The sequence below is a fragment of the Ruegeria sp. AP7 genome, from assembly GCF_056539905.1.
In genome coordinates this window covers 1-226,870 of record NZ_JBQFVT010000001.1, presented here as the reverse complement: position 1 = coordinate 226,870, position 226,870 = coordinate 1, and the positions used below count along the sequence as shown (strand labels likewise).

Genomic DNA, 226,870 nt, shown 5'->3' with positions numbered 1-226,870 from the left:
CAATGCCGAAGCCGAAGACCTGTACTACACCGCCGCGGCACTTGTCAGCATGTGGGGCTGTTCCATTCTTCTGTTCGGCCTGCCTGGCCTTTACATCCCTGCACTGATGATGGTGCCGACGATGTTCCTTATCCTGATTTTGATCTCTCGCGGATAAGGCACGAGACAGGATGTCACTTGGCGCCCGCCTCGCAACAGCACTAGTGTCTGCGGCAACGGAGACATATTCATGACCGACAGCTGTGATATCCTGATTTCTGGCGGCGGAATCGCCGGATTGACCGCCGCCGCCGCCTTTGGTGCTGCCGGGTTTGACGTGATTTGCGTCGACCCTTCACCGCCGATCACAGAACGCGACGTGGATGGCTCGGATCTGCGCACCACCGCCTTTTTGCAGCCCGCCCATGGGTTGCTGGAGCAGTGCGGACTCTGGTCGCGTTTGGATGCACACGCTGCCCCTCTGCAGATCATGCGCATTGTGGACGCGGGCGGCGACGTGCCCGAACCCCGCGTGGTGCGCGATTTCAACGCCGCCGATATCTCGGATCAACCGTTCGGCTGGAACCTGCCCAACTGGCTGCTGCGGCGTGAGATGGTGGCACGGCTGTCAGAATTGCCAAACGTCGATTTCCGGCCCGGCACCGGCACGGTCAGCCTGTTCACCCGCACCAATGAAGCACGCGTCGGTCTGAGCGACGGCAGCCGCGTCCACTGCAAACTTGTCATCGCCGCAGACGGACGAAACTCGCCGATGCGGGAAGCCGCCGGAATTAGCGTGCATACCACCCGCTACGGCCAGAAAGCTCTGGCCTTCGCCGTTACTCACCCAATCCCGCACGACAATGTTTCGACCGAGATCCATCGTTCCGGTGGACCCTTCACCTTGGTCCCCCTGCCCGATTGGCAGGGTCAGCCGTCGTCTGCGATTGTCTGGATGGAACGCGGCCCACGCGCGGTCGAAATGCTGAACCTCGGAGCCGAGACATTCCAGGCTGCGATGACTGAACGCTCCTGCGGGCTGTTCGGACCGCTGAAACTCGCTTCGCGCAGGACAATCTGGCCAATCATCAGCCAGTCGGCGGAACGTCTGGCTGGTGAACGCATTGCCCTGATGGCCGAAGCCGCACACCTGGTCCCCCCTATCGGCGCGCAGGGACTGAACATGTCGCTCGGCGATCTTCGTAGTTTGATGGAACTAGCGCTGGCTCGGCCCGAAGGCTTGGGTGACGCGCAAATGCTGGATGCCTATCATAAGGCCCGCCATACTGAGATCGTACTGCGCGTCAAAGGTATCGATCTGCTGAACCGCGCCTCGATGATCGAGGCGCGACCGCTGCGTGATGCAAGGGCGATGGGGCTAAATGCGCTCTATTCCCTACCAACGGTGCGTAAGACGCTGATGCAAATGGGCCTCGGCGTCCGCTGATCCGTCAGGCGGGCTTCTGCCCGCCTTGCCGGTTACAATACCTGATCCAAAACCCGTGTCAGGCGCGAAATCGTGCCATTGACATCATAGAGCTTGTCCAAGCCAAACAGCCCCAGACGGAATGTGCTGAACCCAGCCGGTTCATCACATTGAAGCGGCACACCTGCCGCGATCTGCATGCCCAAAGCCGCGAACTTCTTGCCGTTTTGAATCTCAGAGTCGGCAGTGTAACTAACAACCACTCCGGGCGCGCCGAAACCTTCGGCTGCCACCGACATCACGCCTTTATCCTTCAGATAAGCCCGCACGCCATCCCCCAAAGCCCACTGCGCCGCACGCAACTTTTCGAATCCATACTCACGTGTTTCAAGCATGGTATCGCGAAAGGCACGCAGGGAATCCGTGGGCATAGTGGCGTGATAGGCATGACCGCCATTTTCATAGGCCTGCATGATCTGTCGCCATTTCTTCAGATCAATCGCAAAACTGTCAGATGTGGTTTCGGTCAACCGTGCTTCGGCCCGTTCGGACAACATGACAAGACCGGCACAGGGCGTCGCACTCCACCCCTTTTGCGGAGCCGAAATCAGCACATCCACACCGGTTGCCTTCATATCGACCCAAGCACAGCCCGACGCGATGCAATCCAGTACCATAAGCGCACCCACCTCATGCGCGGCGTTTGCCATTGCGTTTACATAGTCATCAGGCAAAATCACCCCAGCAGAGGTTTCGACATGCGGGGCAAAAACGACATCCGGCCGTTTCTCATGGATTGTCGCGACAACTTCTTCTATCGGAGCAGGTGCAAAGGGCGAAGGGCTGGCATTCCCGGTCTCTCGGGCTTTCAAAACCGTCGTCGAACCGGTCAACTCACCTGATTCTATGATCTGGCTCCAGCGATAGGAAAACCAGCCGTTGCGGACCACGAGAACATTTGCCCCGCGTGCAAATTGTCGCGCAACCGCCTCCATCCCGTACGTCCCGCCTCCAGGAACAATGGCGACACTTTCAGCATTGTATACCTCGCGCAACATATCAGAGATATCGCGCATAACCTGTTGAAAGTTTGCGGACATATGGTTGAGCGAGCGATCAGTAAATACGACCGAGAACTCTTCAAGGCCATTGGGATCAACGGTTCCAAGTAATGCAGGCATCATGCGTCCTTTCCTATCGCCACTTGTTTCTGCCTTTTCCTTGCCTCGGGGTAAAGCTTCAAAGCACCGAGATTGGTTGACCCCAAGTAACCCGCAACCTTAAGTTTTACTTTGAGATTTAACATGCAACAATTAGCAGAAATGACGCCAACTAGTGTCACCATCTCTTTACACCCTGACGTGTTTCTGACCAGATACACTCACTTTGAACAAGAATGGAATTTTTAGCTCGTGACTGCGCAAAAGCGGATCAATTTTCAGGTCGTCCGGGACGAAGTTAAACGGCGGATTGAATCACGTATTTGGCCACAGGGCTCACTTCTGCCCACCGAAACCCAACTTGCGGAAGAATTCAATTGCGCCCGCGCTACAGTTAACCGCGCGTTACGGGAACTTGCAGAACAGGGCTTTGTCGAGCGTAAGCGCAAAAGCGGGACGCGGGTTAAAAAAGAGCCGCGCAAACAAGCCAAACTTGAGATTTCACTGGCACGTCAGGCAGTTGAGAATCAGAACTCAGCCTATCGCTACGCACTGGTGGAACGAAAGGTGGTCTACAGCCCCGGCTGGCTGACCTCTCAATTGAATGTCGAACCGGATGCGCGTGTCTTGCATGTGATCTGTATGCACTATGCTGACAATCGCCCCTTCCAGCTTGAAGAGCGCTGGATCAATATTGAAGCCGTTCCCGAGGTTGAACACGCCGATCTGAACAATAGCGGCCCTCATGAATGGTTGCTGAACGCAGCACCTTTTACCGAGGCTGAGATCGCCTTTTGTGCCATCTCTGCAGATGGGCGCTTAGCTGATTTCATGGGCACCACGACTGGGACATCGATGATCCAGCTCGAGCGGACCACATGGAAAAACGGCCGCCCCATGACTTTTGCCCGCATGACCCATCATCCGGGATTTCGAATCCGCTCAAAGTACTAACCAATCGGTCCTGGAAGGCGCTCTTCGCTTAGCAATACGTTGGCCTCGACTTCCCCGGCCCCGGGCAGAGTCATAACGCGTCTCCGCAAGACTCTCTCGAAATCAGCCAGGTCCCGCGCCACAACCCGCAAGCGATAATCGTAGAGCCCTAGCACATGCTCGACCGTCTGCACCTCTGGGATAGCACTGACGGCGCGTTCAAAATCCTCAAGGCTAACCTGACCTTTTCGCGCTAGTTTCACACCCAAAAACACCGTCACCCCGAACCCGAGCGCTTCGGCGTTCAGCCGCAACCGTCGTCCTTTGATCACACCCGCGTCTTCCAGCCGCTTAATTCGGCGCCAGGTTGCGGGCTGAGACAACCCGAATTTGCGCCCCAATGCGCCTGCGCTTTGGGTGGCATCCTGCCTCAAAGCACGCAAAATCCTTCGATCGATTTCGTCCAATTCGATCATATCGGCAATGCCTCATCCTGTTTGACTCGGGCAATGTGCATCAAGGCCTCAATATCTGCGATATGCGGCAGTGTCAGGATTCGATCCCGATAGACCTTTTGGTAGTGACTCATGTCCTGCGCCAGCACTGAAAGGCGCACATCGACCCGCCCCAGAAAGGTCTGAAGTTCGATCACCTCGGCCACTTCACGGGCAGCCTCGGTAAATTCATCAAAGGCCCGTGCCTGCGTCTTGTCCAAGGTCACGCGCAGCGACACTTCTACCGCATATCCGAGAGCGGTCCAATCGATTACCGCCTCCTGCCCTTCGATGATACCCGCCGCCTGCATCTTTTCGATCCGTCGCCCGCAAACTCCTTGCGTGCTGCGGCAACGTTCGGCCAGTTCCGCACCGGACAAGCTCGGCTCGGCCTGCAGATGGCGTAATATTCGGCGATCCAGATCATCTAACATGAATTTCACAAGAATAGCATTCTTCAAGAATAGACAAGGCATTTATTCTTGATTTTCCAAGGATAGAGCCATCGCTATCCTTGGAAATACAAAGTAAAAACCAGCGCAATCGAAACAGAAAGGACCGGCAAAATGCGCGTCTATTACGATCGCGATTGCGACATCAACCTGATCAAAGACAAGAAAGTGGCCATTCTGGGCTACGGCTCGCAAGGTCACGCCCACGCTCTGAACCTACGTGACTCGGGCGCCAAGAACCTTGTCGTAGCGCTGCGCGAAGGTTCGCCTTCAGCGAAGAAAGCCGAAGCGGAAGGTTTGGAAGTGATGGGCATCGCTGAAGCCGCCGCTTGGTGCGACGTCATCATGTTCACCATGCCCGACGAACTGCAGGCCGAGACGTACAAGAAATACGTGCATGACAACATCAAGCCGGGTGCTGCCATCGCATTTGCCCACGGCCTGAACGTGCACTTCGGCTTGATCGAGCCGAAAGAAGGCGTCGACGTCATCATGATGGCCCCCAAAGGCCCCGGCCACACCGTGCGCGGTGAATACACCAAAGGCGGCGGTGTTCCTTGCCTCGTCGCGGTCGACAACGATGCGACCGGCAAAGCGCTGGAAATCGGCCTGTCCTATTGCTCAGCCATCGGTGGCGGGCGTTCGGGCATCATCGAAACCAACTTCCGCGAAGAATGCGAAACCGACCTGTTCGGTGAACAAGCCGTTCTGTGCGGTGGTCTGGTAGAGCTGATCCGCTGCGGTTTTGAAACGCTGGTCGAAGCTGGCTACGCGCCTGAGATGGCCTATTTCGAGTGTCTGCACGAGGTGAAGCTGATCGTTGACCTGATCTATGAAGGCGGCATCGCCAACATGGATTACTCGATCTCGAACACGGCCGAATACGGCCAGTACGTAACCGGCCCGCGTATCCTGAAATACGACGAGACCAAAGCACGAATGAAAGAGGTTCTGAACGACATCCAGCAGGGCAAATTCGTTCGTGACTTCATGCTGGAAAACGCCGTTGGTCAGCCGACCATCAAAGCGGCCCGCCGCGCCAATGACGAGCACATGATCGAAGAAACCGGTGCCAAACTGCGTGGTATGATGCCTTGGATCTCGGCCGGTAAAATGGTCGACAAAGAAAAGAACTAGGCCTGACGTCTGTTAGTGAAAGGGCGGCCCATGTGGCCGCCCTTTTCATTTGCTCACCGCATCGGCAAAACAGGTCGCAAGTACATAATCCCAGCCACTGTTATAGCCATCTCGCTTGGTTTGCGCCTCAGCGGCCCAGACCTCCCAACCAGAATGGGTCAACGTAACTTTGGTTTGTCCCTGCCCATTTTCCTCGAACTTCACCTCGACGCGGGTCTGTTTGTCTGGATCAGTGCCCGGATGCCAGCTCATAGCAAAGTGGCGACCGACCTCATAATCCAGAACCTCCCCCCATTTGGCCCGTGCGCCATCATGCATCACTTCATAGACTGCGCCGCCAACTTCAGTTTCAATCACGACACCCAAAGCCGCCTTGCCCGCCCCTGCTGATACCGCGTGCCGGTTCAGTGGCCACCATGATGCTGTGCGTTTGACGAATATGTCGAAAGCCTGTTTTGGCGCTGCATTTACAACTACAGTTTTGATGATTGGATCCGTCATATGTCCTGCCCCCCTTCATTTACCTCAATTGCGAAGCTTTCCAGAACATCAGACCAGTAGCGCTCTAACCACGCCCGCATTTCATTCAGCCCGCCGGGCCGCGCCGCATAAATCCGTCGGGTGCCTTCAGCGCGGCATTCGACCAAACCGGCGTCGGAAAGCACTTTCAGATGCTGGGATACCGCAGGGCGACTAACGGGCAATTCACCTGCCAGTTCACCTACTGCACGGGGCTTGTCAGCTACCGCTTCGAACACCTGCCGACGGGTCGGATCACCTAGTGCATAGAACGTATCTTGGTAAGTCATGACTAACGGTAAGCATATACTTACATAAAGTCAAGATCGCATCGTGACACCGACCTGATCGCAGGATAAGGGGATGGAATGGTTCAACAACCCGACCACCGCGACTGGAGCGGCATCGCAGCACTCGGCCTCATCTGGGGGGCCACTTTCATGGTCGTGGCCATAGCTCTTGAAGGCTATGGCCCCATTACTGTGGCCACCGCGCGCACAACTCTGGGCGCGGTCACACTGCTGCTGTTGATGCGGATCACACGGCGCAAAATGCCCGCGATGAGTGCTCAACTTTGGTGGTTCGTCACTGTTATCGGAGTGCTTTCTACTGCCCTGCCCTTTGTGTTGCTGAGTTGGGGCCAGCAATATGTGCCATCGGCCTTTGCGGGCCTGTCGATGGCCGCGGTTCCGCTCATGGTGCTGCCATTGGCACATTTCTTTTCGGATGAGCCGATGAACCTGCGCCGCTTGGTCGGGGTATCGCTGGGATTTTCCGGTGCGCTTGTTCTGATCGGCCCCGGCCTGGCACAGCTGGGCCAAGGGGCCGAGCCACTGGCACAGCTTGCCTGTATCGGCGCCGCATTCTGCTATGCCAGTTCATCCGTTATCACTCGCCGCTGTCCGCCAATTGACCCGATAACGTTGTCTGCACTGACACTGGTCGTTGGCGCAGTGATCTTGTTACCGATCATGCTGATGACTGAAGGAACACCCACATGGCAAGGCACGCGCTCAGGACTTGCCATCATAATTCTGGGGCTGATACCAACAGCCTTCGCCACACTGCTTCGCGTGTCGATCATCCGTAGCGCCGGATCGGTTTTTATGACCTTGGTGAATTATCAGGTGCCCATCTGGTCAATGATCTTCGGAGCGTGGATTCTGTCCGAGGCTTTGCCTCTGCGCTTCTACATCGCTCTACTCATGATTCTAACCGGTTTGGCGATCAGCCAATGGTTCAGCCTGCGAAAAATGCTGATCGGGCGTTAGCCAGTGGCGGCCTCGACCTCGGCCACAATCCCATCAACAACCTGGTTCAGCAGGGCGGAATCTTCGCATTCGGCCATGACCCGGATCAAAGGTTCGGTTCCCGATTTGCGGATCAACAGGCGCCCCTGACCATTCAGGCGTGCTTCGGCATCGGAAATAGCACTTTGGACGCTGGCGGCTTCAAGCGGCGCCTGACCGGAACTAAAACGCACATTTTTCAGCAGTTGCGGCACCGTCTCAAACTGGCGCGACAGTTCCGAGGCCTTCTTTCCGGTTTGTACCATCTCGGCCAGAAAATGGAGCCCGGCCATAAGCCCGTCGCCGGTTGTGGCATAATCGCTCATAACAATATGGCCCGATTGTTCACCGCCCAGATTGAAGCCACCTTCGCGCATCCGTTCGACTACATACCGGTCACCAACGGCAGTGCGTTCTAACCGCAGCCCTTGCCCCGCCAGATACCGTTCCAGCCCGAGGTTTGACATCACCGTTGCCACCAGTGCGCCACCTTTGAGCTGGCCCGCTCGAGACCAGGATGACGCCAATAGAGCCATCAGCTGGTCCCCATCAGCTACGGCGCCGGTTTCGTCGATCACAACCACCCGGTCGGCGTCACCATCCAGACAGATGCCGACATCGGCGCCATGCGACACCACGGTCTCGGCCGCAACGCGCGGCTGTGTCGAGCCGCAATCGAGGTTGATATTCTTGCCGTCAGGTGCAGTCCCAACCGGGATCACATCCGCACCCAGCTCCCACAGAACCTCGGGCGCTGTCCGATGCGCCGCCCCATTTGCGCAGTCGATCACGACCTTCAGCCCGTCCAGACGCAGATCGCGCGGCAACGAGGATTTCACCCGCTCTCCGTAACGAAAGCGCGCATCATCGACCCGACGCGCACGGCCGATATTCTGTGCCCGCGCGGGGCTCACGCCCTCTTCGATCAACCGTTCGATCTCGATCTCAGCCTGATCCGACAACTTAAAGCCATCCGGCCCGAAGAACTTGATCCCATTATCGATGGCGGGGTTGTGGCTGGCCGAGATCATCACGCCCAAATCTGCACGCATCGAACGAGTCATCAACCCGACTGCGGGCGTCGGCACCGGCCCCAACAACAGCACATTCATGCCCGTAGAAGTCAGGCCCGCCGTCAACGCGTTTTCCAGCATATAGCCAGACAGCCTTGTGTCCTTACCAATGACCACCCGATGCACGCCTGACGCGTCCCGGCGAAAATACCGTCCCACAGCTGCACCGATGCGCAATGCCATTTCCGCCGTCATCGGGTGCGTGTTGGCGGTGCCCCGCACTCCGTCGGTTCCAAACAGCTTGCGCATAAGTCGTTCTCCTGAAATTCCTTGTGTCCGGATTACCGGACGGCGGCCCATAGACGCAAGGCCTGAGCCGTCTCGGCAACGTCATGTACCCGCACAATCTGCACGCCCTGTGATATTCCCGCCAGAGCAACCGCGATTGATCCCGGCGCGCGGGAATCCTTGCGCGACTCTTTGCCGATCTCGCCAATGAACCCTTTGCGCGATACGCCTAACAGAATTGGGCAGCCCAACCCGTGGAACAGGCTGAGATTACGCAAAAGGGTTAGGTTGTGGTCTGTGTTTTTGCCAAACCCGATGCCGGGATCGACGATAATCAGATCGCGGTTCAGGCCCTGCCGTTCCAATTCAGTGATTTGCCCATCTAGGAAATCGTAAACGTCCAATAAAACGTCGTCATATTGCGGGTCATCCTGCATCGTGGCCGGATCACCCTGCATATGCATTACGCAGACCGTAGCCTCGATCTGTGCGCAAAATGGCGCAAGTTGTGGGTCGAAAGTGAACCCAGACACATCATTGATCAACCCCGCGCCAGCCTGATGCGCAACTTTGGCAACGCTGGCTTTACGAGTATCGATCGAGATTAACGCATCGGTTTCGGAGCGGATCGCCTCGATCAGGGGGCGCGTACGCGCAATTTCTTCGTCCTCCGGCACGAAATCAGCTCCGGGGCGTGTGGATTCGCCGCCGATATCCAGAATGCTTGCACCATGCGCCACCATCTCGACCGCAGCGGTGCGCGCTGTGTCAATCGAGTTATGCACCCCTCCATCCGAGAAGCTATCGGGCGTCGCGTTCAGAATGCCCATGATCTGAGGCTGCGCCATATCAAGCCCGGCTATCGCGGTGCGCGGGTGGACAAATCGAACCAGATGTTCCTCTGGAATATCAGAGACATCCACGACCTTCTTGATTTTCCCGCGTTCGATCTTTTCGGCTTGTGTAAACCACAGCTTCTGACCTGCCAATGACATCGCACCGTCAGGACGAAGGTCACCGTGCTGAACCAAAGGACGGTAGTAGACGGTCACAGTTGCGCCTGTTCGACCGGAATTGCACGCAACGGCGTTTTAGGGGCCTCGGGAAGGTCTCCGCCGATCACCAGCATTTCGCTGGCTTCAAATGTTGCCGCGAACCACGCAGCCAGCGCCACTGCATCCGACGGTGCCGCAGACGGGCCATCTACCGCATCCAACACTACTTTCGACGGCGCCCAAACGCATATCTGACCGTTTTTCATCGCCCAATCCAACTCGGTCCGTGTCGAGACGACTACGCAGCGGAAATCCCTTGCGGCCAACACCCAGGCGTTCTGCTCGATCGCCAGCAGATCAATCCTGCGTTGCGTCATGGCATGGCCAGTCTGCGACACCGCCAGATCAGAGGCGCCAACACACAAGATCAGCGGACGCTGCCGGTTCTCGAGCTGATCGATCCAACCAGCCAGGTTTTCGGATTCAATCGCGGCATTTGACAGGAAAACAAGCCGTGGATGAGGCCGCTCTTCTTCGGTCACGTCGTGATGCACCGCATCCTTTCCGCGGACGATCTCGACTCCCAGCGCACCGGGGCCACGATCCAATTTTTCAATTCGAACAAAGGCTCTTACGGCCTGAGGCTCAAGCAATATTCGCTCAGCCACACGGTCAGCCAGTGTTTCCAGAAGATTCAATCGCTCAGCCGCCAGCTCGAACGCTATCGCTTCGGTCACTCTGTCGTATGACAGGATGCGATCCACATCATCATCAATAGGATCACTAAGCGGGCGCACTTCCACGACGATGTTGAAACAGATACGTTGGGTTGTGCCACGTTCAGCCTGAAAGGCGCCGATCTCAACTTCGACAATGTGATCCCGCAAAGAAATACGATCCAAAGGGCCGCGAGGTGCGGTTGCCTCGGACCGCTCAGAGGGATGCGCGAAGGCAAGGCGGATTTCAGAGCTCATACGTCGGACCTTTTCGGGCTCGGTGGACTGATCAGCCCACTTTAGGCGTTTCGCGGGCGTATAGCACCGTAACATGCGCCTTTCCAGCTATCGATTGCGGCGTTACGTGACCCGAAACCAGCTCATCATTCCCGCTGCCGCATGGCCTAGCATGTGACAATGCAACAGCCAGTTGCCTGGATTTTCGGCGACAAGCGCCACCTGCCGCACCTGCCCACGTTCGACCAGAACAGTGTCACGCCACGGCCCCAGCGTACCGTCCTGCAAGATTATGCGGAAATGGTGGCCATGCAGATGCATGGCATGTGGAAATGCCGTTTCATTTGCAAATTCAATCCGATGAACCGATCCCAATCGCACATCCAGAAACGGATCATCCGGCCGCTCTGCATATCCGTTCAATGCCCAGAATCGCCCAAGCTGTGCCAACTCACGACCTGAAAGCTCCGTATCGCCCAAGTTGGCGCTCTCCAGCCAGCGCATTGCCCCACCTTGCACCGTCATACGATGCAGCGGAGTGTTATGCAGCGTAATTTCGGGCATCCGATTTACCGGAAGCGGATCAATTTTAGTGCGCGCAACACGTGAGGAAACTCCTGACACGTCAAACTTGAGCATTCCGTATGCGCCGTCCCTCTCCACGCTGACAATGCTAGCCGCCTGGCCCGAGTTCGCCAAAACATCAACGATCAGGTCGGCCCGCTGCGCGGGTGCCAATGGGAAACTGTTTCTAACCCGCAATGGAACCTTAAGCGGCATACCGTCAAGCGCCACGATCCAGCCGGCGAGCCCGTCGAGCGCAACGTCGAATACCCGGGCATTCGCCGCATTGATCAGCCGTAAGCGTAATCGTTCAGAGGTCTGTACCGGATAAGAAGGGTCAAACTTTCCATTCACCGTTACAAGGTTGCCCAGCCGACCCGCATGGCTAAGATCATGACCATTGTCGAAATCGTCTGAAATCTCTGCGCTTTCGGGGTCAAGGCGCCAATCGTCCAGCATCAGGGTCAGGTCTTGATCAACATCGGGTCCGCTGGCCTCTTCGACGATCAAAGGGCCATAAAGCCCTCGCGCGACCTGCTCCATAGATTGATTATGCGCGTGGTACCAATAGGTCCCCGCATCCGGCACCTCGAAATCATAGTCAAAACTAGCCTTCGGCTGCACAACCTCCTGCGTCAGACCGGGCACTCCATCCATCGCATTGTCAATCCGGATGCCATGCCAGTGAACAGTCGTTGGTTGGGGCAGCCTGTTAACAAGCTTGCGACGCACCCGGGCGCCCTGTGGAACACGGATTTCGCTACCCGGAACACCACCGCCGTAACTCCAGATCGGAGTTTCCGGATACCCTTGGGGCGCGATCTGCTGCATGGAAGTCTGTGCCACCAACTCTGAGGCTGATGCCATCGCCACGCGAGGCATCATCGACAAGGCCAAGGTCGAATGTAGAAACTGTCGGCGTGATATGGTCATTACGAGCCTCCTGGCTCGCAACATAGTCGGTAAAACGCCTGGAGCCAGCACCTTTCCAGCGCTGGTGCGTCAATCAGTTGCTGGCAGTGCGATAGTTGTGCTTGTAGAAGATATGCACACCAATCCGCGCAGTTTCCTTGTAAACCCGTGACCAGGACGGGCGAACTGCCTTGGTGTGATAGTGTGTAGCACCCGCTGTCATCTCTTCAGCAACGCCATCAATCGCCGCACGGGCAACCTTGGCGACACGCTCGTAAGCACGCTTTTCGTGGATGACCTCTTTGTGGCCATCGCAGGTGTAAGTAAACTGGCACTGATACTTCTTACCGGTTCCCTGCTTGATCACACCACAAAGCGAATCCGGAAAGCGGCCACTTTCGACGCGGTTCATGATCACTTCGGCTACTGCAAATTGTCCGCGTACGCTTTCACCACGGGCTTCGAAATACAGCGCCTCGGCAAGACAACGGAAATGTTCATCTCCGTTTGCGCTGGGCTGCTGATCCAACCAACCTTTGGTGTAAGAGATTTCAACCTTTTCCGGTGCCTTACGCGGCTTGAACAGCGTAAGATAGTCGCGAAAGTTCTGCGCTGGCAGCTCGTTCCGGGCAACCAGTTCAACAGGTTTTTCATCGTTCTGCCGTTCGGCGAACAACAAACTTGGCAGCACGGCTGCGGCCCCCACGGCGACAGCCATTATGTAGCGTCTCATCAGATAACCTCGCACAGGCACAAACGCGCCATACCCTCCCCCGGCGGGCGCGACGAGGCACATACCCCACTTCGAGGCAGAGGTCCAGTTTTCAAGTAGATGCAAGTAAAAAATCGCCTACGCCAACGATTCTCATCGACAGCGAGGCAATTACTTCGCCACTATTTCTAGGTAGTGGACAGTTAGTCAACCCCCAAGTTTGGACGAAATCGCCAGTTGAGCGGCAGACAGCCTAGCGACCGGAACTCGGAAGGGAGAGCAGGACACGTAGTCAAACCCCAAAGCTCGGCAGATGGCGATTGATTCGGGGTTACCACCATGTTCACCACATACTGAAAGCGTAACGTCTGGCTGAGCTTCCCGACCACGTTCGGCCCCAAGCTTCAGCAATTCGCCAACCCCGTCCCCATCAAGAACGTGGAACGGATCTTCATTGAAGACCCCCAAATTCACGTAAGCCGACATGAACCGCCCCGCATCGTCGCGCGACAATCCATAGGTCATCTGAGTCAAATCGTTGGTCCCAAAGCTAAGAAAGGCGGAATGCGGGGCAATCTCATTCGCGCGCAGACAGGCCCGGGGCGTTTCCACCATCACGCCCAGCCGATAGTCGAATTCCTGCCCTTGCTCCGAGGCAACCTCGGCCGCGACCGTATCGATCCGGGTTTTAACCAGCTCGACCTCGCGCTTGGCCGAAACCAGCGGGATCATCACCTCGGGCACCACGGGTGCGCCTTCCTTGCTGGCCTCCAACGTTGCTTCGAAGATCGCGCGCGCCTGCATGTCGTAGATTTCGGGTACAGTCACGCCCAGACGTACGCCACGCAGCCCCAGCATGGGGTTGTATTCGCTCATCGCCTCGACCCGACGCTCGACATCCGAAACAGGCAAGTCCAGCGCCTCAGCCAGCTCTCTCTGTCCGCTACGGGTTGTGGGCAGGAATTCATGCAACGGCGGATCGAACAGGCGGATGCAAACCGGCTGCCCCTCCATGATCCGAAACAGCTGTACAAAATCCTGCCGCTGCATCGGCAGTAGGCGTTCCAGCACCGCAGCGCGCCCCGATGGCGTTTGCGCAAAAATCATCTCGCGCATCACGGTCAGACGACCCGGATCAAAGAACATGTGCTCCGTCCGGCAAAGCCCGATCCCTTCTGCTTGAAAATTCCGCGCAGTCTGCGCATCGGCAGGCGTATCGGCATTCGCGCGGATCGCAATGTCCCGCTCGGCGTCGGCCCACCCCATCAAGGTTTGAAAGCAATCATCCAGCGCTGCCTCAAGCATCTCGGGCTGGCCTGCCAGAACCTGCCCGGACGTGCCGTCGATGGTCAGAATGTCTCCTGTTTTGAACACCCGCCCATCCGGAGCGTTCAGCAGCTTTTTCTTGGTTTGAAAGCGCATCTCGGACGCGCCGACAATACAAGGCAGCCCCAAACCTCGGCCGATCACCGCCGCATGGCTGGTAATCCCACCCTTTTCGGTCAACACCGCAACCGAGGCATGCATTCCCCGCACATCCTCGGGCGAAGTTTCACGGCGCACAAGAATACAAGGTTCACCCCGCGCAGCGCTGGCCTGCGCTTCGGCTGCGGTAAATACAATCCGACCTGTCGCAGCGCCCGGGCTTGCGGCGATGGCCGTGGCCAGAACATCACGTTCAGCGTCTGGGTGAACCTGACGGTGCAGCAGTTCATTCAGCGAGTGCGGGTCGATGCGCATCACAGCCTCTTGCGGCGGGATGATCCCGTCCTCGGCCAAACGCACCGCAATCCGCATGCCTGCGCGCGATCCGCGTGGCACCCGGACACCATCCAGAATATGTACCTGCCCGTTCTGAACGACAAACTCGACCTGCATCTCTTCGCGCAGCTTCTCTCGCATCAAGGCAGCATTGGCTTTGAGATCCGCGAAAGCTTCGGGTGCCACGTCTTCCAGTGATGGTCCGCGCTCATCCTTCTCAAGATACAACGCAGCAACGCCTTCGCCGAGCGCATCTCGCCCCTGGCTCTGGCTCAGATACCGCCCAGTGATTTGAGGCATACCCGTTGCCGGATCAATCAGTTGCAGTACACCCGAGCCACATTCGCCTTGCCCCACGCCCGGGATCATTTCCTGAATCACCAGTCCAAGCCCGGCATCTGCGGGTGCCCCTTTGGCCTGTCGCAGCAACCGGGCCGAGGTTCCATCCCACGCCCGCGCCATCGACCGCAAGACACCGATCAACTGCTCACCCCGATCCTGGGGGAAGACCTCGTCGGTCTCATCTTCATACGCGCGCAGAGACAAGCTAAGCCCTTCGCGACCATCCGTCTCGATATCATCGAATACATCCGGGTCCAGACGGGCCACATGCAGCGCGTAGCTCTGCACGAACCGAAGATAAAGCGCCGCCGCCGCATCTGCGCCCATATCCGCCGATCGGTCGAGATAACGTGCATCATTCATACCGATGTTCAGCACTGCGCCCGGGCCACCCCAATCGGGGTCTTCTGAACTAGGTCGTACACACAGCAGCGCCTCGGCATCGAATTGTTCCAGAATGGCGGCAATGTCAGGAACTTGACCTTCCGCGATGCGCAGCACCGCGTCAAAAGACAGCGCCACCGTGCGCGGCACCGGCATGTCCAGCCGAACCAGTCGTTGCAGGCACTTCGCCCGGCCGCCATGGGTATTGGCGGCAACGGGCGCTTTCGGAGTGATAAGCGTGGTATGCGGATTATTCTGCACTGCGGCACCTTTTGATTTGCCCGCAGCATAAGGCCCTGCGCCCATGGCGCAAGGGCGTTATCCCTCGATACGGGTCAGATCAGCGACGCTGGAGCAGACCTTGCGGATCTGGCTCAGCAGGTTCAGACGGTTGCGACGCAGGATGTCATTGTCGGTGTTGACCTGCACATCCTCAAAGAACGCATCCACCGGCCCGCGCAGTTCGGCCATTGCCGCCATCGCTGCCGGGAAATCTTCCGCCTTCAGCGCAGGATCAATCTTAGCCTCCGCCGCGTCGAGTGCTGCAAACAGAGCCTTCTCGCTGTCGGTTTCGGCAAATTTCACATCCGCGCCGTAGGAGTATTCCACCCCATCCTTCTCTTCCGCCTGAGACAAGATATTGTTGGCCCGCTTGAACCCCTGCACGAGGTTCTCTCCATCCTCGGTCGCAATCACCGCGTTCAGAGCACGCGCACGTTTGACCAACAGGTTGAGGTCGTCATTCCCCTCCATCGCGATACAGGCGTCGATGACATCATGGCGGATGCCTTCGTCTCGGAGGAAGACTTTGAGGCGGTCGTGGAAGAAAGAAAGGAGATCGTCAGACGCGTCGGGAACCTTTTTCTCAAGCTCAAGAAATGCTGTTGCGGGCAGTCCTTCAAGCTTTTCTTTGACAGTCTGGAATGACGCACCAAAGACACCATGTTCTGCGATTTCTTCCAAGAGATCGCGGACATTCGTTTCAGGCAAGGCGTCATTGATAGCGCTTTCTGCTCGAACCAGTTGGCTATCGAAGAAACGGTCCAACCGAAGACGCAGATCGTTATTCACAATTAGTCGAATTACCCCTAATGCCGAACGACGCAACGCAAACGGATCTTTCGAGCCAGTCGGCTTCTCATCAATCGCCCAGAATCCGGTCAGCGTGTCCAACTTGTCGGCCAGCGCCACGGTCACCGACAGCGGCGCGGTTGGCACATCGTCCGATGGCCCCAGCGGCGAATAATGTTCCTGCGCCACGGCGGCCACTGCGGCAACCTCGCCTGCCGCTTCGATGTAATACCGCCCCATAAGCCCCTGAAGTTCAGGGAATTCATAGACCATTTCGGAGTTTAAATCAGCCTTGGCTAAACGCGCGGCTTTCTCGGCCTGATCGGCATCCGCCCCGACCACCGGAGCCAGTTCGCGGGCCAGTGCGGCGATGCGGTCGATCCGCTCGGCCTGTGTACCCAGCTTGTTTTGGAAGGTCACATTCTCCAGCGCGCGGGTCCATTGGGCGATGTCCGACTTGGCAACGCGCAGATCGTTCTCCCAAAAGAATTTCGCATCGGCCAGACGCGCCGACAGCACCTTCTGGTTCCCTGCCAGAATGGTCGCACCATTGTCGGCGGTTTCGCGGTTGGCAACGGTGATAAACCGTTCGATCCGCCCCGTCTTGGGGTTCTTCACGGAAAAGAACTTCTGGTGTTCCTTCATCGAGGTCTGCAGCACCTCGGGTGGCAGATCAAGAAACTCCTCATCAATCTGCCCCATCAGTACAACGGGCCATTCGACCAGACCGGCCACCTCGGCCAGCAGACCCTTGTCATCGACCACTTCCAGACCGGCGGCAAAGGCCATGTTCTGGGCGTCGTTCCAGATATGCTCGACACGTTCCTCGGGCGACAGAACCACAAAGGCGCGCTTCAGCTTGGCGGCGTAATCCTCGAAGGATGTAACAGAAAACCGGTTCGAAGCCATGAAACGGTGGCCCTCAGTCGTATCACCGGACGTGATCCCTTCGACCTCAAGCGGCACGACCTGCGCGCCTGCCTCATCTGTCAGGATACACAGGATCGAGTGCAAAGGCCGTACCCACCGCATCGATCCGGCCCCCCAACGCATCGATTTGGGCCATGGGAAGTTTCGAATTGTAGCTTCCAGCACCTCGGCGATGATTTCAGCGGCCGGGCGGCCCGCCTTTTCGATGGTGGCGAAATAGACTGCGCCTTTGGGCGTGTCGCGCTCTTCCAACTGATCTCGGGTCAGACCAGCGCCGCGCAGAAAACCTTCAATGGCTTTGTCAGGCGCGCCGACCTTGGGGCCTTTGCGCTCTTCGCGGATCGTAGGGCTTTCCGCAAGCAGGCCCTCGATAGCCAGCGTCAGGCGACGCGGCGTCGTCAGTGCAGCGGCAGAGGCATAGGTCAAACCAGCCTCGACCAAACCGTCCGTGATCCGCTTTATTAGATCCTCACCGGCGCGGGCTTGCATCCGCGCGGGGATCTCTTCGGAGAACAGTTCGATCAGCAGGTCGGGCATAGTCGGTCCTTAGAAATTGACAATCGTCTGGATGACGATGGCATTGGCGATATCCACAAAGAATGCGGATACAAGGGGCAGCACGATAAAGGCAATAGGCGACGGGCCATATCGCTTGGTTACGGCGGTCATATTCGCGATAGCGGTCGGGGTCGCACCCAATGCGAACCCTCCGAACCCGGCGGCCAGAACGGCGGCGCGGTAATTTGATCCCATCAGCGGGAACAGTGCCCACATCACGAACACGACTGCAAACAGCGTCTGAGCGGTCATGATCACCGCGATCGCAAGGCCCAGCTCAGCGATGGTCCACAGTTGCAGGCTCATCAGTGACATCGCCAGAAACGCCCCCAGCGCAAATTCCGAGATCAGCGCCAGCGAGGGCGTACGCGACACCGGCGGTGCATTCGGAGCAAGCGCGGAGCGCAGGTTTGCAATGACAATGCCCATGATCAGGCAGGGCACGAACAAGGGCAACTTTAGCCCGGCGGCGGTGATCGCCTCACTCAGGATGTAACCCGAGATGATCGCAAGGTTTAGGTGCAGAAGCACGCGCATGATTGTCAGATGATCAATCTCGGACTTCGGGTCGACCTCATTGGGCAGGCCCACCGTATGCTCTTCCCCCGGTCGTTCGGGGCTGAGCTTGCGCCCTTCGATCAGCAGTCGCGCAATCGGCCCACCGACCAAGGCGGCCAGCACCAGGCCCAATGTGGCCACTGCAACCCCCAACTCGGTTGCGCCACTCAAACCAGTGGCGTCCGCAACTTCGGGAGCCCAGGCGATCGCGGTCCCGTGCCCCCCGATCAGCGCAGCAGACCCGAACAGTACCCCGGCTTGCGCCGGATATCCGAACATCACGGCCCCCGCAGCGCCGATCACATTTTGCGCAACGATGGTTAGAAGCGTCAAAATAAGAAGTAATAGCAATGGCTTACCGCCTGCTATCAGATCGGACAGGCGGGCGTTCAGGCCAATCCCGGCAAAGAACAGAACCAGTAGGAAATCGCGCGCGGTCAAGCCAAATGACAGCTCAATGCCAAATCCAAGATACAGAGCCAACACCACCAGCGAGGCCAAAAGGCCCCCGGTCACCGGCTCGGGGATGTTGAAGCTGCGCAAGGGCGCAACGCGGGCGTTAATCTCGGCCCCCAACAGGTAAACCGCAAAGCCCAGCGTTGCGGTCAGGAACTCCGGAATTTCAACAACCGTACCCATCTGCGTCAACCCTCGGGTCTGGGTGGGCATTCCTCGCCCACGACCGTGCCGTCATAGGCCTTTTCACCGCAATTGTTTAGTGCGTGCCAGATGTAGCCTTTACCATCCTGTGTAATGGCGACGATCCGATCGACTCCATAATGGATGTTCTTGGCGCCCATGAAGGCCTGCGCCTGCCCTGTTTTCAACGCATCGGCAAGCGCAACCGCGTCGTAGCAGTCAAACCATCCCGGCGCAGTCAATGGCTCGGGGTTCTCGACAGGGATGAAATCCACCATCTGATCCGGCATCATCTCAGTTTCGAAACAGGCCCTATACCGGATCGGAGAGCTGTCGGCGTCAATGGCCTTGAAACCAGTATATGCGATGGGTTCGGGAGCCTCCGCCCCTCGTGCCAGCAATACCACATCCTGGCCCGGGCGCGGCTCGACCTCATAATAGAACCCATAGACCTGCAGATAATACATCCCTGCCCCTGCCAGAACGGCAGAAATCACAAGAATCAGCGCAAGCAGTTTTCCAGTCATCGTTTACGCCGCCTCTTTCAAGTTCACAGAAAATAGGACAGGTTTCAAATCAGTACGAGCAGAAACGAGGCTACACGCATGGAAACCACCCTTGCCGTCGGATTTTTCGGCGCGCTGTTCGCGATCATGAATCCGATTACCAACCTGCCTGTGTTCCTGAGTGTTACGCAAGACCTGCCCGTTTCGGATCAACGCAAAGTGGCTGTGAAAACCGCGCTCTACTGCTTGATCCTTGGTGGAGCCTTCGCTGCGATTGGCAGTCAGGTGCTTGGGCTGTTCGGCATCAGCGTCGATGACCTGCGTGTCGCCGGTGGCCTTGTCGTCCTGATGATCGGGCTGAACATGCTGAACGGAAACGAAAGCAGCTCGCACCACGGGACCGACGGAGAAAAGAAATCCTACCCGGCCCCCGAAACGGTTGCCTTTTATCCCTTGGCCTTTCCGATACTGGTCGGCCCCGGCACGATCACGACCATGATCCTCTACACGCATCATATCAAGACGCCGGTCGAAGCCATTGTCTATGCAGGCGTATTTCTGTTTGTGGTCGCTTTGCTGCTGGGCACGTTCTGGAACGCCTCGGCGCTGGCCAAGCGGCTGTCGGACAATGCCCGTGTGATCATGAGCCGCTTCATGGGCATGATCCTTGCGGCCATCGCAATCAGCATGATCGCAGACGGCCTGAAGGCGTTGTTGCCCGGTCTGGCCTAGACGCTGCATCAAACCTCGAACCCGGCGGCCTCGGTCTGCACGAACGCATCGGCGCATTGCTTGGCCAAAGCGCGAACGCGACCGATATAGGCCTGCCGTTCGGTCACCGAGATCACGCCTCGCGCGTCAAGCAGATTGAAGATGTGGCTGGCCTTGATGCACTGATCGTATGCAGGATGCGCCATGATGATGCGCTTGCCCGTCTTCGGGTCATCATGTTCCTGCGCCAGAATGGACGCGCATTCGGCCTCGGCCTCTTCGAAGTGGCGCAGCAGGACCTCGGTATTGGCCACATCAAAGTTCCAGCGGGCGTATTCCTCTTCGGTCTGCTTGAAGATGTCGCCATAAGATAGCGGGTTGGGTGATTGCGGATCGTTGAACGGCATATCCATCACGTGATCGATGCCCAGTACATACATCGCCAGACGCTCCAGCCCATAGGTCAACTCGCCCGAAACCGGCGTGCAGTCGTGGCCCCCGACCTGCTGGAAATAGGTGAACTGGCTGACTTCCATGCCATCACACCAAACTTCCCAACCCAGTCCCCACGCACCTAGCGTAGGGCTTTCCCAGTCATCCTCGACAAACCTGATATCATGCAGGTCCATGTCGATGCCGATCGCCTCAAGGCTGCCCAGATACAGCTCTTGCAGATCCGGCGGGCTGGGTTTGATCAGCACCTGATACTGATAGTAATGCTGCAACCGGTTTGGGTTTTCGCCATAGCGCCCGTCCGTCGGGCGGCGTGAGGGCTGAACGTAGGCCGCGGCCCAAGCCTTGGACCCCAAAGCACGCAGGGTGGTTGCCGGATGGAACGTACCCGCGCCAACCTCCATGTCATAGGGCTGCAGGATCGCACAGCCTTTCGACGCCCAATAGGTCTGAAGCCGCAGGATAATCTCCTGAAATGAACGAGGAGCGCTTTTGGGTTCGGTCATGACATTTCCCTTGGACGCCATTTGCGCCCTGTTTCAGTGGGTTTGGCCCTTCCTATGCAAGCCACCAATGGGCGTCAACGGGCCAAACGGCACTGGCTGTCGCTGAGCAGCCACACCCAGAATTCCCCGTATTCCGGGCATGGCCATCGGGTCGCGATTCCGCGTACTCTGCGGCAAAGTGAAAACACTGCATAAAACGGGCAGACAATGACACGCGTATTTACGGTAATTACATTCTTTCTCTTCTTCGGTCTTCGCGCCGCTTTCGCCCAACAAGACGCCGGCGTTTGGATCCAGATTGAGGCACAGCCCTCGCTTCGCGAAGCGCAGGAGCGTGCTCAGGCTTACGCAAACGCCCTGCCAGATGTGAACGGGTTTCGCCTGAACTCGGGCTGGTATGCCATTGTAATCGGGCCATATATTCGCGATGACGCCGAACAGGTATTGCGGGTCTACCGAGCTGAACGCCAGATACCGTCAGACAGTTTCATCGCTTTTTCCAATGCGCTGGCTCAGCAGTTCTGGCCTGTTGGAGCCAACATTCTTGAACGGGGTGTGATCAACGCACCCGTACAGCCGGAACAGCAACCAGAACAGCCAGCGATTGGTTTGAGCTTGCAGGACGCAGACGAAACGCGTTCGGGAGCCCTGCAGGGTGAACGCCTGCTGACGGCTCAGGAACGCAAGGACCTGCAGACTGCGCTGCAGGCGGCCGGGTTCTACAACTCGACCATCGACGGTGCGTTTGGTCAGGGTACCCGTCGCTCGATGAGCGATTGGCAAAGCTTCAACGGGTTTGAGGCAACTGGCGTTCTGACAACATTGCAGCGCAAGACGCTGATGGACGACTACAACGCACCGCTGATCAGCGTCGGCATGGCGCGATATTCCGACGTTCAAGCCGGGATCGAGTTGGACATGCCTCTGGGCGTGTTAGCATTTGACCGCTATGAAGCCCCCTTTGCGCATTTTAAACCCGCCTCGGATTTGGACGCCCAAGCGCTGTTGATCAGCCAGGAAGGTTCACCCGCCACCCTTCGGGCGCTGTATCAAGTGATGCAATCGCTTGAGATTGTTCCGCTTGATGGCGAACGCGCCTTACGCGGTAACAGTTTTACGATAGAGGGGCGCAGCCAGGGAATAACCTCGTACACTCAGGCGGCCTTGAAGGACGGGAAGATCAAGGGATTCACTCTGGTTTGGCCTGAAGGCGATGAAGCGCGACGCGCCCGCGTTCTGGCCTCAATGCGTGCTAGCTTCACCCCAACGGATGCGGTGCTCGATGCCAGTGCCGGGGCGGAGGCCGAACAACGCATTGATCTGGTCTCCGGTCTTCAGGTCCGCAAACCGCGACTGTCGCGATCCGGCTTCTACGCCGATAACAACGGGACAGTCCTGACTGTTTCGGAGGCTTCCGACAGCTGTAACCGCATTACTCTGGACGGTGGCCAGGAGGTTCAGGTCGCATGGCAAGACGCTGATCTTGGCGTTTCCGTTTTGCGCCCCAGCCAGACACTGGCCCCAATCAGCGTCGCCGAATTCCAATCAGACCAACCCCGTATTCAGTCTCAGGTCGCCGTTTCGGGCTTTTCTTACGAAGGCGCTTTGGGTGCCCCCACCCTGACCTTTGGCGAGATCGCCGATCTTCGCGGCTTGAACGGCGAAGATGGCGTCAAACGTTTAGCGCTGGCCGCGCAGCCCGGGGATGCGGGCGGGCCGGTCTTTGATGACAGCGGCAACGTGGTCGGCATGCTGCTACCCACCCCATCTGAGGGACGCACCCTGCCCGACTCGGTTAGCCTTGCGGCAAATGTCGATCGCCTGACAGAAGTCCTGAACAAGGCGGGTGTTTCCGGCCAAACCGCACAAAACTCGACCCAGATCTCACCAAACGAGCTAAGCCGCCGGGCCAGTGGAATGACTGTATTAGTTCATTGCTGGGACTGAATATCTGACATCACTGAAAAGGCGCTGGACCGAGGTGCAGCGCCTTTTTTCATGCCTCACAGAATTTCCGGCGTAATTCTGATCAGAGTTGGGCCGTTAGCAGTAAACGCCTGGCGAACTGCCGCCTGCATCTCATCCAGATTGCCCGGTTCTGCCGATCGGGCCCCAAAGGCCTCGGCCAGTTTGCAGAAATCCGGATTGCGCGCGATCACCGCGTTGGGCGCGATCTGACTGCGCACCATGCAATCTTCGATCGCTTTCAGCTTGCCATTGTCCCACAGAATAATGGGCAGAGGCAGGCCCAACTCCACTGCGACGCCAAGCTCTTGCATCGTGTAGTGGAAACCATAGTCGCCCGCGATCACCGCTGTGGGTTTTCCACGTCGCGCCATGGCACCACCGATGCCTGCGGGCAGAGCATATCCCAGTGTGCCGAACCCAGTTGGGTGATGCCAGTGATAAGGATAATGCATGTCCCAGATCTCTTTCGAGACATAAGCGAACTGCGTCATATCCGAATAGATCATCGTCTCGACCGGCATCGCCTCGCGCAGCGCGTCGGACACCTGAACGATGCCCGGTAGTTCGGCGTTGATTTCCGCACGCCAGCGCGCGCGTGCCTCACTTACTTCATCCTGGGACCATCCGCCTGCCGGTTGAACCTTTTCGACGGATTGCCACAACGCATATGCGAAGCTTTCGCCATCAGCCTGAATCTTGACTGTCGCCCTATGGTGGTCGGACAACACTTCGGGGTCGAGATCAACGCGTACCAGCTGGGCGGAATGGCCCAATCGATCACGCCACAAATCAACCTCTCCCAGCTCTGCCCCGACAACAACAACAAGATCGGCCGAGGCGATCACCTCGGCGCTGCCCGGACGAGGCAACATCGATCCGAAATCCAGCGGATAGTTGGCCCCAACAAGCCCTCGTCCGGCAAATGTGGTGAAACAGGCAGCACCTAGCTCCGTCAGAATCTGCCGCCACAGGTTGGAGCGGCTACCACCGCCTAGAATGAACAATGGCCGCTGCGCAATATTGAGCAAAGACAAAACAGGAGCGACATCAGGCGGCAACGCCTTGGTACGCAAGGCGGGTTGGTTCGGGAATGGTGCCGGCTCAGCTTCAGCTTCCAGCTGAGCAATTGGGATCTGGATATGCTTGGGCCGTGGTCGCGACAACTCAAAATCTTCGAACGCTCGTTCAACCAACAGATATGCTGCCTGAGCATCGTCTGCCTGGCAGGACCAGTCTGCCACGGTGTCCGCTGCGCCGCGTTGATCTTTCATCTGGTGCAACTGTCCACGCCGTGACTGAACATCGTCAAGGCAAGAGGACAACACCAGCATTGGAACTGAATCCGAATAGGCCTGGCCCATTGGCGTCATGATGTTGCACAGGCCAGGACCGGTGATCACATAAGCCACACCAGGCTTGCCAGAGGCGCGCGCGTATCCATCAGCCATGAACCCAGCGCCTTGTTCGTGGCGCGCCAGTACATGCGTTATGCCAGCTTCTTCGATACCACGGTACATTTCTTGATTATGAACGCCGGGAATTCCAAAAATCACATCAACGCCGCGATCTTTCAACATGTGCGATATCTGCGCACCAAGCGGTCGCTTCATTAGTCTCTCCAGAATTGAACAGTAAATATTGCGTAAACGGCAAGCAGTTCTAGCCGCCCAACCAACATACCTACAATCAGCATCCATTTCGCGCTGTCGTTGAGCCCGGCAAAGTTTCCTGCAGGGCCGATCTGATCGCCCAACCCAGGACCCACATTGGCCAGTGCAGTTGCGGCACCCGAAACCGAGGTGATAAAGTCCAGTCCAGTCAGTGCCAGAGCCCAGGACAGCACCCCCATCGAAAGTGCGAAGAACATAAAATAGCTCATGACCGAGGTCAGAACATCACGCCCGATGGGTCGCCCGTCATATCGCGGCACGAACACACCATGCGGAGACCGGATGCGGCTGATCTGCGTTTTGATCGAGGCAAACAGCAACTGATAGCGGAACACCTTGATCGAACATGCGGTAGAACCCGCACAACCGCCAATTAGGCCGATCAGGAAGAACAGCATGATCGGGAAGCTGCCCCAGCCCATATAATCAACGCTGGCATAGCCGGTACCCGAGATGATCGAAGTGATATTGAACAGCGACTCGCGGAACGCTTGTTCCCAATGGTGTGGAAAGACCGATGTCAGGAATATCGACATGAGAACCACAAGAACCGCAATCGTTGCCAGAAATGCCCTGATCTGACTGTCTTGCCAAAGCGAACTCGTATTGCCGTTGGCAAATTGGACATAGCGTACGAATGGCAAGGCCGCGAGGATCATGAAAACGGCGGCGGCGTATTCAGCAGGTCCCGAAAAAGTCCCGAATGATGCATCATAGTTGGAGAACCCGCCGGTGGAAATCGTGGTCAGCGCATGGACCAGAGCGTCAAAGAAACTCATCCCAAGACCGGCATATACGAGGATGCAGACCGCTGTGAGAACGACATATATCAAGGAAATCTGACCTGCAATTTCTTGCGCACGAGGAAGGATCTTCCCCATAGTTTCAAATCCTTCCGAGCGGAAGATCTGCATTCCGCCTACGCGCAGTTCGGGCAGGAACACCATTGCGACAACGATGATGCCAATGCCACCAAGCCATTGCAGGACCCCCCGCCACAACAACAGGCCACGTGGCAGATCATCCAGCCCCGAGATCACAGTCGACCCGGTGGTGGTCAGCCCCGACATCGCCTCGAAATAAGCATCAACAAAGCGGAGCTCGGTCTCGCCGAACACAAAGGGTATGGCGCCAAAAACCGGCAGTGCGACCCAGACACCCGATGTCAACAAAAAGGTCTGACGGATGGTCAGACCTTCCCCCACCCCGTTCGAACAACTCATCGCAAGAACACTGCCAGTCAACAGCGTGATGACCGCGCTTTCAAAGAAAACATGCCACTCGCCCCGCCCCTCGATCATGTCGACAAGCATGGGCAGCAGCATGGTCGCCCCTAGAATGGCGACCAGCAGGCCAATCACATATCCGACCGGGCGAAGATCCATCATGACGGGCAGCGTTGGCGCGCCAACCCGACGGTGTCAAGCAGATGGGCGGCGTTAACTGTCGGATTTTGCCTCAGAGCCCGGCATCGCGGGTGGCTTCGACGGGGCGCGAGCACGGCGCGGTGTTGGTTTGACCTGCTCAGCCGATGCAGCTGCGGGTTTCTGCGGCGCAGGCTTTGCAGCGGCAGGTTTCGGAGCCACAGTGGCCTGAGGCGCAGCTTTTGCCGGGGCGGGTTTTGCGGGGGCAGGCTTAGCTGCCGCAGGTGCCTTAGGCGCAGCTTTTGCCGTGTTTGCCGTTGCTTTCGGCGCTGCCGCAACCGGTTGTGCCTTGGCCTGTGCGGAGGATTTGAACTCCGCAACCGGCTTGGCCGCCATTGATACTGGCTTGGCCGCTTTCGAGGCGGGTTTCGCAGGCACCTTGGACTTGGCCGGTGCTGCTTTCACAGCCGGTTTGGCCGCAGGGGTCGCCATAGGAGCAGCGGCCGCAACCTTAGGAGCCGCCGCTTTCGGCACGGGTACCACCGCAGACTTAGCCGCCGCCTTTGGCTTAGGTGCCGCTTTGGTTTTCGGCTCGGCTTTATGCTTTGCTGCAACCTTGGTTTTAGCAGCCGGCCTGACTGGCTTTCGTGTTGCTGGTGTCGCCGCTTTGCGGGCAACCGGTGCGGGTTCCTCGACTGTCTTCAGTCCGTGCAGAGATGTCATCGGCAGATCAAAAGCCGCGCGGGTCATGATCTGCATGATCTCAATCTGACTGGCCATTGCGTAACCGGCCATCCGGATGGCCGCTGCCTGAAACTCAAGCGGTTGAGTAATCGGATTCATTGCATGTCTCTCCTGATAAAACCGAGGCAGCGGGAAAATGAGTAAAAGACCCCACCCGCCCCAATCGTCCGGGCGGATTTGCAGGTTGGCGGTCCAAGGCGTTGCACGTCCCGGCTTCCTTTCGGGCTGCACCATCCGGATTTTGCGGAGGTGCAGCAGCTGCACTCAGGGGCAACCTATCGCAAATTGAGGTGCAGATGCAGCATTATTTGCTGCGTTGCGGCAAAAAAGCGCCCATGCGGGATTTTTGATTGTTTTTCCAGCAGCTTCCCTGGGGTCAATCAGCCCACATGAAACATCGTCGTGAACAAACGCGGGTCCAGGCTGGCCGTTTCGAAGGTTGGACCTTCGGTCAGAATCGATACCGCATCATGGCTGTGCAGGCTTTCCTGATGGCTGGCAATCACGCGGAAATCGCCGACGTGATGATCGGCCTGCAACTCGGCGCAGAACAGACGCGCCGCATCTTCGACGAAAATGGGATTGGCCGCATTCAGCTCAGCAAAGGCCTGTTCATCTTCGCGCTTGACCATCACCTGCGTTTCGGTCGGCACCGCGCGACGGCAGAGCGCGATCAGGTCCTCGAACCACAGGCAATCGGCGTTGCAATCAACCACGACCGAAATCCGCGCGACCGAGCGCTGCGAGTGCGGCGTTGCCAACTGCCCACGTGTGGCGCGTGCGTGTTCGCTAAGTTCCAGTGAACAGGGGCATGTGGACGAATAGACATAGTCGAGATGCATGATCTTTAGACGCTCTCCGCCCCGATCAACCAGTTCCAGCGCGATGTCGTAATACTGGTAACCGGACAATCCCGAACGCAGGCTCTCGATCCGGTCGGGATAGGAAAACCGCATCTGAATCCGCGCATCCAAACTGTCCAGATCGGACAGATAGTCGTTCAGCGCTGCCTCCATCACCTCAAAACTAAAGGTGCGCTCGGCGTGCTTGTAGAAAGACCGCATGATCCGGGACATGTTGATGCCCTTCTTTTCGGCCTCAAGGCTGACAGATCCCGTGACCGAGGTCTCAAGTGTCAGCTCGGCGCCGCTTTTGCGGTGGAACCGGATCGGCAGGCGAAAATTCGAGATGCCGACATGCTGGATCTGCTGCTTCGACCCCCGGATCAGGCTGGACGGCCCGTTCTGCAAATCGGGCAAGGTGGCCCTGTAGTCTACATCTGCCTCAAAGCTTTCGGGATAGTCGCGCGACAAAGCAGGATATTCCGCCTGAGATAGCCCCGGAACAAGCTGCGCCACCGCCGGATCAAGCTGGCTGATTTCGGCCGCCGAGGCCGATTTCGCCCATTCCCGCAGTACCTTTAGCGCTGCGGCGGCCTGATCGTGATCGGGTGTCTCGTTGATGTCGCGCGGATGAATGTTCATTGGCACGGATCCCTTGCTAGGCCGACGGTTATATACCACCGAGGTTTAATTACCAGTCCTGAACGATACGCGCGGGATAGCAGCCCGGATCGAAATTCGAGGCGAGAAATCGTCACATTACAACCAAAAGCGCCGGATCAGGCGGTTCACACCCGCCTGACCATGAATTCCCGGCGCGGCGCTAGCCCTGAGATACCTCCAGCGCGCGCTGGATATCCGCCAGCAGATCCCCGGCATCCTCAAGCCCGACCGACAGGCGGATCAGGCCCGGCGTAATTCCCAACTCATCGCGTTGTTCTTCGCTCAGGCGCTGATGCGTGGTGGTGGCCGGGTGCGTCGCGATCGACTTGGCGTCACCCAAATTGTTCGAGATCACCGGGATCGTGAGCGCATTCAGGAACGCAAACGCTGCGGCTTTGCCGCCCTTGATATCCAGCGATAGAACCGTGCCGCCTTTGCCGCCCAACTGATCCTGCACCAATGCGTTCTGCGGGTGCGTCTTAAGGCCGGGGAACAGTGTCCTCTCTAGTGCGGGATGCCCTTCAAGCGCCTCAGCAATCTTCTGGGCGCTGTCTGCCTGCGCATTCACGCGCAGCGCCATGGTTTCAAGACCTTTGACCATGATCCAGGCGTTAAACGGACTAAGTGCACCGCCGGTGTGTTTCATGTAGGGTTCGACCGTGCCACGGATGAAATCCTTGGTGCCGATGATCACACCGCCCAGCGCGCGGCCCTGCCCGTCAATATGCTTGGTTGCCGAATAGACAACCACATCCGCGCCCTGCTCAATCGCACGCGAGAACACCGGCGTCGAGAATACGTTGTCTACGATTACAACGGCACCAACCGCGTGGGCCAGTTTCGACACACCGGCGATATCGATCACCTCAAGCGTCGGGTTCGACATGGATTCGAAGAATACCGCCTTGGTGTCAGGTCTGAGCGCGGCCTCCCATGCGGCCAGATCGGTACCGTCCACAAACGTCACCTCAACACCAAACCGTGTCAGGATGTTTTCAAGGATATACAGGCAGGACCCAAACAGAGCTTTGGCTGAAACCACATGGTCGCCAGCTTTCAACATCGAAGTCAGCGCACCGTTCACAGCCGCCATGCCCGAGGCGGTGGCAAACGCATCTTCGCCGCCTTCCAAAGCCGCTATACGTTGCTCGAACATCGAAACAGTGGGGTTGCCGTAGCGGGCATAGATGAACTCATCCGGGCCGCTTTCGATAAATCGGGCCTCGGCCTGCTCAGCGTTATCGTAGACAAACCCTTGGGTCAGAAAGATCGCCTCGGAAACCTCATTGTACTGACTGCGACGGATGCCGCCATGGACGGCTTGGGTGCGTTTGTTCCAGCTCTCGCTCATCTCATTCCTTTCAGCCCCGCTTGGGAGGCAAACAAAAAACCCCAGACGCGGCCAAGCGAAAGGGGTCTTTCATCCTGACCTTTTAGCGGTGTTGTTTAGCGTGGCCCGCAATCCGGTAACAAATCGCCACGTGGTAGGCATGCGTTTACGCCCCGTCCCAGGCCTCGTCAAGCCCGTCCCGCTTCGGGTCACGCTTTCGTAAATGGCCCGAGCGCGCTCTTGCCGTTTGCTCAAAAAGCTTCATCATCGCTTCAACCTGAGGAGGCCCCATGATCGATCTGTATTTCTGGCCCACGCCCAACGGCTGGAAGGTGTCCATCGCGCTGGAAGAGATGGAACTGCCCTACAAAACCCACCTGATCAACATCGGCAAAGGCGACCAGTTCGACCCCGAATTCCTGAAGATCTCACCCAACAACCGAATGCCTGCTATCGTCGACCCGGACGGCCCTGACGGTGCACCGGTATCCGTCTTTGAAAGCGGTGCAATCCTGATGTATCTCGCCCGCAAGACTGGGCGGTTCTACGGCAAAACCGAGCGTGACCGGATCGCCGTCGAAGAATGGCTGATGTGGCAAATGGGTGGCGTCGGCCCCATGGCCGGACAGGCGCATCACTTCCTGAAATACGCCCCTCAACTGGACCCACCGCAGGACCTACCCTATCCAAAAGATCGTTACCGCATTGAGGTCGGGCGTCTATACGGCGTTCTGGACAGGCGTCTGGCCGAAAATGAATTTGTTGCGGGCGATTTCTACTCGATCGCCGACATGTCGATCTGGGGCTGGGCGAGCTTGTGGGAGGGTCAGCAGCAGGTACTGGAGGACAAACCGCACTTCACACGCTGGCTGGAGATGATGAGCGCCCGCCCCGGCGTTCAGGCCGGTCGCGCGCTGCATGCCGAGCTGCGTGGGGATCATCGGGGCAGGTCAGCTCAGGGCTTTTTGTTCAAACGATAAGGTTTGTTGACTGCGGCCGCTTTGAAACCAAAGGCTGCCTAAATCGTCTGGCAAAAAGAGCTCAGAACGAAGAAGGAAGTTTTGCGCCTTTCTGTTGACAGCACAAAACGCCACTAAGTTGCCCCCAATCCGGGTATGTCATGAGCCTTGCGGTTTACTGTAGATCAGGACTAGCTGCTTCAGACTTTTGGAACACCAGCAAAGTTATGAAAAGACCGGCTATTAGCATTGTGTGAGCTGCAGCCGTTAGGCCAAAAACAAAATAGCTGCCTACCATGAGCGAAAAGATAGCGCTCCACATCCAGGCCAGCATTTGCATAAGCAAATGGGCAGTGGGAAGGGACTGATTTTTCAAAGGATTCTTAGTTTCATTCATTACTGAATCCCACGTCGATTTAACATTCGATATATTAGTCATTTTTCTACTCCCATTACCTATATTACTAGAGCTCACGGGAAACGCATGGGCGTATCTGGAACCCGCGCTGCCGATGAGTAAAGGTATGGGCCGACAACGCGGGCCGCCGTGAGTGGTAGTACAAAAGATACGCGCCAGCTGCGCTAGTGGACCAATATTGGCTCAGCGCCGCAAAAAGGGTTTAGCGCATTCGAAGTTCTATAACACCTAAGCCGTCTTCATCCCAACGGCAGTTTTGAGCGCCAATCCGCACCGCCACTTCCAACGCTCCTTGGAGATTTGCGGCTACATGCTCCTCTTCACCCGCTTCTGGATTGTCCACTAAATTTGCGTCCTGTTCACAGTCCTGAATTTGCTGTGCTTCGAAATCTCGTATCTCTGACAGAAACCGGAATAAATGTAGCGAATCTCCACGCTCGACATGCAGAGTCGCAATTCCCACTGGAAAGACTTAACTCGCTTCACTAAGGAAGAATTCGACAACCGAAAAAGGAAGACGCACGCAATGGCAAAGATCACCTATGTCGAGCATGGCGGTACCGAACATACAGTCGAGGTCGCCAACGGACTGACAGTCATGGAAGGGGCCCGTGACAACAATATTCCCGGCATTGAGGCCGATTGCGGTGGCGCCTGCGCCTGCTCGACCTGCCATGTCTATGTTCACCCTGACTGGGTCGAGAAAATCCCAGCCAAGGACGACATGGAAGAAGACATGCTGGACTTTGCCTATGAGCCCGACACTGAGCGCTCGCGCCTGACCTGCCAGATCAAGGTCACCGATGCGCTGGACGGGCTGGTTGTCCAGATGCCCGAAAAACAAATCTGATGCCTTCCTGGTCGGTCATGGCCCTAGCAATCGCGCTGGGGATTTGTCCGATCAAAGCTCAGTCACAGCAACCATGGCAGTATGAGCCATTGGAATCGGCGGAATACGCCGAACCCACCGCTCGATACCCGCACGGCGTGCTCGGTGATCAGATCGAATACGGCGCGCTTGTATTGCAATACGCACCCAATTCGGCGCGATACACAATCCGCCTGCCCATGGAACGGGTCTTTGAAGATATTAGGCCGCGTCTTGTCGACATAGACAATGACGGCCGTCGCGAAGCGCTTGTGGTTGAAAGCCATCGTGACAAAGGTGCCCGGCTCGCAATCTACAACGGCGGCGGTCTGATCGCCGCCACCCCCTATATCGGAACCCGGAATCGCTGGCTTGCCCCTATCGGTGCCGCCGACCTCGATGGTGACGGCAATATCGAGATCGCCTATGTCGACCGCCCACACCTCGCTAAAACCCTGCGCATCTGGCGCTTTGAAAACGGCGTCCTGACCGAAATCCAGTCGATCCCCAGCCTCACCAATCACAAAATCGGAGAGGACTTTATCTCGGGCGGCCTACGTCAATGCGACGGTGCCCCAGAGTTAATCGTTGCAAACGCGAACTGGACGCGCATCATCAGCGTCTCATACCAAAACGGCTGGCAAACCGCTGATCTCGGCCCGCTCAATAAACGCGATGACTTGACCGCAGCGCTAAAGTGCTGATCCCGTTTTCATCTGGCCATAAATATCCTGGGGGTGAGGCCAAAGGCCGAGTGGGCAATGCCCCCTACTCGCAATCAATGAAGTCGGGCATAGCCCGGCAAGCAGATCACAGTGCGCGCCAACCGATATCACGGCGATAGAAGCCTTCGGGCCAATCCACGCCTTCTACCATCGCATAGGCCCGGTCCCGCGCCTCTTGCAGTGTTTCCCCGCGTGCGGTCACGTTAAGAACCCGACCGCCTGTTGCCTGAACCTGCCCCTCAGCCACCTTAGTACCCGCATGGAAGACCATGTTCCGGCTGTCCTCGGGCAGGTCCTCCAATCCCTTGATTGCAGTGCCTTTCTCGTAGGTGCCGGGATATCCTTTTGCGGCCATCACGACGGTGATCGCGTGGTCCTCGGCCCAGTTCACGCGCGTCTTACCCAGCCGCCCTTCGGCCGCAGCGTGCATCAGATCCATCGCCTGCGCGCCCAGCCGCATCATCAATACCTGACATTCCGGATCGCCAAAACGCACGTTGTATTCCACCAGCTTGGGCTGACCATCCTTGATCATCAGCCCTGCATAAAGCACACCCTGAAATGGCGTCCCCCGCCGCATCATCTCAGCCACGGTTGGGCGCACGATCTGATCCATCGCACGGGCCTCAATCTCGGCACTCAAAACCGGGGCCGGAGAATACGCACCCATGCCGCCGGTGTTCAGTCCGGTATCCCCCTCGCCCACACGCTTGTGATCCTGAGCCGTGCCAATCGACAGGATATCCTCACCATCACAGAGAACGAAAAGCGAAGCCTCCTCGCCCTCCATGAATTCTTCGATCACAACTTCAGCCCCCGCGCCACCGAAGGCACCGCCGAACATGTCATCAATGGCGTCCAGCGCGGTTTGCTCATCCATTGCAACGATCACGCCCTTCCCGGCAGCCAGACCATCGGCCTTGACCACGATCGGGGCACCCTGCGCGCGGATATAAGCCTTGGCTGGTTCTGCTTCCGTGAACCGGGCATAACCCGCTGTCGGCGCGCCAGATGCGTCACAGATTTCCTTGGTGAAACTTTTTGAGGCCTCCAACCGCGCCGCTTCGGCTGACGGACCAAAGACCAGAACGCCTGCTTCACGCAACCGATCAGCAACCCCCGTCGCCAAAGGAGCCTCAGGGCCGACAATTACGAAATCAATCGCGTTTTCCTCGGCAAAGCTAACCACTGCCCCGCCATTTTCGATATCCAGCGCAGCACAATCTGCGATCTGCGCGATCCCGGCGTTGCCCGGCGCCACAATCAGGCGATCACATTTAGGGTTCTGCATCACCGCCCAGGCAAGGCTGTGTTCGCGCCCGCCGCTGCCGAGAATGAGGATATTCATGAAACGCTCCGATCTGCTTGGCCTTGCCTGCGCGGCGTTCTAAGCTGCGCAGAGATTTGACACAAGGCGCTGAAATGTCCGACCTGCTTGATGACCCGTTTCCGGGCCAAAACACCCCCGAATACACCGTCTCGGACATCTCGGGTGAGGTGAAGCGCACGCTCGAAGGCACGTTTGGCCGAATCCGTGTACGCGGCGAGGTCGGGCGGGTGTTCAAGGCGCGCTCGGGGCATCTCTATTACGACATTAAGGACGACCGGAATGTTCTGGCCTGCACCACGTGGAAAGGGCAGATATCAGGTTTGTCGGTTGTTCCCGAGGAAGGTCTTGAAGTTGTCGTCACCGGACGTCTCACAGCTTTCGGAGCCCAGTCGAAATACAATCTGAACGTCGATGAGGTTGCCGTCGCCGGCCAAGGCGCACTAATGGCATTGCTGGAAAAGCGCAAGAAACAGCTCGAAGCCGAAGGCCTGTTTGCGCCCGAACGCAAGAAACCGCTGCCCTACCTGCCGCAAATCATCGGCGTCGTCACTTCGCCCTCCGGTGCGGTGATCCGAGACATCTTGCATCGGCTGCGCGATCGTTTCCCGCGCAAAGTTCTGATCTGGCCCGTCGCGGTTCAGGGGGCAAACTGCGCCCCTGAAGTGACCCGCGCCATCGAAGGCTTCAATCAACTCACACCGGGCGGGGCCCTCCCGCGACCAGACCTGATTATCGTCGCGCGCGGGGGCGGATCAATCGAGGACCTCTGGGGCTTCAACGAAGAAAGCGTCGCGCGCGCGACTGCAGCGTCAGAAATCCCGTTGATCTCGGCCGTGGGGCACGAGACCGACACCACCCTGATCGACTATGTCTCGGACCGCCGCGCGCCCACGCCAACCGCCGCTGCCGAACTTGCCGTACCGGTCCGCATGGAACTGCTGGCGTGGACCGGAGAACAAGGCGCCCGCCTTTCGCGCGCCTCCACAGATGCCGTGCAACGCCGCAGCCAGCGTCTTCGCGACCTGTCTCGAGCCCTGCCCCGCCCCGATACGCTGCTGGAAAGCCCGCGCCAAAGGCTCGACCAGATATCCGAACGCCTGCCCAACGCGCTGATCCGGGGTGTTCAGAACCGTCGCGTCAAACTGCTCGATAGCGCGGCCCGTCTGCGCCCCTCGACCCTGCGCAGTTTCGTCGAAACCCGCCGAGACCGCTGGCGCAATCTGTCTTCGCGCTTGTCTCTGCGCCCGATCCAGCGCGAGCTGGAAACACGGCGCGATACCCTCAACCGACTGAGCGATCGCCTGAACGCCGCGCAATCCACGCGACTGGACCGCCTACGCCAGCAAATGGAGGCCACCGACCGCCTGCGCGAAACGCTGAGCTACAAGGCGACGCTCGGGCGTGGCTACGCCGTCGTGCGCGCCGACGGGGAAGTCATCACAACCAAAGCACAGGCCGCCGGTCACACGGCACTTGAGATCGAGTTCGCCGATGGTCGCCTCCAAACCGGAACACAGGGCAAAGCATCGACCAAAAAACCCAAACAGGCACCGCCTGATCAGGGATCGTTGTTCTGATCCATGCTGACGATCTGGGGCCGTAAAACATCATCCAATGTTCAGGCGCTCATGTGGTGTGTCGGTGAACTCGATCTGGAGTTCCAGCGCCACGATCTGGGTCATCGCTTTGGCGGATTGGACAGCGCGGCGTTTCAGGCCCTGAACCCAAACCGAACCATTCCGGTTCTAACAGATGGTGACGGCGCACCGCTCTGGGAGACCGGTGCCATCCTGCGGTATCTTGCTACCAGATATGGGAACGAAACTTTCTGGCCATCAGATCCCATTCAGCGCGCACAGATCGACAAATGGGCGGAATGGGCAAAACTAAACGTCGCAATGGCGTTTACCGTCCCGGTATTCTGGCAAGTGGTTCGCACCCCTGCAAAACAGCGGGACGATCAGACAATCCGACAGGCTGTCATCGATCTGGAGTTCAAGCTCACCATAGCGGATACTCTGCTTGCCGACTCACCCTATCTGGCGGGCGATACGTTCACATTGGCCGATATCCAATTCGGCCACGTGCTCTACCGCTACTACGATATCGAAATAAACCGCGCGACGCTCCCGCATCTTAGCAGATACTACGACACGTTAACCGAAAGACCTGCATATAAAAGACATGTCATGATTGGCTACGAAGAGCTAAGGCCACCCGACGCTTGACATCAGACCCCGACCTCCGGCCCGTAGCACAGCATCTCTTCGCCAATATCCTCAGCCTCGTACAGCTCCGTCGCAGTCGGATCACCTTCGAATTGCGCGATCAGCCCGCCGCCGAACTCCGTGAACACCCAGCATTGCGGCGCCAGCTTATCCTCATAGATAAAGCAGATCTGATCTTCCTGCTCGTACCAGACCCCTTCCATGCATTTGCCATCCAGAAATGACCAGATCACACGACGATTAGGAAGATACCGCTCGACCCCATAGGCTTGCCCACCGAACCCGTAAAACAACGTCTTCCCACGGGTATACGCATCGAACTCAGTCGCAGTCAGAGGCGACTGCGCCGCAACGGAATGCGCCACGAAGGTCAGCAGAATCATAATAGCTCTGAACATGTCTTCAGTCTGTCAGATGCTGCTCCCGAGTACCATTCAACCTTTCCGGCTCTGCCAAATCGGCAAGATAACTCAACGTCACGCCTTGATGCACCGCGGTGATCATGGCGATGATTGCCTCAAAAACATCGGGGATGCACCATGACGACACTTCTGTTTTGGATCGCGGGGGCCTGCGCGCTGGCCTACCTGCCACTAACCCCGCGCCCTGCCAGCGCCCTGCGCAGCACGCTGAAAACAGCGTCGGTCGCCCTGCTGGCCGGAATCGCCCTACTGGCAAATGCACCATGGCTTCTGATCCTCGCACTCACCCTCTGCGCCATCGGGGATGCCCTTCTGTCACGCGAAACCGACAGCACATTCATGGCAGGCATCGGTGCATTTGCGGCTGGCCATCTGGCCTATATCGCCCTGTTCCTGAGCCACCCCCTCAGCAACACTGCGTTGATCTTCGATCACCCCGCGATCTTCTGGTCCCTGATCATACTGGGCATCATAATGGCAACTCTGCTCGCCCCACGCGCCGGTGACCTCAGGATCCCCGTCCTTGCCTATATCCCGATCATCCTAGGCATGGGCATAACCGTTCTGTCCCTTCCTGATACTGGTGTAATACGCTGGGCCTTGCCCGCCGCTATGGCCTTCATCGCCTCGGACCTGACCCTTGCGACTGAAAAGTTTCTGCTGCCCGCCAAGCACCCGGCCCTGAAGCTTACGCCCTATCTGGTCTGGCCGCTCTATTGGGGGGCGCAGGCCGGGTTTCTGATCACCTTCACCTGACCCTTTGCAACTGCCTTCAATCCGCATTAGGTGAGGGGAACACCTGCGGAGACCAAAAATGGCGTTTTTCTCAAAGCTCAAGGACAAGCTGTTCAAATCCTCGTCGCGCCTCGAAGAGGGGCTGGATGCGATTGTCGAGGATGGCGGCGAGGAAACCACACCTGACCCCGTGATCCCTGACCCCGAGCCAGAACCGCAACCGGTTCCCGAGGTTCCGGAACCCACGCCCGCGCCGCAACCGGCCGAGCCCCCTGCTCCGATCCCAACTGATCCTACACCGGCGCCTCCACCCCCAGAGATTCCAGAATCCAAGGGTTTGATGGGTCGCCTTTTCGGTCGAAATGAATCCAAGACCGTCGTCCGCCGCACTCTGGACGACGACATGCTGGAACAGCTCGAAGAGCTTCTGATCGCCTCGGACATGGGCGTCGACACCGCCCTGCGCGTTACGTCCAACATGGCCGAGGGGCGCTTTGGCCGCAAACTCTCGACCCAGGAAATCAAACAGCTGCTGGCGCAGGAAGTCGCGCGTGTGATGGACCCTGTGGCCAAACCAATGCCAATCTACCCCAAGCGCCCACAAGTGGTGTTGGTCGTAGGCGTGAACGGCTCGGGCAAAACCACGACCATCGGCAAGCTCGCCAGCCAGTTCAAAGCCGCAGGCAAAAAGGTCGTCATCGCCGCCGGAGACACCTTCCGCGCCGCCGCTGTCGAGCAGCTGCAGGTCTGGGGAGACCGCGCAGGTGTGCCCGTGCTGACCGCCCCCGAAGGCTCCGACCCCGCTTCGCTGGCCTTCGATGCCCTGACCAAAGCGCAAAACGAAGGTGCCGACCTTCTGATGATTGATACAGCAGGCCGCCTGCAAAACCGCGCTGACCTGATGGAGGAACTGGCCAAGATCGTCCGCGTCATCCGCAAGGTTGACGACACGGCCCCGCACAACACCCTGCTGGTACTGGACGCCACCACCGGCCAGAACGCCCTTAGCCAGGTCGAAACCTTCCGCAACCTCGCCGATGTCTCGGGCCTCGTGATGACCAAGCTCGATGGCACAGCCAAAGGCGGCGTATTGGTCGCCCTCGCCGACAAGTTCGGTCTGCCGATCCACGCGATTGGCGTCGGTGAGCAGATTGACGACCTCGCCCCCTTCGACCCCGAAGAATTCGCCGCCGCCCTCACCGGCCTGCAAACCTGATCCGCCCCTTCATCTGGCCAAAAATACCTTCGGGGGGCGTGGGGGGCAGACAGCCCCCCACTCTCTCCGCCCAAGCGAAAGCCCCGATTTGAGCGACTGGCTAATCTCCCTCGAAGGCACCGAAGCAGGCCACCACCTCGCCCTCGCCCTCGCGCTGATGGCGGCCTTCCTGCATGCGGTCTTCGGCGCGCTCCAAAAGGGGCGCCATGACCCGTGGATGTCGCGTGGGGCGATCGATGCCTGCTATTGCCTTATGGCGATGCCCTTCGCCTTTTTCGTTGTCCCATGGCCCGAACCATATATGTGGCCCATCTTTGGCGTCGTTTGGGTGATCCATATCGGCTACAAGGTGCTGCAGGCGTTGGCCTATACCAAAGGCTCCTACACGGTTGTCTATCCTGTCGTCCGCGGTACTGGCCCGCTGTTTACCGTAATCGGGGCCTATATTCTGTTTGGCGAGACATTCACAGGTGTTCAATGGCTGGGTGTGGCCACTTTGCTGGCAGGTATCTTCGGACTCGCCGCCTATAACCTGCGCTATCTTGAGACCAATCGTGACACGCTACATATCGCGCTGGTACTGGCGCTTGCCACTGGCCTCTTTGTCGCGCTCTATACGACCTATGACGCCTACGGCATACGCGCCACAGCCGACCCGTTCACCTTCCTCGCGTGGTTCTTCATGATCGACGGAGCCGCCATGCCGATTTACGCCGCGCTTCGATACCGTGCCATGATTCAACGACCAGCACTCGGCCCCCTGATGCTACGCGGTTTTGTCGGCGGTATCGTCGCACCGCTGTCTTTTGGTGCGGTCATGTTGGCCACGCGGCTCGACAAGGTCGGAGAAGCCGCCGTCCTGCGCGAAACCTCAACCGTCTTCGCCGCGCTCATCGGTTGGCTAGTGCTAAAAGAAACCGTCGGCCCCAGGCGCATTGCGTTAATGGCATTGATTGCACTCGGTGCCGTAATAGTTGAAATGGGCGGGTAAGCAGTAGGTTGGAATCATGGCAGAGAAAAAAGACATCAACCCTTTCCTCAAACAGGTTCTGGAACTTGGGCCTCCGCTAGCCTTCTTCTTCATCTACCTGCGCCTGCGTGATGACAATTTCGTGATCGGTGGCACCGAGTATTCGGGCTTTATCGTCGCCACCATCCTGTTCGTACCGCTGATGCTCGCCGCAATGGGCATCCTCTGGTACCTGACCGGCAAGCTCAGCCGCATGCAGATTTTCACTGCGTTCATGGTGATTTTCTTCGGTGGCCTTACTGCCTGGTTCAATGACGAGCGGTTTTTCAAGATGAAAACAACGCTGGTCTATGGCTTCTTTTCCGCCATCCTTGGGATCGGTCTTTTGCAGGGAAAGTCCTACCTGGCTTACGTTCTGGACGAAATGCTGCCCATGCGTGACGAAGGCTGGATGATCTTGACGCGCCGACTCTGTGCCTGTTTTGCGGTGCTTGCGGTCGCCAATGAACTGGTCTGGAGAACAATGTCGACCGACCTTTGGGTCAAGATCGAAACCTTCGGCTTTCCCATCGCGCTGATGGCGTTCCTGATGATGCAGTTCAGCATGCTGCAACGCTATATGGATGACCCGGATCAGTAAGCGTTCGGATCACTCAGCGTTAATATCTGATGAATTTTCTTGGCTTAGAACGCAAGCTGTGGAAAGCTGGGGCACCACCCGCACCACTCAACTCCGGAGACAATCGCCCGCATGATGGCTTTCCCCAATAGCGGATTCCTATCCGAAGCCTCTGAAGAGCTGCGCACAATGCTGGCGGCCCAAGCCACAGAATTGACGCTCGACCGGGGCGATGTACTGTTCGAACAAGGCGACCCAGGAGAGGCGCTTTATGCTATCCTGTCCGGCAAGCTCGAGGTATCCTTTTTGGCCATGAGCGGACGTAAACTGTCGCTTAGGCTGATGCGCGCTGGCGAAGTGTTCGGCGAGATTGCTCTGTTCGACAGCGGTCCCCGGACCGCCACTGTCACTGCAGCAGAGCCTGCCAAAGTCCTTCGCGTTCGTCACAAGGATGTCATGGAACAGATCCGAAAGAACCCCGATCTCGCGGTCGACTTGATCCGCCTCGCGGGTGTGCGCATGCGTTGGATGGGCGATCAGTTGAACGAGCAGGTGTTCCTGCCAATGCCGATAAGACTGGCGCGCAAGCTGTTGCATTTGGCAGGTCAACAAGACACACCGACGGCTCGGATCACGCTGTCACAAAGCGAGCTGGCTGAATTCGTCGGTGCAACGCGTGAAGCGGTGTCAAAAACCATATCGACTTGGAAGCGCGACAATGTGGTCGAAGCCTCGCGTGGAGGTCTGCAAATCCACGATTTCGACGCATTACGGCAACTTGCCGAATCTGATCTGATCTAAATTTGCACGGATGTGATCCGCTTCACATACGCGGCATCAAGATTGCCCTAAGGTCAATCCTGTTACCGTAGGAGGTCGGTTTTATCATCCCCGATATCTGTCCACCGACCTCTCCCTGTACAAGAGCCATATGCCTTCCCCGGCATATGGCTTCTTTCTTAACAAAGTATGAATAAATGAAGAAAGGCCGGGATATTCACCCGGCCTTCATAAATTTTGAGTGGAATGCCGTTTACGGCTCCAGGCTCAGCGCCACAAAGCGAGGCTCTCCCCCACGCCGTACCAACAGCAACAGCGATTTGCGCCCAGCCTCTCGCGCCTCTTCCATGCGGGCCTCAAGATCAGCAATTGAAGTCACCTTTTGCTGCCCCGCCTCGGTGATCAGATCGCCGGTGCGCAGGCCTTTCTCAAAGGCTTCCGAAGCTTCATCCACATTGGTGACCAACAGGCCCTCGGCATCGGCATCCAGCCCCAATTCCTCGCGCTGGCTGTCGTCCAACGGAGCGATGGTCAGACCCAGAATGTCTTTATCCTCTTCCGCCGGTGCTTCGATTTCTGGCTCATCACCTTCTTCGGCGCGCTCGGCATCTTCACGGCGCCCCAGCGTCACCAGCACGGTTTGCGTGCCGCCGTCACGATGCACAACGACGCGCACGGATTTACCTACCGTGGTCTCACCCACTTGCCGTACAAGGCCGCGCGTGTCTTCGACCTCGACACCATCGAAACTGATGATCACATCTCCGGCCAACAGACCGGCTTCTTTGGCCGGGCCGTCCGGGACATCGCTGATCAGCGCGCCGCCGGGTTTGTCCAGACCCATTGCCTCGGCCATATCCTCGGTCACGTCCTGAATGCGCACGCCCAGCCAGCCGCGGCGGGTTTCACCAAACTCGCGCAACTGATCGACAACCTTGATCACCACGTTCGAGGCCATCGAGAACCCGATCCCGATCGAGCCGCCATTGGGCGACAGGATCGCTGTGTTCACACCGATCACTTCGCCATTCATGTTGAACAACGGACCGCCCGAGTTCCCTCGGTTGATCGCCGCGTCTGTCTGGATATAGTCGTCATACGACCCGCTCAGCGCCCGGTTTCGCGCCGACACGATCCCGGCCGAGACCGAAAATCCCTGCCCCAGCGGATTGCCCATCGCAATCACCCAATCCCCGACGCGCGCTGTATCGCTGTCACCGAATTGGACATATTTCAACGGCCCTTCGGCTTCGACTTTCAGCAACGCGATATCGGTTTTTTCGTCCCTGCCGATCACCTTAGCAACCAGCTCTTCTGCGGGCTGACCATCACCGGGAAAGAACTCGACCAGAATTTCATCGGCTTCGGCGATGACGTGGTTGTTGGTGACGATATACCCGTCTTCCGAAATCACGAAGCCCGATCCCAGCGCGTTGCTGCGGCGCGGGCGGTTTTCGTCATCCCCGCCATTGCGGTCCTGAAACTCGCGGAAAAAATCCTCGAACGGAGAGCCTTCGGGCACGATCCCCTGCGGACCGGTCTGACCTTCGATCAGGGTCGAGGTGGTAATATTGACCACCGCGGGGCTGATCTTTTCAGCAAGCGGTGCCAGACTGTCACCGCGCGACTGCGCGGCCACCGACTGTGCAAGAACCAGCAGCATCCCCAAAAAGGCCAGCCACATAAGCCGCATCATTACCATAACATCGTCCCGCCGGACGGACACACTGCGCGCTTTCGCCTGCACTTGGGGTCTCCTTGTCGACACTTCTTTTGCGGGCAACCAAAGATCACCCTTCTTAGCAACCAATGTAGTCAGTTTGGCCAAGCCCGCAACTCGGGATCGCGGGGAAATCACCGGTGCGTGAAACCATCGCATCAAAAACCGACCTGATATGCGCCCCACAACAGGATCAAACCGCTGACGACACATAGCAATCCAGCCAAACGCCGCACCTGTTCAGGCAGAGTTCTCAGCGCCTCAAGCATGCGCTCAATAAGCGAAGGGGCCAGCGCATAGGCCAGCCCCTCAACAATCAGTACCAGCCCAAAGGCCAGAAGGATCATACCCATTACTCAGATGCCGCAGCGGCGGGCGCCCGACGTCCGGTCGGCGAAGCAAGGTAGTTGAAGAACTCTGAATCCGGGCTCAGGATCAACGAACTGTTGCCGCCTTGCAGGGCGTTCTCGTAAGCTGTCAGCGAGCGATAGAATTCAAAGAATTCCGGGTCTGCGCCATAAGCTTCGGCAAAGATCGAGTTCCGTTCGGCATCAGCTTCACCGCGAATGATCTCAGCCTCGCGATTTGCGTCGGACACCAGTTCAACCACGGTCCGGTCGGCCTGCGCGCGTACACGCTGCGCCGCCTCGTTACCACGGGCACGTTCGTCAGTGGCTTCACGTTCACGTTCGGCCTTCATCCGGTCAAACGTCGCTTCGAGGTTCGCCTGCGGCAGATCGGTGGCTTTCAGACGCACGTCGATCACGTTAACGCCCAGAGCCTGCGCTTCGGCAATCGCACTGTTGCGGATTCGCAGCATCAGCGCAGCACGGTCCGAGCTGAGAATATCACGGGACGATACCGAACCCAGAACCTCACGCGTTTCAGCGCGCAGGATACGGTCCAGGCGATCCTCGGCAACCGGGATGCCACCGACACCGACCGCCTGACGGAACTGGTTCAGGTCCGAAATCCGGTAGCGCGCGAAGGCGTCAACCACCAGACGACGATCGTCCAAAGGCGTAACTTCCAGCGGCTGCACATCGATCGACAGGATGCGGTCATCATAGCGCACCACTTCCTGAATCAGCGGGATTTTGAACGCCAAGCCCGGCTCTTCCTTCACTGCAACAACGCGGCCAAATTGCAGAACCAGCGCGCGCTCGCGCTCATCCACGATGAAGATCGAGGACAGGATGCCGACGATTGCGACGAATACGATCGGCAGAATGATTGTCGATTTACGCATCAGTTGCTCTCCCCTGCAGGGCTACGGCGCAGTTCATTCAGCGGCAGATACGGGACGACGCCCTGCCCTGATCCTGTCGAGTTTTCATCCAGAATGATCTTGTCAACATCGCCCAGAACCTGCTCCATCCGCTCCAGGTACAGACGTTTGCGGGTTACATCCGGCGCTTTGGAGTACTCTTCCAAAACCGCACTGAAACGACTGGCCTCACCCATTGCGCTGTTGATCTGCTGGGCACGATAGGCTTCAGCCTCTTCCAGAACCTGAGCGGCTTCACCCCGCGCTTCGGCAAGAACACGGTTGGCATAAGCATCCGCCACGTTCTGCAACCGGTCACGTTCCTGCGCGGCGGCCTGAACATCACGGAACGCGGCAATCACGTCCTGCGGCGGGTCGGCTTTGTCGAAGTTCACACGGACGATGTTCACACCTGAATCATAGCTGTCCATTGTCGCCTGAATCAGTTCCTGCAAACGGTCGGCAATAATGCCACGATCCCGGTTCAGGATTGGTGCCAGCTCGCTTTGCGCGATGATCTCACGCATGGCCGATTCCGAAACGGCACGGATCGTCTGCCGCGGATCGCGCAGGTTAAACAGATATTTGGCCGGGTCGTTAATGTTCCAGACGACCTGATAGTCGATATCGACCACATTCTCGTCCCCGGTCAGCATCAGACCATCGTCGCTGCCGCGGGCACCACCCATGTCTTCGTTTTGTTCGCGAGTGACCGGAATCACCTCTGCGGTGACAAGAGGCCACGGCGCGAAATTCAGACCTGGATTTCCAACAGCCGAGAATTCGCCCAAAAACAGCTCAACAGACTGTTCTTCGGGTTTAACGGTGTAGAAGCTCGCCGCAGCCCAGAGGCCCGCTGCCACCAGCACACCAATTGCAATTGTGCCCTTGGTAAATGCCGGACCACCGCCGCCGCCTTTGCCATTGGTCCCACGGCCACCGCCGCCGCGACCGCCCATGAGGACGCGCAGCTGCTCCTGGCCTTTTTTCATCAGCTCGTCGATCTCGGGGATCTGCGGGCCGTCGCCTTCGGGGGGCTTGCGCCCGTCCCCGTTGTTACCCCGATTTCCTCCGCCTCCAGATGAGCCTCCGCCCCCCCAGGGGCCGCCGCTGTTGCCCGCCATATGTATCTTTTCCCTTATATTGGACCGTGTGATCACGGGTTCCCTTGTAACGTGTGTGCGCGCGCTTGCAAATCAAGCCGTGCGCACAGGTTGCCGCATTGTCACCAGTTCTTCAGCCATGACTGGGTGAACTGCAACAGTGCGGTCGAAATCTTCTTTGGTGGCCCCCATCTTCACGGCAATTCCAGCCAGTTGGATCATCTCGCCCGCGCCCGGAGCCACAATGTGACAGCCCAACACCTTGCGGGTGGCCTGCGACACGATCAGCTTCATCAGAACCTTCTGCGAGCCACCTGCAAATGACTTCTGCATGGGCTTGAACGAAGTCGCATAAACCTCGATCGATTCCTGCGCAGCCGCCTCTTCTTCGCTGAGGCCTACTGTGCCCATTTCTGGCTGCGTGAAGATCGCGGTCGGGATCAGTTCGTGATCCACTGGGGTCGGGTTGCCCTTGAAAACCGTCTCGACAAAGGCCATGCTTTCCCGGATCGCAACTGGAGTCAGGTTCACCCGATCCGTCACATCGCCAATGGCGTAGATCGATGGCACGCCGGTCTGGCTGTATTCATCAACGATGATCTCGCCCTTGCGGCCGCGTTCGACACCCAGCGCCTCGAGCCCGAGATCATCTGCATTGGGTGCGCGGCCGGTGGCATACATCACCACATCGAACTGATCTTCACTGCCATCTGTGGCTTTGACACGGATCTTGTCGCCATCTTTGGTCATTTCGACTACGTTGGTTTCCAGGCGCACATCAATGCCGTTCCGGCGCATCTGGTCGCAGATCAGGCCGCGCGCTTCTTCGTCGAAGCCGCGCAAAATCTGAGGTCCACGATAGAACTGGGTGGTCTTCACCCCTAATCCGTTCATGATGCCGGCAAACTCACTTGCGATATAGCCGCCACCCACAATCAGGATGTTTTCGGGTAATTTTTCCAGATGGAATATCTCGTTTGAGGTGATCGCCAGATCCGAGCCGGGAAACTCGGGCACAACCGGACGCCCACCCGTGGCGATCAGGATGTGCTTAGCGGTCTTGCGCGTCCCGTCAGCCAGTTCAACCGTATGCGGATCGACCACACGGGCCCTCTGATCAAAGCTTTCGACACCGTTGTTTTTAAGGATGTTGCGATAGACGCCCTCCAAACGGTCCAACTCGGTCATCAACTTGCCATGGAATAAATTCCAGTCGAACTCACCGGGCCGAACATCCCAACCGAATGCCTGAGCATCTCCGACCATCCCAGAAAATTCGCTGGCAAAAACCATCAATTTTTTGGGCACACAGCCGCGGATCACGCAGGTTCCGCCGTAACGATCCTCTTCTGCCAGCGCCACTTTGGCACCGGTCTCACCCGCAGCTACACGCGCCGCGCGTACACCACCCGAACCACCTCCGATGACGAACAGATCATAGTCAAAGCTCATACATGCGTTCCTTTGCTTGCCGCGTGGCTAAAATTCAGTGGATATCTGGGCGCAAAATTCAAACTGCCAACCCCTGAGCGCTGAAATATCAAGATTTCATCAGGTACCCGCCGCGCTATCTGACCCGACCTTAATCTGCCAGATCGGAGAACAGGTTGTCCCCACCCTCGCCCAGCATGTTGGTCAGCACAGTGCCTTCATTGAGGTCGCGCAGTTCAACGCGCCCGTCACCATGGCCGACGATCACCTTATCGCAAATGTCGATGAAGAGTCCGTTCTCAACCACGCCGGGGATCTGGTTCATCACCAGCGCCAACTGCCGCGCATTTCCGATCCGTTTGAGGTGCAGGTCCAAGATGTGATTGCCCTCATCCGTGACCTTGGGGGCCTCGCCATTCATCCGCAAAGTAACTGAGGTGCCCAGCACATCCATCGTGTCCAGCGCCTCTTCGATCAGCGTGCGGGTGGTCTGCCAGCCGAATGGGATCACTTCAACCGGCAGGGGGAACGCGCCCAGGGTCTCGACCTCTTTGCCGGCATCGGCGATCACCACCATCTGGTCGCTGGCCGTGGCCACGATCTTTTCCTGCAGCAGCGCAGCACCGCCGCCCTTGATCAGATTGAATTCACCATCGAATTCATCCGCGCCGTCTATGGTCAGGTCCAACCATCCAGCCTGATCCAGCGAGATAACCTCGATCCCCTCTTCCCGCGCCAATTGCGCGGTCGCGGTCGAGGTCGGAACGCCTTTGATCGACAGACCTTCGTCGCGCACCCTCTCGCCTAGACGGCGGACCAGCCACGCGGCGGTCGACCCAGTCCCCAGGCCCACGCGCATTCCACTTTGGACAAGATCGGCGGCACGGCAGGCCGCAACATATTTTGCTTTGTCGATGGGCGACAAATCCTTGATCATGGCAGCTTCCCCTCAGAATATTGACGGACTTATAGGGAATGCCCCGCGCAACTGCGAGAGGCAATTCACTCGATCGCAGCGCTAACTTAACACTTAACGACGAGTTTCCTATAGGAAACGTCGTAATCGATCACTATACTGGTCGCCAGACACTCTAGAAAGACGTCATGGAATCGACTTATCGCCTTCACTATGCCCCCGACAATGCCTCGCTGATAATCCGATTGGCTTTGGAAGAGATGGGCTTGACGTATGAGACGGCGCTGGTCGATCGCACACGTAACGCACAAGACAGTGCCGCTTATCGTGCACTGAATCCCAATGGGCTGATTCCCGTATTGGAAACACCACAAGGGCCAATTTTCGAGACTGCCGCAATCCTGTTGTGGCTGACCGACACGCACCGACAGATGGCCCCCGCGCCCGAAAGCGCCGATCGGGCGGCGTTTCTGAAATGGCTGTTCTTTGCTTCAAACACATTGCATGCCGATCTGCGCATCCTGTTCTACGCTGAGAAATACATCGACGCAGCACAGGCTGAAGCGTTGCGTGCCGGTATTCGCCCCAGATTGCGCCAGCATCTGAAGCGGCTGGATGATTTGGCCCAAGGCGCGCCCGATTGGTTCAACACGCAGGTGCCCTCGGCCCTGACCGTCTATGTCGCCTGCATGATGCGCTGGATGGCGCTTTATCCCGCCAAGGCTGACCGCAGTTGGTATCAGCTGGCCGACACACCCTATTTGCAAAAGATACTGCATCAACTCGAATTTCGCCCGGCAACCCGATCGGTCATCGCCGCCGAGGGTTTGGGGGCGACGCCGTTCACATCTCCAACGTACGCCACCCCTCCAGAAGGCTCAGCTACCTGACATGTTTCTCTCAGTTTTCGATATGTTCAAAGTGGGCATTGGCCCATCGTCGTCACACACCATGGGCCCTATGGTCGCCGCCGCACGGTTTCTTGATCTGATGCGTGCATCACCGTTTGAATTTGCGGGGTTGCGCGGTTCCCTGCATGGGTCACTTGCTTTCACCGGCGTCGGCCACGCGACTGACCGCGCTACGATTCTTGGTCTCGCCGGGTTCGTGCCCGACACGTATGACAGCGAAAAGGCCGAGGCCGCGCTGACGCAGATTTCCGATACGCATACGGTAACCCCAGAAGGGTTGCCTACGCTAAGCTTCGATCCTAAGGCCGATCTGATATTTGACTACGACAACAATCTGCCCGGCCACGCCAACGGCATGATCCTGATGGCCACCGACGCACAAGGCGATGTCATATTGCGTCAGGTCTATTATTCCATTGGTGGCGGCTTTGTCCTGACCGAAGAAGAACTGGCTGAAGGCAAGGCAACTGACGAAGGTGCGCCTGTGCCCTTCCCGTTCAAATCCGCGGCGGAAATGCTGCAGATGGCCAAGGACAACGGCAAAAGCATCGCTCAGATGAAGCGCGAAAATGAAATCGCGCGCGGTTGCGCGGATAGCTTTGCCAAAGGCACGGCACGTCTTTGGCAGGTCATGAATGACTGCATCGAGCGTGGCCTTAAAACTGACGGCATCCTGCCCGGTGGCCTTAGCGTGCGCCGCCGGGCCAAGGGGATCCACGATGCCCTGCTGGCCGAACGCGGCATGAACCTGAACGCGCCGCATACGATCAATGACTGGATGAGCGTCTATGCGATGGCCGTGAACGAGGAAAACGCCGCTGGAGGTCAGGTTGTAACCGCCCCCACCAATGGCGCGGCAGGCGTGCTGCCTTCAGTCTTGCGTTATTACCTCGATCATGTCCCCGGCGCGTCCGAAAGCCATGTCGAGGATTTCCTGCTCACCGCGGCCGCCATCGGCGGTCTGGTCAAGTTCAACGCCTCGATCTCGGGCGCCGAGGCGGGCTGTCAGGCAGAGGTCGGAAGTGCCTCGGCCATGGCTGCCGCCGGCATGTGCGCTGTGATGGGTGGTACGCCCGAGCAGGTGGAAAACGCCGCCGAGATCGCGCTCGAACATCACCTCGGCATGACATGCGACCCGGTCGCGGGCTTGGTGCAGGTGCCTTGTATCGAACGCAATGGCCTTGGCGCGATCAAGGCCGTTTCGGCAGCGTCACTCGCCCTGCGCGGTGACGGTAAGCACTTCATGCCCCTGGACGCAGCCATTGAAACTATGCGCCAGACCGGCGAGGATATGCACGCGAAGTACAAGGAAACCTCATTGGGCGGGCTGGCCGTCAACGTGCCGAACTGCTGATCTGACAGCGAGAAAGAGCGGGTGACATGCGTGGACATTGCCTATGCGGCAAGATCGGATACGAGGTTGACCCTCCGGTTCTATCCTGTGTCACCTGCCATTGCGATAGCTGCCGTCGCCAATGCGCGGCCCCGATGACCACCTATTTCGGGGTGCGCGACGGCAATTGGCGCTGGACCGGAGAACAGCCGACAAGGTTTAACTCCTCCCCCGGGGTCGAGCGCAGTTTTTGCCCCCATTGCGGTACGCCTATATCCTTTCGGTCTACCGTGATGTCGGATGTGATGCACCTCTATGTGGCAACGCTAGAAAACCCCGAAGCGCTGACCCCGACCTTGCATGTCGCGCACGAGGAAAAGCTAAGCTGGCTGCAGCTTGGTGATGGCCTGCCCACCTGCATCGGCCCGGATTACACCAAAGTCCAACCCCTATCCGACACCTGAGATCAGAGCTTCCCCCTCTGCCGCGAAAACGCTAGCGTCGCGCACATGACTCAGGATCGTCCCGTTTTTGGCATCGTATTGATGCTCGGCTTTTGCGTGCTCGCTCCGCTTGGTGACGGGATGGCGAAGCTGTTGGGCGAAACCATTGCGCTGGGTTTGTTGGTTCTGGTGCGGTTCGGTGTGCAAGCGATGATCCTGATCCCGCTCATCGCTGTGACCGGCAAGCCGTGGCGGATGACATCAATGGTCCTGCGTCTGACGATGGTCCGTACGCTGCTGCACATTGTTGGGATCGCGGCGATGTTTACCGCGCTGCAATATATGCCGCTGGCCGATACTGTCGCCATTGCTTTTGTGATGCCGTTTATCATGCTGCTGCTGGGCAAGTACGTTCTTGGCGAACAAGTCGGTCCGCGCCGCCTGATTGCCTGTGTCGTGGGTTTCATCGGCACTTTGCTCGTCATCCAACCTAGCTTTGCGCAGGTTGGCGCTCCTGCGTTACTGCCTTTGATCGTCGCCGTGGTCTTTGCTCTGTTCATGCTGGTCACACGCCAGATTGCCAAAGAAACAGACCCGATTGCGCTGCAAGCGGTTTCGGGGGCTATGGCGACAGCTCTCTTGTTGCCGATCGTCTATGTGGGCTCTCAGGCTGACCTGCCCGCCATGTCATTGGCGATGCCCAAGGGTGAAACGCTTTGGCTGCTGCTGGGCATCGGCGTGCTGGGCACTGTGGCACATCTTCTGATGACGTGGTCGCTGCGCTATGCACCGTCCGCGACCCTCGCCCCGATGCAATATCTTGAAATTCCCGTCGCCACCCTGATTGGCTGGTTGATTTTCCACGACCTGCCCAACGGCCTTGCCGCGCTTGGCATCGGCATCACTATCGCTGCCGGGCTTTATGTCATCCTGCACGAACGGGCCAATGCCCGGTCTGGCCCGACAGAAACGCCTGCATGACCTGATCCAACGCGGTGCGCGGCAGGATCGCAAGCAGACCCGGCGCATCCACCTCAAGTGCGAGTGCACCCAGTGCCCGGTTCGAGGTTCCGACCTGCCCATCCGGCTCAAGCACGAGATCGTTGATCGGCCATTCAAGCCCATCGCTGCGCCCGGTCACCCGTCGCAAAGGGAACAGAGAAACGGTATCTCCAGCAGTCAATTCCAGCCGGATCTGGGGAGGCGCGTGAAACACTATCTCGCGTGCCCCTAACAGGATACAGGGCCGGTCCTGCAAGCGAACGAGTGTATTGAACGCGACCAACTGATGATCAACCCGAGCGCCCAGAAATCCCGCTGCCAGGACAACCGGGGCACTGACATTTCGAAGGGCTTTGTCGAAATCGGTGCTGTTCTGTTCGGATATTGGATACAGCCGATCAGCCGGTATTTGCGCGCGAAGACTGGATGAAAGCGAATCGAAATCGCCGATCACCGCATCCGGAATTCGACCCGAATCAATCAACGCGGCAGCGCCCCCATCCGCTGCAACAGCGCTTTTGACGCGATTCAGGACCAGACTCACATCTTCAGATGTGATTTCCCCCCCGCCAAACAGACCGATTGGCATTTCAGCCTGAACAATCACCCCAGATTCCACAAGATTGACCATAATTCCCGGTTTTGGACATAATGAAACCACAAAATGGTAGCTTCATGACTAGAGTTTCGAGTCGATTGCTGCTGCTGTGTCTGGCGATCGGCCTGGTAGTTTGTAAAGGACATGCGTCTGATGGTACAGAACAACAAGGTACTTACCGTTTCTTACGGAACCTTTTCATGCACGCTCGAAGGCTTCGACGATTCATTTGAAACGATGAAAGCCATAGCCGAGTACTTCCGGGATCTCGCGGCGGACGACCGCTATTTTGGTTCTGAGCCCCCTCAGCCCGATGCCGAGATGCTGACCCGCATCGCCCAGCGCGATGTCGCACGAAAGGTAGAAGCCAGTCAGAACGACACCGGTCTGCTGCTACGCGCGACCGAGACCGACGCCCCTGCAGTACCGACCCCCGCTGCAGTCGCGAGTGCGCCTGAGCCTGCACCTGTACAGACCACCGATGTCGTTCCCCCCGCCCCTGCGCCCGTCGCGGCACATTCCGCTCCTGCAGCGGATAGCCCTGCGGCGGACAGTATTGCGGCCAAACTCCAGCGCATCCGGGCTGTGGTTTCGCATTCCGAAGAAGTCTCCCCCGGCTATTCAGAGGACGAAGACTCCAGCTATCTTCAGCCTGTGAAGCCAAAGGTTGATGCCATCTCTGCCGCCTTTGAAGCAGGCGCATTGGATCCCGCCGACTTGCAGGAAACAGAAGAGGATACCTTCCCTGCGCCCGAGCCCGAGCTGACTGCCGAACCGGAACACATCGAAGAGTTAGCCGAAGCACAGGCCGACAAGGCGGCTCATGTTACGGAACCAGAAAGCTCCGATGAATTGGTTGAAGAGACCTCAGATGAAACGGTTGAGGAGACCTCCGACGATCTAAGTGCATTGGTCGCTACCGCGGAATCGGCGGATGAAGCTGAAGAAATCGAAGCGTCGGAACCTGCCACAGCTGATGTAACGGAAAACGACGTTCTGTTTTCTGATCTGGATGATGAGGCGCCTGAAGTCGAGGAAGAAAACCCATCAAACATTCTAGGCGATGAAGCCAGCAGCGTTGCCTCTGAGGCATTGACCGGAATCGAGCACGGCATCATCTCGGTCGAGGAAGAAGCGCTTTTGTTGGATGAGATCGCGCTTGTTGAATCCGAACTCGAAGCAAATGCTGAAGCCGACGTGCCCAGTATTTCCGGACCAGATGAAGACGTCTCGCGCCTGATGGACGAAGCAGATGTTCAGCTGGACGATCCCGCTACCAGCGATCAGCGTGAAACCTACTCGCACTTGCGCGCTGCGGTCGCCGCGACCGAGGCCGAACGCGAAGCCGTAAGCGACAAGACAAAGACACCCGAAGATGATTTTCGCGGCGATCTGGCATCAGTCGTCAATCCACGTCGTCCCGCGGTTGAAGTCACCAGCCAGCGCCCGACCCCAGAATCGGCTGCCCCCTTGAAGCTGGTTGCCGAACAGCGCATCGATACCGAGAACGCCGATACTGGCCCTGTTACGCCGCGCCGGATCACTTCAACTGATGAAGACACGGGTGAAGAAGAAGGCGGATTTGCCACTTTCGCACAGGAACAGGGCGCCCAGTCGCTGCCTGATCTGCTTGAAGCTGCAGCTGCCTATCTGTCCTTTATCGAAGGTCAAGAGCAGTTCTCGCGCCCGCAACTTATGAACAAGGTCCGCTCGCTTAAGCAAGATGCGTTTAATCGCGAAGAAAGCCTGCGCTCGTTCGGTCAGTTGCTTCGCGATGGCAAGATCGAGAAAGCCGGAGGTGGTCGTTTCGCCGCCTCAACCGAAATCGGCTTCCGCCCCAATGACGACGAACGCGCTGCGGGCTAGGTCCCAGCGTATCCATTACCCCCCTCGAGTCGTAGTAGGGCCAGAGGATACTCTGGCCCTAATTCTCTTAATAGCGCGGCTTCGGCGCGACCAACCAGATTAGAATAATAAGGCCAACGCCACGTAGGGGCCGGTCAGGATCAGATCGATCACTTCACGTCCATCTTGAAACACAACATCCAGATGGCGGCACCCACCGGCGACGCTGATGCCAGGTCGCCATTTCTAGCTGGCTTGTACCAGCGCATCTCACTGTAACTCTGAACAATAACCAAAGCCGCCAATGTTTCCCATCGCGGTGACACTCCATCGATCGTTCAGAGCACAACTGTAGCGCGCTCCAACCAATGGGTCAGTCCAACTTTGATCCATGCTGAATGTGCGATCCAGCACCGTGGTTGAAACATCAAGATTCCAATGGCGCAGCCCGGCAATCGCTTCCAGCCGCGACTGATTATCTTCATAAACCGCGAAACCGGCCCCCAGCGATGTCATGGTGCCCTCAAGCTCTCAACTGGATGCGTTGTCAAATAGTCCGATGGAAACATCGTCTCCAAGGTTCAGGTAGTTGAACTCGCATCCAATGGACCATCGGCCATTTCGGGCCTCGCCTGCAATCAGAAAGGACCCCTTTAGAATACTGAAGATCGAGGTGTCCCCGTTCACCGGCGGGTTCGGCCCCATATCAAGGGAGGTCCTGAATTCTGGTCCCCAATCATAGGGTGCAACCGTGTAGTTCCAGTCTCCAGCCTGAGCGCCATATGCGGCACAAGACACGGCGAACGCCGCGAAAAGCCCTTTGTTCATACCCTAACCGCCCTTACCTGCAACGCGTTTACGCTGCAGTCAGCGTGCCTCGCGAATGACGCACCAGCAGTCGGAAAGTCTAATTTTGATCCTGATCTGGGTCTTCTTTACCCACACCACGAAAGACAAACTTGAAGGGTAATGCCCATAGAATGCCCAACGCGACATAGACCAAAAGCTCCAGCCAGATTGGCGGGCGGTCCAGCCAGTTCACGATAGTCACAACCGCAACGATATAGACTGGCAACCCGACCAGCAGCAGTACCAGAGACCAGCGCCGCCGTGCTTTGTAGCTGAGGCCGGGTTTTTCGCCGCCGCTCATCAGTCTGCAAACGGGTCGGTCACCAAAATGGTATCCTCCCGCTCCGGGCTGGTGGACAATAGGGCAACCGGGCAATCGATCAGTTCCTCGACCCGGCGCACATATTTGATCGCGTTGGCCGGCAGATCAGCCCAGCTGCGTGCACCTTCTGTCGATTCGCTCCACCCCGGCATCTCTTCGTAGATCGGCGTGCAGCGCGCCTGTTGATCGGCGGCTGTCGGCAGATAGTCCAGACGTTTGCCATCCAGCTCGTATCCAACGCAGATTTTCAACGTCTCGAACCCATCCAGAACATCCAATTTGGTCAGCGATATGCCGTTCACACCGCTGGTCGCACAGGTTTGGCGTACCAGACAGGCGTCGAACCACCCGCAGCGTCGCTTGCGACCCGTCGTCGTGCCGAACTCATGTCCCCGTTCGCCCAGACGCTGGCCATCTGCATCATCCAACTCGGTGGGGAATGGCCCCTCACCCACGCGGGTCGTGTAAGCCTTGACGATGCCCAGAACGAAGTCGATCGAGCCCGGTCCGATTCCGACGCCCGTTGAGGCCTGGCCGGCAATCACATTTGACGATGTCACAAACGGATAGGTCCCGAAATCAATATCCAGCAACGCGCCCTGCGCGCCTTCGAACAGGATACGCTTGCCCGCCTTGCGCTTCTCATTCAGCACCTTCCACACCGGTGCTGCGAAAGGCAAAATCTGCGGCGCGATCTCTTTCAGCTGCGCGATCAACGCATCCCGATCAATCGGATCAAGCCCCAAACCATTGCGCAGCGCGTTGTGATGGACCAGCGCCCGATCCACCCGCAGCGCCAGCGTTGCGTGATCGGCCAGGTCAGCCACGCGGATCACGCGACGCCCGACCTTGTCCTCATAACACGGACCGATCCCGCGACCGGTCGTCCCTATCTTGGCGACCGAATTCTGGCTCTCGCGCGCACGATCCAACTCGCCATGGAACGGCAGGATCAGCGGAGTGTTTTCAGCAATCATCAGCGTCTCAGGCGTGATATCGACGCCTTGTGCACGGATTGTTCCGATCTCTTTGATCAGGTGCCACGGATCAAGAACAACACCATTGCCGATCACACTCAGCTTGCCGCCGCGCACCACGCCCGAAGGCAGCGCGTGCAGTTTGTATACCTCGCCCTCAATGACCAGTGTGTGCCCGGCATTATGTCCACCCTGAAAACGCGCGATCACGTCTGCACGCTCGCTGAGCCAGTCGACGATCTTGCCTTTTCCTTCGTCACCCCACTGGGCGCCGACAACAACCACGTTGGCCATATCCGGTCCTTTTGCGCTGAATAATCAAACCCGGCTCATATAGCGGGGCACAGACGGCAGGGAAACCGATATTTCGCCGCAGTTGAGAATCGCGCTGCGCGCGATGCCTCCGGCGGAGGTGTTTTGGGCCAGATGAAAAACGGATCCCCTGCTTCATCTGGCCAAAAGTACCTCGGGGGAGCCGCCCGGACGGGCGGCGGGGGCAGCGCCCCTTCTGCTTTTAGCGCAAGTGTACGGGGTGACCGTGGGGTGTTGTCAGATAGGCCTCTTCCCATGCATTACGAAAATCTTGGACATCATTAGTGGGTGCTTCTCCCTGCTCAGCCAGCAGCGCCTCCAAGGTCTCCAACCAAGCGTGAAAGTAATCATCACCACCATCCAGTTCTTTTTTGAGGCCGTTCCGTTTCAAAGTATTGGAAAACCGCTCTGCCCAGTCCGACCAATCAAACCGGTCCGCTTCGTTCAAAGCTACGGTGACTGCAAAAACCTGCGCGTGCCAGGGCTCGGCGAGAATCGGCTCCGGGGCCGATTGGGTGATACAATCGCTCATGCGGGCCCCAGATAAGATTGCCACAGGTCCAATACGACCTTATCCGCCGGATGCTCAGGATTTGCCCAAAGCTCCGATGCGGGAAACGCGACTGCGTACAAAGGTTCAGGAGCCTCACCCAATCCATGGGCGTTGGAATCCGGCAGCACATGGGTGCCATGCAGCCTAACGACGCGCCCGGTCGCGCCCGCGGCATAGGCGGGTAAACGGGTGTGACCGCCCTCAGCCAAACGGTTGGCCGAGCGTCGCAAAGTCTGCACCGCGTCGCCCGACTGAAACCGAACGGCAATGTCCGACGGGCGTTCTGAGGGTCCGCCCTTGGCCAACGCACTTGCTACCTCTTCCGCCTTTATGGCTCGCTCGGCCAAAGGGTGCGTAGTTTCCCGTTCCACTCCACGCAGGTCATCCAATGTCAGCACGCCTTTATCAACCAGCATGTCCGCCAACGCAGATATCCATTTCTCATAATACGAGAAACGGCTGTAGTCTTGTGGTAACAAGCATTCTCGAGCATGGCGTTTGATATCGATGTTCCACTGACCCAGAAAATCTGAAGCCACTGTCACGGCCAAAGCCCGCGCGTGCCAGTCTTCCGCAAAGACCGGAGCGTCCTCAGCCTCCGGCACAACCGCGCCATCGCCAAAACGCCCTCCCATGTCATGAACCCGCGTCATGATGGCACCTTGGGCAGCCCGGTGCCGATCATACTGTTACGGGTGACCAGCGCGGCGAGTTCTTCCTCGCTCAGCCCCTCGCTCCCCTCCGGACGCATCGGCAGGACAAGATAGCGAATCTCGGCGGTCGAGTCCCACACCCGTACCGATGTACCTTCGGGCAGCGTCACGCCAAATTCGGCCAGAACCTTGCGCGGCTCGCGCACGGCGCGGGCGCGGTAGGCGTCGGATTTGTACCAGCCGGGGGGGATACCCAGCAGCGGCCACGGATAACAGCTGCACAAAGTGCATACGACCATGTTGTGCTGCTCGGGCGTGTTTTCCACCACAACCAAGTGTTCACCCTGCCGACCGTAATACCCCAGATCAGCCACGACCAAAGTGGCATCTTCCAGCAACGCGGCCTTGAAATCAGGATCGCTCCAGGCCTTGGCAACGACTCGCGCGCCGTTTTGCGGGCCGATCTTGTTTTGATAGGTATCAATGATCTCATCCAAAGCGGCCGGATCGATCAGGCCTTTGCGGGTCAGAATCGTTTCAAGCGCTTTGACGCGAAGCGCGGGTTCAGGAGGCAACAGGGCGTGCGGGTGGTCGTGATCATCATGTGGCATGGGGCGCAGCCTGCGCGACAGAACCGCACCCTGTCCAGTCTCTTTGGTGTGATATGAAACATCACTGCTCGTGATGCCAACTCGTGACTTGCCCCCGCTGGCAAACTTGCATAAGTACCACGCGATACACGCCACGCTGTACAGGACCACCATGGAAAACGTTGTTCTCATCATCCACCTTCTTCTGGCATTGGGCCTGATTGTCGTTGTGCTGATGCAACGTTCCGAAGGCGGTGGCCTTGGCATGGGTGGCGGTGGCGGCGGGGCCATGACGGGCCGCGCGGCAGCGACCGCTCTGGGCAAGCTGACCTGGATCCTGGCTGCGTGTTTCATCGTAACCTCGATCACGCTGACGATTCTGGCCGCTCAGAAATCTTCGGGCAGCTCAGTAATTGATCGTTTGGGCGTACCTGCTCCGGCACCGGCTGAGGAAAGCGCTCCGGCGGTTCCATCTGCGGATGAACTGCTGCCGCCAGCACAAGGCGATGACGCTCCGCTGATCCCGCAGGCTGCCGACTAAGCCACAAAACCTAGAAATTCATAAGGGAACTGCAACAGCATCTTGCGGTTCTCTTGCGCTATGTGCGCGAATCCTTTATATGTGAAGTCCCGTGATGCAGCGGTTTTTTGTAAGCCGCCGGGCAGCTGATAATGACGTCTCACGGGAGCAGCCGAACAACATGGCGCGTTTTATATTCATCACTGGTGGTGTGGTTTCGTCCTTGGGCAAAGGACTGGCTTCGGCGGCTCTGGGCGCGCTGTTACAGGCCCGAGGGTATTCGGTGCGTCTGCGCAAGCTGGACCCCTACCTGAACGTTGATCCGGGCACCATGTCGCCCTTCGAACATGGCGAAGTGTTTGTGACCGATGACGGGGCCGAGACCGATCTTGACCTTGGCCACTATGAGCGATTCACCGGCGTGGCCGCACGCAAAACCGACTCGGTCAGTTCAGGACGGATTTATTCCAACGTGCTGGAGAAAGAGCGCCGAGGAGATTACCTCGGCAAAACCATTCAGGTGATCCCGCACGTCACCAATGAGATCAAGGATTTCATCGCCATTGGGGAGGATGAGGTTGATTTCATGCTCTGCGAAATTGGCGGCACAGTGGGCGATATCGAAGGCCTGCCCTTCTTTGAAGCCATTCGTCAGTTCAGCCAAGACAAGCCGCGCGGTCAGTGCCTTTTCATGCATCTGACGCTGCTGCCCTACATCAAGGCGTCGGGCGAGTTGAAAACCAAGCCAACCCAGCACTCGGTCAAGGAACTACGATCGATTGGTTTGGCCCCCGATATTCTGGTGTGTCGCTCGGAAGGACCAATTCCAACCAAAGAGCGTGAAAAGCTTGCCCTATTCTGTAACGTCCGCCCCGATAGTGTGATCGCTGCGCAGGACCTCAGCACCATCTACGACGCCCCGTTGGCCTATCACCGCGAAAGTCTGGATCAGGCGGTTTTGGACGCGTTCCAGATCAGCCCTGCCCCCAAGCCCGATCTGGCCAAGTGGGAGGATGTCAGCGACCGCATTCACAACGCAGAGGGCGAAGTGAAGGTCGCGATCGTCGGCAAATACACGCAGTTGGAAGACGCTTATAAGTCAATCGCTGAGGCGTTGACGCATGGCGGCATGGCCAACCGGGTCAAGGTCAAGGTCGAATGGGTTGATGCCGAGGTGTTCGATACCGAAGACGCCGCCCCCCATCTCGAAGGTTTCCACGCCATCCTCGTCCCCGGAGGGTTTGGCGAACGCGGCACTGAAGGCAAGATCAAGGCCGCTCAATACGCGCGCGAGCACAAGGTGCCCTATCTGGGCATCTGTCTGGGCATGCAGATGGCGGTGATCGAAGCTGCACGCAATGCGGCGGGAATCACCGAGGCCGGGTCCGAAGAATTCGACCATGAGGCCGGGAAAAAGCGTTTTGAGCCCGTTGTTTACCACCTCAAGGAATGGGTGCAGGGCAACCACAAGGTCGAACGCAAAGTCGGTGATGACAAGGGCGGCACCATGCGCCTAGGCGCCTATAACGCCGTCCTGGCCGAAGGCTCGAAAGTCGCAGATGTCTATGGCAGCACCCAGATCGAGGAGCGCCACCGACACCGCTATGAAGTTGACATCAAGTACCGCGACAAGCTGGAAAAAGCGGGCCTGAACTTCTCGGGCATGTCGCCGGATGGCCGCCTGCCGGAAATCGTCGAATGGTCGGATCATCCATGGTTCATCGGCGTTCAGTACCACCCGGAACTGAAATCCAAACCCTTCGATCCGCACCCCCTATTCCGCGAGTTCGTGCGCGCCGCGAAAGACACCTCGCGCCTGGTCTGATCACGGACCGATAACAGTATTGTACCCCTCGGCGCGAAATATCTTTACGCGCCGACCAGTTACACGGTTAACTGCCGCCATAGCAGCGACAGGAGACCGGCCATGACCAACCAGATTATCCAAGCAGAGACCTTTGCCGCCCTGCATAAGAAGGGCGATCCGGTCATCCTTTACAATATCTGGGACCCCGGCAGCGCCGCCGCGGTGCGCGATGCGGGGGCCAAGGCACTAGCGACCGGCAGTGCTCCGGTCGCGATGGCGCAGGGGTTTTCGGATGGGCAGAACATCCCCTTTGATGCGGCGCTGGACAACGCCCGCCGCATTGTTGAGGCGGTCGATATCCCGGTTACGATGGACCTTGAAGGCGCCTATGCCGAAGATACTTTTGGCATATCGGCCAATGTCAAACGCGCGCTGGAAACCGGCGTAGTCGGCTTCAACTTCGAAGACCAAATTATTGGTACTAAAGAGCTTTATGACATTGAAACCCAAGCCGCGCGTGTCGCCGCCATGCGCGAATCTTGCGATGTTGCGGGTGTGCCTGCTTTCATCAACGCCCGCACCGATATTTTCCTCAAGGCGGCTCCGGAAACGCATGACCAGGCGATGCTGGATGATGCCATGGCCCGCGCCAAAGCCTATGCCGAAGCTGGGGCCCGCGGCTTCTTTGCACCGGGACTGAAAGACGAAGCGATGATTGGCCAGCTTTGCGAAGCCACCGACCTGCCCGTCAACATCATCGCCCTGCCCGGCACGCCGGATACGCCAACGCTTGCAAAACTCGGCGTGGCGCGGATCAGCTATGGCCCGGTGCCTTATCGGCAAATGATCGCTTGGCTGCAGGACAAAGTCCGCGAGGCGCTGCAAACAGGCGGTTGATCCACTTTTAAGGGATTGCATTTTATGCGGTTCCTCCGCACCTTGCATCAGATACCAGCGGAGGAATTGCCGTGGCCAGAGGTTATTGGGTCGCCCATGTCGATGTAGACGACATCGAAACCTACAAATCGTATGTCGCTGCCAACGCGGCCCCTTTTGCCGAATATGGCGGCAAATTTCTGGTGCGTGGCGGTGAAAGAACCGAGGTCGAGGGCAAAGCCCGCGCCCGTACAGTCGTGATCGAGTTTCCCAGCTATGAACAGGCCCTGGCCTGTTATGAAAGTGCAGGATATCAGGCCGCCAAAGCCCTTCGCGATCCGGTTTCAACCGCTGATCTTGTGATTATTCAAGGCTATGAGGGCTAGCACCGCTTGGCGCGCCTCGAATTACGGAATATCTTGACCTCATGTTGAAAAAATTCTTCCAGGCCTTCCGGCCGCCGCAACATGACAAGTTGCCCGATCCTGATGCCGAACTGGCTTTGGGGGCGCTGCTGGTGCGCGTGGCACAGGCCGATCGCGACTATAAGCTGGAAGAGATCAGCCTGATCGACCGCATCCTTGCGCGTCTCTACCAGCACAACGCGATCGAGGCCGCCAAGGTCCGCGCCACTTGTGAGAAGCTGCACGCAGCCGCCCCCGAAACTGACACGTTCGGCAAACTGATCCGCGAAACCACCAACCTGAACGAACGTCTGGCGGCTCTGGACGCGCTTTGGGAGGTGGTTCTGGCCGACGGCAATACGGATGAAGGCGAGGTCAAGATCGTCGAAGAGGCCCGCATTGCCATGGGTCTCAGCTTCAACGACAGTAAGGCCGCACGCGAACGGATACAAAGCCGCTTGGAAGCGACCTAAGCAGCCTCTATATGTTTGACCATGTTCAGTGATTTCCTGTCCCGGCTCACGCAGCCGCAGCCCGACCCGCTTGTAGAAGATGACGCCCGTCTGGCCCTCACCGCCCTGTTGGTGCGCATTGCGCGGTCCGACAATGATTATGCCGATACCGAAATGGTCCGGATCGACCGCATCTCGGCTGAACGTTTTGGCCTGTCCCCGTTCGAAGCCGCCGCCTTGCGCGCCCGTGCCGAAGATCTTGAGGCCGAAGCCCCCGACACCGTCCGCTTTACCCGCGCCATCAAAGAGGCCATCGTCTATGATGATCGCCTAGCCGTGGTGCAGGCAATGTGGTCGGTTGCATTGGCAGATGGACACCGCAGCGGAGAAGAGGATTCACTGCTGCGTCTCGTCGTAAGCCTGTTGGGTGTCAGCGACGTGGATTCGGCACTGGCACGGCAAAAAGCAGCAAAGGCCTGAGCCAATTGCAGCACGGCCAAGCGAAAAGCCCAACTACGAAGCTGCTGGATAATTTTACCTGAGCTGAGAAAGGTTGATGTCGGCTTCGAGCCCAATCTAGACATTTACGATTGGCTATGCGCACTGTGAATCATGGCGCTGACGGAAGACCTGAAGCAAATTCTAGAAACTGCTCTGCCAACCGATCCCAGTTTTCGTCGGATCGATAAGGCCGTAATAGACAGCTGCCTTAGTGAAACCCGGAGATACGCCTCGGAGGGCTGCATCGAAGCCTTCTTGATGTCCGCGATGCGCCTATTGGCACTCCCCCAAAATGGGCACACAAGGCTGATCCCGAATGATGCGATCTCGGTGCTGCCGCTGAGGTTTGTGAGCGTGGGGCGTTCAGTGCAAGTCATGGGGGCGGCACCAGGGGTAATTGCACCGCGAGGAAAATTGATCGCGATCAACGGTGTGGCTTTGAGCCAAATCGAAGCCACGGCAGAGAGTTTTCTGGCGGGAACATGCCAAAGGAAAAGGGTCATCGGTCCGATCCTTTTTGCGTGGCCGTACGCTTTGGCACATTTGGGTTATTCGTCAAACGGCAAAGCGACCGAATATCGTGTGCAGGACGAAAATGGACAGATAGCGAATCTGAAATTGGCAAATGAACATACGGTTCCCGGATCGATGCTCTACCCGAGAAACGAGCACGGCAAGGCTGATCCAGCTTGGGAACCCGAGATTTTTGTGGAGATACAGGACTGGCAAGAGCTTGGGCTATCAATAGTGTTACCAAGCTTCTTTGATCCGAACGAAAGTGCGCTACCCAAAGCCATCTCAGCCGCAGTGGAACATGTGCGCGCCGGCTCGACCAAAACACTTCTGATTGACGTTCGCGGGAATACTGGTGGCGACTTTCTTCTAACGATGCCCTTGATCGACGCGATCTCGGAAAGCGCAAACAAGCAGGTTGTTGTGCTTGTCGATAAATTCACGTTTTCCGCAGCGATAGTGTTTGTAGCCATCCTTAGACATCGATTGGGAAACAGGTTCAAACTCATTGGGGAAGAAATGGGTGACGGATTGACGTTCTTTGCCGAGGGCGGGTTGCTCGATTTGCCGGTTAGCGGAGCGGTCGTTCGATACTCATCAGCCTTTCACGACTGGAAGAATGGAACGTCTGACGAAGCCACACCGCCCGATATCGCGCGGCAAATCGTACCCGCAGGAGCACTGAGTTTGGATTTGGAATGGGTCGCACGGCCTATTGGTGAGGATGGAAACGTCGCGTTCTATCAACAAATTCTCAAAAGCGTGAACGATTAGACGAACGGCCGGTAAGTCCCGCAATGTTGGCATTGGATATCGTTCATATGATGGTGGTGTCGATAGCCTGAGAACCGTCACTGCAAATCTCATAAGCTTACCTGTCTGTTCGCCCTAACGGCGCGCAAATCGCCCAACCAACTGACAATTCTGACAGCGTCATTGGCCAAATTGGCTATTTCTCAGCGTGAACTTGTTATTTGCGCATTGCATTAGCCCGATTTTTCAGCCCTATTACCGCACCAACAACAATCATATCTGGACAGCCCGTGACAGACGCCGCTCCCGTCATCGAGATCAAGAACCTTCACAAAAGCTTTGGCCAACTTGAGGTGCTCAAGGGCGTGGATATCACCGCGCATCGCGGCGACGTTGTCTCGCTGATCGGGTCTTCAGGCTCGGGGAAATCCACGCTTTTACGCTGCTGCAACCTGTTGGAAGACAGCCAAGAAGGCGAGATTCTGTTCAAAGGCGAACCTGTCCGCTGGGCCGGCAGCCACAATCACCGTCGTCCCGCCGACCCCAAACAGGTGCTGCGCATCCGCACCAACCTGTCGATGGTGTTTCAGCAGTTTAATCTGTGGGCGCATATGACCATCCTGCAAAACGTGATGGAGGCCCCCGTCACCGTTCTGGGCCGAGATCGATCCGAGGTTGAGGACAGCGCTCGCAGGTATCTGGAAAAGGTCGGCATCGGCGACAAATGCGATGTTTATCCGGCACAGCTATCGGGCGGACAGCAACAGCGCGCCGCCATAGCGCGGGGGCTGTGCATGGAACCGCAGGCGCTGCTGTTCGATGAACCGACCTCGGCGCTCGATCCCGAACTGGAACAGGAAGTGATCAAGGTGATCAAGGATCTGGCCGCGGAAGGTCGCACCATGATAATCGTGACCCACGACATGAAGATGGCTGCGGATATCTCGAGCCATGTCGTCTTCCTGCATCAGGGCCTGATCGAAGAAGAGGGCCTGCCAGAAGATCTATTCACCACCCCTGAATCCGAACGGCTTCAGGGCTTTCTCTCCGCCACTCAGGCGGCTTAATCAACGGACAGAACCAATAAGGGGAGTAACAATGAAAAACCTGATTCTGACCACTGCAGCACTGGCGCTGACCGCCGGTATCGCCATGGCCGATACCGTGCGCATGGGCACCGAGGGCGCCTATGCGCCTTGGAACTTCATCAACGACGCGGGCGAGATCGACGGTTTCGAACGTGAACTGGGCGATGAGCTGTGCAAGCGCGCGAATCTGGAATGCGAATGGGTCAAGAACGACTGGGATTCGATCATTCCGAACTTGGTGTCAGGCAACTATGACGTGATCATCGCTGGTATGTCGATCACCGACGAGCGGGACGAAGTCATCGACTTCACCCAGAACTATACACCACCGGATCCGTCTGCCTATGTTGCGCTGTCCGATGACGTTGACGTCGCAGGTGGCGTTGTCGCGGCTCAGACCGGGACCATTCAGGCGGGTTACATTGCTGAATCCGGTGCAACTCTGGTCGAATTCGCCAGCCCTGAAGAAACCATCGCAGCCGTCCGCAACGGCGAAGCCGATGCTGTGCTGGCTGACAAATCCTTCCTCGCACCGATCGTCGAAGAAGACGGTGAGCTGAAATTTGTTGCCGATGACGTACCGCTGGGCGGTGGCGTTGGCATGGGCATCCGTGAATCGGACGGTGAGTTGAAAGAAAAGTTCAATACAGCGATCCAGTCCATGAAGGACGATGGCAGCCTGAACGAGCTGATCACCAAGTGGGAAGTGTCCTCGACCTTCTGATCTTATGATCCAAGTGGCGCGCCCTGAACGCAGGGCGCGCCCCTGCAGCGCCCTTGCCAGTCTAAGAGGCCCGCCATTTTCTCGTATTGCTCCGATCCCGATACGCTGGGTACATTCCGTTGGTTCTCATGCTACCTGACCAACGGTGTCCACTGGTCGTTCTACGCCTCATTCCTCAAGGTACTGGCCTTGCTGGCGGTCACCGCCCCGGTTGCATTGGGTTTTGGCTTTGTCGGAGCCATGGCAGCGCGCTCGCATATCCCGCCGGTCAGCTGGTTGGGCAAAGGGTATATTGCGATTGTACGCGGCGTGCCGGATATCGCTTTTTTCATGTTCTTCGTGATCGCTCTGGATCAGGGTTTTGAGTGGGTAAGACACAAGATACTCTGCCCCGACTGGACCGATCCGATCCGTCAGGGCAACGATTTCCTCGTCTGCCAGGCCGCCAAACTGCCACTGGGCAGCGCCCCTGAATGGGTGCACGAAACCTATGGCTTTTTCCTCGCTGTCATCACATTTTCCATCGTGTTCGGCGCATTTGCCGCCAATGTCCTGTTCGGCGGCATGCGCGCCGTGCCGCATACGCAGCTGGAAACGGCAGAAGCCTATGGCATGACCCGCCGCCAGACCTTCTGGCGCATCCTCGTGCCGCAAATGTGGGTCTATGCCCTGCCCGGTCTGTCCAACCTGTGGATGGTGCTGATCAAGGCGACCCCCCTGCTGTTCCTGCTGGGGGTCGAAGATATCGTCTATTGGGCCCGCGAACTGGGCGGCACCAAAACCTCGAAATTTACGCAGTACCCCCATGGCGATTGGCGCATGTGGTACTTCCTTGGATTGCTGATCTTCTACCTTGGCATGACGCGTTTCTCGGAACTCGGACTTGAAAAACTGATGCGCCGTCTGTCCCACGGTCAGGCCACATCAGGCGGAGAGCTTCTGCGCAAGGAGACCACGGCATGAGCTGCATCCAGACCATACAGGATTACGGCCTCCGTTCGCTGGGCTTCGGGGAACGCCTTCTGCCCAAGACCGATTTCACATTGTGCGAGCAGTTCACCCTGATCGGCTCGGGCATGATCTGGAACGTCTATTTCGGCGCGATGGCGCTGGCGACCGGGTTCTTTTTGGCCACTGCACTGGCCGTTGGAAAAGCATCCACCAACAAATGGCTGCGCAAACCGTCCGAGTGGTTCATCTTCCTGTTCCGGGGGTCGCCGCTCTTCATTCAGTTCTTCTTTGCGTATTTCTTCTTCCTGTCGCTGAAGAAAACTTACCCGATGTTCGACGCTCTGACCTCGGCTTGGCTGGGCGCCCTGATTGTGCTGTTCCTGAACACAGCCGCCTATTCGGGCGAGATCTTTTATGGCGCCCTACGCTCGATCCCCAAGGGAGACATCGAAGCGGCAGATGCCTACGGCATGTCGGGCTGGTCTCGGTTCCGCCGCATCGTCTGGCCCACCATGCTGCGGCTGGCATGGCCCGCCTATACGAACGAGGCGATCTTTCTGTTCCACGCAACTACGCTGGTCTTCTTCTCGGCCTTCCCGGCCTGGCAGCAAAGGGGCGATGCGCTGTACTACGCCAGCTATTTCGCGGACAAGACGTTCAACCCGTTCATCCCCTACCCGATTCTGGCATTCTATTTCATCCTGTTGACGCTGGTGATTGTTTGGGGGTTTGGCATGATCAACAAACGCCTGAACCGCCACCTGCCAGCCGAGCGAAAAGCAAAGATGCGGTTCCGCCTGAACCTTGCCCGCTAAGCCCAGTCCACTGGATTGAGTCGGAACAGTTTCGAAAGCTGCTCGTAGACTTCTGGCACCTCGTGCTTCAACGCACGGGGGCGCTCGAAGAATACTTCGACCGAGACCGCAAAGAACTCTTCATGCCCCGTCGCACCATAGGGGTCGATTACCGTACGCCGCCCGCTCTCAACAGCGTGGACATGCGCGTCATAGGCGGTCAGGAAAACCTTTTCCCATTCGGCAAAACTCTGCCCTTCGCTCAGTATCGGCACACCATTGGTGCCCCCGGACAGATCATCGATTTGATGCGCAAATTCATGTAGCACCACATTTTGTCCATCGTGGTCATCCAGCGCGCCCTGTCGGCTGTGTGCCCATGACAAAATGACCGGCCCGCGATCCCAGCTTTCACCGGTTCGTACGATCTCTTTCTCTGACACAACATAACCCGAGTGTCGCTGCTGCTTCGACTTGAACGCATTGGGATAGATCAGGATCGTCGTCAGGTTATCGTACCAAAGGTCACTGTTGATCACGAGCAGACAAGCCTGCGCCGCAATCGACAGCTCCATCTCTTCGGTCACTTCCAGCCCGTCGCAGCCATAAAAGCTGACCTGATCCAGAAACAGATTCACTTTGCCATCCAGGTGGCTGCGCAATGAGGCGGGTAGCCGCCGGATGATGGGCACCTGTTGTTCGATGATGTCACCCTGATGCGAGGTCAGATGGGTCGCCAGCAGTGCCGCGCGGGCCTGCTTTTTGGACCAGAGGTAATAGCCGATCCCGCCTGCGACCAGTAACGCAATAGTAAGAAAGATGAACATACCCGAGACTATAGGGATCACCGCGCCAGGCACAATCAGGTGCCTGAATGTTGTACAACTCGGAAGAAAGCGGTTTTGATCCCTGTACAAGTTGGAAGATCTCCAGTTTCGGCCCTCGTCGCAATAAGCGTTGACTGATAATTTGATCAAATTTAGTGACAAGGCGCTAATCCTGATTTAAACCTCTCGTGACAAGACCACGGAGCCTACAATGGACCTGAGCGCCCTGCACACATTTCGCGTCGCCGCCTGTGACCTGAACGGACAGATGCGCGGCAAACGCGTGCCGCCCTCCTATGCCACCAAGCTGGATAAGGGGGCTGTTCGAATGCCGTTCTCAGCGCTCAATGTCGATCTTTGGGGAGCCGATATTGATGGCAGCCCGCTGGTCTTCGAAAGCGGAGATGCCGATGGCGTCCTGCGTCCGACGGGGCGTGGCCCAGTGCCGGTGCCCTGGCTCGACACAGCCACAGCTCTGGTGCCCATGTGCCTCTATCACGATGATGGTACACCCTTTGCGGGCGATCCCCGGCACGCGCTATCTTCGGTACTGGACCGCTATGCAGAACGAGGCTGGTCGGTTGTTGCCGCCACTGAGCTGGAATTCACTCTGCTCGACGCTTCAGGCGACCAACCGCAAGCTCCTATCAACCCGGTCACCGGCCGCAGGCTGCAGGACGAGGCCGTTCTTTCGATGGCCGAGATGGATGCTTTTGATGCGTTCTTCACCGATCTTTACGATGGCTGCACCGCAATGGGCATCCCGGCCCAAACCGCCATCTCGGAGAGCGGGATTGGCCAATTTGAGATCAACCTGAATCATCAGGACGCCTTGCGCTGCGCCGATGACACTTGGCTTTTCAAAGGCTTGACGCGTGGTCTTGCACGGAAACACGGATTCACTGCGACCTTCATGGCCAAACCTTACGCCGAGGATGCTGGCAACGGGATGCATGTGCACTTCTCGGTTATAGACGCTGATGGCCAAAATATCTTTGACGACGGGGGGCCCGAAGGCACCGAATTGCTGCGCTCAGCGGTTGCGGGATGTCTGGCCGCAATGTCCGGTTCAACCCTGATCTTCGCGCCGCATGGAAACTCTTACACACGGCTTGTACCCGGCGCGCACGCCCCTACTGGCGCCAGTTGGGCCTATGAGAACCGCACAGCCGCCCTGCGCATTCCGGGCGGTGCCCCTGCCGCCCGACGGATCGAACATCGCGTCGCTGGGGGAGACATCAACCCCTATCTCATGCTGGCCGCCGTGCTAGGTGCCGCGCTGCTTGGTATAGAGGACGGCTTGCAGCCACCTGCTCCGATATCCGGAAATGCTTATGAGGTTGCAGACCTTCCGCAGCTTGCTCCCGACTGGTCCTCGGCAATTTCCGCATTTGAGACAGACCCGTTGGTTGCGCGCATCTTCCCTGCTGACCTGATCCGCAACATGGCGATGACAAAACGGCAGGAAATCGCGCGCTTCGCAGAGCGGCCCCCAGAAAGCCACTGGCATAGCTATCTTGAGAGCGTATGAGCCTCTTGCCCGCCTCGTTCTGCTCCGCTAGAATAAATTTGATCAAATTTGGTGAACTATGAAAATCGGCATCCTTGTAACCGGCCACCCACCCGACGAATTGTATGATCAATTCGGGGAATATGATGGAATGTTTCGTGCATTGCTGGGCGGCAACGGCTTCGAATTCCAGGCATATGCAGTCGTCGATGGAGAGTTTCCTGACGACGCACATCAGGCGGATGGATGGGTCATCACGGGCTCACGCCATGGTGCTTACGAAGATCACCCGTGGATACCACCGCTCGAACAATTGATCCGGGACATTCAGAAAACCGGAAACCCGCTGATCGGTGTCTGTTTTGGTCACCAGATCATCGCGCAAGCCCTTGGTGGAAAAGTGGAAAAGTTCAAAGATGGTTGGGCCATTGGACGCACCGATTATCGTTTTGGCGATCAAACTGTCACCCTAAACGCATGGCATCAGGATCAGGTGACTCAACTGCCCGAAGGTGCTGTAGTCACTGGCACGAATGACTTTTGCCAAAACGCCATGGTCACTTATGGCGATACGATCTGGACAGTGCAGGCCCATCCTGAATATGGAAACGACTTCATTCATGGCTTGATGGAGACCCGAGGCAAAGGCGTGGTTCCTGATGCGTTGATGCAGGCGGCCGCGAACCGGCATGATGCCCCGGATGACAATGCCAAAATCGGTCGCCACATGGCAGAATTCCTAAAGAAAGCGAGGGCCTGATGGCCGACTGGACAGATCAACTGCCTGAAGCGGCACGCACCTATTTCGAAGGCAAACGGCTGGATGAGGTTGAATGCATCATCTCTGACCTGCCCGGCATCGCCCGCGGCAAGGCGGTCCCGGCGTCGAAATTCGCAAAGCAATCTTATTTTCACCTACCCGACAGTATTTTCTACCAAACTATTACTGGGGATTGGGGCGAAGCCGCAGGTGAAGATGGTTTCATTGAACGCGACATGATCCTGAAGCCTGATTTCTCAACTGCGTCGGCCGCACCCTGGACGGGTGACTGGACGTTGCAGGTGATTCACGACGCGTTCGACCGGGATGGGGAACCGATCCCCTTCAGCCCGCGCAATGTGCTTAAACGCGTTGTGAAGATGTACCATGACAAGGGTTGGAAGCCGGTTGTCGCCCCTGAGATGGAATTTTTCCTTGTCGCGCCGAATGTAGACCCGGCGCAAGGGATCAAGCCGATGATGGGCCGCTCGGGCCGTCCGGCGGCGGCGCGGCAGGCCTATTCGATGACGGCGGTCGATGAGTTCGGGCCGGTGATCGACGACATCTACGACTTTGCCGAGTTTCAGGGGTTTGAAATCGACGGGATCACGCAAGAAGGCGGGGCCGGGCAGTTGGAGATCAATCTGCGCCATGGCGATCCTGTAAAACTGGCCGATGAGGTATTTTACTTCAAACGTCTGATCCGCGAAGCCGCGCTACGTCATAACTGCTTTGCAACATTCATGGCGAAACCGATCGAGGATGAGCCGGGCTCGGCCATGCACATCCATCACTCGATTATCGATATGGAATCGGGTCAGAATATTTTCTCTGGCCCTCAGGGCGGAGAAACCGACGCCTTCTACAACTTCATCGCCGGCTTGCAGAACCACCTGCCCGCGGGGCTTGCGGTGATGGCGCCGTATGTGAATTCTTATCGCCGCTACGTCAAAGACCACGCGGCTCCGATCAATCTGGAGTGGGCGCGCGACAACCGCACAACCGGCATTCGCGTACCTCTGTCCGGCCCCGAGGCGCGACGGGTCGAAAATCGCATCGCAGGCATGGACTGCAACCCATATCTGGGCATCGCATTGTCACTGGCTTGCGGCTATTTGGGACTGACTCAGCAAGAACGCCCACGCCGCCAATTTTACGGCGACGCCTACGAAGGCGACGGCGATATCCCTCAGATCATGGGTGAAGCCCTGGACTTGTTTGATGAAGCAACAGCCCTGCACGAGGTTCTGGGCCCTGAATTCGCCCGCGTCTACGGCATCGTCAAGCGTGCAGAGTACGAAGAGTTCTTGCAGGTCATTTCCCCATGGGAACGCGAGCACCTGCTGATGAACGTCTAAGGCAACGACGCGATGAACCTGCTGTATTCCAATGATCGCAAGGCGGAGTACCCGCCGAGTTGGTACGCTGCGACTGCGCATCCATTCGACCGCTATCCGGCACTTGAAGGCGATCACACCGCAGACGTCTGCATTGTCGGCGGCGGATATACAGGCCTTTCGGCCGCATTGCATTTGGTTGAGGCCGGGTTCGATGTTGTTCTGCTCGAGGCTCACCGCGTGGGCTTTGGCGCTTCGGGTCGCAATGGAGGCCAACTGGGCAGCGCACAGCGGATGGACCAGGAGGATCTTGAGCGGCTCGTCGGCGATGACGACGCCTCAAAACTCTGGGATCTGGCCGAAGATGCAAAGGATCTGGTCAAATCACTGATCTCAAAGCATCAGATCGACTGCGATCTGAAGCCAGGAATTGCGGTTCTGGGCTTCAACGACTCGGAGCGCGCTGAGCTACATGGTCACGCGGCGCATCTGTCGGGCAGATACAAATACGACCAAATCGAAGCCCTGGATGCCGATGCCGCGCGCGGGCTTTGTCCCTCACCTGCCTATGCGGGTGGGTATCTGGACAATGGTGCGGCGCATTTGCACCCGTTGAACTATGCGCTTGGCCTTGCGCGCGCCGCGGTCGGAGCGGGGTTACGACTGCATGAAGACACCGAGGTTCTTGGCATCGATCAGGGCGCTCGCGTGACTGTGCGCACGGACAAAGGCAAGATCACCGCAGATCATGTTGTTCTGGCCTGCAACGGATATCTCGGCGATCTGAACCGACAAGTTGCATCGCGCGTGATGCCCATCAACAATTTCATTGCGGCAACCGAACCACTGGGCGCTGAGACGCAAAAGGTATTGGCCAAGGATATCGCCGTTGCTGACACGAAATTCGTGGTGAACTACTTCCGGTTAAGTGCAGATGGAAGGCTGCTGTTTGGGGGCGGCGAAAGCTATGGTTATCGTTTCCCCGAGGACATCGCCGCCAAGGTGCGCAAACCGATGACCGAGATTTACCCGCATCTGCGAGACGTCAAGATTGACTATGCTTGGGGTGGAACCCTCGGTATCACCATGCGGCGTATGCCCTACCTCGCCCGGATCGCACCGAATATCCTGTCCGCCTCTGGTTATTCCGGTCACGGCGTTGGCACTGCGACCCATGCGGGGCAACTAATGGCACTGGCGATTCAGGGACAGGCTGAGGGATTTGATACCATGGCCCGCGTTCCTGCGCTGCCATTCCCTGGTGGACCCGCATTGCGAACGCCCCTGTTGATCTTGGCGATGACTTGGTACGCTATGCGCGACAGGCTGGGTATCTGAACACATTCCATACGACGAATTGGTTAAATCTCGCTGACGATGCGAATTGGGACTTGGCTTGTCTGTGCATCGAATTTATATTTCCCAAAGATAAAATTCGGGAAATCCAAATATGACGCTTGTACCCAACGTTCATGAAGCCGAACCTATCCCCGCAGCCGCAAGAGACGCCATCGACGCCCTGATGCAATCCGGCGATCTGTTCCGCTATACCGCACCGCAGGATGCGCCTGTTGCCCTGCTGGAAACAGAGTTCGCAGAACTACTCGGCACGAAATACGCGCTCGCTGTTTCGTCCTGTTCCGCAGCACTATTTCTGTCGCTCAAAGCGTTGGGCTTACCCCGCGATGCGCGGGTTCTGATTCCCGGATTTACCTTTGCGGCCGTGCCGTCTTCAATCGTGCACGCGGATTGCATTCCGGTTCTGTGCGAAGTCGGCGACAATTATCGCGTCGATATGGCCGACTTCGCCGCCAAGCTCGACAGCGTGCAGGCGGTGATCATCAGCCACATGCGCGGTCATACTTCAGATATGGACGCCATCATGGAGCTGTGTGACGCACGCGATATCCCGGTGATCGAAGATGCAGCCCACTCATTGGGTACCACATGGCATGGGCGCAATATTGGCACCATCGGCAAGGTCGGCTGCTTCTCGTTCCAATCCTACAAGATGATCAACGCCGGTGAAGGTGGCATTTTGGTCAGCGATGATGCTGATCTGGTTGCTCAGGCGGTCATCATGTCGGGTGCGTACGAGCATAACTGGAAAAAGCACTCAGGTTCGCCCGAGCTGGAACAGGCCTTTGCCCGCTGGCAGAACCGGTTGCCACTGTACAATCTGCGCATGAGCAACCTCAGCGCCGCAGTGATCCGTCCTCAGCTTCCCGAACTGGCGCGCCGCGTGCGGGACGGTCTGGCGAACCATGACTACGTGGCCGATCGCCTGAACACCTCACCCTATATCAATGTCCCTGCCCCGCTTGCACCCGAGCAGCGCGCACCGGATTCAATCCAGTTCAATCTAGTTGACCTTAACGACGAAGAAATTCGCGCCTTCGCCGCTGCTGCCGAAGCGCGTGGCGTCAAAGTGCAGGTGTTTGGCATGAGTCAGGACAATGCCCGCGCCTTCTGGAACTGGCAATTCCTGCCCGAGCAGTTTGATCTGCCGCAGACCCGCGCGATGTTGATGAAGGCCTGTGATGTGCGCCTGCCTGTGCGCCTGACACGCGAAGAGCTGGACGTCATTGCCGACATCCTACTGGCCTCGATTGGTGAAGTTGTTGGTCCGATGCCGGTTTATGGAACCTAACTCTAACGCCTGCCCAGATCGAACTCCTGTATTGACAGAAACAATGCATCAATCCCATCGGGGGTTGGTGCAATACGCGATAGTATTCCTGCAACGGCGAGGCCCGCATCGGTTTGTACGAGGAACGGTGCACCAGAATCTCCCATCATGACCGGGCAAATCCCATGGAAAAGCCCATCACCTGACGGGTTTGGGGCACATGAGCCCGTTTGACTCAGCACATGTGGGCGCAATCCGGGATACCCTACGACCGAACCGCCCCTCTCAGCGGTCTGGGAAATTGGGAAAAAGCCCAACTGGGCTCCAATTGGTTGGTCCAGTTCCAATACGGCCCAATCCAGATCAGCGCGATTGTTGAAACGACCTCCAACACCCTGCTCTGCATCAAGTCGGTAGGCAGCGACGGATGAAACAGCAATGGCCTCACCGCGTTGATACCCCGCCGCAAAGCGGATGCTGCCAGGAGGGATCCAGCGCTGACGGGCAGTGTTGAACAGACAATGCGCTGCGGTCAGAACCAAATGTTCAGCGACAAGAACACCCGTGCAGTGCGAGCGTTGGCTACGACTGGCAAAATTGACGCGCCCTATCGCGCGCCAAGGTTCAGTCGAAGCGTCCAGAATTTCGCGCGCGCGGATATCATCGCAGCCCGCAGCGGAATCCTGTCCTAATGTGCAGACAGGTTCCCAGATCGACGTGAACTGCCCTTGTGCTGCAGTCTGGAATGCCCAAAGCAACGCGCACAGCACAAACAGCCAGCGCATCGGTAAAATCAGCTCAGCTTTGAAAGCTTCTGCTGCAAATCGGCAAGCTGCTTCTTGATGTCGTCCAGATCTTCTTTTGGTTCGGACGGTGCATCAGCCTCTTGCTCGGGGCTGGACCAGTTGCCAGCCAACCCCCCGGTCATGGCCTTCAGGAAAGCCTTTTGCTGCGCCTGCATCGCGTCGAAACCCGGCATCTGTGACATCGGGTTCATCGCATTCATGTTTTCCATCATCTTGGACTGGCTTTCACGCAGCATCTCGAACGAGCTCTGCAGGAATTGCGGCATCATACCCCCGCCCGGCACCATGTAGCTACGGACAAGATCATTTAGCACGTTGACCGGCAGCACATTCTCGCCACGGCTTTCATGTTCAGCAATGATTTGCAGCAGATATTGCCGGGTCAGGTCATCGCCGGTTTTCAGGTCAATAATCTGCACTTCGCGCCCGTCGCGGATGAAGCCCGCGATATCTTCAAGCGTCACATAATCGCTGGTCTCAGTGTTATACAGCCGACGGCTGGCATAACGCTTGATCAGCAGAGGTTTTTCTTGTTCCGACACCCTGTACCCTCCCCAAGGATGATGCGTTGCAGCAGAGGTTATGCGACTGCAGAACAAAAAGAAAGGGCAGGTCAAGCGACCTGCCCGCAGCGATTGCACCATTTGGGAGGAATGGGTGCTAAGTCGCAGTCTTATCTTACTTTGCAGTTGCTGCTTTCTTTGCTGCAGCAGTCACCTCGTTGGTGGCTTTTTTGACAGCTGCGGTTGCATCTTCTGCAGCGTCTTTGCCAGCCGCCATCAGCAGCTCAACGGTTTCGGTCTGAACTTTTTTCGCAATCTCAGCGAAAGCAGCCAGGTTTTCAGCAGCAACTTCAGCCGACGCGCTTGCGAAGTCGGTTGCGGCTTTTGCGTAATCTGCAGGCTCGGTTTTTGCTTTCGACATCTCGGTCAGTTTGGCCAGAGTTTCTTTGGTCCATTTGTTCGAGATTTCAGCCGATTTTTCAGCTGCGTCCAGAGCAACACCCGACAGCTTTTCGTTCAGCGAAGCGGTCGATTTGAATGCGTCTTCCAGAGCGGTTGTGTCAACCGGGAACGCGCCCATCATGTCTTTCAGGGTCGCGGTAAAGTCTTGGGTCTTTGCCATTGTCCTAAATCCTTCTAGCCGTTCCGGGCCCACCCCGGTTCTCATCAGCTTGAAGGCAATATGATTGCTGCATCGCAGCATTGCAAGTTTTTTCTTGCTGCGATGCAGAAAATTTTGAGTTTCATAATGATATCAGCGGTTTGCCTTGACCAAAACATAGGTCCCCGGAGCTGGACAAAGGCGGGGATGGTTCGAATCGCCGGTATCGCGTGCAGGAACCTGCTTACCTGACCGCTTCTTCAACCACGCTTCCCACATCGGCCACCACGAACCTTCATGGAAATCAGCCTCCCTCAGCCAAGTCTCAGCATCCGCTTTAAGATCAGGGTTGGTATAGTGGCCGTATTTCTTCTTACTGGGCGGATTGACGATGCCTGCGATATGACCGGATTCAGACACGACAAAGGATTTTGATTTCGAACCCATCTGCTGCACACCGCGATAGCAGTCTTTCCAGGCCGCGATATGGTCTGTTTCACAGGTAATCGCCATCAGAGGCACATCCACATCTTTGATATGCAGTTTATGCCCCAGCAATTCGAACCCATCCGTCACCAAACCGTTGCCCTGACATAAACCGCGCAGATACTGGATCGCCATCTTACCTGGCAGATTGGCCCCATCCCCGTTCCAGTAAAGCAGATCGAAGGCGGGCGGCGTCTCTCCCATCATGTAGCTGCGGATCGCCGGTGTGTAGATCAGATCCCGTGAACGCAGGAAAGACATCGTCCGGCCAATGATCCAGGCCTTCAGCACCCCGTCTTTTGAAACCTGATCTTCGATCCCATCTACGAAATCGTTTTGCAGGAACGGCGTAAATTCACCCTGCTCTCCAAAGTCCGTCAAGGTTGTGAAGAATGTAGCCGATTTGACCGATTTGTCGCCGCGTTGCTTCATCAGCGAAAGGGTTAGGCTGAGTGTCGTTCCAGCAATGCAGTAGCCTACCGCGTTGACCTGCTTGACCTTGCAGATTTTCTTCGCCTCTTCGATGGCAGTCAGAAACCCTTCCTGAATATAGTCTTCCATCCCGATATCAGCATGAGAGCTATCGGCATTGACCCAGCTGACCACAAACAGGGTATAGCCCTGCTCGGTCACCCACTTAATCAAGCTGTTCTGAGCCTTCAGGTCGAGGATATAGAATTTGTTAATCCAGGGCGGGAACAGAACGATGGGGGTTTCATGCACCGTCTCGGTCACCGGTTTATATTGGATCAGTTCCATCATCCGGTTGCGGTAAACGACGTCTCCGGGCGTTGTCGCGATATTGCCACCGATCTCAAAGGCGCTTTCGTCGGCGAGCCGAACAACCATCTCGCCGTCATTGGCCTCAAGATCGGATACGAGGTTTTCAAGCCCTTGTATTAATGATTGACCTTCAGTCTCGACGGCTTTCTCCAGGGCATCGGGGTTGGTGGCCAGAAAATTGGTCGGTGCCATCATATCGATGATCTGTTGCGAGAAATAACGCAGGCGCTGTTTGTCTTTGGTGTCTAGGTCATCAACAGATGCGACAGCCTGAGCGATCGCATCAGCATTGGTCTGGTATTGCTGGCGGATCAAGCGGAAATAGGGGTTGGTGTCCCACATCGGGTTGGAAAACCGCTTATCTTTGACTGGGGCGTCCGGCTCTTCGCTTTCGCCAGAAGTCATCGCTTTCTGCGCTTCGGCAAAGTTGAGTACTGACTTTCCCCAATACTCGATCTGTTGTTCCAGCAGCTTTGAAGGGTTTTGCATAACATCAGCCCAATAGGCTGTTGCTGCTTTTGCAAAAAGCTCTTGATTCGGGCCGTCTAACGCAGGGGTATGCGGCGTTTTTCCCGCCATGACTTCGACGAGGCGTTTGGACAATTCTTCGACTTTGCCCATATTTTCTTTAAGTCGTTCAATATGTTCTTCAGTCAATTCTGGCGTCTGGTCGTCGGTAGTTGTCATTTTAACAATTCCCCCCTAGTCTCGCTGCTGTGCAGAATAACGTCGTAGGCGTCGGGGGGCAAAGCGGCGAATGGTCCGAATTCTCAGGCTGATACTCAGGAGGCACATTCGATGCGCTACATGATGACTTACGACCTGATGGAAACCATGCGTAACACCAACCAATGGCTTGGTGCAACCGCAAGCGCGATGGCGTCCTATCCCCTGTTTTCGATGACACCCAATCCGGCCTTCAACTGGATGGCAGCCTGGGGTGAAGTAACCGAGCGAACATTCCAACGTATGATCGTCAAACCCGATTGGGGTATTCGCACCTTCACCTGCGAAGATGGTAAAGACCATTTGGTCGATGTCACAACAGTGCTTGAGCGCCCGTTCGGCGACCTGATTCACTTCCGCGTCAACGGGCGTGAAGAGCAGCCTCGCAAAGTTCTGCTGGTCGCCCCCATGTCGGGCCATTATGCGACGCTGCTGCGCTCGACCGTCAAAAGCTTGTTGGTAAATTGTGAAGTTTACATCACTGATTGGCATAATGCGCGCGATATCCCTGTGTCCGAAGGCAAATTCGATGTTGAGGATTACACCCTCTACCTTGTCGATTTTATGAAAGAACTCGGGCCCGACACACATGTTGTCGCTGTTTGCCAGCCCGCCCCTCTGACATTGGCGGCAACGGCCTATCTGGCCGAAGTCGAACCAAAAGCGCAGCCCAGTACACTGACCCTGATCGGAGGGCCGGTCGATCCCGATGCGACACCAACCGAGGTCACGGATTTTGGTCGCCGCGTTACAATGGGCCAACTGGAAGAAACCATGATCCAGCGCGTTGGCTTCAAATACAAAGGGGTCGGTCGCATGGTCTATCCCGGCCTGCTGCAACTTGCCTCGTTCATGTCGATGAATGCCGAACGTCACAGCAAGGCGTTTTCGGACCAAATCCAGCGGGTGATCCGGGATGAAGCTTCGGATCACGATGCCCACAACCGGTTCTATGATGAATATCTTGCAGTGATGGACATGACGGCCGAGTTCTACCTTTCAACCGTCGAACGGGTCTTTAAGAACCGCGAGATTGCGCGGAACGAATTTGTTGTCGCCGGACACAAGGTGGATATCGGCAAGATTACCGATGTCGCAGTGAAATCGGTTGAAGGCGCGAACGACGATATCTCGGCACCCGGTCAGTGCATTGCAGCGCTTGATTTGTGCACCGGCCTGCCGGACAGCAAAAAAGCAAGCCATGTCGAACCTGGCGCTGGCCATTATGGTATTTTCGCGGGCCGCAGTTGGCGTGACAACATCCGCCCGCTTGTGATTGATTTCATGAATGAAAACAGCCGCAAGAAACCACGCCGTCGCGCCGCCAACAGCAACAAAGTGGCATGAGCGGCACCACAGCTAAGGAACTTTCCTTCAGCTGTGACTGCGGCGCGCTTTCTGGCCGCATCACAGAGCGCGGCGTCAAATCAGGCACGAATGTCGTCTGCTTCTGCCATGATTGTCGCGCTGCCCAGCTGTATTTCAAACAGCCAGACCCGGCCCCCGGCCCTGTCGATATTTTTCAGATGGCCCCGGAAGAAATCGAGATTAACCGAGGAGCCGAGCACTTGGCTGTGATGCAGCTTAGTCCCAAGGGCATGTTGCGGTGGTATGCCAAATGCTGCAACGCGCCATTGGCAACAACGCCAATGACCCCCAAATTTCCATTCGCGGGGGTTATTGTGAAACGCATCCCCGACAGCAACAGTCTTGGTCCCGTTACCACACGCGGATTTGTGCCCGGGCCTGATGGCAAACAATCTCATGAAAAAATTCGCTATGCGGCCATGGGATTGCTGAAGCGGGTTCTAAAATCGCGCCTGTCGGGAAGCTGGAAGAAAACACCGTTTTTCGATTCCAATATGGGCACCCCCGTTGCTCAACCGACCATTTTAACAAAAGAAGAACGCGCAGCTTTCTACGACTAGGTCAGCCGTAGCGGAGTTTGAACCCAGTCCTGCAGCGTTTCAGTTACTGTGTCAGGAGCTTCCAGTGTTGGGAAATGTCCAGCTCCATCAATTACATGCAGCACCGCATGCGGAATGAGATCTGCCACGAAAATGTGTTTCCGCACCGTGTCTTCGGCATCATGAGCACCGCACATGATCACGGTCGGCATCTTGATCCGTCGCAACGTGCCTTGCTGATCCGGACGACGCTGCAATATTCGCATCTGTCGCATAAACACATCCGGCCCTAACGCCCCGGGCATCTGCAATACATCATCGAGAATCGGAATTCGTTGCGGTCCTTGGGGCCAACATGTCTGAACCGATCACTCTTCGCATGACGTCGTCCAACCGTCCCGCCTGCGCCCCTATGATCAATACTTCGCGGTCTGCAGCGATCTGAGGCGTGTCCGCTTGCACCGCTGCCGTAATCAGACATAATCGTGTCACCCTCTCAGGCGCGCGTCGCACAATTTCAAGCGCGATGCTTCCACCCAGACCAAACCCGCACAATGCGAACCGATGCGGTAGCTGATCCAGCAGACCCGACGCGATCTCTTCTATCCGCTCGCCACCGGTGATCGGTGCAACAGTGACCGCACGATCATTTGACATCGCTGTAATCTGCGCCTGAAACAACCGCGCGTCACAAATCAATCCGGGCAGCAAAACCAATGGCTCGATCACCCTGGCGCCCTCCGCTCGTTGTTTATTATTTTGTTACAGGATGAGAGGATTGCCAGGGGCGGGCAAGTAAAACTTCAGGGATAACTGATCGCCCTGAATGGCGGAAAATCCGCGTAGCGCGCCTGCCTTTGTGCCAGCGTTTCTTCCGGATCGGCCCCGGCTCGCAACAAGCAGCCGCGCGGCGCAATATAACTGTCGATCCGCCTAACAGGCTTGGGCCGCCATACCAGATTGAACGCGCAGAGTTTCGGAAAAAACCAGATTTCAGAGTAATCCAGATGGTCATGCAACCACCACGCAAGATCCCGCCAATCGCGCCCTTGTTCATACCGGTCGGCAAACCATGGTATAACGACCGAAGCACCCGCGACACGCGCGTCGCCTTCGCCCCAGTCCCAGATGTGGCACTCTAATGGGTTGTCATTGCGGGCGCAGTTCAACCTGTTCTCATTCCCGAACCGGTTCAAGGACCGCGAACGATAGCCCGAGCGTACAGCGACCCGCCCAAAGGTCTCTTCCAGTGGATCCATTAGTGTTTCACAAAACGCACGCCCCGTTTCGATCGCAAGATCGGGGTTGTCAGGTACGTTCTGTAACTCGTGAAAGTTTCCAATTTCGGAATAAAGGAAATCCCGCATGAAGAAATGCCGGGAAAGGCGCACACGACCCAGGTTCTCGAGGCTCCACATGCTGCCCGGCCGACGCACGATCAGTACCCGTTCCAGCGAAAGGAACCGTCCGCTGCCAAGGTCGAGAAGGGGTTGAACGCAATTTCCCAGATCGTCTGGTCCGGAGCGCGGAAATACCCGTGATGTCCGCCCCAGAAGACGTCCGATGCAGGCTTGAGCACCTCCGCCCCGGCATGTTCCGCCTGCTCAATCAGCGCCGCCACGTCTTCCTTCGCACGGCAATTGTGGCTTAACGTCATCGCACCACGTCCCAGAGTTGCGACGTCCACTCCCATTTCGTCAGCCAGAGCGGCAAGTGGATAGAGGCCCAGCGTTTGCCCGATCAGATCAAACGCAATCACCCCATCGGGACTTTCAACACGTTGCCAGCCCAATTTCTCATAGAAAACTGCGGCTGTTTCCAAGTCTTCCACGCCGATCGTGATCAGACTTACACGTTGCTCCATCACTGAATCCCCTGCTCCGATAGCCACTCCAACATACCTAAGACCGTTGCATCAGTCTGACCGGGCGACATCAACCGCCCCGCCACAACGTGCGAGGCTGGATCACTCCCGGGGCCCATGGTCACCAATGCAACCGAGGCCGGGCCTCCCCATGCCTTTGCCACCTCATGCGTTCTGTCCGGCCGCACGACTTGATCGTCATCCGAGAACCAGAATAGGGCGGGGATCCGTGCACCTGAAAAGTCCAACCCATAGACTGCATCTACGATGACAGACATCGGCACAACTGCCTCCCATGGGTAGATAGTTGTCCAATACCTATTCTTTTCAGCATCAGAACTGGATACATCCCGCTCGGCCCCCATCAAAAGAGGCAACCAATCTCGCGCCCATGGCAATGTTGGCACCCAGGCCGCAGCCATGTTCACTCCGAAGTTCGGTGAGAAAAAAATCAACGCGGCCACATCCGCACTCAGTTCGGTATCCAGCGCAGCAGCTGCCGCCAGAGTTCCGCCAGTAGATGTCGAGATTACAACTACCTGCTCTCCGACTGCCCGGGCTGCTGCCAACCCCTCGGCCGCATCTCGCATCCAGCCCGAGGCCGTCGCTTCGACCATCGCTTCACCGTCACGCCCATGCCCTTGAAGCCGGGTATAAACAAGGTTGGCGCCCAGCGACTCTGCGACTCGATCGGGCACCGGCCTGATCTCTTCTGACGAGGCCGAGAACCCATGGATATAAAGCACCGCGTACGGTGTTCGCTGCTCGTAAAACCCATCCTGCCAGATCACACGCTTTTCGACGCCCGGCACGACGTCTTCAAAGGCAGTTTCGATGCTTTCAAAATAGACCTGAACGCCTTCACCAAATTTGCGTGGATCGAAACGGGGATGCAGGTCTACCGGCTCACGGGGCCCAAATACGTAGACCAACCCACCAATAAGGGCCAATCCCAGCAGCAGACGCCCCAAAATCCAGCCAAAGCGCTGCATCAGGTGCCTCCTATTACATCCCGAACGGCCTGCTCGATCAAACCAAGGCACGGTCCGTCCGAGAACCGGTGATCTGCGTCTTTGACTAGCAGTAGCTGCATGTCTTGACCCGACGCGTGGTTAAGCAAGCCTACTGCTGTTTCAGTGGATACCGCGGTATCTGCCGTTCCCTGCAGGAAACGCACCGGAAAGGGCAATTCAAGTGGCGTACGCAAAACCAGACGCTGCCGCCCATCTTCAATCATCCGCTTGGTAATGACGTAGGGCTCCATATAGTCCGAAGGCAGCTCCACATGCCCAACGATCTCCAGATCAGATTTCTGCTGATCTGAAAACGAAGCCCAATACCCGTCCTCGGTAAAATCCGGCGCTGCGGCGATCGTCACCATACCCGCTATCCGCTCGGGCATGACCCGCGCAAGCAACAACGCCTGCCATCCGCCCATGGATGATCCGACAATAATCAACGGACCCGCAGTCAACCGTGAGACTGCAGCCAACGTATCCTCGTGCCAGTCCCCAATGCACCCGTCGGTAAACTCACCGGAACTTTCACCATGCCCCGAATAATCGAAGCGTAAGAAAGACTGCCCTCGCTCCTTGGCCCAGGCCTCAAGATGCACAGCCTTGGTGCCTTCCATGTCCGATTTCAATCCGCCCAGAAAAACGATGGTTGGCCCCGTTCCTTCAGACTTGTGATAAGCCAGCCGTCGCCCCTGCGCTGTCTCAAGAAATTTCGTCTCTGCCATGAAATCCTCTTTTCTTTTCCCGCATCATGCACGTCATCACGCGCTTCGCAATTCCCCGATCCCTTTTCATCCGGCCAAAAATATCCCGGGGTGCGCGAGCGGCAGCGCCCCTCGTTCCCACCCTTGACACGCGCATCCCCACCTGCCACATGAGCCGAACACACATAACCCGCAACCGGGCGTTCAGTGGGCGCCAAACCGACGAGGAGAGCCGATATGGCCTTGGACTCACAGTCAGTCTCCCTTACCTTTCCCGATGGCAATTCCCGATCCTTCGATGCAGGCGTCACGCCCGCTCAGGTCGCTGCCGGCATCTCGACCTCGCTGGCCAAAAAAGCCATCTCTGCCACGGTGAACGGCCAGCATTGGGACTTGCAATGGCCCATCGAAGCCGACGCGCAAATCGCCATTCACACCATGAAGGACGAGGCGCAAGCCAATGAGCTGATCCGCCACGATCTGGCGCATGTCATGGCGCGCGCCGTGCAGGAGATTTGGCCCGCTACCAAAGTCACCATCGGCCCCGTCATCGAAAACGGCTGGTACTATGACTTTGACCGCGAGGAGCCGTTTACGCCCGAAGATCTCGGCCTAATCGAGAAAAAGATGAAAGAGATCATCAACAAGCGTGATCCGGTGACCACCGAGGTTTGGGACCGTGACCGCGCGATCGAGTTCTACAAGGCCAACAATGAGCCCTATAAAGTTGAGCTGATCGAATCCATCCCGGGTGATGAGCCGCTGCGCATGTATTGGCACGGCCACTGGCAGGATCTCTGCCGTGGCCCACACTTGCAGCACACTGGTCAACTGCCGGGTGATGCGTTCAAACTGATGTCCATCGCCGGTGCCTACTGGCGCGGCGACAGCGACCGCGCCATGCTTCAACGCATCTATGGCGTGGCTTTCACCGGCAAGGAAAAGCTCAAGGCGCATCTTCACATGCTTGAAGAAGCCGCCAAGCGCGACCACCGCAAACTGGGCCGCGAGATGGACCTGTTCCACATGCAAGAAGAAGCTCCGGGGCAGATTTTCTGGCACCCCAATGGTTGGACCGTCTACACCCAACTTCAGGACTATATGCGCCGTCAGCAGCGCAAGGGCGGTTATGTCGAGGTTAACACGCCTCAGGTTGTCGACCGCAAGCTGTGGGAAGCCTCGGGTCACTGGGACAAATATCAGGAAAACATGTTCATCGTCGAGGTCGACGAGGAACATGCGCGGGAAAAGGCTATTAACGCCCTGAAACCGATGAACTGTCCCTGTCACGTGCAGATATTCAACCAAGGCCTGAAATCCTATCGCGATTTGCCTTTGCGTATGGCCGAATTCGGATCGTGCAATCGGTACGAACCCTCGGGTGCTCTGCACGGTATCATGCGCGTACGCGGCTTTACCCAGGATGACGGGCACATCTTCTGCACCGAAGACCAGATCGAATCTGAAACCGCCGAGTTCATTCGGTTCCTGTCCGAGATCTACAAAGACCTCGGGTTCGAAAACTTCTCGGTCAAGTTCTCGGATCGCCCCGAAAAGCGGTCTGGCTCCGACGAGGTATGGGACAAGGCTGAGGCCGCCCTGCTCAGTGCGACCCGTGCCGCAGGGATCGAACCGGAACTCAACCCGGGTGAAGGGGCGTTCTATGGCCCGAAACTGGAGTTCGTTCTGACCGATGCGATTGGTCGGGACTGGCAGTGCGGCACCCATCAGGTAGACTTTGTTCTCCCTGAGCGTCTGGACGCCACATATATCGGCGCCGATGGCGGCAAACACCGTCCGGTCATGCTGCACCGCGCGACACTGGGTTCGTTCGAGCGGTTTATCGGCATCTTGATTGAAGAACACGCAGGCAAACTGCCCTTCTGGCTGGCCCCGCGTCAGGTCGTAGTCGCCTCGATCACGTCCGATGCTGATGCGTATGTAGCCGAAGTGGTTGAAGCCTTGCGCGCTGCTGGTGTTCGGGCCGAAGCTGATATTCGTAACGAGAAAATCAACTACAAGGTCCGCGAGCATTCGGTTGGCAAAGTCCCGATCATTCTGGCCGTCGGTCACCGCGAAGTTGATGAGCGCACGGTCAGTGTCCGCCGTCTCGGTGAAAAACAGACACAAGTTCAGTCGCTTGAATCTGTAACAAAAGAGCTGGGTCAGGCCGCAACGCCGCCAGATCTGCTGTAACATTCGGTGCCAAATTGCCGAAAATCCGGCCCTGATTTTAGGGCCGGATTGAAACAAATACCATTTTTCAATTCAAAAACAGTTTGTTAACCTTCAAGGGGCCATGACGGTCTTTGACGGGGTTGTGAGACACGGGCTCGTGAATTCAACTCTGAGCATCAAGCTACTACCTTTGTCATTGTCACAAGCAGACACGTAAAGTCAGCAAAAGGAAAATCCGAGATGTCGAACACCGCAAAAACACTGGTTATCGCAAGCGCAGTTGCCGCCGCCGTTTCCGGCGCTGCAACAACGGCGACCGCTCAGGCCAAAGAGAAATGCTATGGCGTTTCGCTGGCCGGTCAAAACGACTGCGCGGCTGGCCCCGGTACGACCTGCGCGGGCACGTCAACTGTAGATTATCAGGGTAATGCATGGACTCTGGTTGACGCAGGCACCTGCGCGGACATTGAGTTGCCAAAAACAGCAGATGGTGCGGACCGCAAAGGCTCGCTCGAGCCGCTGGAACGCGATCTGCCTGCATAAGTCTGCCCGAATGAACCGGAAAGGGCGGGCACCATCGCCCGCCCTTTCTGTGATGATCAAGGGATTTGCACATGTTAGACAATGCTCTCAGATCAAATCGATTGCCCGCCGCCCCAGGCGTCGGATATAAACCGCAGCATTTCTCGCAAATACTTGAGCATGCGAAGCCAGTAGAATGGCTTGAGATTCATGCTGAAAACTATATGGGCGATGGCGGACGTCCTTTGGCACAATTGCGCCATCTATCCGAACAATTCCCCATATCCGTTCACGGCGTTGGCCTCTCCATTGGTGGTGAAACACCGCTGGACCTAGATCACCTCGCACGCCTGAAACACTTGGTTGGTTGGCTGAACCCAGCAAGCTTCTCTGAACATCTGGCATGGTCAACTCATGAAAGTCACTTCCTGAATGATCTGCTGCCGCTTCCCTATACCGATGCCACTCTGACCCGCGTGTGCGATCATATTGATCAGGTGCAAGGGGTCGTTGGACGGCAAATGCTGTTGGAAAATCCTTCCAGCTATTTGGCTTTCGAAGAAAGCACCTGGTCCGAGCCTGATTTCCTGCGCGAAATAACGCGCCGTACCGGATGTGGTTTGCTGTTGGATGTGAACAACGTCTTTGTTTCTGCCACTAATCTGGATTTCTCGCCTCAGGGCTATATCGACGCCTACCCGCTGGATCAGGTGGGTGAGATTCACTTGGGTGGTCACGACGAAGACGAAGACGATCATGGCCACCCCCTGCTGATCGATAGCCACGGGCGCGAGGTGGTTGATCCGGTCTGGGCATTGCTGGACTACGTTTTGGAAAAATCGGGACCGAAGCCGGTGCTGATTGAATGGGATACCGACGTACCTGACTGGCCAATCCTGAGGGCCGAGGCCGAACGTGCCCAATCTGCGTTGGACAAGATTCCGGCATGAACGTGTCTCAGACCACATTCCATGACGCTTTGCTGGACGCCAACAAGTCGGTTCCGGATGGATTGCTGGACGCGCAAGCAAACGCGGCGGGACGTCGTTTCAGCGTGTATCGCAACAATGTCGCCGTTTCATTGACGGAGGCAATGCATCAGGCGTTTCCAGTCATTTCTAAGTTGCTGGGATCACAGAACATGGATGGGCTTGCCGGGATTTTCCTGCGCCAGCACCCGCCTACCTCACCACTTATGATGTTTTACGGTGATGAATTCCCTGCCTTTTTGGAAGGTATGGAGCAATTGTCGCATCTGGGATACCTGCCAGATGTAGCGCGGCTGGAGCTGGCGTTGCGGCGGGCCTATCACGCCGCCGATTGCCAGCCCATTGACCCTGAGGCTCTGAACGTTCCACCAGAAGACTTGATGCGCGCCAAGTTGTCTCTTGCTCCGGCAACAACCGTGTTAAGATCAGAGTGGCCTGTGCACGCGATCTGGTTGTTCAACACTGAAGACAGAGCCCCGAAACCTGAAGCTGGCGCTCAGGATGTTCTGATTACACGTCCCGAATACGATCCTGCCCCGCAACCGCTGCCACAAGGCGGCGCGGCATGGATCGCACGCATTCGAAACGGGCAAAGCATCGGCGAAGCATTTGAAGCCACAGTCGCGGAAACGCCCGAATTTGACCTTGGAACCACTCTGGCACTGCTTTTGCAGGGCGGTGCAATAACTTCTGTGACTATCGAAAGGCTGGACACATGACTGCCCTGATCTCTACCTACAATGACACGATGGACAAAGTGGCGAACACGTCCGGCTGGCTGACGCCTACCCTCGCTCGGGTTGTCTTTATCGCTGTCCTGTTCGTGTATTATTGGAACTCGGCAACACTGAAGATTGACGGCTCAATATTTTCGCCATCCGCCGGGGCATTTGGGCAAATCTTCCCCAAGGCAGCCGAAGCCGTCCTGTATGACGTCAGCCAGATGACTTTCTTCCAGCGAATTGTCATCTTCTTTGGAACCGTGGCTGAGTTTGTATTGCCCGTACTACTGCTGGTCGGCTTGCTGACCCGTCTTGCCGCACTTGGCATGATTGGATTTGTCTGGGTGCAGACCCTCACCGATGTTACCGGACATGGTGTCAAACTAGGTGGCTTGTTTGACAACGCAATCACGCTGATGGATCAGCGCGTGATGTGGACATTCCTATTGCTGGTGATCGTGATCAACGGCGCAGGCCCGCTTTCGCTGGATCGGTTGCTGCGCCTGAAATGACCTAGAAATGCGCCTTGGGCTCGTCCGGTTTTCCAGCCGCGAGCCCAAGCACTCCTGCTACGCCGGCAAAGGCTATTGGGAACATCGTAAAAACGCCAAAGCCAAAGGCGTAGTACATGCCCGCCGCAGAAATAAGCAGTAATATGCCCGCGACCAGAGCACGTGAATGGGCCATCGCTCCACCCACTATCGCCAATAGCGGTGCCACAATCGAAGCGGTCTGGATCAGTTCCGGGTTATCGACTTGTTCGGCAATCCCTTCGATCTCACCAAATTGGTCGATCAGTTCCACAAATCCATAGCCGAAAAATCCGACGACCATTCCGATCAGCCCGGCAATCACACCCAGTATCATGGCAGCGTTACGCATTCACAGGTCTCCGCTTGTTGCCCATGTCACATAGGCAATTGATTAGGCAAGACCAAGGGCCTGACGCGTTTCAGGCGTCCAGCCCAAATACATCCGGCCATCAGCCTCGATCAATGGGCGCTTCATCAAGGTCGGATGATCAACCAACAGCTCAAGCACCGGCCGATTTCGTGTATCCTCATCCAATCCGCGCCAGGTTGTTGATCGCGTATTGAGCAAGGCTTTGCCGAAAGTCTCATACGCCTCCGACAGGATATTTTCGGGAACACCTTGCCCTCGCACGTCGACAAACTCCGCATTCGAAAGCGATTTCAATGCCTTGCGACATGTGTCGCAATTCTTCAATCCATAGAGGCGCATAGTTTGATTGATCCTGTCTTCGCTGCAAAATCGGGCAATTCCATTGGCATGGCCCGGTTATTCTTGATTTTTTACTTCACCGTGCAATGTTGAAAAAGGCGAAACACGCGACCCGGGCTGTATCGTGTGGGCGAACAGTGATGTGTTGCGGTATTGCCAACCACTACCCCCACCAATTTGTGGGACAACGTGTAAGTAGAAGGAGACACGGGAAATGCCAACTGGCACCGTGAAATGGTTTAATACAACCAAAGGCTATGGTTTTATTGCGCCCGATGAGGGTGGCAAAGATGTGTTTGTACATATCTCGGCCGTAGAACGATCCGGCCTGACCGGACTCGCTGACAATCAGAAGGTCTCGTACGAGCTGGAAGACGGACGTGATGGCCGACAGATGGCGTCTGATTTGAAGCCGCTGTAAGGCAAGGCCCGCCCCGGCGGGAAAGACAAATAAGGTTGGCGGCCAATTTCCGGCCGTTAACCGTTAGCTACCCCTAAAAAAACGCGCCCACCTAGGGACGCGCTATTTTCTTTTTTCCTGACTATTCAGCTTTCGCGGATAACGCCTTCGAACTCGCGCCACTCTCGCGCTGTCATGCCTGAATTTTCCTGAGTAACATTCTCACCGCTCAACATCCGACGCAGGCAGGTCACCATCTGAGCCGAGAGGTTGACAGCACCCAAGCGATAATCCTCGAACGCGCGATAGGCAAACGGCACCCAGTCAGCGACGATCTTGCACATGGTATCAGCATAAACGCGAATTTCGTACTGCGCATGAGGGTCAGCGCGTAGACGCAAGAAGTGGAACAGGTTGTGCAGATCCACCTTCCAATACCATTGTGTATAGATATTGGCTGGCAGGTTCATTCGCGCCAGTTCTCGTGCCAATCCTTGCTGGCCATCCTGACCAATCATAGCTTCGTAGTTGTCATAGCATCGCGCGCTGTCGGCCTTCAAAATCTCCAACACTCGTGCGGCCTCTTCGCCCTGCAACGAGTCGCCACGGCCCTGATTGTTCACCTCAGACTGTGCGGCCACATGTTCGGGCGCGGGGATGTAGAATTCCCGATCCAGAATCGAGTAACGGGCCGAGTATTCGTTCACATTAGCAGTCCGGTGGCGAATCCACTGGCGGGCGACAAAAACCGGCAGTTTGACGTGCAGTTTGATCTCGCACATTTCAAATGGGGTCGAATGCCAATGCCGCATCAGATAACGGATCAGGCCTTCGTCATTCTGCACCGATTTGGTGCCTTTGCCGTAGGATACCCGTGCGGCCTGACAGATCGCGGCGTCATCGCCCATATAGTCGATGACCCGAACAAATCCGTGATCCAGAACCTGATGCGCCGTGTACAGGTGATCTTCCATACCTTCGGCAACGACGCGGCGGGTCGGGCTCGATTGTGCGCGTTGCGCTTCAATCTCGGCCAGTTGGTCGGAAGACAGAGGCATGAAATTATCCTTTCCAGCAATGAGTCGCCCACCACTATATATCGGCTTATCAACCACCGGAACCGCGATATGTGCGGCGTAGCGCGCAATTTGCGAATTGTGTCATTCCTTCCCTCTCGACACCGCATCGCGGCGCGCTAAGGTGCTGGGCATCACAATCAATGTAAGGAAAGTCGCGATGGGGCTGACATACCTCCACACTATGGTCCGCGTGAAGGATCTTGAGAAATCCATGGCATTTTATGAGCTTCTTGGCCTGAAAGAGACCCGCCGCTACGACAGTGAAGCAGGTCGATTCACACTGGTTTTCCTCGCCCCTCCTGGTCAGGAAGACGCCCCGATCGAACTGACCTATAACTGGGATGGCGACGACAAACTGCCCAGCGACAGCCGCCATTTTGGTCACCTCGCCTATGGTGTCGACAACATTTATGAGACCTGCCAGCATCTTCAGGACAACGGGATCGTGATCAACCGCCCACCCCGCGACGGGCGAATGGCCTTTGTGCGCTCTCCCGACAACATCTCTGTTGAATTACTGCAAAACGGAGAAGCACTAGAACCGGCGGAACCGTGGGCAAGCATGGAAAGCACCGGTCACTGGTGATCCGCCGGATAACATCTCTGGGGTTGCTCGTTTCAGGCGGCCCCGTTTGGGCCGAGCAATGTCGCCTTGCACTTGCCCTTGCCATGGACATCTCAACTTCGATCGATGCTGTCGAAGATGCATTGCAGCGCAAAGGGTTGGCCGCTGCCCTGATCGCGCCAGAAGTGCAAGAGGCATTTTTCAGGTCACCGCAACCGGTTGCACTGGCGGTCTACGAATGGTCCGGCAGTTTCAACCAGAAGCTTCTTTTGGATTGGCTCTTGATCGAGACGCCTGCAGACCTGCTTGCTGCCGCACACAGCATCGGCGATTCCGATAGGTCTGCCAATGAATATCCAACAGCGATGGGGCACGCTTTGGCGTACGGTGCAACGCTCATGCAACACGCTCCTCGCTGCCTGTTCCAAACCATCGACATTTCAGGTGACGGGAAAAACAACGATGGTTACGGGCCTCAAATCGCCTACAAGCATTTCCCGTTCCAGAACACGACCGTGAATGGTCTGGTCATCAACGCTGGCGACTTTGAGGGCGAAATCGACCTGATCCCGTTTTTTCAGTCCAACGTCCTGCACGGCCCCGGAGCTTTTCTTGAAATCGCAAATGGATTTGAAGACTTTGAAAACGCAATGCGGCGCAAGCTGGAACGAGAATTGATGGGTTTTGAACTTACCGAGCTGCACCCCTGATGAATGTTTCACATCTGCAGGCATAAAGTGCCGCTTCATTGGCCGTCCAATGAAATTCGGTCTCTGACCTCTTAAACCGCTAGTAAATATAGCGAATTTGATCTGTCCAGTACCGCTCGACCCGTCGCAATGAACCCGATATCTCTTCAATTCATCCGCACCAATCACGCCACGATTTTGCAGCCCTTCTGCATGACGGGCAAATAGATCAGATACTATATCGCGAATCTCTCGCCCGCGTTGGGTCAATCGCACTCTGACAGAACGCCGGTCAATTTCGCATCTCTGATGGTGCATATACCCCATCTCGACCAGCTTCTTGAGGTTGTAGCTGACATTGCTGCCTTGATAGTAGCCTCGGCTCTTCAACTCTCCGGCAGTCACTTCATGATCGCCTATGTTAAACAACAACAAGGCCTGCACAGCGTTGATTTCCAACACGCCGACACGTTCAAATTCATCCTTGATGACATCAAGAAGCAAGCGGTGCAGACGCTCAACCAGCGCCAGTGCTTCAAGATAGCCCGTCATGAATCCTTTGGTCCCTGGCGCGGCGACCTGTAACGCCATACTCATCCGATCCTCCGATTCATCGCGCTGTTTCTGAAAACATGACGCGAATTTCCGAAAAATCGGTTAAGTTGAATTATCGCTTATTTCTGAAAGGTTTGCGCAATGTCCGCGATCAAATCTGACAGCTCAGTCGGAGGGCTGGCCTGACCGGTGACCCACTGATACAAATCTTGATCATTTTCGTGCAGCAACGCATCATAGGTATTCAGCCCGTCGTCATCCATCAAAGAAAGGTTGCGATCAGCATAGGCTGTCAGGATCAAATCCATCTCTTTGATACCACGTCGCATTGAGCGCATTTTCATGCGCTTGATCCGAGTTTCGCGGGATTCGGTCATTGACTGCGTTCCAGCTTCAGGCGCAGCGACTTTTCCACTCTGGCCAAGCGCTCTGAACTCGCGCGCATCTCACCCCTGATTGTACGCAGTTCTGCCACCAGATCGCGCAGCTCCGAGTCCACATCGCCGTTCAGGCTGGTCTCATCCATTCCGTCGCCTTCGCCGGTCAAAAGCCACATGATCGAGACATTCAACAGCCCGGCCATCATCGACAGCTTGTTAGCACGGGGTTCGGACAGATCATCTTCCCACGAAATTATCGTCGCCTTTTTAACCCCTAGACGACGGGCCAATTGTGTCTGGGTCATACCCGCAACCTCGCGCGCGCCCGCGACGCGATCTCCAAAGGTTGCAGTGTCCGGTCCGAACCAGTCCGTTTCGTCGTTCATTGGGGTCTCCAATAGGTGAGGTTCAATTGGCTTGATCGATATTTCGGCGCACCCTATGACAGTCAGGCTGAACATACAAACTGAGGCCACCCATGAGTTTCCTGTCTGCGACATTGTCACGCGTAAAACCCTCGCCCACCATCGCCATGACAGCCAAAGCGGCCGAATTGAAAGCCGCTGGGCGCGATGTCATCGGGCTGAGTGCTGGTGAGCCGGATTTTGACACACCGCAGAACATCAAGGAGGCCGCTGTTGCCGCCATCGCCGCGGGCAAAACGAAATACACAGCGCCAGATGGTATCCCCGAGCTGAAACAGGCGGTCTGCGCCAAGATGCAGCGTGACCACGGGTTGGATTATGCGCCCGCTCAGATCTCGGTCGGGACCGGGGGAAAGCAGACGCTTTACAATGCCCTGATGGCCACACTGAATGAGGGGGATGAGGTGGTCATCCCCGCGCCCTATTGGGTCAGCTACCCGGATATGGTCTTGCTGGCAGGCGGGACACCGGTGATTACTGAAACTTCGCTTCAGACCAACTTTAAACTGACGGCCGATCAGTTAGAAGCGGCAGTCACGCCGAAGACCAAATGGTTCATCTTCAATTCTCCGTCCAATCCAACCGGTGCGGGCTACAGCCGAGCAGAACTGAAAGAGCTGACTGACGTGCTGATGCGGCACCCGCATGTCTGGGTGATGACCGACGATATGTATGAGCATCTGGCCTATGACGGGTTCGAATTCTGCACGCCTGCACAAGTGGAACCGGGGCTTTACGACCGGACGCTAACCTGCAACGGCGTCTCCAAAGCCTATGCCATGACCGGCTGGCGCATTGGATATGCTGCGGGCCCGGTCGAGCTGATCGCGGCAATGCGTAAAGTGCAGTCGCAGTCGACGTCGAATCCCTGCTCGGTCAGCCAATGGGCTGCGGTTGAAGCGTTGAATGGGACTCAGGCGTTTCTGGCACCAAATAACGAGATATTCAAACGCCGTCGCGATCTGGTGGTCGATATGCTTAGCCAGATCGATGGCATCTCTTGCCCAACACCTGAAGGCGCATTCTATGTCTACCCGTCCATCGCTGGCCTGATCGGAAAGACCACCCCGGCAGGGACGGTGATTGACTCGGACGAAGCATTTGCGACTGCCCTGCTGGAAGAAGCCGACGTTGCGGTGGTGTTTGGCGCGGCCTTTGGTCTATCTCCCAATTTCCGTGTCAGCTACGCGACATCTGATGAAGCGCTGACCGAGGCCTGCACCCGTATCCAACGCTTCTGCGCGTCCCTGACCTGAGGTTTCCATGTCCACAACCCTGCCCGAATATTACTTCCGCGTACGCGAGAATGGCGCAGCAGTGTTCAAGATCGATACGGAAAACCGCCAACGTCGTATCGAGATGGATCAGATCGCAGTGATCAACATCCGCAATGGTGAGGTCAAACCGCAGGGTCAACGTAGTCTGTCCGATGCGGACAAAGCCGAAATCACGCGCTGGATGGAAGAGCGGAAAGCCCTGCTATCCCGCCGCGACTTGGATGATATTCATCGCGCCGTCGACCATCTGAATCTGACGACGCAATGGGCGCAGTCCAAGGCCACGGATGAGCAGTTGGAGGACGTCACGGATCGGCTATTGATGGCTATGCACGATCTGCGCTCGGTGCTTGTGCGCAAAAAATCAGATCGGATCAGCAAAGATTGATCCCTTAGGCCGGAACTTCGCCAACCTCGCGCACAGACCGCAGCCAGAATCGCGACATCAAAAGCACAGCGGCACAGGCAAGGCCCAGCACCAGGCCAAGCCACACTCCGATCCCTTCCATGCCCTGAACGAAGCCGAAGTAATACGATGCAGGTATCCCGATCACCCAATAACTGAGCGCGGCCATCACCATCGGCACTTTGGCATCCTGCAATCCGCGCAAAAGACCCAGTGCGATCACCTGAGCGCCATCGACCAATTGGAACAAAGCAGCCATTGCCAGCAGCCCGGTGCCAATCAACAGAATTTCCGGCCGTTGCGGATCATCAAATTCCATAAACAAGGAAATGAGAGGCTCGGCACAGGTCAAGAACAGAATAACAGTCAAGACTGAAATCACCAGCGACATTCCGGTCACTGTAATGGCGCCTTTTTCAAGATGTGCACGATCTCGACGACCCAATGCATTTCCCGCGCGGATTGTTGCTACATTTGACAGTCCCAGATGCACCATGAATGTCGCAGACGCGAGATTCAGAGCAATACCATGCGCCGCCAGTGGCACCGGACCCAGCCAGCCCATCATCACCGCTGAAACAGCGAACAAAGACACCTCTGCCAGTGTCGTCAGGCCGATCGGAACGCCCAAGCGAAGAACGCTCATAAACATTTCCCAATCCGGACGCCAAAAACGCTGGAACAGACTGTGTTCCGGCAACGCCTTCACCGCATAGATCACCACCGCCACCAGTGACACGATCTGCGTCACGACCGAAGCAATGGCTGCACCCATCACCCCCAACTCAGGCGCACCCCAATTGCCGAAAATCAACGCATAGTTCGTCAATCCATTCACAACAGCAGCAACAACCGTGATCCAGAGCACAATCTGCGTTCGTTCTAGTGCGGCCAAATAGGACTTGAGGGTCATCACCAACAATGCCGGGAACAGGCCCCACCCTGCCACACGCAGGTAAATCGCTGCGGTTTCAGCAACTTGCGGTTCTTGCTTTAATGCAATCAGAATGGGTTGTGACCACCACAGAAGGGGCATCATCACCGTCGCATAGATCAAAGACAGCCACAGGCCCATGCGGGTCGACCGGCGTATGCTGGTCTCATTCTCTTCAGCCGCAGCAGTCGCCACCATCGGCATAACGGCCAAGCCAAACCCTGCGCCAAATAGGAAAAGAACAAAGAAATAGCTGCTGGCCAGCGTCACTGCGGCCAGTGCCTCGACCCCGTACCACCCCAGCATGATGGTATCGGTCAGACCGATCGCATATTGTGCCAAATGCCCGCCAATCAATGGCACGCCCAACACTGTAATTGCCCGCAAATGGCCGGGATATGTCATCACTTTGTTCATCCCGCCAGCCTTAGGCTTGCCCGCAGCGCAAGACAAGAGCAGAACAGGTTTATTTCAATGTGAGACTTACATGACTTGTGCCAAGCGGGCCATCACCCTGTCTGGTGATGACCCGGCCCGTTAGCCAATTTTTGCATCTGGATGCAGTGCCGTTCCAAGAATATGGTCCGAGCGATGGATCACATGATGCGCCTGCCCAACGATCAGCGGGTCAGGTTCAACAACGAACTCGTGATCCTTGTCAGGATAATCCAACGTCGACAAAAAGTGACGCATGCAATTCAGACGCGCGCGTTTTTTGTCATTGGATTTCACAATGGTCCAGGGCGCATCCGCAGTGTCGGTATAGAAGAACATCGCCTCTTTCGCCTCGGTATAGTCATCCCATTTGCTCAGGCTGGCTTTGTCGATCGGCGACAATTTCCATTGTTTCAATGGGTCGGTTTCACGGCTCCGAAAGCGCCGTTGCTGTTCTTCCTGCGTGACCGAGAACCAGTATTTGTAAAGCTGAATGCCCGAGCGTACCAACATCCGCTCCAACTCAGGAGTCTGGCGCATGAATTCCAAGTACTCGTTGGGAGAGCAGAACCCCATAACCCGTTCGACACCCGCGCGATTGTACCAGGACCGGTCATAAAACACCATCTCACCCAAGGTCGGCAGCTGCTGCACGTACCGCTGGTAATACCACTGCCCTTTCTCTTCGTCCGTTGGCTTGTTCAACGCAACGACGCGCGCCTGACGCGGGTTCAAGTGTTCCATGAACCGCTTGATTGTGCCGCCCTTCCCGGCCGCATCGCGCCCCTCGAACAACAGCACAAACCGCTGGCCTGTCTCTTGGGCCCACAACTGAACTTTCAGCAACTCGGCCTGCAACTCGGCCTTCTGCGCCTCATAATCCTTGCGCGCCATCTTTCGGCCATAGGGATAGTTACCGCTTTCAAAAGCTTGCCGAATTTTTTCAAGCGTCGGCGCCGAGGCCTCCGCATTTGGGGCAGTTGCCGAATTAATATGAGGTGATTTCTGACTGATCTGGGGCGTTGCATCCATACATTCTCTCCTCGGTTTCCTGTCGAAGAGAAATCTAGCAGTTCGGCATGTTCAGCGCTTTGATTGGTGTCAAACAGACTTGTGTTTTAACTGAGCCTCCGGGCAGGCGCGCCGATCTGCCCTTCATCTGGCCAAAAATATCTCGGGGAGCGCGAGGGGCTGGCCCCTCGCTCCTGCCCTCACCGATGGCCCCAATCATCCGGGTTTTCGGAGTTGTTCGGCGACAGTCCCAGAACGTCCCCATCCGTCGAGCACCCTAACCCAAGTACGGTTCGGTTCGCATAGGAAAAATACGAACATACCTGATTGATCTCAAGAATCTCGCCATCATCCCAACCTGCGTTACGCAGGGCGATAACATCCGCCTCAACCAGATCTCCGGGGGCCTCAGTCAGTTTTTGCGCATAACCCATTGCCGCCACCTGCGCGGCATCCAGCGGGGCTGACGATGGATCTCGTGCTTCGATCGAGGCCCGGATTGCGTTACCCCGACCTTCATCCTTTAGCAGCCGTTGCAGACCCGCAAAGTGATGTTCAACGCAATACCCGCATCGGTTCAAGGCACTTACCCATACGCCCAACGTTTCAAGAAACCACTTGGGAACCTTGTTCGCCGAATGATGCAAAACGTTCTTATAGACCACCATATGGGCTTCCATCGAATGAGGCCGCAGAGAGTGCGCCATCATGATGTTGTCCACATTATTGTCCGGTCCGGTCACACGCTCATAGAGCTTCTTCAGCATTCCTGTTGCCTCTGCGAATGGAATAGTTCTGATCCAGCTCAATGTATCTTCTCCCCTGAAATTTGCTTCCGTAGCAAAGACTAACCGGCTTTTCTTTGCATTACGAGACATTGAACTGACCGCCCTGTTACAACAATCTGTTTCGCTTCACCGATACACGCTGGCCAGCTTCCCAGAATCTCTGATAGGTCGGTTTGAAACACCTTTCTGACAATGTACATTCAACCGTGCGCTTTCTCATTTGTATATTCGCCTTATCAGCCTTCGGCGCCGCTGCGGCCACTTTCACTCCTGAACTCTCGGAATGGATTTTGCTGGCAGGACCATGTGCCATAGTCAGTGCATTACTGCTGCTCCGAAAATGGCAGCGCCGCCTCAAGACGCCTAGGAACTGGGCTGTCGTCGATGGATCAAATGTTCTGCACTGGAAGGACGGCGTTCCGAACATCAGCACCGTGCGCGAGGTCGTCGATAGGTTGAAAGCAAAAGGGTTGACACCGGGTGTCGTTTTCGACGCCAATATCGGATACAAAATCTCTGACCGATATATGAATGACAAAACTCTCGCAGCTTTGCTTGGGCTGCCTGCAAGCCACGTGATGGTCGCGCCAAAGGGTACACCTGCCGATCCGCTGGTTCTCGAGGTTGCCCGGGATCATGGCGCAGCCATCGTAACAAACGACCGGTTCCGTGACTGGGTTGATGATTATTCCGATGTGCTTGAGCAAAACGCACGTGTCCAGGGTGGCTATCAGAACGATGCTCTTTGGCTGTCCTTGTAAACGCAATGGAATGTGGCACTGAACGACAATCAGCACACAACACCTCGCGCCCCTCTTCCCCCGGACCACATCACCTGCCATAATGGGGGAAACTCAAAAACAAGAGCAGCACCCATGCCCGACGATCTGTTGACACCAGAAGCGACCACAACTTATGACGCCTCGTCCATTGAGGTGCTCGAAGGGCTGGAACCGGTTCGAAAACGGCCCGGCATGTATATCGGTGGTACCGATGAGCGTGCCTTGCACCATATGGTGGCTGAAATCCTAGACAACTCGATGGACGAAGCCGTAGCGGGCCACGCCAACCGGATCGAGGTCGAACTGCATTCCGATTACGCCCTGACCGTACGCGACAACGGGCGTGGCATTCCGATCGACCCGCACCCCAAGTTCCCCGACAAATCGGCGCTTGAAGTCATCCTTTGCACCCTGCACGCGGGCGGAAAATTCTCGGGCAAGGCTTATCAGACCTCGGGCGGTCTGCACGGCGTGGGCGCGTCGGTGGTCAATGCCTTGTCGGATTCTATGGTCGTTCAAGTGGCGCGCAACAAGCAGCTGTACGAGCAACGCTTTTCACGAGGGATCCCACTGGGCCCCGTCCAAAAAGTGGGCGCGGCGCCCAACCGGCGCGGCACCACCGTTACCTTCCATGCGGACGCCGAGATTTTCGGCCATCACAAGTTCAAACCGGCGCGGCTGTTCAAATCCATCCGCTCCAAGGCCTACCTGTTCTCGGGCGTCGAAATCCGCTGGAAATCTGCCATCGATGACGGTGAAACGCCAACCGAGGCCACATTCCACTTCCCCGGTGGGCTCTCTGACTATCTGAAAGAAACCATGAACGGCTCGTCCACCTATGCCGAGCAACCCTTTGCTGGCACCGTGGACTTTCAGGAAAAATTCGGCACCCCCGGCAAGGTCGAATGGGCGATCAACTGGACACCCTCGCGCGACGGGTTCATCCAGTCCTACTGTAACACCGTCCCCACCCCCGAAGGCGGAACGCACGTGGCCGGGTTCTGGGCTGCGGTCCTCAAAGGCATCAAAGCCTATGGCGAGCTGATCAATAACAAGAAAGCAGGTCAGATCACCCGTGACGACCTGATCACCGGCGGCTGTGCGCTGGTGTCCTGCTTTATCTCGGAACCGGAATTCGTCGGCCAAACCAAAGACCGTCTGGCAACGGTCGAGGCGCAGCGGCTGGTCGAAAACTCGGTCCGTGACCATTTCGACAACTGGCTGGCGGCTGATACGAAATCCGCAGGCGCAATCCTCGACTTCCTCATCCTGAGGGCCGAAGAACGCCTGCGCCGACGGGCCGAGAAGGAAACACAACGCAAGTCCGCCACTAAGAAACTTCGTCTCCCCGGCAAGCTGGTGGACTGTTCCAGTTCAACACGGGACGGCACCGAATTATTCATTGTCGAGGGCGACTCGGCGGGTGGTTCCGCCAAAATGGGCCGCGATCGCAAAACACAGGCCCTGCTGCCCCTGCGCGGCAAGGTTCTGAACGTGCTGGGCGCAGCCAGTTCGAAACTGGGCACCAATGCCGAGATCAACGACCTGACCCAAGCGCTGGGTGTGGGCCTTGGCACCAAGTTCAATGTCGACGACCTGCGCTATGACAAGATCATCATCATGACCGACGCGGATGTGGACGGGGCGCATATCGCCTCGCTGCTGATGACGTTCTTCTTCACCCAGATGCGCCCGATGATCGACGCGGGCCACCTGTATCTGGCCTGCCCTCCCCTCTATCGCCTGACCCAAGGCGCCAAGCGCGTCTATTGTCTGGACGAGGCCGAGCGGGACGAGTGGCTTGAGAAAGGTCTGGGCGGCAAGGGCAAGATCGACGTCTCGCGCTTCAAAGGTCTTGGAGAAATGGACGCCAAGGACCTGAAAGAGACCACGATGGATCCCACCTCGCGCAAACTGATCCGCGTCACCATCGACGAGGACGAACCCGGCGAGACCGGCGACCTGGTCGAGCGCCTGATGGGCAAAAAACCCGAACTGCGGTTCCAGTACATTCAGGAGAACGCGCGGTTTGTGGAGGAGTTGGATGTGTAGTGGAACAAAACGTCTCTACTACTTCACCGGTCCAGAGCACGCTTTAGACAACGTTGAAATGCGTCGCTTGAAATTGTCGTTCCCAGATAAGGTGAACGATATCTTCGAGATGATGCCTTTTGACTTTGGCAAAGACAAAGCATCTAGAAAAGCCTGGAAGAAAGCAATCTCAGAGGTTTCACAGATTTCCGGGTTTATCTCTTTTAGTAGCGAATGGAACGGTCCATCTATGTGGGGGCACTATGCTCAATACCACAAAGGCGCTTGTCTTGGTTTCGAAGTCGCGCGCGAGATAGTTACGAAATTAAAATACAAAAAGAAGTTCGAGAAATTCAACTATGAGTTCTTTAAATCAAGCGGGCAGTTGTTGGACAAGGTGTCTTACGCTCAAAAAACAAAGAGTGTTCACTGGAAGTATGAAAAGGAATGGAGACTATACACTGGATTGACTACTGAAGAGAAAGAGCAAAAGCGCAATGGAACTGCCTTGTTCTTTCGTTCTTTCAATCAACAACTGGCGCTCCGAGAGGTTATCATAGGCGCAGATTCGCCGTTAACTTCTCAGCAGTTTCAGAAGGCCCTCATTGGTTACGATCAAGTTGAAGTGAAGACCGCTAGACCATCGTTTCGTGGCTTTAAAATCGTAGAATAGCAGTCCACAAGATTGCAAAAGTAACATCCAATTTATCTCTGGATGAGACATTTACTTTCGTACATTTTGAGAACCTCGCGCCCGACCCGAGGGTGGGTGCGGAACGCGCCCGCCCATGGGGGCGGGTCGGGCGCGTGCTTGATGCAAAGCATCAAGCAATGGATGTATAGCGCCACACATCTCCACACCCCGTAGGCCGGGCTTCAGCCCGGCACACCGCAAACCCCTTGCCTAACCCGTTGATCTCGTTCACACTTAACCTCAAACCGTCATCCAAGAACGACATTTGAGGTTCCGAGCGTCCAAGACCCAAATAAACAACCAACAATTTTCCGAACGGGAGGACGACATGAAAACACTAACCCTCGGGCTTGCCCTGACCCTGCTGGCCTCGGCAGCCCCCGCGCAGCAGATGCTCAGCACCGCATCACCCATTCCGGACGGCGCCGAGACGCGGTTTTGCTATTATGACGGCATGGCCTATTCGCCCGACGCCTTCATCCTGCTGACCGGCGACAATACCGTCACCTCAACCATCAGCACGCGCGAGGAACGGCTGCTGCGGTGTCATCGCAATGACGATGGCTCTCTGGTCTGGAAACCGCAGAGCACGTTTCAAACCAACAACTGAAGTAGGATGGGTTTCCAACCCATCAAAGCGTACCGGGAGCGATGGGGTAAAACCCCATCCTACCCCAGCTTCTGATCCAGCCAATCGGCGATCTGTCCGGCTGGGCCTTCCCAGCCCGGTTCCATGAACAAAAAATGCGCGTGGTTCTCTACGGGCAGAAACGTCGCGCGATCTCCGTAAAGCTTCGCCAGCGCGCGGCAGGTATTGGGGTTCACGGCCCGGTCCTCGGTGCCTGAGACGATCAGAACCGGGCAGTCGACCTTGTCGATGTCCACCTTCATTGCGTGGTGATCGTCGAACATCCAAAAGAACATCTCGAACATCACCCGCCCGCTTTCCGGGCCAAGCTGGTTAAACACCTCATGCTGCTGTGCCTCTGGCATCTTGTTCAGCGCAAAGGGGGCCATCAGGTCGAAATCGACGCGCATGGGCTGTTTCCAGAACGCCCCACCTTCCATCAAAGCGCGCGGCACGGCGCGTTCGTCGTCGGTTTCGGGCAATGTTCCCCAGGCTGCGTTCGGGTTAATCAGGACAATGGCGCTGGCCAAACCACGAGACGCCACCTGTTGTGCCACTACGCCCGCGATGGCATGGCCCAGCAGCACAGGTTTGCTGTCCAAACCCTGAACGAATTCAGCTATGTCATTGGCGTAATCCAAGACGCTGGTTTCGGTCAGGCCCGGATCAGGTTCGGCGTTAGGGTCGCCGCCATGATACCGCAACGCAGGCGTGTGTACCGACCAGCCGCGTGCGCGAAAGAACTCCGCGTAATTCTGCATGCACCACGGCCCGGCAAAAGCTCCGTGGATCAGAACAATCTCTTTTGTCATGAAAAACTCCCTCACCTGTGACCAATATGTGAGGTGAAGGATAGGGTCTGCAAGTCCATTACTGCACTGCACTCAAAGCACAGGAGTATTGTCCCCGCTCCGTTGGATGACATTTGGGTCGATGAAGGCACATTCGACGAATGTCTGGTTGGGGTATTGGAAACGTTCGGATGAATGCGTCTCGTAGGCCCATGTTGGTAGATTGTGTGCCTGACAGAGCGCCGCGCCTAGTGTAACGGGATCAAAAATTCGTCCAGTTTGATCGAGAAAACTCGACGAAAATTTTTTGCTAAGTTGCGACCGGCCCGCTCGCTCGCGGACCGGTCGAGTTGGGTCAGCCGTAGCGATAGGGCCGACCGGCCTTTTGCATTTCGGCGTTATATTTCTTGAAGATTTCAACAACCTTGGCCTTGGTCTCGGATTCAGCTGCAATCTCATCCCAGAATTTGACAGCCGCTTCTTCGACCTGCGCCCATTCGGCATCTGGAATTGTGGTCAGTTGCATCTTGGTGCCATTGACGCGAAGGTTGGCTTCACCACCCCAATACCACCACTGGCGATAATAGTGCGACTGATCACAGCAAGCGCGGAACAACGTCTGCAAGTCTTCGGGCAGTTCGTTCCAACGGTCCATATTGGCAAAGAAGTGACCCGCCCAGGCGCCCGATACGTTATTGGTCAGGAAGTAGTTGGTAACATCGGCCCAACCGACGGTGTAATCTTCGGTAATGCCTGACCACGCGATGCCATCCAGCTCTCCGGTTTGCACCGCGACTTCGATGTCTTCCCACGGCAGGGTCACAGGAACCACGCCGAACTGCGACAGGAACCGGCCAGCAGTCGGGAAGGTGAAGATGCGCTTGCCCTTCATATCCTCCAACGAGTTGATCGGATCCTTGGTGGCAAAATGGCAGGGATCCCAGGCGCCGGCACTGATATGTTTGACGCCGACCTTGGAATACTCCTCATCCCAGATCTCGTTCAGGCCCCACTGGTTGAACAGAACCGGCACATCCAGCGAATAGCGCGAGGCAAATGGGAAATAGCCGCCGAAAACAGTGACCTCGGTGGGTGAAGCCATCGAGTCATCATCCGACTGCACCGCATCGATGGTGCCCTTCTGCATGGCACGGAACAGCTCTCCGGTGGGCACAAGCTGATCGGCGTAGAACAACTCGATCTGCATTCGGTCACCGGCGATCTTGTTGAACATCTCGATGGCTGGATCGATCACATGGGCCGCAAGCGCTGGCCCTGCATAGGTCTGCATTCGCCATGTAATCGTACTTTGCGCAAGCGCCGGTGCGGCCAAAGGTGCAGCTGCAACCCCCACCCCAGCAGTTTTGAGAAACTTACGTCTTGTCGTCATGTCAATTTCCTCTCCGTTAAAGTTCAAGTGCCCGTTTGCCGGGCCTTCTGGTTAATTTCCGTAAACATATCCGGGCAGCCAAAGCGCTATTTCCGGGAAGATCATGATTATTGCGAGCGCCAGAACCATTACGCCCACAAAAGGAAAGATCGAGCGATAGATATCGCGAAGCGTAATCTCGGGCGGGGCCATCGCTCGCATCAGGAACAGATTGTAGCCGAATGGCGGCGTCATATAGGCGATCTGGGTCGTGATCGTATAAAGCACGCCGTACCAGATCAGATCAAAACCCAATGCGCCCACCAGCGGTACATATAGCGGAGCAACGATGACGAGCATCGCGGTATCATCGAGGAACGTGCCCATTACGATAAAGCTGAGCTGCATCAGGATCAGGATCATCCATGGTGAAAGATTGAGTTGTTCGGTGAACAGATTGTCGATGGCCTTAACCGCACCCAATCCATCAAATACGGCTCCAAATCCCAGTGCGGCCAGAATGATCCACATGAACATGCAGGATATGGCCAGCGTTTGCTTGGTGCAGTCTTCAAAGATTTTCCACGTCATCCGGCGTTTGAGAACCGAGGCCGCTAAAGCCGCCAGCGCCCCGATCGCTGAACTTTCAACAAGCGAGGTCCAGCCATTGACGAAGGGGATCATCATGGACGCGAAGATAATCAGCGGCAGAGCGCCTGCCCCCAACAACCGGATTTTTTCGGCCCGAGGCACTTCGTGCGCGTCCTCCATCGCTGGGCCGAGCTGAGGTTGAATGCGACAGCGTATCCATATGTAGAGGATGAACATTGACGCCATCAGCAGCCCGGGCACAATACCGGCCAACCACAGTTGACCCACAGGTTGCCGCGCGATCATGGCATACAGCACTAGAACCACGGAAGGCGGCACGAGAATCCCCAGGCTCGATCCGGCTTGAATGACCCCGGTCACCATGGTCTTGTCGTATCCGCGCCGCAAAAGCTCGGGCAAAGCAATTGTCGCCCCAATGGCCATTCCGGCGACACTGAGGCCGTTCATAGCAGAAACCAGAACCATCAGCCCGATTGTACCGATCGCAAGGCCTCCGTTCACCGGCCCCATCCAAACGTGAAACATGCGATAGAGGTCGTCCGCCAGGCGGCTTTCGCTCAGAACATAACCCATGAAGATAAACATCGGCAGCGTGAGCAACGGATACCACTTCATCAGTTTCATCGCGGCCGAAAAGGGAATATCCTGCCCGCCTGTTCCCCACAGTGCCAGCGCCGCAATCGCCGAAACCGCGCCGATGGCCCCGAAAACGCGCTGGCCTGTAAACAGCATCAGCATCATTGAGGCAAACATGAAAATGGCGATATATTCCTGACTCATGCCCGGCTGACCCCGATTTCCTGCCCGTTGATCCGTGCGATGTCTTTGAAGAGTTCAGAAATTGCTTGCAGCAGCATAAGAAAGAAGCCGAACACCATAATTGCCTTGACCGGCCAGATATAGGGCCTCCATGCAGTTGATGAGCGTTCAAGTCTCCCGATCTCTTCACTGCCGGTCAGAAGACCTGTGAAATAGGAAACCGGTTCATCGCCCCAATAGCCGAGGCTGTAGGCGGTCGAACCAAGTCCACCATAGAACAGCACGCCTAGATATAGGATCAGTAACAACACCGTGCAGGCGTCGAACCAAGCTTTCCGGCGCGGGCTCCAATTGTGATAAAACAGATCCATCCGGACGTTCGAACCCAATTGGATCGAGTACGGACCTCCTATGATGTAGTAGGTCACCATTGCAAACTGCGCCATTTCCAGCGTCCAGAGCGAAGGTAGAAAGAACGTTTTCGAGATCGAGGACCACAGCAAAATACCCATCATCACAAACAGGCCCCACATCATGACCCGCCCGATCCGATAGTTCACCGCATCAACGATGCGCACATATGCGGCCATCATTTTCATTGCCGCGCGCCCTCGCTTTGGATCGCGCTCATCGTGTTTTCGATCCAGTGCACCAGATCATCAGCAATCGCTTGTTGTTGCTCAGGCGTCTCGATCAGATCATTGCGAATTTCGATCATGACGTTCAGCAAACCTCTTGGTTTCGCGTGAACATCCAGCGTATGTGCCACGCCGTCGCGGGCTGAGTATGGCTCATTCAGGCGCGTCTTCAGCGGTAGGTCCGCAGGGGCTTTTTCCAGCATTTTCAACGCAAAGCGCTCGTCTTCGCCATGCAATAAGCCCAATTCGACAGTCCGTTTCTGTCCCCGATACACGGGCGTAAAGCTATGTATTGTCACCATCAACTCAAGCGTTTCGCGATGACGATCCAACATTCCTGCAAGTTCCAAACAAAATGGCTTATAGACCTCATCGACTCGGGCCTTGCGATCAGCGTCGGACAGGGAGGCGTTGCCCGGAATGGCGAAATCCTCGCTGTTAGCAGGCATCGCATCGTCGGCTTCAGGTGGCCGATTACAGTCATAAACAAGCCGCGAAACGCCTCCGTAGATCAATGAAGCAGACATTTGTCGTGCCATAGCCTGCGCGACAGGCAAAGCACCCGGATCCCATGCGATATGGCTGCGCAAAGCATCCGCGTTTAGACCCAAGTCCCTCAATTCTTTGGGAATCCGGCACGATGCATGTTCACAAACCACGATGACCGATGGGCTGTCCGCCGGTTCGCGTGCGTGAACAACTGATCCAAAATCCAGATGCCCGATCGGCGAAAGGTTGTTGTGCGATTCCATGGGGAAAAATTTCTACACCCAGCCTTAACCTGTCAATAATTTTCCTGTAAAATATCCCACACAACCGTTTCAGATGTCAAATATTGCACATTAGATGGTGGATAACCAAAGAGGATGTAATCCGTGCGCGTAACTGAAAGACTCCTTGCCCATCGCGAAACGATGACCCCATCGGAGCGGCAATTGGTGAATGTGCTGCTGGATGATTATCCAATGGCAGGTCTTGGCAGCATTACGGAACTTGCAAGCATCGCCTCGGTTTCAACCACGACAGTCGCGCGTATGCTACAGAAAACCGGATTTGGCGGCTACCCTCAGTTTCAAGCCGCTATCCGCAGCGAAGTGAAAGAGATGATCTCGGGTCCCGTTGCCAAGCGGGATGTCTGGCAAAATGATCTGCCAGAGGAACATATCCTAAACCGCTATTCCCGGCAGGCGCTGGACAACCAACGGCGTTCAATCGATGAGGTGGCTCCGGAAGAGTTCGACAGCTTTTGCCGCCTATTGTGCGATCCGGATCGACGCATTTTCATAACCGGAGGACGCATTACCGGGACGCTGGCGCAGTATCTATATCTGCACCTGCAAATGATACGGCCCGACGTGAAACTGCTATCAGATGCGGCCTCCTGGACCCATGATCTGCTTGAGGTGCGTGAAGGGGACGTGTTGGTGGCCTTGGATGTGCGGCGGTACGAAAACACCACGCTGCTGATCGGACAGCTTTGCCATGAACGAGGCGCCGAGGTCGTGCTGCTGACGGATCAATGGCGTTCGCCGATCCATCGGCTGGCAAAGCACACATTTGCAGCGCGTATCGCGGTTCCGTCTGCGTGGGATTCCATGGCCTCGATCCTGGTACTGTTGGAATGTGTGATCGCCGAAATGCAAGAACGTCTGTGGGACAGCGTGAAAGAACGTACCGAAGAGCTTGAGCAGGCATTCGACAGGACCAAACTGTTCCGCAAATTCGGCCAAAGCTCGGGATCCTGACGCCTTTTTCGTGGTGTCATGAGATACAACTGCGCGTGAACACTATTGTCTGAACAACCTCAGACCGTACATTCTGTACACATGACATTTATTGCCGACAATCAACTACCGTTGCTTATTCTTTCGTTTCTGATCGGCCTATTGGGAACCGGCTTCTTATTCCGGAAGCCAGCGGGACACCGAGCCTGGAAACTGGCAGATCTTGTCTGGGTGGTTTTGGGCGGGATCGGCGCATTGGTCGCCGTACTGGCGGGGCTCTACACATCAGACAGCTCACGATTGGATCGGCAAATTGACGTAGCCTATGCTGCAACTCTGGCCTTCGACCGCGACGCAGCACGCTTTCGACTGCGGTTTTGCGACCCGGCATATGATCCCGATACCGCCGTTTTGTGTGAAAAGGTGGAATTCTTGTCTGCCTCGACCGCCAGCAATGCCGATTTACCGCTCTTTATTGCGGTCACAAACGAAGTTGCACCGCTGCAAGGGCTGCATTTCCTGTTTGGCCGGACATCAAAGGACGAGATGGAAGAGGCTCGCGATATGGCCGCAAAGGCCGATGCTTTTGATATCCAGCAGTTTCTAGTGTTCACCTCTCTGGATGAAACCACGCAAGCCGCAGTTGACAACATGCGCCGCAAAGTACCTGCCATCGCAGGCGACTACCTGATCCTCGCCCAGAGCTATGACGATCTGATTGATCAGGTGGGCAAATTGAAGGAGGAATGGGAATATCTGCAGGCCAATGCGCATATTCTGGTCTTACAGATCATCGCCCTATGTCTGGTCAGTTTCGCGGCCCCGTTTCGCCTCGGCAAGTCCATTGTTGAACTGCGCACCGCCTTTATCCCCGATACGCCTTTGCCAACTTCGCCGGATCAGCCCCAAGAAAATAGCGCGCCAATGTCCAGAGATTCCGCGCACCCCGCCGAAACCAGCCCTGACGGATATAGCGTTCCGCATTCGTAACCGCATTCGCTTTTAACAGCACCGAGCGCGGCAGGGCGCGAACCAGGGCGACATCTTCCATCAATGGCTGATCCGGATACCCACCCGCCGACAGATAGGTCTGGCGCTGGACCAACAGTCCCTGATCGCCGTAAGGCAACCCGAACAGGCGGCTGCGCAAATTCGCCCAGCCAGCAACCCAGAGTGGGGCCACGCCCTTGGCGCGGAACCGCAAACGAAAGGCCGCAGGTTGGCCTGTGTTCAGATGCTCTGCAACCGCTGCGGTCCAGCCCGGTTGCAACTCGGTATCCGCGTGCAGGATCAGTAACCAGTCAGCCTTGGCCTCAGCGCATCCCCTCCGCAATTGCCCGCCGCGTGATGGGGCGCCTGACACGATCCTGGCCCCTGCCTCATCAGCGATCTCTAGCGTGTGATCATCCGAACCAGCATCGCTGACGATCAACTCGCGGATCAGTCCCTGTTGCAGACCTTCCATCAGCGATTGCAGTGTACTTGGCAGCTCCTGCCCTGCATTCAATGTCGGGATCACGATGCTGATTGGGGCGGACACGTCTGATACCCTCTGGTCATGGCGGCGCGTTCTCCTATATCACGAGGCCAGACCAAATGACGAGGATCAACCCATGCCCAATCGCCGCATTCTGCGCCTGGCCGGCAAGGATACTGACAGCTTTCTGCAAGGGCTGATCACAAATGACGTACAGCGGATGAATGGGGGGTTGGTCTACGCTGCCCTGCTGACCCCGCAGGGCAAGTATCTGGCTGATTTCTTTTTGAAACGGGACGGATCATCGGTTCTGCTGGACGTGGCAGAGGATCTGGCCGACGCGCTGAATAAGCGCCTGACGATGTACAAGCTGCGTGCTGATGTTGGGATCGAAGCGACCGACCTCAATCTGCAGCGCGGCACAGGCTCCGCACCAGAAGGCGCCCTGCCCGATCCGAGGCATCCCGATCTTGGCTGGCGCGGCTATTCTTCGGCACCGGAAGACGAAGATGGTACAGACTGGGATGCGATCCGCGTCCGTCATTGCATTCCAGAGACAAATATCGAACTAACGCCAGACAGCTACATACTTGAAGCCGGTTTCGAAGCCCTGAATGGCCTCGACTTCAAAAAAGGTTGCTATGTTGGCCAGGAAGTCACCGCGCGCATGAAGCACAAAACCGAACTGCGCAAAGGCTTGCGTGTTGTTGAAATTACGGGCGCTGCACCGATCGGAACCGAGATACAGTCTGGTGGAAAGCCCGCCGGAACTTTGTTTACGCAATCCAATGGCAAAGCGATTGCCTATCTGCGCCTTGATCGCGCCCAAGGGGACATGCTGGCGGGTGATGCGATCGTGCGTTTGACCGACTAACCCCACGGGTAACCTCGCGCCACGTTTTCGCTGGAACCCATCGCGCTGCGCGGTAACACTGGCGCCGGAACTGCAAGAGGGATGTAAAAGATGTTCCGGCTGTATCGGGCAATCTGGCGGGCCAGTGCGGGCCGGCAAGTAATACTTATCCTGCTGTCATTGGCAGTCGCAGCGCTAGCTGCAGTTCCGCTGGAATTTCAGCGCGACATCATCAACCATCTGACTTCGGCAGATGTCGGGGTCGAGCGATTGTTGACATTAGGCGCTGGCATGATGGCTGTCATTTTGCTGAGCCTTGCCCTGAAATGGGTGCTGGGCTACCGGGCGGGCACTTTGGGCGAGGACCTGATCCGCATGATCCGTCAACGCCTGTTGGTGCGCGCAGCTGACCTCAACCAAACCGGAGAATCCTTTCGTAAAGGAACCATGAGCACTGCCGTCTCTGCCGAGGCTGAAGAGCTTGGTAAATTTGCAGGCGGCGCCTTTTCCGACCCCGTTGTTCAGATCGGAACGTTGATCAGTGTGATTGGCTATATCTCATCCACACAACCCGGCCTGGGTCTGATCGCGTTTTCGATGATCGTTCCGCAAATCATTATTGTTCTGGTCTCGCAACGGCGCGTGAACGTCTTTGTCGCCGAACGGGTCCGTATTCTGCGCAATTCGACAGACCGTTTGACGACCGAAGATATCGAGGCTGTATCTCCAGATATCGACGCACTGTTTGATGAAATATACGAAACACGCCGTCGCATGTTCATCTGGAAATTATCTGCCAAATTCTTGCTGAGCGTGATCAACGGTGCCGGGACGGTTGGCATCTTGATGCTTGGCGGATGGCTGGTTTTGCAGGGGCGTACGGACGTCGGCACCGTGGTTGCTGCCACCAGCGGGCTAACACGCATACAAGGTCCAACCGCATTCCTAATCGCATTCTATCGCCAAGTCAGTGCCAATCGCATCAAGTTCGAATTGATGCTTGAACTGTTCGGTCCAGACCCCGAGCGATACCGGCGACCGCGCAACAAAAAAGACCGCACCTGAAGGATGCGGTCTTTCGAATGTGGTTGGAACAAGCTTAGGCGCGCTCGGAATATTCCATCGTTTCTGTATTCACGATGATCATTTCATCCTGACCAATAAACGGTGGAACCATGACCTTGACGCCATTATCCAAGATTGCAGGTTTGAACGAGTTTGCAGCGGTTTGCCCTTTGACGACCGGTTCGGTCTCGACAATCTTGCAAGTCACTTTCTGCGGCAGCGTCGCGTTCAACGCCTCGCTCTCGTAGAATTCGACAACAATGGTCATGCCGTCCTGCAGAAACGGGCGGCGCTCACCCAGCAATTCCGACGGCAGCTCGATCTGTTCGTATGTCTCAGAATCCATGAACACCAACATGCCATCGGATTCGTACAGGAACTGCTGATCTTTTTGCTCAAGCCGTACGCGCTCAACCTTGTCCGCAGAACGAAAGCGTTCGTTCAGTTTTGAGCCATTGCGCAGGTTGCGCAGTTCGACCTGTGCAAAAGCACCGCCTTTACCGGGCTTTACGTGATCCACCTTAACAGCCGCCCACAGCCCATCGTTATGCTCAAGCACATTGCCGGGGCGAATTTCGTTCCCATTTATCTTGGGCATGACTTAAATCCTTCACAAACGGTTGATGCGTCAGTTGTTGTCCCTATATCTGGCGTGACCACACCTGACAAGACAACGAAACCTAGTGCTGCACATGCAGCGAGCCATGCAAATGACGCAACGTAGTTATGCGATTTAGGTGTATCCGAATCGCATGTAATAGGTCATAAGGACCGTCACGCCGAAAATTGCAAGAGCAAGAAAAACAGGAAAAACGAGATGAGAGATTTCGTTGACGGCACTGCCTTCAATAACGAACAAGGCAATCGTGCACGCAAACTTTTCGCAGCCGTTGTACTGGCTGCTCTGGATGATGCCATCGCTGACGACAAGAAATACGGCAATGGGCCAGAACAAATTGCCCGCTGGGCCCGTTCGCGCGATGGTCGCGAAGTACTGTCCTGCGCCGGTATCGATCCCAATGAGCGGGTTGTTGGTGGATTGATGGAATTCGTCGGTCGCGGCGTCCGGACTTCGGTGGCTCTGTCACGCGAAGAAAGCGAACGCCGGAATGCGGCTCAGCAGGCCGAAGCGGCCTGATTGAACCCCGCATCCGATTGAAAAAACGCGCCCTGACGACGGGGCGCGTTTTTCTTTGGCCAGACTAAAAGTACATTATCCATTGCCTTGCAACCCAGAGCTCGGCCGCAAGAAAAACAGCAAAAAAGAGCTTAGCCCCTATCGAAAGGCCGCGTTGCCACAACACCGCATAGGCCGCCAAACACACCGCCATGGATATGGGCGCGACCCACATGGCTTGATGCGTGCTGTCCCAATAGCTGATGGGACTGTCGAAGACCCAAGAACTGAGCGGCCAGAATTGTGGCCGACCATCTCCTGCGTGCAAAAAGAAATCCATCACCAAGTGCAGCAGCCCTGCGGACGCACCTATGGTCAATAGGTGCCAACCTCGCCACAGCCCTAGGCCAAGCGCTGTTCCCAACACAAAGAACGAGTTGTCGACGGCGAACACCGTTTGCCAGGCTGGCGAAAAGTAAAGCTGGTCGAATACAACCTGTGCCGGGATGTTCAGAATATACAGCGAGGCACTTGCCATCACATACAACGACAAGTCCGGCAACAACGATCCAAGCAACGCTGCCCATAATGCGGCTCCTTGGGCTGGGCGTGCAAAAGCGGCGACGCCGATCAAAAGATGCGCAGGTGTGTTCATAGGGGGCTTTCCCTTTGCCCTTAAATCAGGTCATCTGCGCGTCAACATAGGAGACAGGCCATGGCGTGGTCCATCATGATTCAAGGCACCGGCAGCAATGTCGGAAAATCGGTTTTGGTGGCCGGACTGGCACGCGCATATACCCGACGCGGGCTGAGGGTTGCTCCGTTCAAACCGCAGAACATGTCAAACAACGCCGCTGTTACTGAAAACGGTGGAGAAATCGGGCGCGCGCAAGCCCTGCAGGCGCGGGCGGCGAAACGGCCGACGCATACCGACATGAACCCGATCCTGTTGAAACCAGAAACCGACACAGGCGCGCAAATCATCCTTCAGGGCAAGCGCGCAGGCACAATGAAAGCGGGCGACTACCGCAAAGATAAATCCAAGCTTCTGGGTGCGGCTTTGGAAAGCTTCGGCCGGCTGTGCCGCGATGCCGATTTGGTGTTGATCGAGGGCGCAGGCAGCCCAGCTGAGACCAATTTGCGCATGGGTGATATTGCCAATATGGGATTTGCGTGTGCCGCTGACGTTCCGGTTGTTCTGGTCGGCGATATCCATCGTGGCGGAGTGATCGCCCAAATCGTTGGAACACAGGCAGTCCTGGACGCAAGGGATCTCGAGATGATCCGAGGCTTTGCCATAAATCGGTTCAAAGGCGACGTGTCCCTATTTGACGAAGGTCGCGATGACATCGCGGCCCGGACCGGTTGGCCCTGCATCGGCGTGGTGCCGTGGTTTCACGATGCATGGAAGCTGCCTGCCGAGGATATGATGGACATTCGCTCTCACGCGGGCGGTGCGTGCAAGATCGTTGTGCCTCAGCTAGAGCGGATGGCTAATTTTGATGATCTTGACCCACTTTCGGCAGAACCGGGTGTGACGGTCGAGATCATTCCTGCCGGCCGCCCCCTGCCCGGCGATGCTGATCTGGTGTTGCTGCCCGGCAGCAAATCCACGATTGGCGATCTGGCCTATTTCCGGGCGCAAGGCTGGGACATAGACTTGTATGCCCATGTCCGTCGGGGAGGACACGTTCTGGGCCTTTGCGGCGGATATCAGATGCTGGGAAAAACCATCGCGGATCCGGATGGCGTAGACGGTCGCCCGGGTCACGTCGAAGGTTTGGGGCTGCTGGATGTCACCACCACTATGGCCGGTAAAAAGCAGGTTACATTGCGATCAGCGACCGCCCTACCCGGTAAGGAACCCGTCAGCGGTTATGAAATCCATATGGGTAGGACCGACGGTCCGGATTGCGCTCGCGCGTGGCTGCAGGTCGGGGGGAGGCCAGAAGGTGCCGCCAGCGCCGATGGACGCATACGCGGCAGCTATCTGCATGGCATTTTTACATCAGACGCGTTTCGCGCAAGCTACCTGTCCGAACTGGGCGTTGTATCAGAAAACGCCTATGAAGACGGCGTCGAACAGGTTCTGGACGACCTTGCTGACCATTTTGAGCGGCACATGGATTTAGACCTGCTTCTCTCGATGGCGCAGACACCAAATCGGGGCTGAGGATTAGTCTCGATCCCCAGTGGCCAACGCCCGCACAATTTCGCGCCGAACCATCTTGCGCAGGTTCTTAGTAATCCGCTCGCCCAATGCGCCTTGCAGCTCTTCTCGGACGATCTGCGCAACAAGCTCGCGCAACTGCTGCTCCTCAAACACTGCACCGGTGGGCTTTGGTGTCGGATCCGCTTTTACCGAAGGATCGCGTATGAAAACGGCCTCTGTTTTGGGCTCTGTGTCAGGTTGTGCGACCTTAGACTGCGCAAATCCCTTGCCCACTGGCCACTCGACAGCCTTTGTCTTTGTACCAGAGTACTCATCGTCGCTTTCACCATCCGGTTCCCACTGATCTTCAGTCCGGGCGATCGCGGCTTCCAAGGCTTCGATTTTTGCGCTCAAACTCCCCGCAAGGTCACGCTTTGGTTCTTCGGTGCTGACCTCTGTATCTTTGGCAGGCACAACATCGTTGGGCTGCAAACGCATCGGTTCGTCTGGGTTGTCAGGCGTATTCGCCGCCTGTCTTTCTGCCTCATCGCCTGCGTTGTTATGAGGCATCAAATTCAGAGGTGCCCGCTTCTTGGCAATCAGCGGTTCCTCGCTGACGCGCAGGGCGTCGGTCAAAACCAGCCGTCCAGGCTTGGACGCCGGGGGCGAAGGGACAAAGATAAATTCCGATTCGCCACTGGCGTCTTCGTCGACCATTCGTTTAACCGACGAGAGAACGTCCTGAATATTGGCGTTTACAACACGATCCGACATATTTTTCTACCGCCCTAACCTTGGTTCGATTGTAGCCAATCAAAACCATCGCCACAACAGGTAGCGATACTGTTTAATCCCGGCGCAATGCCTTGAGCACCCGATCCAAATCGCGGCTTTGCTTGCTAACCTGCGATGGCGCCTTTTTGACGAGGTTGTAATACAAGGTCGGGTCATAAATCTGCACCGCCAGCCCCAAACGTTCTGCCGTCAACAAACCCTGCGCCTGCAGCAACTCATACGCAGCACGAGACCGCTCAGTCCGAGACGCAACTTCAGCCAACTGTGCGTCCAACAAATCCTGCTGAGCGTTTAGAACATCCAAAGTTGTACGCGCACCTAGCGTCGCTTCTTCGCGGATACCGTCAAAGGCAACTTGCGAGGCGCGAACACGCTCGGTCGAAGCCCGCAAGCTGGCCGTAGCGGCCTGAAATGCTGCATAGCGATCCGCAACTCCTTGCGTGATGTTTTTCTGTACATTCAGCAAATTCGCGCGAGACGCGTCACGCGTTGCCATCGCCCGACGCACTGCAGCCGCCAGACCACCACCAGCATAGATCGGCTGGTTGAAATTCAACGAGATCGTTGCATCGTTGATATAATCGTCGTTGTCATAGCTCTCGGTAATACCTGCATCAGCATTCAAGCTGACATTCGGTCCAAGATTAGCTCGCTGTTGCTGTACGATCAGATCCAGCGCGCGAACCTGATGCTGCGCCGAAAGGATAGCCGGGTGGTTACGCTGCGCCAGATTGACAGCATCGGATTCCGAACGCGGCAGATTTGGCAACCTCGGCTGGCCAGCCGTCCTTCCGGGCGTTTTGCCAACTGCATTTACGTATTCAGCCTGCGCAATGCTCAGGTTACCACGGGCAACGGCCAAATCCGCTTGCGAACTGGCCAACTGTGCCTCGGACAGCGCGACGTCGGTACGTGTCACTTCACCAACCTCGAAACGGTCTTGCGAGGCACGGAGTTCCTCGGCCGACACTTCCACGTTGTTTTGGCGGATCGCGACAGTTTCTTCCTGCAGCAATACACCTAAATAAGCATTCGCTGCACGATTTAGGATTTGCTGTTCGATATCGATCAAAGACTGACGCGTGGAAAGAACGGTTTCCTGCGCCGATTGCTTGCCCAGAACCGAAGCGCCGCCGTCATAGATCAACTGGCTAAGCGTAAGGCCCGAGAAAAAACTGGAGGGTTCGTTCGTATTGATTAGGCCGCTTGTACTGGTCCGCGTGTAGTCGCTGCTAACACGCACTGTCCAATTGATGATGGGACGTAATGCAGACAGCGCAATTGCGACGTCTTCATCCGCTGCCCGCAGCAACGCACGGTTCTGTTCGAGCAGACCGCTGGTATTATACGCACCGATAAACGCATCTGTCAGATTGTCAGCCCAAACTGACCGTCCGGGTATTGCACTAAACGCAATACCAGCAGCCAAAGTGAGACCTTTGAGCAGCTTTCCTGTCGTCGTCCCGCGCATTACCAAATCCTCTCAAATCGAAATTACGCAACCACCGGAGCAGTTTGCGCTGGTGTTTTCAAGTAATCAAGGCATCAAAATACTTCTATTGCCAACTATAGCGAAAATGCACACTCTGCGCAAAACGCGGGCAAAACAGGAGCGCTGGCATTAAACGCATAGCGCCACGAAATCCGACCTGCAGCCTTAATACCTACCCGCACAGTCCCAAGACTGCCCTCCATGAACAGGCAGACGATCCGTCCACCATCCTTGAGCTGATCCAGCAGCGTGGCGGGCAACTGCTCAACACCGCCCTGAACCAAGATCACATCATAAGGGCCATGCTCAACGGCACCCAGTTCGAGAGGACCTGTGTGAACAATTGCATTATCTGCATCGGCTTCCATCAGAAGTGTCTGCGCTTCTGCCGCCAAATCGTCTTCTGTTTCCACAGCCACGACCAACTCAGCCATTTGCGCCACTATCGCAGTCGAATAACCCAATCCAGGTGCAATATCCAAAACCACTTCATCGTTGGAAATATTCACTACATCCAACATCTTGGCCAAAGTTCTGGGCTCCAGCAGGCAACGCCCGCCTCCCAATTCAATCAGATCACCGACATAGGCTGCCTCGCGCTGCGAATCCGGCACGAAATTTTCACGTGCCACTGACAGCATCGCATCAATGATCGGGAATTTTGTCACATCCGACGGCCTGACTTGAGTATCAACCATCGTAAGACGCCGGGCTGCGAAATCTGTCATTTGATCGCTCAATCCTTGTCATTCTGCTTATTGGCTTGTGCCACATCCGTCTGCCAGCAGCAACGGCTCAGACGGCAAATTCGGGCGCGGCAAAATGATCTTATCAGAGCGCTTCGGAATTTAGTACAAGAGCCGAAACAATCGCACTCAAAACTCTGGACGTTCACTCAGAAAGCTGTTAGAACGCCGACCACACCACAGCAAGTACTTGATATTGCTTGAAAAGGCGAGTTGGCGGAGTGGTGACGCAGCGGATTGCAAATCCGTGTACACCGGTTCGATTCCGGTACTCGCCTCCATTTTTTTGTTAAATCTTTGTATTTTATAAGTTTTTCAGTCCAGCGCACAACTTATAGATCATCTACCCACCCAAATCTCATGGGGCTGTTCGCTCAAAATGTATAAATGCATCAGTACTTTAGCCGCCCACCTGCGCCCTGAGAGTTACTTTCTATAATCAATTGAGCATCAGGATTAACAGATCGAGCAAGTACGTGCTAAATTGAGGCACCTCCTAGGCTCGGGCGACCAAACAACGGCGTCGCGTTGAAACGTGCCAAAAGATTATATATTGCACCGCTTCTTTGAGGTTTCTCGAGGAAATTGAGAGAGGTAAAGCGGATCCGTTGCCTAAGCATCCGCACCAGCGTATCTCACGCGTCTGCGATCGAGAGCTGTTAGGTCTTATAAACCCAGTCAGATCTGCCTAAGAGTAATACAGGCACTCAGAAGAGCTGGGGGAAGCAGAGATGCTATCTATTTTTCACACTATCCAATGCTGATTGGGCCGTTACCTCATCAACCACCAACGTGTTAATATGTTGGCCATTTAATGCAGCTAAGATCGGTTCGACTTTCTCTTTACCGCTCGCTACGCCAATTCGTATCGGAACCAACTTGGCGTCTAAAAGCGGTAGGCTGACAAGTCTGGAGTTAAGCGCACTACTGCACAACTCTCCTTCACAATCGACCAGATGCCCGAGCAGCTCAGCCCTAACTCCGCTGTTGTACAGCTTTACCCGTTCCTCGTCAGACAACGGATGAGCTTTGTAGTAGGTCGCGTCCTCATCGGTTACTGCACCCAGCCCCAACAACGAGACATTTGCGTTCCGTGCCTGATTGAGCACATCGCTGACCGCACGGACCGACAGGAGCATGTCGCGCTCTTCCTTGGTATCTGCGTGCAATGGAATGTGGATAAGAGTTGCCGTACCGCCAAGCCCGTCTGCAATGCGCGTTGCCAGATGGTTTACGTCTGTATAGTGCTGTCCCTGAACACCGCCCGTCATTGGTATGACAATGTTCGACGTAGCTCCTTGAGGTTGGAGGTGATTGGCAACAACGCTCAGGGCTTTGCCTCCCGAAATTGCGATGACATCGTCCTCTTTCACGATGTCCTGAAGATGCTGAGCTGCCGCCTTACCGACCAAATCCAGCGTGGTACCCGCATTCTCGGTGACGGTATCGACCACAAGAAACTCAACACCGGACCATCGCTGTTTCAGTTGGTTTTCCAGGTTGAACAATCGCTGAAACGGGCTGTGAATACGAAATTCGACCATACCCATTTCGCGGCCCTGTTTGATAAGCCGGTTAACCTTTGCAGTCGACAACTTTAGATTTTTTGCGATCTCGGCTTGCAGTTGACCTTCTTGAAAATGCAGGGTCAGGACACGTGCGATCAGGCGCAGGGTTTTTGGGTCAGGTCCGCTTGCGTTCAACTTTCACTGTCCTTTCTGCTCACCAAATGGTTCGACGCCGCTGCCAGCAACAACGCGGTGCCCACTACAAGAGTTTGGAAATAGGCGGGCACCAGTGTCAACATTCCGACGGTTAGGGACATAATTATCAGAGCCCCGATAAAGGACTTCAGAACACGCCCTTCACCGCCACTGAAGGCAGTACCACCCAACAGAACTACAAGTATAGCGGTTAACTCCATACCGTCACCTGACAATGGATCGCCCAGCGACATAAAACTGGACCGAGCGATCCCAGCCAGTGCAGCGCAGATGCCAACCAGCACGTAAAGGATGATCACGGTCCGCGCTGTATCGATGCCCGACAATTTCGCCGCCATTGGATTGCCCCCAGTCGCTGCCGCGTATTTCCCCAACTTCATCCGATCCTGCGCGACAATCATTGCGATCGTGACCAAAATGGCGACCCAGAATGCCCAAGGCAGACCAAAAAATACGCCATCGCGACCATAGTCGTTAAACCAACCCGGCATTTTCAACCCTCCGCCGGATTTGATGGCCGAAACGCCATCTTCGACCAACAATAGTGCGATACCTTTATAGAGACTCAGTGTGATCAGCGTGGCGATCACCGGCGTAATCTTTAATCGGATCACAAGAAAGCCGTTGATCGCACCCAACAGAACGCCGGCCAAAACTGTTGCCAGAAAGGCAGGCACAAAGGGTACACCGTTGATGGCCAACAGGGCATAGACCACCGCGCTAAGGCTCATGGCGCTACCTACGGAAAGGTCAATATAGCCCGAGATCATCAGCAGCGTGAACGCCCCTGCAAGCGTCAGGATCGGGGCCGAAACGCGCAGGATGTTGATGATATTGCGCTCACTCAGGAAGTTGCCGCGCTCGAACAGCGGGAACTTGTCCAGATTGGCGGTGCTGAGCACTACGACCACAAGGATCAGGACCAAATAGATGTAGTAGTCTTTCAGGAACCGTTTTAGCCGGTCACCGGAATTTGGGGATTGGGTCAAATCGGTCATCCCGCATGCCTCCGGGCCAGGGCCCATGTCTGGGCCATGATCGCGATGAACACGGCGATGGCTTTTAGAGTGAATTGCCAGTCTGGCGACAGCACCAACCCAGTGGCCGCCGAGGTCACTGTCGCAAGAATGATCGCGCCAAAGAACATTCCGATGACAGAGCCGAACCCGCCCGCGATTGCAACACCGCCCAGCAATGAGATCACCAGCGCGTCAAACTCCATCAATGTGCCGCGGTTCGAGAACCCGGATTTGAACTCGGACGCGAGCAGGATACCCACCCCCCCAGCCATCACTGCGCTGAACAGGTATAGCTTGACCACATGCCGCGCATTGTCGACCCCTGACAGGCGCGAGGCGACGGGGTTGGCGCCGATCAGATAAGTTAGCCGCCCGAAGACGGTCTTGCGTTCGACAAACACCGCCACAAGGATCAGGGTCGCCATTAGCACCACCGGCAGTTTGATCGAGGTGCCGAACATGGTCATGTTCCCCAATGTCCCGAAATCCGCCGGCAGGTTGGTGTTGCGTTGCGAACCTTGCGTGACCACCTGAGCGATCCCGCGCGCCAGCATCATCGTGCCCAGCGTGACAATGATCGACGGCACCCGCAGCGCGACCACAAAGGCGGCGTTGACGGCTCCGATCGACATCGCGCCGATCAGCGCGCAGACCATTGCCAGCCACGTGGGCATTCCCCAGCCCGAAGACAGCGTGTTGGCCCCATCCGTCGCCTGCGCGAACCACACAGCCAGCACGCCGGACAGCGCCACGATACCTCCGACCGACAGGTCGAAATTGCCCGAGACCAGCAGGAACGTGACCCCAACGCCCAGCGAGATCACCGCCCAGTTGTTTGTCACCAGATTCACAACATTCTGAAACTGAAAGAAATTCGGCACCAGAATGGACGCCAGCAGGAACAACGCCACAGCGGCCCCGGCCACCAGAGACGTGATGAACATCTCATCGCTCAGCCTGTTGTCCTGTTTGGCCAGCCTGCGGCCTGCAACTGCCTGATCGGTCATTTGTTTTCACCGCCCCCGCCGGTTACAACATTCAGGATATGCTGAATGTCGACCTCTGTCCCGTTCTTGATTTCAGCCTGGATGCGCCCGTCGTACATCAGGAATACCCGGTCGCAGATACCCAGCACCTCTTCGAGTTCGGATGAAAAGATGCAGATCGCGCGGCCATTGTTGGCCAGATCGCGGATCAGGTCGTAGATTTCGGATTTCGCGCCCACATCGACGCCGCGTGTGGGTTCGTCGAGCAACAGCATATCCGCATCTGCAAACAGGCATTTCGACAGGACTACCTTTTGCTGGTTCCCGCCCGAGAGTTTCTCGGCATATTTCTCAATCGAATTCGTTGCGATCCCCAGCTTGCCGACATATTCGCGGGCGACTTCTCTCTCACGCTCATCCTGAAAAACGCCGAAACTGGCCAGTTTACGGATCTTCATGATCGGAATGTTGCGCCGGATCGTGAGTTCGGTGAACAGACCCTGCGTACGCCGCTCCTCGGGCACCAGAGCGATGCCTGCGGCGATAGCCTCCTTGGGAGAAGCCGCACGTTTGCGGCCCTTGAAATCGATCCGCCCGTCGGCTTTGTCGGCCCCATAGATGGCGCGCGCAACCTCGGTCTTACCTGCGCCGACCAGACCGTAAAAGCCGACGATCTCACCCCCTTTCACGTGAAAAGACACGTCTTTCAGCAGGTGGTTGGTCAGCCCCTTGACCGTTAGCACCGGTTTACCCGCGATCTCACCACGCGGTTCATATTCATGGGTAATCGCACGGCCGACCATCATCTCGATTAACTCTGGGCGACCATTCACGTCTGCCAGAGGTTTTGTAGCGATGTGCTTGCCATCGCGCAGGACGGTAACGTTATCGCCCAGCTCAAAAATCTCATCCAATTTATGCGAGATATAGATGACCGTCACATCCGAGTCCCGCAGACGGCGGATGACCCCAAAAAGCCGTTCTACCTCGCGCTCCGACAGGGCAGCGGTGGGTTCATCCATAATGATAATATTAGCCCCGGAAGAGGCCGCGCGGGCAATCTCGACAATCTGTTTCTGCGCCACACTCAGCGATGAAACACGTGCTTTGGGGTCAATCGTCGGTTCTATCGCGGCAAGGGTTTCGACGACACGATCTTCAAGGTTGGACTTGACCAAAAAGCCAAACCGGCTGGCCTCCATCCCCAAGGTCAGGTTCTCAAGAACGGTCAGCTGATCGACCACATGCAGTTCCTGAAACAGCGTCCCCACACCGCTTTCGCGGGCGTCCTGCGTGCTGTTCGGCTCAAAACTCTGACCCAGAATGGCCATCGAACCGCTGGTCGGGGCCAGCGCGCCGGTCAGCATCTTTACAATGGTCGATTTTCCGGCCCCGTTCTCGCCGACAAGGCAATGCACGGTGTTGCGTTCAATGTCGAAAGACACGGTATCCACAGCCCGCACGCCAGGATAGTCCTTGGTCAACTCTCTGACAGATAGTGCTTTTTCCTGCGCGTTTTCGGCAAAAGCATTCTGCACGATCATCCCCTTTTTGCCCGCGCCGTTCCAGAAGGCGCAAAATGGCCGCGCCTTGATGTCAGCTTATCCAAGTTTGATTGTTTTGCCACCAACACCGGGACCCATACGCAGATCCCGATGTTGGACGAATGACAGATCAGCCGGTCAGCTGCCGAACTGATCTTTCAACCACTGTTCGGCCTCTTCTTTCGGCATCGACCAGTAGGACACGGTGTAGGCCTTGTAGAAGAATTCTTCAGCAGTGTCCGAGGTTGGCTGAACCTTACCATCAAGCACATCCATGATCAGGTCAATGCGGCCTTGTGCGGTTTCAACCGGCGGCAGACCCATCGAGACTTTGAGGCTGGAATTCGGGTCATAGACCTGGTCGAACTCGACCGAGTCAAAGTCGACGCTCGCCACGATTTCGGTCAGAGGCTTTCCGTTGTCGAACTTACCGCGCCCTAGTTGCGCCAGACCGGCCATTGTGCCAACGGTCAAGTTAGAGGCCTCGGAGTAAATCAAGTTTACTTCGGGCCGCTGCGTCAGCAGGTCCACGATGATCTGTTTCGCAGCTTCCTGACCCTTGCTCGAATCCAGCGCACCCAGATTTTCCGCATCCGGGTCAACCGACAGTACTCCTTCGGCAAAAGGCGCGGTCCGGCCCGAATTCACCTCGGTATGGTTCGGCCAACCCAACTGCACCATCACGATGGGCTTGTCGGGATGCGCCTCTTTCCAAGCTTTCGCCATCTGCGCGCCCATTTCGAAAGACACCGCCGCCTCGTCACTGCGCGCGGTCGGGATGCCGGTATCGGTAATTGGGCTGAAGAACGAGGTCATCACGACATCATCGGCCAGCGCGTCTTCAACGCCGGGCGTCGCGGCCTCGGCATCCCAAATATGCAATGTGGCGGCATCGAAACCACCCGCAACAACCTGATCGACATTCTGGGTCATCACGGCAGAATCCGCCTGCCCGTCAAACACCACAACCTCGGCCCCGTATTTTTCCTTGGCATAGCGCTCTGCTTCAGCCGCCTGAGACTGGTGAAACACGTTCGACAAGTCAGACACAAAGAACGCGATCCGCTTGCCATCCTCGGCAAATGCCCCTGCCCCACCTACAAACGTCAGTGTCGTTGCCAGCAGGCCCGCCTTTAGTACATTCCTCCGCTGCATATTTCTCTCTTCCCTTTTGTTTTCTCCAGAGTGCGGTCGATCCGGAGCGGTGCGCTACGGAGCCGCGATCCCAGCCAGCACCTCTCCTCAGGAACCGAGACTGAAATTTATTGCAGTAAGTGTTATTATTATCATTTCCTCTTACTGAGTCAACTTTCTTGACGACTCTTCAATGAAAAAAATTGACGTTCAAGATCAGCCCAATAATCCCACAATACACTGATAATAATAGATATTTTATCCAAGTGAACTCAAACACTCGGCAAACGAACGGACACTCTGAAATCCGGTTGGAAAAAGAGAGAAAAACCTTTCTGAAACTCTGCAAAAATCGAAAAAACGAATCCCGCAGCGCTTAAAGCTTCGCCAACTTTTGAACGGAAATTTGGGCCTTTCCGTTTACGGCCTCCTTGAACCGGACCATGTGTGACATGCGCCCGTGATTGATGATCGCCTGAGCGCCAGACCAAATCTCGTGGATTAGAAACTCTGACCTTCGGTTGGGTGAAACGAACACATCATAGCCTTTGTTGCCTGCCTCCTCACGGCTGGCAAATGCCAATTCCTCGATGGCGGCTCGCACTAAATCTGACTGACCGTCTTCCGGAATGATGCGTGCGATGATTACAATCTCGTTCATATTTCAAGCTCTCTTGCGGATCATATCCGCCGCTTTTTCAGCGATCATCACAACAGGTGAGGCCGTATTGCCCGAGACAATCTTGGGCATGATCGACGCATCAACCACACGCAATCCATCAAGCCCAAGCACCCGAAGGTCTGTTCCCACCACGGCTGAGGCATCCGAGCCCATCTTGCAGGTGCCGACGGGGTGGAAAATCGTGGTGGCGATATCCCCCACGCCTTTCACCAAATCCTCCTCGGATTCCATCGCCGGACCCGGCAGGATTTCTTCGGGCTGATAGGGTTCTAGCGCCTTTGCCGTCATGATCATCCGCGCCTGTCGCACGGATTTCGCGGCGACCTGCTTGTCATTGTCGGTCGACAGGTAGTTCAGGCGAATATGGGGCTGAACCTTGGTCTCCGCCCCCTTAATATGGCAGGTTCCGATGCTTTCAGGGCGCAGATTGCAGACAGAGACGGTGATGGCCGGGAAAGGATGCAGCGGGTCGCCCAGTTTGTCCGTCGACAGGGGCTGTACGTGATATTCCAGATCGGGCGTGGCCAGATCAGGATTCGATTTTGTGAACATTCCGAACTGACTGGGGGCCATCGACATGGGCCCTGATTTCGTCAACCCGTACTGCAGTGCGATCTTGGCCTTGCCAACCAACGAGTTCGCCATAGTGTTCAACGTCTTTGCGTTTTGGACCTTGAAAACTGTTCGGATCTGCAGATGGTCTTGCAGGTTCTCACCGACGCCAGGGCTTTCGTGGTGCAAAGCGATGCCATGTTCGGCCAGCACATCGCCGCGTCCCACACCCGACAGTTCCAAAATCTTGGGTGAGTTGATTGTCCCAGCCGCCAGCAAAACCTCGGCACCGGCAAAAGCATCATACCGTGTGCCCTTACGAACATAACGCACGCCCGTAACCTGTTTGCCGTCAAATAGCAGAGTTTCGGTTTCCGCGTGGGTCAACACCCGCAGATTTGGACGTTTCATCGCCGGTCGCAGGAAGCCTTTGGCCGTGTTCCAGCGCACACCGTTTTGCTGGTTGACTTCAAAAAACCCTGTACCCTCGTTGCTGCCGTCGTTGAAATCCGCGCGCGGCAGGATGCCGAATTCCTTGGACCCTTCCTGGACCGCTTTCAGGATGTCCCATTGAAGCCGCTGCTTTGAAACCTTCCATTCGCCTCCGCTACTGTGCATGGCGCTGTCACCGGCGTGGTGGTCCTCGGACTTCAGGAAATAGGGTAACACGTCATCCCAACCCCAGCCCATATTCCCCAGCTGCCGCCAGTGATCGTAATCCGCCGCCTGCCCGCGCATGTAGATCATGCCGTTGACCGAGGTGCATCCGCCCAGAACCTTGCCCCTTGGATACACCAGAGAGCGCCCATTCAGCCCCGGCTCAGGCGCGGTTTTCATCATCCAGTCCGTGCGCGGATTGCCAATGCAATAGAGGTAGCCCACCGGAATATGAACCCAGTGGTAGTTGTCGGATCCGCCGGCCTCAAGCAGCAGGACCCGCGTCTTGGGATCCTCGGTCAGGCGATTAGCCAGAACACAACCCGCCGTGCCCGCGCCAACAATGACATAGTCGTAATCCCCTTCAAGTTTCCGCGCGTCTGTCATGAATTCCTGGTCTTTCTGGTTAGTACGCGACGACAAGCTTGCCGATCATGCGACCGGTTTCAATGATCGCATGTGCCTTTTTTAATGTAGCCGCAGACAAGCCGTGCAGTGTTTTCTGCTCGGTCGTGCGGATGATCCCGTCATCGACCAGGCGGGCAACCCGGTCCAATATCTGCCCCTGCCGCGCCATATCCTCGGTACCGAACAGAGATCGGGTGAACATCAATTCCCACATCAGCGCAGCAGACTTTCCTTGCAGGGCTGAAATGTCCAGCTTATCAGGGGTCTCGACGATGGTGCCAATCCGGCCCTGCGGCGCGATCAACTCGCACATGGCGTCCCAATGCTGCGCCGTGTCGGCATATTGAGTGATATAGCTTACGGTTTCGTGTCCCGCCGCCCGTACCTCGGCAATCAGATCGCGGTGGTTGACCACCTGATGCGCGCCCATATCCCGGCACCAGTCTTCCGTTTCCTGGCGCGAGGCGGTTGCGATCAGATGCAGACCGGTCAGCTTGCGCGCCAGTTGCATGGTGATCGATCCGACCCCTCCGGCCCCGCCAATAACCAACAGACTGGAAGGCGCCTCGTTTGTCGGCACTTGCAGCCGGTCAAACAGCATCTCCCACGCGGTCAGCGAGACCAGGGGCAATGACGCCGCTGCAGCCGGGCTGACCGAGGACGGCGCCTGTGACGCAATCCGATGATCGACCGCCTGAAACGCAGCATAGGATCCGGCGCGATTGGCGTCGCCTGCATACCAAACCCGGTCGCCCTTGGTGAAACCCGTAACATCTGGCCCCAAGTCGCGCACAATGCCGACAGCGTCATATCCAAGAATGAACGGCTCCGCATGGTCCTGCTCCGCTGCGGTGCGGATGCGGCGTTTGGCATCTGCAGGGTTGACCGAGATCGCCTCAATCTCCACCAGAAGATCGTTGGGCAGCATCTCCGGTTCGGGTAGGTCCACATCCAACAGGCTGTCCTGTGCTTCAATTGGCAGTGACTTCAAAAAACCCACAGCTTTCATTTGCTTACCTTTCGATTGCTGTCTGAGCGGAGTCCCAAAACCCGCGCATCGCTTTGATCAGCGCGAGATACTGCGTATACCGGGCATCGTAGTGCGCTTGCATTTCGGTGTCCGGCTGGAACTCGGACTTGCGGCGGGTCATTTGGGTGATGGCCTCTTCGTACGATCCGTAGGTGCCTGTGGCGACCGAAACCCCGATGGCCGCACCCAAGGCTCCGGTTTCCTGCGCTTCGGCCACGTAAATCGGAACGCCGAGGCAATCGGCGAACATCTGCGGCCAGACCGGGCTGCGCGATCCGCCGCCGGACAACACCGCCCGATCGAAACTGACCTCTGCGGATTTCAGAACTTCAATGTGTCGGCGATGCTCGAAAAGCACGCCTTCGAACAAGGCCCGCAGCATATGACCTTCGCCATGCCAGCCGGCAACACCATAGAACCCGCCCCGGAATGACGCCCCCTGCCCCGAGCCATAGAGGAACGGATGAAAAAACGGATCATCCGCTGCGGGCGTGACCTCGGCCACTTTGACATTGCAATATCCGAACGGGTCATCGTGATGCGCACCGCGTTCGACAAATTCACGCACATACCATTCTAGATTAGCCGCCGAGGTGGCGCTGGCCTCGATATTCACGAAGCGATCTGGTCCGAAGCCCGAGACCATGAACAGATCGTCATTAACCGCCGGCGTATCCGAGAAAACCTGATTGATGCTCCACGTCCCTGCGATGATCGAGGCCTCTCCGGAGCGGACAACGCCTGACCCCATTGCGCTGGAAACTACGTCGAAATAGCCGCCGATCACAGGCGTACCTGCGGTCAGACCGGTTGCGTTCGCGGCCTCGGCGCTGACGGTTCCGGCAATCTCCGCCGGGTCGATCAGGCGCGGCAGCATATCGCGCGCATCGCCAAGGCCGTAGAGCGCCAGCAACCCGTCATCATAGGTACAATCCGGCATTTGCGTCAGGCCACAACCGGACATGTCTGAGATCTCACTGACCCGTTCACCCGTCAGTTTGTAGGTGATGAAATCCTTGCACAGCATGACCGTGCCGGTTTGCGCATAGACATCGGGCCGGTGGCGTTTGATCCAGGCCAGTAAGACTGGCGTCTGGGACGGCCACGGTTTTTGCAGGCACAGCGCATGCAGCGCTTCGCCTGCGGCTTCGGACAGTTCCTCGGCCAATCCGGCGGCGCGGGCATCCAGAGACTGGATGCCCACCAAAGGTTTGCCCGCCTTGTCCAGCAGATAAAGCCCGTTGCCATGGCCCGCGCAGCCCACACCGATGATCTGATCGGGCGCAACTCCGGCCTTTCCGATGCATCCGGCGATCACCTGCCGGGCATTGGACCATAGCTCATTCAGGTCGCGTTCCACATGCCCAGGCTGAGGGGTCGAGGATTGACCGTCGAGCGCCTGCATCGCCACGGGGCGGCCCTGCAGATCGAAGAGCACGGCCTTGATGACCGTATTCCCCGCATCCAGCCCCAGAATATACCCGTCCTTAGCCACGGTTATAGATATCCCACGCTTCTTCGCCACTGGCGCCATTGTGGATCATCGCCATCAGCGCCGCCACAACCGCCTTAGGGTTGTCGTGCTGATAGATATTGCGGCCATAAACCATCCCCTGCGCGCCTTGTGCCATAAGGGCCGCGGACTTCATTAGCACGTTCTTGAGATCTTCCTTGCCACCGCCACGGACCAGAACCGGCACGCGCGCAGCCTCGATCACGCGATGAAAGTCCTCGGGGTTTTCCGTGGGGTCGGCCTTGATGATGTCCGCCCCCATTTCCGAGGCCAGTCGCACCAGCGTCACGATCTTTTCGGCATTGCCATCCACCTGATAACCGCCACGCACATCATTGGGCAGCATGACCAGAGGTTCGATCATCAGCGGCATGCCATATTTGTGGCAGGCCGCGCGCACCTTGCTGATGTTTTCGACGCACTGACGGAACAGCTCGGGCTCATCTGGCAGCATGAACAGGTTCACGACTACGGCGGCCGCATCCATCTCAAGCGCGCCGATGATCGGCTCGTCGGCGTTTTGCAGCATCGACCACATGACCCGGTGGCGCAGATCGTTATAGGGGTTGCCCATGTCGATCCGCATCACCAGCGCGGGCTTGTCCTTTTCGGGCCGCGATTGCAGCAGATCCGCCTGACCATAGGCACACTGGATCGCGTCCGGCTTGGCCCCTATCAGCGTGTCCATGACACTGGCCATATCCTCAAGCCCAACCATGAAGCTGGGCTCATTACAGACCCCGTGGTCAATCGCCACGTCCAAACAGCCCCCATTGGTAAACATCCGGTTCATCCGGGCCTTGGTGCTTACACGCATTCTGTTCTCCGTTTCTTGTTTCGTGCGGCCAGAGCCTCGGCGGTTACGCCATAGAACTCGGACAATTCGTTAATAAGTGCTTGTTTTTGATCGTTGGTTTCTTGCGGGCTAAGGCCGCGCTCATGGGCAAAGACATCGGCAAGCTGTGCCAGAAGCGCGTTCGAGATTTGCCCCGTGATAGCCAACGCGGTCCGACGCAGTACGATGTCGGACAGGGTCTCGACATATTCGGTGCGCATCAGCCAGATGATTTCGGCGCGTGTATAGAAGCATCCTTGCGTGAGCGGTGCGTCCTGAACCGACTGGCAGAACTGCGCCACGTCATCCGCCTGTGTCCCATAGTGCTCCATCAGGTGATGCGCGCGCTCGGGTGCGATGCGAAAATCCGCAACCAGACGGGATTTCAAGCTCTCACGATCATCAGGGAATTGCGCACCGCCGCCAATGGGCAGCCCAAGGGTCGAGGCCCGGCGTGCGTGCTCCAACTCAGCCATCACCTCATCTGCGGTTTGTTCACCAAAGGCGCGGAACGTGGTCCATTTGCCGCCGACCATGCAGAATTGCGGCACATCCCCGTCCAGCCGCCGCGTATCATGCCCGCGCGAGATGCGCCCGGTGAAATCCTGATCACTGCGCGGCAGCGGGCGGATGCCGCTATAGCTAAACACCACCTGATCAAGCGTGATCTCGACCCCCGGAAACACCAGGCGCAGCGAACCCAGGATATAGTCCAACTCGTCGGGCTCACACCGCACCCGTTCGGCCTTGTCAACGCGGATATCGGTCGATCCGGCCAGGACCTTGCCTTGATAGGGGAACACGATGCACACCCGGCCGTCGGTGTTTTCAAAATATACCATGTGCCCACCAAGCGCCTGCAGCAGCGCTGGGTTGTCGATGATCAGGTGCGATCCCTTGGTGCCCGAGACCATTCGTTCATTGACCCGGCCACCTAGCCCATTGACCGTGTCATCAAGCCACGCTCCGGTGGCGTTGACGATCACTTTCGGCATCACTGGCCCAGTGGCACCGCTGCGCCGGTCTGTGACGGAATAGCTGTCGCCATCCCGCGTCATTTCCGCATAGTTCAGCGCGATGCAGTCCGAGGCCTCGGCCGCGACATCGCGGATCATCTCAACGCACAGCCGCTCAGGATGGGTGATCTGGGCATCATAATACACCGCCGAGCGTGTGGCCCTTGGGGTCAAAGCGGGCCAGTCCTTGCGGGTCTGGCCGGCGCTGTTGAAATGATGCCTGGGCAGGATGCGCCGCTTGCGCGTTACCCAATCATAAAGCGACAGGCCCAGTTTGATCGGCACTGCGCCCCGGCTCGAAGGCTTGCCCTGCCAGCCAACAAAGCTGGCCGCTGCGTTGAACATACCCGAAAACACCGAGGTGATTGGAATGACCGTCGGCAAGGGCCGCACCATATGCGGTGCGTTCTGAAGTAGGGCATCGCGTTCCTGCAGGGATTCCCGCACCAGATCGAACTCACCATTCTCCAGATAACGAAGCCCTCCATGGATCATCCGCGAGGGCGCAGCACTGCAGCCCGAGGCAAAGTCATTCCGTTCAACCAGAAGCACCCGAAGGCCCTGCAGGGCCAGCTCGCGGTAGACCCCAATGCCGTTGACCCCCCCGCCGACAACCACCACGTCAAACGCGGCGTTTTTGCGCAGATTTGCCAGGTTTTGTTGTCGTTGTTCTGACATGGTGGTCCTGTTTCTCGCGGGGTTCAGGGCTTAGCTGTCCAGATCGCTCAGATGCGCGTGGGCCTGGGTGTCGATTTCGGCAATCTCGGCCTCGGTCAGACGCAGTTGACCGGCCTTTGCATTCTCGACCGCCTGCGCCGCATCGCGCGCACCGCATAGCGAGAAGGTGATACCCGGCTGCTGCACCGTCCACGCGATGACCGCCTGCGCCAGCGTCGCGCCATGCGCTTCGGCAATGGGTGCGATGGTCAGCATCAGATCCGCTACTTTCTGCCGGTTCGACATGGAGAAACGTGGATTGTCCTTACGCTGATCGTCGCCCGTAAACTCTCGATCCGGCCCGATCTTGCCGCTGAGCAGGCCCAAGGCCAGCGAGGAGTAACTGAGAACCGACACGCCATTCTCACGACATACGGGCAGCAGCGTGCCTTCGATGTCGCGTTTGACCATCGAATATTCTTCCTGAATCGCATCCAGCTGACCGGCGGCCACATAAGCTTTGACCTCGTCTGCCGAGGTGTTGCTGGCCCCTATGGACCGGATCTTGCCCTGCTGTTTCAGGGTCTCCAGTGCCTCCATCGTCTCAGCGATGGGGGTGGTCGGGTCCTGCCAGTGGGTGATGTAGTGGTCGATATAGTCGGTGCCCAGTCGGGTCAGGCTTTGTTCGACCTCGTAGATAATCGCGTCCTTGCCCAGATAGCGATGCACCGGCTTGCCGTCATAGTCGAAGAAATGGTTGCCCTTTTGCGTGTGCCAAACCAGCCCGCATTTGGTGGCCAGCACCACCTTGTCGCGGCGGCCTTTCAGCGCTTTACCCAAAATATCCTCGGCCACGCCCTGCCCATAGGCAGGCGCCGTGTCGATGAGTGTCACGCCCGCATCGACCGAGGCCTGAATGGCGGCGATGGATTTGGCCTCATCCGTGCCGCCCCACATCCAGCCACCGATGGCCCATGTGCCCAGCCCGATGACCGAGGCTTCGATCCCGGATGCTCCGATTTCGCGAGTCAGCATCTCATGCGACATCTCGTGTTCCTTCCATTTCCTGTATGACTGCAGTCGCTGTATCTTCGTCCAGGATCAGCGAATTGAGAAACTTTCCGTTCAGCACCGCCTTGATCGGCAATACTTTTTGTGCCCCCGCACTAACACCGATCACTCGTGTGCATGGGGTCAGATCGGTCGGCGCAACCGAGACCAACCGCGAATTCAGCGCATAATTCGACACAGATCCGTCGATATGGATCAGATGAGCAAGGAACTCTCCGATCACGCCCATGCCCATCAGCATCTTGCGGTCTGCCTCGGGCACTGGATGCAAGTCGTAGTAGCTGGAACCTTCGGGCTCGATGGACCCGACACCCACCAGCGCCACATTGGCGCGACGGGCGAGGTCCAGCACTTCGCGGATCGTGGACACCTGTTCCAGCATATCGCGCTGATCGCGGCTTTCGGCAAACAGAGGCGCGTGAAGCAACATGGTTTTGCCGCCCAATCGGTCGGCCATCAGCGTCGCAAGATGGTTCACGTCCGTATAATACTTGCCCTGAATGCCGCCGGTCAGCGGCACTACGGTAACGTCAAAATCACGCTCGGCCTCCAACGCCTCGACCGTGGCACTGACCGCCTTGCCGCCAGTGATCGCGATGACATCGCCATCCCGCAGCGTCTCAATCAGATGGTTTGCGGCGGCACGGCCAACTTGCTGTAGGGTTGTTTCGGTACTGCCCGCGACCGAGGGGGTCACGATTGCCTCCGACAGTGTGGTCGAACGGGTCAGACCCCGTTCGATATCCATCAGCGTCTCGAACGGGCTCTCGATGTCGATCTTGACCATGCCCATCTTGCGGCCCTGAGTGATCAGGCGATTGACCTTGGAATTCGACAGGTTCAGGTCGCGCGCGATATCGGCCTGTTTCTTGCCCTCAAGGTAATGCAGGACCAGGACGGTGTGGATCTGCCGGATCAGTTCAAAGTCTTTCTTCTTGTCGACCATCACCCGCGCCTTTTGTTGAGGTAATGGTCGATGGTCACCGCCGCCAGCAGGATCGAACCGCGGATGATGTCCTGCCAATAGACTGACACATCTAACAGCGCCAATGAACTGGAGACCAATGACAGCAAGATCACGCCAAGGATCGCGCCAAGGATCGACCCCGATCCACCGTTCAGGCTGGCCCCGCCGATTACGGCGGCGGCGATGATGGTCAGTTCCAGCCCCAGCCCGAATGTGGGTTGCGCCGAGCCAAATCGAGCCATGTAGATGATGCCTGCGATACCGCACAGCGTCGAACACAGGGTGGTGGTCAGGAAGATCACCTTTTTGGTGCGAATGCCGGAATAGGCGGCGGCTTTCTCGTTGCTGCCGGTGTAGAACACTTTGCGGAACATGGTCGTCCGGCGCAGCATGAAGTCGAAGGCGATTACGAAGACTAGAAAGATCACGATCACGATCGGGATCGGGCCGATGGTGCCCTGCCCGATGAATTTGAACTCGGGCGGCAGGGTATAAAGGCCCAGTGGTCGCCCTCCGGTGAATAGCAGGCAAGCGCCCCGCGCGATCACCATGATCGCGAGCGACACGATGAAATGGTGCAGCCCTACCTTGGTCACGAAGAACCCCATAAAAGCTCCGATCCCCGTACACAGCGCAATCGCCATGGCCGAGGCGACCCAAGGGTCAATTCCGCTGAGGAACAGCCACCCCGCGATCACCATCGCCAGTGCCGTCACTGACCCCACCGACAGATCGATCCCGCCCGAAATCAGCAGGATCGTCATCCCAATCACCAGCAGGCCATCGACGGCAAATGCCATCGACATGGCGCGCATATTGGCCCAGGTCAGAAAATAGGGCGAAGCAAAGGACATAATCAGGAACAGCGCCAGAATGATGACGATCAGCCCGGTCTCGCGCATCCGAAACAAGCGTTTCAGCAGAGGCGTGTTGTCGGTTGCACCCGCTTGGGCCAGATTTACGGTGTTGTCCATATTCTTCTCTCCGCTCATGCAATCGAGGCCTGCGCGTCCATGACCGAGGCCAGGTGCATGATGTTTTCTTCTGTCATCTCATCGTCCGTGACCTGCCCGCTGATGCGTCCTTCGCGCACCACCAGCACCCGGTCGCAGACACCGATCAGTTCGGGCAATTCGGATGAGATCACCACGATCCCCACGCCATCATTGGCCAGATCGCGCAGGATGCGGTGAATCTCGGATTTCGCGCCCACATCAACCCCACGGGTCGGTTCATCCAAAAAGATCAGGCGCGGGTTGACCGAGAGCATCTTGGCCAGCGCCACCTTTTGCTGATTTCCCCCCGACAGAGATGAAACCGGATCACTCAACGACCCGCACTTGAGGTTCAGCTTGCGCCCCAACGCCTCGGCCTGCGCTTCCTCGGAATCCGACTGGATCAAACCGATCCCGTTGGCCACCTGTTCCAGCTTCAGCGCCGAAACGTTGGCGGCAATCGGCAGGTCCAGGAACACCCCATCCCCTTTGCGATCCTCGGACAGGTACACCATCCCCTTGGCGATACTGTCCTGGTAATTGCGCAGCTTCAGCTCTTCACCGTTCAGCCAGATTTGTCCGGTCACCTCGCCCTCAAGCTGGCAGATGCCCTTGACGATCTCGCTGCGACCAGCGCCGATCAGACCCGCAATACCCAGAATTTCACCCTTATTCAGCGTGAATGACACATCACGAAACCGCGTCGCTTCGGTCAGGCTGCGCACGTCAAGGATGACCTGATCTGAGGGCACCTCCTGTTTGTCGGGGTAGAGATTATCGATCACCCGCCCGACCATCGCGTTGACCACATCGCTGGGCTGAACATCGGCCACATTGTTCGTGACGATATGCTGACCGTCCCGGAACACCGACACCCGGTCGCAATTGTCGAATATCTCGACCATACGGTGCGAAATATAGATGATCGAGATCCCCTGATCCGCCAGATTGCGCATGATCCCAAAAAGGGTCTGAGCCTCGGTTTCCGTGAGTGCGGCTGTAGGTTCATCCAGGATCAGAATGCGGCAATCAAGCGTCAAGGCCTTTGCAATCTCAACCAGTTGCTGGTTCGAGATCGAGAGGTTTTTCACCAGAACCGATGGGTCGATATCGCTGAGCTGGCGAAACACATCCACGGCGTCACGTTCCAGTTTGCAATAATCCATCAGCCAGGACCGGCTGACATTGGTCTTGGCCATGAAGATATTCTCGGCCACCGACACATCCGGACACAGGGCGATTTCCTGATGAACGAAACCGATACCCAGTTGCTGCGCCATCGTTGGTGACGAGATTTTGACTGCTTTGCCGTTCAGAACGATCTGCCCGCTGTCCGGCTGCAAAATCCCGTCGATCACGTTCATCAGGGTCGACTTGCCTGCACCGTTTTCGCCTGCAATCGCGTGGATTTCTCCCTTGCGGAGTTCAAAATCGATCCCTCGCAGCGCCTTGACCGGGCCAAAGGACTTGCTGAGGTTCGATATCTGAAGGATCACGTCATCTTGCATGGCAGCACCTTCTGGGGTGTCTCTTATTTGTCGCTGGAACCGCCCGTGAAAATCGGAACTGCACGGGCGGCTCACTGGGGAGTTACCCGATCAGGCCGGATCGCGGCCTTCCATGTAGACGTTCAGATCAAAGCTGTCGGCATTGTCTTTGGTGATGACCGCAAAGCCATTGTCCATGAACGGGATCTGAACCGGGTTGAAGCCGCTGGTTCTCCAGTCATTGAACGGATCGAATACACCCGACCGGTTGGCCAGATGCACTGCCATGAAGCCCATGAAGCCTTGCACGCCCTGGTTGGGGTTCAGAGACATGTGGATGTTGCCCGCGCGAATATGCTCCAAGGTCGTGGGCGTCACGTCCGCATGCATAATCAAGATATCCGAATTGGCTTCCAGCTTGGCTGCAACCGCACCTTCCGCCGAGCCGGCTTCGGGGATCCAGATCGCCGCCACATTCGGGTTGGCCTGAATGATCGAAGCCGTCGCACGATAGGCCGCATTGCTGTCCTGGTTCGTGGCCTGACGACCGACCAGCTTCATGTTTGGATAGTTCGCCTCCATATACGCGATTAGAGCCGTCACGCGCAGGTCATGGTTCGACTGGCCCGGGTTCTCAAGAACCGCATATTCGGCGCTGTCACCCACTTGTTTAACAATCTCTTCGGCAGCGAACTTCGCTTCGGCATGGTTGTCCGACGTGATATAGCCAGTACGCTTGGAATTCGGGCTGTCGGCGGCGAATGTCACAATCTCAGTGCCGCCGTCGATGGCGCGATTGATTGGCTCAATGAAAGGATCGGATTGCATCGGATGCAGCAAAACACCCGCTGGCGACTTTACCAGATCCTGCTCGAACGAAGCGATCTGCTTGGTGATGTCATAGTCAGGCGTTCCTGAGAACACAGTATCGCAACCAAACGCATCGGCCGCTTGCTTGAAGCCCTGATAGACCGGAACCCAATAAGGGTGGCCCGAAACCATGACGTTCATAACATAAGTCTCGCCGGGTTCACACATGATGCCTTCGGCCTGCGTCGACTCGGCAGTGATTCCAGCAACTGCCAATACGGCGGATGCGAAGAATGTGTTTAATCCACTGTACTTCATAGATTTCCTCCCTGCAGAAAGCTCTTGCTGTTGAGGTGCCTTGTTCCTCCCCACCTGAATCGCAAGATATTTCATTAGTTGATGTTTATTGCACTTCCATTTTTAAGGTCGCCGCGAAGGAGGCGTCAAACACTTTCGGTATAAATTTTGTAATTTGAAATTTATTTCATACACGAAATTTGATGTGCATATGATTGGTTCCCGTTTCAACGAGAACGGGCCGATACCCAGAAGAAATCTTGATTTCGATTTGGGTGACCTCGCTGAACCTAAGCCACGAGTTTAGTTGGTCTTGTCTTGCTTCAGGTCCGACAGCCCGGCCGAGACGTGCGACTTCTTTGTAGATGAAAGATTTGTCGAACGACTTTTGAGGTTCCGAGTTTGCGTCGAGCCCCCTGACACCAGCACCCTCCCATTGCCGACCGTTGTGCCTGTAGCGAAAGACCCAGGATCGCCCGCCGGTGCCGGTTATCTGCAATGCAAGCCCGGCCACGCCGCCCACTGCGTGTACGCCGGGGCGTGTCAGCCGTTTCACTTCGAGAGATCCGAGCTCTCTGGCACGTTTTGGCAATACTTGCGCCCTCTGTTCGATCAGGGAATCGAACTCGACCCGGGGATTCCAACCCCATTCCTACCCGCCCAAACGGATGCAACCCATGGCTATTTCATGCGACGAAATGGAACAAGTAAAATCGACCAGGCCATTGAAATTAAAACGAAATGATACGAATCGCGACAGCGGTTCTCAAGTGGCACTCGCCTCCACTACTTTTCAATGGGTTAGAAGCATTGGCAATTCCTGCCCCAGCGCTTTTTACAATCCATTTTACAATTCCGTACACGCTTTGCTCTCCTTGGCCTCAATTAAAAGCGTCAAAACGTCATCAGTTTCACCCGGCGAAACCTGCGCGTAGCGCTCAATCATTGCCGCAGAAGTGCGCAGAGACCACCCAATACATCCGGCGATCTGAGAAAGCGATAAACCTGCCCGTAAAAGCCCCGTGGCTGTCGTACCACGGGCGTCGTAAATGCGCTGAAAGCGGAGTTTGCAAATTCTGGCTAGCGGACAAACCAAACGACCGGCTGGAAAGGATCAACAGACATTTTCGCCCCAAGGCTGCCGTTTTGTAGGCCTGAGTTCTCTGGTAGCACGAGCTATCTGTTAAAAAACCTAAAGCTGGGACCCAATTGGCAAAATACTTAGAAAACCAGCAACTAAGTGATCCCAAGCAGATCCCGTCGGCTCGGATTGGTGTTCAATTACAGTGCCATCATCGCCTCTTGTCGTCCATTTAAGCTGACCAGCTTTTTCGAGCGTTACGTTATATGTGTATGCGGGTAGCGCGTCGTCCAAGGCATCCATGGTCTGTGTCGCCAATGCTGGCGAGTCAATCAGAATTCCCATCTCGGTGTTGATGTTAACAGATCGGGGATCCCAGTTGAACGACCCTACGAACAAGTATCGGTCATCAACTGCAAACGCCTTGGAATGTAGACCTGACCTCGATTGCGCCCAATTGATACCGCGGCGTTGGACCTTATCGGCGTCCGGTCGCAGCTCATATAGTTCTACTCCACCGCGTAGAAGTGCACGGCGTTTCTTGGCGTAGTGCGCGTAGACGGGTGCGACGTCATTAGATGCAAGTGAATTGGTTACAACCTTTACGTCGACGCCGCGGCTTTCCAATTCGGTCAACCATTTCACACCGTTGTTGCGCGGCACGAAATATGCAGAGACGATGTTCACCTCACTGCTGGCATTCTCAAAGTACGGAAGCAATTGAGATGCCAGAACGGGACCTGAGTTCTCGAGACCGGCGGCTTTTGACGGCGGATCAGCATAAAGCTTCGCAGGCAGCCAATCCAGTGACAGGGCTCCATCTGCGAAGTTCTCTTGTGCTGACTTTCTGAGAGCCGCGCCATACTGCGTTTGCTTCGCTTCATCGACCAGTTCGTTCAACCTGACTCGCGCATCACCAAGGTCAAATTCCTGAGGTTCTCCAACAACCGCCCGAGCTGGTACGGCGAATTCGCTGTTCCAGTAAGAGTCAAAGCTTCGCGACACCTCGCGAACAACCGGGCCTGCGGCCAGAACATCCAGATCAGCATAGTTCATTTCTTCCCGTGCGAGAAAATACTCGGCGCCGATGTTTCTCCCACCCACAATCGTGAACACGTTGTCTGCTGTCATTGACTTGTTGTGCATTCTGCGATTGATGCGTTTGAAGTCCGTCAGCCCCGCGATCAACAGGCTTTGATCTCGCCAAAATGGATTGAACAACCTGATCTCAATATTTTTGTGATTGTCCAACGCGGCTGTCATCGCGTCATAACTGGACGTATCCATGTCATCCAGTAGCAATCGGATGCGAACACCCCGATCTGCCGCCTGCAAAAGACTGGCTGCAAAAAGGTGGCCCGTTGGGTCGTTGTGCAGAAGGTAGTATTGCGCGTCTATCGTTTGCTCAGCCGCAGCCGCTAACAGCAAACGTGAAACAAGCGCTTCTTCGCCATCACTAATCAGCTTGACCCCCGACCGACCGTCTTTGGGATCGCCAAGCCGGTTGGCTGCCTGACTAAGAGCTGTGCGCGAGTTTGCCGGAAGTGAGGCCGATACCGTCTTTTCATAAGTGCGAGTTTTTGGCGCGCAAGCGACAAGGGTCAGCGTGCACAAAATACAGACCACTAGCTGCCATCGTGTCATCAGTTTCCTCCATCCCCGTATCCTAGATGACTACGCCTAGACGGGTGATTGCAAGTTTGTTCTGTGAAGCATTTGTGCAAGGTTCGACTGGACTAGAAGCAACCGTCAATGTAGCCGTCTGTCAGGGTGCATTGCTTTGAAAAGTCGGAAATGCAAAGTTCGTTTTTGAATGTCTGCATTGGGCTGCGATCTTCCGAATGCAACTGCAGCATGCCTTAAACTTCACGTGGCTGGTCTTGGGCTCAGAGCGGTCATGACATATTCAGTAGGACATTGACCCGGTTCCAACGACCCCAAAACCTGCTCTGCGGACGAAGCCGCCGTTATGAAACCTAATCTCTGGTGATGGGTTTTGTGGATGCACGGCGCGGAGATCCAATCATCATTAATAGAACCATGGCGTTAGATGATACGCGGTCTTCAATGAGTAAGTCCGAATATCTTTTCGGGCTTCTGCATCCCCTTCAAGATATGTGAACCAAACTCGACCGTATCTTTACCTAGCAGTTCCGCGACAGACTCAGACATCAGGACATCCTGACCAAGGGGTTTACACAGTCCCTCAACCCGGCTGGCAATGTTCACGGCCTCCCCGATCACGGTAAAATCCAGCCGTCTCGCAGAACCGATGTTGCCAAAGAACACCTCGCCGACATGCAATCCAATGCCGGTTCTTAGTGGACGCCAGTCTTCGTTTTTGGCCATCGTCGCGTTTAATGTGGCGAGGTCACTTTGCGCCTGGCCTGCTGCAGACACTGCAGCCCGCGCTGCCATGTTCACGTTTTGAAAGTCCGACAGCGGGAAAATGGCCAACATCCCATCGCCAATGAACTTCAATACGTCGCCGCCGTTGATAATCACGGCCTCTGCAAGTACTGAGAAGTAACGATTAAGCACGTCTGCGACCGTCTCGTTTTCGGCACTCTCCGAAAGGCTAGAGAAATCCCGTAAATCCGAACTCCAGACGATTGCTTGAATGGGCAAACCTGCGCCCCTTTTGATCGTACCGTTAACCACTCTCTGGCCTGCTTCGCGGCCCAAATAGGTGAGCGAGATGTTCTCTGCAATTCGGCTGGCGATGTGGCGCTCAACGTGTAGCGCGAAGATATCGAACAGCCGCATGAGCGTGCTCCACTGCCCTTCATTAAAACCTCCCGGTTCCCGGGTCGAAAATGTTGCGGCATTGTACTTCTGACCCCGAGCAGACAGTGGCAGAGCGACATATTCCGAGAAACCATCTTCCGCGAGCTCGGTCATGAGTGGGCTGCGCGCATCTTCCATCTCGCCGGAAAGCATTACGCGTACTAACTCGCCATACTCCACAACCCTGTATATCGGATTGTCTCGGTACGCGGCTGAAGTCAGCGTCTCTTCACCGACTTGAATCTCGTCGCAAATGCCGTCTTGCATGTTCCAGGTCCAACCATAGCGGCGGATCTGTGGATGCAGAGTACCGGCAACTACAGTAAACCTATCAACACCAAAGCCACTTTGGGCCAACTGACCCGCAAACTCAGCTACAAGAGCGTGGGCGCTCGCGGTCTTGCTTGCCTCACCCAAAAGCCAGGTTTCGACATCCGCCGGAGTTATCAACTTCTCAAGATCTAGCTCGAACCGTTGCCTTTGAACTAAACGAACTCCTGGAGCATATTTTCGAGGATAGTGATCCTCGCTATGTGGGGGCTGTGCTTGTTGGTAACCTGCGCCTTCTGACATTGGTATACCTTTCTTCAGACTGCCGGTTTATTGATTGTGAGAGCCGCATCCGTAAGCCGAATGTCGGCTCAGGAGGTTAAGCTACTGCAATAGCAAGATCATCTCAATTCTAGCAATAACCGCTTTCGGGACCGGGTAGGAATGCGACCTGCTGCGTCGCCGCAAGCCCGCTTCGAGCCCAAAGCGGTCGCGCTTTCTTGATGGGACCTCTTTGCTCTAACTACCGGGCTGACATTGCTCTCTCTACAAGCTAGCTTCCAACAAGCGGGGAGAGAAACATGGAAAAGAGGCTTGCTGCGGTGCTGGTGGCTGATGTCGCCGGATACTCGGCGTTGATGGATCAGGATAGTGACGGGACACTCAACGCGCTCAAGGCTTTCCGTGAGGATCATCTGATACCCGCTTTGAAAGCCCATGATGGGCGACTGATCAAAAGCATGGGCGACGGATGGATTGTCGAGTTTCGCTCCGCATCAGCCGCGACAGAATTCGCGATTGCTGTTCAGCTCGCTGACCGACCAAAGGAGATCCAAATCCGCATCGGTATACATACCGGGGAAGTCGTTTCGGAAGGCGAGGACATATTCGGTGACGGTATCAACATAGCTGCCCGCCTGGAGGCATTAGCAGAACCGGGGCAGATACTGCTTTCAGACACAGCACATAACAGCTTAGACAGGAATGCCGCTGCGTCGTTCTCTGGTGGTCAGCAGACTGAGTTGAAAAACATTACTCGTCCCGTTGGTGTCTGGCAGTGGCCTGTCGGTTCGGCGACGACAAGTGCATCTGTCAAATCTGAGAAACCCGGTATTGCTGTGCTTCCGTTTGACAATATGTCTGGCGACCTTGAGCAAGAGTTTTTTGCCGATGGAATTACAGAGGACATCATAACAGAGTTGTCTCGATTTCGTTGGTTGATGGTCGTGGCGCGAAACTCATCTTTCACGTTTAAAGGAAAGAGTACCGACATTCGCGAAGTCGGGCAGGCGCTCGGCGTGAGATATGTGCTCGAGGGGTCGGTAAGGCGAGCAGGCCAGCGTCTTCGCATTACAGGACAGTTAATTGATGCAGAGAATGGCAGTCATCTTTGGGCTGACCGTTTCGATGGAACGCTGGACGATGTTTTTGACTTGCAAGATCAAGTCACACAGGAAGTTGTCACGGCGATCGAACCGTCCGTTCGCCATGCCGAGACGGTCCGCGCTCGGGCGAAACCGACGGAAAACCTGGATGCCTATGAACTTTATCTTCAGGCTCAATCACACTTTCATCTGCTGACGGACGAAGACAACCGTGAGGCCATTCGCCTTACGCGTCTGGCGTTGGAGCGCGATCCCGACTACCCGTCGGCAGCTGGATTGCTTGCGTGGTTGCATATCCAAAGGATGGTGCAGGGGCTGAAACCGATTGACGAAGGGCCAAAGGCTGCCGTCGCCGCAGCGGAACGTGTATTGTTAAGTGATCGCGCGGATGGAATTGCGTTGGCTTACGCCGCACACTCGATCTCGATGCTTGCACAAGACCTGTCGCGCGCGCGCGCAGTTTTCAAACAAGCACTCTCTGAAAATCCAAACGCTGCGATCGTTCATATGCTCGCTGGCATCAATCTGAATTTTCTCGACAGACCCGAAGAAGCCCTAGAACACGCTACACACTCGATCAATCTCAGTCCAAAAGATCCGATGCGGCACGCAGCCTATGTCGGGCAAGCCTCCGCATTTTTTCAACTTGGGCGCTATGCCGAAGCTGTAGAGGCCAATCGAAACGCCTTGGCCATTAGGGCGAAATTCGTGATTACGCATCTCATGCTCATCGCATCCCTGGCTCAAAACGGAGACCTTGAGTCAGCAACGGCTGCGGTCGCTGAACTGAAGGAACTTCGTCCCGATCTCGACATCAAAGAGCAAACGAGACTGCCCATTTTCAGCGTTCCCGAATGCTCGGAGCAATGGCGGGAAGGATGGTTAAATGCAGGCCTTCCAATCTGAGAAAGTAAAATTAAGCAGGCGATCCAATCCGGATGTGCTTTAGCTCTCAACTCCGGCCCATTCACTTGCTGCATCTGCTCGGTTCCGAGATGAAGCACTTCCGGATTGGGCTCGAACCAGACCTTCGATGCGGCTGGCGCAAATGGCGGCTTTGGGCCGTCCTCAGTGGCAGTATTATGTGAGGCAGGGTGCTTGCCGCACTTGCTCCGAGGTCTGCGATGAGCCGAGGCTGTGTGAAAACTCTGACCGGTTGGCAAAATATGTCGAAAATACACTTTATGTGCGTTCTCCCGCGCTTTTGAGAGAGCAATTTACACAGGCGCTGAAAACGAGCTCGACGAGAGAGTTGGTGAGCCGGAGTTTTCACACAGCCTCAGCCCAAACTACCCAGATATCGCACTGCGGCGAATGTCCTGTTCTCAAACCGCAGTCAGATGTGCTCCGCTTCTAGTCCGTGATGACGCCCGCTATGCTGTTCGATATCGGAGGGAAGCGGTGTGACGCATCTTCAGAAACCCGTAACGGCTGATCGTTCAGTTGTAGAGCGCGCGCAAGGACGGCTGACGCGTCGCAACGAAGACAGATTATTCTGACAGATTGGGCAAGGCGGTTTTCGAGAACGGAGGCACACTGGACAAATATCTGGGCGACGGGCTGATGGCGACCTTCGGGACACCAGAGCCCAGTGAGAACGACGCCAGAAATGCACTTCAATGCGCCTTTGACATGCTTGAGGCATTGAGCATCTGGAACCGTGACAGGAGTGCTGAAGGGCTTCCTCCGGTGCGCATTGGGATTGGCATCCACTTCGGTCCCGTTATCTCAGGTGACATCGGAAACCGACACCGTCTTGAATACAATGTCATCGGCGATACCGTGAACGTCGCAAGCAGGCTTGAGTAGCTGTCCCGGAAACCAAAAACCTCTTTGGTGGTTAGCGATTTGTTGATCGAGGCAATAGATCCGACGGACAAGGTCGAGCAATCTTTAATCAAAAGATTGGTTCCCGCCGGAGTGCGAGATTTGAGAGGAAGACGCGGAAAGATCGGCGTTTGGACCTACATATCGAAATAGAAAGTGTTTGTTCTTGGCTTTGCCATTACCCTGAATTCAACTTTCGCAACCCATTCAGTCGGACCCACTCATTGAGCCTATCAACGCCTTCCGTTTCCACATGGTCATGCAGCGTGTGACGATCGTAAAATAACTCGGGTCTGGAAAGTCGCCTCATCCACGACGTTAAATCGACATGCGGCATTTACCAGAAACCGGTTCAGCGGATCACGTGGACTGAACATTTGGCGTGGTGAACGACCCGGTTCGCAGTCGACCCAATAAATAAGTTTTCGATTCCCGGCTTGTGTGAGGCCAGCACTATGCAATCGATGTCGTTTTCATTTGCGAAATCAACGATCGCTCGGCCAGCGCTCCCCGAGATAAGCCGCGGTTTCGCACCCGGTAGCTCTGCAGCGTTCCGATGTAGGCCTTCCTGAAGCTCTTTTCGCGTGTTGGCCAGAACTTCCTCGGGTATCTGGGATGCCACATATGCAGGGATCGGTTCCTGCACATGGAGCACTGTGAATTCCGCATTTGCATTCGCCAGCAAACGAGCAGCTTCAAATGAAGCCTGTGTATCATGATCTTTGTCCAGCGCGACCGGTACCAGAATGTTTTTATACATATTAGCTACCTTCCATTGCTCCAGCTACGATCTATTTGGCCTCCGCAGTGATGCGGCACTCTAAACCGGTTCTGATTTCGAAGACTTACCCGCTTTCTTTGCTGTGCTTGCAACATCATCTATCGTCTTTTCTACTGCTTCGGCTTCGGTTTCCGCTGCATATCCTGCACATCGGGCAACTGTTTCGAACCATTCCTGTGCGTCAGCTACAAGGCGTTCGGCTGAATGCTTCTGCCACTCTGCTATGGTTTGCAGTGCTTTCGCCGGATCAGTCGGGTCTGCGGTAGACGCCGAACGCGCAGCTTCCAGTGCGGTTCGAACAGCCTCGTGACGCCTCTCAAACCAATGTTGAGCAAAGGCCTCTGCCTCTTTAAGTGATTTTTCCTGCGTGTCCCAGAATTGCTCAAGCTGAGCGCCTAAAAACGGATTGGCCGTGGTAGTCGGCTGCATCTGCTTAAAAACATCGACAAGTGGGTTGGAGTAACATGATTTTGGCTTCTCTTCAGGCATTGGAGATTCCTCCTCATCTTCCAAATGCTGAATGTTACCAGATCTCGCAAAAAATAACCTTAATGTAGATCAACCAGTGTCACCAAACTTAGGCAGTGGTGCTCTACAATCTAATGGCGGCATTTGTACCATCCTACTCGATTTGAATAGACTCCAGATAATAAATTACATTTGCCAACGGAACACCTGCGAACATCGGCTGGCCGTCAGGCATGGTCAGCGCAACTTTTTGATCCGAATCCAAAGCTGGTCCGAAAATGGGCATTTCTCCGCCATGCGCGAGCAATGGTGCGCGACCATCAATTTGACGCGCCACCGCCTCAATCGGAAAAACGCCGTCGTTTTGGGCCGCGAGCCTCGTCAGATCAGGTGTCCTTATTGCCAGCATCTCCGCCATTGGACCATCTCCTGTGGCCTCGAAACCATGGCATTGCCAACAATAAGTTCGGTAGAGATCGTGCCCATTTTGAAGGTCTATGTCCTGCGCCAGTGCAGCACTTGCAGTAAAAATTGACAAAAGAAGTGTGCGACAAACTAACATCTGTTCCTCCGACAAGTTCAGCATTTCGAGTTGAGAATACGCGATATCGAATGAATGTTTCATTGATCTCGCTCATATTCAGCCTTTGAGTACCAACTGAGAAAAACCATCACGAAAGGACGATCGTAGCAGTCGAATCCGCCTCGCTGATCGGGTCTTAGCGCCTAATGATATAGATCAATGCCAAATTAAGCATTACATATCAAAGTATGAATGTTTCAGCGGAAGCTCGGCATGAGTGGTGACGAGCCCTTGATTTATGATTGGGGTGCTTGTTTGCGGCACTGCTTCGGTACCCAGGCAATTGTCCATCAAGGAGTGAGGTGAATGCATACAGTTGATCCACCGGCACCTAAACTCCGGCGTTCTCTTACCACCCCGTTGCTTACACTATATGGGCTCGGTGTTACCGTCGGTGCGGGAATTTATGTGCTGGTCGGCGCTACCGCCGAGGCCGCGGGCCCTTATGCTGCAATTTCGTTTCTTGTTGCTGCTCTCGTCGTTTCGCTGACGGCTTTGTCATACGCCGAACTCGCGACACGCTTTCCCGTAAGCGCGGGAGAAGCGGCATACGTTGAAGCGGGATTTCAAAGGGCCTGGATGGCGGTTCTAGTCGGTCTTGCCGTTGCTGCGTCTGGGATCATTTCAGCCTCCGCTGTTGCGATCGGGGCGGCCTCATACCTTCACACCCTGACGGGGCTTGGCACCGCGTTGCTTACGATCGGCGTTGTGTCGGTCATGGGTCTGATTGCACTCTGGGGCATTACACAATCGGTATTTGTGGCAGCCGTGATCACGGTCATCGAGATTGCGGGGCTTCTTTTTGTGATTGGCTGGGGCATGTCCGTGCATGAAGCGCAAGGCTATGAAATTAGTGAGATGGTGCCGGGACTCGAGCTCAATACCTGGCGCGGTATTATGGCGGCATCTCTGCTGGCCTTTTTTGCCTTTGTCGGGTTTGAGGACATGGCAAACGTCGCCGAAGAGGTAAAAGACCCAACCCACACAATTCCAAAGGCCATCCTTTTGACACTCGTTCTGGCGACGGGTCTTTATCTGGCGACATCAATGACGGTTCTGCTTGTTGTTCCTATCGATGCCTTGTCAGCTTCGGCAGCCCCGCTTACCCTGGTTTTTACGAACGCACCCGAAGTGATTAAACAGGGGTTCGCCGCAGTCGCGGTTGTTGCGACAGTCAACGGCGTCCTGATCCAGATGATCATGGCGTCGCGAGTTATCTATGGCCTTGCCGACCGGGACCATCTGCCGAAAATACTGGCGACTGTCCCGCAGGTAACCCAAACACCGGTCGTCGCAACACTGTTGGTTGTTGCGATAATCCTTCTGCTGACGCAAACTCTGCCAATCGGAATACTGGCGGAACGCACATCCCAGATCGTTTTGGGAGTGTTTGTTTTGGTCAATATCTCGCTGATATTGCTGAAGTCCCGGCCTGGGTCAACTCGGGAACATTTCCGCGTACCTCTTGTTGTACCAATCCTTGGGGTGCTGACCAGCGCCCTGCTTTTTGGTGCCGGATTTCTCTGAGAGGAAAACCGACAGCACAGGGTTACCAGAACGGGGTCCGACTGACGCATGAACACTGACCGATCAACACTTGGAAGGCGGATTTCAGGCTGGTGGCACCGGACCTTTGTTGATCTGATCGAGCAATTGCAATGGTCTTACCTACCACCATTGATGGTTTACTTTGCGGCCGGGGTTTCGGGACTAACATCCGTCGTCGGTGCGTTTTTTCTTAAGGAATATCTGAATCTATCCGCCGCTTTTGTTGCGGGATTGGCATTCTGGGCCGGGTTACCGTGGATTCTAAAAATGCCGCTGGGTCATCTGGTTGATCTGTTCTGGCGCTGGAAATCCCTGCTGATTGTCGTTGGCGCAACCCTTATCACGGCGTCATTGCTCATCATGTACAGGCTTGTGGCTGCGCCTGACCATATGGCCGGCATTATGCCACTAGAGGATTGGTACGTCGTTGCTTTGATGTTGGCTCCTTCAGGTTATGCCATTCAGGATGTCGTTGCTGACGCCATGACAGTAGAAGCGGTGCCGCAATCGGACCGCGACGGACGCGCTTTTGCGCCGGAAGAAGTTCGTGCACGGCACACCACAATGCAGACCCTCGGCAGGATCGCGATCATATCCGGGTTTGCAGGGGTCGCAGCGGTTAACATCTGGATTTTTTCGGGGTCAGAAGATCTGGAGAAAGGCGATCGTTTGGTTCTCTACGGTCAGGTCTATCTTGTCGCTCTGGTTATCCCCTTGCTTTCGATCAGCGGAGTGGTTCTTCACGCTCTGATACAGCGTCGCCTCGTTCGTCAAGGACACCTTCCGCACAGACCAGATCAAACCACCGAAGTCAGGTGGCCGATACTGCTGGGCGGACTTGCGTTTGTTGTTCTCAGCATAGTGTTGGGAACCGCAAATTTTGCCTTCGCGCAAGAGACCGTTTTTGCGGTGTCGCTCACGGTCATTCTCTACCTCATGTCGCGTCTGCTGAGAGAGCTGGACTCGAAACAGGCCAAAGTTCTGATCGGGACAGCAACTATCATTTTCGTTTTTCGAGCAGTTCCCTTGCCAGGACCGGGCCTGACCTGGTTCGAGATCGACGAGCTTGGGTTTGACGAACAGTTCCTGGCCATTCTAGCGCTTCTGACCTCACTACTTGCTCTGCTTGGCCTGATTATCCTCAGGCCATTTATGGCAAGTCGTTCGATTGCGCAGGTTGTAGTGTTACTCACGATTGCCGCAGGAGTGCTGGCCCTGCCAAACCTTGCCTTGTACTACGGGGTGCATGAATGGACGGCCGCGCGCACTGGTGGTGTCGTGGATGCAAGGTTTATCGCCATACTCGACACAGCAGTCGAGTCACCGCTGGGTCAGATCGCGATGGTCCCAATGTTGGCCTGGATCGCGCGCAACGCCCCAACACATCTGAAAGCTACCTTTTTCGCAGTCATGGCGTCGTTCACCAACATGGCATTGTCAGCAAGCAGCCTCGGTACAAAATACCTGAATCAGATCTTTACCGTTACCCGCGCGGTTACCGATCCCAGAACGGGTACCGTTGCCTCCGTCGCTGACTATAGCCACTTGGGGAACTTGCTGATTACCGTGGCCTTGATCTCTGTTATCGTTCCTCTGGCTGTGGTTTTTCTTGTGCAAAACTCGTCTTATCAGACACGCGATTAAATATGCGGATCAATCGCTTTCATCGAGAAGTGTCTTGAGGTGTGACACCGGAACGCCAATATTCGAGCCGCCAAATTCCGGTAAGATCGCGGCATTGATGGCAACCACCTCGCCGTTTCGGTTCAGGGCAGGTCCGCCGCTTCCGCCGGTTGTGGTTTCCGCATCATAAACGACCGCACCAGGGCTGGTCTGAGCGACGATCCCCCGGCTGGCCAGAGGCCGGATCTTGTTCTGCTCTGAAAGGTGTTTTGCAATCGTCCAGAAATCGACGGTGCCATCGCTCTCAAGCGTTTTCAGAAAGTCCGGCCCGGCCTGCACAATCAAAGCCTTGAGGCCAGTTGGAAATCCAAGCAGGAAAACTTCTTCACCTGCCCGCGGCGGGTCAGGTGCCAGTGAAAGCCCGAGCCCTTGAACCCGGCTCGCATCAACAGACAGAAGCGCCAGATCGGCCGTTTCGGTTGTCTTATGCAACACCGCCTGCATCGGACCCGTCTGTTCCGGCAAATAAACCAGCAGGCTAAGCATCTCGGCGTCAAGCCCTGCGGCCTTCAGGGCCTGCGCCCGATCCCCGGTAGTCCAGGGCAAGGCGACATGACGGTTGGTCACCAACAGAGAGGTGCCATGCAGCAGAAACCCGGTTCCGGTGAACTGAAACTCTGCCGGCGCACCTGTTGCATCCGGTTCAATCCATGGTTTCCCGAATGGAGTTTTTAGTTTCTCCCCGTCCGGACCAAGCACATGCCGCAGCAATTTACCGCTTTCGGTTTGTCGCAATCCGTAGGCCCCTTGGATAAAGGCAATGGATCGCGTCGAGGCCGTGACTACCCGCCTAGACGCACCTGCACGGTCTTCCAATGTCCCAAGGCGCTGCTCGGTGGAAATTACCTGGTTGTCAAACGCCTCTCTGAGCGCGACCAGATCATCCGCCGTCAATGCATCTTCTCGTGTCTGCGCGAGCATCACGGCAACCGCCTCGATCTTGAGAGATTCCTGTTTAAGGCTGTCCGCCAGTTTCCGGTCGTTCTGAAAAAGCAAATAGCCAAAGGCAAAGATCAGAAGAAGCACACCGATAACGGCAACCCTGAACAAAACCGTGGTTTGTGATGTCAGCCGACGCCCGCCTTCGCGCAGCGCACCGGACATTTTTCTGGCGAAGGGTCGTCGGCTGGAGCGCGTATACACATAAGCGTCACTTATTATGTCTTCGACCGTGTGATGTGCAGGGAATGAGTGGTCACACACCCTGTAGCGCGACATGGGGCCCTCTTCACCGAATTCAATCATGTCGCCATGCCCAAGAATTGTAGAAGCGGTTTTTTGACCGTTGACCCAGATATCCCGGCCGGGCAACGCGTTTAGCGTGTAACCGCCTTGCGACCACTGAATGGTCGCCACGTCTTCGTCATGCGGGGGCAAATCCTCTTTCCGCCTGAACTTCAGGATACGATCAGGACCCACCGAAGCAGCCAAAGCGTTGCCGACAAGCCAGGTAACGGTTCCGCGGGACGGCCCCGTCAAGCTCTCCAGAAATGCACGGACATCGCCCGTTTCACTTTCCACATCGCTTTTGTCAGGCGTCCGCATCGTCCATCTCAGTTCTCCAGCGCTATTGGCACATTATCATGCCCAGCAGTGAAACCGCTATGGTGGGCAATAATGTGCTCGTTTTAAGAACACCAAGGGTCCGCGCATGCTGCCCGGACCATGATGGTTGCGCGTGCGCCTCCATCGCGCCTATTTCGATGAGACCTTAATCTTTCGGCTGGGATCCTGAGGTTCGGTTTTCGGCATCGTGACGTGCAGGACCCCTTTGTCGAACGCAGCAGAAATCTCCTCGATATCGACTGCATCAGGCAGCGTCATTGTCCTGGTAAAACTGCCATAGCTTCTCTCACTAACGCGCAGATCGCCCGTGTCATCATGCGTGACCTTCTTCTGGCCTCGTAGGGTCAATCTGCGGTCCTTGATTTCGACTTCGACATCGTCTTCTTCGAGGCCCGGCAATTCAGCGGTGAGAATTATCGCCGCATCCGTCTCGTGGATGTCAATCGCCGGCGAAATCGCACCCGTCATGTCCAACGACGGGAAGCCCGTGCGTTGCGCGGCTGTTTCCAGTGGCAGGAATGGCGCTGCGCCCCCGAAAAAGCGTGACATCATGGATTCCATTTCGCGTCGAAAATTATCAGATAGCGGATGTGTTCCAGCAAACAGTTGCGGGTTTTTTTTGTCTTCAAGCATTTTCTGATCCTCCTCCTTTGGTGCGATTGGGGTGAGGCAGCATTATCGCAAAAAATGCATCTAATTACCTTGATCTTGCGCAACCAAGCGTCCTCGGTATCGCGTCAAAAGACATCCCGGTCGTATCGGCATTGCGAATGAAACAAGGCGCATTACCGGTCAGATCTCCAGGCCAAGCATCACGCGGTAGAAACAAATGCCCAATTGTCCATCCATCGCGTCAAAGCACTTACAAGCCACACTTCCAGCGTGCGGATGAAACCAACACTGCGTCAGTATTGCGGATTGCCGCTCCTACTTCGGCAACATGAAGAACTCTTCCAATACAATCTTTCCGTCTGCTACCGAATAAACAGCAATCTCGCTCAAGGCGATACGTTGCCCAGTCTCCTTCTGCGTTACCTTAGCCTTGTATCGCACACTGAAGCGGTTTGGGGGATGAACATAGGGGCCATCGACGTCGAGTTCGATGATTTCATGAGCTGCCAGCCAATCCTCTCTTTTCCCTTTGATAGCATCACGGCCTTTGGTAATGCGAAACTGTCGAACCGGAGGCACAACCGCTTCTATGGATTGAGCGTTCTCGGCATACATTTCATCAACATTTGCAAGGCCCCTGCGATCACGCATTGCCTGAACAAATGTTCTTCCAATCTCGACTAATTCTTTCATGATAGCCCCCATTTTTGGCATCAACTGTATCACATCATACATTTTCCAATCTTGACGAGGATCAATGAATTTAGATGTTGGCGAAGAATCCTGTTCGGGAACGAGAGGGCAACTAGTGCAGTGGCAACGAGCGGCCCAATTCCCGGTGCCGTCATAAGCCAGTGCGCCATCTCCTTGCCTCGTGGTCGGTGAGTTACCTCCGCATCCAACTCTCATATCTGACTGATCAACCGACCCGCATCCCAATCAGCGGACTTAGGCAAGCCTGGGCCGCTTCCCCTCGTGTTGCACCATCATGCGACAATCGATATCGACCGCGAAGACAAGCCAATGAACAATTTCAACCAACAATCCCGCGACATTCACAAACCCACGTACCGCCAACATTTCACTAAAAAATTGTTATTTATTAAGAAATAGAGTTCCTTTACGCGGGTTCGAAATTGGTACTCGCCTCCAAAAGAATTCAATAGCTTACACGACCTCCCCAGACCGAGCGATACAAATGCTTGTTCTTTGGGGTCACATAGGGGAAATGTAGCCCGATTTGGGCTTTTATCGCGCCGCAAGACTTGCCGTGTGATTCCATGCGCAATGCCCATTTTCTTCTACAATTGGGCGACTCGATTTCAGACCAAGTCCCGCAAATTGAGATATTGTCTCGTTGTGTGATAGTCTCGTTTCATTCTGGTTTGCTTAAGGTGATGTATGTGTGGGTAATGCGTGCGAGATGGTTGTTGATTGGTGCAATACTGTTTGTGTTGGCCTTTTCCGTTTGGAGTCTTCTTCCGCGAAATAGCGAGCAAGAAGCGTTCTCCCTGCTTACTCCAGCTGAAATGGTAGAACTCGACAATCAACCTAAAATTACTGAGTCTCTAGACCGGGGATTGACCGTTACTCAATCCGATGGCCCCTTCGTAAATTTCAATTCGCCCAAAAAGGATATTGTCCAGTCGCCTGTCAATATTGATGTAGACATTAGCCCGAGAGGAAATACGGCAGTTGATTTGTCGTCAATTCGGATCGACTATCGTATGGGTCCAGCATGGATCAATGTGACCAAACGAATAATGAAGCACGCCTCAGTCGAAGGTTCGCGCCTGCTCGCACGTTCGGCTGAACTGCCGGTTGGGCGGCACACGATGCGACTCTCCATACAGGACGAAGATAAAAGGCGGACGAGGGTTACTGTGTCGTTTGTCGTGCAGTGAACTGTTAGAAGAAGCAACTACTCGCGATATTACTCAACCGGCCACTCAACCCTGCGCAACTACCAACGGCGGCTCCTTCGGAAACGGACTGATATCGGACCACTTGAAACATTTTTCTGTCAGGATTGCGCTTGTCTCCCATGTGTTGGAACGCTCCCGCCGTTCGGTGCCGTATTGCATCCCCGATCGATAGACCCCAAGAGCGCTAACGCTGGCGACAGTGCGGCCAATAAGCTGTGCCTCAGCGTCTTTGAATGGTGCCCCGTCAAGACTTCTTACGGCCCTGAGATGCGTCAGCGACCGGGGCCCATGGTCTTGTACCGGTGCAAAAACTCTCGAAATTCCACCCAGTCCGGTCTTTGATTTAGCTCGACAATTTTCTGCGCGTGCCAAGAGCACGCGGCGGCATGCAAGGACGCCAGTTGGTCATCAGACATCAAACGTTCCCGCTCTACCGCAGCCTTTTCCCAAAGCGGCAAGATCGACCGGTCCTCAACCAAATTCGCGTTCATATTGTTCCAATAGGATTCGGCCTGATCATCGTGAATATGATTGGTTTTGCCCCGATCCCGTTTAACCATGAACGACCCGATTGAACGCGTCACATAGTGATGGATACGCGCAAAATCATGGCGGTAGTTGGATGTGGCACGCCAGGTCACAGCTTCGGGGTCAAGTAGTTGCCCGCCACCATCAACCCATCTGATCTCGGACATGCGCTCAGGCGCAACTCCTTTGGGGCGATGCGGACCATATCGGGTGAATAACCCGTTGTTGCGCGTTATACTCTTCAGCCCGCCCGCAACGCCCGAATAAAAGCCCTGCTCAGTATCGCAAAGAAAGAACTGCTCAGCCACTGGAATATCGCTGAAGTCTTCGACGCCACCGCATCCGAATAGTTTCCAGGCAAAAGAGGCAACATCAAAAGGCTCTCCTGCGGTTTCCTGCAACTTTTCCAGCAACTTGTGCATGGAGGGATCAGGAAGGCGGATGTTCAGATATTCATCAACGTCCAGCGAAAAGGTCCAGTCCGCATCAAGAAACCTCGGATGTGAACGAACTCGCCTGAGCATCGTGTTCTGCGGGCTTTGCTTTGGCTTGACCGAATTATCAACATGGGTTGCAATGCCCAGATCCCCGAGCCGTTCTGCAATCAGATCGGTGCCGTCATCACAATCGTTGGTGTAAATGAGGAAATGGTCAATGCCGAGTGACAGGTAGTAGGACACCCAATCAATCATGAACGGGCCTTCGTTCTTCATTGTCGTGTAGACAACGATCCTGTCAGTCATTGCAAGTCCTGCGGTTGAACCAAAGTGGCGCCATCTTCTGTAGGTCCTTCTCGGGTGCCAACATCCTCAATTCGATATGAAATTGGTTTCATTAATTATAGCTTTTGAACCGCGACCTGAGCGCCTTTGATCGCCTTAAGACGCAAGCCCGCCGAGTTTGCGCCTAAAAACTCGTGGAATGCACGCATCACACCATCTTTCCACCATCCCCTCCGATGGTAGTCATCCAACATGATGACACCGCCTTCAATCATCTTCGGCAATACCGCATCCAGATCCGCTTTGACCCCTTCATATGAATGGTCGCCATCAAGATAGGCGAAACCGATACTCTGATCTTCGAACAGGCGCAGTGCAGGAACCGAAAAATCGCGAATTACCGAAACTTGACCCTTCGCTATCTCAGAGGCGTATGTGTTTTTCACCGCTTCATAGATGCGGTCCATATCGTTTTGGCTACGCGCTCCGGCCAAAGATGCGCCACCATCTGCGTCGGGCTGCACGCCCCATGGGTCGATGAGGCACAGCTTAGAAGGCTTCAATTCATCGAGTAATATCCGCGAAAACTCGCCCCGCCAGACGCCGATTTCGATGCTGAGCTTTCCGTGCGGCATTGTCCTGAGCATTTCGCGCCTCAGCGCATCTTTCCGCTCGCGCTGCAGGGCTTGTTTCTTGCGGCGGTCCTCGGCGGATACGGTTTCAGCCATGGGCGTCTTCTCCGATATGAGAATTCTGCAAGGCCTCAACCAAATCGAGCCAATCAGGTCTGGCCTTCAACTCTGCGGCTTTTGCACTATGCCATTCGCAGGCTTTGTGGTGAAGCTCGGCCAAATGAGGATCAGCCATCATCTCGGCTTTGATGTCATGCATGGCGGGCATGTGGCCCAAGATCGAGCGATCTTCGACATCATTGTGATTCATTACAAGCCAGTATTTCAGACCTTGGTCCTGGCCAACATGGTTAGTCCGGCCCCGTTCACGTTTGACAAGAAAGCTATCGGTACTTCGTACTGCATAGTGGTGAATACGCGCGAATTCATGGCTGAATCCGCGCCAAGCCTTCCATTTCACCTGATCTGCCGGGTAGAGGTTTCCGCCTGCATCTCTCCACAACACCCCTTCGTACGGTGCGTCGGGATTTGGAGCGTCCTCTGGATTGATCCGAGGACGGTGGGCGCGAAACCGACTAAACTTGCCGTTATTTCGGAATAGCGTTTTGAAACCTTTCGTCCGGTGATGGGGGTAGCTGTCTTCGGTGGCCGCCTGAAAGAACATCTCAGGGACAGGTCGATCGACAAAGTCATTTAAGCCGGCATTTCCGAACATACGCCAACAGATCGATATTGCATCAGCTTCACCGCTTGCCTCTACCAGTGACTGAACATTGCCTTCAGGCAAACGGATGTTGACGTATTCATCCACATCCAGGCTCATAATCCAATTTGCGGACTGATAGCTTGGATGACTGCGAGATCGGGTAAAAGCCCGGTTCTGGGGCGCAGCGCGTGGTCCGACCTTGTTGCGTTCATGATGCGCCCAGCCTAAGGCCTGCATCCGATCACCGATGACATCTGTGCCATCAGAACAGTCGTTGGTGTAGATCAGGATATCATTGAACCCGATTGCGCGGTTGTAAGCCACCCAATCGATCATAAATGGCCCTTCGTTCTTCATCGTCGTCACGATGAGAAAGGTCTCGTTTGCCATAAGTTAAACTCTTGCCTGTGCCATTCTCGGACTATTGTTGATCTAATTAGAATAGCCTTAGGATTTTGTCCAATTCGCCGGTGACTTCCGCGGGGGCTACTTGCCGGGCCAAATCAGACATTCGGGCCTGCGCTATTCGCCATTGCTCTCCACCAAATTCTGCGGACGCACGCTCAACTCCTTCGACAATAGCCGCGCTGTCAGTGCTTTTCACAAAGTAAGGGTAATCTGCACCCAGATAATATTCGGCATCGTGAACCTGCCGATTTACCAACACATTTGCCCCAATAACAGCTGCGTTGAAACCCTTAGTGAAGGGCTTAGAGGACAACACTCCGCGAGTGAGAACAGGGCTCGGGTCACGCGTGCAAATGTGAAAGTTTGCCTCTGATAGTCTTGCGATGAAGGCCTCCACATCACCTTTACCGTCATAACCGGGCACTACTGACTGCTCTGCCAGAGCGGGCGGCAAGACAACGTTATCAAGCAGTCCGAAATAACCCAAATTGAATTCCGCCTTGGGTGCAGATTCCGGAACGAGTCGCGGATCCGCATGATGCCTCAGATGGCGCACCTGAACACCCGGAGTCGGATCAAGCGCGGGCAATCCCTGGCACAAGCTACGCTCACCCTGATACGAAGCAGCGATATGGACGTCCACAAAACCGGCTTCCAGTTGCCCGGCAATGACATCCAGATGATCAACGCAAATGCCTGCCGCGACTTTCTTCAAGGACGCTCTAAACTCCTGCCCCAAATTTGATGCAGCACTTTTGTGAAAAATCACAATTGCGTCCCTGCAGGAGTCTACAAATCGCCGACACGCATGTACCCGAGAGGCTTTGGGAGCCAACACGACTTCGAATGTGTATCGCTCCGATAAATGCGCGCGCGCCATTGCAGCCAACTGGTCAACACGCATCGCCTTGCCACCCATTGTTTTCTGGCCGATGCGATATGCAAAGATCACTTTCATGTCCGAGTTGCTAAGCTACGCATAGCGCAACGTTCCTCCGAAGCGGGGCCAACTCTCTGAAACTGCATCGCAAATTGAATTGGGTTCGTGGCCTCTGGATCAATTGTCAGAGTGTTATCCAACTGATCAATGAAAGCTACTTCCAAGTCGAGTGGTTTCCAATCCAAATCCGATCGCTGCAACCAGGCAATCAACTCCAATTAATGTGCTTAATTCTTGCAACGCCAGAGCTCAACACATCACAAAGAACCAAAGAGTTGAAGGGCCTTCATCAAAATCAAGTAATCTCTTTATCTTGACCTCAAGCACTCCGTCGATATTGCGGGATCACCTCATAGCCCGGCTTTTCTGGCTCATCGTCCAGCATCTCGGCTGGAAATCCCGGTGCCCGAATCTCAAGCCCGGTCGCATCCTCCAGCCGCCTGATGATGTTGGGAGATAGCTCTCTCTCTCCATAGCGAGAGATCCCGTCCTCAAAAATCTTGATCATCACCGGGTTTATCTCCAGCGGCACCCCGGCGCGGTCGGCGACCTCCTGAAACAGACCGATATCCTTTTTGACCAGATCCATGGTGAATGAAATATCGCGGGACCCATTCAGAATCACTTGGCTTTCCGTTTCGTGCACAAATGATGTACCCGACGAAATTTTGATCGCCTCATAGGTCGTGCCAAGATCCATCCCTGCGGCCTTTGCGGTCACCAAAGCCTCGGCGCAAGTGATCAGATTTGCGGTTGCCAAATAGTTTGTCAGCACCTTCAACACTGAGGCCGATCCCAAATCGCCTGTGTGCAAAACGCGGCGCCCCATCGTCGTCAGGAACGGCAGAATGCGCTCAAATGTTTCTCGATCGCAGCCTGCGAAGATCGAAATATTGCCCGTAGCCGCCCGATGACACCCGCCCGATACCGGGCAATCGACTGCAGCCCCCCCACGTTCGATCACCGAAGCACCCAATCGTTTTACTTCCGATTCGTCTGTGGTGGACATTTCCATCCAGATCTTACCGGATGTCACTTCGGACAGCATCTCCTGCATTACCGCGTCCGAGGCGGCAGGAGATGGCAGACAGGTAATCACGGCGTCACAATCACGCATCAATTGGGCGGGGCTTTTAGCTGCCTTCGCACCCTGCGCGACAAAACCAGACACAAGATCAGGGTTGAGGTCATGAACGGTCAGGTCAATCCCATTGCGCAGCAGCGAGCCCGACAATTTTCCGCCCACGTTTCCCAGCCCGATGAAGCCTACTTTCATATGACGCTCTCCCTGTTCGTCTTTCGATGCACATGCGAACACGCCTGTTGACCTAAGTCATGCCGTCCAGCGACCCTCAGAGGTCGCTTTTTTGCCCCTGTACGCACAGTTGAGCGAGACTCGCTTGACAAGGGGGGTGATGCTGTCCCAAGAGCCAAGTGTTGGTGTCTGCAGCAGCAGATGAAAAGGGAATGCGTCAGCGGATTTTCCGTCAAACGCAGCCGCCCCCGCGACCGTGACCGGAGAGGGTGCCCAAGCCACTGGCGAATGCCGGGAAGGCGGGACATCCGACAGAGCGCCGCTCTGACATCCGCAAGCCGGGAGACCTGCCAACGCCCGAAGATGAAACCGGACGGGGTGTTCCGGTGTGGGGCTTTGATCGGCCCGCATGAAACCCCGTCCCCCACGAAGAGGATTTGGGGGATGAGAGACATGACCGAGACCACACCGGTCGAACTGCTGGTCTGCACCACCTGTCGTCGCGGCCTACCCGTCGAAGACGACGCCCAACGCCCCGGCACATTGCTGCACAAAGCGCTTGAACAGGCCGCCCTGCCGGAAGGCATCACCCTGAAAGCAGTAGAATGCCTTTCAAACTGCGATGAGGGTTGTTCTATCGTGCTGCGTGGCGGACCTGATCGCTGGACATTCGTTTACGAACACCTCAGCGAAACCGATCACGTCGAAACCATCATTGAAGGTGCCACCAAGTACCTTAATACCGAGGACGGGCTGGTCAAATGGCGTGAACGCCCCGAACACTTCCGCAAGAATTGCGCGGCCCGTATTCCCCCGATTGGAGCCCTGAAATGAGCAATCTCGAAAAACTGCCCGTCACCGTGATCACCGGCTTTCTGGGCTCGGGCAAAACGACGCTGGTCAAGCATTTGATGCAGAACCCGCAAGGCAAGCGCTTGGCTGTTGTAGTCAATGAGTTCGGCGATGTGGGTGTCGATGGCGATATCCTGAAATCCTGCGCAATCCCGGATTGCCCAGCAGAAAACATCATGGAACTGGCCAATGGCTGCATCTGCTGCACTGTGGCCGACGATTTCATTCCCACGATCGAAGCGCTTATGGCCTTGGAGCCGCGCCCCGATCACATCCTGATCGAAACTTCGGGCCTGGCCCTGCCCAAGCCGCTGCTTAAAGCGTTCGACTGGCCAGACATTCGCTCGAAAACCACCGTCGACGGCGTGATCGCTTTGGCCGATGCCGAAGCTGTTGCCGCTGGTCGGTTTGCACCCAATGTCGAAGCGGTAGACGCCCAGCGCCTTGCCGATGAGTCGATCGACCACGAGACGCCACTATCGGAAGTGTTTGAAGATCAGATCTCCTGCGCCGACATCATCCTGCTGACCAAGCCCGATCTGGCTGGTCCCGAAGGTGTCGCCAAAGCCAAAGAGGTCATCGCGGCCGAAGCCCCTCGCCCCCTACCCGTCGTCGAAGTCGCAGAAGGTGTCGTGGACGTGCGCGTTGTCTTGGGCCTTGAAGCTGCTGCCGAGGACGACATGGAAGCGCGTCCCAGCCATCATGATGGTCATCACGATCACGAGCATGACGATTTTGAAAGCATCATCGTCGAACTGCCGGAACAGACTGATCCGCTGGATCTGGTCGCCAAGATCGAACGCCTGGCAAAGGAACTGAACATCCTGCGCGTCAAAGGCTATGCCGCGGTTCAGGGCAAGCCCATGCGCCTGCTGGTACAGGCCGTCGGCTCGCGGGTACGTCATCAGTATGACCGCCCGTGGGAACCTGGTGAAGAGCGCCGCTCGCGCCTTGTGGTCATCGCCGAGCATGATGATATCAAAGAGGCCGAAATCCGTGATATCCTTGTGGGTGTGACCGAGGCCGCCGAGTAAGATTCATGCACGTCGTCTTCCGCGAAAGCCACGGGTTAGAGGAAACCGAGACCCCAACCGATCTGGGCCAGAGCCCGGCGGACTTGGTGGTGCTGTCCTTTTCTGACAGTGATCTTGGCGCTTTCGCGGCGGGCTGGCATCGCGGTGGCGGGCCAGACGGGCGCATGCCAACCCTGCGGTTGGCCAACCTGACAGCTCTAAAACATCCCCTGTCAGTCGACACATATGTTGAACAGACGCTCGAGGGGGCCAAAGGCATCTTGATCCGCCTGATTGGCGGCGTGCCATATTGGTCTTACGGCTTGCAGCAGGTTCTGGCACTGGCACAGGCCAAGGGGATCGCATTGGCTGTCCTGCCTGCGGACGGGCGCGAGGATACGCGGCTGGATGAGTACTCCACCCTGCCCGTCTCAACCCTGCGGCGCTTGGCGCATCTGTGTGATACCGGCGGAGAGGTTGCGGCACAGGCCGCGCTCGCACAGATGGCGCTGGCGGCGGGACTATATGCCGGTCCGGTGATGGGGGCAAAGACCATACCGGATTACGGCGCCTGGTGCCCGGATCGTGGCGTGATACCGGCGGACACAGCTTTTTCGGGCGATGCAAAACGCATTATTGTAACGTATTATCGGGCCTACCTGACCTCTGCCGACACTGCCCCAATCGCGGCTTTGATCCGCAGTGTGAGATCGCGTGGATTCGAGGCCATTGGCCTGTTCGCCCCGTCGCTCAAAGCGCCAACCGCCGCTGACTGGTTGCGTGAGACGATCGTGGCGCTGAAACCTTCAGCGATCATCAATGCCACCTCCTTTTCGGGCAAGGGCGCATCAGGCACTTCACCCTTGGATGCTGCCAATGTGCCCGTCTTTCAGGTCGCCCTCGCGACCTCGCGCCGCAAAGCCTGGGCAGAAGCGGAACGCGGGCTTTCGCCTGCTGACCTCGCCATGCATGTGGTGCTGCCCGAGGTCGACGGGCGGATTAACGCGGGCATCGTGTCGTTCAAAGAACCGGGCAAGCGCGATCCTTATCTGGAATATTCGCGTTTTGCCCACCAGCCCGAACCTGACCGGATCGAAGCTGTCATCGATCGGGTCTCTGGCTGGCTGGACCTGCACGAAAAGCCCAGTTCGGATCAAATACCGGCGCTGGTTCTGTCGACTTACCCGGGTAAGGACTGGCAGATGGCGCATGCAGTTGGCCTTGATGCGCTCGCTTCTGCCGAAGCGATGCTGACCGATCTTCAGAATGAGGGATATGCAATCGCACCGGCCGAGCCGATTGCCGAAACCCTGCTGGGCGCCCGGATTTCATGGTCATTGCAGGACTACCTGATTGCGCATGCAGAGCTACCCGATCAATTGCGCGCCGATCTGCAGGCGGTCTGGGGAGACCCCGAGGACGATCCAGCGTTCGCAGATGGAGCATTCCATTTCACGGCCCTTCGGCGTGGCAACGCTGTGATTGCGCTGCAGCCAGAACGAGGCACGCCAGAGCTGCGCGAGGATGACTATCATGACCTTTCGCGCACGCCTCGTCACAGCTACGTCGCCTTTTACCTTTGGCTGCGCAAAGGGATAGGCGCGGATGCTTTGATCCATATTGGTGCCCATGGCACGCTGGAATGGCTGCCGGGTAAATCGGTCGCTTTATGCAATGAATGCTGGCCCGAGGCGTTGATCGATAAACTCCCGGTGATCTACCCGTTCATCGTCAATGACCCCGGCGAAGCTGCGCAGGCCAAGCGCCGGATCGGCGCAGTTACGCTGGGCCATATCCCGCCCCCGATGAAAGAAAGTGGTACGCCGGATCGCATGGTTCGGCTGGAAGCACTGCTGGATGAGTTCTCGAACGCGGACGGTCTGGACCCCAGGCGCCGTGACCGGTTACAGGAAGATATCCGCGACGAGGCCCAGGCCATTGGGCTGGCAAGCGACCTTGGCCTCGATCAGGCCACCTGCATCGCCGAGGCGATCACGCGCATTGATCGATTTGTCTGCGATATCAAGGAAAGTCAGTTCGGCGACGGCCTGCACATCTTTGGACGGGTTCCAGATGTGACGGGTGATTTCAACCCCGCGCCTTCTGCCCAAGCTGAGCGCAATGCTCTGGTCGATGCGCTAGCTGGCAAACGAATCGAAGCCGGACCTTCAGGCTCTCCCTATCGCGGACGCTCAGACGTGCTGCCTACTGGGCGGAATCTTTATACCACCGACCCGCGTTCTGTGCCCACGCGTGCGGCCTATACTCAAGGCGTCAAGCTGGCAGAGGAGTTGGTGCGTCGACACCTGCAGGAAGAAGGCGACTATCCTAAGGGGCTGATCGTCGACCTGTGGGGCTCGGCCACGATGCGCACCGCAGGCGAGGAATTCGCCATGGCGCTGCACTTGCTGGGTGTGAAACCGATTTGGGACAAAGGCTCGGAGCGTGTTTCAGGCATCGAAGTGCTGCCGATCACCGACCTCAGCCGTCCGCGTCTGGACGTGACCTTACGGGTCTCGGGCCTGTTCCGTGATGTGTTCCCAACGCTTTCGGCGCTTTTTGGTCAGGCCGTACGGACACTGTCTGATCGGGACGAAGCGCCCGATTGGAACCCCTATGCCGGACAGGAACCGGCGGCGCGGGTCTTTGGCCCCGCCCCCGGCAGCTATGGCGTCAACATGACCCAACTATCCGAAATCTACACCGATGAGGCCCGCTCAAAGGCGGGTGAGGCGTGGTTAGATGCCAGTTCCTTTGCACTGGAAGGTGAGCATATCACGAAGGACGTCGATGGCATTACGCGGCGTGTCGCCAATGCTGACAGCTTTGTACACCTCCAGGACCTGACCGAGACCGACCTGCTATTGGCGAATGACTATGCCACGCATGAGGCCGGGTTTGCTGCCGCCAAGAAAATCACCGGTGGTAACGCTCAGCTCTATCACCTGGACAATACCAACCCGGAAAATCCACGCGCCCGTACCTTGCCCGAAGAGATTAGCCGCGTGGTTCATGCGCGCGCCGCCAATCCAGGATGGATAGCGGGGATGCAGCGGCATGGTTTTCGAGGCGCGGCCGAGATTGCAGCGACGCTTGATCACATGGCCTCGTTTGCACATTTGTCTGGCACCGTCGCGCCGCATCTGTTCGATCTTTATCATGAAGCCACGCTTGGCGACGAAGACGTCGATGCCTTTCTACAAGAGGCGAACCCGCGTGCGCATCAAGCGATGCAAGACCGTTTCCGCGCCTTGTTGGATGCTGGATTATGGAATACGCGCCGAAACTCGATCCGTGCCGGTTTGGAAGGTCTGGGATGAGCGCTCTCACCGACAAACCTGTCGTCCAAGGCTGGTGCCCCGGCGCCCATCGCCCGATGATGTCCGGCGATGGGCTGGTCGTGCGCGTACGCCCGCGGTTGGCGCGGCTTAGCGCTCAGCAGGCTTTGGGTCTGTGCGAATTGGCCGACCGTTTCGGCAATGGCACTATTGACCTGACCAACCGTGCGAACCTGCAACTGCGCGGCGTCAAGGAAGCCGACCACCAGCCGCTATTGGCCGAGCTGTCTGATCTGAACCTTCTCGATGCCGAGCCCGGCATCGAGATCAGACGGAATATTTTGGTCACACCGCTCTACCGTGCAGGTGATCTGACAGCGCGACTAACGCAGCATCTGATTGACCGCCTAGCAGAGTTGCCCTCGCTGCCCGCCAAGTTCGGATTTGCAATTGATACTGGACCCGAGCGCCTGTTAGCCGGAGACTCGGCTGACATTCGCGTGGAAACCGGCGAAAACGACCTGATTCTGCGTGCTGACGGTGCTGAGACCGGGCGGTCTGTTTCTGAAGCCGATGCCATCGATCGACTGATCGAACTGGCAAAGTGGTTCTCTGAAACCTACACGCCCGACACACGCCGAATGGCCCGCGTGATCTCTGCGCAAGACCTTCCGCTTGAATGGCAAGGCAGCCCGCCCGGCCCAATAGGTACCCTGCTACAGCCTGGCGCTTGCGAGTTGGGAACACTTTTGGGCGCGACGTTTGGGCAATTGCCCGCAGGCCCGCTCTCGAAACTGATCGAGAGCAGCGGTGCATCTGCCCTGCGAATTACACCGTGGCGGTTGATCCTGCTGGAAGGCGGAGCAGATACTCCCGCACCAGCCTTCGTCACAGACGGTACTGACCCGCTGATGACCACCGACGCCTGCCCTGGCACGCCGTTCTGTCCGCAGGCGCAAGTGGAAACGCGAGAGATCGCGCGCGTTTTGGCGGCTCGAGTGCCCGGATCTCTGCATGTCTCGGGATGTGCAAAGGGGTGCGCCCGGATGGGCCCTGCAGATGTCACTTTAGTGGGATGCAACGGACGATTCGATCTTGTCAAACAAGGTCGCGCAGGGGATGAGCCCTGCCAACGCGGCCTGACCGAAGAAAAACTTATGACCATGGACTTCACCTGATGCCCTATGAATACGAAACCGACGGCGCGGCGATTTACAAACAGAGCTTTGCCACCATACGCTCGGAGGCCGATCTCGCTCGGTTCGATGCCGATGAAGAGCAAGTGGCCGTGCGCATGATCCATGCCGCTGGAATGGTTGGGCTGGAGGAGTTCGTGCATTTCTCGCCCGGCTTCGTCACAGCGGCCCGCACCGCGCTGGAAAATGGCGCACCGATCCTGTGCGACGCGCGCATGGTCAGCGAAGGTGTGACCCGCTTCCGCCTGCCTGCGGATAATGAGGTAATCTGCACTCTGCATGACGAACGCGTGCGCCCATTGGCCGCTGAGATGAGCAACACGCGCTCTGCCGCTGCGCTAGAGTTGTGGCGTCCGCATCTTGGCGGCGCGCTGGTCGCGATCGGTAACGCTCCGACTGCGCTATTCCATCTGCTAAACATGCTGGAAGACCCAGATTGTCCGCGCCCGGCCGCCATCATCGGCTGCCCTGTGGGCTTTGTCGGCGCAGTCGAATCCAAGGACGCCTTGTGGGAAGCGCAGCCTGTGCCCTCCTGCATCGTCAAAGGTCGCTTGGGTGGCAGTGCAATCACCGTTGCTGCCATCAACGCCATCGCGAGTCGTGCGGAATGAGCGGGGGCAAGATCTACGGCGTGGGCCTTGGCCCTGGTGACCCGGATCTCATGAGCGTCCGTGCAGACCGCCTGTTGCGCAATGCGCGGCACGTGGCGTTCTTCCGCAAGCCGGGCCGCACGGGGCAGGCCCGCAAGATCGTCAATGGAATGATCCCCGGCGACGCTATCGAGTTTGCGATGGAGTATCCCGTAACAACCGAAATCCCGGTGACGGACCCGAGGTACAACGAGCTGCTTTCCGTGTTTTACGAGGATTGCGCCGCGCACCTGAAGTCGTTGACTGAGAATGGTGAGGATGTCGTGGTCCTGTGCGAAGGAGACCCTTTCTTCTACGGGTCATTCATGCATCTTTACAATCGATTACGGGATATATCTAAGGTCGAGGTCGTACCAGCCATTACCGGAATGTCGGGTGCCTGGACCGCTACCGGCGATCCAATAACCTGGGGTGATGACGTCCTGACGGTTCTGGTCGGTACATTGTCCGAGGACACGCTGACCGAACGCATGACCCAAACCGATGCGTTGGTGGTCATGAAGATCGGTCGCAACTTTGACAAGGTAAAACGCGCCTTGAAACGGGCCGATCTATATGACCGTGCATGGATCGTCGAATACGCCCAGATGCCGAACCAGCGGGTTTGCAAACTCTCGGACAATTGCGAGGGTATAACACCCTATTTCTCGATCATCCTGGTTCACGGTCAGGGCCGTCGCCCATGAGTGGCTGGGTCAAAATAGCCGGCCTCGGACCGGGAGACGAAGCTCTGGTCACGCCCGAGGTTACCGCTGCTCTGGCCGAGGCGACGGATGTTGTTGGATACATCCCCTACGTCGCACGCGTTGCTGAGCGTGAAGGGTTGACCCTACATGCCAGTGACAACCGGGTCGAGATCGACCGCTCGCAGCACGCATTACGGATGGCGGCCGAGGGCAAGCGTGTCGTGGTAGTTTCCTCCGGAGACCCAGGCGTGTTCGCGATGGCCGCTGCCGTGTTCGAGGCCTTGGAGAATGGTCCCGCTGAATGGCGAAGCATTCAGATCGACGTACTGCCGGGGATCACTGCGATGCTGGCCGCTTCCGCCCGTGCGGGCGCGCCGATGGGGCACGATTTCTGCGCCATCAACCTCAGCGACAATCTGAAACCGTGGTCCTTGATCGAAAAGCGCCTCCGTCTCGCCGCACAGGGGGATTTCGCGATGGCATTCTACAATCCACGCTCGAAGTCACGCCCAGAAGGTTTTGTAAAAACACTGGAAATCCTTCGCGAGGAATGTGAGCCAGAACGCCTGATCCTGTTCGCCCGCGCAGTGTCGCGTACGGATGAAAAGTTGCGGATTTCAACACTGGCCGAGGCCACGCCAGACATGGCGGACATGCAGACCGTCGTGATCATCGGCTCGTCATTGACCCGCGTTATCGAGCGCGACGGCGCGCCGATCGTTTACACGCCGAGATTCACACCTGACAAGGATCAGGTATGAACCAGCCAGTCCAAGACCTGCGAAACCTTTTCGAACTCAGTCCGCTGCGGCAACAGCGGACGGTCGATCATCAGAACCGGAAGACCCAGCGCCCGTGCGGCATCCAGCTTTGCGCGCGCCCCGATGCCACCCGCGTTCTTGGACACGACCAACTGCGTCCCGTGACGCTCCATCAGCCCCCGGTCTTCAATTTCAGTGAACGGACCGCGCGAAATAATGACGTCTCTATTTGGAAACGGCACGGTTTCAGGCTCATCAACCAGCCGCAAAAGATAGTGATGCTGAGGCTGTGCTGCAAAGTCCTGAAGATGCATGCGACCAACGGCAAGGAACACGCGCTGAGCGGGACCGGAAAGCGCGTCGACGACACCGTCGATGTCCGGAACATGCTGCCAACTGTCGCCATCTTGAGCGACCCAGGGAGGCCGCGTCAGCGCCGCCAGCGGAGTGGCGGTCGAGGCGCACGCTTCCACAGCGTTTCGGCTCATCAGCGCGGCAAAGGGGTGGGTAGCATCTACGATATGGCTGATCTCATGATCGCGGATGTAGCGCGCCAGCCCCTCCGTTCCTCCGAAACCGCCCACGCGTGTTGGAACGGGCTGCGGGCGTGGCGTGTCGACACGGCCCGCGTAGGAATACGTGGCCGGAATACCTTGTTCGGAAACGGATTTTGCCAGAGCATTTGCCTCGGTCGTCCCGCCAAGAATCAGGAGGTTGGGCATGTCTGAAACTCCGTGGCTAACCGTATTGGGTTTGGGTGAAGATGGACTGGATGGCCTTTCCGCCGCAAGCCGTCAAGTGCTGGATCGTGCCGAGATCGTCATGGGTCCGTCTCGCCACCTATCATTGATTCCCAAAAGCAACGCCGAACAGATTGTATGGCCAGCTCCATTTGACGATGGTCTTCCAATACTGACCGGATTACGCGGTCGGCAAACTGTTGTTCTGGCCTCGGGTGATCCGTTCTGGTTCGGGGCCGGTTCCGTCATCGCGCGAAATTTCGATGCGAGCGAATGGACCGCCCTACCGGGCCAGTCGACCTTTTCGCTAGCGGCTGCGCGGCTTGGTTGGCCGCTTGAAAACACGTTAACCTTTGGACTGCACGCCGCCCCCCTGACCCGTTTGCGCCCCCACCTGGCGTCGGGCCTCCGCGCCATTCTCTTGCTGCGTGATGGAAAAGCGGTGGCTGAGCTTGCAACCTATTTGGGCGAGACTGGTTTTGCCGATTGTACCCTGCATGTCATGGAGGCTCTTGGCGGCCCCCGTGAACGCGCGCGGAGCATGTCGCTGACCGAAGCGCTGCTGGGAACATTCGAACATCCGGTCTGTGTCGGGCTGGACGTTGCGGGCACAGGGCGCGCCTTTCCCAAAGCCTCGGGCAAGCCTGATGATATCTTCGAAACCGACGGACAAATCACCAAGCGCCCTATCCGCGCACTGACCCTGTCGTCCCTTGCCCCGCGAAGAGGAGAGCATCTGTGGGATATTGGCGGCGGCACCGGTTCGATCAGCATCGAATGGCTGATGTGCGATCCGACGCTGACTGCAACGACAATCGAGCCGCGTGAAGATCGGGCCGAGCGCATTCGCCGAAACGCCGATGCGCTGGGGCAGGATCGGTTGCGGGTCGTTCATGGTTTCGCACCTGAGGCGTTGGTTGACCTTGACCAACCAGATGTCGTTTTCATCGGAGGCGGCCTGAGCGCGGAGCTGTTGAACTGGCTACACGCAAATCTCCGCGCCGGTACGCGGCTTGTCGCCAACGCAGTGACATTGGAAAGCGAAGCCTTGCTGGCTGCGTGGCACGACAAGATGGGCGGAGACCTGTTGCGCATCGAACTTGCGCAGGCTGCTTCGCTTGGTCCTCGGCGGGGTTGGAAATCTACTTATCCAGTTGTGCAGTGGAGCCTCACGTTATGATCGTCGCCGGGCTCGGATTCTCGTCTTCTGCTACGCTGGCCAGTCTGCGCGCTGCCTTTGATCTGGCCTCGACAGGAAAAACAGTCGATGCTCTGGCAACCGTTGCAGACAAGGACGGACATGCCGCACTTGTCGCACTTGCAGAGGTTACTGAGCTGCCGGTTCATTTCGTCCCGGCACATGATCTTGCCGGGCAACGTACCCTCACCTGCTCGCCCCGCAGTCGTGCCACATACGGCACCGGCAGCGTGGCCGAAGCATCCGCTCTTGCTGCCGCCGGGCATGGCGCGCGGCTGATTTCACCCAGACAAATCTCGGACGACCGGCTTGCAACCTGCGCCGTCGCCATCGGAGGAAAACAATGACCGTTCATTTCATCGGCGCCGGACCGGGTGCTGCCGACCTGCTAACCCTGCGCGGGCGCGATATCATCGCCTCCTGCCCTGTGTGCCTCTATGCAGGCTCATTGGTTCCCGAGGAGATTTTGAGCCACTGCCCCGACGGCGCAAAGATCGTGAACACGGCTCCGATGGATCTGGATCAGATCATGGCCGAGATCGAAATAGCGCACAAAGCCGGGCAAGACGTGGCGCGGCTGCATTCCGGGGACCTCTCTGTCTGGTCCGCGATGGGAGAGCAAATCAGACGTTTGAAAGAGATGGGAATACCGGTCAGCGTCACGCCCGGTGTCCCGTCTTTTGCCGCCGCAGCCGCTGCTCTAGGAACTGAACTCACCCTTCCGGGACTGGCGCAATCGGTGGTGTTGACCCGGACGCCTGGGCGCGCGTCCTCGATGCCTGAAGGTGAGACGCTGAAAAACTTTGCTAAAACAGGTGCTACTCTGGCCATTCACCTGTCGATCGGAAATCTGGACAATGTCATCGCCGACCTGACCCCTGCCTATGGTGCGGACTGCCCGGTCGCCGTTGTCTACCGCGCCAGCTGGCCGGATGAACGGATCATCCGCGCGACTCTGGCCACGCTGAAAGAGGCGCTGGACGAAAGCATCTCGCGCACCGCACTGATAATGGTTGGTCCGGCGCTCGCAGGTGAAGGGTTTGACGAAAGCTGCCTGTATTCAAAAACTTACGACCGTCGCTATCGCCCTCAAAGCGCCGATAGCCCGTGGTCGAGCTGGAGCCACGGCGATGACTAACCCCCCGGGATTACTGATTTCCGCACCGTCATCGGGCACGGGCAAAACCACGGTCATGCTGGGGTTGCTCCGGGCGCTGGCTGAGGACGGATTGACCGTGCAGCCGTTCAAAAGCGGGCCCGACTACATAGACCCGGCCTTTCACCGCGCTGCGGCAGGCCGCGCTTCGTTCAATCTGGATAGCTGGGCGATGGGAGATCCGCTGCTAAGCGCGATCTCAGAGCAGGCAACGGGCGCGGATATCGTGGTGGCCGAAGGCTCGATGGGTCTGTTTGATGGTGTCGCCAAACCCGGAGAGCTGGGGCATGGGTCGAGCGCTGAAACGGCGCTGCGCATGGGATGGCCGGTCGTGCTGGTTCTGGATGTCGGCGGGCAGGCGCAATCGGCGGCGGCGACCGCGCTTGGGTTTCGGATGTACAATCCCGATCTGCCCTTTGCCGGTGTCATCCTGAATCGCTGTGCCAGCCCCCGACATGAGCGCCTGACACGGTTGGGCATGGAGCGTGCCGGATTACCCGTTCTTGGGGTCCTTCCGCGCCGGGGAGACCTTACCTTGCCCGAAAGGCATCTGGGCCTGATTCAAGCCGTCGAGCACCCTGATCTGGAAACCGCAATCGCCGGGTACGCCGCGTTCTTACGTGAACATGTTGATCTGGATGCGATCAAAAAGGCGGCCTCCTCAGGCCCCAATGGGCCATCGTCAGCCGCGCTGCCGCGGCCCCCGGCGCAGCGGATCGCACTGGCCCGAGATGCGGCGTTTTCGTTTACCTATCCGCATCTACTGGAAGGATGGCGCAGGGCCGGTGCCGAGATACTGCCCTTTTCCCCGCTGGCCAATGAAGCGCCTGACGCTAATGCCGATCTGATCTGGTTGCCGGGGGGATATCCAGAGCTGCATGCGGGAACATTGGCGGCGGCAGATACCTTCTTGACCGGGCTGCGGAAACACGCGGAAACACGGCCCGTCCATGGTGAATGCGGGGGGTACATGGCATTGGGGGAAGTCTTGGTCGACAAGGAGGGTACCCCATATCAGATGGCGGGATTGTTGGGCCTGCAAACCTCGTACCAAAAGCGCAAATTCAATTTGGGCTATCGTAAGGCTGAACTTTTGGCTCCGATGCCCGGCTTTGCGACAGGTACCGCCTTGCGAGGGCATGAGTTCCACTATTCCTCGATCATCGAACAACCTGACGCCCCTCTTGCGCGGGTCTTCGATGCCGAAGGGGCTGAAGGCCCTCAGACGGGATCGCGACGTGGCAATGTCACCGGCACATTCTTCCATCTGATTGCGGAGGCCTCGGCATGAGTGGCTTTGTCTCATTCATCGGCTCCGGTCCGGGTGATCCGGAGCTACTAACGCTCAAGGCCGTCGACCGGATGCAGAAGGCCGATGCGGTGCTGTTTGATGATCTCAGCAGTGGCCCGATCCTGACCCATGCGCGTGACGATGCTGATCTGGTTGGCGTAGGTAAACGCGCCGGTCGCCCCTCGCCCAAGCAGGATCACGTCAGCCGGTTGCTGGTTGAGTATGCTCAGACCGGCCAGCATGTCGTGCGGCTGAAATCCGGGGATGGAGGATTGTTCGGTCGACTAGAGGAAGAACTGGTCGCGTTGCAGGCCGCCGGTATCAAATACGAGATCATTCCTGGCATCCCCTCGGCTGTCGCGGCGGCAGCGGCTGCGGGAATCCCGTTGACCCGGCGCCTGACTGCGCGTCGTGTTCAATTCGTCACCGGGCATGACGCAAGTGGCAAACTGCCTGCCGATCTGAACCTTCCCGCTCTGGCTGATGCTGGCGCGACAACGGTCGTATTTATGGGTAAGCGCACTTTTCCATTGCTTGTAGAAGCGCTGAACGCGCATGGCCTGCCGCTGGACACACCTGCCTTGATGGCCGAATCCGTTTCGACCCCCGAGCAATCGTTACATAGCTCCACCATCGGAGACCTGTCCGACAAGCTGCGCGCCGAGATCGGAACCGCCCCGGCCCTGATCCTGTATGGGCCGCTGGCAGAGTTCGAAGATGTTTGACCTAGCCCTGATCGGAATCGGCACCGGCAATCCCGACCACCTGACCTTTCAGGGGGCACAGGTGATCAGATCAGCGGACCTGATCCTGATCCCGCGTAAGGGAGAGAACAAAGCTGATCTGGCCGGTTTGCGCGAAGACATCATCGCGCAGGTCACCGATAATCCCGCGCGAATCGCCTATTTCGACGTTCCCAAACGTCGGGCAGATGACGGCTATCTACGAGGTGTCGACGAATGGCACGACGCAATTGCCCTGCGCTGGCACGAAGCGATATCAGCCCACCCCGACGCGCAGAAGGTCGCGTTGCTGATCTGGGGTGATCCGTCGCTGTATGACAGTTCACTCAGGATTGCGGCTCGACTGAACCCGCAGCCGCAGGTCCGGGTTGTGCCGGGCATCACCGCGTTGCAGGCGCTGACTGCGGCCCATGCGATCCCAATCAATGATCTGGGGGCACCCTATGTCGTGACCACAGGCCGCCGCATTCGCGATGAGGGGTGGCCTGAAACGGCATCGAAAGTGGCTGTTATGCTGGATGGCGAATGCTCGTTCCAAAGCCTAAAGATGGCCGATTATGACATCTGGTGGGGGGCATATGTGGGCATGAAAGAAGAGATTCTGATTAAAGGCCCATTGGCGGATGTGGCGCAAGACATTCTGGACACGCGCGCGCAAGCCCGTTCTGATCACGGCTGGATCATGGATATCTATCTGCTGAAGAAACGTACTGCCTGACGTGCGCACAGGATTGTGAGCCCCGTTTCAGCGGTTTTCTGTCATCTATTCTCCAATCAACAGGAAGGGATAGAACATGAGGGTGCTTTCTGCTGCGATCTGCCTGCTGTCGATGCCTGCTTGGGCCGACGGCATCGAACCTCTTGCCGGATGGGCGGTCTACTCCAGCGGAAAAAGCTATGTGAGCCTCGTGGAAGACACAAAGGCCGCGGTAAAGGAAAACGGTCTGATCGTTGTGACACAAGCTGGGCCGACCAAAGCAGCGGCATCGCGCGGCATTACCATTCCGGGCAATCGGGTGATCGGCGCATTCAACAACGACTACGCAGTTCGGGTCCTTGAAACCTCGACGAATGCGATGATCGAAGCGCCCATCCGTTTCTACGTGACCGAGAACAAGGATGGCACTGCGACCCTATCCTATAAAACGCCAAGTTTTGTGTTCGCCCCATATGCGGATAAAGGCGGTGAGGCGCTGCGCGAGATTGCTGCCGAATTAGACGAAACGTTTCAGGCCGTGGCGGAAAGCGCCGTCAAATAGTCACACTGACGTGAAGCTGCTTGCGTCCGGGCGCGTCCTCCGCAATCTGCTGAAAGATAAACTTGTCGGAGCTTGATTGATGCAGGACCTATCCCCGCGCGCTGCGGATCTGTTGGCACAACGTCTTTTCGAGGCCGGATGCCGCCACGCGTTCGGAATGCCCGGTGGCGAGGTTCTGACATTGGTGGATGCGCTGGAAAGCGCAGGTATCACCTTTCATCTGACCAAACATGAAAACGCAGCCGGTTTCATGGCCGAAGCCGTTCATCATCGCGATGGTGCACCTGCGATTCTGGTGGCCACGCTTGGCCCGGGCGCAATGAATGGGATCAACGTGGTCGCGAACGCATTGCAGGATCGCGTTCCGATGATCGTACTGACCGGATGCGTCGATGCGGACGAAGCGCTGACCTACACTCATCAGGTGATGGATCACTCGCAAGTCTACCGCTCGATCACCAAGGGCACTTTCATGCTAACTGCTGACGGGGCCGATATCATCGCCGACAAGGCGGTATCGCTTGCGAACCAGCCGCGCCCCGGTCCGGTGCACATCGATGTGCCAATCTCGGTGGCCGATACGCGTGTATCGGGGGTTAAACGCCGTCGTCTCGCGAAAATCGCACCCGTCGCACCTGGCGCTGAATGTCTGGAAAAGGCTCGCTGTTGGGTGGCCGAGGCCGAACGCCCCTTGGCGATCATTGGTCTCGATATTCTCTACGACGACTCGCGCTGTGTCGTGCGGGCGTTTTTGGAGCATTTCAACATTCCCTTCGTCACGACCTATAAGGCCAAGGGGGTGGTGCCCGAGGATCATCCGCTGTGTCTGGGTGGGGCGGGTCTTTCGCCGCTGGCCGACAAGATTCTGGTTCCGCTGGTAGAACAGGCTGATCTGGTACTGTGCCTGGGCTATGACCCCATAGAAATGCGCCCTGGTTGGCGCGAGATTTGGGACCCGGAAGACAAGCGAGTGATCGACATTGCTGCTGTAGTGAACGATCACTATATGCATCAGGCCGGATTAAATTTGGTGGCGGACACCAGCGCAACACTTGAGGCCATCGCCAAGGGCAACCCTGCCCGCCAGACTTGGCCGAATGGTGAACCGGATCAAGTCAAGACAGCACTGGCAGAAGCCTTCCCAACCGATGAAGACTGGGGACCGGCGGCGATCATCGCGGAAACCCGTGCAGTGCTACCAACTGAGACACTCGCCACCGCCGACAGTGGCGCCCATCGCATTCTGCTCAGCCAGATGTGGGGGTGTTCAGAGGAGCGCGGGCTGATCCAGTCTTCGGCGCTTTGCACAATGGGGTGCGCTGTCCCTATGGCGATTGGACTGAAACTGACTGAACCGGACCGCCCCGTGATCAGCTTCTCGGGCGACGCCGGGTTTCTGATGGTCGCCGGAGAGCTTTCGACTGCCGCTGAAATGGGCGGAAACCCGATCTTTCTTGTGTTTGTCGATGCCAGCCTTGCCCTGATCGAATTGAAGCAACGCCAACGCCAGATGGGCAATCGAGGTGTCGATTTCGACCGCCATGACTTTGCCGCCATGGGGCGCGCCTTTGGCGGGTACGGTCATACGGTGCGCAACCGCGACGAATTGCGGGCAGCGCTGGATCAGGCGTTGAAAGCCGACAAATTCACTGTCATTGCTGCGGAAATCGACCGTGGAGGATATGATGGCCGCATCTGAAGGACCCCTGAAGGGCGTCAAGGTACTGGATCTGTCGCGCATTCTGGCTGGTCCGACCTGCACGCAACTGCTGGGTGATTTGGGAGCCACCGTCATCAAGATCGAAAACCCCGCGACCGGAGGTGACGACACGCGGCAATGGGGCCCTCCCTACGTCGAAGATGCGGATGGCAACCGCTCGGATCTGAGCGCCTATTTCATGTCATCCAATCGAAACAAGAAATCGGTCGCTTTGGATATCGCCTCGGCGGAAGGACAAGCGGAAATCCGGCGGCTGGCGTCTCATGCGGATATCCTGATCGAGAACTTCAAGCCAGGCGGACTGGCGAAATACGGGCTCGACTACGCCACCCTGTCCAAAGAGTTTCCCAGCCTCGTCTATTGCTCGATCTCGGGTTACGGGCAGACCGGTCCGAACGCATCGAAACCCGGTTATGACCTGATGGCACAAGGCTATGGCGGGGTTATGTCACTGACTGGAGATCCCGAAGGCGCACCAATGAAGGTGGGTGTTGGCATCGCCGATGTGATGTGCGGCATGTATGCCTGCGTCGGTATTCTGGCCGCTCTGCGACATCGCGATCTGACTGATGAGGGCCAGCAAGTCGACCTTGCGCTAGTCGATTCGCAAGTGGCTTGGCTGATCAATGAGGGGGTGAACTACCTGACCTCGGGCAATGTGCCTCAACGGCGCGGCAACGGGCATCCAAACATTGTCCCTTACGACGTATATGCAACCAGCGACGGGCACGTGATTCTTGCGGTCGGAAACGACAGCCAGTTCAAAAGATTCTGCAGTTTCATCCAACACCCAGAGCTTGCTGACGATCCGCGATTTGCCACCAATCCTGCCCGTCTTGAAAATCGTGACGCATTGAATGCAATCCTTCGCCCTGCCGTACAGGCGCTGGATACCAGCCGCGTTATTGCAGGACTGGAAGAACTGAAAGTACCGGTTGGTCCTGTGCAAACACTTGATCAGGTCTTTGCCTCTGATCAAGTTGCTGCCCGGCAGATGCAGGTCACCATGCAAGCCGACCCCGGTGAGGTGCAATTGATCGGAAACCCTCTGAACCTGTCCCGTACACCTGTAACATATCGCAGTGCACCTCCAGTCTGTGGCGCTGACACACAAGCTGTTCTAAACGCAGAAAATCCCTTCGAAGATTGAAACACTCTGCCTGATTAGGCGGCAAGTTGCTGAAACATGCCCTTGAATCGGCGGTTTTTTTCGCGTTTTCCACACACGCGTTTTCACCAATTCGAGAGCAGGGTCGATACTGTTACGACCCCGCGGCACACTCTGTTACATCAAACACTATAGAATGCCGCAATCAGATTGGACCCGAGCATGAAACAAGACGTCTTTGGACAGATGAACACCCTGACCCAGCCCGCAAGCGTCGAGGCGTGGGATGGTGTTCTCCTTGGGTTCATGGCGCACGCAGCCGTAACGCCGCAGCATCTGGGCAAGGTGCTGGAGCTTGAGCCGGACTTTGCCCTGGGTCACGCGATCAAAGGTCTGTTCATGGTCCTGCTGGGTCGCCGCGAGATGATCGCGGTCGCGGCCGAAGCGCTGACCGCAGCCAATGCAGCGATGGAGCGTCAGCCGGTTTTGGACCGTGAAAAGCTGTATGTCGAGGCACTGGCGATGTATATGGCTGACCTCCCCACGCAAGCGATACAGAAATTCGAAGAGATCCTTCGGGCGCACCCCACGGACACCCTGGCGATGAAACTCAGCCACGCCACTCGGTTCGTTTTGGGAGATTCGCAAGGTATGCGCCGTTCGATTGAGCGCGTGATGCCCGCTTACGAACCCGACCACGCCGGGCGTGGATATCTGCTGGGCTGCCATTCATTTGCTCTTGAGGAAACGGGTGCCTATGAGAAAGCTGAGATCGCCGGGCGTCAGGCTCTTTGGATGGTTTCCGACGATGCTTGGGGATTGCACGCCGTCGCGCATGTGCATGAGATGACGGGAAATGCTCAGTTGGGCCTTGACTGGCTTGCGGGGCGCGAGGATGCCTGGGCGCATTGCAACAATTTCCGCTATCATGTGTGGTGGCACAAGGCGCTGATGCATCTGGATCTGGGTCAGGTCGATCAAGTGATGGCTTTGTATGATCACCACATCCGTCAGGACAAGACCGACGATTACCGCGATATCTCGAATGCGACTTCGCTGCTGTCCCGGCTAGAGCTTGAAGGGGTGGATGTCGGCAACCGCTGGGAAGAACTGGCCGATCTCAGCGCTGCCCGAACCGAAGACGGCTGCCTGATCTTTGCCGACCTGCATTACTTGCTGGCCCTGACTGGCGACAACCGTTCGGATGCGACCAGCAAAATACTGCACCGCATCCAGAGCGATGCCCAGCGTAACCAGGGCGATACGCCGATCCGCATGTCTGATCCCGGCGTCGCTGCGGCCAAGGGGCTTGAGGCCTTTGGCGAAGGCCTCTATGGCCAAGCCTTTGACTTTTTGTCAGACGCACGTGGTGGAATGCAGCTGGCTGGTGGCAGCCACGCCCAACGTGATGTATTCGAGCGCATCACAATTGATTCAGGCCTGCGCGCCGGCCGTCTGGATGCTGTCGAGCGCATTCTTGACGACCGCCGCGCCAAGCGCTCCGGTGGCGAAGACAACTATGCCCTCGCCCGCCGCGCATTGATCGAGGCCGCACGCGACAATGGCGACGCACAAAGCGTCCCCGCCGAATAAGAACAACAAAAAAGACCAAGAAGGACAGAAACCGTATGGCGACTGCATCGCCCGCTTCTGATTTTGCTCCGGTGGCGTCTCAAAGCGCTGCCCCTGCCCGCACGCGCGACCCGCGCCTCGATTTCTATCGCGGGATCGCGATGTTCATCATACTGATTGCCCATATCCCTAACGATCCTTGGGCTAAGTGGATTCCCGCCCGGTTCGGGTTTTCGGATGCAACCGAAATCTTTGTTTTCTGCTCCGGCATGGCCTCGGCCATCGCCTTTGGCGGAGCGTTCATGCGCAAGGGCTGGTTGTTGGGCACCGCGCGCGTCTCGTTCCGTATCTGGCAGGTCTATTGGGCCCATATTTGTCTGTTTTTCTTCGTCGCTATGACCATGGCAGCGCTGAACCAAAGCGGGCTGTTCGAGAAAAACTATATCTCGTCGCTGAACCTGCAGCATTTCTTCAATGACCCTGCACCGCAGATCGTGGGACTGTTCACTCTGACCTATGTGCCCAACTATTTTGACATCCTACCGATGTATCTGGTGGTGCTTGCGATGATGCCGCTGTTCATGGGGCTCTATCGCGTCGGATTCTGGGCAGTCGCGCTGGCATCGGTCACGATCTGGCTGATCGCGCAATACGATTACCTTGATCTGCCTGCAGAGCCCTGGTCGGACCGGCAATGGTTCTTCAACCCGTTTGGCTGGCAATTGCTGTTCTTCACTGGCTTCGCGTTCATGCGCGGCTGGATTCCCGCCCCGCCGGTTTCAAAAACGTTGATCTGGGCGGCCTCATTATTCCTGATCTTCTCGATGCCGTTCGGTTCGTGGAAGGTTTTTACCTGGATAAATGCTGCAGCACCCGATCTGGCCGATGAAATCCGCAAAGTCTGGCCAGTAACCAAAGAGTTCCGCAACAAGACAGACTTTGGCCTTTTCCGATATTTGCATTTCCTCTCACTGGCCTATCTGGGCTGGGTTGTTGCCGGTGAGCATGGCCATCGCCTGATCGCCACCGGTCAGGGAGCCGCAGCGAGGGTTTGGCAGTTCCTGCTGAGTGTCATCACCAAAGTCGGGCAACAGTCGCTTGCGGTCTTTGTATTTTCCATGGCTGCAGCACGACTTATCGGCGTCGGATTGGACCTGAGTGGGCGGGATGTTGCCAGTGTCTTTGTCGCCAACATGATTGGCTTTGCCATGATCATCGGCGTGGCCTATCTGGCCGCGTGGTTTAAGTCACACCCTTGGAAGACTAAGAAATGAATTTTACACGCCGCGCTTTCCTCGCCTCATCAACGGCATTGATCCTCGCTCCGGCAGCTCATGCGACCGGCGGTAAGGTCGTCTTTGACCGCAACACAGTTATCGAAATGGCGCGCGATCTGGCAAGCCGACCTTATGTAGAACGAAAGATGGTGCCGCAAGAATGGCAGGATCTGAACTATGAGCAATATCGCTCGATCCGGTTCCAGTTGGAAAAAGGCCTTTGGTACAACACCAAGTCACCGTTCGAAGTCGATTTCTTCGCACCCGGACTTTACTTCCCTCGCGCAGTGCAAATTTCAACCGTCGACCATGGTCATGTGACACCTGTTGCCTTTGATCTGGACATGTTCACAAAAAGCGAAGACGTTCCCTCTTTGCCTGCAGATGAAACACTGGGCTTTTCGGGGTTCCGCCTGCGTGCCGAGATGCATCGGCCCGGGTTAACCGACGAGTTCTGCGTCTTTCAGGGTGCCAGCTATTTCCGCGCGATCGGTTTGCACGAAGCATATGGTTTGTCAGCACGCGGTTTGGCGCTGAAAACCGGCGATCCCGATGGGGAGGAATTTCCCGATTTCATTCGCTTCTGGCTCGAAAAGCCTGCATCGGGACAGCGGAACATGGTGGTCCACGCCCTGATGGACAGCCCCAGCGTCAGTGGTGCGTACCGGTTTGAAATCACGCCAGGTGACGACACCATCATGGACGTCAGCGCAACGCTGTTTCCACGCACCGAACTGTCCCATGTCGGCATCGCACCAGGCACATCCATGTTCCTGTTCGATCAGACCAATCACAGCCGGTTCGATGATTTTCGCCCCGCAGTTCACGACAGCGACGGGTTGCTGATCCGGAATGGTGCGGGCGAAGTCCTATGGCGGCCATTGGCCAATCCAACCCGCCTGCAGATCGCCTCCTTTGTGGATATGAATCCACGTGGCTTTGGCCTGATGCAGCGTAAGCGCGAATTCTCAGACTACGCTGATCTTGAGGCCAACTATCACAAGCGCCCCAGCCTGTGGGTCGAGCCCAATGGGGACTGGGGCAAGGGGTCTGTCACGCTGGTAGAAATACCCGCAGATCAGGAAATCTATGACAATATCGTCGCCTACTGGCGGCCGATGGAACCGTACGCAGCAGGCAGCCAGGTTGATATTTCCTATCGCCTGATCTGGGGCGAAGAGCCTCAGCGCACACCAGTTGCGCGGGTCATCAATACGGCCATGGGCGATAATACCTTTGGCGAAGGACGGTTGGCCGTGATCGACTTTGAACCAAGCGATCTGTTTGACGACCCCGAGGAGATGACTGTTTTTGTCGACTCGCCTCATGCTGAGACATCGGACGGGGTGTTGCAGCGTAATCCTGATACCGGTGGATTGCGACTGGCGTTCTCGTTTGAACCTGGTGATCGCAACCATGTCGAATTGCGCGCGCAATTGCTGAAAGACAAACAGCCGGCCTCTGAAGTCTGGCTATACCGTTGGACCTCATGAGCCGCGATCTTCATATCATGCCGCCCGAGGCCCCTCTGGCGATGCCCGCGCAGAACTTTGCGCAGGGGTTCCGCGATGCGCAGGCCCCGACTGGCGGCCGGAGACCATCAGTCGGATTCTGGCGTGCGCTGGCCTTTTCACCAGCAATGGCCGCGACGTTGGGCCTGCTCTGGGTCATGTCTGAATGGTTCAGCGCCGAAGGGATCAACCTTGTCGAAGGTATCCTGCTAACGTTGATCTCTTTCAACTTCTTCTGGATTTCATTCACGGTCTGTACCGTGTTGCTGGGCATGGTTTCGCTGTCCCGTCAGGAGCAGCCCAAACGTGAGGGCCGACCGCAGCCGCTGCGCGTAGCGCTGTTGACGCCGGTCTACAACGAGGTGCCCTGGAACGTTCTGGGCAATGCTCGCACAATGCTTGAAGACCTGCAGCAACGCGGCGGTCAGCACCATTATGCCATGTTCATTCTATCCGATACCCGCGATCCAGAAATTGCGGTGCAAGAACAGGCCAGTGTCGAGGCATTGCGCACAACCTTGGCACCAGGTTTGGAACTTTACTATCGCCGTCGCCCTGCAAACACGGATCGCAAGGTCGGGAACATTGCCGATTGGGTCAGCCGCTGGGGCGCGGATTGGGATGCGATGCTGGTGCTGGATGCCGACAGCTTGATGACAGGTCGCGCGATCAGCCGTTTGACCGACGCGCTGGCGCGTGATCCGGGTGCAGGCCTGATCCAGAGCTATCCGCAGCTGATCGGCGCGCAGTCGGTTTTCGCCCGGATGCAGCAATTTGCCAATGGTGTCTATGGTATCGCATTTGCCGAAGGTCTGGCCCGCTGGTGCGGGCAAGAAGGCAATTACTGGGGCCATAACGCCATCATCCGCACAAGCGCTTTTGCCTCCAGCGCGGGCTTGCCGAAGCTGAAATCTCTCAATGGGCAGGACAAGCTGATCATGAGCCACGATTTCGTCGAGGCCGGACTGCTGCGTCGCGCCGGATGGGCCGTGCGCTTTTTGCCACGCATTCGCGGATCGTATGAAGAAACACCACCCACCCTAATCGACCACGCCATGCGCGACCGCCGTTGGTGTCAGGGCAACCTGCAGCACCTGAAACTGCTTGGTTCGACGGGGTTCCGTGCGGTCTCACGCTTCCATATGTTTCACGGTGCGGTCGGATATCTGATGTCGCCGCTATGGTTTGCGCTTTTGGTGATGTGGGCTTTGATCGGCCAGGGCAAGGATGCCTCGGTTCTGCATTACTTCAGCCCCGATAATCCGCTTTTCCCGCAATGGCCTGAGATGTCCGAAACACGCCACGTACTGATCATTTTGGTGATGTACGCAATGCTGCTGGCCCCCAAGGTTCTGGGCGTGGCCGCACTGCCCCTCAGCGGCGTACGATATTCCGATTTCGGCGGCACCCGTAAGTTCTTTACTTCATTCCTGTCCGAGGTCGTTTTATCAGTTCTCTATGCTCCGATTTTGATGGTGCAGCAGATGATCGCGGTTTTCCGGACTGCTCTGGGCATTCAAAAAGGCTGGTCACCGCAGGCCCGTGATGGCGGCAGCTATGGGCTGCGGACCTTGATCTTGTGTCACGCGCTTGAAACCGTAAGCGGTGTGGCATTGAGCGTTGGTATTCTTGCTGGTCTCGTCTCAGTTTGGTTGGCCCCAATCGCGATCAGTCTTGCGCTGGCAATCCCGCTTTCGGCGCTGAGCGGCGTATCAGCGGGCGCTGCGCGTCGTATGGTCGGGATGCGCGAAGACGTCAGCGAGCCTGCTATCACCCGGTCAGCACGGCGCTATCGTGATGAGTTGAAGCACCTGATCGAAGGCAAGGGCATAGTCACCCCAGCAGAGTAATCAACTGCCGGGTAAGCCCTCGTACCAATCCACCATCATATCGGCCCAACCTTTGGGCACTGTATGTCCACCTGGAAACAGCGCGAATTCCAGCGCGCTTCCTTCAGCGCATCCCATCCAGTTCCGACGCATGAACTGGCCAGTGGTTGAAAACCCGCTGGGTTTGGTATCGACGCATTCATTGGCAACGCGCCAGATCTCCAATCCGGCAAAGATATCACCTTGATGGAACCGACCTCCGCCCAGTATGCGCCCTTCCAACGGAACCACATTGTCTGTCCAACCGTGGGTGTGAAACAGACGGACCGGTCCTTCGCAAGTCTCCGGATGCGGCCTCCAGAAACCGCCTGAAACCGGTGCATAGGCCGAGAACGTTTCCGGCGCTGCGCAGGCAAGGTAATAAACCATAAATGCGCCCGCTGAAAAACCGCTTAGCACCACGCGACCGGGGTCTACGTCAAACCGCTTGGCCGCATCCTGAACGGCTTCGGTCAAAAAATCGGCCTCGTCACGCCCGTCCCAACCAGGAAAGAAGTTCCAGCTTTGACGACCATTCCGCTCGGAACCTTCCGGGGCCATCACGGCGTAGCCGCGATTCAGGAGCGGATCGACCATTGCCCTGTTCTTGAGTGTCCCAGTACCCGTGCCACCGTAGCCATGCATGAATACGACTAGCGGCGGATTGTCAGCTGCCGGCAACTCGATCTGATACGCGCCTGCATCAGTCTTGCAAACCCCATCTTGATCACCGCAAACGGCCAGAGCGGTTTCCCCCGTGAAGGCAAGGCCGAACGCCAGCCATAATCTCGCTCGCATTACGTATCCTCTTTGTAATCATTGACTGGCAGACCCGCGCGAACCCAACCTGGTCCGGCGGCCGACCCCAGCATACCCTCAGGCACATCGATGACATTGGTGAAGCCCGCTTTAGTCAGTTGGTTGCTTAACCGGGCAGAACGTACACCACGCGCGCAAATCAATGCCACCGGCGCGGTGCGATCGCCCTCGAGCAATTGATCCAAAACGGGCACAAAATCTTCGCGTCGCATGTCGAGCGGATGGGCACCTTCACCGATCCCCGTTGCGCGCCATTCGCGAGGGGTACGGATGTCGATCAGAACAATATCCCCCTGCCGCACGTGCTGGTGGGCCGTGGAAACCGCGATCTGATGTCCTGCGTAATCCTGTGGAATCAAACGGTATTCCCGGAGCGCCAAGCCTCCGGCTATCACCGTTCCTGCTCCAAGCAAGACCCATCGACGGGTTTTGATCGCGTGTTCTGCCAAATTGCGCCTCCTGATGTAAACTTGGGTCATATCACAAGCACGCCACCTTTTCGCGCCCCAGTTCGCGCGCGTTGTTCAAGATATCGTCATCGCGCCCGAACAACTTTGCAATGGTCAATCTCTTCGAAAAAACAGCCCAATCTCTGGACAGTTCGGAATTTTTCCCTACAAAATCAGGACTAACTTGACCGCACAGACCGGAGTATCGCACTTGTCCCTATTCCTTATCGCGGCCCTTCCCTTCCTCGGAGCTGTTTTTCCAGCCCTCTTGATCCGGGCAGGACGAAACGCAGCAGCTTCCGCGGCAGGGCTGACCACATTCCTCGCCCTGATGGGACTATTGATCCATATTCCCAGCGTCATGCGCGGCGAGGTGGTGACTGCGCGATTTGACTGGATACCGGGGCTGGGGCTGAACGCGAATTTCATGCTCGACGGGCTGGGTTTTCTGTTCGCGCTGCTGATCTTAGGGATCGGCTTGCTGATAATCCTGTATGCGCGGTTTTACCTGTCACGCGAAGATCCGATGGGGCAGTTCTATACCTATCTACTGTTGTTTCAGGGCGCGATGGTCGGTATCGTTCTGTCTGACAACATATTACTTCTTCTTATTTTCTGGGAACTTACGTCCCTAAGCTCATTCCTTTTGATCGGCTATTGGAGGCATCTGCCCGAAGGGCGGCAAGGTGCCCGGATGGCGCTGGCTGTCACCGGCTTAGGCGGGCTGGCGATGATCGCCGGGATGCTGATCCTGGGCAACATCGTTGGCTCCTACGATCTAAGCGTCATCCTGCAGAATAAAGAACTGATACAGGCGTCGCCCTACTACCTGCCCGCGCTGATCCTGATACTGCTGGGCTGTTTCACCAAGTCGGCACAATTCCCGTTTCATTTCTGGCTACCGCACGCCATGGCTGCACCGACACCAGTTTCAGCCTATCTGCACTCTGCCACGATGGTAAAAGCCGGTCTGTTCTTGATGGCCCGGATGTGGCCGGTTCTGGCTGGGACGGATGCGTGGTTCTACATCGTCGCCACCACCGGGCTGATCACCATGCTGCTGGGTGCAGTGATTGCGCTGTTCAAGGACGATCTCAAGGCACTGCTTGCATTTTCGACAGTCTCACACCTTGGATTGGTGACCATGCTGCTGGGTTTTGGCACCAAGATCGCGGCTGTGGCAGCCATCTTCCACATCATCAACCACGCTACATTCAAGGCCGCTCTGTTCATGACCGCTGGTATCATTGACCACGAAACCGGCACACGAGACATCAAGCGCTTGGGTGGATTGCGTCACCTGATGCCGATCACCTTTACGATCGGTACCATTGCAGCGCTGTCGATGGCTGGTCTGCCTCCGCTAAATGGTTTCTTGTCGAAAGAGATGATGCTGGAAGAGACGGTGCACACAACCTGGCTGAACTCGCATTATCTGGTTCCCGGTTTGGCGCTATTGGCCGCGCTGTTCTCTGCCGCTTATTCCTTCCGCTTTGTCGCGCATGTTTTCCTGGGGGCTGAACGCAAAGATTATCCAGCTCACCCGCATGACCCCCCTATCGGGTTGTGGCTGGCGCCTGCGTTCCTTGTGGTTCTGGTGGTCCTTATTGGCCTCTATTCCGCGGCGATCGTCGGCCCTCTGGTCGCGGTTGTCTCCAGCGCCGTGATTGGTGGTGAGAAGCTGCCCTATTATTCGCTGAAACTGTGGCATGGTTTCACGCCCGCGCTTTACATGTCAGCGGTAGCAACACTGGGTGGTTTATTCCTGCTGTCCCTGCATCGCAGGGGTGAGCAGATCTGGAATGCCCTGCCCCGCCCCGAGGCCAAGGTGATCTTCGAAGCAGTCATCAGCGTGTTGACCCGCCTTAGCCAGTGGATCACGGATGAGCTGCACAACGGCGTGATCAGCCGCTATGCCATCATCCTGATCGCCTTCACGGTCGGCATCGGTTACTACGCCTTTGCAACTGGCACGATAGGCATAGAAACCAGGGTGCCGCTCCCGGCCCAGATCATTCCCATCATCGGTTGGATTTGCCTTGTCGCGGCGACACTTGCCATCATGTGGTTTCACCGCAACCGCCTGCTCTCACTGGTGTTGATTGGGGTTGTCGGTCTGATCGTATCCATGGCGTTCAACTATCTCTCGGCCCCCGATCTGGCACTGACGCAGATTTCAGTTGAAGTTGTAACCATGATCCTGTTGTTGCTGTCGCTGAACTTCCTGCCCACCGAAACGCCTTGGGACAGCAGCGCCGCACGGCGCTGGCGCGATGCAGCGATTTCGGTTGTTGCCGGGATCGGCTCGGGCGCGTTGATCTACGCGCTGATGATGCGGGATTTCGCCTTTCCGACGATTTCAGATTTCCATCTTGCGAATTCCTACAAAGGCGGTGGCGGCACCAATGTGGTGAACGTAATCCTCGTCGACTTCCGGGGATTTGATACGTTTGGCGAGATCATCGTGCTGGGTATTGCCGCCCTGATCATCTTTGCCCTGACCGAAGCGGTTCTGAGCACCAACGTGCGCGGCTATTTGCTGAACCGCAAACCGCACTGGCCGCAGTCAGGTGACTCGCATCCTCTGATGATGGTTGTCGCCACACGGGTAATGATGCCAATTGCCTTGATGGTTGGTGCCTACATCTTCTTCCGTGGCCATAACCAGCCCGGAGGTGGCTTTATCGCAGGCCTCATCGTCGCCATCGCATATCTGATGCAATACATGGCCAGCGGATACACATGGGCCATCGAACGGCAACGGTTCTATTACCACGGCACGATCGGCTGGGGCGTCCTGATTGCCGCCGCAACCGGTTTGGGCGCGTGGTTTAATGAGCGCCCGTTCCTGACAAGTGATTTCGGTTATATCCACTGGCCACCTCTGGAAGAGTTCGAATGGGCCACGGCAATTCTGTTCGATACCGGAGTGTTCCTCGCCGTATTGGGGGCGGTGATGCTGGCGCTCGACAGCCTGTCGCGGTTCGCCTGGCAGCCGGGCATGGCGCAGGAATTCCCGATGGATATCAATCCGTTGCGGGACAATCCTCCGGAAGATGAAAATGAGAAGGAGCAGGCCTGATGGAAGCGCTCGTAGCCTCTGCCGTAGGTGTGATGACCGCCGCCGGGATTTTCCTGATCCTGCGCCGCCGAACCTTCCCGGTTATTCTGGGCCTGTCTCTGATCACCTATGCCGTGAACGTATTCCTGTTCGCCACAGGACGTTTGGCGCTGGACGCCCCGGCCGTTCTGAACAAATACGAAGATGTGCCCTATACCGATCCGCTGCCGCAAGCGCTGGTTCTGACGGCAATCGTGATCTCGTTCGGAATGACCGCGGTGATCGTGATGATCGCCCTGTCTGCCTATCTGTCCTCGAAGGATGACCATATTGACATGAGTGCGAGCGACAGCGTGGATGCACCGGGAGAAGACGCATGAACCACTGGATCGTTGCGCCGATCGTCCTGCCCGCGATCCTGGCCCCGTTCATCATCATGGTCCTGCGATATCATCTGGATTTGCAACGCATATTCTCGGTCGCGGGGGTAGTCGGGCTGCTGGGGATCGCACTGACCATCACAGCGCAAGCCACAACCGGGGAAATCCAGGTCTATGAGCTGGGCGATTGGCCTGCGCCATTCGGCATCGTGCTGGTATTGGACCGGATGTCGGCCATGATGGTGCTGCTTACGGCGTTGCTGGCCCTGCCCATCGTTCTTTACGCCATCGGATCAGGGTGGGATGATAGGGGCAAGCATTTCCACGCCCTTTTCCATTTCCAGCTCATGGGCGTTTGCGGGGCCTTTCTGACCGGGGACGCCTTTAACCTTTTTGTGTTTTTCGAGGTCCTTCTGATCGCTTCCTACGGGCTCATGACACACGGAGGCGGAGCGGTCCGGCTGAAGGCAGGGGTGCAATACGTCACCTACAACCTGCTGGGTTCTACCCTTTTCCTGTTTGCGCTTGGAACTATCTACGCCGTCACCGGCACGCTCAACATGGCTGATCTGGCTGTTCGGGTCGCAGAAATTCCACCCGAGGATACCGCCCTGCTACGGGTTGGGGCCGTTCTGCTGCTGTTGGTGTTCTGTATCAAGGCTGCCGTGCTGCCGCTGCATTTCTGGCTTCCTGCAAGTTATGCCAATGCGCCGCTACCTGTGGCCGCCCTGTTTGCAATCATGACAAAGGTTGGGGCCTACTCTATCCTGCGGGTGTATACTCTGGTCTTCGGGCCGGACGTTGCCGCAACCGAAGGCCTGGTTGGTGCGTGGTTGCAACCTGCAGCATTGGTCACCTTGGCGGTTGGTGCCGTAGGCATTCTGGGCTCACAGCATATCGCACGGATGGTTGCCTTCTGCGCCATTACTTCGATGGGAACATTGCTCATCGCTATCTCACTATTCAGCGAGGTCGCAACGGCGGCAGCCCTATATTATGTCTTCCATTCGACTCTGGCGACCGCTTTGCTGTTCCTAGTGGCGGATATGGTGATGGAACGTCGTGGAGGTGCCATCACGCCAACTGCACCGATGCCGCAAACCGGGCTGATCTCGGCCCTCTTCTTTGTTGGTGCAATTGCGATGGCAGGAATGCCCCCACTATCCGGTTTCATCGGCAAATTGCTTGTTCTTGACGCCTCGCGCGGGGCGCCGGATGCCAATGCGGTCTGGGCTGTGATCTTGATCGGATCATTCGTGACCATTGTCGGACTGGCCCGTGCCGGCACGCTCATTTTCTGGAAGTGCCACGACGTACAGGCAATCCCGCCAACTGAACCAGATTCCGAAGAAGAACCAGTTGCCACCGCAATTGCGCCTGAACCACACGCAGCCCTTGCGTTTACCTCAGTCTTTGGCGCGGTTCTTGGTCTGGTACTGCTCACACTATTTGCTGGCCCGGCACTGCAGTACACCAGTAAAACCGCAGAACAGTTGTTTACCCCCGAGAACTACATCTCGGCTGTGCTGGGGAGGGAAGAATGATTAAGCTGCTACACCGGATATTCCCCCACCCTCATCTGACCGTACTTCTGACGATCGTCTGGATTTTACTGGCGAATTCGCCGTCGCTGAACTCGCTTGTATTCGGACTGTTGCTGGGGATCATTATTCCGTTCATCACGCAACCCTATTGGCCTGACCGTCCCAAGCTGCGCAATTGGCCAATGGTCGTGGAGTACATGCTGGTCGTGCTGTGGGATATCGTGATGGCCAATATCGCAGTCGCTCGAATTATCCTGTTTAAAAAGGATGCCGACCGCCAACCTGGTTTCGTTTGTGTCCCGCTCGAACTGCGTACGCCAGAAGCGATCACAGTACTTGCTGGAACTATCACCATGACACCCGGTACCGTTAGCTGTGATCTGTCCGCGCAAGGGCACAATCTGCTGGTACACTGCTTGGATGCGCCAAACCCCCAGGAAGTGCGCGACCAGATCAAAAGCCGCTACGAGCGCCGCCTTAAGGAGATTTTCGAATGATCGAATATGCGATATATTTTGCATTCGCCTGTTTCGGAGCGGCGATCATGATGTGCCTTTGGCGGATCATCACTGCAGATGGCGTGGGCACCCGTGTACTGGCACTGGATACTATGGTGATCAACACCATCGCATTGCTGATACTGTATGGGCTGAGCATCGAAACCGAGATTTTCTTTGAGGCCGCGATGATCATCGCCATGCTTGGCTTTGTCTCAACCGTGGCCTACGCGCGCTTCATGCTGCGCGGCAACATCATCGAGTGAGGGCGGCATGACATTCATCTTCGAACTGCTCATTGCCTTCTTCCTGATCGTCTCGGGCATATTCGGCTTTGTCGGCTCCTTTGGAATGATTAAGCTGAAAGACCCGATGTCGCGATTGCACGCACCAACCAAAGCGACAACGCTGGGTGTGGGAGGTGTACTCCTGGCTTCGATCGCACATTCAGTACTGCTTGAGGGCAAACTTTCACTGCATGAGCTGTTGATTACGCTGTTCCTTTTCCTGACGGCACCGATCACGGCCCTGTTCATTGCCAAATGGCACATTCATCGACATGAAAAGCCCAGTGATTTGCCTGATGCGGGCGAGGATGAGCTTTGGGCCACCCACGCCGTTGAGCAGGTTGAAGACGTCCCGGACCACAGCGCGAACTAGTTACAATGCACACTCCACCGCTGCCCCTGACCCGCGATCTGGTTCTGATTGGCGGGGGTCACACCCATGCGCTACTGCTACGCAAATGGGGGATGAACCCGTTGCCGGGCGCACGTGTTACGGTGATCAATCCCGGCCCGACCGCGCCCTATTCGGGAATGTTGCCGGGCTTTGTTGCTGGCCATTATCAGCGTTGGGAACTTGATATCGATCTGGTCCGTCTCGCCCGCTACGCAGGGGCTCGGGTAATATTGGGCACAGTTGAGGGGATCGATCCGGACAGACGTCAAATCCATGTTCCCGGACGCGAGCCGGTGGAGTTTGATGTCGCCTCGGTCAACGTGGGGATCACGTCAGATATGCCTGCCTTGCCTGGGTTTTCTGACCATGCGGTCCCCGCCAAACCCCTTGGCCGCTTCGCCGCACAATGGGAGGAGTATCTTTCAAAGACAGGCCCCGCCTCGGTCGCGGTGATCGGTGGCGGTGTTGCCGGTGCTGAATTGGTCATGGCAATGGCCCATGCCCTGCGTGCCAAGGGGCGCACGGCAAAGCTCACTTTGATCGATAATGCAACCGCCCTGTCCGCAACAGTTCCAAAAGCCTCAGCAACCATCCGTCAGGCCATGAAGCAATTAGGGATCGAGGTTCTTGAGCACGCTTCCATTCAACAAATTTCAAAGGAGCGAATTGATCTGTCAGACGGTCATCAGGTCGCTGCCGAATTCATCACCGGAGCGGCAGGCGCACGGCCATATGATTGGCTTTCCAACAGCAGCCTCGCGCTTCAAGATGGCTTTATCCAGGTGAACGCGTTCCTGCAATCCAGCGATCCTGCGATCTTTGCCGCCGGTGATTGTGCGCACCTCTCAGATAACCCGCGTCCCAAAGCCGGGGTATACGCGGTGCGCGAGGCACCGATCTTGTATGACAATCTGCGCGCGGCGCTGGGTGCCGGGAAGATGAGGCGGTATGCCCCTCAAAAGGATTACCTGAAGCTCATCTCGCTTGGCCAAAAATCTGCGCTGGCCGAACGATTGGGAACCTCGTTCAGCGGACCGCTCATGTGGAAGTGGAAGAACCGCATCGATCAGCGTTTCATGAACAGATTTCGTAAACTGCCCCAAATGCCCGCCCCCCCTCTGCCTCGGTATCACACTGCTGGGATGCAAGAGGCACTGGGAGAAAAGCCGATGTGCGGTGGATGCGGTGCCAAAATCGGTCGAAGAGCGCTGCAAACCGCGCTGGCCGAACTGCCGCGGCTTGAAAAGCCTGACATCACTCACCTGCCCGGCGACGACGCGGCATTGCTGAAGACCGGTGGTGTACGACAGGTTATAACTTCGGATCATCTGCGCAGCTTCACCAATGATCCGACATTGATGACCCGGATTGCCGCCGTTCACGCACTTGGTGATGTTTGGGCGATGGGCGCGCAGCCACAGGCCGCGACGGCCACAATCATCCTGCCCCACATGTCCGCTGAACTCCAGCAACGCACGATGGCCGAGATCATGCAGATTGCCAGCACCGTCATGCATCAGGCCGGTGCTGAAATTGTCGGCGGGCACAGTTCGATGGGTGATGAATTGACCATTGGCTTCACGTTGACAGGTCTTTGCGAAGCCGAACCCATCACGCTAGGCGGTGCGAAATCCGGTGATGCCTTGATCCTGACAAAGCCACTAGGCAGCGGTGTGTTGATGGCCGCTGAAATGGCCGGGCAAGCAAAAGGAGATTGGGTCGTTTCCGCTTTCGAGCACTTGATTCAGCCGCAAGGCGAGGCATCCCACATCTTAAGAGGCGCCCACGCGATGACCGACGTCACAGGATTCGGTCTGGCAGGTCACCTGCAGGGCATGTGTGAGGCTTCGGGATGTGGCGCGACCCTGTCTCTGGCGCAGGTCCCGGTTATGAAAGGTGCAGTTGAACTAAGTGATCAGGGCATCCGATCCACAATCTACGCCGATAACCGCGCCATAACACCTGAACTTCCAACCGGAGGCAAAGCTGACCTGTTGTTCGACCCCCAAACAGCCGGAGGCCTGTTGGCAGCTGTTGCATCCGAGGAGGCTGAACATCTATGTGCCCAACTGCAGGCCGTCGGCTATCCTGCTGCTCTGATCGGCCACCTGAACACGACACCGGGCCTGCACGTTCACAACTGATCGAGTATCCTTACGATCTGTTCCGCTGTCGCGGACAACCCCTTGCCATCAAGTGACGAGGCATCAATCTGGGCGATTACCTCAGCGTGTTGTGCTTTACGGGATTTGGCGTAAGCTGGATCATAGTGCTGCTCCATCAGTGCCTGAGTCAGAGCCCTTTTGTCCCCCGCGTCAATCAAATCCAACCAACCATCGACAATATCATGGCCACGATGAAGCCGCAGCGGTGACAATCGGTCTCGTAGCCTTTCTCTATCTGACAAGATGTCGTCATAGGCCGAAACCAGATAAGCCGTGCGCGCCTCGATCGGCGCATTGATTTGAATTCTAGGTGCCGAACACAGGGCAGACCAAAGGCTGGGTGGCAAGATCAGGCTTCCGATTTTCGACGATTCCGCCTCAACCACTATGGGCCGCGTCTCGTCCAATTCAACCAGAGCTTCGGTCAAAGCGGATTCAAACGCTTTCTGACTGGGTTGGCCGCCGGGCATTTCGCCCAACAATGATCCTCGGTGATTGGCCAACCCTTCCAGATCAACCACCTGAACACCTAGTGTCCGCAAGTGCGCCAGCAGGTCAGTTTTGGCCGTCCCGGTGTATCCGTCCAGCGCGACTAGCCGATAGGGCAGCGCATCATCATAAAGATATTGCTTCACCATCCGGCGGTAGGACCGGTATCCGCCTTCAACCACCTCGGCACGCCAGCCAATCTGTTGCAGCATCCAGCCGAAGGACCCGGATCGCTGACCACCACGCCAGCAATAAACCAAGGGTTTCCAGTCTCCCTCATGGTGGCTAAGTCGGTTCTCAATGTGACCCGCGGCATTGCGAAACACCAGTGCCGCACCCAACTTGCGGGCCAGAAACGGGCTTTGCTGGACATACATGGTGCCAACCCGCGCACGCTCTTCATCGTTCAGAACGGGAAGGTTGATGGCGCCGGGCATGTGATCCTCGGCGAACTCAGCTGGGCTTCGCACGTCAATGACCGTATCAAACTCGTGGCTGTAAAGCTGTGCCAGACTGGAGAATTTCAATGTCATACCAACGGTCTATCGCGCCTATCGGCAGAAGAAAAGCAAGCGGCCATCAGTGACACCGGAGCGCCGCATTGATGAGCCATTGCAATACGCGTGCGCTTGGGTAATGAACTTTCTAAATAGATTTCATTCATGGGACCTGCGCTCGAATGGCACAACAGACCCCGAACTCTCTCAAAAGCAAAGCACTAAGTGACCTTGAGGCGGGAAAGCTGCCTCAGGCACTGAAAAAGGCGCAACTGGGCATCAAGAAATTCCCCAAGGATTCAGATTATCAAGCCATTGCTGGTTTTGTGCTCACCGAGATGAAGCGGTACAAGCAAGCCATTCCCCATTTCGCCGAAGCATCGCGCATGAAGCCTGACGATGTGCAATTTGTTGAAAATCTGGCAAATGCGCTGATGCAAACAGGGCAAATCCCACGCGCGCTTACGTATGCCGAACAAAAGCTGGCGCGTTTCCCCAACAGCAAAGAACTGGTTCGTGTCATCGACGAAATCCAGCTCAAAGGGCAGAACTGGCGCTTGATCATCGATCATGCCACGCAAAAATTGGCGACTGATCCTGATAATGCTGATCTGCTATCATCGCGTGCCCGGGCCTATGGGCAGATCGGCTTTGCGCAACAAAGCACCGAAGATATTTCACGCGCCTTTGAGATAGCACCTGAAAAAGAAGACATCGCCATCCGAAAAGCAGTGAACCTGCATCAGGCTGGCGACAAGGGCGGGTCAAGGCAGATCTTGCTCTCTGTTCTTGCGGCAAATCCTGTTTCAGCTGCGGCGCTATACCAAATGTCCATGGTAGCGGATGAAAAGCAAGCAGAGGAACTTGCCGACACAATTGAAACCGCGATTTCACAAAGCGATCACGACGATTCATTGCTTGGCTTTGCAAAGGCAAACGTGACTTTGGCACGCAAAGGGTTGCATGTGGCGTTGCCTCTATTCGCGCGCGCCAATGCGGCACAACATGCGACAAACCCGTATGACTTTGCAATTGAAGAGAAAAAGCAAAGCGAAATTTGCAGCCTGTTCACCGATGATATGTCTTCAATTGGTTCGATGCCTGACGGCGACCCGAGACCGATTTTTGTGGTGGGGCAGCCCCGGTCGGGCACGACATTGATGGAAATGATGTTGAGTTCCCTACCCGGTGTTGTTGGCTGCGGAGAGCTTATGCTGGGGGCTGATCTTTCAAATTCCTATCTGGATTCGAACACGCCTTTTGACGCGAAAGCAGCCGCAGACTTTGCACAGGAATTCCGCAGACTAATGCCACCGCCCCCCAAGGGTTCAACTGCATTTGTCGACAAGATGCCTCACAATTATCAGCGGGTTGGATTTTTATTAGCGGCTTTCCCTGAAGCCCGGGTTATCAACATGATCCGTGATCCGCGGGATGTGGGCCTATCCAAATGGATCAGGCGTTTTCCTGAACCGGGGCTGCGCTATGCGTCTGATCTTAAGGCAATTGCGCATTCAGCCAACCTGTACAGGTGCTATATGGCGCACTGGAACAACATCTTCGGGGACCGTATCCTGTCGGTATCTTACGAAGAGCTGGTCGCCGATCCTGAAACTCATAGCAAGAACATTACAGCGTTTTGCGGCATCGGATGGGACGAACAGATGATGCACCCTGAAAGAAACACACAGCAAGTGCGCACTGCCAGTGTCGATCAGGTACGCCAGAGAATCTCGACCCGTTCCATAGGCGGCTGGCGTGATGTCACAGACCACATTCAACCTATGTTAGACGGCTTCGACCAAGCGCTTTGGCCTGAGTACAAGTTCGACTGAATCAAAAAGGCCGCCTGTAGTGGGCGGCCTCTCCGTTTGTTGTGCGAGCCTTACTTTTGTTTGATACGACCGTCCAGATAGGGCTGGTATGGGGCGTTCTCGGCAAGGTATTCGGCCGTTACATCCGCCAAATCGGGGCCAAAGTCATAAGCGTTCTTGTCATCGCCCGAGAATACGCTGTACCCGTCACCACCGTTGCGGACATAGTTGTTTGTGACAACCAGATATGTCGCCGCCGGATCGATAGGCGCAAAGCCGTCACCGTCGGCGACCATGACCTCGACAATCCGGCCTTCATTCGGTGCGACCGATGGATCCCAGGTAAAGGTCATGCCCGCCACCTGCGGGAAGCGACCTTTGACCTCTTCAACCTGGCTCACGCCATTCTCAAGTGCGTCGATGACACCCTGGCCGCTGATCTCAAAGGTCGAGAGCGTGTTCTGGAACGGCAGAACCGTCAGAACTTCGCCCATGGTCACTTCGCCTTCATCGATTGAAGCACGCAGCCCACCAGCGTTGGCGATAGCGATCTGAGTACCCTGATCTGCCACACGCGCAAGCATCGCGTCCGCAACCAGATTGCCCATCTCGCATTCCTGCACACGGCAAACATCACGAGATCCTTCGATGGTCGCGCCAGAATTGGCAACAACACGCTGCTTCATCTCTTCAATCGGGGCGCCCATTTCCGCGACACGCGCCGCGATATCTGCATCTGGAGTGACCGAGGCATCCAGCAGGATCGGCTCACCTTCTGCCGAAATCAGGTTGCCGTCATCGTCAAATGTCAGCACGATCTCACCCAGATATTTCGAATACGCATAGGCCTGAACCACCGGGACGTCGCCCACCATTGTCGGGTAGGCGCCTGCGGCGTCTTCATTCGTGTTCGACAGCAATGTGTGCGAATGCCCGCCAACTACGAGGTCCAGACCCGGCACTTTCTCGGCGATCTCGATATCTTTGGGCAGCCCCACATGGGTCAGCGCGATAATAATGTTCACACCCTCGTCCTGCAGGGCAGCGACATCGGCCTGAAGGCTTTCAATTTCGTCTTGAAAAACGACGTCTTTGCCCGGGCTCGAAGTTTCAACGGTATCCGTTGCGAGGGCTGAGATGATGCCTACTTTCTGGCCGCCGACGTCCAGTACAACGTGGTTATCCACCTTGCCCTTCAGTTCAGCCGAAGAAGACAGGTCCAGATTGCCAGAAATCACAGGAAAACTGACCGTATCTACGAAAGCGGCCAAGCCCGCAGGGCCGTCATCGAACTCGTGATTGCCAACCGCCATCACATCGTAACCGATGGCTTCCATAAATTCTGCTTCGGCAGCACCTTTATAGGTCGTATAGAACAACGAACCCTGAAACGGATCGCCCGCGTCCAGCAGCAGGACATTTTCGTCCGCCAATTCGCCGCGCTTGGCATCCACAATTGTCTTCAGGCGCGCAACGCCGCCAAAGCATTTGCCTTCGGCCTCACCCTCGGCGTCACAGGTCGAATCGTATTTGTTAATGGATTCGATGCGGCTGTGAATGTCATTCGTATGCAGAATCGTAAGCTTGTATTCGGCCGCTGCCATACCGGCTGTCAGGCCCAATACAGCGACCGAAGTTAAAAATCGGGTGAACATCTCAAAACTCCCTATCGTTGTTTTGTCGTGATCGTGCGCGTTGCGCAGCAAAGAGTCAAAGGGGGAAATCCAGCTTGATTCCATCAGCCGCGCAAGGCATCAGACCGATATGCTGATTTACAAGATTTTCCGGGCCGACGAGTGGGCCGACTTGCAGGCACACGGAGCCTCGAACGGGGCTCCGATTGATGTGACAGATGGGTTCGTCCATTTCTCAACCGCAGAGCAGGCTGAGGAGACTGCCGCCAAGCATTTCGCTGGTATCGCGGGGTTAACACTTCTGGCATGTAATGCCGATGCTATGGGCGACGATCTGAAATGGGAGGTCTCGCGCGGCGGCGCGCTGTTTCCTCACCTTTATCGTCAAATTCGAATGTCGGACGTGATTTGGTCGCAAGACCTGCTCTTTGATGGTCAAGCCCACCGGTTCCCGGAGGGGATGGAATGACCCGCCTCATCGACCCGGATCGGGAACAGTTTGAGGCATTCAAAGACCTCAACCGTGACCATCCGATCGAGATGCTCAACCTGGTGAAGTTCCGCGAGACAGCACAGTATCCGTCGGATCATCCGCTGGCTAGTGCTGGGTTGACCGGAGCGCAAGCCTACCGCAACTACGGGGCAGAGACTGCCCCAATCATCGCCCGCATAGGTGCAACGATCCTTTGGCGCGGTACGTTTCAGACTACGCTTATCGGGCCGCAGGATGAAGAATGGGACGAAGTGTTTATCGCCCGCTATCCGACCGCCCATGCGTTTCTTGAGATGGTGACCGACCCAGCTTATCGCGCTGCCGTGATGCACCGGCAAGCCGCCGTTGAAACCTCGCGCCTGATCCGTTGTGCGCCGACAGAAGGTGGAGATTCCTTCGGATGAAAATGACTGAGAAACTGGGGTTGGCCGCCCTGCACCGCCTTGACCCTGAAATCGCGCATGGGCTTTCGATCAAGGCCCTGACCTCGGGGCTGGCACCAACGCCCGGGCCGGTCACATCGGATCGGCTTAAAACCGGTGTTGCAGGCCTGGAATTGCCAAACCCCGTTGGACTAGCTGCGGGGTTTGACAAAAATGGTGAGGCACTGGCACCACTTTCGCGTGCTGGATTCGGGTTTATTGAAGTGGGCGCGGTGACACCCCGCCCACAGCCCGGGAATGCAAAGCCGCGCCTGTTTCGCCTGACCGAAGACCACGCGGCGATCAACCGCTTTGGTTTCAACAATGAAGGTATGGAGGTCATGGCCGCGCGTCTGGCGCAGCGCCCCAAGGACGCGGTGATCGGGTTGAACCTTGGGGCCAACAAGGACAGTGACGATAGGTCAGGTGACTACGCCAAAGTGCTCGCCCATTGCGCCGCACATCTGGACTTTGCCACCGTCAATGTGTCTTCACCCAATACCGAAAAGCTGCGGGACTTGCAGGGCAAAGCGGCGCTATCTGCGCTACTGAGTGATGTGATCGAAACCCGAAATGCGCTGCCCCGCCCGATCCCGATCTTCTTGAAAATCGCCCCGGACCTGACCGAGGCCGAATTGCAGGATATCGCCGATGTCGCCCGTGAAACCGGCGTGGACGCGGTGATCGCCACTAACACCACGCTGTCGCGCGATGGCCTGCGCAGTGCACACAAGGATCAGGCCGGTGGCCTATCCGGCGCGCCCCTGTTCGAGAAATCGACGCGAGTGCTGGCGCAGCTCAGCCAGTTGACGGGCGCAGATATCCCGCTGATCGGGGTTGGCGGCATCAGCACGGCAGAACAGGCCTATGCCAAGATCTGCGCCGGAGCGTCCGCAGTGCAGTTCTACACGGCGATGGTCTATGGCGGGATTTCTCTGGCCGCTGAAATCGCGCAGGGGTTGGATGACCTGCTGGCACGCGACGGATACACCTCGGTCGCGCAGGCGGTGGGCAGCAAACGAGAGGACTGGCTATGATCGAATATTGGCACAACCCGCGCTGCTCCAAGTCCCGCGCGGGGCTGGCATTGCTGCAGGAAAACGGTGCACAGCCTGAGGTGCGCAAGTATCTTGAAGACGCGCCCTCGGCTGATGAAATCCGGACGGTTCTGGCCAAGCTGAATATCCCGGTGATTAGCATGATGCGCACCGCAGAGAAGACGTTCAAAGAGCTGGGTTTGACCAAGACCTCGCCCGATGACGAGCTTATTCAGGCCATGGCCGACCACCCGATCCTGATCGAACGTCCGTTGGCCATCGCAGGCGACAAGGCCGCTATCGGACGCCCGCCGGAAAACCTGCTGGGCTTGCTTTAGGCGATCTGTGCCTCAAGTCGAGGATAGCGCCAACCAAGCGTAAGCCCACGCGCGATGTTCAAGACCATCAGCGCGGCCCAGAGGCCATGATTGCCCATCGTCGGCACCAGCATGAATAACGCCACCACGTACAACGCGACTGACTGGATCATCGCGTTGCGCATATCGCGGGTCCAGGTGGCGCCGATATAGATACCATCGAACATCCAGCTTGCCACCCCGATGACCGGTGCCAGAGCAGCCCAGAACAGATATTCGCGTGCTGTCGCCCGAACCTCGGGCGATGTTGACATCAGATCGATCAACGCCGGCCCTGCCAAATAAAACACCAGCCCTAGCCCGATGGCCCCGCCAACGCCCCATTGCGAAGCCATGACCGACGCGCGCCGGACCTTGCGGCGGTCGCGTGCGCCGACAGCTCCTCCGACAAGAGCTTCAGCCGAAAAGGCAAAGCCGTCCAAAGCAAAGGCAGTGATTTCGAGAAACTGCAACAGCACCTGATTGGCCGCCAAATTCACGTCGCCCAGATCGGAACCGACAAATAGAAACGTTGTGAATGCCCCGGTCAACAAAACCGAGCGCACCATAATATCACCGTTTACCTGCATCATCCGACGCAAACGCATTGGGTCAAAAATTCGCGGCCAATCCCGCCACTGTTTGCCGCCAAACGCCTCTCGGCACAGCCATAAGCCCAGCGCAAGGCCTGTCCATTCGGCGATCAGAGTGGCAATGGCAACGCCTTCGACACCCCATCCAAGGCCAAGCACGAACCATAGATCCAGCGCGATATTCAGCCCGTTCATCCAGATCTGCAGGATGAATACGCCTCGCGTGCGTTCGACTGCGATCAGCCAGCCTGTCACCGCATAAAGGGCAATCGTGGCCGGAGCGCCCCAGATGCGAATTTCCAGATAGGCGCGCGTCAGAGACTCGACCTCGGCGCTGGCTGGAGACAGTACAAAGGCGCCTAGAAACAGCCAAACCTGCGCAGCGATAAAGACCAATCCGGCCGAGGCGCCCAGCAGCAAGCCGCGCATGAGCAAAGCTCCGGTTTCTGCTGTATCGCCCGCTCCGCGCGCCTGTGCGGCCAGCCCGGTGGTCCCCATCCGCAGAAAGCCAAAAATCCAATAGATCGCCGACAGGATAACAGCACCCATGCCCACTGCCCCGATAGGTGCTGCCAGCCCCATCTGGCCAACAACGCCGGTATCGACCGCGCCAAGGATCGGCACGGTCGCGTTCGACAGCACGATCGGCATCGCGATTTTCAAGACGCGCCGATGGGTGATGGGCGCGTTGGCCTCCTCCAAGCTCACGGCTTTGTCGGAGGCTGCGGCATTAAGAAATGCCCGGTGCCTTGCGCAAAGAGTTTGGCGTGGTTGTCCTGCCAAGCCTCGACCCGGACAGAAGCATAACGTCGACCCGATCGGTTGATGAATGCGCGTGCATAAGCGTCTCGCGGCAAGCCAGACCGCAGGTAATCGACCGTGAAGTCGATGGTTTTGGGAAAGCGGATATTCTCGTCGGTCAAGATATCTTCGGCACCGATCTCACCGCTTTCAATCCTGGGGAACATATGCTCCCAACTCAGCGTGATAACGGCAGTGACTTCCAGGAACGCCGCCGTCACACCGCCGTGGATGGCAGGCAGAAAGGGATTGCCGATCAACTTCTCATCGAAATTCAGTACACCTGTCAGTTCGTCCCCACGCCGGTCGAATGTAATGTTGAGGAACCGAATATACGGCACACCTTCGACCAAAGCGGTCAGAGCGGCATCACGGCGTTGCTTGACTACCTGCATGGGTTCGGGGCGAGGTCTTGCCATCTCAGCGCCCCTCCACGGTGAATGCGCCAGAGGCAGTAGCAACCGGTCGGTCGCTGTCATCATCCGTCGCCGTCGCACGAACAAAGGCCACATTGCGCGTGATGTGATAGCAGGTCGCCCGCGTCCGGATACTTTGACCGGGCGTCGCGGCCCGCATGTAGTCAATACGAAGATCGATTGTAGCGGTTCCTCCGGGGGCCGATGGGTGGCTCATCACCGCAGCACCACAGCAAGTATCAAGCATGGCAGAAACCGCGCCACCATGGATTACTCCGGTTCTGGGGTCGCCGATTAGTTGCTCGTTGTAGGGCATCGAGATTTCGGCCTCACCCTCTCCGATGTGGGTCAAATCAAGCCCCAGGGCTTTTGCATGCGGAATCGCCTCGATGAACTGCCGCGCTAAAACTGTCTTATCGACCATGGGGTTGGGTCCTATCCTTATAGCCGCCCCTTTATGGGCCTGCGTTTACGCCAAGGGCAAGCCCACCTGTTGCGCTTGCCGCAACGACGCCCTAGGTTGCAGCCGAGGAGACCCAGAATGTCCGACACCCGTTTGTCATTCAAAGAGATGTGCGCCGAGTTCGACGTGACCCCGCGCACCCTGCGCTATTACGAGTATATCGAGTTGCTGCAACCGGACCGCGAAGGTCGGTCGCGGTTCTATGGTGCTCGTGAATGCGCAAGAATGAAACTGATCCTACGTGGTCGCAAGTTTGGATTTCCTCTGGAAGAGATTCGCCAGTGGTTGCTGATCTACGAAGATCAGGGCGATCAGGCCCAGATGGCGACCTTCATCGAGATGGCAGATCGACAAATGGAAGAGCTACGTCAGCAACGCGCGCAGTTGGATGAGGCGATGGATGCGTTGCAGCAATTGCGCGATCAGACTGTCGAATTGCTGAAATAGCCCCCTTCCCTTACGGCAACAAAATTGCCGAAACCCCTGTTTACGCGACCGGATGTTACGTCAACTTATTTGTGACGCAGCGTCCGCATTACGTAAACGTCACTTGTGTGTTGTAAAACGCTCATCGACTGCGCAACTCAGGTTGCATGACGCCAGTGATGAGAGTTTGAACCATGACCGAAGATCTGCTGACCATCCGCGAAATGTGCGAGACATATGATGTCACGCCCCGCACATTGCGGTTCTACGAGGCCAAAGAGCTTTTGTTTCCGATCCGCGAGGGCCAAAAACGCCTGTTCACCAAACGGGATCGTGCACGCCTGAAACTGATCCTGCGCGGCAAGCGGTTTGGCTTCAGCCTCGAAGAAATCCGCCAGCTTCTGGACCTGTATCACGTGGGTGACCAACAGCTGACACAGATGTCCCGCACATATGAAATCGCGTGCGAGCGCCTTGCTGACATGGAATCGCGCCGCGAAGAGCTGACACAGGCCATCGACGAGTTGAAAGAGCAGTTGCGCTGGGGCGAGAAGGTGATCGCCTCGATGAAACAGGAAAAGAAGGCGGCTGAATAAACCCGCCTCCGGACATATGAATTAAGGGAGCTTCACATGCCCGTCTACAACGCGCCAACCAAAGACACGCAGTTCATCCTGCACGACGTTTTGAAAATCTCACAGTCGGATATCCCCGGCTATGACGAACTGGAAGCCGAGTTTACCGGCGCGGTTCTGGAAGAGGCTGGCAAGGTTGCCTCCAACGTATTGCACCCGCTGAACGTGGTGGGCGACACCGAAGGGTGCCGGTTGGAAAACGGTATTGTGTACACTCCCACAGGTTTCAAAGACGCCTTTGAGCAGATGAAAGAAGGCGGCTGGACGGGCCTCGACATGCCGGAAGAGTATGGCGGCCAGAATATGCCCTATGTCATCGGTACAGCGGTGGGTGAGATGTTCTCGGGCGCGAACCAGGCATTTGTGATGTATCAGGGCCTGACCCACGGCGCGGCCTCAGCCATTCTGGCGCACGGCACTGACGAGCAGAAGAACAAGTACCTGCCCAATATGGTCAGCTGCGAATGGACCGGTACCATGAACCTGACGGAACCGCATTGCGGCACCGATCTGGGCCTGATGCGCACCAAGGCGGAACCGCAGGACGATGGCAGCTATAAGATTTCCGGCCAGAAGATCTTTATCTCGGCTGGCGATCACGACATGGCTGACAACATCATCCATCTGGTGCTGGCCAAAATCCCTGGCGGTCCCGAAGGCATCAAGGGCGTATCGCTATTCATCGTCCCCAAATTCATCGTGAACGAAGACGGTTCGCTGGGCGAGCGCAACGGTGTTTCGGTCGGCAAAATCGAAGAGAAGATGGGCATCCACGGCAACTCGACTTGCGTCATGAACTATGACGAGGCAACCGGCTGGCTGCTGGGCGAAGAGCACAAAGGTATGCGCGCCATGTTCACCATGATGAACGAAGCGCGTCTAGGTGTGGGCATGCAAGGCCTGTCTCAGGCCGAAGCGGCCTATCAAAACGCCTTGGAATACGCAAAAGATCGCCTGCAGGGCCGCGATGTTACAGGCGTGAAAAACCCGGACGGCCCCGCCGATCCGCTGATCGTGCACCCCGACATCCGCCGCAACCTGATGGATCAAAAAAGCTTCACCGAGGGTGCACGTGCGTTCATCCTGTGGGGCGCGACCATGATCGACAAGGCGCACCGCTCGGGAGACAAAGACGCGGACGGGCTGATCTCACTGCTGACGCCAGTCATCAAAGGCTTCCTGACTGACGAAGGCTACGACATGACTGTTCAGGCGCAGCAGGTCTATGGCGGCCACGGCTACATCGAAGAATGGGGCATGTCGCAATACACCCGCGATGCCCGCATCGCGATGATCTACGAAGGCGCAAACGGTGTTCAAGCGCTGGACCTCGTGGGTCGGAAGCTGGCCCAGGACGGCGGCAAGCATGTCATGGCCTTCTTCGAGATGGTCAAAAGCTTCTGCAAGGAAAACGGCGGCAAGGAAGAAGCTTACGATAAAGCCTTCATCGAACCGCTGAAGGCCGCTTCCAAGGACCTGCAGGCCGCTGGCATGTACTTCATGCAGGAAGGCATGAAGAATCCCAACAACGCTCTGTCCGGGTCATACGACTTCATGCACATGTTCGGCCATGTCTGCCTGGGCCTGATGTGGGCGCAGATGGCAAAGGCCGCTCAGGACGCGCTGGCGGGTGGAGCCTCGGACAAAGAGTTCTACGAGACCAAGATTAACACCGGTCGCTTCTACATGGCCCGCCGCCTGCCCGCGACAGCCATGCATCTGGCCCGCATCCAGACAGGGGCGGACACGGTGATGGCACTGGACGCGGCGAACTTCTGATCTCAGTGTGGGCTCGGTTATAGCAACCCGAGCCCACCAATGGAGGAGACAAGATGCCAAAACGCTTTCGCCTGACCCGCCGATTTCCGGTCGCGATGACTGAGGACGGCTACCGTAAGCTCCGCGGTTTCGCACGAGAGGCGGGATTGGATGAAGGTGAGGCTTTGTCGTTCCTTTTTGAGAACTTCAACAGCGTGATCGATCACGAAAACCTGACGCATAGGCTGCGCATATTTAATTCAGAGCTGGAAGCTCGAAAACGTTAAAACTTCGTGCTGGCCACTGAAGGTAGCACCGAAAACATATCTTTTTGCCTTGGGAGGGGCGCATTCATGACCATTCAACTGCATTGCTTTGGTGAAAGCGGAAACAGCTACAAAGCCGCGCTTGCGTTGGAAATGTCCGGTCTGGACTGGGAGCCGGTCTTTGTTGATTTCTTCGGGGGTGTGACGCGCACCCCTGAATTTCGGGCAGAAGTGAATGAGATGGGTGAAGCCCCCGTGATGGTGGACGGTGATTTTCGCACCAGTCAGTCCGGCGCGATTCAGGCTTATGTGACGGAAAAATCAGGAAAATTCGGCGGCAAAGATCGTGATGAAAATTACGAGATCTTCAGATGGGTTCTGTGGGACAACCACAAGCTTAGCTCAATGGCCGGGCTGACCCGTTTCCTGATCAACTTTTTGCCCGAAAAGCACCGCAACCCGGATGTGATCGCGTTCAATCAGGGTCGCCTCAAGGCAGCTTATCAGACGCTGGATGCCCATCTTGACGGCCGTGACTGGATCGTTGGCAACGGCGTGACCAATGCTGACATCAGCTGCTGCGGCTACCTTTATTACCCCGAACCATTCGGCTTTGATCGTGCTGACTGGCCCAACATTGACGCCTGGTTGACGCGCCTCAGCGAACAGCCCGGCTGGAAACACCCCTACGACCTGATGCCCGGCAATCCGTCGGATCGAGCTTAAGGAGAAGACCCCATGACCGAAGCCTATATCTATGACGCCCTGCGTACTCCGCGCGGCAAGGGCCGCAAGGATGGCAGCCTGCACGAGGTAACCTCGGTGCGTCTGTCGGCCCTGACCCTGAACGCAATGAAAGAGCGCAACAATCTGGAAGGTCACGCCGTCGAGGATGTGATCTGGGGCAACGTCACGCAGGTGATGGAGCAAGGTGGCTGTCTGGCACGCTCAGCAGTTCTGGCTTCGGATCTGGATGAATCGATCCCCGGCCTGGCGATCAACCGTTTCTGTGCCTCGGGCATGGAGGCCGTGAACTTGGCCGCAAACCAGGTCAAAGGCGGCGCAGGTGAAGCCTATATCGCAGGCGGTGTCGAGATGATGGGCCGGGTGGCCATGGGCAGCGATGGTGCGGCGATTGCCGTTGACCCGTCTTTGGCGATGGAAACCTATTTTGTGCCGCAAGGTATCTCGGCCGACATTATCGCAACCGAATATGGGTTCAGCCGCGACGATGCGGATGCGCTGGCCGTTGAATCTCAGAAACGCGCGGCTGCTGCGTGGGAAGACAACCGCTTTGATAAGTCGGTGATCTCGATCAAGGATCAGAACGGCCTGACCATTCTGGACCGCGACGAATACATGCGCCCCGGCACAGATATGCAGAGCCTCGGCGCGCTGAACCCATCCTTCCAGATGATGGGCGAGCAAATGCCGGGCTTCGACAAGGTTGCGATGATCAAGTACCCGCATCTTGAGCGCATCAATCACATCCACCACGCCGGTAACAGTTCGGGCATCGTGGATGGAGCGGCGGCTGTACTGATCGGCAACAAGGAGTTCGGCAAGAAATACGGCCTGAAGCCGCGCGCGCGCATCAAGGCGACCGCGAAGATCGGTACCGACCCGACGATCATGCTGACCGGCCCTGTTCCTGTGACCGAGAAGATTCTGGCCGACAACGGCATGAAGATCGGCGATTTGGACCTGTTCGAAGTGAACGAAGCCTTCGCCTCGGTCGTACTGCGGTTTCAGCAGGCATTTGATGTCGATCCTGCGCTGGTAAACGTCAATGGCGGCTCGATCGCGATGGGTCACCCGCTGGGTGCGACTGGTGCGATGATCATCGGTACGCTGCTGGACGAGCTGGAGCGCCAGGACAAAGAAACCGGTCTGGCCACACTCTGCATCGCGTCCGGCATGGGTGCGGCAACCATTATAGAGCGTGTCTGATGCCTAAAATTGATCTTTCCAAAATACCGTTTCGGAACGGTTCGGGCTATCCCGGCAAACTGGCAAGAGCGGGCGATGACCGCTACGTCCAACCCTTGGGCGATGCGAACGGTTTGACGCAATTTGGGGTCAACATCGTACGGCTGGAACCGAACGGCCTGTCCTCGCTGCGCCATTACCACATGGAGCAGGACGAGTTTGCCATCATGCTCAGCGGCAAATGTGTGCTGATCGATGATGATGGCGAGCATGAGATGCTGCCCGGTGACTGCGCCGCCTGGCCTGCAGGTGACGCAAATGGCCATCACCTTGTGAACAAAACCGACGCGCCCGCATCCTTTCTGGTGGTGGGCACACGGACCCCGACCGAGACCGGCTATTACAGCGACATAGACATGATGGTGAAGTTTGAGGGCGACGACTTTCGCTTTACCCGCAAAGACGGCAGCCCGCTGACGGCTGACCAGATTGGAGATGACAATGACTGATTTCACCCTCAGCAAAGACGCCGACGGCGTTGCCTTCATCACCTGGGACGTTCCGGGCAAATCCATGAATGTTCTAAGCCGCGAGGCTTTTACTTTGGTCGGTGAACTGATCGATCAGGCGCTGGCAGATGATGAGATCAAAGGGATTGTTATCACCAGCGGTAAGGAAGGGTCGTTTGCGGGCGGCATGGATCTGAGCACCCTCGCCACGATCCGTCAGGAAGCCGGAGACGAGCCGGCTCAGGCTTTGTTCGACTTTGTCATGAGCGGCCACAACATCCTGCGTCGATTGGAGCTGGCGGGCATGGACCCCAAGTCCAAAAAAGGCGGCAAACCAGTGGCTTGCGCCATCAACGGCACTTGTGCTGGGATCGGGACCGAGATCGCATTGGCCTGCCATCACCGCGTGATGACCAGCAATCCCAAAGCTAAAATCGGCTTACCTGAAATCCTTCTGGGCATCTTCCCCGGCGGCGGCGGCACCATGCGCTACAGCCGGATGGTTGGTGCAATGGCGGCGGCTCCGGTGCTGCTGGAAGGCAAGATGATGGACTCAAAGAAGGCCAAAGGCGCGCAACTGATCGACGCCGTGGCGGACGATCCGGTTGCCGCGGCCAAGGAATGGGTTCTGAACGCCGAGGATGCCGATCTGGTCAAACCATGGGATGCGAAAGGCTACAAAATGCCCGGCGGTGCGCCCTATCACCCTGCAGGCTTCATGACCTTCGTCGGCGCAAGCGCAATGGTGAACGGCAAGACCCTAGGTGCATTCCCCGCCGCCAAGGCTCTGCTGAGTTCAATCTACGAAGGCGCTTTGGTTGACTTTGACACCGCCCTGAAGATTGAGGCGCGTTGGTTTACAAACGTCCTGATGAACCCGTCCTCGTCGGCGATGATCCGGTCGCTGTTCCTGAACAAGGAAGCGCTGGAAAAAGGCGCTGTGCGGCCCAAGGATGTGCCCGATCAGAGGGTCAAGAAGGTCGGCGTTCTGGGTGCTGGCATGATGGGCGCAGGCATTGCTCTGGTCTCGGCTCAAGCGGGCATGGAAGTTGTTCTGATCGACCGTGATCAGGGAGCAGCCGACAAAGGCAAAGCCTACTCCGAGGCCTATTTGGACAAGGGTATCAAGCGCGGCAAGGTTACGGCTGAGAAGAAAGAGGCCATGCTGTGCCAGATCACCGCGACCCCCGATCTAGAGAACCTCAAAGGCTGCGATCTGATTATCGAAGCCGTGTTCGAAGACCCGGGCGTCAAGGCCGAGATGACCAAGAAGGTCGAAGCGATCATCCCTGAGGATTGCATCTTTGCCTCGAATACCTCGACTCTGCCGATTACCGATCTGGCCAAGGCGAGTGTGCGGCCTGAGCAGTTCATCGGCATCCACTTCTTCTCACCAGTTGAGAAGATGTTCCTGGTTGAGATCATCAAGGGCAAGGAAACTGGCGATCGGGCAGTGGCAAAAGCACTGGATTACGTGCGTCAGATCCGCAAAACGCCGATCGTGGTCAACGACGCACGCTTCTTCTACGCCAACCGCTGCATCATCCCCTATATCAACGAGGGTGCTCGGATGATCACCGAGGGCGTCAGTCCGATCTTGATAGATAATGCCGCGCGGCAGTTGGGTTTCCCGGTAGGACCGATCCAGTTGACGGACGAAACCTCAATCGATCTCGGGGCCAAGATCGCACGGGCCACGAAAGCAGCGATGGGCGATGCCTATTCTGATAGCCCTTCGGACGATCTGATCTTCTGGATGGAGGAACAGGGGCGTCTAGGCCGCAAGGCCAATGCCGGATTCTTCGACTATGACGACAAGGGTAAGCGCGTCGAGTACTGGAAGGGTTTGCAGGACAAATACCCGCTGGCTGCCGAACAACCCGACCTGATCGAAGTGCAGGAACGCCTGATGTTCGCGCAGGTTTTGGAAGCGGTTCGCGCGTTGGAAGAAGGTGTTCTGGAAGACATCCGCGAAGGCGACGTGGGTGCGATCCTTGGATGGGGTTTTGCCCCTTGGTCCGGTGGTCCGCTCAGTTGGCTGGACATCATCGGCACGCCCTATGCGGCTGAGCGTTGCGACCAACTGACCGAGGCCTATGGCGAGCGTTTTGCGTGCCCACCGCTCCTGCGCGAAATGGCCGAGAAAGGTCAGAGTTTCTATGGTCGCTTCAACCCGGCGGCCAAAGCTGCCTGATATTGAACTGCTGGCGCAACCTGTTTTGCGCCAGCAGATTACGTTCAGATGCGCCAGTCCGATCGCAGAAACAAGATCTGGGCATTAGGCCGCCCTGGCCGCCCTGGACGCCCTGGACGACGGATGCCCTTGGGAGGGCGAATAGGGCATATTGGTTCTTGCGGGATGGGCGCAGGAAGCGCACCCAATGGGTTTGCAAAAACCGATATGTCGCCTTTCATGGCCACCGCTTCGATCAACAGATCAGCATCTTCTTGGTCGGCAACTTCGTATGTGCAGACCGGTCCCATACCTCCCGCAGGACAGTAGGCTTGGAAACCTCCCTCGATAAAGACAATCTCATCCTGATCAAAATACAACGACGTCACATCAAAGGTTTGCGCCGGAGTATTTGATCTGAGATTGCCAACACCGCTTAGCATGCGCGCAGGAACAATTGAGAGCCCCTCAATTCCCAGATCCAGTTTAGTCTGATCCAGCGCCATTCCCTGCTCTGGCATCAGCCAGACCGGCCGCCCATTATACGCGGCGCGAGCCGGGACAAGGACCGGCAGATACTCTGGCCTGCGTTCCCCCCCTGGAACCACAACGCTATCGGCGCAGACACGGCGCAATTCTCTAAACCCGTGATCCAGCGTTCGCACCAGTTCGCCAGAAACCAGATTTTCAACCGGCTTCCAGCCACTGGTTGTTGCAACCCTGGTCCCATGCAGCAATCCACCGCGGCGCACTGAAACGGCTGACTCTTGAACAGGTTGCGGGCCTTGACCCTCACGTTTCGAATACCCCGAAACACTCACTAACTCTAACACTTGCGCCCCCCTCTTGGCACTTCGACATAGTTCAGATTGACTATGCTAATGTGCCACGAGCTGGCTAAGTTTTGCCACAATTGCGGCGAAACAAGGACCTTTTGGCCATATTTCATGTGATCAACCGGAACAATGTGGGCAGCAAAGATCGCTTTGCACGACACCAGGAAACTATAGGCGATATGCAAGTAATTTTATTTTATCTACACACGCTCTCAATTTGGCAGAGCTTTGGGCAGCTTTCCGGCAGCGCGCTTCTCTCTCCATGCCAATAAAATTCCTGCAGTTGCGATCATGCCAATACCGACGATCTGCATCACTCCTACCGATTGTCCAAAGGCAATCCATGCAAAGAGGGGTCCGAATATCATGACCGAATACTCGAATACGGCGACGTAGGAAGGCTCTCCTAATTGGTAAGCTTTTATCAGCATGAAAACGGCGATCGTAGACCCGATCGCCTGCATCACCACCCAAGGCAGGGCTTCATGTATCGGCCAGACCCAACCGCGCATGGCAAACCCCTCTGGGCCTTCGGGCACATCAACCGGAAATACAGCCAGCCATATCAGACCAATCAGCCCAGCCAATCCCAGAGTCACCACCATCGCGGCCAGCAGGGCGACGGTGCTTTCATCACGGCAATGCGTGCGGGTTACAACGGCGCTGAGAGCATAGAAAAAACCTCCAGCTACTGGGATCAGCGTCTTGAGATCAAATGAATTGGGGTCAGGCTGCAAAACACTGAGTATTCCGGCAAAGCCCAAAAGAACGGCCACGATCCGCCAGGGGCCGATATGCTGCTTCAGAAAAAGCGCGGAAATCAGCAGCACAAAAATCGGTGAGGTAAACAGCCCTGCCAACGCCTGCGCAATCGGCATCAGAGCCAGAGCTGTAAAATAAAAAAGCATCGCCATGGTTATCAATACGCTACGCACCGCGACGATGCCGTACCGGCGCGGTTTCAAACCGCCCAAGCCAAGAACCGAAAGAAGCGCAATCAGGGGTAACATCAACGTCGCGCGGCTTAGATGAAACTGCCATAGCCCAATGCTTTCGGCGACCCGGATCACAAAGTTATCGATGACGCCGATAATGGCCATCGAGGCGACCATCAGTAAAGACGCCAGCATCGAATGGGATTGTTGTTGTAACTGCATTCCCGCCTCTGCGCTTGATTAGCCAGTGCTGGCCAGAAAACTACCCGCTACAATCAGCACATTTCACAAACCTGACGCAACAGGTTTGCGCCACTGGTTTTTGCCATGCTAAGCTTAGCGCAAAATAATACTCGAGCAGCATTAACCGATGACCGCACTCAAACAGTACCAGCGGATCGAAGCCACCGGTTTGTGGCGCCCTTCGCCCGATGAACAGCGGCGTGAGGTTGTGGTTTCGATTGGCGAAGCCACTCTGACGATCTCGGATTTCAATGACAGCGCGCTCACGCATTGGTCTTTGGCTGCGTTAGAGCGTCAAAACCCGGGTGCGTATCCCGCCATCTATTGTCCCGACGGCGATCCTGGCGAAACGCTGGAACTTGCAGAAACGGAAACCACGATGATCGAGGCCATCGATCGTCTGCAACGTGCCATCGACCGCGCCAGACCGCACCCCGGTCGTCTGCGCTGGCTCAGCGTTGCGGGGGTGGCGCTGGCCGTTGTGGCAGTTCTTTTGCTGTGGTTGCCCGGCGCTTTGCAGCGTCATGTCGTTTCAGTCGTGCCAGAGATCAAACAGCAAGAGATCGGCGATACGATCCTGCAGCGCATTGAAAGGGTATCAGGCAAGGCATGCAATTCACCCGAGGCGCAGGACTCATTGGACCGGCTTGCAAAACGAACTGGTGTTCGACAGATCGTGATTCTGCCCGCAGGTTTGTCCAACAGCCTAAGCCTGCCGGGGGGGACTGTATTGCTGAATCGCGCGCTGGTGGAGGATCATGAAGACCCCGCCGTTGCCGCGGGGTATGTTATCGCCGCGCGCGCTCGCGCGGCACAACAGGCACCGTTGGACGACCTGTTAGATCGGACGGGCCCAACAACCGCGTTTCGACTGTTGACGACTGGTGAGTTGACCACTGAAATCGTCGATACCTACACCGAAGAAATCCTGGCAGAACCTCAAACACAGATTAGTGATGATGATCTGCTGGCAATGTTCGCTCAGGCCGCCCTTCCCTCAACACCATACGCTTATGCTGTTGACATCACAGGCGAGTCCGTTCTCGGGTTGATCGAGGCGGACCCCATGGCAGGTCGAACTTTGGAACAGGTATTGCCGGACCGCGATTGGGTCCGGCTGCAGAATATCTGCGGGCAATAGCGCCTATTTGGTGCCGAACATCCGATCCCCGGCATCGCCCAGGCCCGGCATGATGTAGCCCTTGGAGTTCAACTCACGATCCAGCGCCGCAGTCACGATTTTGACATCCGGATGCGCCTCTTTCATGCGAGCCACGCCTTCGGGGGCAGCCAGAAGACAAAGGAAACGGATATCTGCGGCCCCCTGCTCCTTCAGCAGATCGATCGCTGCGGCCGAGCTGTTGCCAGTTGCCAGCATCGGATCAACAGCAATGACCAGACGGTCCTTCAGCCCTTCGGGGGCTTTGAAATAATACTGTACAGGTTTAAGCGTCTCTTCATCGCGATAGAGACCCACAAAGCCGACCCGCGCCGAGGGGATCAGCTCCAACACCCCGTCCAGCATCCCGTTTCCGGCCCTCAGGATCGAAACCAACGCAAGCTTCTTGCCCGCCAATATGGGTGCGTCCATCTCTTCCATCGGGGTTTCGATGTGGCGCGTCGTCAGCGGCATCTCGCGGGTGACCTCATAGGCCAACAGCAACGTGATCTCGCGCAACAACTGCCGGAACACGGCGGTCGAGGTGCCCTTGTCCCGCATGAGCGTCAGTTTGTGCTGCACCAGCGGGTGGTCGACGACGGTCAGGTGATCGCTCATGATGTCTCCAGTCTTTTCTTGACCCGCGCGCGGGTCTCTTCATCACAAAAGGCCGCATTAAGGGCCGTTACATTAAGGGCTGCAAAATCCTCGGCCTTCCAGCCGAATGCTGCACCCAACATCTCATATTCGCGCCGCATCGTGGTATGGAAAAACGGCGGATCATCAGTAGATACGGTGACATTGACACCTGAATCGCGCAGCTTCGCAATGGGATGCGATGCGAAATCGGGGAATAGACCAAGAACCACGTTCGAGCCCGGACACACTTCCAATGTGATATCCCGGTCGATCAATTCATGCACAAGGTCCGGGTCTTCGATCGCCCGGACGCCATGGCCCACACGCTCGACCCCCAGATCGCGAATTGCATCCCGAACGCTTTCGGGGCCGCCAAATTCGCCGGCATGTGTGGTCAACTGCAGCCCTGCCTCGCGCGCGCACTCAAAGGACCATTTGAATTCACCCTGAGTTCCCACAGATTCATTGCCGCCCATGCCAAATCCGGTGATCCAGTTACCAGCAGTTTCGGCCGCACAATGTGCACTGCGCTTGGCTTGCTCGGGTCCGAAATGGCGCACACAGGTCACGACACCGCGCAGCGTAACCCCGAAGTTGCGCTCGGCCTCATCAGCGGCATCCTGGATCGCGGTCAAATAGTCCTTCCATGCATGCAAATCTCCTCCGCCGCAAAAATCGGGGCTAAGGAAAGTTTCAGAATACACCACCCCGTTGGCTGCGCTCTCTTCGAGAATGGCCAACGTCAATCGGCGAAAATCCTCTGGCGATTTCAGAACCTCGCAGGCAGCCTCGTAGACACTGAGGAAATGTGCAAAGTCGCGAAAATCATACGAACCATCCGGCTTGAAGATCCCGCTCAGATCCACGCGCTTTTCATGGGCCAACTGACGAATAAAGGCGGGTGGCGCTGCACCTTCGTGATGCAGGTGAAGTTCGATCTTGGGTTGGTCAGCCGCTGTCATAGAAAACTCCGCCCCGGTCCTTGCGCCGGGATATTCAGGTGATGCGCGATACTGGCAGCGACATCGGCAAAGTTGATTCGGCCGATTTCACCTGTGCCATGTCCGGCAATCAATATCGGCACTTGTTCGCGCGTGTGATCGGTTCCGATCCAGCTGGGATCATTGCCATGATCAGCGGTCAGCAGCATCAGGTCACCCGGGCGCAGTTTTCGCAGTATGACCCCGACCTCGCGGTCAAACCACTCCAACGCGCGGGCATAGCCGCTGATGTCCCTACGGTGGCCATAGATGCTGTCGAACTCGACGAAGTTGGCAAATGTCAGGCTGCCGTCTTCGGCCTCATCCACCAGATCAGAAAGGTGGGCCATCAGTTCGGCATCCGAACCTTTGCGCAACGTATCGATCCCCTGCATCGAGAAGATGTCGCCGATCTTGCCAACTGCGTACACGTGCCGACCCGCGTCCTGCGCCCAGTTTGTCAGCACCGGGCTTGGGGGTACGATGGCAAAATCCTTGCGGTTGGTGGTGCGGGTAAATCCGGTTTCCGGTGTTCCTATGAATGGCCGAGCTATCACACGGCCAACTTTCATTTCGTGAAGCTGCGGCGCAAGCACCTTGCACAAATCCAACAAACGGTCGAGGCCAAAGCTCTCCTCATGTGCGGCAATCTGGAACACACTGTCGGCAGATGTATAGCAGATCGGCCAGCCGGTTCGCATATGCTCAGCCCCCAATTCAGCGATGATCGCCGTGCCAGAAGCGTGGCAATCGCCCAGAATGCCCTCGGTACCTGCAGCCTGCGCCGCTGCCCGGCTCAGCTCGGTGGGAAAGGCAGGTGTCGTATCCGGGAAATAGTGCCAGTCCCACGGCACCGGAACGCCTGCCAATTCCCAATGGCCAGAGGGCGTGTCCTTGCCCGGCGAATACTCTCGCGCGCATCCCCAGAGACCTGCTGGTTTGGCTTCTAACCCCGGCGTGACATCATTTGAGGCCAGTCGCGTTGCAGCGCCTAGTCCCAGAGCGTCGAGATTTGGTAAATGCAATGGGCCGGAGCGTCCTTCTTCTGCGCGCCCTTTGGCACAGACCTGCGCAATATGAGCCACCGTGTTTGCACCCGTATCGGGCGTGGTGCCGTTGTAGAACTGATTGGCATCTGGTGCGCCGCCGATACCAACCGAATCCATAACAACAAGGAAAGCGCGGCTCATGCGCTGATCCATTCGTGTACATGCGGAGGTTGTTCTACTGGCGCATCGCCAAGCGTTACGGCATTCAATACCGCCTCGGACGCAAGTCGCGCTGCATCTTCTCGGGCTGCGTGGACCACGGCCAATGGCGCGCCCTTCTGAGCGTGCTGACCCAACCGCAAGATATTCGACAATCCAACCGCCGGGTCAATCTCATCACTCTCAACCTGGCGTCCACCACCCAGGGCAACCACCGCCAGCCCCAGTGCCTCGCCATCTATCGCAGAGATGTAGCCATCGCGCGGCGCAGGCACCTCTTGGATTACGTTTGCTTCGGGCAGGAAACGCGCCCAGGTATCGACGAAGTGCACAGGCCCTCCGACAGCGGCCATCATACGGCCAAACCGTTCGGCGGCGCGCCCGTCACGTATTACTTCTGCGATCCGCGCCCGGCCCTCTTCCGCCGATGCGCACATACCCGCATCTGCCATCAACACGCCACCCAGTTCAGCAGAAATTTCGGCCAAGGGTGAGGTTTGCCCGCTGGTCATGACCTTCATCACTTCGGCAACTTCCAGCGCGTTGCCAAGTGCTGGAGCAAGCGGTTGATTCATGTCGGTGATCACCGCTGAGGTCCGGCACCCCGCGGTATTTGCCGTTTCGGTCAGCGCCCGAGCAAGCTTGCGCGCCTCATCCAGCGTCTTCATGAACGCCCCGCTGCCCACCTTGACATCCAGCACCAGCGCATCCGGGCTGGCGGCCAGCTTCTTTGACAGGATCGACGCAGTGATCAGATCAAGACTTTCCACCGTCGCCGTCACATCGCGGATCGCATATAGCCGTTTATCCGCCGGTGCGATCTGCCCCGTAGCGCCGACAATCGCAGCGCCGGTCTCATTCAGTATCTGCGCCAGCCTTGTCTGGCCGATCTGCGTTGTCACGCCGGGGATTGCTTCGAGTTTGTCCAAAGTGCCGCCGGTGTGGCCCAGCCCCCGGCCCGAGATCATTGGTACATAGGCCCCGCATTCGGCCAGGGCCGGGGCGAGAACCAGGCTGACGCAATCCCCGACTCCACCAGTCGAGTGTTTGTCGATCACCGGGCCATCAACATCCCAGTTCAGCACCTCACCGCTGTCACGCATGGCAACCGTCAAATCTGCCCTGCCCTGAGCCCCCAGCCCACCCATGCAGACCGCCATTGCAAAGGCTCCCGCCTGCGCGTCACTTACGCCGCCGTCGGCCAACCCCTGTGCGAACCACTGCAATTCGGCTGATGTCGGTATCTCGTTACGGCGAAGCTTGGCGATAATCGAACGCGCATCCATCTGATCAGGTGTCCCTCATATGCGCGGCACCAAATGCACCCGGCAACAGATCAGCTATTGTGGTTTTGGTTTCCAGACCGTCGGCAGTCGCCATAGTGACCACCACATCGCCTTTTCCGAATTCAGCCAGTTTCTGACGGCATCCGCCGCAGGGTGGCACCGGATGCGGACTGCTGGCAACCACGTAAACTTCGGTCAGTTCTTTGTCGCCTGCGGCGATCATCGCGGCAATCGCCCCGGCCTCGGCGCAGGTTCCTTCTGGGTAGGCTACGTTTTCGACATTGCAGCCGATATACACCGTGCCTGAACCTGCCCGGATCGCCGCACCGACCTTGAAATTCGAATAAGGCGCGTGCGCATTTTCACGAACAGCCAAAGCAGCATCTTTCAAAGACATGACGATTCCCAATTTTTGATCACTTGGTCAGAATGTCATACCCTAAATGAAAGCGCCGGGGAATTTGAAGCCCCCGAGCGCGGATAATCACAAGCATTTAGCCTAGAGTCGTGTTGAATGTGCCGGGCAGCGTTACTTCTAATAATTCGACATCGTCAGTTGGATCAGACAAACGAGTTCTCATGCCAGGTGGAATGACGAAGGCGTCGCCCTGTTCCAGCCGATAGGGTTCGCGCCCCTCACCCTCAAGTGTGACCTCGCCATCCATCACAAAGGTAAAGTGGATATCAGTATCGTGGCTGGCCCACATTGGCTGACCTTGCCCGCGACGGACGACCTGCACACCCGCGACACCCTTGGTGTTTTCGGCAATGGTTGTGTCGCGACAGACATATCCGGGCAGACGGAAAGGTATCCACTCCGCGTCTTTGGCCTGATTATAAACAAACCGTTGGCCCTGCCATTCCCGGTCCGGTCGGAAGTGTGGTGTTGGCAGGTCCATCTCGTGGTCGATCTCGGTCACATGTTCAGCCGGTACACCAATCTCGATCACCTGCACGTTGTCCGATGCCTCAAGCACTCGGTGACGGATTTCGGGCGGTTGAATAAAGCAATCACCCGCTGTCAGGCGCATTTTCTCACCCTGATCCTCGTAAACCACGTCCACCCAACCGTGGATGCAGAAGATAAGCTGAAACCCAACCTTGTGAAAATGCACCATGTCCGGCACCGGGCCGCCATCGGGAATGCGGATATGACTGGCGATGATCGAACCGCCCAACCTGTCAGGCACCAGATCGCGATAGTGCATTCCTGCCCGCCCAATGATCCAAGGCGCCTGATCTTTGAGGCGGCGAACAACAAATGAATGAACCGTTTCCGGCATAACCAGCGGTGGATCCAGTTCCTCAATTTCGATCCGGGTGCCATTTGGTGCGACAAGACTGCGCTGGCCGTCAGCGAACCTGTCGGGGTCAGACGTCAAAATGCGCAAGGTCCCAGGAGACTCGGGTGCGTCTTTCTCGATCCGCAAACGCAAACCATGTCCGGAAAACACAGCGGTATTTGGATCGTCGGCTGGATAGATCATGTCCATCCGCATCCCCAGCACCATGGTATAGAACGGAATATCGTTGCGGAGTTCCTGCGTCGGCAGGCGGATTTCAGCGCGCGTCTGGAAGTCTTTCGGATCGCTTGTCATTCTGTATCTCTTCGGATCTGATTTTTGGCCATCCGATCAGAACAGCGGCCAAAATGCCAATTGAAAAGTACATTTCCAGCGTTTCTTCCAGCACGAACAGGCGTGTAGCCATCGTGACCGAAAGGCTTTCCGAGAAAAATCCACTGACTTCTTCGAGTATCTGCGCCAGTACCGCAACACTTCCGGCTAGGGCAAAGACCATCAGAAATGGTGCGCGGATCTTAAGTGCCCGTACTCCGTTTGGTATCCCGTGCCGAAGCAAACCACCAATGACAATCACGCCCAAAGCGATCCGGACTGTGGTCGCATCAAGCAGTAAATCCAGCCATTCTAGCACGACGAAAAGTACGCTGCCTTCGGTGTAGACCTCTGCTTCCAGCTCGCGCTCGGCCAACAGTAGGCAGACAAGTGCAATATATAAGCGTGAGAGGCCTGGAAAACGCACCAGCGCAACCAGCCCGGCAGCCAGCAACGCAGTGGCTGAAATTGTCTCGATCAAGCCGCCCTCTTGGTTGAATGCTGCGGCCTGCAAAGGCCAGATCATGATCACGCAAAGCAGAACAACAGCCAAAGAAAGCGAACCAACCAAGGCACTCCCTTTGGTGCCAAGCCTGTCAAAAGCGGTGGCCGTTTGCGCATCAGCACAAGCTTTGTTTTTATTGCGCATAATCAGATCCGTCGCTTCTGAGGCCCGTTAGATTGTCGGGAATTGACTGTACATAGAAGCAAAGCATCAAATCTCAACCAGCGACCCCTTAACGTATCCGTGAGACCTTATTTCGACAGCAATCCGAGGCGACATAGCCAAGCGTTGAGAAATGGTTTAACCATCAAACGAATATTGGAACGGAGTTGAATTGCCGATGTCTGACACACCGAACCTGCGACAGGCTGCGCTTGAATATCATGCCCATCCAAAGCCCGGAAAGCTTGAGATCAAGGCCACGAAGCCGATGGCAAACGGCCGGGACCTTGCACGCGCCTATTCGCCAGGTGTGGCCGAAGCCAGCCTCGAGATCAAAAGCGACGCAGCCAATGCCGAAAAATATACTGCGCGCGGCAATCTGGTGGCGGTTGTTTCGAACGGCACTGCGGTTCTGGGGCTCGGCGACATCGGTGCTCTGGCATCAAAGCCGGTGATGGAAGGCAAGGCGGTCCTATTCAAAAAATTTGCTGGCATCGACTGTTTTGACATCGAGGTGGATCAGCCTGACCCCGAAAAACTGGCAGATATCGTCTGCGCGTTGGAACCGACTTTTGGCGCGATCAACCTTGAAGACATCAAGGCACCGGATTGTTTCATTGTTGAAAAACTGTGCCGAGAGCGGATGAATATCCCCGTCTTTCACGACGACCAGCACGGCACCGCGATCGTTGTTGGCGCCGCTGCCAAGAACGCCCTGCATGTGGCAGGCAAGAAGTTTGAGGATATCAAAGTTGTCTCAACCGGTGGTGGCGCCGCAGGGATCGCCTGCCTCAGCATGTTGGTGAAGCTTGGGGTCAAACGCGAGAATATCTGGCTGTGCGACATTCACGGTCTGGTCTATGAGGGCCGCGCCGAGGATATGAACCCGCACAAGGACCAGTTTGCCCAAAAAACCGATCTGCGCACTCTGGATGATGTGATCCCGGATGCCGATCTGTTCCTGGGGCTGAGTGGACCGAACGTGTTGAAGCCCGAGATGGTTGAAAAGATGGCCAAAACCCCGATCATCTTTGCATTGGCCAACCCAACTCCGGAAATCCTGCCACAAGCGGCACGCGAAGTTGCGCCAGATGCGATCATCGCAACCGGCCGCAGCGATTTCCCGAACCAGGTGAACAATGTCTTGTGTTTCCCGTTCATATTCCGGGGTGCCCTGGATGTTGGTGCGACTGAAATCAATGACGAAATGCAAATCGCCTGCGTCGACGGAATTGCCGACATGGCCCGTGCGACAACCAGCGCTGAAGCTGCGGCAGCCTACAAGGGTGAGCAGTTGACCTTTGGGCCGGATTATCTGATCCCCAAACCTTTCGACCCGCGCCTCGTCGGTGTCGTTTCGTCATCTGTTGCGCAAGCAGCCATGAAAAGTGGGGTCGCAAAACGGCCCATTGATGACCTCGAAGCCTATAAAGAACGGCTGAATCAGACTGTGTTCAAATCGGCTCTTCTGATGCGGCCAGTATTTGAAGCCGCAGCAGTTGCTTCCCGGCGGATCGTTTTTGCGGAAGGCGAGGACGAGCGGGTATTGCGTGCAGCTCAGGCTATTTTGGAAGAAACCACGGAAACCCCGATCCTGATTGGTCGCCCGGACGTAATCGACGCGCGATGCGAACGACTGGGGCTGACGGTTCGGCCTGGGCAGGATTTCCAGATCGTGAACCCGCAGGACGATCCGCGCTACTACGACTACTGGAACTCATATCACCAGATCATGCAGCGTCGGGGGGTCACTCCGGACCTCGCAAAAGCCATCATGCGCACCAACAATACTGCAATTGCTGCGATCATGGTGCATCGCGGCGAGGCTGACAGCATGATCTGCGGTACATTCGGTGAATACCGCTGGCACCTCAATTATGTTGAGCAAGTTCTGGATGATGGCGATTTACGCCCGCACGGCGCGCTGTCACTTATGATTCTGGAAGACGGCCCCCTATTTATCGCCGACACGCATGTACGGCAATTGCCAACCCCCGAGGAACTGGCCGAAACGACCATCGGCGCAGCTCGACACGTACGGCGGTTCGGACTGGAGCCGAAGATTGCATTCTGTTCGCAATCGCAATTCGGCAATCAGGCAGAGGGATCGGGCAAGCGCCTTCGGGCGGGCCTTGAAATCCTCGATTCTGAGCCGCGCGATTTCAGCTATGAGGGCGAGATGAACTTGGACCTGGCCCTTGATCCTGAATTGCGTGCACGTATTTTCCCGAACTCGCGTATGGATGGCGCTGCGAATGTCCTGATTTTCGCACACGCGGATGCAGCAAGCGGGGTGCGTAACATCCTCAAGATGAAAGCGGACGGGCTAGAGGTGGGGCCGATATTGATGGGGATGGGAAACAAAGCCCATATCGTAACGCCATCAATCACTGCCCGGGGGCTGTTGAACATGGCGGCCATCGCCGGAACCCCAGTGGCACATTACGGGTAAGCCGGGCGCGGCGGTAAGAGGATATACACGACCGGGCTCCGGATCAGTTGCCCAAGTTGATTCTATTGGTACTGTTGCTTTTGCAGCGATGAGTTTGCAGATTTGCAAAACCTCATATGGGTCAACTAGAAGGTCATAAATATCAGAGAATTTGCAAAACTTTGCAGTCCAATCTGAAAGGTTCTGCAAAGATTTTGCGATAAACTGACGCGCCGCATTCCGCGTCGCTTGCCCGAGGCACCTTCGGCGCCTAACACAAAACGCGAGGAATTTGGGAGGAGGCCATCATGGCATATCAGGACGTCTACGAGAGCTGGAAGAACGACCCCGAAGCATTCTGGATGGATGCGGCAAAAGGGATCGACTGGGTTCAAGAACCCAGCAAAGCTCTGTTCGACGACAATGCGCCTCTCTATGAATGGTTCAGCGATGCCAAGGTAAATACGTGCTGGAACGCAGTCGACCGGCATGTGGAAAACGGTCGTGGCGAGCAGACCGCGATCATCTATGACAGTCCCATCACACATACCAAACGCGAAATCTCCTACGTCGAGCTGCGCAACAGGGTCGCTAATCTGGCCGGTGCGCTCCGCGCGAAAGGCGTTGAGAAAGGGGATCGGGTCATCATCTATATGCCGATGATCCCCGAAGCGTTGGAGGCCATGCTGGCCTGCGCCCGCCTTGGTGCGGTGCACTCGGTGGTGTTCGGCGGCTTTGCCAGCAACGAGTTGGCCGTGCGTATCGATGATGCGAAACCCAAGGCGATCATCGCCGCTTCATGCGGGATGGAACCGGGTCGTGTCGTGCACTACAAACCGCTGTTGGATGGCGCGATCGATCTTGCCAGCCACAAGCCCGAGTTCTGCGTAATCTTCCAGCGTGAACAGGAGGTTGCACAACTTATCGAAGGGCGCGATGTCAATTGGCATGGGTTCCAATACGGAACTGAACCCGCAGAATGTGTGCCTGTAAACGGCAACGATCCGGCGTATATCCTGTATACCTCGGGCACCACCGGAGCTCCAAAAGGTGTCGTGCGCCCGACCGCTGGCCATCTGGTCGCGCTGAATTGGACGATGAAGAACATCTACAACGTTGATCCAGGTGACGTATTCTGGGCAGCCTCAGATGTGGGCTGGGTCGTGGGGCATTCCTATATTTGCTACGCTCCGCTAATCCATGGCAATACGACCATTGTGTTCGAAGGCAAACCCGTTGGCACGCCAGACGCTGGCACCTTCTGGCGCGTGATCTCCGAACATAAGGTCAAAAGTTTTTTCACGGCCCCGACAGCCATTCGCGCCGTCAAACGCGAAGACCCCAATGGGGAGTTGATGTCGAAATACGACCTCTCCCACCTGAAGGCGCTATATCTTGCAGGTGAGCGGGCCGACCCGGACACCATCATCTGGGCGCAGGATGCGTTGAATGTCCCGGTCATCGATCATTGGTGGCAAACCGAAACCGGATGGACAATCGCGGGTAATCCACTTGGTATCGAGGAACTTCCGATCAAATTGGGTTCACCTGCCAAGCCCATGCCAGGCTATGACGTTCAAATTCTGGACGAAGGTGGCCATCCCATGAAACCAGGTGAACTGGGAGCTATCGCGGTCAAGCTGCCATTGCCCCCAGGTACGCTGCCGACCCTCTGGAACGCCGAGGCGCGGTTCAAGAAGTCGTATCTGGAGCATTTCCCGGGCTACTACGAGACCGGTGACGCAGGCATGATCGACGAAGACGGTTATCTTTATATCATGGCGCGCACCGATGATGTCATCAACGTTGCTGGCCACCGTTTGTCGACTGGCGGAATGGAAGAGGTGCTGGCTGCGCACCCCGATGTGGCAGAATGTGCCGTGATTGGCGTGTCGGACCAACTAAAAGGGCAAATGCCGGTTGGATTCTTGTGCCTCAATGCCGGATCTGAACGGAACCACCAGGATGTGGTGGCGGATGTGGTCAAGATGGTCCGGGACAAAATCGGGCCTGTCGCTGCGTTTAAGAATGCGGTGGTGGTAGATCGCCTACCCAAGACGCGATCGGGCAAGATCCTGCGAGGCACGATGGTGTCGATTGCGGATGGCAATGAATACAAGATGCCTGCCACCATCGATGATCCAGTTATTCTGGACGAGATCAAATCGGCCCTGCAAACCATCGGTTACGCGCAGTAACTTTGCAATGGAATCTAACAGTGCACCAAAAAGGCGCACTTGATTTGCGCTAAAGCGCGAACGCGAGGCTCTGCCTCGCGCTCCGGGATATTTTCGGCCAGATGAAGGGCGGTTCCGTTTTGTCTTACTGGGGCTTGTCATTGGTCCCGCCTCCCCTCAGGTTGAGGTGAGGAGGACGAGCATGACAAACGGCGAGATCTGGCGTCTGAGTGCGACCGAACTGACTGTTCTGACAAAAAAGGGCGATCTGAGCGCGGAGGAAGTCGTCAAGGATGCATTGGCGCGTATGCATCAAGTGAACCCCGAGTTGAATGCAGTTGTGGAAGATCTTGGTGTGGAGGCGATGGAGCGTGCATCCGCTCTTGACCGTGCCCGTCGTGATGGTGCTTTGGCTGGTCCGCTGCATGGTGTTCCGGTTACGATCAAGGTGAATGTGGATCAGAAAGATCATGCAACCACCAATGGCGTGGTGGCCCTGAAGGATGCCATTGCACCAGATGATGCTCCTGTGGTCTCAAACTTGCATAAAGCAGGTGCGATTGTCATCGGGCGGACCAATACCCCCGAATTTTCATTCCGTGCTGATACGGACAACCCGCTTCATGGGCGCACGCATAATCCCTGGGGCCGCCATATCTCACCCGGCGGATCGTCTGGTGGCGCCGGCGCGGCCGTTATGGCGGGAATAGGCGCTCTGGGTCATGGCAACGATATCGGTGGTAGCCTGCGTTTTCCCGCCGCAGCCAATGGTGCGGTGACGGTGAAGCCGGGGCTTGGCCGCGTACCCGCGTGGAACCCAAGCCAAAAAGCCGAGCGGGGAATGCTGGCGCAGTCGATGTCGGTTCAGGGGGTGATTACCCGAACGGCCGCAGATTTACACCTGTCTATGCCAAGCCTGATTGAACCAGACCTTCGGGATCCCTTTCACGTACACCTGCCCTGGCGCGACAGTATGCAAGACGGACCGATCAAGGTCGCCTTCACAAAAAACACGTTTGGCTACGCATTGCATCCAGAAGTAGACAAGGCGCTGGATACGGCACGGGATGCTTTAATCGATGCCGGATATCTGGTTGAAGAGATTGATCCGCCAGATGTTTTCGAATGCGGCAGGTTGGGCTACCGCGCGCTGATGGGCGAAGTGCTGACCTTGATGAAAGGTGATATCGAAGCTGCCGGATCGCAAATCATCCGCGACATTTTTGAAGTTTATTTCCAAGAGTTTCCCCCGATTGTCGGAGACGATCTGATTCAGGCCCTTGCGCAGCGCAGCCACCATGCGCGCGAATGGTCATTGTTCCTGCAGGATTATCCGTTAGTCCTGTCTCCATTTCTGCCGCAGCCATTTTTCAAGCCTGATCGAGACACCGAAGGCGCGGAGGGTGTTCATGAGGTGCTGGGCTGTGCAGTATATTCTTATGCGATGAACTTTCTGGGGTTGCCCGCTGCCAGCGTTCCCGCACGCCTTGCGGAATTGCCGGATGGCCCGCAACCGATCAACATTCAGATCGCCGCCCGGCGCTGGCGCGAAGACATGGCCGTAGATGCCGCAGCCGCCATCGAAGAGCGCGTTGGGCAGATGGCCCCGATTTTATGGGAGCAAATGAGCAATTAGGTCCAACTTGTGCCTACGTAGCAGCTTGCTACAAAAAATAGACCCCGGGGTTTTGTGCCCGGGGTCCGCATAATAAAATATGCCCGGATTTCAGAAGACGAGCGTAGCACCACCCACCCTCGCCAGCGCAAAAACTGCGCAATCAATCGAAAACACCGTCAGATGGCCACTCACTTCCACCTTGGCGTGTTCTCCGGGCAAGTTGAAGTTAACAAACCATTATCGGTGTGCATGTGAACTGGTTCACACAAATGACAGGAAATTTATCAATTCGCTCACATTTATGTGAACTGCTCGGAAATCAGTCGCTCCTCCAATCCATGCCCCGGATCAAAAAGTATCCGGTGTTGGATGCTTGTTTCAGACCTAATTTCGACCCAGTCGATATCTGGAAAAGAGATTGAATCAGCCGCAACGATGACCGGGCGCTTGTCAGCATCGATCACGTCGAACCTGACTTTTGCCATTTTCGGCAGCAAAGCACCGCGCCACCTTCGCGGGCGAAATGCCGCGATGGGTGTCAGCGCCAACACGTCTGCGCCAATCGGAACAATAGGTCCATGCGCAGAGTAGTTATAAGCCGTTGAACCCGCAGGCGTGGCGAGTAATGCGCCATCACACACAAGCTCGGCCATGCGAACACGCCCATCCACACTAATCCTGAGTTGCGCTGCTTGCGGTCCTGCACGCAACAGCGACACCTCGTTGATCGCCAGCGCTTCGTGTTTTTGACCAGACTGATCAATCGCGGTCATTGCCAATGGGTTGACGACCTCTTCCTCTGCCTCGGCAAGCCGAGCCATCAGATCGGTCTCGCCATATTCGTTCATCAGAAACCCGATGGTCCCGCGGTTCATGCCGTAGACTGGTGTATTCAGATGCTGGATACCCTGCAGCGTTTGCAGCATGAAACCATCCCCACCCAGCGCGACAACCACATCCGCATCCCTGGGTGCGGCGTTTCCATAGCACGCCACAAGAGAGTCTCGGGCAGTTTGCGCCACTTTGGCATCGCTGGCCAGAAAGGCGATTCTCTTGGTCATGTTTTATGGTTTCCAGTGCTGCACATTTGGTTCCGAAACAAACATACCTTTCCGCAATAGGCCAGACTTGACGCCATAGCAGGCCAATTCGTCGCTTTACAGCCTTTCTGAATTCTATCGTTTCCGATAGGAAATCCGCCAGATAAACCCCAGCCCTGTGGAGCCATTATGAACGCCAATCTTCGTGATACCGGTTTCTTCACCCAATCCCTTGCCGATCGTGACCCCGAGCTGTTTGGCTCGATCACATCCGAATTGGGCCGCCAGCGCGATGAAATCGAGCTGATCGCATCGGAAAACATCGTCTCTGCCGCTGTCATGGAAGCGCAGGGCTCGGTCATGACCAATAAATATGCCGAAGGTTATCCGGGCCGCCGGTACTATGGCGGTTGTCAGTTCGTCGACATTGCCGAAAATCTGGCTATCGATCGGGCCAAGCAGCTGTTCGGCTGCGAGTTCGCCAATGTCCAACCGAATTCGGGGTCGCAGGCAAACCAAGGTGTCTTTCAGGCGCTGATCAAACCTGGCGACACGATTCTGGGTATGAGCCTGGATGCAGGTGGTCACCTGACCCACGGTGCAGCCCCAAACCAATCGGGCAAATGGTTCAATGCAGTCCACTATGGCGTGCGCAAGCAAGACAATCTGATCG

General features: G+C 56.6%; 224 protein-coding genes, 1 tRNA gene, 2 pseudogenes and 2 riboswitches (1 of these 229 cut by a window edge). Of the genes and pseudogenes, 111 read left to right on the top strand and 116 right to left on the bottom strand.

Going from position 1 to position 226,870, the window contains the following annotated elements:
* A protein-coding gene (locus tag ACR0KN_RS01135; RefSeq protein WP_170539049.1) for a hypothetical protein crosses the window boundary here: on the top strand, positions 1-157 show its 3' portion. It extends 92 nt beyond the left edge of the window; only the last 157 of its 249 coding nucleotides appear in the window; the start codon falls outside the window, past its left edge; it ends in the stop codon at positions 155-157.
* A gap of 72 nt (positions 158-229) precedes the next feature.
* On the top strand, positions 230-1,426 hold the full coding sequence (locus ACR0KN_RS01130) for a UbiH/UbiF family hydroxylase (RefSeq protein WP_480650765.1): 1,197 nt from the start codon (positions 230-232) through the stop codon (positions 1,424-1,426).
* A gap of 32 nt (positions 1,427-1,458) precedes the next feature.
* Here the strand turns inward: ACR0KN_RS01130 and ACR0KN_RS01125 are convergent, their stop codons facing one another.
* Positions 1,459-2,586, bottom strand: a complete 1,128-nt coding sequence (locus ACR0KN_RS01125; protein ID WP_480651750.1) for an aminotransferase class V-fold PLP-dependent enzyme — start codon at positions 2,584-2,586, stop codon at positions 1,459-1,461.
* Between the two features lie 231 nt (positions 2,587-2,817).
* Between ACR0KN_RS01125 and ACR0KN_RS01120 the strand changes: the two genes are divergently transcribed.
* Positions 2,818-3,519, top strand: coding sequence for a GntR family transcriptional regulator (locus tag ACR0KN_RS01120; protein WP_170779053.1), 702 nt, complete (start codon positions 2,818-2,820; stop codon positions 3,517-3,519).
* Here the strand turns inward: ACR0KN_RS01120 and ACR0KN_RS01115 are convergent.
* Both ACR0KN_RS01115 and ACR0KN_RS01110 read right to left on the bottom strand, forming a co-directional pair.
* Positions 3,516-3,974: an Lrp/AsnC family transcriptional regulator gene (locus tag ACR0KN_RS01115; RefSeq protein ID WP_010439313.1), complete on the bottom strand. Its 459-nt coding sequence runs from the start codon at positions 3,972-3,974 to the stop codon at positions 3,516-3,518. The genes ACR0KN_RS01120 and ACR0KN_RS01115 overlap by 4 nt on opposite strands.
* Positions 3,971-4,426 (bottom strand): Lrp/AsnC family transcriptional regulator, encoded by a 456-nt coding sequence (locus ACR0KN_RS01110; RefSeq protein ID WP_260025520.1) that lies wholly within the window; start codon positions 4,424-4,426, stop codon positions 3,971-3,973. The genes ACR0KN_RS01115 and ACR0KN_RS01110 overlap by 4 nt, the downstream gene beginning before the upstream one ends.
* A gap of 132 nt (positions 4,427-4,558) precedes the next feature.
* Here ACR0KN_RS01110 and ilvC point away from each other — a divergent pair, with 132 nt between their 5' ends.
* Positions 4,559-5,581 carry a ketol-acid reductoisomerase gene (gene ilvC, locus ACR0KN_RS01105; RefSeq protein WP_170469311.1) on the top strand — a complete coding sequence of 341 codons (1,023 nt, stop codon included), beginning with the start codon at positions 4,559-4,561 and terminating at the stop codon, positions 5,579-5,581.
* A gap of 45 nt (positions 5,582-5,626) precedes the next feature.
* Here ilvC and ACR0KN_RS01100 read toward each other — a convergent pair whose 3' ends face one another.
* The gene (locus ACR0KN_RS01100) at positions 5,627-6,082 is read right to left on the bottom strand and encodes an SRPBCC domain-containing protein (protein WP_480650762.1); all 456 of its coding nucleotides are present in this window, start codon (positions 6,080-6,082) and stop codon (positions 5,627-5,629) included.
* Positions 6,079-6,390, bottom strand: a complete 312-nt coding sequence (locus ACR0KN_RS01095) for a metalloregulator ArsR/SmtB family transcription factor (protein WP_170469305.1) — start codon at positions 6,388-6,390, stop codon at positions 6,079-6,081. Before ACR0KN_RS01095 ends, ACR0KN_RS01100 begins: the two co-directional genes overlap by 4 nt.
* Positions 6,391-6,468: 78 nt before the next feature.
* Between ACR0KN_RS01095 and ACR0KN_RS01090 the strand changes: the two genes are divergently transcribed.
* A complete protein-coding gene (locus ACR0KN_RS01090; RefSeq protein WP_480650759.1) occupies positions 6,469-7,371 on the top strand; it encodes a DMT family transporter in 903 nt (300 codons plus the stop codon).
* Here ACR0KN_RS01090 and glmM read toward each other — a convergent pair.
* From glmM to ACR0KN_RS01045, 9 genes are all read right to left on the bottom strand, one after another.
* Positions 7,368-8,711 carry a phosphoglucosamine mutase gene (glmM, locus tag ACR0KN_RS01085; RefSeq protein ID WP_170539035.1) on the bottom strand — a complete coding sequence of 448 codons (1,344 nt, stop codon included), beginning with the start codon at positions 8,709-8,711 and terminating at the stop codon, positions 7,368-7,370. The genes ACR0KN_RS01090 and glmM overlap by 4 nt on opposite strands.
* A 32-nt stretch (positions 8,712-8,743) precedes the next feature.
* Positions 8,744-9,742 carry a dihydropteroate synthase gene (gene folP / locus ACR0KN_RS01080; RefSeq protein ID WP_480650757.1) on the bottom strand — a complete coding sequence of 333 codons (999 nt, stop codon included), beginning with the start codon at positions 9,740-9,742 and terminating at the stop codon, positions 8,744-8,746.
* Positions 9,739-10,659, bottom strand: coding sequence for a dihydroneopterin aldolase (locus tag ACR0KN_RS01075; RefSeq protein WP_170470864.1), 921 nt, complete (start codon positions 10,657-10,659; stop codon positions 9,739-9,741). The genes folP and ACR0KN_RS01075 overlap by 4 nt, the downstream gene beginning before the upstream one ends.
* A gap of 102 nt (positions 10,660-10,761) precedes the next feature.
* Positions 10,762-12,135, bottom strand: coding sequence for a multicopper oxidase family protein (locus tag ACR0KN_RS01070; RefSeq protein WP_480650755.1), 1,374 nt, complete (start codon positions 12,133-12,135; stop codon positions 10,762-10,764).
* A gap of 73 nt (positions 12,136-12,208) precedes the next feature.
* Positions 12,209-12,847: a cell wall hydrolase gene (locus tag ACR0KN_RS01065; protein WP_170539031.1), complete on the bottom strand. Its 639-nt coding sequence runs from the start codon at positions 12,845-12,847 to the stop codon at positions 12,209-12,211.
* A gap of 186 nt (positions 12,848-13,033) precedes the next feature.
* Positions 13,034-15,619: a putative PEP-binding protein gene (locus ACR0KN_RS01060; protein WP_480650752.1), complete on the bottom strand. Its 2,586-nt coding sequence runs from the start codon at positions 15,617-15,619 to the stop codon at positions 13,034-13,036.
* A gap of 12 nt (positions 15,620-15,631) precedes the next feature.
* Positions 15,632-17,851, bottom strand: coding sequence for a glycine--tRNA ligase subunit beta (gene glyS / locus ACR0KN_RS01055; protein ID WP_480650750.1), 2,220 nt, complete (start codon positions 17,849-17,851; stop codon positions 15,632-15,634).
* A gap of 9 nt (positions 17,852-17,860) precedes the next feature.
* On the bottom strand, positions 17,861-19,099 hold the full coding sequence (gltS, locus tag ACR0KN_RS01050) for a sodium/glutamate symporter (protein ID WP_480603711.1): 1,239 nt from the start codon (positions 19,097-19,099) through the stop codon (positions 17,861-17,863).
* Positions 19,075-19,596, bottom strand: coding sequence for a DUF6446 family protein (locus ACR0KN_RS01045; RefSeq protein WP_170770379.1), 522 nt, complete (start codon positions 19,594-19,596; stop codon positions 19,075-19,077). Before ACR0KN_RS01045 ends, gltS begins: the two co-directional genes overlap by 25 nt.
* 78 nt (positions 19,597-19,674) lie before the next feature.
* On the opposite strand from ACR0KN_RS01045, the gene ACR0KN_RS01040 reads away from it, so the two are divergent.
* Positions 19,675-20,307, top strand: coding sequence for a MarC family protein (locus ACR0KN_RS01040; RefSeq protein WP_170539025.1), 633 nt, complete (start codon positions 19,675-19,677; stop codon positions 20,305-20,307).
* Between the two features lie 8 nt (positions 20,308-20,315).
* Here ACR0KN_RS01040 and ACR0KN_RS01035 read toward each other — a convergent pair whose 3' ends face one another.
* Positions 20,316-21,245 (bottom strand): glycine--tRNA ligase subunit alpha, encoded by a 930-nt coding sequence (locus ACR0KN_RS01035; RefSeq protein ID WP_480650747.1) that lies wholly within the window; start codon positions 21,243-21,245, stop codon positions 20,316-20,318.
* A 207-nt stretch (positions 21,246-21,452) separates the two neighbouring features.
* On the opposite strand from ACR0KN_RS01035, the gene ACR0KN_RS01030 reads away from it, so the two are divergent.
* Positions 21,453-23,192 (top strand): serine protease, encoded by a 1,740-nt coding sequence (locus ACR0KN_RS01030; protein WP_480650745.1) that lies wholly within the window; start codon positions 21,453-21,455, stop codon positions 23,190-23,192.
* Positions 23,193-23,248: 56 nt separating this feature from the next.
* On the opposite strand, the gene ACR0KN_RS01025 is transcribed toward ACR0KN_RS01030, so the two are convergent.
* The 5 genes from ACR0KN_RS01025 to metZ all read right to left on the bottom strand — a co-directional run bounded on the left by ACR0KN_RS01025 (position 23,249) and on the right by metZ (position 29,847).
* Positions 23,249-24,823, bottom strand: coding sequence for a thiamine pyrophosphate-binding protein (locus tag ACR0KN_RS01025; protein ID WP_480650743.1), 1,575 nt, complete (start codon positions 24,821-24,823; stop codon positions 23,249-23,251).
* Positions 24,823-26,271 (bottom strand): TrkH family potassium uptake protein, encoded by a 1,449-nt coding sequence (locus tag ACR0KN_RS01020; RefSeq protein ID WP_170539017.1) that lies wholly within the window; start codon positions 26,269-26,271, stop codon positions 24,823-24,825. The genes ACR0KN_RS01025 and ACR0KN_RS01020 overlap by 1 nt, the downstream gene beginning before the upstream one ends.
* Positions 26,272-26,322: 51 nt before the next feature.
* Entirely contained in the window at positions 26,323-27,090 is a 768-nt protein-coding gene (locus ACR0KN_RS01015) for a hypothetical protein (RefSeq protein ID WP_480650741.1), read from the bottom strand.
* Between the two features lie 281 nt (positions 27,091-27,371).
* Positions 27,372-28,475, bottom strand: a complete 1,104-nt coding sequence (gene folE2, locus ACR0KN_RS01010; RefSeq protein WP_480650739.1) for a GTP cyclohydrolase FolE2 — start codon at positions 28,473-28,475, stop codon at positions 27,372-27,374.
* 181 nt (positions 28,476-28,656) lie between these two features.
* Positions 28,657-29,847, bottom strand: a complete 1,191-nt coding sequence (metZ, locus tag ACR0KN_RS01005) for an O-succinylhomoserine sulfhydrylase (RefSeq protein ID WP_480650737.1) — start codon at positions 29,845-29,847, stop codon at positions 28,657-28,659.
* A gap of 62 nt (positions 29,848-29,909) precedes the next feature.
* Positions 29,910-29,987, bottom strand: a riboswitch (SAM riboswitch).
* A gap of 129 nt (positions 29,988-30,116) precedes the next feature.
* On the opposite strand from metZ, the gene ACR0KN_RS01000 reads away from it, so the two are divergent.
* Entirely contained in the window at positions 30,117-30,806 is a 690-nt protein-coding gene (locus ACR0KN_RS01000; protein WP_480650735.1) for a glutathione S-transferase N-terminal domain-containing protein, read from the top strand.
* Between the two features lie 154 nt (positions 30,807-30,960).
* Here ACR0KN_RS01000 and ACR0KN_RS00995 read toward each other — a convergent pair whose 3' ends face one another.
* Positions 30,961-31,224: a hypothetical protein gene (locus ACR0KN_RS00995; protein ID WP_480650733.1), complete on the bottom strand. Its 264-nt coding sequence runs from the start codon at positions 31,222-31,224 to the stop codon at positions 30,961-30,963.
* A 505-nt stretch (positions 31,225-31,729) separates the two neighbouring features.
* On the opposite strand from ACR0KN_RS00995, the gene ACR0KN_RS00990 reads away from it, so the two are divergent.
* Complete coding sequence (locus tag ACR0KN_RS00990) at positions 31,730-32,053, top strand: 2Fe-2S iron-sulfur cluster-binding protein (protein WP_010439247.1); 324 nt, start codon at positions 31,730-31,732, stop codon at positions 32,051-32,053.
* A 17-nt stretch (positions 32,054-32,070) separates the two neighbouring features.
* Entirely contained in the window at positions 32,071-32,775 is a 705-nt protein-coding gene (locus tag ACR0KN_RS00985; protein WP_480650731.1) for an FG-GAP repeat domain-containing protein, read from the top strand.
* Positions 32,776-32,881: 106 nt separating this feature from the next.
* Here the strand turns inward: ACR0KN_RS00985 and purD are convergent, their stop codons facing one another.
* Positions 32,882-34,144, bottom strand: coding sequence for a phosphoribosylamine--glycine ligase (gene purD / locus ACR0KN_RS00980; RefSeq protein ID WP_480650729.1), 1,263 nt, complete (start codon positions 34,142-34,144; stop codon positions 32,882-32,884).
* Between the two features lie 74 nt (positions 34,145-34,218).
* Here purD and xseA point away from each other — a divergent pair, with 74 nt between their 5' ends.
* Positions 34,219-35,703 (top strand): exodeoxyribonuclease VII large subunit, encoded by a 1,485-nt coding sequence (gene xseA / locus ACR0KN_RS00975; RefSeq protein WP_480650727.1) that lies wholly within the window; start codon positions 34,219-34,221, stop codon positions 35,701-35,703.
* 3 nt (positions 35,704-35,706) lie between these two features.
* Positions 35,707-36,354: a glutathione S-transferase family protein gene (locus ACR0KN_RS00970; RefSeq protein ID WP_480650725.1), complete on the top strand. Its 648-nt coding sequence runs from the start codon at positions 35,707-35,709 to the stop codon at positions 36,352-36,354.
* 2 nt (positions 36,355-36,356) lie between these two features.
* Here the strand turns inward: ACR0KN_RS00970 and ACR0KN_RS00965 are convergent, their stop codons facing one another.
* Positions 36,357-36,752 carry a hypothetical protein gene (locus ACR0KN_RS00965; RefSeq protein ID WP_480650723.1) on the bottom strand — a complete coding sequence of 132 codons (396 nt, stop codon included), beginning with the start codon at positions 36,750-36,752 and terminating at the stop codon, positions 36,357-36,359.
* Positions 36,753-36,893: 141 nt separating this feature from the next.
* On the opposite strand from ACR0KN_RS00965, the gene ACR0KN_RS00960 reads away from it, so the two are divergent.
* From ACR0KN_RS00960 to ACR0KN_RS00940, 5 genes are all read left to right on the top strand, one after another.
* Positions 36,894-37,532 (top strand): lysoplasmalogenase, encoded by a 639-nt coding sequence (locus tag ACR0KN_RS00960; RefSeq protein WP_480650721.1) that lies wholly within the window; start codon positions 36,894-36,896, stop codon positions 37,530-37,532.
* Between the two features lie 58 nt (positions 37,533-37,590).
* Positions 37,591-38,727 (top strand): signal recognition particle-docking protein FtsY, encoded by a 1,137-nt coding sequence (gene ftsY / locus ACR0KN_RS00955; protein WP_480650719.1) that lies wholly within the window; start codon positions 37,591-37,593, stop codon positions 38,725-38,727.
* Positions 38,728-38,815: 88 nt separating this feature from the next.
* Complete coding sequence (locus ACR0KN_RS00950) at positions 38,816-39,718, top strand: EamA family transporter (RefSeq protein WP_480650717.1); 903 nt, start codon at positions 38,816-38,818, stop codon at positions 39,716-39,718.
* Positions 39,719-39,734: 16 nt separating this feature from the next.
* Positions 39,735-40,337, top strand: coding sequence for an inner membrane-spanning protein YciB (locus tag ACR0KN_RS00945; RefSeq protein WP_010439223.1), 603 nt, complete (start codon positions 39,735-39,737; stop codon positions 40,335-40,337).
* 111 nt (positions 40,338-40,448) lie between these two features.
* Positions 40,449-41,117 carry a Crp/Fnr family transcriptional regulator gene (locus ACR0KN_RS00940; protein ID WP_010439221.1) on the top strand — a complete coding sequence of 223 codons (669 nt, stop codon included), beginning with the start codon at positions 40,449-40,451 and terminating at the stop codon, positions 41,115-41,117.
* A gap of 232 nt (positions 41,118-41,349) precedes the next feature.
* On the opposite strand, the gene ACR0KN_RS00935 is transcribed toward ACR0KN_RS00940, so the two are convergent.
* The 6 genes from ACR0KN_RS00935 to rpiA all read right to left on the bottom strand — a co-directional run bounded on the left by ACR0KN_RS00935 (position 41,350) and on the right by rpiA (position 47,554).
* Entirely contained in the window at positions 41,350-42,798 is a 1,449-nt protein-coding gene (locus ACR0KN_RS00935; RefSeq protein ID WP_480651748.1) for a DegQ family serine endoprotease, read from the bottom strand.
* Positions 42,799-42,974: 176 nt separating this feature from the next.
* Entirely contained in the window at positions 42,975-43,169 is a 195-nt protein-coding gene (locus ACR0KN_RS00930) for a DUF2065 domain-containing protein (protein WP_480650714.1), read from the bottom strand.
* Positions 43,169-44,065: a protease modulator HflC gene (gene hflC, locus ACR0KN_RS00925; protein ID WP_010439217.1), complete on the bottom strand. Its 897-nt coding sequence runs from the start codon at positions 44,063-44,065 to the stop codon at positions 43,169-43,171. The genes ACR0KN_RS00930 and hflC overlap by 1 nt, the downstream gene beginning before the upstream one ends.
* Positions 44,065-45,207 carry an FtsH protease activity modulator HflK gene (gene hflK, locus ACR0KN_RS00920; RefSeq protein WP_170538986.1) on the bottom strand — a complete coding sequence of 381 codons (1,143 nt, stop codon included), beginning with the start codon at positions 45,205-45,207 and terminating at the stop codon, positions 44,065-44,067. The genes hflC and hflK overlap by 1 nt, the downstream gene beginning before the upstream one ends.
* A gap of 72 nt (positions 45,208-45,279) precedes the next feature.
* Entirely contained in the window at positions 45,280-46,638 is a 1,359-nt protein-coding gene (gene gor / locus ACR0KN_RS00915) for a glutathione-disulfide reductase (protein WP_480650712.1), read from the bottom strand.
* 130 nt (positions 46,639-46,768) lie between these two features.
* Complete coding sequence (gene rpiA, locus ACR0KN_RS00910; protein WP_010439210.1) at positions 46,769-47,554, bottom strand: ribose-5-phosphate isomerase RpiA; 786 nt, start codon at positions 47,552-47,554, stop codon at positions 46,769-46,771.
* Between the two features lie 167 nt (positions 47,555-47,721).
* Here rpiA and ACR0KN_RS00905 point away from each other — a divergent pair, with 167 nt between their 5' ends.
* Genes ACR0KN_RS00905 through ACR0KN_RS00890 form a run of 4 tightly spaced genes read left to right on the top strand, consistent with a single transcriptional unit; the run spans position 47,722 to position 51,201 of the window.
* A complete protein-coding gene (locus ACR0KN_RS00905) occupies positions 47,722-48,423 on the top strand; it encodes a glutathione S-transferase family protein (RefSeq protein WP_480650710.1) in 702 nt (233 codons plus the stop codon).
* 1 nt (position 48,424) lies between these two features.
* Positions 48,425-49,798, top strand: coding sequence for an L-serine ammonia-lyase (locus tag ACR0KN_RS00900; RefSeq protein WP_480650708.1), 1,374 nt, complete (start codon positions 48,425-48,427; stop codon positions 49,796-49,798).
* Positions 49,799-49,824: 26 nt separating this feature from the next.
* Positions 49,825-50,241: a GFA family protein gene (locus ACR0KN_RS00895; RefSeq protein WP_170469215.1), complete on the top strand. Its 417-nt coding sequence runs from the start codon at positions 49,825-49,827 to the stop codon at positions 50,239-50,241.
* A 45-nt stretch (positions 50,242-50,286) separates the two neighbouring features.
* Complete coding sequence (locus ACR0KN_RS00890) at positions 50,287-51,201, top strand: DMT family transporter (RefSeq protein ID WP_480650706.1); 915 nt, start codon at positions 50,287-50,289, stop codon at positions 51,199-51,201.
* Here ACR0KN_RS00890 and ACR0KN_RS00885 read toward each other — a convergent pair.
* Positions 51,146-51,853: a thiamine diphosphokinase gene (locus ACR0KN_RS00885; RefSeq protein WP_480650704.1), complete on the bottom strand. Its 708-nt coding sequence runs from the start codon at positions 51,851-51,853 to the stop codon at positions 51,146-51,148. The genes ACR0KN_RS00890 and ACR0KN_RS00885 overlap by 56 nt on opposite strands.
* 120 nt (positions 51,854-51,973) lie before the next feature.
* On the opposite strand from ACR0KN_RS00885, the gene ACR0KN_RS00880 reads away from it, so the two are divergent.
* Positions 51,974-53,686, top strand: a complete 1,713-nt coding sequence (locus tag ACR0KN_RS00880) for a hypothetical protein (protein WP_480651746.1) — start codon at positions 51,974-51,976, stop codon at positions 53,684-53,686.
* Between the two features lie 249 nt (positions 53,687-53,935).
* On the opposite strand, the gene ACR0KN_RS00875 is transcribed toward ACR0KN_RS00880, so the two are convergent.
* The 7 genes from ACR0KN_RS00875 to nthA form a co-directional block, all read right to left on the bottom strand.
* Positions 53,936-54,181, bottom strand: a complete 246-nt coding sequence (locus ACR0KN_RS00875) for a hypothetical protein (RefSeq protein ID WP_170538972.1) — start codon at positions 54,179-54,181, stop codon at positions 53,936-53,938.
* 15 nt (positions 54,182-54,196) lie between these two features.
* A complete protein-coding gene (locus ACR0KN_RS00870) occupies positions 54,197-54,493 on the bottom strand; it encodes a hypothetical protein (protein ID WP_170538970.1) in 297 nt (98 codons plus the stop codon).
* A gap of 79 nt (positions 54,494-54,572) precedes the next feature.
* Entirely contained in the window at positions 54,573-54,815 is a 243-nt protein-coding gene (locus ACR0KN_RS00865) for a DUF2842 domain-containing protein (RefSeq protein ID WP_170538968.1), read from the bottom strand.
* Positions 54,815-56,107: an adenylosuccinate synthase gene (locus ACR0KN_RS00860; RefSeq protein ID WP_480650701.1), complete on the bottom strand. Its 1,293-nt coding sequence runs from the start codon at positions 56,105-56,107 to the stop codon at positions 54,815-54,817. Before ACR0KN_RS00860 ends, ACR0KN_RS00865 begins: the two co-directional genes overlap by 1 nt.
* Before the next feature lie 220 nt (positions 56,108-56,327).
* Positions 56,328-56,657: a nitrile hydratase accessory protein gene (locus ACR0KN_RS00855; RefSeq protein WP_480650699.1), complete on the bottom strand. Its 330-nt coding sequence runs from the start codon at positions 56,655-56,657 to the stop codon at positions 56,328-56,330.
* Complete coding sequence (gene nthB / locus ACR0KN_RS00850) at positions 56,654-57,331, bottom strand: nitrile hydratase subunit beta (protein ID WP_480650697.1); 678 nt, start codon at positions 57,329-57,331, stop codon at positions 56,654-56,656. Before nthB ends, ACR0KN_RS00855 begins: the two co-directional genes overlap by 4 nt.
* Entirely contained in the window at positions 57,328-57,942 is a 615-nt protein-coding gene (nthA, locus tag ACR0KN_RS00845) for a nitrile hydratase subunit alpha (RefSeq protein ID WP_170469193.1), read from the bottom strand. The genes nthB and nthA overlap by 4 nt, the downstream gene beginning before the upstream one ends.
* Positions 57,943-58,093: 151 nt before the next feature.
* Here nthA and secG point away from each other — a divergent pair, with 151 nt between their 5' ends.
* The 11 genes from secG (at position 58,094) to ACR0KN_RS00790 (ending at position 67,325) form a co-directional block, all read left to right on the top strand.
* The gene (gene secG, locus ACR0KN_RS00840) at positions 58,094-58,462 is read left to right on the top strand and encodes a preprotein translocase subunit SecG (RefSeq protein ID WP_170469190.1); all 369 of its coding nucleotides are present in this window, start codon (positions 58,094-58,096) and stop codon (positions 58,460-58,462) included.
* A 160-nt stretch (positions 58,463-58,622) separates the two neighbouring features.
* A complete protein-coding gene (locus ACR0KN_RS00835) occupies positions 58,623-60,266 on the top strand; it encodes a CTP synthase (protein WP_480650695.1) in 1,644 nt (547 codons plus the stop codon).
* A gap of 102 nt (positions 60,267-60,368) precedes the next feature.
* Entirely contained in the window at positions 60,369-61,145 is a 777-nt protein-coding gene (locus ACR0KN_RS00830; RefSeq protein ID WP_480650693.1) for an isocitrate lyase/PEP mutase family protein, read from the top strand.
* A 71-nt stretch (positions 61,146-61,216) separates the two neighbouring features.
* Positions 61,217-61,510, top strand: coding sequence for a DUF1330 domain-containing protein (locus ACR0KN_RS00825; RefSeq protein ID WP_170469182.1), 294 nt, complete (start codon positions 61,217-61,219; stop codon positions 61,508-61,510).
* 41 nt (positions 61,511-61,551) lie between these two features.
* Positions 61,552-62,001, top strand: a complete 450-nt coding sequence (locus tag ACR0KN_RS00820; protein ID WP_170469179.1) for a tellurite resistance TerB family protein — start codon at positions 61,552-61,554, stop codon at positions 61,999-62,001.
* 21 nt (positions 62,002-62,022) lie between these two features.
* Positions 62,023-62,460 (top strand): tellurite resistance TerB family protein, encoded by a 438-nt coding sequence (locus ACR0KN_RS00815; protein WP_170469177.1) that lies wholly within the window; start codon positions 62,023-62,025, stop codon positions 62,458-62,460.
* 132 nt (positions 62,461-62,592) lie between these two features.
* Positions 62,593-63,768, top strand: a complete 1,176-nt coding sequence (locus tag ACR0KN_RS00810) for a S41 family peptidase (RefSeq protein ID WP_480650691.1) — start codon at positions 62,593-62,595, stop codon at positions 63,766-63,768.
* A 269-nt stretch (positions 63,769-64,037) separates the two neighbouring features.
* Positions 64,038-64,814, top strand: a complete 777-nt coding sequence (locus ACR0KN_RS00805; RefSeq protein ID WP_480650689.1) for an ABC transporter ATP-binding protein — start codon at positions 64,038-64,040, stop codon at positions 64,812-64,814.
* Positions 64,815-64,845: 31 nt separating this feature from the next.
* Entirely contained in the window at positions 64,846-65,559 is a 714-nt protein-coding gene (locus tag ACR0KN_RS00800; protein WP_480650687.1) for a transporter substrate-binding domain-containing protein, read from the top strand.
* Between the two features lie 75 nt (positions 65,560-65,634).
* Entirely contained in the window at positions 65,635-66,522 is an 888-nt protein-coding gene (locus ACR0KN_RS00795) for an ABC transporter permease (RefSeq protein WP_480651744.1), read from the top strand.
* On the top strand, positions 66,519-67,325 hold the full coding sequence (locus ACR0KN_RS00790) for an ABC transporter permease (protein ID WP_010439160.1): 807 nt from the start codon (positions 66,519-66,521) through the stop codon (positions 67,323-67,325). Before ACR0KN_RS00795 ends, ACR0KN_RS00790 begins: the two co-directional genes overlap by 4 nt.
* Here ACR0KN_RS00790 and ACR0KN_RS00785 read toward each other — a convergent pair.
* Complete coding sequence (locus ACR0KN_RS00785) at positions 67,322-68,131, bottom strand: M90 family metallopeptidase (RefSeq protein WP_480650685.1); 810 nt, start codon at positions 68,129-68,131, stop codon at positions 67,322-67,324. The two genes, ACR0KN_RS00790 and ACR0KN_RS00785, sit on opposite strands and share 4 nt — an antisense overlap.
* A 211-nt stretch (positions 68,132-68,342) precedes the next feature.
* Between ACR0KN_RS00785 and ACR0KN_RS00780 the strand changes: the two genes are divergently transcribed.
* The 5 genes from ACR0KN_RS00780 to ACR0KN_RS00760 all read left to right on the top strand — a co-directional run bounded on the left by ACR0KN_RS00780 (position 68,343) and on the right by ACR0KN_RS00760 (position 74,388).
* Complete coding sequence (locus ACR0KN_RS00780) at positions 68,343-69,662, top strand: glutamine synthetase family protein (RefSeq protein ID WP_480650683.1); 1,320 nt, start codon at positions 68,343-68,345, stop codon at positions 69,660-69,662.
* A 58-nt stretch (positions 69,663-69,720) separates the two neighbouring features.
* A complete protein-coding gene (locus ACR0KN_RS00775) occupies positions 69,721-70,401 on the top strand; it encodes a type 1 glutamine amidotransferase (RefSeq protein ID WP_480650681.1) in 681 nt (226 codons plus the stop codon).
* Entirely contained in the window at positions 70,401-71,759 is a 1,359-nt protein-coding gene (locus ACR0KN_RS00770) for a glutamine synthetase family protein (RefSeq protein WP_010439152.1), read from the top strand. The genes ACR0KN_RS00775 and ACR0KN_RS00770 overlap by 1 nt, the downstream gene beginning before the upstream one ends.
* Before the next feature lie 12 nt (positions 71,760-71,771).
* Positions 71,772-73,076 (top strand): NAD(P)/FAD-dependent oxidoreductase, encoded by a 1,305-nt coding sequence (locus tag ACR0KN_RS00765; RefSeq protein ID WP_480650679.1) that lies wholly within the window; start codon positions 71,772-71,774, stop codon positions 73,074-73,076.
* A gap of 112 nt (positions 73,077-73,188) precedes the next feature.
* Entirely contained in the window at positions 73,189-74,388 is a 1,200-nt protein-coding gene (locus ACR0KN_RS00760; protein WP_480650677.1) for a DegT/DnrJ/EryC1/StrS family aminotransferase, read from the top strand.
* 2 nt (positions 74,389-74,390) lie between these two features.
* On the opposite strand, the gene ACR0KN_RS00755 is transcribed toward ACR0KN_RS00760, so the two are convergent.
* The 4 genes from ACR0KN_RS00755 to ACR0KN_RS00740 all read right to left on the bottom strand — a co-directional run bounded on the left by ACR0KN_RS00755 (position 74,391) and on the right by ACR0KN_RS00740 (position 78,233).
* The gene (locus tag ACR0KN_RS00755) at positions 74,391-75,152 is read right to left on the bottom strand and encodes a trypsin-like serine peptidase (protein WP_480650675.1); all 762 of its coding nucleotides are present in this window, start codon (positions 75,150-75,152) and stop codon (positions 74,391-74,393) included.
* An 8-nt stretch (positions 75,153-75,160) separates the two neighbouring features.
* Entirely contained in the window at positions 75,161-75,715 is a 555-nt protein-coding gene (phaR, locus tag ACR0KN_RS00750) for a polyhydroxyalkanoate synthesis repressor PhaR (protein ID WP_170469152.1), read from the bottom strand.
* A gap of 136 nt (positions 75,716-75,851) precedes the next feature.
* Positions 75,852-76,298, bottom strand: a complete 447-nt coding sequence (locus ACR0KN_RS00745; protein WP_029621740.1) for a phasin family protein — start codon at positions 76,296-76,298, stop codon at positions 75,852-75,854.
* 132 nt (positions 76,299-76,430) lie between these two features.
* The gene (locus tag ACR0KN_RS00740; RefSeq protein ID WP_480650672.1) at positions 76,431-78,233 is read right to left on the bottom strand and encodes a PHA/PHB synthase family protein; all 1,803 of its coding nucleotides are present in this window, start codon (positions 78,231-78,233) and stop codon (positions 76,431-76,433) included.
* Between the two features lie 111 nt (positions 78,234-78,344).
* On the opposite strand from ACR0KN_RS00740, the gene phaZ reads away from it, so the two are divergent.
* The gene (gene phaZ / locus ACR0KN_RS00735) at positions 78,345-79,619 is read left to right on the top strand and encodes a polyhydroxyalkanoate depolymerase (RefSeq protein ID WP_480650670.1); all 1,275 of its coding nucleotides are present in this window, start codon (positions 78,345-78,347) and stop codon (positions 79,617-79,619) included.
* Positions 79,616-80,200, top strand: a complete 585-nt coding sequence (locus tag ACR0KN_RS00730; RefSeq protein WP_480650668.1) for a DUF6151 family protein — start codon at positions 79,616-79,618, stop codon at positions 80,198-80,200. The genes phaZ and ACR0KN_RS00730 overlap by 4 nt, the downstream gene beginning before the upstream one ends.
* Here ACR0KN_RS00730 and ACR0KN_RS00725 read toward each other — a convergent pair.
* From ACR0KN_RS00725 to ACR0KN_RS00700, 6 genes are all read right to left on the bottom strand, one after another.
* Positions 80,197-80,454, bottom strand: coding sequence for an alpha/beta fold hydrolase (locus ACR0KN_RS00725; RefSeq protein ID WP_480650666.1), 258 nt, complete (start codon positions 80,452-80,454; stop codon positions 80,197-80,199). The genes ACR0KN_RS00730 and ACR0KN_RS00725 overlap by 4 nt on opposite strands.
* 40 nt (positions 80,455-80,494) lie before the next feature.
* Positions 80,495-80,908, bottom strand: coding sequence for an alpha/beta fold hydrolase (locus ACR0KN_RS00720; protein WP_480650665.1), 414 nt, complete (start codon positions 80,906-80,908; stop codon positions 80,495-80,497).
* Positions 80,909-80,982: 74 nt separating this feature from the next.
* Positions 80,983-81,597: a hypothetical protein gene (locus ACR0KN_RS00715; protein ID WP_480650663.1), complete on the bottom strand. Its 615-nt coding sequence runs from the start codon at positions 81,595-81,597 to the stop codon at positions 80,983-80,985.
* Between the two features lie 20 nt (positions 81,598-81,617).
* Positions 81,618-82,043, bottom strand: a complete 426-nt coding sequence (locus ACR0KN_RS00710; RefSeq protein ID WP_480650661.1) for a VOC family protein — start codon at positions 82,041-82,043, stop codon at positions 81,618-81,620.
* Positions 82,043-83,035 (bottom strand): alpha/beta hydrolase, encoded by a 993-nt coding sequence (locus ACR0KN_RS00705; RefSeq protein ID WP_480650659.1) that lies wholly within the window; start codon positions 83,033-83,035, stop codon positions 82,043-82,045. Before ACR0KN_RS00705 ends, ACR0KN_RS00710 begins: the two co-directional genes overlap by 1 nt.
* Positions 83,035-83,784 carry an alpha/beta fold hydrolase gene (locus tag ACR0KN_RS00700; RefSeq protein WP_480650657.1) on the bottom strand — a complete coding sequence of 250 codons (750 nt, stop codon included), beginning with the start codon at positions 83,782-83,784 and terminating at the stop codon, positions 83,035-83,037. Before ACR0KN_RS00700 ends, ACR0KN_RS00705 begins: the two co-directional genes overlap by 1 nt.
* Before the next feature lie 216 nt (positions 83,785-84,000).
* Between ACR0KN_RS00700 and thrS the strand changes: the two genes are divergently transcribed.
* The 5 genes from thrS (at position 84,001) to ACR0KN_RS00675 (ending at position 88,686) form a co-directional block, all read left to right on the top strand.
* Positions 84,001-85,959: a threonine--tRNA ligase gene (gene thrS / locus ACR0KN_RS00695; protein WP_480650655.1), complete on the top strand. Its 1,959-nt coding sequence runs from the start codon at positions 84,001-84,003 to the stop codon at positions 85,957-85,959.
* Positions 85,960-86,181: 222 nt separating this feature from the next.
* The gene (locus tag ACR0KN_RS00690; protein WP_010439128.1) at positions 86,182-86,484 is read left to right on the top strand and encodes a BufA1 family periplasmic bufferin-type metallophore; all 303 of its coding nucleotides are present in this window, start codon (positions 86,182-86,184) and stop codon (positions 86,482-86,484) included.
* A gap of 71 nt (positions 86,485-86,555) precedes the next feature.
* Complete coding sequence (bufB, locus tag ACR0KN_RS00685; protein WP_480650653.1) at positions 86,556-87,413, top strand: MNIO family bufferin maturase; 858 nt, start codon at positions 86,556-86,558, stop codon at positions 87,411-87,413.
* Complete coding sequence (locus ACR0KN_RS00680; RefSeq protein ID WP_480650651.1) at positions 87,410-88,171, top strand: HvfC/BufC family peptide modification chaperone; 762 nt, start codon at positions 87,410-87,412, stop codon at positions 88,169-88,171. Before bufB ends, ACR0KN_RS00680 begins: the two co-directional genes overlap by 4 nt.
* Positions 88,168-88,686 carry a DoxX family membrane protein gene (locus ACR0KN_RS00675; protein ID WP_010439120.1) on the top strand — a complete coding sequence of 173 codons (519 nt, stop codon included), beginning with the start codon at positions 88,168-88,170 and terminating at the stop codon, positions 88,684-88,686. The genes ACR0KN_RS00680 and ACR0KN_RS00675 overlap by 4 nt, the downstream gene beginning before the upstream one ends.
* Position 88,687: 1 nt before the next feature.
* On the opposite strand, the gene ACR0KN_RS00670 is transcribed toward ACR0KN_RS00675, so the two are convergent.
* Positions 88,688-89,056 (bottom strand): hypothetical protein, encoded by a 369-nt coding sequence (locus ACR0KN_RS00670; RefSeq protein WP_170469113.1) that lies wholly within the window; start codon positions 89,054-89,056, stop codon positions 88,688-88,690.
* Positions 89,057-89,098: 42 nt separating this feature from the next.
* Positions 89,099-89,416 carry an ArsC/Spx/MgsR family protein gene (locus tag ACR0KN_RS00665; RefSeq protein ID WP_480650648.1) on the bottom strand — a complete coding sequence of 106 codons (318 nt, stop codon included), beginning with the start codon at positions 89,414-89,416 and terminating at the stop codon, positions 89,099-89,101.
* Between the two features lie 214 nt (positions 89,417-89,630).
* On the opposite strand from ACR0KN_RS00665, the gene ACR0KN_RS00660 reads away from it, so the two are divergent.
* Positions 89,631-89,837 carry a cold-shock protein gene (locus tag ACR0KN_RS00660; protein ID WP_010439113.1) on the top strand — a complete coding sequence of 69 codons (207 nt, stop codon included), beginning with the start codon at positions 89,631-89,633 and terminating at the stop codon, positions 89,835-89,837.
* A 125-nt stretch (positions 89,838-89,962) separates the two neighbouring features.
* Here the strand turns inward: ACR0KN_RS00660 and thyX are convergent, their stop codons facing one another.
* Positions 89,963-90,874, bottom strand: a complete 912-nt coding sequence (thyX, locus tag ACR0KN_RS00655) for an FAD-dependent thymidylate synthase (RefSeq protein ID WP_480650646.1) — start codon at positions 90,872-90,874, stop codon at positions 89,963-89,965.
* Between the two features lie 178 nt (positions 90,875-91,052).
* Here thyX and ACR0KN_RS00650 point away from each other — a divergent pair, with 178 nt between their 5' ends.
* Both ACR0KN_RS00650 and ACR0KN_RS00645 read left to right on the top strand, forming a co-directional pair.
* Positions 91,053-91,481: a VOC family protein gene (locus tag ACR0KN_RS00650; protein ID WP_480650645.1), complete on the top strand. Its 429-nt coding sequence runs from the start codon at positions 91,053-91,055 to the stop codon at positions 91,479-91,481.
* Positions 91,475-92,170 carry a DUF1194 domain-containing protein gene (locus ACR0KN_RS00645; RefSeq protein ID WP_480651742.1) on the top strand — a complete coding sequence of 232 codons (696 nt, stop codon included), beginning with the start codon at positions 91,475-91,477 and terminating at the stop codon, positions 92,168-92,170. Before ACR0KN_RS00650 ends, ACR0KN_RS00645 begins: the two co-directional genes overlap by 7 nt.
* 79 nt (positions 92,171-92,249) lie before the next feature.
* Here ACR0KN_RS00645 and ACR0KN_RS00640 read toward each other — a convergent pair.
* The 3 genes and pseudogenes from ACR0KN_RS00640 to ACR0KN_RS00630 form a co-directional block, all read right to left on the bottom strand.
* Positions 92,250-92,740: pseudogene (locus ACR0KN_RS00640) on the bottom strand (MarR family winged helix-turn-helix transcriptional regulator).
* 83 nt (positions 92,741-92,823) lie between these two features.
* Positions 92,824-93,081, bottom strand: a complete 258-nt coding sequence (locus tag ACR0KN_RS00635; protein ID WP_170770280.1) for a succinate dehydrogenase assembly factor 2 — start codon at positions 93,079-93,081, stop codon at positions 92,824-92,826.
* A complete protein-coding gene (locus ACR0KN_RS00630) occupies positions 93,078-93,470 on the bottom strand; it encodes a helix-turn-helix domain-containing protein (protein ID WP_010439102.1) in 393 nt (130 codons plus the stop codon). Before ACR0KN_RS00630 ends, ACR0KN_RS00635 begins: the two co-directional genes overlap by 4 nt.
* A 92-nt stretch (positions 93,471-93,562) precedes the next feature.
* Here ACR0KN_RS00630 and ACR0KN_RS00625 point away from each other — a divergent pair, with 92 nt between their 5' ends.
* Positions 93,563-94,765 (top strand): pyridoxal phosphate-dependent aminotransferase, encoded by a 1,203-nt coding sequence (locus tag ACR0KN_RS00625; RefSeq protein ID WP_480650642.1) that lies wholly within the window; start codon positions 93,563-93,565, stop codon positions 94,763-94,765.
* Between the two features lie 7 nt (positions 94,766-94,772).
* Positions 94,773-95,174 (top strand): hypothetical protein, encoded by a 402-nt coding sequence (locus ACR0KN_RS00620; protein WP_480650640.1) that lies wholly within the window; start codon positions 94,773-94,775, stop codon positions 95,172-95,174.
* A gap of 4 nt (positions 95,175-95,178) precedes the next feature.
* Here the strand turns inward: ACR0KN_RS00620 and ACR0KN_RS00615 are convergent, their stop codons facing one another.
* The 3 genes from ACR0KN_RS00615 to ACR0KN_RS00605 form a co-directional block, all read right to left on the bottom strand.
* Positions 95,179-96,543, bottom strand: coding sequence for an MATE family efflux transporter (locus ACR0KN_RS00615; protein ID WP_480650638.1), 1,365 nt, complete (start codon positions 96,541-96,543; stop codon positions 95,179-95,181).
* A 120-nt stretch (positions 96,544-96,663) separates the two neighbouring features.
* Entirely contained in the window at positions 96,664-97,593 is a 930-nt protein-coding gene (gene ppk2 / locus ACR0KN_RS00610) for a polyphosphate kinase 2 (protein ID WP_480650636.1), read from the bottom strand.
* 179 nt (positions 97,594-97,772) lie between these two features.
* Positions 97,773-98,381 carry a carboxymuconolactone decarboxylase family protein gene (locus tag ACR0KN_RS00605; protein WP_480650634.1) on the bottom strand — a complete coding sequence of 203 codons (609 nt, stop codon included), beginning with the start codon at positions 98,379-98,381 and terminating at the stop codon, positions 97,773-97,775.
* 185 nt (positions 98,382-98,566) lie between these two features.
* On the opposite strand from ACR0KN_RS00605, the gene ACR0KN_RS00600 reads away from it, so the two are divergent.
* The 4 genes from ACR0KN_RS00600 (at position 98,567) to ACR0KN_RS00585 (ending at position 102,477) form a co-directional block, all read left to right on the top strand.
* Positions 98,567-99,121: an NYN domain-containing protein gene (locus ACR0KN_RS00600; protein WP_480650632.1), complete on the top strand. Its 555-nt coding sequence runs from the start codon at positions 98,567-98,569 to the stop codon at positions 99,119-99,121.
* A 114-nt stretch (positions 99,122-99,235) separates the two neighbouring features.
* The gene (gene parE, locus ACR0KN_RS00595) at positions 99,236-101,194 is read left to right on the top strand and encodes a DNA topoisomerase IV subunit B (protein ID WP_480650630.1); all 1,959 of its coding nucleotides are present in this window, start codon (positions 99,236-99,238) and stop codon (positions 101,192-101,194) included.
* A complete protein-coding gene (locus ACR0KN_RS00590; RefSeq protein ID WP_480650628.1) occupies positions 101,187-101,846 on the top strand; it encodes a DUF2971 domain-containing protein in 660 nt (219 codons plus the stop codon). The genes parE and ACR0KN_RS00590 overlap by 8 nt, the downstream gene beginning before the upstream one ends.
* A gap of 349 nt (positions 101,847-102,195) precedes the next feature.
* The gene (locus tag ACR0KN_RS00585) at positions 102,196-102,477 is read left to right on the top strand and encodes a hypothetical protein (RefSeq protein ID WP_170420982.1); all 282 of its coding nucleotides are present in this window, start codon (positions 102,196-102,198) and stop codon (positions 102,475-102,477) included.
* A gap of 59 nt (positions 102,478-102,536) precedes the next feature.
* Here ACR0KN_RS00585 and ACR0KN_RS00580 read toward each other — a convergent pair whose 3' ends face one another.
* The 5 genes from ACR0KN_RS00580 to ACR0KN_RS00560 form a co-directional block, all read right to left on the bottom strand.
* Positions 102,537-103,307 carry an alpha/beta hydrolase gene (locus ACR0KN_RS00580; RefSeq protein ID WP_480650626.1) on the bottom strand — a complete coding sequence of 257 codons (771 nt, stop codon included), beginning with the start codon at positions 103,305-103,307 and terminating at the stop codon, positions 102,537-102,539.
* 334 nt (positions 103,308-103,641) lie between these two features.
* Positions 103,642-104,676, bottom strand: a complete 1,035-nt coding sequence (locus tag ACR0KN_RS00575) for a TRAP transporter substrate-binding protein (RefSeq protein ID WP_010439065.1) — start codon at positions 104,674-104,676, stop codon at positions 103,642-103,644.
* A 51-nt stretch (positions 104,677-104,727) separates the two neighbouring features.
* On the bottom strand, positions 104,728-106,047 hold the full coding sequence (locus tag ACR0KN_RS00570; protein WP_010439063.1) for a TRAP transporter large permease: 1,320 nt from the start codon (positions 106,045-106,047) through the stop codon (positions 104,728-104,730).
* Positions 106,044-106,625, bottom strand: a complete 582-nt coding sequence (locus tag ACR0KN_RS00565) for a TRAP transporter small permease subunit (protein ID WP_010439060.1) — start codon at positions 106,623-106,625, stop codon at positions 106,044-106,046. The genes ACR0KN_RS00570 and ACR0KN_RS00565 overlap by 4 nt, the downstream gene beginning before the upstream one ends.
* Complete coding sequence (locus ACR0KN_RS00560; protein ID WP_480650624.1) at positions 106,622-107,416, bottom strand: N-formylglutamate amidohydrolase; 795 nt, start codon at positions 107,414-107,416, stop codon at positions 106,622-106,624. Before ACR0KN_RS00560 ends, ACR0KN_RS00565 begins: the two co-directional genes overlap by 4 nt.
* Positions 107,417-107,539: 123 nt before the next feature.
* Between ACR0KN_RS00560 and ACR0KN_RS00555 the strand changes: the two genes are divergently transcribed.
* Together ACR0KN_RS00555 and ACR0KN_RS00550 are read left to right on the top strand one after the other, a co-directional pair.
* On the top strand, positions 107,540-108,409 hold the full coding sequence (locus tag ACR0KN_RS00555) for a MurR/RpiR family transcriptional regulator (RefSeq protein WP_170779195.1): 870 nt from the start codon (positions 107,540-107,542) through the stop codon (positions 108,407-108,409).
* 81 nt (positions 108,410-108,490) lie between these two features.
* A pseudogene (locus tag ACR0KN_RS00550) lies at positions 108,491-109,246 on the top strand (hypothetical protein); the annotation flags it as partial.
* 7 nt (positions 109,247-109,253) lie between these two features.
* Here ACR0KN_RS00550 and ACR0KN_RS00545 read toward each other — a convergent pair.
* Positions 109,254-109,928, bottom strand: a complete 675-nt coding sequence (locus ACR0KN_RS00545; protein ID WP_029621734.1) for a TIGR04283 family arsenosugar biosynthesis glycosyltransferase — start codon at positions 109,926-109,928, stop codon at positions 109,254-109,256.
* 73 nt (positions 109,929-110,001) lie between these two features.
* Between ACR0KN_RS00545 and ygfZ the strand changes: the two genes are divergently transcribed.
* Together ygfZ and ACR0KN_RS00535 are read left to right on the top strand one after the other, a co-directional pair.
* On the top strand, positions 110,002-110,739 hold the full coding sequence (ygfZ, locus tag ACR0KN_RS00540) for a CAF17-like 4Fe-4S cluster assembly/insertion protein YgfZ (protein ID WP_480650621.1): 738 nt from the start codon (positions 110,002-110,004) through the stop codon (positions 110,737-110,739).
* Positions 110,740-110,829: 90 nt separating this feature from the next.
* Positions 110,830-111,783, top strand: coding sequence for an ABC transporter transmembrane domain-containing protein (locus ACR0KN_RS00535; RefSeq protein ID WP_480650619.1), 954 nt, complete (start codon positions 110,830-110,832; stop codon positions 111,781-111,783).
* Between the two features lie 34 nt (positions 111,784-111,817).
* On the opposite strand, the gene efp is transcribed toward ACR0KN_RS00535, so the two are convergent.
* Entirely contained in the window at positions 111,818-112,381 is a 564-nt protein-coding gene (gene efp, locus ACR0KN_RS00530; RefSeq protein WP_010439041.1) for an elongation factor P, read from the bottom strand.
* A gap of 219 nt (positions 112,382-112,600) precedes the next feature.
* On the opposite strand from efp, the gene ACR0KN_RS00525 reads away from it, so the two are divergent.
* Complete coding sequence (locus ACR0KN_RS00525; protein ID WP_008757056.1) at positions 112,601-112,921, top strand: DUF6280 family protein; 321 nt, start codon at positions 112,601-112,603, stop codon at positions 112,919-112,921.
* A gap of 64 nt (positions 112,922-112,985) precedes the next feature.
* Here ACR0KN_RS00525 and ACR0KN_RS00520 read toward each other — a convergent pair whose 3' ends face one another.
* Complete coding sequence (locus ACR0KN_RS00520; RefSeq protein ID WP_480650617.1) at positions 112,986-113,555, bottom strand: cobalamin biosynthesis protein CobQ; 570 nt, start codon at positions 113,553-113,555, stop codon at positions 112,986-112,988.
* A 60-nt stretch (positions 113,556-113,615) separates the two neighbouring features.
* On the opposite strand from ACR0KN_RS00520, the gene ACR0KN_RS00515 reads away from it, so the two are divergent.
* Positions 113,616-115,073, top strand: a complete 1,458-nt coding sequence (locus ACR0KN_RS00515; protein WP_480650615.1) for a cobyric acid synthase — start codon at positions 113,616-113,618, stop codon at positions 115,071-115,073.
* A gap of 3 nt (positions 115,074-115,076) precedes the next feature.
* On the opposite strand, the gene ACR0KN_RS00510 is transcribed toward ACR0KN_RS00515, so the two are convergent.
* From ACR0KN_RS00510 to ACR0KN_RS00500, 3 genes are all read right to left on the bottom strand, one after another.
* Positions 115,077-115,826 carry a hypothetical protein gene (locus ACR0KN_RS00510; protein WP_480650613.1) on the bottom strand — a complete coding sequence of 250 codons (750 nt, stop codon included), beginning with the start codon at positions 115,824-115,826 and terminating at the stop codon, positions 115,077-115,079.
* Positions 115,827-115,899: 73 nt separating this feature from the next.
* Entirely contained in the window at positions 115,900-117,318 is a 1,419-nt protein-coding gene (locus tag ACR0KN_RS00505; protein WP_170770251.1) for a TolC family outer membrane protein, read from the bottom strand.
* A gap of 95 nt (positions 117,319-117,413) precedes the next feature.
* The gene (locus ACR0KN_RS00500) at positions 117,414-118,067 is read right to left on the bottom strand and encodes a protein-L-isoaspartate O-methyltransferase family protein (protein WP_480650611.1); all 654 of its coding nucleotides are present in this window, start codon (positions 118,065-118,067) and stop codon (positions 117,414-117,416) included.
* Positions 118,068-118,292: 225 nt separating this feature from the next.
* On the opposite strand from ACR0KN_RS00500, the gene ACR0KN_RS00495 reads away from it, so the two are divergent.
* Positions 118,293-118,366 (top strand) — tRNA-Cys (locus ACR0KN_RS00495).
* A gap of 453 nt (positions 118,367-118,819) precedes the next feature.
* Here the strand turns inward: ACR0KN_RS00495 and ACR0KN_RS00490 are convergent.
* The 19 genes from ACR0KN_RS00490 to ACR0KN_RS00400 form a co-directional block, all read right to left on the bottom strand.
* Complete coding sequence (locus ACR0KN_RS00490; protein ID WP_480650609.1) at positions 118,820-119,788, bottom strand: sugar-binding transcriptional regulator; 969 nt, start codon at positions 119,786-119,788, stop codon at positions 118,820-118,822.
* Positions 119,785-120,807 carry an ABC transporter permease gene (locus ACR0KN_RS00485; protein ID WP_480650607.1) on the bottom strand — a complete coding sequence of 341 codons (1,023 nt, stop codon included), beginning with the start codon at positions 120,805-120,807 and terminating at the stop codon, positions 119,785-119,787. The genes ACR0KN_RS00490 and ACR0KN_RS00485 overlap by 4 nt, the downstream gene beginning before the upstream one ends.
* Positions 120,804-121,835, bottom strand: coding sequence for an ABC transporter permease (locus ACR0KN_RS00480; RefSeq protein ID WP_480650605.1), 1,032 nt, complete (start codon positions 121,833-121,835; stop codon positions 120,804-120,806). The genes ACR0KN_RS00485 and ACR0KN_RS00480 overlap by 4 nt, the downstream gene beginning before the upstream one ends.
* On the bottom strand, positions 121,832-123,352 hold the full coding sequence (locus ACR0KN_RS00475; RefSeq protein WP_480650603.1) for a sugar ABC transporter ATP-binding protein: 1,521 nt from the start codon (positions 123,350-123,352) through the stop codon (positions 121,832-121,834). The genes ACR0KN_RS00480 and ACR0KN_RS00475 overlap by 4 nt, the downstream gene beginning before the upstream one ends.
* Before the next feature lie 144 nt (positions 123,353-123,496).
* Positions 123,497-124,513 (bottom strand): substrate-binding domain-containing protein, encoded by a 1,017-nt coding sequence (locus tag ACR0KN_RS00470; protein WP_170538855.1) that lies wholly within the window; start codon positions 124,511-124,513, stop codon positions 123,497-123,499.
* A gap of 355 nt (positions 124,514-124,868) precedes the next feature.
* Positions 124,869-125,153 (bottom strand): putative quinol monooxygenase, encoded by a 285-nt coding sequence (locus ACR0KN_RS00465; protein ID WP_170468986.1) that lies wholly within the window; start codon positions 125,151-125,153, stop codon positions 124,869-124,871.
* A gap of 3 nt (positions 125,154-125,156) precedes the next feature.
* Positions 125,157-126,770, bottom strand: a complete 1,614-nt coding sequence (locus ACR0KN_RS00460) for a GMC family oxidoreductase (protein WP_480650600.1) — start codon at positions 126,768-126,770, stop codon at positions 125,157-125,159.
* A 19-nt stretch (positions 126,771-126,789) separates the two neighbouring features.
* Positions 126,790-127,800 carry a zinc-binding alcohol dehydrogenase family protein gene (locus ACR0KN_RS00455; RefSeq protein ID WP_480650598.1) on the bottom strand — a complete coding sequence of 337 codons (1,011 nt, stop codon included), beginning with the start codon at positions 127,798-127,800 and terminating at the stop codon, positions 126,790-126,792.
* Positions 127,801-127,804: 4 nt separating this feature from the next.
* Positions 127,805-129,346 (bottom strand): FGGY-family carbohydrate kinase, encoded by a 1,542-nt coding sequence (locus ACR0KN_RS00450; protein WP_480650596.1) that lies wholly within the window; start codon positions 129,344-129,346, stop codon positions 127,805-127,807.
* On the bottom strand, positions 129,309-130,151 hold the full coding sequence (locus tag ACR0KN_RS00445; protein ID WP_480650594.1) for a class I fructose-bisphosphate aldolase: 843 nt from the start codon (positions 130,149-130,151) through the stop codon (positions 129,309-129,311). The genes ACR0KN_RS00450 and ACR0KN_RS00445 overlap by 38 nt, the downstream gene beginning before the upstream one ends.
* Entirely contained in the window at positions 130,142-131,863 is a 1,722-nt protein-coding gene (locus ACR0KN_RS00440) for a glycerol-3-phosphate dehydrogenase/oxidase (RefSeq protein WP_480650592.1), read from the bottom strand. The genes ACR0KN_RS00445 and ACR0KN_RS00440 overlap by 10 nt, the downstream gene beginning before the upstream one ends.
* 30 nt (positions 131,864-131,893) lie before the next feature.
* The gene (locus tag ACR0KN_RS00435; RefSeq protein WP_480650590.1) at positions 131,894-132,889 is read right to left on the bottom strand and encodes an aldo/keto reductase; all 996 of its coding nucleotides are present in this window, start codon (positions 132,887-132,889) and stop codon (positions 131,894-131,896) included.
* Entirely contained in the window at positions 132,879-133,859 is a 981-nt protein-coding gene (locus ACR0KN_RS00430) for a sugar-binding transcriptional regulator (protein ID WP_170770213.1), read from the bottom strand. Before ACR0KN_RS00430 ends, ACR0KN_RS00435 begins: the two co-directional genes overlap by 11 nt.
* Positions 133,859-134,854 (bottom strand): ABC transporter permease, encoded by a 996-nt coding sequence (locus ACR0KN_RS00425; protein WP_170538835.1) that lies wholly within the window; start codon positions 134,852-134,854, stop codon positions 133,859-133,861. Before ACR0KN_RS00425 ends, ACR0KN_RS00430 begins: the two co-directional genes overlap by 1 nt.
* 14 nt (positions 134,855-134,868) lie before the next feature.
* Positions 134,869-136,383 (bottom strand): sugar ABC transporter ATP-binding protein, encoded by a 1,515-nt coding sequence (locus tag ACR0KN_RS00420; protein ID WP_480650588.1) that lies wholly within the window; start codon positions 136,381-136,383, stop codon positions 134,869-134,871.
* Between the two features lie 90 nt (positions 136,384-136,473).
* Positions 136,474-137,490, bottom strand: a complete 1,017-nt coding sequence (locus ACR0KN_RS00415; RefSeq protein ID WP_480650586.1) for a substrate-binding domain-containing protein — start codon at positions 137,488-137,490, stop codon at positions 136,474-136,476.
* Positions 137,491-137,656: 166 nt separating this feature from the next.
* Positions 137,657-138,025, bottom strand: a complete 369-nt coding sequence (locus ACR0KN_RS00410) for an Arm DNA-binding domain-containing protein (protein ID WP_480650584.1) — start codon at positions 138,023-138,025, stop codon at positions 137,657-137,659.
* Between the two features lie 636 nt (positions 138,026-138,661).
* Positions 138,662-140,194, bottom strand: coding sequence for a phospholipase D family protein (locus tag ACR0KN_RS00405; protein ID WP_480650582.1), 1,533 nt, complete (start codon positions 140,192-140,194; stop codon positions 138,662-138,664).
* Positions 140,195-140,614: 420 nt separating this feature from the next.
* Positions 140,615-141,910, bottom strand: a complete 1,296-nt coding sequence (locus ACR0KN_RS00400; RefSeq protein WP_480650580.1) for an adenylate/guanylate cyclase domain-containing protein — start codon at positions 141,908-141,910, stop codon at positions 140,615-140,617.
* Between the two features lie 278 nt (positions 141,911-142,188).
* Between ACR0KN_RS00400 and ACR0KN_RS00395 the strand changes: the two genes are divergently transcribed.
* Positions 142,189-143,898, top strand: coding sequence for an adenylate/guanylate cyclase domain-containing protein (locus ACR0KN_RS00395; protein WP_480650578.1), 1,710 nt, complete (start codon positions 142,189-142,191; stop codon positions 143,896-143,898).
* Positions 143,899-144,495: 597 nt separating this feature from the next.
* Positions 144,496-144,801, top strand: coding sequence for an adenylate/guanylate cyclase domain-containing protein (locus ACR0KN_RS00390; RefSeq protein ID WP_480650576.1), 306 nt, complete (start codon positions 144,496-144,498; stop codon positions 144,799-144,801).
* A 370-nt stretch (positions 144,802-145,171) separates the two neighbouring features.
* On the opposite strand, the gene ACR0KN_RS00385 is transcribed toward ACR0KN_RS00390, so the two are convergent.
* From ACR0KN_RS00385 to ACR0KN_RS00375, 3 genes are all read right to left on the bottom strand, one after another.
* Positions 145,172-145,579: a universal stress protein gene (locus ACR0KN_RS00385; protein WP_170468943.1), complete on the bottom strand. Its 408-nt coding sequence runs from the start codon at positions 145,577-145,579 to the stop codon at positions 145,172-145,174.
* A 60-nt stretch (positions 145,580-145,639) separates the two neighbouring features.
* Entirely contained in the window at positions 145,640-146,113 is a 474-nt protein-coding gene (locus ACR0KN_RS00380; protein ID WP_480650574.1) for a phasin family protein, read from the bottom strand.
* A gap of 109 nt (positions 146,114-146,222) precedes the next feature.
* On the bottom strand, positions 146,223-146,654 hold the full coding sequence (locus ACR0KN_RS00375) for a c-type cytochrome (RefSeq protein WP_480650572.1): 432 nt from the start codon (positions 146,652-146,654) through the stop codon (positions 146,223-146,225).
* Between the two features lie 303 nt (positions 146,655-146,957).
* On the opposite strand from ACR0KN_RS00375, the gene ACR0KN_RS00370 reads away from it, so the two are divergent.
* Both ACR0KN_RS00370 and ACR0KN_RS00365 read left to right on the top strand, forming a co-directional pair.
* The gene (locus ACR0KN_RS00370) at positions 146,958-148,178 is read left to right on the top strand and encodes an APC family permease (protein ID WP_480650570.1); all 1,221 of its coding nucleotides are present in this window, start codon (positions 146,958-146,960) and stop codon (positions 148,176-148,178) included.
* A 48-nt stretch (positions 148,179-148,226) separates the two neighbouring features.
* Entirely contained in the window at positions 148,227-149,843 is a 1,617-nt protein-coding gene (locus ACR0KN_RS00365; protein WP_480650568.1) for an MFS transporter, read from the top strand.
* A gap of 9 nt (positions 149,844-149,852) precedes the next feature.
* Here the strand turns inward: ACR0KN_RS00365 and ACR0KN_RS00360 are convergent, their stop codons facing one another.
* The 3 genes from ACR0KN_RS00360 to ACR0KN_RS00350 form a co-directional block, all read right to left on the bottom strand.
* A complete protein-coding gene (locus ACR0KN_RS00360; protein WP_480650566.1) occupies positions 149,853-151,427 on the bottom strand; it encodes a trypsin-like peptidase domain-containing protein in 1,575 nt (524 codons plus the stop codon).
* Between the two features lie 150 nt (positions 151,428-151,577).
* On the bottom strand, positions 151,578-152,081 hold the full coding sequence (locus ACR0KN_RS00355; RefSeq protein WP_170468929.1) for an Hsp20/alpha crystallin family protein: 504 nt from the start codon (positions 152,079-152,081) through the stop codon (positions 151,578-151,580).
* A gap of 294 nt (positions 152,082-152,375) precedes the next feature.
* Complete coding sequence (locus ACR0KN_RS00350; RefSeq protein WP_480650564.1) at positions 152,376-152,795, bottom strand: SnoaL-like domain-containing protein; 420 nt, start codon at positions 152,793-152,795, stop codon at positions 152,376-152,378.
* A 545-nt stretch (positions 152,796-153,340) separates the two neighbouring features.
* Here ACR0KN_RS00350 and ACR0KN_RS00345 point away from each other — a divergent pair.
* Positions 153,341-153,964 carry a hypothetical protein gene (locus ACR0KN_RS00345; RefSeq protein ID WP_480650562.1) on the top strand — a complete coding sequence of 208 codons (624 nt, stop codon included), beginning with the start codon at positions 153,341-153,343 and terminating at the stop codon, positions 153,962-153,964.
* 293 nt (positions 153,965-154,257) lie between these two features.
* Here the strand turns inward: ACR0KN_RS00345 and ACR0KN_RS00340 are convergent, their stop codons facing one another.
* The 5 genes from ACR0KN_RS00340 to ACR0KN_RS00320 all read right to left on the bottom strand — a co-directional run bounded on the left by ACR0KN_RS00340 (position 154,258) and on the right by ACR0KN_RS00320 (position 159,197).
* Positions 154,258-155,256, bottom strand: coding sequence for a glycosyltransferase family 2 protein (locus ACR0KN_RS00340; protein ID WP_480650560.1), 999 nt, complete (start codon positions 155,254-155,256; stop codon positions 154,258-154,260).
* Between the two features lie 95 nt (positions 155,257-155,351).
* On the bottom strand, positions 155,352-155,963 hold the full coding sequence (locus tag ACR0KN_RS00335) for a class I SAM-dependent methyltransferase (RefSeq protein ID WP_170468912.1): 612 nt from the start codon (positions 155,961-155,963) through the stop codon (positions 155,352-155,354).
* Positions 155,956-156,963 (bottom strand): glycosyltransferase family 2 protein, encoded by a 1,008-nt coding sequence (locus tag ACR0KN_RS00330; RefSeq protein ID WP_480650558.1) that lies wholly within the window; start codon positions 156,961-156,963, stop codon positions 155,956-155,958. Before ACR0KN_RS00330 ends, ACR0KN_RS00335 begins: the two co-directional genes overlap by 8 nt.
* A gap of 46 nt (positions 156,964-157,009) precedes the next feature.
* On the bottom strand, positions 157,010-157,696 hold the full coding sequence (locus tag ACR0KN_RS00325; RefSeq protein ID WP_480650556.1) for a hypothetical protein: 687 nt from the start codon (positions 157,694-157,696) through the stop codon (positions 157,010-157,012).
* Positions 157,697-158,240: 544 nt separating this feature from the next.
* Positions 158,241-159,197, bottom strand: a complete 957-nt coding sequence (locus ACR0KN_RS00320) for an NAD(P)-dependent oxidoreductase (RefSeq protein ID WP_480650554.1) — start codon at positions 159,195-159,197, stop codon at positions 158,241-158,243.
* A gap of 145 nt (positions 159,198-159,342) precedes the next feature.
* Positions 159,343-159,545, top strand: a riboswitch (cobalamin riboswitch).
* A gap of 84 nt (positions 159,546-159,629) precedes the next feature.
* Between ACR0KN_RS00320 and ACR0KN_RS00315 the strand changes: the two genes are divergently transcribed.
* From ACR0KN_RS00315 to cobJ, 7 genes are read left to right on the top strand one after another with little or no spacing between them, the layout of a single operon-like run.
* Complete coding sequence (locus ACR0KN_RS00315; protein ID WP_480650552.1) at positions 159,630-160,010, top strand: DUF1636 family protein; 381 nt, start codon at positions 159,630-159,632, stop codon at positions 160,008-160,010.
* Positions 160,007-161,062 carry a cobalamin biosynthesis protein CobW gene (cobW, locus tag ACR0KN_RS00310; protein ID WP_480650550.1) on the top strand — a complete coding sequence of 352 codons (1,056 nt, stop codon included), beginning with the start codon at positions 160,007-160,009 and terminating at the stop codon, positions 161,060-161,062. The genes ACR0KN_RS00315 and cobW overlap by 4 nt, the downstream gene beginning before the upstream one ends.
* Before the next feature lie 5 nt (positions 161,063-161,067).
* On the top strand, positions 161,068-164,361 hold the full coding sequence (cobN, locus tag ACR0KN_RS00305) for a cobaltochelatase subunit CobN (protein WP_480650548.1): 3,294 nt from the start codon (positions 161,068-161,070) through the stop codon (positions 164,359-164,361).
* On the top strand, positions 164,358-165,497 hold the full coding sequence (locus ACR0KN_RS00300) for a cobalamin biosynthesis protein CobG (protein WP_480650546.1): 1,140 nt from the start codon (positions 164,358-164,360) through the stop codon (positions 165,495-165,497). Before cobN ends, ACR0KN_RS00300 begins: the two co-directional genes overlap by 4 nt.
* On the top strand, positions 165,497-166,126 hold the full coding sequence (locus ACR0KN_RS00295) for a precorrin-8X methylmutase (protein WP_170779219.1): 630 nt from the start codon (positions 165,497-165,499) through the stop codon (positions 166,124-166,126). The genes ACR0KN_RS00300 and ACR0KN_RS00295 overlap by 1 nt, the downstream gene beginning before the upstream one ends.
* A complete protein-coding gene (cobI, locus tag ACR0KN_RS00290) occupies positions 166,123-166,851 on the top strand; it encodes a precorrin-2 C(20)-methyltransferase (RefSeq protein WP_170468891.1) in 729 nt (242 codons plus the stop codon). Before ACR0KN_RS00295 ends, cobI begins: the two co-directional genes overlap by 4 nt.
* Entirely contained in the window at positions 166,848-167,612 is a 765-nt protein-coding gene (gene cobJ / locus ACR0KN_RS00285; RefSeq protein ID WP_480457819.1) for a precorrin-3B C(17)-methyltransferase, read from the top strand. The genes cobI and cobJ overlap by 4 nt, the downstream gene beginning before the upstream one ends.
* On the opposite strand, the gene ACR0KN_RS00280 is transcribed toward cobJ, so the two are convergent.
* Positions 167,603-168,334 carry a cobalt-precorrin-6A reductase gene (locus ACR0KN_RS00280; RefSeq protein ID WP_480650543.1) on the bottom strand — a complete coding sequence of 244 codons (732 nt, stop codon included), beginning with the start codon at positions 168,332-168,334 and terminating at the stop codon, positions 167,603-167,605. The genes cobJ and ACR0KN_RS00280 overlap by 10 nt on opposite strands.
* Here ACR0KN_RS00280 and cbiE point away from each other — a divergent pair.
* The 13 genes from cbiE (at position 168,333) to mdoH (ending at position 183,037) form a co-directional block, all read left to right on the top strand.
* Positions 168,333-169,532 (top strand): precorrin-6y C5,15-methyltransferase (decarboxylating) subunit CbiE, encoded by a 1,200-nt coding sequence (cbiE, locus tag ACR0KN_RS00275; RefSeq protein ID WP_480650541.1) that lies wholly within the window; start codon positions 168,333-168,335, stop codon positions 169,530-169,532. The two genes, ACR0KN_RS00280 and cbiE, sit on opposite strands and share 2 nt — an antisense overlap.
* Entirely contained in the window at positions 169,529-169,897 is a 369-nt protein-coding gene (locus ACR0KN_RS00270; RefSeq protein ID WP_480651740.1) for a cobalamin biosynthesis protein, read from the top strand. Before cbiE ends, ACR0KN_RS00270 begins: the two co-directional genes overlap by 4 nt.
* Positions 169,894-170,688, top strand: coding sequence for a precorrin-4 C(11)-methyltransferase (cobM, locus tag ACR0KN_RS00265; RefSeq protein WP_010438965.1), 795 nt, complete (start codon positions 169,894-169,896; stop codon positions 170,686-170,688). The genes ACR0KN_RS00270 and cobM overlap by 4 nt, the downstream gene beginning before the upstream one ends.
* Entirely contained in the window at positions 170,681-171,997 is a 1,317-nt protein-coding gene (locus tag ACR0KN_RS00260) for a cobyrinic acid a,c-diamide synthase CobB (RefSeq protein WP_480650539.1), read from the top strand. Before cobM ends, ACR0KN_RS00260 begins: the two co-directional genes overlap by 8 nt.
* Positions 171,994-172,722 carry a uroporphyrinogen-III C-methyltransferase gene (gene cobA, locus ACR0KN_RS00255; protein WP_480650537.1) on the top strand — a complete coding sequence of 243 codons (729 nt, stop codon included), beginning with the start codon at positions 171,994-171,996 and terminating at the stop codon, positions 172,720-172,722. The genes ACR0KN_RS00260 and cobA overlap by 4 nt, the downstream gene beginning before the upstream one ends.
* Entirely contained in the window at positions 172,715-173,458 is a 744-nt protein-coding gene (cobF, locus tag ACR0KN_RS00250) for a precorrin-6A synthase (deacetylating) (RefSeq protein WP_480650535.1), read from the top strand. The genes cobA and cobF overlap by 8 nt, the downstream gene beginning before the upstream one ends.
* Before the next feature lie 76 nt (positions 173,459-173,534).
* A complete protein-coding gene (locus ACR0KN_RS00245) occupies positions 173,535-173,999 on the top strand; it encodes a DUF302 domain-containing protein (RefSeq protein ID WP_480650533.1) in 465 nt (154 codons plus the stop codon).
* A 79-nt stretch (positions 174,000-174,078) separates the two neighbouring features.
* Complete coding sequence (locus tag ACR0KN_RS00240) at positions 174,079-175,698, top strand: thiamine pyrophosphate-binding protein (protein WP_480650531.1); 1,620 nt, start codon at positions 174,079-174,081, stop codon at positions 175,696-175,698.
* The gene (locus ACR0KN_RS00235) at positions 175,685-176,869 is read left to right on the top strand and encodes a CaiB/BaiF CoA transferase family protein (RefSeq protein WP_480650529.1); all 1,185 of its coding nucleotides are present in this window, start codon (positions 175,685-175,687) and stop codon (positions 176,867-176,869) included. The genes ACR0KN_RS00240 and ACR0KN_RS00235 overlap by 14 nt, the downstream gene beginning before the upstream one ends.
* Before the next feature lie 180 nt (positions 176,870-177,049).
* Positions 177,050-178,420 (top strand): tetratricopeptide repeat protein, encoded by a 1,371-nt coding sequence (locus tag ACR0KN_RS00230; RefSeq protein WP_480650527.1) that lies wholly within the window; start codon positions 177,050-177,052, stop codon positions 178,418-178,420.
* Between the two features lie 35 nt (positions 178,421-178,455).
* Entirely contained in the window at positions 178,456-179,673 is a 1,218-nt protein-coding gene (locus ACR0KN_RS00225; protein ID WP_480650525.1) for an OpgC family protein, read from the top strand.
* Complete coding sequence (locus ACR0KN_RS00220; RefSeq protein ID WP_480650523.1) at positions 179,670-181,169, top strand: OpgD/OpgG family glucan biosynthesis protein; 1,500 nt, start codon at positions 179,670-179,672, stop codon at positions 181,167-181,169. Before ACR0KN_RS00225 ends, ACR0KN_RS00220 begins: the two co-directional genes overlap by 4 nt.
* Positions 181,166-183,037, top strand: a complete 1,872-nt coding sequence (mdoH, locus tag ACR0KN_RS00215; RefSeq protein WP_480650521.1) for a glucans biosynthesis glucosyltransferase MdoH — start codon at positions 181,166-181,168, stop codon at positions 183,035-183,037. The genes ACR0KN_RS00220 and mdoH overlap by 4 nt, the downstream gene beginning before the upstream one ends.
* On the opposite strand, the gene ACR0KN_RS00210 is transcribed toward mdoH, so the two are convergent.
* Together ACR0KN_RS00210 and ACR0KN_RS00205 are read right to left on the bottom strand one after the other, a co-directional pair.
* The gene (locus ACR0KN_RS00210) at positions 183,038-183,853 is read right to left on the bottom strand and encodes a CE1 family esterase (RefSeq protein ID WP_480650519.1); all 816 of its coding nucleotides are present in this window, start codon (positions 183,851-183,853) and stop codon (positions 183,038-183,040) included.
* Positions 183,853-184,323 (bottom strand): rhodanese-like domain-containing protein, encoded by a 471-nt coding sequence (locus ACR0KN_RS00205; protein WP_480650517.1) that lies wholly within the window; start codon positions 184,321-184,323, stop codon positions 183,853-183,855. The genes ACR0KN_RS00210 and ACR0KN_RS00205 overlap by 1 nt, the downstream gene beginning before the upstream one ends.
* A 211-nt stretch (positions 184,324-184,534) precedes the next feature.
* On the opposite strand from ACR0KN_RS00205, the gene ACR0KN_RS00200 reads away from it, so the two are divergent.
* The 7 genes from ACR0KN_RS00200 to selD are packed head-to-tail and all read left to right on the top strand — an operon-like array spanning position 184,535 to position 192,630.
* The gene (locus ACR0KN_RS00200) at positions 184,535-187,405 is read left to right on the top strand and encodes a monovalent cation/H+ antiporter subunit A (RefSeq protein ID WP_480650515.1); all 2,871 of its coding nucleotides are present in this window, start codon (positions 184,535-184,537) and stop codon (positions 187,403-187,405) included.
* Positions 187,405-187,764 (top strand): Na+/H+ antiporter subunit C, encoded by a 360-nt coding sequence (locus tag ACR0KN_RS00195; protein ID WP_010438934.1) that lies wholly within the window; start codon positions 187,405-187,407, stop codon positions 187,762-187,764. The genes ACR0KN_RS00200 and ACR0KN_RS00195 overlap by 1 nt, the downstream gene beginning before the upstream one ends.
* Positions 187,761-189,308 carry a monovalent cation/H+ antiporter subunit D gene (locus ACR0KN_RS00190; RefSeq protein WP_480650513.1) on the top strand — a complete coding sequence of 516 codons (1,548 nt, stop codon included), beginning with the start codon at positions 187,761-187,763 and terminating at the stop codon, positions 189,306-189,308. The genes ACR0KN_RS00195 and ACR0KN_RS00190 overlap by 4 nt, the downstream gene beginning before the upstream one ends.
* On the top strand, positions 189,308-189,805 hold the full coding sequence (locus tag ACR0KN_RS00185; protein WP_480651738.1) for a Na+/H+ antiporter subunit E: 498 nt from the start codon (positions 189,308-189,310) through the stop codon (positions 189,803-189,805). Before ACR0KN_RS00190 ends, ACR0KN_RS00185 begins: the two co-directional genes overlap by 1 nt.
* Positions 189,802-190,071 carry a K+/H+ antiporter subunit F gene (locus tag ACR0KN_RS00180; RefSeq protein ID WP_010438928.1) on the top strand — a complete coding sequence of 90 codons (270 nt, stop codon included), beginning with the start codon at positions 189,802-189,804 and terminating at the stop codon, positions 190,069-190,071. Before ACR0KN_RS00185 ends, ACR0KN_RS00180 begins: the two co-directional genes overlap by 4 nt.
* A gap of 7 nt (positions 190,072-190,078) precedes the next feature.
* Complete coding sequence (locus tag ACR0KN_RS00175) at positions 190,079-190,465, top strand: Na+/H+ antiporter subunit G (RefSeq protein WP_010438925.1); 387 nt, start codon at positions 190,079-190,081, stop codon at positions 190,463-190,465.
* A 5-nt stretch (positions 190,466-190,470) separates the two neighbouring features.
* Complete coding sequence (gene selD, locus ACR0KN_RS00170; RefSeq protein ID WP_480650510.1) at positions 190,471-192,630, top strand: selenide, water dikinase SelD; 2,160 nt, start codon at positions 190,471-190,473, stop codon at positions 192,628-192,630.
* Here selD and mnmH read toward each other — a convergent pair.
* On the bottom strand, positions 192,621-193,673 hold the full coding sequence (mnmH, locus tag ACR0KN_RS00165) for a tRNA 2-selenouridine(34) synthase MnmH (protein ID WP_480650508.1): 1,053 nt from the start codon (positions 193,671-193,673) through the stop codon (positions 192,621-192,623). The genes selD and mnmH overlap by 10 nt on opposite strands.
* Before the next feature lie 146 nt (positions 193,674-193,819).
* Here mnmH and ACR0KN_RS00160 point away from each other — a divergent pair, with 146 nt between their 5' ends.
* Complete coding sequence (locus ACR0KN_RS00160) at positions 193,820-195,472, top strand: tetratricopeptide repeat-containing sulfotransferase family protein (RefSeq protein WP_480650506.1); 1,653 nt, start codon at positions 193,820-193,822, stop codon at positions 195,470-195,472.
* Positions 195,473-195,522: 50 nt separating this feature from the next.
* Here ACR0KN_RS00160 and ACR0KN_RS00155 read toward each other — a convergent pair whose 3' ends face one another.
* Positions 195,523-197,106 (bottom strand): bifunctional metallophosphatase/5'-nucleotidase, encoded by a 1,584-nt coding sequence (locus tag ACR0KN_RS00155; RefSeq protein WP_170538761.1) that lies wholly within the window; start codon positions 197,104-197,106, stop codon positions 195,523-195,525.
* Between the two features lie 109 nt (positions 197,107-197,215).
* On the opposite strand from ACR0KN_RS00155, the gene ACR0KN_RS00150 reads away from it, so the two are divergent.
* From ACR0KN_RS00150 to arsC, 4 genes are read left to right on the top strand one after another with little or no spacing between them, the layout of a single operon-like run.
* A complete protein-coding gene (locus ACR0KN_RS00150) occupies positions 197,216-197,554 on the top strand; it encodes a DUF952 domain-containing protein (RefSeq protein ID WP_480650504.1) in 339 nt (112 codons plus the stop codon).
* Positions 197,551-197,982 carry a DUF1330 domain-containing protein gene (locus tag ACR0KN_RS00145; protein ID WP_480650502.1) on the top strand — a complete coding sequence of 144 codons (432 nt, stop codon included), beginning with the start codon at positions 197,551-197,553 and terminating at the stop codon, positions 197,980-197,982. The genes ACR0KN_RS00150 and ACR0KN_RS00145 overlap by 4 nt, the downstream gene beginning before the upstream one ends.
* Complete coding sequence (locus ACR0KN_RS00140; protein WP_480650500.1) at positions 197,979-199,037, top strand: quinone-dependent dihydroorotate dehydrogenase; 1,059 nt, start codon at positions 197,979-197,981, stop codon at positions 199,035-199,037. The genes ACR0KN_RS00145 and ACR0KN_RS00140 overlap by 4 nt, the downstream gene beginning before the upstream one ends.
* Positions 199,034-199,375, top strand: coding sequence for an arsenate reductase (glutaredoxin) (arsC, locus tag ACR0KN_RS00135; RefSeq protein ID WP_480650498.1), 342 nt, complete (start codon positions 199,034-199,036; stop codon positions 199,373-199,375). The genes ACR0KN_RS00140 and arsC overlap by 4 nt, the downstream gene beginning before the upstream one ends.
* On the opposite strand, the gene ACR0KN_RS00130 is transcribed toward arsC, so the two are convergent.
* From ACR0KN_RS00130 to ACR0KN_RS00120, 3 genes are read right to left on the bottom strand one after another with little or no spacing between them, the layout of a single operon-like run.
* Positions 199,372-200,688 (bottom strand): MATE family efflux transporter, encoded by a 1,317-nt coding sequence (locus ACR0KN_RS00130; RefSeq protein ID WP_480651736.1) that lies wholly within the window; start codon positions 200,686-200,688, stop codon positions 199,372-199,374. The two genes, arsC and ACR0KN_RS00130, sit on opposite strands and share 4 nt — an antisense overlap.
* 2 nt (positions 200,689-200,690) lie before the next feature.
* Positions 200,691-201,206, bottom strand: coding sequence for a PaaI family thioesterase (locus ACR0KN_RS00125; RefSeq protein WP_010438904.1), 516 nt, complete (start codon positions 201,204-201,206; stop codon positions 200,691-200,693).
* Position 201,207: 1 nt separating this feature from the next.
* A complete protein-coding gene (locus tag ACR0KN_RS00120) occupies positions 201,208-201,627 on the bottom strand; it encodes a PaaI family thioesterase (RefSeq protein ID WP_010438901.1) in 420 nt (139 codons plus the stop codon).
* A 117-nt stretch (positions 201,628-201,744) separates the two neighbouring features.
* On the opposite strand from ACR0KN_RS00120, the gene ACR0KN_RS00115 reads away from it, so the two are divergent.
* The 8 genes from ACR0KN_RS00115 (at position 201,745) to ACR0KN_RS00080 (ending at position 209,383) form a co-directional block, all read left to right on the top strand.
* Positions 201,745-202,113, top strand: coding sequence for a MerR family transcriptional regulator (locus tag ACR0KN_RS00115; RefSeq protein ID WP_170468808.1), 369 nt, complete (start codon positions 201,745-201,747; stop codon positions 202,111-202,113).
* Between the two features lie 173 nt (positions 202,114-202,286).
* Positions 202,287-202,688 (top strand): MerR family transcriptional regulator, encoded by a 402-nt coding sequence (locus ACR0KN_RS00110; protein ID WP_039536426.1) that lies wholly within the window; start codon positions 202,287-202,289, stop codon positions 202,686-202,688.
* A 36-nt stretch (positions 202,689-202,724) separates the two neighbouring features.
* A complete protein-coding gene (locus tag ACR0KN_RS00105; RefSeq protein ID WP_480650494.1) occupies positions 202,725-204,506 on the top strand; it encodes an acyl-CoA dehydrogenase C-terminal domain-containing protein in 1,782 nt (593 codons plus the stop codon).
* A gap of 53 nt (positions 204,507-204,559) precedes the next feature.
* The gene (locus ACR0KN_RS00100) at positions 204,560-204,772 is read left to right on the top strand and encodes a hypothetical protein (protein ID WP_010438892.1); all 213 of its coding nucleotides are present in this window, start codon (positions 204,560-204,562) and stop codon (positions 204,770-204,772) included.
* 66 nt (positions 204,773-204,838) lie between these two features.
* Positions 204,839-205,477, top strand: coding sequence for a glutathione S-transferase family protein (locus tag ACR0KN_RS00095; protein WP_480650492.1), 639 nt, complete (start codon positions 204,839-204,841; stop codon positions 205,475-205,477).
* A gap of 12 nt (positions 205,478-205,489) precedes the next feature.
* Positions 205,490-206,701 carry an acetyl-CoA C-acetyltransferase gene (locus tag ACR0KN_RS00090; RefSeq protein WP_480650490.1) on the top strand — a complete coding sequence of 404 codons (1,212 nt, stop codon included), beginning with the start codon at positions 205,490-205,492 and terminating at the stop codon, positions 206,699-206,701.
* Entirely contained in the window at positions 206,701-207,189 is a 489-nt protein-coding gene (locus ACR0KN_RS00085; RefSeq protein ID WP_010438885.1) for a cupin domain-containing protein, read from the top strand. The genes ACR0KN_RS00090 and ACR0KN_RS00085 overlap by 1 nt, the downstream gene beginning before the upstream one ends.
* Positions 207,182-209,383 carry a 3-hydroxyacyl-CoA dehydrogenase NAD-binding domain-containing protein gene (locus ACR0KN_RS00080; protein ID WP_480650487.1) on the top strand — a complete coding sequence of 734 codons (2,202 nt, stop codon included), beginning with the start codon at positions 207,182-207,184 and terminating at the stop codon, positions 209,381-209,383. The genes ACR0KN_RS00085 and ACR0KN_RS00080 overlap by 8 nt, the downstream gene beginning before the upstream one ends.
* Positions 209,384-209,427: 44 nt before the next feature.
* Here the strand turns inward: ACR0KN_RS00080 and ACR0KN_RS00075 are convergent, their stop codons facing one another.
* Both ACR0KN_RS00075 and ACR0KN_RS00070 read right to left on the bottom strand, forming a co-directional pair.
* Entirely contained in the window at positions 209,428-210,195 is a 768-nt protein-coding gene (locus ACR0KN_RS00075; RefSeq protein WP_480650485.1) for a Hint domain-containing protein, read from the bottom strand.
* A gap of 215 nt (positions 210,196-210,410) precedes the next feature.
* Complete coding sequence (locus ACR0KN_RS00070) at positions 210,411-211,355, bottom strand: DMT family transporter (protein WP_480650483.1); 945 nt, start codon at positions 211,353-211,355, stop codon at positions 210,411-210,413.
* 148 nt (positions 211,356-211,503) lie between these two features.
* Here ACR0KN_RS00070 and ACR0KN_RS00065 point away from each other — a divergent pair, with 148 nt between their 5' ends.
* On the top strand, positions 211,504-212,517 hold the full coding sequence (locus ACR0KN_RS00065) for a hypothetical protein (RefSeq protein ID WP_480650481.1): 1,014 nt from the start codon (positions 211,504-211,506) through the stop codon (positions 212,515-212,517).
* 3 nt (positions 212,518-212,520) lie between these two features.
* On the opposite strand, the gene upp is transcribed toward ACR0KN_RS00065, so the two are convergent.
* From upp to ACR0KN_RS00030, 7 genes are all read right to left on the bottom strand, one after another.
* A complete protein-coding gene (gene upp / locus ACR0KN_RS00060; RefSeq protein WP_170468784.1) occupies positions 212,521-213,153 on the bottom strand; it encodes a uracil phosphoribosyltransferase in 633 nt (210 codons plus the stop codon).
* Positions 213,150-214,136, bottom strand: coding sequence for an adenosine deaminase (locus ACR0KN_RS00055; RefSeq protein ID WP_480650479.1), 987 nt, complete (start codon positions 214,134-214,136; stop codon positions 213,150-213,152). Before ACR0KN_RS00055 ends, upp begins: the two co-directional genes overlap by 4 nt.
* Positions 214,133-215,344 (bottom strand): phosphopentomutase, encoded by a 1,212-nt coding sequence (locus ACR0KN_RS00050; protein WP_480650477.1) that lies wholly within the window; start codon positions 215,342-215,344, stop codon positions 214,133-214,135. The genes ACR0KN_RS00055 and ACR0KN_RS00050 overlap by 4 nt, the downstream gene beginning before the upstream one ends.
* Positions 215,341-216,648 (bottom strand): thymidine phosphorylase, encoded by a 1,308-nt coding sequence (locus ACR0KN_RS00045; protein ID WP_480650475.1) that lies wholly within the window; start codon positions 216,646-216,648, stop codon positions 215,341-215,343. The genes ACR0KN_RS00050 and ACR0KN_RS00045 overlap by 4 nt, the downstream gene beginning before the upstream one ends.
* A gap of 4 nt (positions 216,649-216,652) precedes the next feature.
* Positions 216,653-217,045, bottom strand: a complete 393-nt coding sequence (locus ACR0KN_RS00040; RefSeq protein ID WP_170779283.1) for a cytidine deaminase — start codon at positions 217,043-217,045, stop codon at positions 216,653-216,655.
* A 97-nt stretch (positions 217,046-217,142) separates the two neighbouring features.
* A complete protein-coding gene (locus ACR0KN_RS00035) occupies positions 217,143-218,246 on the bottom strand; it encodes a cupin domain-containing protein (protein WP_480650473.1) in 1,104 nt (367 codons plus the stop codon).
* Positions 218,209-218,913 (bottom strand): hypothetical protein, encoded by a 705-nt coding sequence (locus ACR0KN_RS00030; protein WP_480650471.1) that lies wholly within the window; start codon positions 218,911-218,913, stop codon positions 218,209-218,211. Before ACR0KN_RS00030 ends, ACR0KN_RS00035 begins: the two co-directional genes overlap by 38 nt.
* Before the next feature lie 196 nt (positions 218,914-219,109).
* Here ACR0KN_RS00030 and ACR0KN_RS00025 point away from each other — a divergent pair, with 196 nt between their 5' ends.
* The 3 genes from ACR0KN_RS00025 to ACR0KN_RS00015 all read left to right on the top strand — a co-directional run bounded on the left by ACR0KN_RS00025 (position 219,110) and on the right by ACR0KN_RS00015 (position 225,175).
* Positions 219,110-221,383: an NADP-dependent malic enzyme gene (locus tag ACR0KN_RS00025; protein WP_170779286.1), complete on the top strand. Its 2,274-nt coding sequence runs from the start codon at positions 219,110-219,112 to the stop codon at positions 221,381-221,383.
* Between the two features lie 287 nt (positions 221,384-221,670).
* A complete protein-coding gene (gene prpE, locus ACR0KN_RS00020; protein WP_170468765.1) occupies positions 221,671-223,560 on the top strand; it encodes a propionate-CoA ligase PrpE in 1,890 nt (629 codons plus the stop codon).
* A 181-nt stretch (positions 223,561-223,741) separates the two neighbouring features.
* Positions 223,742-225,175 carry an amidase family protein gene (locus tag ACR0KN_RS00015; protein WP_480650468.1) on the top strand — a complete coding sequence of 478 codons (1,434 nt, stop codon included), beginning with the start codon at positions 223,742-223,744 and terminating at the stop codon, positions 225,173-225,175.
* Between the two features lie 281 nt (positions 225,176-225,456).
* Here ACR0KN_RS00015 and ACR0KN_RS00010 read toward each other — a convergent pair whose 3' ends face one another.
* Positions 225,457-226,218 carry an NAD kinase gene (locus tag ACR0KN_RS00010; protein WP_480650466.1) on the bottom strand — a complete coding sequence of 254 codons (762 nt, stop codon included), beginning with the start codon at positions 226,216-226,218 and terminating at the stop codon, positions 225,457-225,459.
* A gap of 168 nt (positions 226,219-226,386) precedes the next feature.
* Between ACR0KN_RS00010 and ACR0KN_RS00005 the strand changes: the two genes are divergently transcribed.
* On the top strand, positions 226,387-226,870 hold a 484-nt coding region (locus ACR0KN_RS00005), incomplete at its 3' end, for a PLP-dependent aminotransferase family protein (protein WP_480650464.1).

Bases quoted from the DNA above. Each gene is read 5' to 3' on its own strand.
- ACR0KN_RS01130 (WP_480650765.1), top strand. From the start codon at position 230: ATGACCGACAGCTGTGATATCCTGATTTCTGGCGGCGGAATCGCCGGA.
- ACR0KN_RS01125 (WP_480651750.1), bottom strand. From the start codon at position 2,586: ATGCCTGCATTACTTGGAACCGTTGATCCCAATGGCCTTGAAGAGTTC.
- ACR0KN_RS01115 (WP_010439313.1), bottom strand. From the start codon at position 3,974: ATGATCGAATTGGACGAAATCGATCGAAGGATTTTGCGTGCTTTGAGG.
- ACR0KN_RS01110 (WP_260025520.1), bottom strand. From the start codon at position 4,426: ATGTTAGATGATCTGGATCGCCGAATATTACGCCATCTGCAGGCCGAG.
- ilvC (WP_170469311.1), top strand. From the start codon at position 4,559: ATGCGCGTCTATTACGATCGCGATTGCGACATCAACCTGATCAAAGAC.
- ACR0KN_RS01100 (WP_480650762.1), bottom strand. From the start codon at position 6,082: ATGACGGATCCAATCATCAAAACTGTAGTTGTAAATGCAGCGCCAAAA.
- ACR0KN_RS01095 (WP_170469305.1), bottom strand. From the start codon at position 6,390: ATGACTTACCAAGATACGTTCTATGCACTAGGTGATCCGACCCGTCGG.
- ACR0KN_RS01090 (WP_480650759.1), top strand. From the start codon at position 6,469: ATGGTTCAACAACCCGACCACCGCGACTGGAGCGGCATCGCAGCACTC.
- glmM (WP_170539035.1), bottom strand. From the start codon at position 8,711: ATGCGCAAGCTGTTTGGAACCGACGGAGTGCGGGGCACCGCCAACACG.
- ACR0KN_RS01075 (WP_170470864.1), bottom strand. From the start codon at position 10,659: ATGAGCTCTGAAATCCGCCTTGCCTTCGCGCATCCCTCTGAGCGGTCC.
- ACR0KN_RS01070 (WP_480650755.1), bottom strand. From the start codon at position 12,135: ATGACCATATCACGCCGACAGTTTCTACATTCGACCTTGGCCTTGTCG.
- ACR0KN_RS01065 (WP_170539031.1), bottom strand. From the start codon at position 12,847: ATGAGACGCTACATAATGGCTGTCGCCGTGGGGGCCGCAGCCGTGCTG.
- ACR0KN_RS01060 (WP_480650752.1), bottom strand. From the start codon at position 15,619: ATGGGCGCAGGGCCTTATGCTGCGGGCAAATCAAAAGGTGCCGCAGTG.
- glyS (WP_480650750.1), bottom strand. From the start codon at position 17,851: ATGCCCGACCTGCTGATCGAACTGTTCTCCGAAGAGATCCCCGCGCGG.
- gltS (WP_480603711.1), bottom strand. From the start codon at position 19,099: ATGCCCACCCAGACCCGAGGGTTGACGCAGATGGGTACGGTTGTTGAA.
- ACR0KN_RS01045 (WP_170770379.1), bottom strand. From the start codon at position 19,596: ATGACTGGAAAACTGCTTGCGCTGATTCTTGTGATTTCTGCCGTTCTG.
- ACR0KN_RS01040 (WP_170539025.1), top strand. From the start codon at position 19,675: ATGGAAACCACCCTTGCCGTCGGATTTTTCGGCGCGCTGTTCGCGATC.
- ACR0KN_RS01035 (WP_480650747.1), bottom strand. From the start codon at position 21,245: ATGACCGAACCCAAAAGCGCTCCTCGTTCATTTCAGGAGATTATCCTG.
- ACR0KN_RS01030 (WP_480650745.1), top strand. From the start codon at position 21,453: ATGACACGCGTATTTACGGTAATTACATTCTTTCTCTTCTTCGGTCTT.
- ACR0KN_RS01025 (WP_480650743.1), bottom strand. From the start codon at position 24,823: ATGAAGCGACCGCTTGGTGCGCAGATATCGCACATGTTGAAAGATCGC.
- ACR0KN_RS01020 (WP_170539017.1), bottom strand. From the start codon at position 26,271: ATGATGGATCTTCGCCCGGTCGGATATGTGATTGGCCTGCTGGTCGCC.
- ACR0KN_RS01015 (WP_480650741.1), bottom strand. From the start codon at position 27,090: ATGAATCCGATTACTCAACCGCTTGAGTTTCAGGCAGCGGCCATCCGG.
- folE2 (WP_480650739.1), bottom strand. From the start codon at position 28,475: ATGAACATTCATCCGCGCGACATCAACGAGACACCCGATCACGATCAG.
- metZ (WP_480650737.1), bottom strand. From the start codon at position 29,847: ATGAGCGAGAGCTGGAACAAACGCACCCAAGCCGTCCATGGCGGCATC.
- ACR0KN_RS01000 (WP_480650735.1), top strand. From the start codon at position 30,117: ATGATCGATCTGTATTTCTGGCCCACGCCCAACGGCTGGAAGGTGTCC.
- ACR0KN_RS00995 (WP_480650733.1), bottom strand. From the start codon at position 31,224: ATGACTAATATATCGAATGTTAAATCGACGTGGGATTCAGTAATGAAT.
- ACR0KN_RS00990 (WP_010439247.1), top strand. From the start codon at position 31,730: ATGGCAAAGATCACCTATGTCGAGCATGGCGGTACCGAACATACAGTC.
- ACR0KN_RS00985 (WP_480650731.1), top strand. From the start codon at position 32,071: ATGGCCCTAGCAATCGCGCTGGGGATTTGTCCGATCAAAGCTCAGTCA.
- purD (WP_480650729.1), bottom strand. From the start codon at position 34,144: ATGAATATCCTCATTCTCGGCAGCGGCGGGCGCGAACACAGCCTTGCC.
- xseA (WP_480650727.1), top strand. From the start codon at position 34,219: ATGTCCGACCTGCTTGATGACCCGTTTCCGGGCCAAAACACCCCCGAA.
- ACR0KN_RS00970 (WP_480650725.1), top strand. From the start codon at position 35,707: ATGCTGACGATCTGGGGCCGTAAAACATCATCCAATGTTCAGGCGCTC.
- ACR0KN_RS00965 (WP_480650723.1), bottom strand. From the start codon at position 36,752: ATGTTCAGAGCTATTATGATTCTGCTGACCTTCGTGGCGCATTCCGTT.
- ACR0KN_RS00960 (WP_480650721.1), top strand. From the start codon at position 36,894: ATGACGACACTTCTGTTTTGGATCGCGGGGGCCTGCGCGCTGGCCTAC.
- ftsY (WP_480650719.1), top strand. From the start codon at position 37,591: ATGGCGTTTTTCTCAAAGCTCAAGGACAAGCTGTTCAAATCCTCGTCG.
- ACR0KN_RS00945 (WP_010439223.1), top strand. From the start codon at position 39,735: ATGGCAGAGAAAAAAGACATCAACCCTTTCCTCAAACAGGTTCTGGAA.
- ACR0KN_RS00940 (WP_010439221.1), top strand. From the start codon at position 40,449: ATGATGGCTTTCCCCAATAGCGGATTCCTATCCGAAGCCTCTGAAGAG.
- ACR0KN_RS00935 (WP_480651748.1), bottom strand. From the start codon at position 42,798: ATGGTAATGATGCGGCTTATGTGGCTGGCCTTTTTGGGGATGCTGCTG.
- ACR0KN_RS00930 (WP_480650714.1), bottom strand. From the start codon at position 43,169: ATGGGTATGATCCTTCTGGCCTTTGGGCTGGTACTGATTGTTGAGGGG.
- hflC (WP_010439217.1), bottom strand. From the start codon at position 44,065: ATGCGTAAATCGACAATCATTCTGCCGATCGTATTCGTCGCAATCGTC.
- hflK (WP_170538986.1), bottom strand. From the start codon at position 45,207: ATGGCGGGCAACAGCGGCGGCCCCTGGGGGGGCGGAGGCTCATCTGGA.
- gor (WP_480650712.1), bottom strand. From the start codon at position 46,638: ATGAGCTTTGACTATGATCTGTTCGTCATCGGAGGTGGTTCGGGTGGT.
- rpiA (WP_010439210.1), bottom strand. From the start codon at position 47,554: ATGATCAAGGATTTGTCGCCCATCGACAAAGCAAAATATGTTGCGGCC.
- ACR0KN_RS00905 (WP_480650710.1), top strand. From the start codon at position 47,722: ATGGAATCGACTTATCGCCTTCACTATGCCCCCGACAATGCCTCGCTG.
- ACR0KN_RS00900 (WP_480650708.1), top strand. From the start codon at position 48,425: ATGTTTCTCTCAGTTTTCGATATGTTCAAAGTGGGCATTGGCCCATCG.
- ACR0KN_RS00895 (WP_170469215.1), top strand. From the start codon at position 49,825: ATGCGTGGACATTGCCTATGCGGCAAGATCGGATACGAGGTTGACCCT.
- ACR0KN_RS00890 (WP_480650706.1), top strand. From the start codon at position 50,287: ATGACTCAGGATCGTCCCGTTTTTGGCATCGTATTGATGCTCGGCTTT.
- ACR0KN_RS00885 (WP_480650704.1), bottom strand. From the start codon at position 51,853: ATGGTCAATCTTGTGGAATCTGGGGTGATTGTTCAGGCTGAAATGCCA.
- ACR0KN_RS00880 (WP_480651746.1), top strand. From the start codon at position 51,974: ATGGTACAGAACAACAAGGTACTTACCGTTTCTTACGGAACCTTTTCA.
- ACR0KN_RS00875 (WP_170538972.1), bottom strand. From the start codon at position 54,181: ATGACATCGCTGGGGGCCGGTTTCGCGGTTTATGAAGATAATCAGTCG.
- ACR0KN_RS00870 (WP_170538970.1), bottom strand. From the start codon at position 54,493: ATGAACAAAGGGCTTTTCGCGGCGTTCGCCGTGTCTTGTGCCGCATAT.
- ACR0KN_RS00865 (WP_170538968.1), bottom strand. From the start codon at position 54,815: ATGAGCGGCGGCGAAAAACCCGGCCTCAGCTACAAAGCACGGCGGCGC.
- ACR0KN_RS00860 (WP_480650701.1), bottom strand. From the start codon at position 56,107: ATGGCCAACGTGGTTGTTGTCGGCGCCCAGTGGGGTGACGAAGGAAAA.
- ACR0KN_RS00855 (WP_480650699.1), bottom strand. From the start codon at position 56,657: ATGAGCGATTGTATCACCCAATCGGCCCCGGAGCCGATTCTCGCCGAG.
- nthB (WP_480650697.1), bottom strand. From the start codon at position 57,331: ATGACGCGGGTTCATGACATGGGAGGGCGTTTTGGCGATGGCGCGGTT.
- nthA (WP_170469193.1), bottom strand. From the start codon at position 57,942: ATGCCACATGATGATCACGACCACCCGCACGCCCTGTTGCCTCCTGAA.
- secG (WP_170469190.1), top strand. From the start codon at position 58,094: ATGGAAAACGTTGTTCTCATCATCCACCTTCTTCTGGCATTGGGCCTG.
- ACR0KN_RS00835 (WP_480650695.1), top strand. From the start codon at position 58,623: ATGGCGCGTTTTATATTCATCACTGGTGGTGTGGTTTCGTCCTTGGGC.
- ACR0KN_RS00830 (WP_480650693.1), top strand. From the start codon at position 60,369: ATGACCAACCAGATTATCCAAGCAGAGACCTTTGCCGCCCTGCATAAG.
- ACR0KN_RS00820 (WP_170469179.1), top strand. From the start codon at position 61,552: ATGTTGAAAAAATTCTTCCAGGCCTTCCGGCCGCCGCAACATGACAAG.
- ACR0KN_RS00815 (WP_170469177.1), top strand. From the start codon at position 62,023: ATGTTCAGTGATTTCCTGTCCCGGCTCACGCAGCCGCAGCCCGACCCG.
- ACR0KN_RS00810 (WP_480650691.1), top strand. From the start codon at position 62,593: ATGGCGCTGACGGAAGACCTGAAGCAAATTCTAGAAACTGCTCTGCCA.
- ACR0KN_RS00800 (WP_480650687.1), top strand. From the start codon at position 64,846: ATGAAAAACCTGATTCTGACCACTGCAGCACTGGCGCTGACCGCCGGT.
- ACR0KN_RS00790 (WP_010439160.1), top strand. From the start codon at position 66,519: ATGAGCTGCATCCAGACCATACAGGATTACGGCCTCCGTTCGCTGGGC.
- ACR0KN_RS00785 (WP_480650685.1), bottom strand. From the start codon at position 68,131: ATGTTCATCTTTCTTACTATTGCGTTACTGGTCGCAGGCGGGATCGGC.
- ACR0KN_RS00780 (WP_480650683.1), top strand. From the start codon at position 68,343: ATGGACCTGAGCGCCCTGCACACATTTCGCGTCGCCGCCTGTGACCTG.
- ACR0KN_RS00775 (WP_480650681.1), top strand. From the start codon at position 69,721: ATGAAAATCGGCATCCTTGTAACCGGCCACCCACCCGACGAATTGTAT.
- ACR0KN_RS00770 (WP_010439152.1), top strand. From the start codon at position 70,401: ATGGCCGACTGGACAGATCAACTGCCTGAAGCGGCACGCACCTATTTC.
- ACR0KN_RS00765 (WP_480650679.1), top strand. From the start codon at position 71,772: ATGAACCTGCTGTATTCCAATGATCGCAAGGCGGAGTACCCGCCGAGT.
- ACR0KN_RS00760 (WP_480650677.1), top strand. From the start codon at position 73,189: ATGACGCTTGTACCCAACGTTCATGAAGCCGAACCTATCCCCGCAGCC.
- ACR0KN_RS00755 (WP_480650675.1), bottom strand. From the start codon at position 75,152: ATGCGCTGGCTGTTTGTGCTGTGCGCGTTGCTTTGGGCATTCCAGACT.
- ACR0KN_RS00745 (WP_029621740.1), bottom strand. From the start codon at position 76,298: ATGGCAAAGACCCAAGACTTTACCGCGACCCTGAAAGACATGATGGGC.
- ACR0KN_RS00740 (WP_480650672.1), bottom strand. From the start codon at position 78,233: ATGACAACTACCGACGACCAGACGCCAGAATTGACTGAAGAACATATT.
- phaZ (WP_480650670.1), top strand. From the start codon at position 78,345: ATGCGCTACATGATGACTTACGACCTGATGGAAACCATGCGTAACACC.
- ACR0KN_RS00730 (WP_480650668.1), top strand. From the start codon at position 79,616: ATGAGCGGCACCACAGCTAAGGAACTTTCCTTCAGCTGTGACTGCGGC.
- ACR0KN_RS00725 (WP_480650666.1), bottom strand. From the start codon at position 80,454: ATGCGACAGATGCGAATATTGCAGCGTCGTCCGGATCAGCAAGGCACG.
- ACR0KN_RS00715 (WP_480650663.1), bottom strand. From the start codon at position 81,597: ATGTGGAGCCTCGAGAACCTGGGTCGTGTGCGCCTTTCCCGGCATTTC.
- ACR0KN_RS00710 (WP_480650661.1), bottom strand. From the start codon at position 82,043: ATGGAGCAACGTGTAAGTCTGATCACGATCGGCGTGGAAGACTTGGAA.
- ACR0KN_RS00705 (WP_480650659.1), bottom strand. From the start codon at position 83,035: ATGCAGCGCTTTGGCTGGATTTTGGGGCGTCTGCTGCTGGGATTGGCC.
- ACR0KN_RS00700 (WP_480650657.1), bottom strand. From the start codon at position 83,784: ATGGCAGAGACGAAATTTCTTGAGACAGCGCAGGGGCGACGGCTGGCT.
- thrS (WP_480650655.1), top strand. From the start codon at position 84,001: ATGGCCTTGGACTCACAGTCAGTCTCCCTTACCTTTCCCGATGGCAAT.
- ACR0KN_RS00690 (WP_010439128.1), top strand. From the start codon at position 86,182: ATGTCGAACACCGCAAAAACACTGGTTATCGCAAGCGCAGTTGCCGCC.
- bufB (WP_480650653.1), top strand. From the start codon at position 86,556: ATGTTAGACAATGCTCTCAGATCAAATCGATTGCCCGCCGCCCCAGGC.
- ACR0KN_RS00680 (WP_480650651.1), top strand. From the start codon at position 87,410: ATGAACGTGTCTCAGACCACATTCCATGACGCTTTGCTGGACGCCAAC.
- ACR0KN_RS00675 (WP_010439120.1), top strand. From the start codon at position 88,168: ATGACTGCCCTGATCTCTACCTACAATGACACGATGGACAAAGTGGCG.
- ACR0KN_RS00670 (WP_170469113.1), bottom strand. From the start codon at position 89,056: ATGCGTAACGCTGCCATGATACTGGGTGTGATTGCCGGGCTGATCGGA.
- ACR0KN_RS00665 (WP_480650648.1), bottom strand. From the start codon at position 89,416: ATGCGCCTCTATGGATTGAAGAATTGCGACACATGTCGCAAGGCATTG.
- ACR0KN_RS00660 (WP_010439113.1), top strand. From the start codon at position 89,631: ATGCCAACTGGCACCGTGAAATGGTTTAATACAACCAAAGGCTATGGT.
- thyX (WP_480650646.1), bottom strand. From the start codon at position 90,874: ATGCCTCTGTCTTCCGACCAACTGGCCGAGATTGAAGCGCAACGCGCA.
- ACR0KN_RS00650 (WP_480650645.1), top strand. From the start codon at position 91,053: ATGGGGCTGACATACCTCCACACTATGGTCCGCGTGAAGGATCTTGAG.
- ACR0KN_RS00635 (WP_170770280.1), bottom strand. From the start codon at position 93,081: ATGACCGAATCCCGCGAAACTCGGATCAAGCGCATGAAAATGCGCTCA.
- ACR0KN_RS00630 (WP_010439102.1), bottom strand. From the start codon at position 93,470: ATGAACGACGAAACGGACTGGTTCGGACCGGACACTGCAACCTTTGGA.
- ACR0KN_RS00625 (WP_480650642.1), top strand. From the start codon at position 93,563: ATGAGTTTCCTGTCTGCGACATTGTCACGCGTAAAACCCTCGCCCACC.
- ACR0KN_RS00620 (WP_480650640.1), top strand. From the start codon at position 94,773: ATGTCCACAACCCTGCCCGAATATTACTTCCGCGTACGCGAGAATGGC.
- ACR0KN_RS00615 (WP_480650638.1), bottom strand. From the start codon at position 96,543: ATGAACAAAGTGATGACATATCCCGGCCATTTGCGGGCAATTACAGTG.
- ppk2 (WP_480650636.1), bottom strand. From the start codon at position 97,593: ATGGATGCAACGCCCCAGATCAGTCAGAAATCACCTCATATTAATTCG.
- parE (WP_480650630.1), top strand. From the start codon at position 99,236: ATGCCCGACGATCTGTTGACACCAGAAGCGACCACAACTTATGACGCC.
- ACR0KN_RS00590 (WP_480650628.1), top strand. From the start codon at position 101,187: ATGTGTAGTGGAACAAAACGTCTCTACTACTTCACCGGTCCAGAGCAC.
- ACR0KN_RS00585 (WP_170420982.1), top strand. From the start codon at position 102,196: ATGAAAACACTAACCCTCGGGCTTGCCCTGACCCTGCTGGCCTCGGCA.
- ACR0KN_RS00580 (WP_480650626.1), bottom strand. From the start codon at position 103,307: ATGACAAAAGAGATTGTTCTGATCCACGGAGCTTTTGCCGGGCCGTGG.
- ACR0KN_RS00575 (WP_010439065.1), bottom strand. From the start codon at position 104,676: ATGACGACAAGACGTAAGTTTCTCAAAACTGCTGGGGTGGGGGTTGCA.
- ACR0KN_RS00570 (WP_010439063.1), bottom strand. From the start codon at position 106,047: ATGAGTCAGGAATATATCGCCATTTTCATGTTTGCCTCAATGATGCTG.
- ACR0KN_RS00565 (WP_010439060.1), bottom strand. From the start codon at position 106,625: ATGAAAATGATGGCCGCATATGTGCGCATCGTTGATGCGGTGAACTAT.
- ACR0KN_RS00560 (WP_480650624.1), bottom strand. From the start codon at position 107,416: ATGGAATCGCACAACAACCTTTCGCCGATCGGGCATCTGGATTTTGGA.
- ygfZ (WP_480650621.1), top strand. From the start codon at position 110,002: ATGCCCAATCGCCGCATTCTGCGCCTGGCCGGCAAGGATACTGACAGC.
- ACR0KN_RS00535 (WP_480650619.1), top strand. From the start codon at position 110,830: ATGTTCCGGCTGTATCGGGCAATCTGGCGGGCCAGTGCGGGCCGGCAA.
- efp (WP_010439041.1), bottom strand. From the start codon at position 112,381: ATGCCCAAGATAAATGGGAACGAAATTCGCCCCGGCAATGTGCTTGAG.
- ACR0KN_RS00525 (WP_008757056.1), top strand. From the start codon at position 112,601: ATGAGAGATTTCGTTGACGGCACTGCCTTCAATAACGAACAAGGCAAT.
- ACR0KN_RS00520 (WP_480650617.1), bottom strand. From the start codon at position 113,555: ATGAACACACCTGCGCATCTTTTGATCGGCGTCGCCGCTTTTGCACGC.
- ACR0KN_RS00515 (WP_480650615.1), top strand. From the start codon at position 113,616: ATGGCGTGGTCCATCATGATTCAAGGCACCGGCAGCAATGTCGGAAAA.
- ACR0KN_RS00510 (WP_480650613.1), bottom strand. From the start codon at position 115,826: ATGTCGGATCGTGTTGTAAACGCCAATATTCAGGACGTTCTCTCGTCG.
- ACR0KN_RS00505 (WP_170770251.1), bottom strand. From the start codon at position 117,318: ATGCGCGGGACGACGACAGGAAAGCTGCTCAAAGGTCTCACTTTGGCT.
- ACR0KN_RS00500 (WP_480650611.1), bottom strand. From the start codon at position 118,067: ATGACAGATTTCGCAGCCCGGCGTCTTACGATGGTTGATACTCAAGTC.
- ACR0KN_RS00485 (WP_480650607.1), bottom strand. From the start codon at position 120,807: ATGACCGATTTGACCCAATCCCCAAATTCCGGTGACCGGCTAAAACGG.
- ACR0KN_RS00480 (WP_480650605.1), bottom strand. From the start codon at position 121,835: ATGACCGATCAGGCAGTTGCAGGCCGCAGGCTGGCCAAACAGGACAAC.
- ACR0KN_RS00470 (WP_170538855.1), bottom strand. From the start codon at position 124,513: ATGCAGCGGAGGAATGTACTAAAGGCGGGCCTGCTGGCAACGACACTG.
- ACR0KN_RS00465 (WP_170468986.1), bottom strand. From the start codon at position 125,153: ATGAACGAGATTGTAATCATCGCACGCATCATTCCGGAAGACGGTCAG.
- ACR0KN_RS00460 (WP_480650600.1), bottom strand. From the start codon at position 126,770: ATGACAGACGCGCGGAAACTTGAAGGGGATTACGACTATGTCATTGTT.
- ACR0KN_RS00455 (WP_480650598.1), bottom strand. From the start codon at position 127,800: ATGAAAGCTGTGGGTTTTTTGAAGTCACTGCCAATTGAAGCACAGGAC.
- ACR0KN_RS00445 (WP_480650594.1), bottom strand. From the start codon at position 130,151: ATGCGTGTAAGCACCAAGGCCCGGATGAACCGGATGTTTACCAATGGG.
- ACR0KN_RS00440 (WP_480650592.1), bottom strand. From the start codon at position 131,863: ATGTCAGAACAACGACAACAAAACCTGGCAAATCTGCGCAAAAACGCC.
- ACR0KN_RS00435 (WP_480650590.1), bottom strand. From the start codon at position 132,889: ATGTCGCATGAGATGCTGACTCGCGAAATCGGAGCATCCGGGATCGAA.
- ACR0KN_RS00430 (WP_170770213.1), bottom strand. From the start codon at position 133,859: ATGGTCGACAAGAAGAAAGACTTTGAACTGATCCGGCAGATCCACACC.
- ACR0KN_RS00425 (WP_170538835.1), bottom strand. From the start codon at position 134,854: ATGGACAACACCGTAAATCTGGCCCAAGCGGGTGCAACCGACAACACG.
- ACR0KN_RS00420 (WP_480650588.1), bottom strand. From the start codon at position 136,383: ATGCAAGATGACGTGATCCTTCAGATATCGAACCTCAGCAAGTCCTTT.
- ACR0KN_RS00415 (WP_480650586.1), bottom strand. From the start codon at position 137,490: ATGAAGTACAGTGGATTAAACACATTCTTCGCATCCGCCGTATTGGCA.
- ACR0KN_RS00405 (WP_480650582.1), bottom strand. From the start codon at position 140,194: ATGACACGATGGCAGCTAGTGGTCTGTATTTTGTGCACGCTGACCCTT.
- ACR0KN_RS00400 (WP_480650580.1), bottom strand. From the start codon at position 141,910: ATGTCAGAAGGCGCAGGTTACCAACAAGCACAGCCCCCACATAGCGAG.
- ACR0KN_RS00395 (WP_480650578.1), top strand. From the start codon at position 142,189: ATGGAAAAGAGGCTTGCTGCGGTGCTGGTGGCTGATGTCGCCGGATAC.
- ACR0KN_RS00385 (WP_170468943.1), bottom strand. From the start codon at position 145,579: ATGTATAAAAACATTCTGGTACCGGTCGCGCTGGACAAAGATCATGAT.
- ACR0KN_RS00375 (WP_480650572.1), bottom strand. From the start codon at position 146,654: ATGCTGAACTTGTCGGAGGAACAGATGTTAGTTTGTCGCACACTTCTT.
- ACR0KN_RS00370 (WP_480650570.1), top strand. From the start codon at position 146,958: ATGCATACAGTTGATCCACCGGCACCTAAACTCCGGCGTTCTCTTACC.
- ACR0KN_RS00365 (WP_480650568.1), top strand. From the start codon at position 148,227: ATGAACACTGACCGATCAACACTTGGAAGGCGGATTTCAGGCTGGTGG.
- ACR0KN_RS00360 (WP_480650566.1), bottom strand. From the start codon at position 151,427: ATGCGGACGCCTGACAAAAGCGATGTGGAAAGTGAAACGGGCGATGTC.
- ACR0KN_RS00355 (WP_170468929.1), bottom strand. From the start codon at position 152,081: ATGCTTGAAGACAAAAAAAACCCGCAACTGTTTGCTGGAACACATCCG.
- ACR0KN_RS00350 (WP_480650564.1), bottom strand. From the start codon at position 152,795: ATGTATGATGTGATACAGTTGATGCCAAAAATGGGGGCTATCATGAAA.
- ACR0KN_RS00345 (WP_480650562.1), top strand. From the start codon at position 153,341: ATGCGCAATGCCCATTTTCTTCTACAATTGGGCGACTCGATTTCAGAC.
- ACR0KN_RS00340 (WP_480650560.1), bottom strand. From the start codon at position 155,256: ATGACTGACAGGATCGTTGTCTACACGACAATGAAGAACGAAGGCCCG.
- ACR0KN_RS00335 (WP_170468912.1), bottom strand. From the start codon at position 155,963: ATGGCTGAAACCGTATCCGCCGAGGACCGCCGCAAGAAACAAGCCCTG.
- ACR0KN_RS00330 (WP_480650558.1), bottom strand. From the start codon at position 156,963: ATGGCAAACGAGACCTTTCTCATCGTGACGACGATGAAGAACGAAGGG.
- ACR0KN_RS00320 (WP_480650554.1), bottom strand. From the start codon at position 159,197: ATGAAAGTAGGCTTCATCGGGCTGGGAAACGTGGGCGGAAAATTGTCG.
- ACR0KN_RS00315 (WP_480650552.1), top strand. From the start codon at position 159,630: ATGACCGAGACCACACCGGTCGAACTGCTGGTCTGCACCACCTGTCGT.
- cobW (WP_480650550.1), top strand. From the start codon at position 160,007: ATGAGCAATCTCGAAAAACTGCCCGTCACCGTGATCACCGGCTTTCTG.
- cobN (WP_480650548.1), top strand. From the start codon at position 161,068: ATGCACGTCGTCTTCCGCGAAAGCCACGGGTTAGAGGAAACCGAGACC.
- ACR0KN_RS00300 (WP_480650546.1), top strand. From the start codon at position 164,358: ATGAGCGCTCTCACCGACAAACCTGTCGTCCAAGGCTGGTGCCCCGGC.
- ACR0KN_RS00295 (WP_170779219.1), top strand. From the start codon at position 165,497: ATGCCCTATGAATACGAAACCGACGGCGCGGCGATTTACAAACAGAGC.
- cobI (WP_170468891.1), top strand. From the start codon at position 166,123: ATGAGCGGGGGCAAGATCTACGGCGTGGGCCTTGGCCCTGGTGACCCG.
- cobJ (WP_480457819.1), top strand. From the start codon at position 166,848: ATGAGTGGCTGGGTCAAAATAGCCGGCCTCGGACCGGGAGACGAAGCT.
- cbiE (WP_480650541.1), top strand. From the start codon at position 168,333: ATGTCTGAAACTCCGTGGCTAACCGTATTGGGTTTGGGTGAAGATGGA.
- ACR0KN_RS00280 (WP_480650543.1), bottom strand. From the start codon at position 168,334: ATGCCCAACCTCCTGATTCTTGGCGGGACGACCGAGGCAAATGCTCTG.
- ACR0KN_RS00270 (WP_480651740.1), top strand. From the start codon at position 169,529: ATGATCGTCGCCGGGCTCGGATTCTCGTCTTCTGCTACGCTGGCCAGT.
- cobM (WP_010438965.1), top strand. From the start codon at position 169,894: ATGACCGTTCATTTCATCGGCGCCGGACCGGGTGCTGCCGACCTGCTA.
- ACR0KN_RS00260 (WP_480650539.1), top strand. From the start codon at position 170,681: ATGACTAACCCCCCGGGATTACTGATTTCCGCACCGTCATCGGGCACG.
- cobA (WP_480650537.1), top strand. From the start codon at position 171,994: ATGAGTGGCTTTGTCTCATTCATCGGCTCCGGTCCGGGTGATCCGGAG.
- cobF (WP_480650535.1), top strand. From the start codon at position 172,715: ATGTTTGACCTAGCCCTGATCGGAATCGGCACCGGCAATCCCGACCAC.
- ACR0KN_RS00245 (WP_480650533.1), top strand. From the start codon at position 173,535: ATGAGGGTGCTTTCTGCTGCGATCTGCCTGCTGTCGATGCCTGCTTGG.
- ACR0KN_RS00240 (WP_480650531.1), top strand. From the start codon at position 174,079: ATGCAGGACCTATCCCCGCGCGCTGCGGATCTGTTGGCACAACGTCTT.
- ACR0KN_RS00235 (WP_480650529.1), top strand. From the start codon at position 175,685: ATGGCCGCATCTGAAGGACCCCTGAAGGGCGTCAAGGTACTGGATCTG.
- ACR0KN_RS00230 (WP_480650527.1), top strand. From the start codon at position 177,050: ATGAAACAAGACGTCTTTGGACAGATGAACACCCTGACCCAGCCCGCA.
- ACR0KN_RS00225 (WP_480650525.1), top strand. From the start codon at position 178,456: ATGGCGACTGCATCGCCCGCTTCTGATTTTGCTCCGGTGGCGTCTCAA.
- ACR0KN_RS00220 (WP_480650523.1), top strand. From the start codon at position 179,670: ATGAATTTTACACGCCGCGCTTTCCTCGCCTCATCAACGGCATTGATC.
- mdoH (WP_480650521.1), top strand. From the start codon at position 181,166: ATGAGCCGCGATCTTCATATCATGCCGCCCGAGGCCCCTCTGGCGATG.
- ACR0KN_RS00210 (WP_480650519.1), bottom strand. From the start codon at position 183,853: ATGCGAGCGAGATTATGGCTGGCGTTCGGCCTTGCCTTCACGGGGGAA.
- ACR0KN_RS00195 (WP_010438934.1), top strand. From the start codon at position 187,405: ATGGAAGCGCTCGTAGCCTCTGCCGTAGGTGTGATGACCGCCGCCGGG.
- ACR0KN_RS00190 (WP_480650513.1), top strand. From the start codon at position 187,761: ATGAACCACTGGATCGTTGCGCCGATCGTCCTGCCCGCGATCCTGGCC.
- ACR0KN_RS00180 (WP_010438928.1), top strand. From the start codon at position 189,802: ATGATCGAATATGCGATATATTTTGCATTCGCCTGTTTCGGAGCGGCG.
- ACR0KN_RS00175 (WP_010438925.1), top strand. From the start codon at position 190,079: ATGACATTCATCTTCGAACTGCTCATTGCCTTCTTCCTGATCGTCTCG.
- selD (WP_480650510.1), top strand. From the start codon at position 190,471: ATGCACACTCCACCGCTGCCCCTGACCCGCGATCTGGTTCTGATTGGC.
- mnmH (WP_480650508.1), bottom strand. From the start codon at position 193,673: ATGACATTGAAATTCTCCAGTCTGGCACAGCTTTACAGCCACGAGTTT.
- ACR0KN_RS00160 (WP_480650506.1), top strand. From the start codon at position 193,820: ATGGCACAACAGACCCCGAACTCTCTCAAAAGCAAAGCACTAAGTGAC.
- ACR0KN_RS00155 (WP_170538761.1), bottom strand. From the start codon at position 197,106: ATGTTCACCCGATTTTTAACTTCGGTCGCTGTATTGGGCCTGACAGCC.
- ACR0KN_RS00150 (WP_480650504.1), top strand. From the start codon at position 197,216: ATGCTGATTTACAAGATTTTCCGGGCCGACGAGTGGGCCGACTTGCAG.
- ACR0KN_RS00145 (WP_480650502.1), top strand. From the start codon at position 197,551: ATGACCCGCCTCATCGACCCGGATCGGGAACAGTTTGAGGCATTCAAA.
- ACR0KN_RS00140 (WP_480650500.1), top strand. From the start codon at position 197,979: ATGAAAATGACTGAGAAACTGGGGTTGGCCGCCCTGCACCGCCTTGAC.
- arsC (WP_480650498.1), top strand. From the start codon at position 199,034: ATGATCGAATATTGGCACAACCCGCGCTGCTCCAAGTCCCGCGCGGGG.
- ACR0KN_RS00125 (WP_010438904.1), bottom strand. From the start codon at position 201,206: ATGGCAAGACCTCGCCCCGAACCCATGCAGGTAGTCAAGCAACGCCGT.
- ACR0KN_RS00120 (WP_010438901.1), bottom strand. From the start codon at position 201,627: ATGGTCGATAAGACAGTTTTAGCGCGGCAGTTCATCGAGGCGATTCCG.
- ACR0KN_RS00115 (WP_170468808.1), top strand. From the start codon at position 201,745: ATGTCCGACACCCGTTTGTCATTCAAAGAGATGTGCGCCGAGTTCGAC.
- ACR0KN_RS00110 (WP_039536426.1), top strand. From the start codon at position 202,287: ATGACCGAAGATCTGCTGACCATCCGCGAAATGTGCGAGACATATGAT.
- ACR0KN_RS00105 (WP_480650494.1), top strand. From the start codon at position 202,725: ATGCCCGTCTACAACGCGCCAACCAAAGACACGCAGTTCATCCTGCAC.
- ACR0KN_RS00100 (WP_010438892.1), top strand. From the start codon at position 204,560: ATGCCAAAACGCTTTCGCCTGACCCGCCGATTTCCGGTCGCGATGACT.
- ACR0KN_RS00095 (WP_480650492.1), top strand. From the start codon at position 204,839: ATGACCATTCAACTGCATTGCTTTGGTGAAAGCGGAAACAGCTACAAA.
- ACR0KN_RS00090 (WP_480650490.1), top strand. From the start codon at position 205,490: ATGACCGAAGCCTATATCTATGACGCCCTGCGTACTCCGCGCGGCAAG.
- ACR0KN_RS00085 (WP_010438885.1), top strand. From the start codon at position 206,701: ATGCCTAAAATTGATCTTTCCAAAATACCGTTTCGGAACGGTTCGGGC.
- ACR0KN_RS00080 (WP_480650487.1), top strand. From the start codon at position 207,182: ATGACTGATTTCACCCTCAGCAAAGACGCCGACGGCGTTGCCTTCATC.
- ACR0KN_RS00070 (WP_480650483.1), bottom strand. From the start codon at position 211,355: ATGCAGTTACAACAACAATCCCATTCGATGCTGGCGTCTTTACTGATG.
- ACR0KN_RS00065 (WP_480650481.1), top strand. From the start codon at position 211,504: ATGACCGCACTCAAACAGTACCAGCGGATCGAAGCCACCGGTTTGTGG.
- upp (WP_170468784.1), bottom strand. From the start codon at position 213,153: ATGAGCGATCACCTGACCGTCGTCGACCACCCGCTGGTGCAGCACAAA.
- ACR0KN_RS00055 (WP_480650479.1), bottom strand. From the start codon at position 214,136: ATGACAGCGGCTGACCAACCCAAGATCGAACTTCACCTGCATCACGAA.
- ACR0KN_RS00050 (WP_480650477.1), bottom strand. From the start codon at position 215,344: ATGAGCCGCGCTTTCCTTGTTGTTATGGATTCGGTTGGTATCGGCGGC.
- ACR0KN_RS00045 (WP_480650475.1), bottom strand. From the start codon at position 216,648: ATGGATGCGCGTTCGATTATCGCCAAGCTTCGCCGTAACGAGATACCG.
- ACR0KN_RS00040 (WP_170779283.1), bottom strand. From the start codon at position 217,045: ATGTCTTTGAAAGATGCTGCTTTGGCTGTTCGTGAAAATGCGCACGCG.
- ACR0KN_RS00035 (WP_480650473.1), bottom strand. From the start codon at position 218,246: ATGACAAGCGATCCGAAAGACTTCCAGACGCGCGCTGAAATCCGCCTG.
- ACR0KN_RS00030 (WP_480650471.1), bottom strand. From the start codon at position 218,913: ATGCGCAATAAAAACAAAGCTTGTGCTGATGCGCAAACGGCCACCGCT.
- ACR0KN_RS00025 (WP_170779286.1), top strand. From the start codon at position 219,110: ATGTCTGACACACCGAACCTGCGACAGGCTGCGCTTGAATATCATGCC.
- prpE (WP_170468765.1), top strand. From the start codon at position 221,671: ATGGCATATCAGGACGTCTACGAGAGCTGGAAGAACGACCCCGAAGCA.
- ACR0KN_RS00015 (WP_480650468.1), top strand. From the start codon at position 223,742: ATGACAAACGGCGAGATCTGGCGTCTGAGTGCGACCGAACTGACTGTT.
- ACR0KN_RS00010 (WP_480650466.1), bottom strand. From the start codon at position 226,218: ATGACCAAGAGAATCGCCTTTCTGGCCAGCGATGCCAAAGTGGCGCAA.